The organism is Mesorhizobium sp. P2_E9, from assembly GCF_056403815.1.
Genome location: NZ_JBFUET010000016.1, coordinates 1 through 191,338, shown reverse-complemented (window position 1 = coordinate 191,338; position 191,338 = coordinate 1). Strand labels below are relative to the sequence as shown.

At 63.5% G+C, this 191,338-nt stretch carries 199 protein-coding genes, 1 other RNA gene, 2 pseudogenes and 1 riboswitch; of the genes and pseudogenes, 92 read left to right on the top strand and 110 right to left on the bottom strand.

Features of this window, described 5'->3' with window-relative positions; genetic code table 11:
* Nucleotides 1-141, top strand: a pseudogene (locus AC1D05_RS26855) (IS5/IS1182 family transposase); the annotation flags it as partial.
* A gap of 159 nt (nt 142-300) precedes the next feature.
* On the opposite strand, the gene rpmF reads toward AC1D05_RS26855, so the two are convergent.
* Nucleotides 301-483 (bottom strand): 50S ribosomal protein L32, encoded by a 183-nt coding sequence (rpmF, locus tag AC1D05_RS26850; protein ID WP_008834724.1) that lies wholly within the window; start codon nt 481-483, stop codon nt 301-303.
* Nucleotides 484-772: 289 nt separating this feature from the next.
* Complete coding sequence (locus AC1D05_RS26845) at nt 773-1,534, bottom strand: biosynthetic peptidoglycan transglycosylase (RefSeq protein WP_477444717.1); 762 nt, start codon at nt 1,532-1,534, stop codon at nt 773-775.
* Nucleotides 1,535-1,756: 222 nt separating this feature from the next.
* On the opposite strand from AC1D05_RS26845, the gene AC1D05_RS26840 reads away from it, so the two are divergent.
* Nucleotides 1,757-2,674 (top strand): polyprenyl synthetase family protein, encoded by a 918-nt coding sequence (locus tag AC1D05_RS26840; RefSeq protein ID WP_477444716.1) that lies wholly within the window; start codon nt 1,757-1,759, stop codon nt 2,672-2,674.
* A gap of 39 nt (nt 2,675-2,713) precedes the next feature.
* Here the strand turns inward: AC1D05_RS26840 and AC1D05_RS26835 are convergent, their stop codons facing one another.
* A complete protein-coding gene (locus AC1D05_RS26835) occupies nt 2,714-3,637 on the bottom strand; it encodes an SMP-30/gluconolactonase/LRE family protein (protein WP_477444715.1) in 924 nt (307 codons plus the stop codon).
* Between the two features lie 134 nt (nt 3,638-3,771).
* Between AC1D05_RS26835 and AC1D05_RS26830 the strand changes: the two genes are divergently transcribed.
* Genes AC1D05_RS26830 through AC1D05_RS26820 form a run of 3 tightly spaced genes read left to right on the top strand, consistent with a single transcriptional unit; the run spans nt 3,772 to nt 7,465 of the window.
* On the top strand, nt 3,772-5,265 hold the full coding sequence (locus tag AC1D05_RS26830; protein ID WP_477444714.1) for a sugar ABC transporter ATP-binding protein: 1,494 nt from the start codon (nt 3,772-3,774) through the stop codon (nt 5,263-5,265).
* A gap of 9 nt (nt 5,266-5,274) precedes the next feature.
* The gene (locus tag AC1D05_RS26825) at nt 5,275-6,354 is read left to right on the top strand and encodes an ABC transporter permease (RefSeq protein WP_477444713.1); all 1,080 of its coding nucleotides are present in this window, start codon (nt 5,275-5,277) and stop codon (nt 6,352-6,354) included.
* A gap of 13 nt (nt 6,355-6,367) precedes the next feature.
* The gene (locus AC1D05_RS26820) at nt 6,368-7,465 is read left to right on the top strand and encodes an ABC transporter substrate-binding protein (protein ID WP_172223034.1); all 1,098 of its coding nucleotides are present in this window, start codon (nt 6,368-6,370) and stop codon (nt 7,463-7,465) included.
* 81 nt (nt 7,466-7,546) lie between these two features.
* Here the strand turns inward: AC1D05_RS26820 and AC1D05_RS26815 are convergent, their stop codons facing one another.
* The 3 genes from AC1D05_RS26815 to AC1D05_RS26805 form a co-directional block, all read right to left on the bottom strand.
* On the bottom strand, nt 7,547-8,566 hold the full coding sequence (locus AC1D05_RS26815) for a LacI family DNA-binding transcriptional regulator (RefSeq protein WP_477444724.1): 1,020 nt from the start codon (nt 8,564-8,566) through the stop codon (nt 7,547-7,549).
* Nucleotides 8,567-8,614: 48 nt separating this feature from the next.
* Nucleotides 8,615-9,649: an L-idonate 5-dehydrogenase gene (locus AC1D05_RS26810; RefSeq protein ID WP_477444712.1), complete on the bottom strand. Its 1,035-nt coding sequence runs from the start codon at nt 9,647-9,649 to the stop codon at nt 8,615-8,617.
* 72 nt (nt 9,650-9,721) lie between these two features.
* Nucleotides 9,722-10,669 carry a 2-hydroxyacid dehydrogenase gene (locus tag AC1D05_RS26805; protein ID WP_477444711.1) on the bottom strand — a complete coding sequence of 316 codons (948 nt, stop codon included), beginning with the start codon at nt 10,667-10,669 and terminating at the stop codon, nt 9,722-9,724.
* Between the two features lie 78 nt (nt 10,670-10,747).
* On the opposite strand from AC1D05_RS26805, the gene AC1D05_RS26800 reads away from it, so the two are divergent.
* The 5 genes from AC1D05_RS26800 (at nt 10,748) to AC1D05_RS26780 (ending at nt 15,717) form a co-directional block, all read left to right on the top strand.
* A complete protein-coding gene (locus AC1D05_RS26800; RefSeq protein ID WP_477444710.1) occupies nt 10,748-11,503 on the top strand; it encodes an SDR family oxidoreductase in 756 nt (251 codons plus the stop codon).
* 13 nt (nt 11,504-11,516) lie between these two features.
* A complete protein-coding gene (locus AC1D05_RS26795) occupies nt 11,517-12,008 on the top strand; it encodes a gluconokinase (RefSeq protein ID WP_477444709.1) in 492 nt (163 codons plus the stop codon).
* A complete protein-coding gene (locus tag AC1D05_RS26790; protein WP_477444708.1) occupies nt 12,005-12,895 on the top strand; it encodes an NAD(P)-dependent oxidoreductase in 891 nt (296 codons plus the stop codon). The genes AC1D05_RS26795 and AC1D05_RS26790 overlap by 4 nt, the downstream gene beginning before the upstream one ends.
* A complete protein-coding gene (locus AC1D05_RS26785; RefSeq protein ID WP_027059143.1) occupies nt 12,892-13,233 on the top strand; it encodes a hypothetical protein in 342 nt (113 codons plus the stop codon). Before AC1D05_RS26790 ends, AC1D05_RS26785 begins: the two co-directional genes overlap by 4 nt.
* 144 nt (nt 13,234-13,377) lie before the next feature.
* Nucleotides 13,378-15,717: a response regulator gene (locus tag AC1D05_RS26780; protein WP_477444707.1), complete on the top strand. Its 2,340-nt coding sequence runs from the start codon at nt 13,378-13,380 to the stop codon at nt 15,715-15,717.
* 23 nt (nt 15,718-15,740) lie between these two features.
* Here AC1D05_RS26780 and AC1D05_RS26775 read toward each other — a convergent pair whose 3' ends face one another.
* From AC1D05_RS26775 to AC1D05_RS26765, 3 genes are all read right to left on the bottom strand, one after another.
* Nucleotides 15,741-16,478 carry a class I SAM-dependent methyltransferase gene (locus AC1D05_RS26775; protein ID WP_477444706.1) on the bottom strand — a complete coding sequence of 246 codons (738 nt, stop codon included), beginning with the start codon at nt 16,476-16,478 and terminating at the stop codon, nt 15,741-15,743.
* A 90-nt stretch (nt 16,479-16,568) separates the two neighbouring features.
* Nucleotides 16,569-17,699, bottom strand: coding sequence for a sterol desaturase family protein (locus tag AC1D05_RS26770; protein ID WP_477444705.1), 1,131 nt, complete (start codon nt 17,697-17,699; stop codon nt 16,569-16,571).
* Between the two features lie 189 nt (nt 17,700-17,888).
* Nucleotides 17,889-18,440, bottom strand: coding sequence for a phosphotransferase-like protein (locus AC1D05_RS26765; RefSeq protein WP_477444704.1), 552 nt, complete (start codon nt 18,438-18,440; stop codon nt 17,889-17,891).
* Between the two features lie 215 nt (nt 18,441-18,655).
* Here AC1D05_RS26765 and AC1D05_RS26760 point away from each other — a divergent pair, with 215 nt between their 5' ends.
* Nucleotides 18,656-19,657, top strand: coding sequence for a hypothetical protein (locus tag AC1D05_RS26760; protein ID WP_477444703.1), 1,002 nt, complete (start codon nt 18,656-18,658; stop codon nt 19,655-19,657).
* A 21-nt stretch (nt 19,658-19,678) separates the two neighbouring features.
* Here AC1D05_RS26760 and AC1D05_RS26755 read toward each other — a convergent pair whose 3' ends face one another.
* The 3 genes from AC1D05_RS26755 to AC1D05_RS26745 form a co-directional block, all read right to left on the bottom strand.
* Nucleotides 19,679-20,533 carry a lytic transglycosylase domain-containing protein gene (locus AC1D05_RS26755; RefSeq protein ID WP_477444702.1) on the bottom strand — a complete coding sequence of 285 codons (855 nt, stop codon included), beginning with the start codon at nt 20,531-20,533 and terminating at the stop codon, nt 19,679-19,681.
* 5 nt (nt 20,534-20,538) lie between these two features.
* Nucleotides 20,539-21,792: a flavodoxin-dependent (E)-4-hydroxy-3-methylbut-2-enyl-diphosphate synthase gene (gene ispG, locus AC1D05_RS26750; protein ID WP_477444701.1), complete on the bottom strand. Its 1,254-nt coding sequence runs from the start codon at nt 21,790-21,792 to the stop codon at nt 20,539-20,541.
* 319 nt (nt 21,793-22,111) lie between these two features.
* Entirely contained in the window at nt 22,112-22,291 is a 180-nt protein-coding gene (locus tag AC1D05_RS26745) for a YdcH family protein (RefSeq protein WP_010911953.1), read from the bottom strand.
* A gap of 239 nt (nt 22,292-22,530) precedes the next feature.
* Between AC1D05_RS26745 and AC1D05_RS26740 the strand changes: the two genes are divergently transcribed.
* Nucleotides 22,531-22,734, top strand: a complete 204-nt coding sequence (locus tag AC1D05_RS26740) for a YdcH family protein (RefSeq protein WP_477221778.1) — start codon at nt 22,531-22,533, stop codon at nt 22,732-22,734.
* 10 nt (nt 22,735-22,744) lie between these two features.
* On the opposite strand, the gene AC1D05_RS26735 is transcribed toward AC1D05_RS26740, so the two are convergent.
* On the bottom strand, nt 22,745-23,533 hold the full coding sequence (locus tag AC1D05_RS26735; RefSeq protein WP_477444700.1) for an IclR family transcriptional regulator: 789 nt from the start codon (nt 23,531-23,533) through the stop codon (nt 22,745-22,747).
* 170 nt (nt 23,534-23,703) lie between these two features.
* Here AC1D05_RS26735 and AC1D05_RS26730 point away from each other — a divergent pair, with 170 nt between their 5' ends.
* The 17 genes from AC1D05_RS26730 to AC1D05_RS26650 all read left to right on the top strand — a co-directional run bounded on the left by AC1D05_RS26730 (nt 23,704) and on the right by AC1D05_RS26650 (nt 38,632).
* Entirely contained in the window at nt 23,704-24,534 is an 831-nt protein-coding gene (locus tag AC1D05_RS26730; protein WP_258589308.1) for a transporter substrate-binding domain-containing protein, read from the top strand.
* A 73-nt stretch (nt 24,535-24,607) separates the two neighbouring features.
* Nucleotides 24,608-25,273: an amino acid ABC transporter permease gene (locus AC1D05_RS26725; protein ID WP_477444699.1), complete on the top strand. Its 666-nt coding sequence runs from the start codon at nt 24,608-24,610 to the stop codon at nt 25,271-25,273.
* Between the two features lies 1 nt (nt 25,274).
* On the top strand, nt 25,275-25,925 hold the full coding sequence (locus AC1D05_RS26720) for an amino acid ABC transporter permease (RefSeq protein WP_027041938.1): 651 nt from the start codon (nt 25,275-25,277) through the stop codon (nt 25,923-25,925).
* A 4-nt stretch (nt 25,926-25,929) separates the two neighbouring features.
* Entirely contained in the window at nt 25,930-26,724 is a 795-nt protein-coding gene (locus tag AC1D05_RS26715; RefSeq protein ID WP_477444698.1) for an amino acid ABC transporter ATP-binding protein, read from the top strand.
* Between the two features lie 68 nt (nt 26,725-26,792).
* The gene (locus AC1D05_RS26710) at nt 26,793-27,254 is read left to right on the top strand and encodes a RidA family protein (RefSeq protein ID WP_095201216.1); all 462 of its coding nucleotides are present in this window, start codon (nt 26,793-26,795) and stop codon (nt 27,252-27,254) included.
* A gap of 25 nt (nt 27,255-27,279) precedes the next feature.
* Nucleotides 27,280-28,485 (top strand): aminotransferase class V-fold PLP-dependent enzyme, encoded by a 1,206-nt coding sequence (locus AC1D05_RS26705; RefSeq protein ID WP_477444697.1) that lies wholly within the window; start codon nt 27,280-27,282, stop codon nt 28,483-28,485.
* A gap of 137 nt (nt 28,486-28,622) precedes the next feature.
* On the top strand, nt 28,623-28,823 hold the full coding sequence (locus AC1D05_RS26700) for a hypothetical protein (protein ID WP_477444696.1): 201 nt from the start codon (nt 28,623-28,625) through the stop codon (nt 28,821-28,823).
* A gap of 37 nt (nt 28,824-28,860) precedes the next feature.
* Entirely contained in the window at nt 28,861-29,400 is a 540-nt protein-coding gene (locus tag AC1D05_RS26695) for a sigma-70 family RNA polymerase sigma factor (protein WP_477444695.1), read from the top strand.
* Nucleotides 29,397-30,305, top strand: coding sequence for an anti-sigma factor family protein (locus AC1D05_RS26690; RefSeq protein ID WP_477444694.1), 909 nt, complete (start codon nt 29,397-29,399; stop codon nt 30,303-30,305). The genes AC1D05_RS26695 and AC1D05_RS26690 overlap by 4 nt, the downstream gene beginning before the upstream one ends.
* 185 nt (nt 30,306-30,490) lie before the next feature.
* Nucleotides 30,491-31,474: a sugar phosphate isomerase/epimerase family protein gene (locus AC1D05_RS26685; protein WP_477444693.1), complete on the top strand. Its 984-nt coding sequence runs from the start codon at nt 30,491-30,493 to the stop codon at nt 31,472-31,474.
* Nucleotides 31,475-31,524: 50 nt separating this feature from the next.
* Nucleotides 31,525-32,577, top strand: a complete 1,053-nt coding sequence (locus tag AC1D05_RS26680; protein WP_477444692.1) for a sugar ABC transporter substrate-binding protein — start codon at nt 31,525-31,527, stop codon at nt 32,575-32,577.
* 91 nt (nt 32,578-32,668) lie between these two features.
* On the top strand, nt 32,669-34,192 hold the full coding sequence (locus AC1D05_RS26675; RefSeq protein ID WP_477444691.1) for a sugar ABC transporter ATP-binding protein: 1,524 nt from the start codon (nt 32,669-32,671) through the stop codon (nt 34,190-34,192).
* A 21-nt stretch (nt 34,193-34,213) separates the two neighbouring features.
* Nucleotides 34,214-35,191 carry an ABC transporter permease gene (locus AC1D05_RS26670; RefSeq protein WP_477444690.1) on the top strand — a complete coding sequence of 326 codons (978 nt, stop codon included), beginning with the start codon at nt 34,214-34,216 and terminating at the stop codon, nt 35,189-35,191.
* Nucleotides 35,188-36,063, top strand: a complete 876-nt coding sequence (locus AC1D05_RS26665) for a MurR/RpiR family transcriptional regulator (protein ID WP_477444689.1) — start codon at nt 35,188-35,190, stop codon at nt 36,061-36,063. Before AC1D05_RS26670 ends, AC1D05_RS26665 begins: the two co-directional genes overlap by 4 nt.
* A complete protein-coding gene (locus tag AC1D05_RS26660) occupies nt 36,060-36,959 on the top strand; it encodes a PfkB family carbohydrate kinase (protein ID WP_477444688.1) in 900 nt (299 codons plus the stop codon). Before AC1D05_RS26665 ends, AC1D05_RS26660 begins: the two co-directional genes overlap by 4 nt.
* Nucleotides 36,960-37,061: 102 nt before the next feature.
* A complete protein-coding gene (gene purE / locus AC1D05_RS26655) occupies nt 37,062-37,559 on the top strand; it encodes a 5-(carboxyamino)imidazole ribonucleotide mutase (RefSeq protein WP_477444687.1) in 498 nt (165 codons plus the stop codon).
* On the top strand, nt 37,556-38,632 hold the full coding sequence (locus tag AC1D05_RS26650) for a 5-(carboxyamino)imidazole ribonucleotide synthase (RefSeq protein ID WP_477444686.1): 1,077 nt from the start codon (nt 37,556-37,558) through the stop codon (nt 38,630-38,632). The genes purE and AC1D05_RS26650 overlap by 4 nt, the downstream gene beginning before the upstream one ends.
* Nucleotides 38,633-38,646: 14 nt before the next feature.
* On the opposite strand, the gene AC1D05_RS26645 is transcribed toward AC1D05_RS26650, so the two are convergent.
* Nucleotides 38,647-39,063 carry a lysozyme inhibitor LprI family protein gene (locus AC1D05_RS26645; protein ID WP_477444685.1) on the bottom strand — a complete coding sequence of 139 codons (417 nt, stop codon included), beginning with the start codon at nt 39,061-39,063 and terminating at the stop codon, nt 38,647-38,649.
* Nucleotides 39,064-39,293: 230 nt separating this feature from the next.
* On the opposite strand from AC1D05_RS26645, the gene ykgO reads away from it, so the two are divergent.
* The 4 genes from ykgO to AC1D05_RS26625 all read left to right on the top strand — a co-directional run bounded on the left by ykgO (nt 39,294) and on the right by AC1D05_RS26625 (nt 41,873).
* Nucleotides 39,294-39,419: a type B 50S ribosomal protein L36 gene (gene ykgO / locus AC1D05_RS26640; RefSeq protein ID WP_006327841.1), complete on the top strand. Its 126-nt coding sequence runs from the start codon at nt 39,294-39,296 to the stop codon at nt 39,417-39,419.
* 112 nt (nt 39,420-39,531) lie between these two features.
* Nucleotides 39,532-40,131: a tetratricopeptide repeat protein gene (locus AC1D05_RS26635; RefSeq protein WP_477444684.1), complete on the top strand. Its 600-nt coding sequence runs from the start codon at nt 39,532-39,534 to the stop codon at nt 40,129-40,131.
* Between the two features lie 178 nt (nt 40,132-40,309).
* Complete coding sequence (locus AC1D05_RS26630; RefSeq protein WP_477444683.1) at nt 40,310-41,377, top strand: alpha/beta fold hydrolase; 1,068 nt, start codon at nt 40,310-40,312, stop codon at nt 41,375-41,377.
* 1 nt (nt 41,378) lies between these two features.
* Nucleotides 41,379-41,873 (top strand): hypothetical protein, encoded by a 495-nt coding sequence (locus AC1D05_RS26625; protein WP_477444682.1) that lies wholly within the window; start codon nt 41,379-41,381, stop codon nt 41,871-41,873.
* Nucleotides 41,874-41,914: 41 nt separating this feature from the next.
* Here AC1D05_RS26625 and pyk read toward each other — a convergent pair whose 3' ends face one another.
* Nucleotides 41,915-43,351: a pyruvate kinase gene (gene pyk / locus AC1D05_RS26620; protein ID WP_477444681.1), complete on the bottom strand. Its 1,437-nt coding sequence runs from the start codon at nt 43,349-43,351 to the stop codon at nt 41,915-41,917.
* Nucleotides 43,348-43,794, bottom strand: a complete 447-nt coding sequence (locus AC1D05_RS26615; protein ID WP_244277693.1) for a DUF1036 domain-containing protein — start codon at nt 43,792-43,794, stop codon at nt 43,348-43,350. Before AC1D05_RS26615 ends, pyk begins: the two co-directional genes overlap by 4 nt.
* Between AC1D05_RS26615 and AC1D05_RS26610 the strand changes: the two genes are divergently transcribed.
* The 4 genes from AC1D05_RS26610 to AC1D05_RS26595 all read left to right on the top strand — a co-directional run bounded on the left by AC1D05_RS26610 (nt 43,751) and on the right by AC1D05_RS26595 (nt 46,508).
* Entirely contained in the window at nt 43,751-43,939 is a 189-nt protein-coding gene (locus AC1D05_RS26610; RefSeq protein ID WP_477444725.1) for a hypothetical protein, read from the top strand. The two genes, AC1D05_RS26615 and AC1D05_RS26610, sit on opposite strands and share 44 nt — an antisense overlap.
* Before the next feature lie 143 nt (nt 43,940-44,082).
* Entirely contained in the window at nt 44,083-44,880 is a 798-nt protein-coding gene (locus AC1D05_RS26605) for an N-formylglutamate amidohydrolase (RefSeq protein WP_477444680.1), read from the top strand.
* A gap of 11 nt (nt 44,881-44,891) precedes the next feature.
* On the top strand, nt 44,892-45,200 hold the full coding sequence (locus tag AC1D05_RS26600) for a DUF1244 domain-containing protein (protein WP_477444679.1): 309 nt from the start codon (nt 44,892-44,894) through the stop codon (nt 45,198-45,200).
* Between the two features lie 132 nt (nt 45,201-45,332).
* A complete protein-coding gene (locus tag AC1D05_RS26595; RefSeq protein ID WP_477444678.1) occupies nt 45,333-46,508 on the top strand; it encodes an MFS transporter in 1,176 nt (391 codons plus the stop codon).
* Here the strand turns inward: AC1D05_RS26595 and AC1D05_RS26590 are convergent.
* On the bottom strand, nt 46,472-47,380 hold the full coding sequence (locus tag AC1D05_RS26590) for a LysR family transcriptional regulator (RefSeq protein WP_477444677.1): 909 nt from the start codon (nt 47,378-47,380) through the stop codon (nt 46,472-46,474). The two genes, AC1D05_RS26595 and AC1D05_RS26590, sit on opposite strands and share 37 nt — an antisense overlap.
* 115 nt (nt 47,381-47,495) lie before the next feature.
* On the opposite strand from AC1D05_RS26590, the gene AC1D05_RS26585 reads away from it, so the two are divergent.
* The gene (locus AC1D05_RS26585; RefSeq protein ID WP_477444676.1) at nt 47,496-48,455 is read left to right on the top strand and encodes an SDR family oxidoreductase; all 960 of its coding nucleotides are present in this window, start codon (nt 47,496-47,498) and stop codon (nt 48,453-48,455) included.
* Nucleotides 48,456-48,482: 27 nt separating this feature from the next.
* Here AC1D05_RS26585 and AC1D05_RS26580 read toward each other — a convergent pair whose 3' ends face one another.
* From AC1D05_RS26580 to AC1D05_RS26560, 5 genes are all read right to left on the bottom strand, one after another.
* Entirely contained in the window at nt 48,483-48,641 is a 159-nt protein-coding gene (locus AC1D05_RS26580) for a DUF3309 family protein (RefSeq protein ID WP_477444675.1), read from the bottom strand.
* 115 nt (nt 48,642-48,756) lie between these two features.
* Nucleotides 48,757-51,933 carry an efflux RND transporter permease subunit gene (locus AC1D05_RS26575; RefSeq protein ID WP_477444674.1) on the bottom strand — a complete coding sequence of 1,059 codons (3,177 nt, stop codon included), beginning with the start codon at nt 51,931-51,933 and terminating at the stop codon, nt 48,757-48,759.
* A gap of 73 nt (nt 51,934-52,006) precedes the next feature.
* Nucleotides 52,007-53,182, bottom strand: coding sequence for an efflux RND transporter periplasmic adaptor subunit (locus tag AC1D05_RS26570; RefSeq protein ID WP_477444673.1), 1,176 nt, complete (start codon nt 53,180-53,182; stop codon nt 52,007-52,009).
* 883 nt (nt 53,183-54,065) lie between these two features.
* On the bottom strand, nt 54,066-55,196 hold the full coding sequence (locus AC1D05_RS26565) for a patatin-like phospholipase family protein (protein ID WP_477444672.1): 1,131 nt from the start codon (nt 55,194-55,196) through the stop codon (nt 54,066-54,068).
* A gap of 208 nt (nt 55,197-55,404) precedes the next feature.
* Nucleotides 55,405-56,493, bottom strand: a complete 1,089-nt coding sequence (locus AC1D05_RS26560) for a citrate synthase/methylcitrate synthase (RefSeq protein WP_477444671.1) — start codon at nt 56,491-56,493, stop codon at nt 55,405-55,407.
* 93 nt (nt 56,494-56,586) lie between these two features.
* Between AC1D05_RS26560 and AC1D05_RS26555 the strand changes: the two genes are divergently transcribed.
* The gene (locus tag AC1D05_RS26555) at nt 56,587-57,729 is read left to right on the top strand and encodes a citrate/2-methylcitrate synthase (protein WP_477444670.1); all 1,143 of its coding nucleotides are present in this window, start codon (nt 56,587-56,589) and stop codon (nt 57,727-57,729) included.
* 15 nt (nt 57,730-57,744) lie between these two features.
* Here the strand turns inward: AC1D05_RS26555 and ftrA are convergent, their stop codons facing one another.
* A complete protein-coding gene (gene ftrA, locus AC1D05_RS26550) occupies nt 57,745-58,758 on the bottom strand; it encodes a transcriptional regulator FtrA (RefSeq protein WP_477444723.1) in 1,014 nt (337 codons plus the stop codon).
* A gap of 87 nt (nt 58,759-58,845) precedes the next feature.
* Here ftrA and AC1D05_RS26545 point away from each other — a divergent pair, with 87 nt between their 5' ends.
* The gene (locus tag AC1D05_RS26545; protein ID WP_477444669.1) at nt 58,846-59,265 is read left to right on the top strand and encodes a rhodanese-like domain-containing protein; all 420 of its coding nucleotides are present in this window, start codon (nt 58,846-58,848) and stop codon (nt 59,263-59,265) included.
* 65 nt (nt 59,266-59,330) lie between these two features.
* On the top strand, nt 59,331-59,762 hold the full coding sequence (locus tag AC1D05_RS26540; protein ID WP_477444668.1) for an N-acetyltransferase family protein: 432 nt from the start codon (nt 59,331-59,333) through the stop codon (nt 59,760-59,762).
* A 78-nt stretch (nt 59,763-59,840) separates the two neighbouring features.
* Here the strand turns inward: AC1D05_RS26540 and phaR are convergent, their stop codons facing one another.
* Together phaR and AC1D05_RS26530 are read right to left on the bottom strand one after the other, a co-directional pair.
* Nucleotides 59,841-60,449: a polyhydroxyalkanoate synthesis repressor PhaR gene (gene phaR / locus AC1D05_RS26535; protein ID WP_477444667.1), complete on the bottom strand. Its 609-nt coding sequence runs from the start codon at nt 60,447-60,449 to the stop codon at nt 59,841-59,843.
* Nucleotides 60,450-60,530: 81 nt separating this feature from the next.
* Nucleotides 60,531-60,770, bottom strand: a complete 240-nt coding sequence (locus tag AC1D05_RS26530) for a hypothetical protein (protein WP_477444666.1) — start codon at nt 60,768-60,770, stop codon at nt 60,531-60,533.
* On the opposite strand from AC1D05_RS26530, the gene AC1D05_RS26525 reads away from it, so the two are divergent.
* The 6 genes from AC1D05_RS26525 to AC1D05_RS26500 all read left to right on the top strand — a co-directional run bounded on the left by AC1D05_RS26525 (nt 60,751) and on the right by AC1D05_RS26500 (nt 68,880).
* Nucleotides 60,751-61,935, top strand: coding sequence for an acetyl-CoA C-acetyltransferase (locus AC1D05_RS26525; protein ID WP_477444665.1), 1,185 nt, complete (start codon nt 60,751-60,753; stop codon nt 61,933-61,935). The two genes, AC1D05_RS26530 and AC1D05_RS26525, sit on opposite strands and share 20 nt — an antisense overlap.
* Nucleotides 61,936-62,059: 124 nt before the next feature.
* Entirely contained in the window at nt 62,060-62,785 is a 726-nt protein-coding gene (phbB, locus tag AC1D05_RS26520) for an acetoacetyl-CoA reductase (protein WP_477444664.1), read from the top strand.
* Between the two features lie 708 nt (nt 62,786-63,493).
* Nucleotides 63,494-66,877, top strand: coding sequence for a helicase-related protein (locus tag AC1D05_RS26515; RefSeq protein WP_477444663.1), 3,384 nt, complete (start codon nt 63,494-63,496; stop codon nt 66,875-66,877).
* 75 nt (nt 66,878-66,952) lie between these two features.
* The gene (locus AC1D05_RS26510) at nt 66,953-67,339 is read left to right on the top strand and encodes an RNA-binding S4 domain-containing protein (RefSeq protein WP_477444662.1); all 387 of its coding nucleotides are present in this window, start codon (nt 66,953-66,955) and stop codon (nt 67,337-67,339) included.
* Nucleotides 67,340-67,589: 250 nt separating this feature from the next.
* The gene (gene fdxA / locus AC1D05_RS26505; protein WP_477444661.1) at nt 67,590-67,928 is read left to right on the top strand and encodes a ferredoxin FdxA; all 339 of its coding nucleotides are present in this window, start codon (nt 67,590-67,592) and stop codon (nt 67,926-67,928) included.
* A 370-nt stretch (nt 67,929-68,298) separates the two neighbouring features.
* Entirely contained in the window at nt 68,299-68,880 is a 582-nt protein-coding gene (locus tag AC1D05_RS26500) for a CarD family transcriptional regulator (RefSeq protein ID WP_010911999.1), read from the top strand.
* Nucleotides 68,881-68,961: 81 nt separating this feature from the next.
* On the opposite strand, the gene AC1D05_RS26495 is transcribed toward AC1D05_RS26500, so the two are convergent.
* From AC1D05_RS26495 to AC1D05_RS26485, 3 genes are all read right to left on the bottom strand, one after another.
* Entirely contained in the window at nt 68,962-69,732 is a 771-nt protein-coding gene (locus AC1D05_RS26495) for an amino acid ABC transporter ATP-binding protein (protein ID WP_477444660.1), read from the bottom strand.
* A complete protein-coding gene (locus AC1D05_RS26490) occupies nt 69,729-70,409 on the bottom strand; it encodes an amino acid ABC transporter permease (protein WP_477444659.1) in 681 nt (226 codons plus the stop codon). The genes AC1D05_RS26495 and AC1D05_RS26490 overlap by 4 nt, the downstream gene beginning before the upstream one ends.
* Before the next feature lie 129 nt (nt 70,410-70,538).
* Complete coding sequence (locus AC1D05_RS26485; protein ID WP_475456354.1) at nt 70,539-71,312, bottom strand: amino acid ABC transporter substrate-binding protein; 774 nt, start codon at nt 71,310-71,312, stop codon at nt 70,539-70,541.
* Between the two features lie 323 nt (nt 71,313-71,635).
* Here AC1D05_RS26485 and AC1D05_RS26480 point away from each other — a divergent pair, with 323 nt between their 5' ends.
* The gene (locus AC1D05_RS26480) at nt 71,636-72,499 is read left to right on the top strand and encodes an RNA polymerase factor sigma-32 (protein ID WP_477444658.1); all 864 of its coding nucleotides are present in this window, start codon (nt 71,636-71,638) and stop codon (nt 72,497-72,499) included.
* Nucleotides 72,500-72,516: 17 nt separating this feature from the next.
* On the opposite strand, the gene AC1D05_RS26475 is transcribed toward AC1D05_RS26480, so the two are convergent.
* From AC1D05_RS26475 to thiB, 4 genes are all read right to left on the bottom strand, one after another.
* Nucleotides 72,517-73,986 carry a M48 family metalloprotease gene (locus AC1D05_RS26475; RefSeq protein ID WP_477444657.1) on the bottom strand — a complete coding sequence of 490 codons (1,470 nt, stop codon included), beginning with the start codon at nt 73,984-73,986 and terminating at the stop codon, nt 72,517-72,519.
* Nucleotides 73,987-74,239: 253 nt separating this feature from the next.
* A complete protein-coding gene (gene thiQ, locus AC1D05_RS26470; RefSeq protein WP_477444656.1) occupies nt 74,240-75,016 on the bottom strand; it encodes a thiamine ABC transporter ATP-binding protein in 777 nt (258 codons plus the stop codon).
* Complete coding sequence (thiP, locus tag AC1D05_RS26465; protein WP_477444722.1) at nt 75,009-76,634, bottom strand: thiamine/thiamine pyrophosphate ABC transporter permease; 1,626 nt, start codon at nt 76,632-76,634, stop codon at nt 75,009-75,011. Before thiP ends, thiQ begins: the two co-directional genes overlap by 8 nt.
* A gap of 8 nt (nt 76,635-76,642) precedes the next feature.
* Nucleotides 76,643-77,650, bottom strand: coding sequence for a thiamine ABC transporter substrate binding subunit (thiB, locus tag AC1D05_RS26460; protein WP_477444655.1), 1,008 nt, complete (start codon nt 77,648-77,650; stop codon nt 76,643-76,645).
* Between the two features lie 43 nt (nt 77,651-77,693).
* Nucleotides 77,694-77,808: riboswitch (TPP riboswitch) on the bottom strand.
* A gap of 88 nt (nt 77,809-77,896) precedes the next feature.
* Between thiB and AC1D05_RS26455 the strand changes: the two genes are divergently transcribed.
* The 4 genes from AC1D05_RS26455 (at nt 77,897) to AC1D05_RS26440 (ending at nt 81,159) form a co-directional block, all read left to right on the top strand.
* The gene (locus tag AC1D05_RS26455) at nt 77,897-78,556 is read left to right on the top strand and encodes a thiamine diphosphokinase (protein ID WP_477444654.1); all 660 of its coding nucleotides are present in this window, start codon (nt 77,897-77,899) and stop codon (nt 78,554-78,556) included.
* A 1-nt stretch (nt 78,557) separates the two neighbouring features.
* On the top strand, nt 78,558-80,378 hold the full coding sequence (locus AC1D05_RS26450) for an ABC-F family ATP-binding cassette domain-containing protein (RefSeq protein ID WP_477444653.1): 1,821 nt from the start codon (nt 78,558-78,560) through the stop codon (nt 80,376-80,378).
* Between the two features lie 239 nt (nt 80,379-80,617).
* Complete coding sequence (locus AC1D05_RS26445; protein ID WP_027053876.1) at nt 80,618-80,860, top strand: type II toxin-antitoxin system CcdA family antitoxin; 243 nt, start codon at nt 80,618-80,620, stop codon at nt 80,858-80,860.
* Nucleotides 80,860-81,159: a CcdB family protein gene (locus AC1D05_RS26440; protein ID WP_477444652.1), complete on the top strand. Its 300-nt coding sequence runs from the start codon at nt 80,860-80,862 to the stop codon at nt 81,157-81,159. Before AC1D05_RS26445 ends, AC1D05_RS26440 begins: the two co-directional genes overlap by 1 nt.
* A gap of 23 nt (nt 81,160-81,182) precedes the next feature.
* Here the strand turns inward: AC1D05_RS26440 and AC1D05_RS26435 are convergent, their stop codons facing one another.
* Together AC1D05_RS26435 and AC1D05_RS26430 are read right to left on the bottom strand one after the other, a co-directional pair.
* On the bottom strand, nt 81,183-82,913 hold the full coding sequence (locus AC1D05_RS26435) for a hypothetical protein (protein ID WP_477444651.1): 1,731 nt from the start codon (nt 82,911-82,913) through the stop codon (nt 81,183-81,185).
* A 76-nt stretch (nt 82,914-82,989) separates the two neighbouring features.
* A complete protein-coding gene (locus AC1D05_RS26430) occupies nt 82,990-84,288 on the bottom strand; it encodes an adenylosuccinate synthase (RefSeq protein WP_475456335.1) in 1,299 nt (432 codons plus the stop codon).
* 212 nt (nt 84,289-84,500) lie between these two features.
* Between AC1D05_RS26430 and AC1D05_RS26425 the strand changes: the two genes are divergently transcribed.
* A complete protein-coding gene (locus AC1D05_RS26425) occupies nt 84,501-85,412 on the top strand; it encodes a DMT family transporter (protein ID WP_477444650.1) in 912 nt (303 codons plus the stop codon).
* Between the two features lie 155 nt (nt 85,413-85,567).
* Here the strand turns inward: AC1D05_RS26425 and serA are convergent, their stop codons facing one another.
* The 5 genes from serA to glmM all read right to left on the bottom strand — a co-directional run bounded on the left by serA (nt 85,568) and on the right by glmM (nt 92,080).
* Nucleotides 85,568-87,169 carry a phosphoglycerate dehydrogenase gene (gene serA / locus AC1D05_RS26420; RefSeq protein ID WP_477444649.1) on the bottom strand — a complete coding sequence of 534 codons (1,602 nt, stop codon included), beginning with the start codon at nt 87,167-87,169 and terminating at the stop codon, nt 85,568-85,570.
* A gap of 61 nt (nt 87,170-87,230) precedes the next feature.
* Nucleotides 87,231-88,406, bottom strand: coding sequence for a phosphoserine transaminase (locus tag AC1D05_RS26415; RefSeq protein ID WP_477444648.1), 1,176 nt, complete (start codon nt 88,404-88,406; stop codon nt 87,231-87,233).
* Nucleotides 88,407-88,607: 201 nt separating this feature from the next.
* The gene (locus tag AC1D05_RS26410; protein WP_477444647.1) at nt 88,608-89,390 is read right to left on the bottom strand and encodes an outer membrane protein; all 783 of its coding nucleotides are present in this window, start codon (nt 89,388-89,390) and stop codon (nt 88,608-88,610) included.
* Between the two features lie 241 nt (nt 89,391-89,631).
* Nucleotides 89,632-90,471, bottom strand: a complete 840-nt coding sequence (locus tag AC1D05_RS26405) for an outer membrane protein (RefSeq protein WP_477444646.1) — start codon at nt 90,469-90,471, stop codon at nt 89,632-89,634.
* A 256-nt stretch (nt 90,472-90,727) separates the two neighbouring features.
* Nucleotides 90,728-92,080 (bottom strand): phosphoglucosamine mutase, encoded by a 1,353-nt coding sequence (gene glmM / locus AC1D05_RS26400; protein WP_023777672.1) that lies wholly within the window; start codon nt 92,078-92,080, stop codon nt 90,728-90,730.
* A 367-nt stretch (nt 92,081-92,447) separates the two neighbouring features.
* Here glmM and AC1D05_RS26395 point away from each other — a divergent pair, with 367 nt between their 5' ends.
* Entirely contained in the window at nt 92,448-93,290 is an 843-nt protein-coding gene (locus AC1D05_RS26395) for a hypothetical protein (protein ID WP_477444645.1), read from the top strand.
* Nucleotides 93,291-93,541: 251 nt separating this feature from the next.
* Entirely contained in the window at nt 93,542-94,000 is a 459-nt protein-coding gene (locus AC1D05_RS26390; RefSeq protein WP_477444644.1) for a hypothetical protein, read from the top strand.
* A gap of 305 nt (nt 94,001-94,305) precedes the next feature.
* Here the strand turns inward: AC1D05_RS26390 and ftsH are convergent, their stop codons facing one another.
* The 11 genes from ftsH to ybgC form a co-directional block, all read right to left on the bottom strand.
* Nucleotides 94,306-96,234, bottom strand: coding sequence for an ATP-dependent zinc metalloprotease FtsH (ftsH, locus tag AC1D05_RS26385; RefSeq protein ID WP_477444643.1), 1,929 nt, complete (start codon nt 96,232-96,234; stop codon nt 94,306-94,308).
* Nucleotides 96,235-96,357: 123 nt separating this feature from the next.
* On the bottom strand, nt 96,358-97,752 hold the full coding sequence (tilS, locus tag AC1D05_RS26380; protein WP_477444642.1) for a tRNA lysidine(34) synthetase TilS: 1,395 nt from the start codon (nt 97,750-97,752) through the stop codon (nt 96,358-96,360).
* Entirely contained in the window at nt 97,752-98,870 is a 1,119-nt protein-coding gene (ybgF, locus tag AC1D05_RS26375; protein WP_477444641.1) for a tol-pal system protein YbgF, read from the bottom strand. The genes tilS and ybgF overlap by 1 nt, the downstream gene beginning before the upstream one ends.
* Before the next feature lie 223 nt (nt 98,871-99,093).
* Complete coding sequence (pal, locus tag AC1D05_RS26370; protein ID WP_477444640.1) at nt 99,094-99,600, bottom strand: peptidoglycan-associated lipoprotein Pal; 507 nt, start codon at nt 99,598-99,600, stop codon at nt 99,094-99,096.
* A 259-nt stretch (nt 99,601-99,859) separates the two neighbouring features.
* Nucleotides 99,860-101,170: a Tol-Pal system beta propeller repeat protein TolB gene (gene tolB, locus AC1D05_RS26365; protein WP_475456314.1), complete on the bottom strand. Its 1,311-nt coding sequence runs from the start codon at nt 101,168-101,170 to the stop codon at nt 99,860-99,862.
* A gap of 39 nt (nt 101,171-101,209) precedes the next feature.
* Nucleotides 101,210-102,367 (bottom strand): TonB family protein, encoded by a 1,158-nt coding sequence (locus AC1D05_RS26360; RefSeq protein ID WP_477444639.1) that lies wholly within the window; start codon nt 102,365-102,367, stop codon nt 101,210-101,212.
* Between the two features lie 7 nt (nt 102,368-102,374).
* Nucleotides 102,375-102,827, bottom strand: a complete 453-nt coding sequence (gene tolR / locus AC1D05_RS26355; protein WP_096451199.1) for a protein TolR — start codon at nt 102,825-102,827, stop codon at nt 102,375-102,377.
* An 11-nt stretch (nt 102,828-102,838) separates the two neighbouring features.
* A complete protein-coding gene (gene tolQ, locus AC1D05_RS26350) occupies nt 102,839-103,549 on the bottom strand; it encodes a protein TolQ (protein ID WP_475456308.1) in 711 nt (236 codons plus the stop codon).
* A gap of 256 nt (nt 103,550-103,805) precedes the next feature.
* Nucleotides 103,806-104,117 (bottom strand): type II toxin-antitoxin system RelE/ParE family toxin, encoded by a 312-nt coding sequence (locus AC1D05_RS26345; protein WP_477444638.1) that lies wholly within the window; start codon nt 104,115-104,117, stop codon nt 103,806-103,808.
* Nucleotides 104,107-104,382 carry a type II toxin-antitoxin system ParD family antitoxin gene (locus tag AC1D05_RS26340; RefSeq protein ID WP_477444637.1) on the bottom strand — a complete coding sequence of 92 codons (276 nt, stop codon included), beginning with the start codon at nt 104,380-104,382 and terminating at the stop codon, nt 104,107-104,109. The genes AC1D05_RS26345 and AC1D05_RS26340 overlap by 11 nt, the downstream gene beginning before the upstream one ends.
* 56 nt (nt 104,383-104,438) lie before the next feature.
* Nucleotides 104,439-104,921 carry a tol-pal system-associated acyl-CoA thioesterase gene (gene ybgC, locus AC1D05_RS26335; protein ID WP_477444636.1) on the bottom strand — a complete coding sequence of 161 codons (483 nt, stop codon included), beginning with the start codon at nt 104,919-104,921 and terminating at the stop codon, nt 104,439-104,441.
* A gap of 179 nt (nt 104,922-105,100) precedes the next feature.
* Here ybgC and AC1D05_RS26330 point away from each other — a divergent pair, with 179 nt between their 5' ends.
* Nucleotides 105,101-106,351 (top strand): glycoside hydrolase family 5 protein, encoded by a 1,251-nt coding sequence (locus AC1D05_RS26330; protein WP_477444635.1) that lies wholly within the window; start codon nt 105,101-105,103, stop codon nt 106,349-106,351.
* Between the two features lie 15 nt (nt 106,352-106,366).
* Here AC1D05_RS26330 and AC1D05_RS26325 read toward each other — a convergent pair whose 3' ends face one another.
* From AC1D05_RS26325 to AC1D05_RS26300, 6 genes are all read right to left on the bottom strand, one after another.
* Nucleotides 106,367-107,263: a metallophosphoesterase gene (locus AC1D05_RS26325; RefSeq protein ID WP_477444634.1), complete on the bottom strand. Its 897-nt coding sequence runs from the start codon at nt 107,261-107,263 to the stop codon at nt 106,367-106,369.
* A gap of 157 nt (nt 107,264-107,420) precedes the next feature.
* Complete coding sequence (gene ruvB, locus AC1D05_RS26320) at nt 107,421-108,458, bottom strand: Holliday junction branch migration DNA helicase RuvB (protein ID WP_023811851.1); 1,038 nt, start codon at nt 108,456-108,458, stop codon at nt 107,421-107,423.
* Between the two features lie 43 nt (nt 108,459-108,501).
* Nucleotides 108,502-109,122, bottom strand: a complete 621-nt coding sequence (gene ruvA, locus AC1D05_RS26315; protein ID WP_477444633.1) for a Holliday junction branch migration protein RuvA — start codon at nt 109,120-109,122, stop codon at nt 108,502-108,504.
* 13 nt (nt 109,123-109,135) lie between these two features.
* Nucleotides 109,136-109,648: a crossover junction endodeoxyribonuclease RuvC gene (ruvC, locus tag AC1D05_RS26310; protein ID WP_477444632.1), complete on the bottom strand. Its 513-nt coding sequence runs from the start codon at nt 109,646-109,648 to the stop codon at nt 109,136-109,138.
* A 96-nt stretch (nt 109,649-109,744) separates the two neighbouring features.
* Nucleotides 109,745-110,278, bottom strand: a complete 534-nt coding sequence (rcdA, locus tag AC1D05_RS26305; protein ID WP_477444631.1) for a protease adaptor protein RcdA — start codon at nt 110,276-110,278, stop codon at nt 109,745-109,747.
* Between the two features lie 377 nt (nt 110,279-110,655).
* Nucleotides 110,656-111,036, bottom strand: coding sequence for a hypothetical protein (locus AC1D05_RS26300; RefSeq protein WP_477444630.1), 381 nt, complete (start codon nt 111,034-111,036; stop codon nt 110,656-110,658).
* 331 nt (nt 111,037-111,367) lie between these two features.
* On the opposite strand from AC1D05_RS26300, the gene AC1D05_RS26295 reads away from it, so the two are divergent.
* Nucleotides 111,368-111,919, top strand: coding sequence for a DUF2269 family protein (locus AC1D05_RS26295; RefSeq protein WP_477444629.1), 552 nt, complete (start codon nt 111,368-111,370; stop codon nt 111,917-111,919).
* A gap of 41 nt (nt 111,920-111,960) precedes the next feature.
* Here AC1D05_RS26295 and AC1D05_RS26290 read toward each other — a convergent pair whose 3' ends face one another.
* The 3 genes from AC1D05_RS26290 to AC1D05_RS26280 form a co-directional block, all read right to left on the bottom strand.
* Nucleotides 111,961-112,731, bottom strand: coding sequence for a sulfite exporter TauE/SafE family protein (locus tag AC1D05_RS26290; RefSeq protein ID WP_477444628.1), 771 nt, complete (start codon nt 112,729-112,731; stop codon nt 111,961-111,963).
* A 118-nt stretch (nt 112,732-112,849) separates the two neighbouring features.
* A complete protein-coding gene (locus AC1D05_RS26285) occupies nt 112,850-113,578 on the bottom strand; it encodes a class I SAM-dependent methyltransferase (RefSeq protein ID WP_477444721.1) in 729 nt (242 codons plus the stop codon).
* Nucleotides 113,579-113,635: 57 nt separating this feature from the next.
* Nucleotides 113,636-114,088: an Lrp/AsnC family transcriptional regulator gene (locus AC1D05_RS26280; RefSeq protein WP_477444627.1), complete on the bottom strand. Its 453-nt coding sequence runs from the start codon at nt 114,086-114,088 to the stop codon at nt 113,636-113,638.
* Between the two features lie 132 nt (nt 114,089-114,220).
* On the opposite strand from AC1D05_RS26280, the gene AC1D05_RS26275 reads away from it, so the two are divergent.
* From AC1D05_RS26275 to AC1D05_RS26260, 4 genes are all read left to right on the top strand, one after another.
* Nucleotides 114,221-115,105, top strand: coding sequence for a DMT family transporter (locus tag AC1D05_RS26275; RefSeq protein WP_477444626.1), 885 nt, complete (start codon nt 114,221-114,223; stop codon nt 115,103-115,105).
* 135 nt (nt 115,106-115,240) lie between these two features.
* A complete protein-coding gene (locus tag AC1D05_RS26270) occupies nt 115,241-115,822 on the top strand; it encodes a PH domain-containing protein (RefSeq protein ID WP_477444625.1) in 582 nt (193 codons plus the stop codon).
* Between the two features lie 101 nt (nt 115,823-115,923).
* Nucleotides 115,924-116,571 (top strand): thiamine phosphate synthase, encoded by a 648-nt coding sequence (locus AC1D05_RS26265; protein ID WP_477444624.1) that lies wholly within the window; start codon nt 115,924-115,926, stop codon nt 116,569-116,571.
* Nucleotides 116,572-116,617: 46 nt separating this feature from the next.
* Entirely contained in the window at nt 116,618-117,613 is a 996-nt protein-coding gene (locus AC1D05_RS26260) for a tetratricopeptide repeat protein (protein WP_477444623.1), read from the top strand.
* A gap of 139 nt (nt 117,614-117,752) precedes the next feature.
* Here the strand turns inward: AC1D05_RS26260 and AC1D05_RS26255 are convergent, their stop codons facing one another.
* Nucleotides 117,753-118,769, bottom strand: coding sequence for a zinc-dependent alcohol dehydrogenase family protein (locus AC1D05_RS26255; RefSeq protein WP_477444622.1), 1,017 nt, complete (start codon nt 118,767-118,769; stop codon nt 117,753-117,755).
* 107 nt (nt 118,770-118,876) lie between these two features.
* Here AC1D05_RS26255 and AC1D05_RS26250 point away from each other — a divergent pair, with 107 nt between their 5' ends.
* From AC1D05_RS26250 to AC1D05_RS26220, 7 genes are all read left to right on the top strand, one after another.
* The gene (locus tag AC1D05_RS26250; RefSeq protein ID WP_477444621.1) at nt 118,877-119,743 is read left to right on the top strand and encodes a LysR family transcriptional regulator; all 867 of its coding nucleotides are present in this window, start codon (nt 118,877-118,879) and stop codon (nt 119,741-119,743) included.
* Nucleotides 119,744-119,859: 116 nt separating this feature from the next.
* Nucleotides 119,860-120,426 carry an elongation factor P gene (gene efp, locus AC1D05_RS26245; RefSeq protein ID WP_477444620.1) on the top strand — a complete coding sequence of 189 codons (567 nt, stop codon included), beginning with the start codon at nt 119,860-119,862 and terminating at the stop codon, nt 120,424-120,426.
* A gap of 122 nt (nt 120,427-120,548) precedes the next feature.
* Complete coding sequence (locus tag AC1D05_RS26240; protein WP_477444619.1) at nt 120,549-121,349, top strand: inositol monophosphatase family protein; 801 nt, start codon at nt 120,549-120,551, stop codon at nt 121,347-121,349.
* A 173-nt stretch (nt 121,350-121,522) separates the two neighbouring features.
* Nucleotides 121,523-122,209, top strand: coding sequence for a PAQR family membrane homeostasis protein TrhA (gene trhA, locus AC1D05_RS26235; RefSeq protein WP_477444618.1), 687 nt, complete (start codon nt 121,523-121,525; stop codon nt 122,207-122,209).
* Nucleotides 122,210-122,380: 171 nt separating this feature from the next.
* The gene (locus AC1D05_RS26230) at nt 122,381-123,406 is read left to right on the top strand and encodes a MotA/TolQ/ExbB proton channel family protein (RefSeq protein ID WP_477444617.1); all 1,026 of its coding nucleotides are present in this window, start codon (nt 122,381-122,383) and stop codon (nt 123,404-123,406) included.
* A 1-nt stretch (nt 123,407) separates the two neighbouring features.
* Entirely contained in the window at nt 123,408-124,439 is a 1,032-nt protein-coding gene (locus AC1D05_RS26225; protein WP_477444616.1) for a peptidoglycan -binding protein, read from the top strand.
* Nucleotides 124,440-124,685: 246 nt separating this feature from the next.
* Entirely contained in the window at nt 124,686-125,114 is a 429-nt protein-coding gene (locus AC1D05_RS26220; protein ID WP_477444615.1) for a hypothetical protein, read from the top strand.
* Between the two features lie 78 nt (nt 125,115-125,192).
* Here AC1D05_RS26220 and AC1D05_RS26215 read toward each other — a convergent pair whose 3' ends face one another.
* A complete protein-coding gene (locus AC1D05_RS26215; protein ID WP_477444614.1) occupies nt 125,193-125,546 on the bottom strand; it encodes a DUF1304 domain-containing protein in 354 nt (117 codons plus the stop codon).
* Between the two features lie 267 nt (nt 125,547-125,813).
* Between AC1D05_RS26215 and AC1D05_RS26210 the strand changes: the two genes are divergently transcribed.
* Nucleotides 125,814-127,298 carry a carboxypeptidase M32 gene (locus AC1D05_RS26210; protein WP_477444613.1) on the top strand — a complete coding sequence of 495 codons (1,485 nt, stop codon included), beginning with the start codon at nt 125,814-125,816 and terminating at the stop codon, nt 127,296-127,298.
* Between the two features lie 261 nt (nt 127,299-127,559).
* Here AC1D05_RS26210 and AC1D05_RS26205 read toward each other — a convergent pair whose 3' ends face one another.
* The gene (locus AC1D05_RS26205) at nt 127,560-129,359 is read right to left on the bottom strand and encodes an ABC transporter transmembrane domain-containing protein (protein WP_477444612.1); all 1,800 of its coding nucleotides are present in this window, start codon (nt 129,357-129,359) and stop codon (nt 127,560-127,562) included.
* Nucleotides 129,360-129,565: 206 nt separating this feature from the next.
* Here AC1D05_RS26205 and rpmE point away from each other — a divergent pair, with 206 nt between their 5' ends.
* Nucleotides 129,566-129,787, top strand: coding sequence for a 50S ribosomal protein L31 (gene rpmE / locus AC1D05_RS26200; RefSeq protein WP_096451251.1), 222 nt, complete (start codon nt 129,566-129,568; stop codon nt 129,785-129,787).
* Between the two features lie 54 nt (nt 129,788-129,841).
* On the opposite strand, the gene AC1D05_RS26195 is transcribed toward rpmE, so the two are convergent.
* A complete protein-coding gene (locus AC1D05_RS26195; RefSeq protein WP_477444611.1) occupies nt 129,842-130,549 on the bottom strand; it encodes a hypothetical protein in 708 nt (235 codons plus the stop codon).
* 160 nt (nt 130,550-130,709) lie between these two features.
* Here AC1D05_RS26195 and AC1D05_RS26190 point away from each other — a divergent pair, with 160 nt between their 5' ends.
* Nucleotides 130,710-131,813, top strand: a complete 1,104-nt coding sequence (locus tag AC1D05_RS26190) for a helix-turn-helix domain-containing protein (protein ID WP_477444610.1) — start codon at nt 130,710-130,712, stop codon at nt 131,811-131,813.
* Nucleotides 131,814-131,829: 16 nt separating this feature from the next.
* Here the strand turns inward: AC1D05_RS26190 and AC1D05_RS26185 are convergent, their stop codons facing one another.
* On the bottom strand, nt 131,830-132,459 hold the full coding sequence (locus AC1D05_RS26185) for a TetR/AcrR family transcriptional regulator (protein WP_477444609.1): 630 nt from the start codon (nt 132,457-132,459) through the stop codon (nt 131,830-131,832).
* Nucleotides 132,460-132,583: 124 nt separating this feature from the next.
* Here AC1D05_RS26185 and AC1D05_RS26180 point away from each other — a divergent pair, with 124 nt between their 5' ends.
* Nucleotides 132,584-133,411 (top strand): NAD(P)H-binding protein, encoded by an 828-nt coding sequence (locus AC1D05_RS26180; RefSeq protein ID WP_477444608.1) that lies wholly within the window; start codon nt 132,584-132,586, stop codon nt 133,409-133,411.
* Between the two features lies 1 nt (nt 133,412).
* Nucleotides 133,413-133,889: an anthrone oxygenase family protein gene (locus tag AC1D05_RS26175; protein ID WP_477444607.1), complete on the top strand. Its 477-nt coding sequence runs from the start codon at nt 133,413-133,415 to the stop codon at nt 133,887-133,889.
* Between the two features lie 30 nt (nt 133,890-133,919).
* Here AC1D05_RS26175 and AC1D05_RS26170 read toward each other — a convergent pair whose 3' ends face one another.
* The 4 genes from AC1D05_RS26170 to AC1D05_RS26155 form a co-directional block, all read right to left on the bottom strand.
* Nucleotides 133,920-134,231 (bottom strand): Rdx family protein, encoded by a 312-nt coding sequence (locus AC1D05_RS26170; protein ID WP_477444606.1) that lies wholly within the window; start codon nt 134,229-134,231, stop codon nt 133,920-133,922.
* Nucleotides 134,228-135,016, bottom strand: coding sequence for an RDD family protein (locus tag AC1D05_RS26165; protein WP_477444605.1), 789 nt, complete (start codon nt 135,014-135,016; stop codon nt 134,228-134,230). The genes AC1D05_RS26170 and AC1D05_RS26165 overlap by 4 nt, the downstream gene beginning before the upstream one ends.
* 90 nt (nt 135,017-135,106) lie before the next feature.
* The gene (locus tag AC1D05_RS26160) at nt 135,107-135,856 is read right to left on the bottom strand and encodes a YebC/PmpR family DNA-binding transcriptional regulator (RefSeq protein ID WP_477444604.1); all 750 of its coding nucleotides are present in this window, start codon (nt 135,854-135,856) and stop codon (nt 135,107-135,109) included.
* A 215-nt stretch (nt 135,857-136,071) separates the two neighbouring features.
* On the bottom strand, nt 136,072-136,395 hold the full coding sequence (locus AC1D05_RS26155) for an ArsR/SmtB family transcription factor (protein WP_477444603.1): 324 nt from the start codon (nt 136,393-136,395) through the stop codon (nt 136,072-136,074).
* A 51-nt stretch (nt 136,396-136,446) separates the two neighbouring features.
* Here AC1D05_RS26155 and AC1D05_RS26150 point away from each other — a divergent pair, with 51 nt between their 5' ends.
* The 4 genes and pseudogenes from AC1D05_RS26150 to AC1D05_RS26135 all read left to right on the top strand — a co-directional run bounded on the left by AC1D05_RS26150 (nt 136,447) and on the right by AC1D05_RS26135 (nt 138,259).
* On the top strand, nt 136,447-136,929 hold the full coding sequence (locus AC1D05_RS26150; protein ID WP_477444602.1) for an SRPBCC domain-containing protein: 483 nt from the start codon (nt 136,447-136,449) through the stop codon (nt 136,927-136,929).
* Between the two features lie 22 nt (nt 136,930-136,951).
* The gene (locus AC1D05_RS26145; protein ID WP_477444601.1) at nt 136,952-137,344 is read left to right on the top strand and encodes a VOC family protein; all 393 of its coding nucleotides are present in this window, start codon (nt 136,952-136,954) and stop codon (nt 137,342-137,344) included.
* A gap of 58 nt (nt 137,345-137,402) precedes the next feature.
* Nucleotides 137,403-137,765 carry a hypothetical protein gene (locus tag AC1D05_RS26140; RefSeq protein ID WP_477444600.1) on the top strand — a complete coding sequence of 121 codons (363 nt, stop codon included), beginning with the start codon at nt 137,403-137,405 and terminating at the stop codon, nt 137,763-137,765.
* A 26-nt stretch (nt 137,766-137,791) separates the two neighbouring features.
* Nucleotides 137,792-138,259 (top strand): annotated as a pseudogene (locus AC1D05_RS26135) (SRPBCC family protein).
* 19 nt (nt 138,260-138,278) lie between these two features.
* Here AC1D05_RS26135 and AC1D05_RS26130 read toward each other — a convergent pair.
* The 6 genes from AC1D05_RS26130 to AC1D05_RS26105 all read right to left on the bottom strand — a co-directional run bounded on the left by AC1D05_RS26130 (nt 138,279) and on the right by AC1D05_RS26105 (nt 142,016).
* A complete protein-coding gene (locus AC1D05_RS26130; protein WP_477444599.1) occupies nt 138,279-139,046 on the bottom strand; it encodes a TerC family protein in 768 nt (255 codons plus the stop codon).
* Between the two features lie 68 nt (nt 139,047-139,114).
* Nucleotides 139,115-139,939, bottom strand: coding sequence for a TIGR00282 family metallophosphoesterase (locus tag AC1D05_RS26125; RefSeq protein WP_027060352.1), 825 nt, complete (start codon nt 139,937-139,939; stop codon nt 139,115-139,117).
* A gap of 54 nt (nt 139,940-139,993) precedes the next feature.
* Entirely contained in the window at nt 139,994-140,524 is a 531-nt protein-coding gene (locus AC1D05_RS26120) for a DUF3592 domain-containing protein (RefSeq protein ID WP_477444598.1), read from the bottom strand.
* 78 nt (nt 140,525-140,602) lie between these two features.
* Complete coding sequence (locus tag AC1D05_RS26115; protein WP_477444597.1) at nt 140,603-141,187, bottom strand: 5-formyltetrahydrofolate cyclo-ligase; 585 nt, start codon at nt 141,185-141,187, stop codon at nt 140,603-140,605.
* Nucleotides 141,188-141,283: 96 nt separating this feature from the next.
* A non-coding RNA gene (ssrS, locus tag AC1D05_RS26110) (6S RNA) lies at nt 141,284-141,439 on the bottom strand.
* 25 nt (nt 141,440-141,464) lie between these two features.
* Nucleotides 141,465-142,016 (bottom strand): DUF4345 domain-containing protein, encoded by a 552-nt coding sequence (locus tag AC1D05_RS26105; RefSeq protein ID WP_477444596.1) that lies wholly within the window; start codon nt 142,014-142,016, stop codon nt 141,465-141,467.
* Between the two features lie 21 nt (nt 142,017-142,037).
* Here AC1D05_RS26105 and AC1D05_RS26100 point away from each other — a divergent pair, with 21 nt between their 5' ends.
* The 5 genes from AC1D05_RS26100 to msrB all read left to right on the top strand — a co-directional run bounded on the left by AC1D05_RS26100 (nt 142,038) and on the right by msrB (nt 145,936).
* Nucleotides 142,038-142,877, top strand: coding sequence for an AAA family ATPase (locus tag AC1D05_RS26100; protein ID WP_477444595.1), 840 nt, complete (start codon nt 142,038-142,040; stop codon nt 142,875-142,877).
* Nucleotides 142,878-142,968: 91 nt separating this feature from the next.
* Entirely contained in the window at nt 142,969-143,415 is a 447-nt protein-coding gene (locus AC1D05_RS26095; RefSeq protein ID WP_477444594.1) for an N-acetyltransferase family protein, read from the top strand.
* A gap of 8 nt (nt 143,416-143,423) precedes the next feature.
* On the top strand, nt 143,424-144,614 hold the full coding sequence (locus tag AC1D05_RS26090) for a vWA domain-containing protein (RefSeq protein ID WP_477444593.1): 1,191 nt from the start codon (nt 143,424-143,426) through the stop codon (nt 144,612-144,614).
* A 12-nt stretch (nt 144,615-144,626) separates the two neighbouring features.
* Complete coding sequence (locus AC1D05_RS26085; RefSeq protein ID WP_477444592.1) at nt 144,627-145,424, top strand: MBL fold metallo-hydrolase; 798 nt, start codon at nt 144,627-144,629, stop codon at nt 145,422-145,424.
* Nucleotides 145,425-145,531: 107 nt separating this feature from the next.
* On the top strand, nt 145,532-145,936 hold the full coding sequence (msrB, locus tag AC1D05_RS26080) for a peptide-methionine (R)-S-oxide reductase MsrB (protein ID WP_013892492.1): 405 nt from the start codon (nt 145,532-145,534) through the stop codon (nt 145,934-145,936).
* Nucleotides 145,937-146,006: 70 nt separating this feature from the next.
* Here msrB and AC1D05_RS26075 read toward each other — a convergent pair whose 3' ends face one another.
* The 11 genes from AC1D05_RS26075 to AC1D05_RS26025 all read right to left on the bottom strand — a co-directional run bounded on the left by AC1D05_RS26075 (nt 146,007) and on the right by AC1D05_RS26025 (nt 158,384).
* Nucleotides 146,007-146,303, bottom strand: a complete 297-nt coding sequence (locus AC1D05_RS26075; RefSeq protein ID WP_477444591.1) for a hypothetical protein — start codon at nt 146,301-146,303, stop codon at nt 146,007-146,009.
* Between the two features lie 6 nt (nt 146,304-146,309).
* Nucleotides 146,310-146,750: a hypothetical protein gene (locus tag AC1D05_RS26070; RefSeq protein WP_477444590.1), complete on the bottom strand. Its 441-nt coding sequence runs from the start codon at nt 146,748-146,750 to the stop codon at nt 146,310-146,312.
* Between the two features lie 148 nt (nt 146,751-146,898).
* On the bottom strand, nt 146,899-147,159 hold the full coding sequence (locus tag AC1D05_RS26065) for a DUF2312 domain-containing protein (RefSeq protein WP_010912082.1): 261 nt from the start codon (nt 147,157-147,159) through the stop codon (nt 146,899-146,901).
* 162 nt (nt 147,160-147,321) lie between these two features.
* The gene (pyc, locus tag AC1D05_RS26060; RefSeq protein ID WP_477444589.1) at nt 147,322-150,780 is read right to left on the bottom strand and encodes a pyruvate carboxylase; all 3,459 of its coding nucleotides are present in this window, start codon (nt 150,778-150,780) and stop codon (nt 147,322-147,324) included.
* 300 nt (nt 150,781-151,080) lie between these two features.
* Entirely contained in the window at nt 151,081-152,199 is a 1,119-nt protein-coding gene (locus AC1D05_RS26055) for a branched-chain amino acid ABC transporter substrate-binding protein (protein ID WP_477444588.1), read from the bottom strand.
* A gap of 138 nt (nt 152,200-152,337) precedes the next feature.
* On the bottom strand, nt 152,338-152,685 hold the full coding sequence (locus tag AC1D05_RS26050; RefSeq protein WP_477444587.1) for a DUF6867 family protein: 348 nt from the start codon (nt 152,683-152,685) through the stop codon (nt 152,338-152,340).
* A 112-nt stretch (nt 152,686-152,797) separates the two neighbouring features.
* Entirely contained in the window at nt 152,798-153,526 is a 729-nt protein-coding gene (locus tag AC1D05_RS26045) for an ABC transporter ATP-binding protein (RefSeq protein WP_477444586.1), read from the bottom strand.
* Nucleotides 153,526-155,049, bottom strand: a complete 1,524-nt coding sequence (locus AC1D05_RS26040) for an ATP-binding cassette domain-containing protein (RefSeq protein ID WP_477444585.1) — start codon at nt 155,047-155,049, stop codon at nt 153,526-153,528. The genes AC1D05_RS26045 and AC1D05_RS26040 overlap by 1 nt, the downstream gene beginning before the upstream one ends.
* On the bottom strand, nt 155,049-156,644 hold the full coding sequence (gene livM / locus AC1D05_RS26035) for a high-affinity branched-chain amino acid ABC transporter permease LivM (protein WP_477444584.1): 1,596 nt from the start codon (nt 156,642-156,644) through the stop codon (nt 155,049-155,051). The genes AC1D05_RS26040 and livM overlap by 1 nt, the downstream gene beginning before the upstream one ends.
* A gap of 4 nt (nt 156,645-156,648) precedes the next feature.
* Complete coding sequence (locus AC1D05_RS26030) at nt 156,649-157,551, bottom strand: branched-chain amino acid ABC transporter permease (RefSeq protein WP_477444583.1); 903 nt, start codon at nt 157,549-157,551, stop codon at nt 156,649-156,651.
* Nucleotides 157,552-157,997: 446 nt separating this feature from the next.
* On the bottom strand, nt 157,998-158,384 hold the full coding sequence (locus AC1D05_RS26025) for an ectoine synthase (RefSeq protein ID WP_477444582.1): 387 nt from the start codon (nt 158,382-158,384) through the stop codon (nt 157,998-158,000).
* Nucleotides 158,385-158,545: 161 nt separating this feature from the next.
* On the opposite strand from AC1D05_RS26025, the gene AC1D05_RS26020 reads away from it, so the two are divergent.
* Entirely contained in the window at nt 158,546-159,448 is a 903-nt protein-coding gene (locus AC1D05_RS26020; protein WP_477444581.1) for a LysR substrate-binding domain-containing protein, read from the top strand.
* Here AC1D05_RS26020 and AC1D05_RS26015 read toward each other — a convergent pair.
* The 3 genes from AC1D05_RS26015 to AC1D05_RS26005 are packed head-to-tail and all read right to left on the bottom strand — an operon-like array spanning nt 159,441 to nt 162,740.
* Nucleotides 159,441-160,442 (bottom strand): 4-hydroxyproline epimerase, encoded by a 1,002-nt coding sequence (locus AC1D05_RS26015; protein WP_477444580.1) that lies wholly within the window; start codon nt 160,440-160,442, stop codon nt 159,441-159,443. The genes AC1D05_RS26020 and AC1D05_RS26015 overlap by 8 nt on opposite strands.
* Before the next feature lie 34 nt (nt 160,443-160,476).
* Nucleotides 160,477-161,790, bottom strand: a complete 1,314-nt coding sequence (locus AC1D05_RS26010; RefSeq protein ID WP_477444579.1) for an NAD(P)/FAD-dependent oxidoreductase — start codon at nt 161,788-161,790, stop codon at nt 160,477-160,479.
* Between the two features lie 14 nt (nt 161,791-161,804).
* Nucleotides 161,805-162,740: a dihydrodipicolinate synthase family protein gene (locus AC1D05_RS26005; RefSeq protein ID WP_477444578.1), complete on the bottom strand. Its 936-nt coding sequence runs from the start codon at nt 162,738-162,740 to the stop codon at nt 161,805-161,807.
* A gap of 68 nt (nt 162,741-162,808) precedes the next feature.
* Here AC1D05_RS26005 and AC1D05_RS26000 point away from each other — a divergent pair, with 68 nt between their 5' ends.
* Nucleotides 162,809-163,501, top strand: coding sequence for a GntR family transcriptional regulator (locus tag AC1D05_RS26000; RefSeq protein WP_477444577.1), 693 nt, complete (start codon nt 162,809-162,811; stop codon nt 163,499-163,501).
* Nucleotides 163,502-163,509: 8 nt separating this feature from the next.
* On the opposite strand, the gene AC1D05_RS25995 is transcribed toward AC1D05_RS26000, so the two are convergent.
* Together AC1D05_RS25995 and AC1D05_RS25990 are read right to left on the bottom strand one after the other, a co-directional pair.
* A complete protein-coding gene (locus tag AC1D05_RS25995) occupies nt 163,510-163,821 on the bottom strand; it encodes a hypothetical protein (protein ID WP_477444576.1) in 312 nt (103 codons plus the stop codon).
* Nucleotides 163,822-164,049: 228 nt separating this feature from the next.
* A complete protein-coding gene (locus tag AC1D05_RS25990; RefSeq protein ID WP_475460241.1) occupies nt 164,050-164,373 on the bottom strand; it encodes a winged helix-turn-helix transcriptional regulator in 324 nt (107 codons plus the stop codon).
* A 127-nt stretch (nt 164,374-164,500) separates the two neighbouring features.
* Between AC1D05_RS25990 and AC1D05_RS25985 the strand changes: the two genes are divergently transcribed.
* Together AC1D05_RS25985 and AC1D05_RS25980 are read left to right on the top strand one after the other, a co-directional pair.
* Nucleotides 164,501-164,830: a nuclear transport factor 2 family protein gene (locus AC1D05_RS25985; RefSeq protein WP_477444575.1), complete on the top strand. Its 330-nt coding sequence runs from the start codon at nt 164,501-164,503 to the stop codon at nt 164,828-164,830.
* A complete protein-coding gene (locus AC1D05_RS25980) occupies nt 164,827-165,627 on the top strand; it encodes an SDR family oxidoreductase (RefSeq protein ID WP_477444574.1) in 801 nt (266 codons plus the stop codon). Before AC1D05_RS25985 ends, AC1D05_RS25980 begins: the two co-directional genes overlap by 4 nt.
* A 260-nt stretch (nt 165,628-165,887) precedes the next feature.
* Here the strand turns inward: AC1D05_RS25980 and AC1D05_RS25975 are convergent, their stop codons facing one another.
* Complete coding sequence (locus AC1D05_RS25975) at nt 165,888-167,384, bottom strand: CoA-acylating methylmalonate-semialdehyde dehydrogenase (RefSeq protein WP_477444573.1); 1,497 nt, start codon at nt 167,382-167,384, stop codon at nt 165,888-165,890.
* Between the two features lie 345 nt (nt 167,385-167,729).
* On the opposite strand from AC1D05_RS25975, the gene AC1D05_RS25970 reads away from it, so the two are divergent.
* The 3 genes from AC1D05_RS25970 (at nt 167,730) to AC1D05_RS25960 (ending at nt 171,336) form a co-directional block, all read left to right on the top strand.
* Entirely contained in the window at nt 167,730-168,611 is an 882-nt protein-coding gene (locus tag AC1D05_RS25970; RefSeq protein WP_477444572.1) for a LysR family transcriptional regulator, read from the top strand.
* Nucleotides 168,612-168,736: 125 nt separating this feature from the next.
* Nucleotides 168,737-169,180 (top strand): hypothetical protein, encoded by a 444-nt coding sequence (locus AC1D05_RS25965; RefSeq protein ID WP_477444571.1) that lies wholly within the window; start codon nt 168,737-168,739, stop codon nt 169,178-169,180.
* Nucleotides 169,177-171,336, top strand: coding sequence for a phospholipase D-like domain-containing protein (locus AC1D05_RS25960; protein ID WP_477444570.1), 2,160 nt, complete (start codon nt 169,177-169,179; stop codon nt 171,334-171,336). Before AC1D05_RS25965 ends, AC1D05_RS25960 begins: the two co-directional genes overlap by 4 nt.
* A 69-nt stretch (nt 171,337-171,405) precedes the next feature.
* On the opposite strand, the gene AC1D05_RS25955 is transcribed toward AC1D05_RS25960, so the two are convergent.
* The 10 genes from AC1D05_RS25955 to rsfS all read right to left on the bottom strand — a co-directional run bounded on the left by AC1D05_RS25955 (nt 171,406) and on the right by rsfS (nt 180,976).
* Nucleotides 171,406-172,662 (bottom strand): D-amino acid dehydrogenase, encoded by a 1,257-nt coding sequence (locus AC1D05_RS25955; RefSeq protein WP_477444569.1) that lies wholly within the window; start codon nt 172,660-172,662, stop codon nt 171,406-171,408.
* A gap of 112 nt (nt 172,663-172,774) precedes the next feature.
* Nucleotides 172,775-173,317, bottom strand: a complete 543-nt coding sequence (locus tag AC1D05_RS25950) for a GreA/GreB family elongation factor (RefSeq protein WP_477444568.1) — start codon at nt 173,315-173,317, stop codon at nt 172,775-172,777.
* Between the two features lie 14 nt (nt 173,318-173,331).
* The gene (gene rnk, locus AC1D05_RS25945; RefSeq protein ID WP_477444567.1) at nt 173,332-173,754 is read right to left on the bottom strand and encodes a nucleoside diphosphate kinase regulator; all 423 of its coding nucleotides are present in this window, start codon (nt 173,752-173,754) and stop codon (nt 173,332-173,334) included.
* A 271-nt stretch (nt 173,755-174,025) separates the two neighbouring features.
* Nucleotides 174,026-175,162: an alanine racemase gene (gene alr / locus AC1D05_RS25940; protein ID WP_477444566.1), complete on the bottom strand. Its 1,137-nt coding sequence runs from the start codon at nt 175,160-175,162 to the stop codon at nt 174,026-174,028.
* An 89-nt stretch (nt 175,163-175,251) separates the two neighbouring features.
* The gene (locus tag AC1D05_RS25935) at nt 175,252-175,767 is read right to left on the bottom strand and encodes an RNA pyrophosphohydrolase (protein ID WP_477444720.1); all 516 of its coding nucleotides are present in this window, start codon (nt 175,765-175,767) and stop codon (nt 175,252-175,254) included.
* A 35-nt stretch (nt 175,768-175,802) separates the two neighbouring features.
* Nucleotides 175,803-176,984, bottom strand: a complete 1,182-nt coding sequence (locus AC1D05_RS25930) for a divergent polysaccharide deacetylase family protein (RefSeq protein WP_477444565.1) — start codon at nt 176,982-176,984, stop codon at nt 175,803-175,805.
* Nucleotides 176,985-177,192: 208 nt separating this feature from the next.
* On the bottom strand, nt 177,193-178,524 hold the full coding sequence (locus tag AC1D05_RS25925) for a S41 family peptidase (RefSeq protein WP_179297996.1): 1,332 nt from the start codon (nt 178,522-178,524) through the stop codon (nt 177,193-177,195).
* A 1-nt stretch (nt 178,525) separates the two neighbouring features.
* Nucleotides 178,526-179,896: a murein hydrolase activator EnvC family protein gene (locus AC1D05_RS25920; protein ID WP_477444564.1), complete on the bottom strand. Its 1,371-nt coding sequence runs from the start codon at nt 179,894-179,896 to the stop codon at nt 178,526-178,528.
* Between the two features lie 147 nt (nt 179,897-180,043).
* A complete protein-coding gene (gene rlmH, locus AC1D05_RS25915) occupies nt 180,044-180,526 on the bottom strand; it encodes a 23S rRNA (pseudouridine(1915)-N(3))-methyltransferase RlmH (RefSeq protein WP_475456152.1) in 483 nt (160 codons plus the stop codon).
* Nucleotides 180,527-180,598: 72 nt separating this feature from the next.
* Entirely contained in the window at nt 180,599-180,976 is a 378-nt protein-coding gene (gene rsfS / locus AC1D05_RS25910; protein WP_023777607.1) for a ribosome silencing factor, read from the bottom strand.
* A 242-nt stretch (nt 180,977-181,218) separates the two neighbouring features.
* On the opposite strand from rsfS, the gene AC1D05_RS25905 reads away from it, so the two are divergent.
* The gene (locus AC1D05_RS25905; RefSeq protein ID WP_477444563.1) at nt 181,219-182,070 is read left to right on the top strand and encodes a mechanosensitive ion channel family protein; all 852 of its coding nucleotides are present in this window, start codon (nt 181,219-181,221) and stop codon (nt 182,068-182,070) included.
* On the opposite strand, the gene AC1D05_RS25900 is transcribed toward AC1D05_RS25905, so the two are convergent.
* The 5 genes from AC1D05_RS25900 to obgE all read right to left on the bottom strand — a co-directional run bounded on the left by AC1D05_RS25900 (nt 182,071) and on the right by obgE (nt 187,599).
* Nucleotides 182,071-183,363 (bottom strand): MFS transporter, encoded by a 1,293-nt coding sequence (locus AC1D05_RS25900; protein ID WP_477444562.1) that lies wholly within the window; start codon nt 183,361-183,363, stop codon nt 182,071-182,073.
* Nucleotides 183,364-183,459: 96 nt separating this feature from the next.
* Nucleotides 183,460-184,047, bottom strand: a complete 588-nt coding sequence (locus AC1D05_RS25895) for a nicotinate-nucleotide adenylyltransferase (protein WP_477444719.1) — start codon at nt 184,045-184,047, stop codon at nt 183,460-183,462.
* Nucleotides 184,048-184,119: 72 nt separating this feature from the next.
* Nucleotides 184,120-185,406: a glutamate-5-semialdehyde dehydrogenase gene (locus tag AC1D05_RS25890; protein ID WP_477444561.1), complete on the bottom strand. Its 1,287-nt coding sequence runs from the start codon at nt 185,404-185,406 to the stop codon at nt 184,120-184,122.
* Nucleotides 185,407-185,409: 3 nt separating this feature from the next.
* Nucleotides 185,410-186,564 (bottom strand): glutamate 5-kinase, encoded by a 1,155-nt coding sequence (proB, locus tag AC1D05_RS25885; protein ID WP_477444560.1) that lies wholly within the window; start codon nt 186,562-186,564, stop codon nt 185,410-185,412.
* Nucleotides 186,565-186,567: 3 nt separating this feature from the next.
* Complete coding sequence (obgE, locus tag AC1D05_RS25880) at nt 186,568-187,599, bottom strand: GTPase ObgE (protein WP_475456142.1); 1,032 nt, start codon at nt 187,597-187,599, stop codon at nt 186,568-186,570.
* A 132-nt stretch (nt 187,600-187,731) separates the two neighbouring features.
* Between obgE and AC1D05_RS25875 the strand changes: the two genes are divergently transcribed.
* The gene (locus AC1D05_RS25875; protein WP_477444559.1) at nt 187,732-188,601 is read left to right on the top strand and encodes an endonuclease/exonuclease/phosphatase family protein; all 870 of its coding nucleotides are present in this window, start codon (nt 187,732-187,734) and stop codon (nt 188,599-188,601) included.
* A gap of 7 nt (nt 188,602-188,608) precedes the next feature.
* Here the strand turns inward: AC1D05_RS25875 and AC1D05_RS25870 are convergent, their stop codons facing one another.
* From AC1D05_RS25870 to AC1D05_RS25855, 4 genes are all read right to left on the bottom strand, one after another.
* Complete coding sequence (locus AC1D05_RS25870; RefSeq protein WP_477444558.1) at nt 188,609-189,160, bottom strand: N-acetyltransferase family protein; 552 nt, start codon at nt 189,158-189,160, stop codon at nt 188,609-188,611.
* Between the two features lie 3 nt (nt 189,161-189,163).
* The gene (locus AC1D05_RS25865) at nt 189,164-189,751 is read right to left on the bottom strand and encodes a GNAT family N-acetyltransferase (protein ID WP_477444557.1); all 588 of its coding nucleotides are present in this window, start codon (nt 189,749-189,751) and stop codon (nt 189,164-189,166) included.
* A gap of 117 nt (nt 189,752-189,868) precedes the next feature.
* Nucleotides 189,869-190,138: a 50S ribosomal protein L27 gene (gene rpmA / locus AC1D05_RS25860; protein ID WP_010912120.1), complete on the bottom strand. Its 270-nt coding sequence runs from the start codon at nt 190,136-190,138 to the stop codon at nt 189,869-189,871.
* A 98-nt stretch (nt 190,139-190,236) separates the two neighbouring features.
* On the bottom strand, nt 190,237-190,920 hold the full coding sequence (locus AC1D05_RS25855; RefSeq protein ID WP_477444556.1) for a 50S ribosomal protein L21: 684 nt from the start codon (nt 190,918-190,920) through the stop codon (nt 190,237-190,239).
* Nucleotides 190,921-191,179: 259 nt separating this feature from the next.
* Here AC1D05_RS25855 and AC1D05_RS25850 point away from each other — a divergent pair.
* Nucleotides 191,180-191,338: transposase family protein (locus AC1D05_RS25850; protein ID WP_477444718.1), on the top strand; the 159-nt coding region annotated here is incomplete at its 3' end.

Genomic DNA, 191,338 nt, shown 5'->3' with positions numbered 1-191,338 from the left:
AAGCAACTGCATGGTCACCGCTATGCGCGGTTCCGAAGTCTCATCAGGGTCGCCTGCCAGTGCCTGATCGCCGCCGCCGCCCAGAACATCAAAAAGATCGCCCTTTGCCTATGGCCGAACCCCAAACCGGCCCTCGCATGAGGCCCTACGCCTCCTGTCAAAATCTCCTGACACAAACATTCCAAGACACTTCAATCACATAACAAAAAAACCCCGCCGAAAATCGACGGGGTTTGTCAGCAGTCTGAGACCGGCCAGAGGCCGGTCTTTTTGTAACTCAAACCCTGGGAAAAGCTGGTCTCAGCTTTCCTTGGGGGTCAGCACCTGGCGACCGCGATACATGCCGGTCTTCAGGTCGATGTGGTGCGGGCGGCGCATTTCGCCGGAATTCTTGTCCTCGACATAGGTCGGGGCCTTGAGGGCGTCGGCCGAGCGGCGCATGCCGCGCTTGGACGGAGAAGTTTTGCGTTTCGGAACGGCCATGGATATGCTCCACTACATGGTCAAAAGCCCCGCCCGCCCTCGTGAAAGGGCCATGTCGGGGCCTAAATCTGAGAAAGTCGGGTGCCTATACACGCCCTGTGCCGTTTTGGCCAGCGCTACCACGAACTTTTTTGAATTGGCTTGGTTAGGGTGTATCGAGGTTCAGGTCAGGCCGAGCCGAAAACGATGGATACCGAGAACCGGAGCGGAGCGTACTTTTCGTACGTGAGCACCGGAAGCGCAGGGATCCACCGTTTGCAGGCCGGCATCACCTGAACATCGATACACCCTACTCGAGGCAGCCGACATATGCACCGGAACGGCCGGCCCTGCGCTCGATCAGATTGGCGAGCCGTCTCAGCCCCGAGCCGGGTTTTGCCGGGTTGCGGGCGATCGGATTCGGCAAGGTGACGGCAAGAAGTGCCGCCTGCCGGCGCGACAGTTGTTTTGCCGGAATGCCGAAATGATGCTGTGCCGCGGCTTCGATGCCATAGATGCCCGGACCCCATTCGGCGATGTTGAGATAGATTTCCATGATGCGGCGTTTCGACATCACCGCGTCGAAATAGACCGCCAGCGGCAGTTCGACGACCTTGCGCACTGAGCCCAGCGGGCGTGACCAGAGAAAGAGGTTCTTCACCGTCTGCATGGTGATGGTCGAGGCACCGCGCGTCGCCTCGCCGGCCAGCGCATCGTCGACGACCCCCCTGAGTTCGCCGAGATCGACGCCGCGGTGGAAGCAAAACTGCCCGTCCTCCGACATGATGACGGAGTGGGCCAATACCGGCGCGACATCGTCGATCGACACCCAACGCCGGTCATAGCCGGAGAAGGTCGCCAGGTCTTTCAGCATTAGCGTCGACACCGGATGCACGAAGGACGGCAGGTAAAGAAAGGTCAGCACTGTCGGGATCAACGCCAGCACGGCGGCCACGACGATGCCGCGCCGGACCCAGCGTCTGAGACTGCGGCGGTTCAAGCCGCGCGATCTCGTCGCCATGTCCAGCTTTTCGGTTTCATGATCGACGATCGGTTCCGCCAAGCCGCCCAACCCGTGCCAGAGAGCTCGTTTTGAAACGCGCTCCTGTGAGTCATATGACGGTGTTTTCGAGAACCGGAGCGGAGCGTACATTTGAGTACGTGAGCACCGGAAGCATAGAAAACGCCTTCAGATGACCGCAGGAGTAGAGTTTCCAAACGGGCTCTTACTGCTCCGGCATAATGGCGCTTGCCTTCTTGCGCAACGTCTGAGTGTCGGCTACCGCTCCCGGCCATGACGAATGACGACGAAATGGCGTTCGAAATGGCGCTTATCCGGCGGGCGGCGGCCGTCGAGGTGCTGCTACGGCGGCTGCTCGACGACCGCCCGCTTTCCGGCGAGATCGCGCGGCCTGAGCGGCTGATGGCGGCGATGCGCCATGGCGTGCTGAACGGCGGCAAGCGCCTTCGTCCCTTCCTGGTCATGGAAAGTGCGGCCTTGTTTTCCGCCGATGGCGAGGCCGCGCAGCGCGTCGCCGCCGCACTCGAATGCGTGCATTGTTACTCGCTGATCCATGACGATTTGCCGGCCATGGACGACGATGACGTGCGCCGCGGCCAGCCGACCGTGCACAAGGCCTTCGACGAGGCAACCGCCATCCTGGCCGGCGACGCGTTGCTGACGCTGGCCTTCGACATCATCGCCGATGAGGCGACCGTGCTGCCGGCGGAGCGACGGGCTGCTCTGGTGCTGGCGCTTGCCCGGGCCGCCGGCGCCGGCGGCATGGTCGGCGGCCAGAAACTCGATCTCGAAGCCGAACAGACGCCGCCGGATGAGTCTGGCATCATAAGGCTGCAGGCGATGAAGACCGGCGCGTTGATCCGCTTCGCTTGCGAGGCCGGCGCCATCATTGCCGGCGCTCCGGCCGAGGACCGCGAAAGACTGGCGGAATTCGGCTCCGCGATCGGCCTTGCCTTCCAGCTTGCCGACGACCTGCTCGACCTGACGGCGGACGCCGGCCAGATGGGCAAGGCGACCGGCAAGGACGCCGCCGCCGGCAAGGGAACGCTGGTGGCGCTGCACGGCGCGAATTGGGCGCGCAGCCAGCTTCACGGCCTCGTTGACCAGGCGCACGTGCTGCTCGAACCCTATGGCGACAAGGCAGCGCTGCTGAAGGACGCCGCCACATTTGTCGCGACACGCAACAGCTGAGTTTTTGGTTCGAACAGCCGGCCTGGCAGGGCAGGCAGGTTACCCCCGCCCCGCGGCATTCGCCACGACGAAGACCGAATAGAGCGACTGCCGTGCCGTGATGAACAGGCGGTTGCGCTTCGGGCCGCCGAAGGTCAGGTTCGCCACCGTCTCCGGAATGCGGATCTTGCCGATCAGCGTGCCATCGGGGTCGAAGCAATGGACGCCGTCTCCGGCACCCGCCCATACGCGGCCTGACATATCCAGCCTGAACCCGTCGAACAGGCCGGCGGTGCAAGAGGCGAAGACGCCGAGTTCTTTCAGTGAGGCGCCCTCGACGGCGAACTTGCGGATGTGTCTCGGCCCGTCCTTCTGGTGTGTGACACCGGTGTCGCCGACATAGAGGATGGTCTCGTCCGGTGAAAAGGCGAGGCCGTTGGGCTTCGCCATCGTCGAGACGACGCGTGCCACCGCGCCCGTTGCAGGGTCGGCGCGGTAGACGTGGCAGCCCTCGATCTCCTGCTCGGCGCGGTCGCCCTCATAGTCGGTCGCGATGCCGTAGGGCGGATCGGAAAACCATACTGTGCCGTCCGAGCGCACCACCACGTCGTTTGGCGAATTCAGCCGCCTGCCCTCGAAACGGTCGGCGATCACCGTGAGCGACCCGTCATGCTCGGTGCGGGTGACGCGCCGCGCCCGGTGCTCGCAGGTGACCAGCCGCCCTTCAGTGTCGACTGTGTTGCCGTTGGCATTACTGGACGGCGCGCGGAAGACCGAGACCACGCCATTGGTGTCGTCGTAGCGCATGATACGGTCGTTCGGGATGTCCGAGAAAACCAGGTACCGCCCGGCCGCGAACCAAGCCGGTCCCTCCAGCCAACGCCCGCCCGTCCACAGCCGCTCGACCGCCACATGGCCGACGAAACAGCTCTCGAACCGCTCATCGAGAACCTCGAAGCCTGCGCCCTCTATGTCTCCGAACATGCCTTGTCCTCCATGAAACCGGCCTATCGTTAGCCTTCGCGGCTAGCCATTTTCAAGACTTGACCTGCAAAAATGTTAGCGATAACATTGGTCGCAGTTCAGTCCGGTTGTTTGGCTTGGAGGAGGCCAAGAAGATGCGGCCCAAGCTCATAGAATTCATCGACATCTCCAAGCGCTTCGGGGGCACCCTGGCGTTGAAGTCGGTCTCGCTCGACATCCACGAGGGCGAGATCGTGGCGCTGCTGGGCGAGAACGGCGCCGGCAAGTCGACGCTGATCAAAACGCTGGCCGGCATCTACAAGCGCGACCAGGGAACAATCCGGTTTCGCGGTGAGGACTACCACCACCGCCCGTCGCGCCCCAACCAGCCGCAGAAGGTCGCCTTCATCCATCAGGATCTCGGCCTCATCGAATGGATGACGGTGGCCGAGAATGTCGGTATGGCGCAAGGCTTCTCGCGCCGCTCGGGCCTCATCGACTGGCGCGACACCGCGCGTCGTGCCGAGAGCGCCCTGGCCCTGGTTGGCTGCGCCTTCGATCCGGCGACGCGCGTCCAGGATCTGTCCCGCACCGAGAAATCGCTGGTTGCCATCGCCCGCGCGCTCGCTACCGAAGCCGACGTGCTGGTGCTCGACGAGCCGACGGCAAGCTTGCCCGCCGATGAGGTCGAACGCCTGTTCCAGGCACTGCGGCCGTTGCGCGAGCGCGGCGTCGGCATGATCTATGTCTCGCACCGCCTGGATGAAGTGTTCCGCATCGCCGACCGGGTCGCCGTGATGCGGGACGGCCGCATGGTGGCGGTCAAGCCCGTCGCCGAGACGACGCCGCAGGAACTGGTCGATCTCATCGTCGGCCGCCCGGCGCACCAGATGTTCGCCAAGTCGCGCTGGCAGGACGGACCCGAGCGGCTGAAAGTCGAGAACCTGCGCTGCGGCAGTGTCGGACCGGTCCACTTCGAGGCGCGATCCGGCGAACTTCTCGGACTGGTTGGCCTGCGCGGCGCGGGACAGGAGGCCGTCGGCCGCGCGCTGTTCGGCGCCGAGCCCTTCGACGGCAAGGTCTCGCTCGACGGCAAACGCCTCGACCTGTCCTCGGTCGGTGCAGCCCTTGCCGCCGGCGTCGGCTTGATTGCGCGCGACCGCACCGAGGAGTCGGTGGCGCTGTCGCTGTCCGTGCGCGAAAACATGTATCTCAACCCGTCCGCTGTCGGCCGCGGGCTTTTCTCCTTTATGACGCCGGCGCGCGAAAGCGAACTGACACAGGAACTCGGCACCCGGCTCGGGCTGCGGCCCAACGATCCGCATCTGCCGATCGAGGCGCTTTCCGGCGGCAACCAGCAGAAGGTGGTCGTCGGCCGCTGGCTGGCGACGGGTCGCAAGCTCCTGATCGCCGAGGATCCGACGGCGGGTGTCGATGTCGGCGCCAAGGCCGAAATCTATCGGTTGATCGCGGCAGCTGTCGAAGCCGGACTGGCGGTCGTCGTCGTCTCCACGGATTTCGAGGAGGTCGCCCATATCTGCCATCGCGCCCTTGTCTTTTCGCACAACCGCATCGTGCTCGAACTGGCCGGCGATGCCTTGACGACGGCGGCGCTGATCCATGCCGCCTCCGTGTCCGAAGCCGCCTGAGGAGTATCCATGAACTCGATCAAATCGACGGCGCTGGAGCCGACCCGCTCGGAACTCTCCGGGCTCAGCTTTGGCCAGAAGGCGGCGCGCTACCTGCCGGTCTACGGCCTGCCGATCCTGACGCTGCTGCTCATCCTGCTGTTCTCGCTGCTCCTGCCGCGTACCTTCCCGACGCTGCTCAATTTGCGCTCGATCATATCCGACAAGGCGATCATTGCGCTCCTGTCGCTGGCGGCGATGATCCCCATGGCTTCGGGACGCATCGACCTGACGGTGGGCTACGGCATCGTGCTGTGGCATATCCTGGCCATCAGCCTGCAGACCGCGTTCGGCATCCCCTGGCCGATCGCAGTGCTGATCGTCCTGCTGCTTGGCGTCGTCACCGGCTTCATCAACGGCCTGCTGGTCGAGGTGGCGCGCATCGATTCCTTCATCGCCACGCTCGGCACCGGCACCGTGCTCTATGCGTTGGCCATGTGGTACACGGGCGGCCGGCAAGTCGTCGGCGTGCTTCCCGAAGGCTTCCTCGCCCTCAACGGGACGATGCTGTTCGGCCTGCCGATCACTGGCTACTACGTGATCGTCCTGGCGCTGGCGATGTGGCTTGTGCTCGAATACATGCCGATCGGCCGCTACCTCTATGCCATCGGCGCCAATCCCAAGGCCGCCGCGCTCAACGGCATACCGGTGCAGAAATTCGTCATGGGCGCCTTCGTCGCCTCGGGCGCGCTGACGGCGCTGGGCGGCGTACTGCTCGCCTCCAAGCTCCGCATCGGCCAGGCGAGCGTCGGCCTTGAATATCTGTTGCCGGCGCTGGTCGGCGCCTTTCTCGGGTCGACCACCATCAAGCCCGGCCGCGTCAATGTCTGGGGCACGATCATCGGCGTCGTCATCCTCGCCGCCGGCATTTCCGGCATCCAGCAATTCGGCGGCTCGTTCTGGGTCGAGCCGCTCTTCAACGGCGTCACCCTGCTCGTCGCCATCGGCATTGCCGGCTACGCGCAGCGGCGCCGCGGCGCTGTCGTGCCGCCCCAAGCATCCGCCACTCAACCAGTCGTCCAACCAACAAAGGCAAACGACAATGCTTAATGGGAGAAGAAACATGCATCGCAGAACAGTCCTTCAGCTCGGCGTCGCCTGCCTAGCGCTTGGCATTGCCTCGAACGCGCTGGCCGACCCGATGGCCGACGCCAAGGCGGTGGTCGACAAATATGCCAGCAAGGTCGACAAATGGGATGGCCCGACGACCGGACCGAAGGGCGCGGCCGGCAAGACCATCGTGGTGCTTGGCGCCGACATGAAGAACGGCGGCATCCTTGGCGTCACCAAGGGTGTCGAGGAAGCAGCGGCGGCCCTTGGCTGGACCGTCAAGACGCTTGATGGCGCAGGCTCCATCGGCGGCCGCACGGCGGCTTTCGGCCAGGCACTGGCGCTCAACCCCGACGGCATTATCATCAACGGCTTCGATGCCGTGGAGCAGAAGCCGGCGATGGAGCAGGCCAGGGCGGCCAAGATTCCGATGGCGGCATGGCATGCCGCACCGACTGTTGGCCCGATCGACGATCTCGGCATCATCGCCAACGTCTCGACCGATCCGATGGAAGTGTCGAAGGCGGCCGCCGACTGGGCTTTTGTCGACGCCAAGGGCAAGCCCGGCGTCATCATCTTCACAGATTCCACCTACCAGATCGCCATCGCCAAGGCCGACCGGATGAAGAAGGAAATCGAGGATCTCGGCGGCAAGGTGCTCGAATATGTCGACACGCCGATCGCCGAGACCTCGCAGCGCATGCCGCAGCTCACCACCTCGCTGCTGCAGAAATACGGTGACCAGTGGACGCATTCGCTGGCGATCAACGACCTCTATTTCGACTTCATGGGACCGTCGCTGGCGGCGGCCGGAAAATCGGGCACCGACGCGCCGATCAACGTGGCGGCGGGCGACGGTTCCGAATCGGCCTACCAGCGCATCCGCTCCGGCCAGTTCCAGAAGGTGACGGTTGCCGAACCGCTGAACCTGCAGGGCTGGCAACTCGTCGACGAGCTCAACCGAGCCATGGCCGGCGAGAAATGGTCCGGCTACATCTCGCCGCTGCATGTTGTGACGTCGGACAATGTCGAGTTTGACGGCGGCCCCGACAACCGCTTCGATCCGGGCAACGGCTACCGCGACCAGTACAAGAAGATCTGGGGCAAATAGGCGCCGACGAATACCTCTGCCAACGGGCAGGACAGTCAACGGCCGGCGGTCAACTCGCCGGCCGTTCTGTTTCGCCCAGGCTCAGGCCGTATGACGCGCGATCACCTTCGGCGTCATGCCGACGACCACCCGGTCGTCAGGCGCCCGGCGCCCGTTGAGCAGGTCGAGCACGAGTTCGGCGACACGGATGCCGATCTCATGCGCCTCGACATCGATCGTGGTGATCGACGGCACCGACTGCTCGGCGAGGTCATAGGCGCCGAAGCCGGCGATCGCGAGGTCCTCGGGGACTCGGATGCCGCGCCGTAGGCATTCCATGAGCGCACCGAAAGCGGAAAGATCCGAAACGCACATGACCGCTTGCGTGTCCGGCCAGCGCGAGATCATCTCGACCATGGCGGTGGCGCCCTCGCGCATCGATATTGGCGGCACGCCCGAAGCGATAATGCGCGAGGCGTCGAGGCCGCGGTCCTGCAGTGCCGCGACGAAACCGCGCCGGCGATCGAGGCCACGCGTGTCGCGCGATGTGTCGCCGCCGATGAAGCCGAGCCTCGAATAGCCGCGCGCGACGAAATGATCGACCATCAGCCGCCCGGCTTCGGCGTTGGAGAAGCCGACGACGTGACCGATCGGATCGGCCGGCAGGTCCCAGGTCTCCACCACCGGGACGCCGGCATTCTCCAGCATCTTGCGGCAACGTGGCGTGTGCCGTCCGCCGGTGACGATGATCGCCTCCGGCCGCCGCCGCAGCAACTGGCCGACCAGACGCTCTTCCTCCTCGACATTGTAGTCGGTGAAGCCGAGCAGGATCTCCAGCCCGCTGTCACGCAGACCCTCGGTCATGCCGCGCACCGTGTCGGCGAAATTGGCGTTGTTGATCGAGGGTATCGTCACCGCGACAAAACCGGACCGGCGCGACGACAGGTTGGCGGCGATGCTGTCGAAGACATAGCCGAGTTCGTCCGCGGCCCGTATGATACGGTCGCGCGTGTCTGCGCTGATGGAGGTATCGCGTTTGAAGGCGCGAGACACGGTCATCGTCGAGACGTTGGCGCGACGCGCGACATCGGCCATGGTCGGGCGTTTTGGCGAAGGCTGCATGGCCATACGTTATCGATATCACTGTGGAATGCAACGCACCGTCGCGGCTTACGAGAAGGCGATCTGAACCTTCATCGCCTGGCTGCGGTCGTTGGCGATTTCGAAGCCTGACAGCGCCTCGGCGAATGCCACGGTGTGGGTGATCAGAGGCTTTACGTCGATGAGCCCCTTGCGCATCAATTCGACGCCCACGGCAAATTCCGGATGGAAGCGGAACGACCCGTTGATGGACAGTTCCTTGGCGGTGACCACCGACATCGGAAGTGCCATCTCGGCACCACCAAGGCCGAGCTGGACGATCGTGCCGCGCGGCCGAAGCGCCGCGATGCCCAGCGCCAGTGCTGCGGCGGCTCCGGAACATTCGTAGAGGATGTCGAACGTCCCCTTGTCGGCGAAATAAGGCGCTAGCCCGTCCGGATCGGTTCGTGTGTTGATCGTCCTGTCGGCGCCGGCACGCATGGCCATGGACAGGGTAAAATCAGTGATGTCGACGGCAACGATCTCGGCGGCTCCGGCGCGCCGCGCGCAGAGGATAGACAACAGGCCGATCGGCCCGCAACCAGTCACCAGAACACGCTTGCCCAGCATCTCGCCGGCCCGGCGCGTCGCGTGGAGACATACCGCCAGCGGCTCGGCCATCGCCGCCTCGCCAGCGCTCAACCCGTCCGCTGGCACGCATTGCGGCGCGTCCGCCACCAGCATTTCGCGGAACGCGCCCTGGATATGCGGGAACGGCATGGCGCTACCGTAGAAGCGCATGTTGAGGCATTGGTTGTGCATCCCTTCCCGGCAGTACCGGCAGCTGTAACAGGGCCGCGACGGCGAGACCGCGACCAGCTGGCCCGGCTGCAGCCCGTCGACGCCGGGACCGACCTTCTCGATGCCGCCGGAGACCTCATGGCCGAGGATCATCGGCTCCTTAAGCCGCACCGTGCCGAAGCCACCGTGATTGTAGTAATGCAGGTCACTGCCGCAGATGCCGCCGGTGGCCAGACGCAGCAACACCTGACCCTGGCCCGGCGCCTCGACCGGCCGGTCCTCGATGCGAAGGTCCTTGGCGGCGTGGATGACAATCGACTTCATGGTGGCGAACTCCTCGAGCAATTCCAGGAAAAGTGTGTGACGGTTTTCTGTTCGGAATTGCGGCAAACAAATCTAGAGCACGGGCGTCAGCAGCGGCTGGCCGGCAAAATGGGCGGCAAGGTTGTCGCGCAAAAGCTTGCCCATGGCCTTGCGCGTTTCGAAGGTGCCGGACGCATGGTGCGGCTGCAGCAGCACATTGTCGAGCGCCAGGAAGCGCGGATTGAGCTTCGGTTCGCCTTCGAAGACGTCGAGTGCGGCGCAACCGAGTGTCTTCTTCTCGAGCGCGTCGAGCAGCGCATCCTCATCGATGTTGGAAGCGCGCGAAATGTTGATCAGCATGCCTTCCGGCCCGAGTGCCGCCACCACATCCTTGTTGACGATGTGGCGCGTCGCGGGCGACGCGGCAAGCGTCACGAACAGGAAATCCGAACGGCTGGCCAGCGCGACCGGATCGGCGACGAACTCCCAGTTCGACGCGAAACCCTTCGGCGTGGGGCTCGAATAGGCAATGTCGATGCCGAAGCCGGCGAGGCGTTTGGCCACCTCATGGCCAATGCGGCCGAGACCGAGCACGCCGGCCCGCCGGCCCCAGACGCGGCGCTGCAGCGGGTAGAGCCCCTTGGCCGCCCAGCTGCCGTCGCGCACCCAGCGCTCCGCCCCTATCATGCCGCGCGACAGGGTGAGCATCATGGCGATCCCGAGATCGGCGACATCGCCGGTCAGCACGTCGGGGGTGTTGGTCACGCGCACGCCGCGTTCCCGGCATGCCGCGAGATCGACCGCATCGTAACCGACGCCATATACGCTGACGACCTCGAGCGAAGGGCAGGCCGCAATCATGGCCCGGCTGGCGCCGAGTTCGCCGCGCGTGGCGATGGCGCGTATCCGCGGCCCGACCTCTGCGAGGAAGGACGCCTTGTCGCCCGCGTCGAAATAACGGTGGACAATGAAGGCCTGGTTGAGTGGCTCCTCGTCCCACGCTGGATAAGGTCCAACCTGAAGGATGTGAGGCCGCTGCATCGGTTTTCGCTCCAACTGACTTGACAACAATGTTATCGATAACATAACAACATTCAACGACGAGAGGCAATCGGGAAAATGTCGTCCACACTGTTCGATCTCACCGGGCGCACGGCGCTCGTTACCGGCTCCTCCCAGGGCATCGGCTTTGCGCTGGCCAAGGGCCTGGCCGAAGCCGGTGCCAAAGTAGTCCTCAACGGCCGGGACGAGGCAAAGCTCGCCGAGGCTGCTGCGCGGATACAAGGCGCGGAGACACTTGCCTTCGACGCCACCGACCATGATGCGGTTCGCTCCGCCATCGACGCTTTCGAGCTGTCCGGCGGGCCGATCGACATACTGGTGAACAATGCCGGCATGCAGTTTCGCACGCCGCTCGAGGACTTTCCCGCCGATGCGTTCGAGCGCCTGCTGCAGACCAATGTCGCCAGCGTCTTCCATGTCGGTCAGGCGGTCGGGCGCCACATGATCAGGCGCGGTCGCGGCAAGATCATCAACATCGCCAGCGTGCAGACGGCACTCGCCCGCCCGGGCATCGCGCCCTACACGGCGACGAAAGGCGCGGTCGGCAACCTGACCAAGGGCATGGCGACGGACTGGGCCAAACACGGACTGCAGTGCAACGCCATCGCACCCGGCTATTTCGACACGCCGCTCAATGCGGCATTGGTCGCCGACCCGGCATTCAGCGGATGGCTCGAAAAGCGCACACCGGCCGGCCGCTGGGGCAAGGTCGAAGAACTGGTCGGGGCCTGTGTCTTCCTCGCCTCCGACGCGTCGTCCTTTGTCAACGGGCACATCCTCTATGTCGATGGCGGCATCACAGCGTCGATCTGAACCGTCGCGCCACATGGTCATCATGGGCGTCGCCGGATCGGGCAAGACAACGATCGGCGAGGCGCTCGCCCGCTCGATCGGCGCGAAATACGTCGACGGCGACCTGCTGCATCCCGACGCCAACATCGCCAAGATGAGCGCCGGCATCCCGCTTGCCGACACTGACCGGTGGCCTTGGCTGGCCAGGGTCGGCGAAACCCTGAGGTCAGGCACAGGTCCCGTCATCGTCGGCTGCTCGGCGCTGAAGCGAGCCTATCGCGATTTCATCACCGAACGGGCCGGAGCACCGGTCTTGTTCATCTATCTCGACGGTTCGCGCGAACTGATTTCCCGGCGCATGCGCGAGCGCTCCGGCCACTTCATGCCGACAAGCCTGCTCGACAGCCAGTTCGCGACATTGGAGGTGCCGGGAAAGGACGAGAACGCGATCGCCATAGCGATTGACGCGCCGCTCGACCGGATTGTTGCCGACATAACAGCCAAGATCGGGGTTCCACCACCATGACCAACACCATCGCACTGATCGGCGCCGGCGCCATGGGCGGGGCGATCGGCGAGCGCCTGCTCGCCACCGGCAATCGCCTGTTGGTATTCGATCTCGACAAAGCCAAGGTCGAGGCGTTGCTCGCCAAGGGCGCCGCGGCCGCGGTAAGTGCGGCCGAGGCCGCCGGCGCCGCCGACTGCGTCATCCTCAGCCTCAATTCGGCGGCGATTGTGCGTCGCGCGGCGTTCGGCGAGGCTGGCGTGGCTGCCGGGGCGAAGCCCGGCACGCTGATCATAGACATGTCGTCCATCGACCCCGACGCGACACGCCAACTGGCGGCCGACGCAAGCGAGAAGGGGCTGCGCTGGGTCGACAGTCCGCTCTCCGGCGGCGCGCCGAAGGCGCTGACTGGCGAATTGACGCTGATGGCTGGCGGCGAGGCCGAGGACGTCGCGGACGCTCACAAGGTGCTGCGCCACGTCGCCGCCAACTACACCCATATGGGACCTGCGGGCGCCGGCCAGACGACCAAGCTGATCAACCAGGTCCTGTGCGCGCTGAATTTCATGGCTGTCGCGGAAGCGACGCGGCTGGCGATCGACGCCGGCGTCGACGTGCTGAAGATCCCTCAAGCACTGAAAGGCGGTCGCGCCGACAGTGCCATCCTGCAGGAGTATTTGCCCCGTTTCGCCACTCGCGACTACCGGCGCACGGGCCGCATCGACAACATGGTCAAGGATCTCAACGCCGCGCAGGATCTGGCGCGGCGCACGCACACGGCGATGCCGCTGACGGCCGTCTGCGCCGAAATACACCGGTTGCTGACGGCGGCCGGGCTGGGCGGCGAGGATCAGGCCGCATTGATGGAATTCTTCCAACGCAACAACGACCAGGAGTACCCGACATGATCACTCGCTATGCGCTGTTTGAAGGCAAGGTGAAAGACGGTGAGACCACGGCATTCCGTCAGGCCGTCCTCGATACCGTCCTGCCAAAGTGGAAGGCGTTTCCCGGCGCGCTCGACGTGCGCGTCTCCTTCGCCGAAAAGCGTGACGACGGCGCGCCGGAATTCCCGTTGATCCTGGCGATCAACTACCGCGACATGGCGGCCGTCGACGCGGCCCTTGCCAGCCCCGTCCGCGCTGAATCGCGCGCTGCGACCGAGGCGGTTCTGGCCAGATACTTCGAGGGCCGCATCCACCATCACGTCACGATCGCCAATGAGTTCCCCCTGGCCGGAGGGTAGTGGGGCATATCTATCAGGTGTTCCGGGCCCGGCTCGATTCCAGGCAGGCCATGTCAACAATCGGACATGCGCGCGAACGAAATCTTAATGTAAATGAAGCGTAATCCCGGTCGTTAAAATAATGCGTATGTGTTGGGGTTGCGCATGCCGGAATATTCTTCCTTCATCCGGTTTGTCCGGATTCGCTATCTTTCAGGATTGCTGATTTTCGCGCTGGCTTCCACGGCCGTCATGGTTGCGCTCAACCGTGTCAATTCCTTCCGTCATGAGATCGATGCGCTGAGCAGCAACCTCGTCGTCTTCACCCGCGACCTGCGCAACGCGACCAGCTTTGCCGAGACAACCGGATCCGCCTGGCGCAACGAAACGCGCGACGCGCTGACCGCTTCGGCGCGCGACCATTCCGAACGCCTGACCGGCGAGATCGACACGCTGACCGCCCAGTTCGCCGCGATACGCTCACGCCTGTCGGCCAAGACCATCAACGAACTCGAAACCGCCTCGGTCAACGGCGACCTGTTCTGGTCGGCGCATGACATGGTGCGCAATTTCAACCTGATGTCGGTGGCGCATAAGGCCGATGAATGGAGCTATCGGGAAATCCGCAACCAGAACGACCTGTTCGTCCAGCCGATGCTGGTCCGCTTCCGCACCGCCATGGACGACGAGCGCCATCTGGCTGACGCCTCCAGCGACCGGTTGCTGCTGTGGGCGAGCGGCCTGTTGTTCGCTGTCCTTGCCATCGTCGCCTTCTGGGTCTTCCGGCCGATGGAACAGGCGATCCGCCGCGCCTTTGCCCAATCGGCCGAATCCCTGTTCAAGGCCGAGGCCGCCGACCGCGCCAAGTCCGAATTCCTGGCCAATATGAGCCACGAGATCCGTACGCCGATGAACGGCGTGCTCGGCATGGCCGAACTCTTGGCCAAGACCGATTTGACCCCACGCCAGAAGACCTTCACCGACGTTATCGTCAAATCCGGCAATGCGCTGCTCACCATCATCAACGACATCCTCGATTTCTCCAAGATCAATGCCGGCCAACTCACCCTGGACCCCGCCCCTTTCCGTCTCACCGAAGCGGTCGAGGATGTGGCGACGCTGGTCTCGGCGCGTGTCGCGGAAAAGAACCTCGAACTGATCGTGCGCGTCGATCCGCGGCTGCCGGCCCATGTCGTCGGCGACGCCGGCCGCTTCCGGCAGATCGTCACCAATCTGGTCGGCAATGCGGTGAAGTTCACCGAGAAGGGCCATGTGTTGATCGATGTCGGCGGCGAAACCGTCAATGACGTCGTCCAGCTCAAGCTGCGGGTCGAGGATACCGGCATCGGCATCCCCGCCGAAAAATTGCAGAACGTGTTCGAGAAATTCGCGCAGGTCGATGGCTCCTCGACTCGCCGCCACGAAGGCACCGGCCTTGGGCTTGCCATCGCCGCCCGCCTCGTTGATTTGATGGCCGGCAAGATCGGTGTCGAGAGCGAGATCGGGCGCGGCTCCGTCTTCTGGTTCGGAGTGCCGCTGCCCGTGCACCATGCCGAGGCACGCGATGCGATCGTGCCGGTCGACGTCACCGGAGCGCGCGTGCTGGTCATCGACGACAATCCGGTCAACCGCGAGATCCTGCTCGAGCAGCTCAGGAGCTGGAGCTTCGACTGCGCTGCCGCCGAAAGCGGCGCCATGGGGCTGGCCTTCCTTGATCGCGCCTGCCAGTTGGGCGCCAGTGTCGACTGCATCATCCTCGACTACCAGATGCCTGGCATGAACGGCGCCGATGTCGCCCGGGCCATCGCCGCCGACAGCCGGCTGTCGGCCATCCCGATCGTTATCCTGACCTCGGTCGACCAGGTCGATTTCGGCAAGATGATCATCGACTTCGGCATATCAGCCCATCTGACCAAGCCGGCGCGCTCGGCGGTCCTGCTCGGCACGGTCATCTCGGTCATCCAGAAGGCCCGCTCACAAGTCGGCAAGGCGCATTTCGTTCGCGAGCCGGTCCAGCCGATGCCGCAGCCGGCTCCGCCTGCCTTCACCGTCATCCGTGGTCCCGCCATACCGGTCGCGACGGCGCCGGAATCGACCACCACGCCGAACGGCCCGATCGACATCCTCATCGCCGAGGACAATGATGTGAACCAGCTGGTGTTCGGCCAGATTCTCAACGGGCTGGGTCTCAGCTACCGCATCGCCGGCAATGGCCGCACGGCGGTCGAGATGTACCGGTCGCTGCATCCGAAACTGATCCTGATGGACGTCTCGATGCCGGAGATGAACGGCTACGAGGCGACCCGCGCCATCCGGGCGATCGAGGCCTCGTCGGGCGGCCACATCCCGATCATCGGCGTCACCGCGCATGCGCTGAAGGGCGATCGCGACAAGTGCATCGAGGCCGGCATGGACGACTATCTGCCGAAGCCCGTCTCGCCCGATCGCCTCGGCGCCAAGATCGGCACATGGCTTAGCGAAACGGTGATTGCCAAGACGGCGTGAGTGCGTCCGGTCTGGTTACCGGATCAGCGCAGCCGACCGATCGGAATGATTTCCGGCGCGCTATCGACGTAAGGTTCGCCGTGCCAATTGCCGAGCCATTGCTCGACCAGCAGACCGGCCTCGCCGAGCATCCCGGCAAGATCCTCCCTTGCCGGGAATGCGATCTTCGATTCGGCGCCCAGAACCGCGTTGCCACCTGGAATTTCATAGAACGTCGAATAGGTGACGATGCCGGTCTCGGCATCGCGCTCAACGTCGTTCCAGGATTTCACCGCGCCAAGGTTGGGATGCAACACGATCCTTTCGGATCGCTGAGGCGTCCATTCCAGCCATTCCTTCGCAACGGGATTTCGGCTGTCGAAAATGAAGCGGCCATCCGCTGCAAGATGTTCGACGATGGTGCGCAGCACAGCTGACTGATCCTCGGTCGTCAGAAACACCTGGAAGGCATGCCCGGTCAGCAACACCAGATCGAAGCGCCGCCCGAGCCGAACTGTTCGCGCGTCTCCCTCAACCCAGTCGACCTTGTCTCCATCAGGCCTGCCGCGCCCGACATCGAGCATCGGCGATGCCGGATCGACGCCGGTGACGCTGCGCCCCTGGCTGAGCGCTGCGGCCAGCTGCCCGGTGCCGCAGCCGAGATCAAGAACCGAGCGGGCATTGCCGGCGAAACCGACACAATAGTTGAAATCGTCGCCGCCTGTGTTCTCGATATCGTAGAACTGGACGAGGTCCGGGTCGCTGTAGAGTCTGTCGGTCATGGCACCGGCCTATAACCGAAATTTCTGCTGGATGCGACGGGCGTGCTGGAGATGGAGCGGCTCGCCGTTTCCGCGAAACCTGTGAACGCCTTAGCCGCGCTTGAATGGATAGAGAAATTGCCGCCAATATCCTTTCGGCACCGGATGGCCGTGAATGCCATAGCCCTTCGGCCACCGTCCCTCGGGCAGATGGTAGGTACCGAACAGCCGATCGAGCAGCGGGAAATGGATTGCGAAGTTGACGTCGATCGCCTCTTTCTCGAGGCCGTGATGCCAGTGATGATAGCGCGGCGACACCAACAATTTTTCGGCCGGGCCAAAACTCGTTCCGATGTTGGAATGGATGAACGACGAGTAGACATAGACGATCAGGATATAGGTCTGGATCGCCGATTCATCGAACCCCAGCACGAACATCGGTGTGGCGGTCAGGCTGCGCAGCACGATGATTTCCAGGAAATGCATCCGCGCGCCGGCAATCCAGTCCATCGACTTGGCGGAATGATGCACGGCATGAAAATTCCACAGAAACGGAATACGATGGAAGGCCCGGTGCACCCAATATTGGGCGAGGTCCGTCAGGAACATCACCGCCACCAACTGCACCAGCCAAGGCAGGTCGTGGACCCAGGCGCGCACCGAACCAAGACCGCCTTGCGCGTTGACCAGATTGGACGGCGCCAGGGTCAGGTAGGTCAATATCTGCACCAGCAGCGACGAGACCAGATAGTAAAACAGGTCTTCGCGCCATTCGTCGCGGAACACCGTCTGGTCCTTGTTGCGGGCGAGAATGCGTTCGAGCGGAACGAACAGCACGCCCATGAACAGGGCGTTCAGAATGAAGAAATCGAGGCCGAAGAAGACGCCGTCAATCTGCAGCTGATGACGAACCGGCAGCATGCCGATCAGTGACGCCAGGAGCACCGTGAACATCGCCGCCGCGCCGAGCGTCTTTTCCCTGCGCAGCATCATGCTCAGTATGGCCAGGATATAGCCGGAGATGAGCACGAAATAGAGGACCGGCTTGAAGAACAGCATCTGATGGATAGGCGCCAGATCCGGCATCGAGGTCAGCGACGGGTAGCGCAACACGATGACCATCAGCAGGCCGGTGACCCCGGCAAGCAAAGCGATCGAGCCGGACAGCCAGCCGGAACCGAATGGCCGCTTGGAGCGCGGCGTTTCGAGTTCGCCGACAATCTTTCTAAGGAAATTTGCCATCGGTATGATGCCCCCTGGTCAAAGGGCGCGAACATATCTGCGCCGGAAATACTGATCCTGCCTTTGCTATAGCACAACTTATTAAGATTTAATCGACGCCGCTCCGACCGACGCCGCTTGCTGCAACATCAGCTGCTGGCGTTGTTGTTGAGTGGCAAAAACTGTCGCCGCGATAAGAGATGCCGGCCGCTATAGATGGAACCTTTGCTGGATGCGCTGGGCGCATTCGAGCGGCGTAAGCCGACTGGTGTCGACTTCGAGATCGTAATTTATATCCTTGTGCACCCGGTCATATTGCCAACGCGCCAGCCCGGGCAGCCTGTCTGCCCGCTGGGCTTCGCGGGCCTCCAGGACCTCCAGCGGCGCCATGACGCCGACCAGATGGAGGTCGAAGGCAGACAAGAGTTCGACATAGTCCGATATCTCGCCATTGCACAGAACCTCGTCGACGATGAGGTTGTTGCCCTGCCCGGCCATGGCGGCGACGGCGTGGCGCATGCCGCGCAGGGTTCTTTCGCCCGCCGGTCCGACCCTGATCACGACCGCGGGCTTGCCGTCCTGTTGAACGGTTTCATAGGAGAAACCATCGGCATGGTCCTGCAAGGCATCGGGCAGCATGTCGAGAAAACTGTCCATCTGGACATGCAGGAACGGTGCGGCGGTTATTGTCTGCAACGCCCTGGCGATCGAGCTTTTGCCGGCACTGCCGACGCCATTGAGGACAATGATCCTGGTGGTCATGGTCAATCGAACTCCTGACTTCAACGGACGTATCTTGCCCGTATTCCTGCCACTGCCCACCAGCCCGAGGTCGTTCGAGATCGCTCATTGTCGATCCCACGACGCGACGGCAATCAACAACCCGTTTTCGTGCGACCTTTCAAAATTGGCACACCCGATTAACTCTAGCTTCAACCAAGACGTGTAAGCGTCGGCGGCGGACTTGGAGACTATCCATGCGAATTCTTCAATTGATTCTCATAGTACTGTCGCTCTTTTTTGTAACGAACAGCCGCGCGGACGAGATCGCGGATCGCGAAGGCATCACCGATACTGTCAAATCCGCTTTTCTCGATGGCAATTTCAAGAAACTCGACGCGCTTGCCGACGAATACCGCAACAGAAAGGCGCGGACAGGCAGCGGATTGTGGAAGCTTAGCCGCTTCTATTCTGCATTTGACACACTCGGAGACTCTCCGGCCTATGGCGAGCGATCTCTCGATCGCCTTGAACAACAGGCAAAAAAATGGATCGATGAGGCGCCGGAGTCGAAATCCGCATACATCGCCTATGCCACTTTGCTGTACCAGCACGCCTTCTTCGTTCGAGGCAGCGACTACGCCTCCGCCGTTGCGCCGGGAAAATGGCCGGTGTTCCTGAAGTATCTCGCGGAAGCGCGCAGGCAGCTTGAGGCCAGCAAGGCCTTCGCGTCATCGGATCCGCATTGGTATGCGATCATGCTAAACGTCGCGACGGGAGAAAATTGGCCGGAGCCGAAATTCGATGCGCTCCTGGACGAAGCAACCGCTCGAGAGGCCTATTACTACGAAGTGTATTTCGCCGCGATCACACGCAAGTCTCCGATGTGGGGCGGCAGCATCGAGGACGTCAACAAGCTGATAGAACACGCCGTGGCGCTAACCAAGCCTGAAGATGGCTCCGGCTTCTACGCGCGAGGTTATTGGTTCGCAATGGGTTGGACCCTGAGGCGCAAGATGTTCGAGAATTCGACCACCTATTGGCCGAGGATCAATGCCGGGTTCGAGAGCCTGGTCAAGCAGTACCCAGATGACTGGAACCTCAATTCCTTTGCGCGCTTCGCCTGTATCTCGCGTGACCCCAAAGTTGCCCATAGGGCTTTCCTTCAACTTGACGGGAGAATTATTCCGCAGATGTGGGAGAGCGATACAATGGCCCGCACTTGCGAGGAATGGGCGACCGAAGACGGCTCAAAATAGGTCGCCATTGGGTGACATGTCCTACCGGTTGCGCACCACCACGCAGGCCCCGCCAACGCTCTGCAATTTCTGGCAGATGACGTTGGCGGTGGCACGATCGTCGATGCCGATCCTGACGGCATAGATGCCGCGTCGGCCGATCGGCGTGCGCACCCGGCTCACCACCGGATCATGGCCGGCGAGCAGGGCCGGAAACCGGCTCCTCACCCGAAGCCACTGGTTGATCGCCGCCCCGCGCCTGAAATTGCCGGCGACCTGGACGCCCCACGGCTTTATGTTGATCGAGGCCATCGCCACGGTCTGCGACATGATCACCGGTAGCTTGCGGCAGGCATCCGCAAAGCTCGCCTTCTTGTCGAGCGGCTGGATGGTTCCGGCATAGCTGGTATCGGCGAACTTGTCCGCTGGTTCGCCCATGATGTCGAAGACGTAGCTCTCGGTCTCCATCGGCAGGAAGCCGCCCGAGCCCAGCCAGCGCGACACGCGGCTTTCGCCGGCATTGTAGGCGGCCGCCGCCAGGCCAAGATTGCCATAGCTGGTTTTCATTTCGGCGAGATACTTCGCCGAGGCCGGGATCGCCTGGTTGATGTCGAAGGAATTTTCGAGCCCGCGCATCTTGGCGGTGCCCGGCATGAACTGGGCAATGCCTTCGGCGCCGACGGGGCTGACGGCATTGGGGTCGAAACGGCTTTCCTTCCAAATCAGCCGAGCGAAGAAGTCCCTGGGCAGGCCATTCTGGTCGGCATGGGCCTGAATCAGGTTGCAGACCTTGTCGATCAGCCGCTGCTTGGCCGATTGCGGCGGATCGGCCTCGGCAAGAGTCGACCAGGCCATACCACACAGGACAATCAGCGCCACCCAGAGGAAACGCTGCATCTGGTCTACTCTGCCGCGGCCTTGCCGCCGCGACCGAACCTTTGATCGATATAGTCGGCGACCATTTTCTCGAAATCAGCAGCGATCGACGGTCCGCGCAGCGTCGCCGCCTTCTTGCCGTCGACGAAGACGGGCGCCGTCGGCGTCTCGCCGGTGCCGGGCAGAGAAATGCCGATATCGGCATGCTTGGACTCACCCGGCCCGTTGACGATGCAGCCCATCACCGCGACCTTGAGGTTCTCGACGCCTGGATATTTTTCGCGCCACACCGGCATGTTCTTGCGCAGGTCCGCCTGGATGTTCTGGGCGAGTTCCTGGAACACGGTCGAGGTGGTGCGGCCGCAGCCGGGGCAAGCGGCGACGATCGGCACGAACTGCCTGAAACCCATGGTCTGCAGCAATTCCTGCGACACCTGCACCTCGCGCGTGCGGTCGCCGTTCGGCTCCGGCGTCAGCGAGATACGGATGGTGTCGCCAATGCCTTGCTGCAACAGGATGCCCATGGCGGCGGACGAAGCGACGATGCCTTTCGAGCCCATGCCGGCCTCGGTGAGGCCGAGATGCAGGGCATGGTTGGAGCGGGTCGCGAGTTCGGTATAGACGGCGATCAGGTCCTGCACGCCGCTGACCTTGGCCGACAGGATGATCTTGTCGCGGCCGAGGCCGATCTCTTCGGCCATCTCGGCCGACAGGATCGCCGACTGCACGATCGCCTCGCGCGTCACTTCCTGCGCCGTCAGCGGAAAACCCTTGTCCTGGTTGTCGTCCATCAGCCGGGTCAAAAGCTCCTGGTCGAGCGAGCCCCAGTTGACGCCGATGCGCACCGGCTTGTCATGCTTGATCGCCATCTCGACGATATCGGTGAACTGCCGGTCCTTCTTGTCCTTGAACCCGACATTGCCCGGATTGATGCGGTATTTGGCCAGCGCCTCGGCGCAGGCCGGATGATCGGCAAGAAGCTTGTGGCCGATATAGTGGAAGTCCCCGACCAGCGGCACGTTGATGCCGAGGCGCAAAAGCCGCTCGTGGATACGCGGCACTGCGGCGGCACTCTCATCGCGGTCGACGGTGATGCGCACGATCTCCGAGCCGGCGCGGTGAAGCGCCGCGACCTGCGCAACGGTCTGGTCGATATCGGCGGTGTCGGTGTTGGTCATCGACTGCACGACAACCGGGGCGCCGCCGCCGACGACCACGCCGCCGACATCGACGCCGACCGAGGTGCGGCGGGGGAAGGGAAAGGAAAAATATCCGGTCATGCCGGCAGCCTTTTGTCTCTGGAGCGCCATACGTCCACCTGGACGCACAAAGGACGCCCCGGGCCGATGCGCTGAAAGTCCGGGCTTGAGGTGGAGGAGCAATAATGGCTTGTCAATGGCGACAGGTCGCCACTGGCAGCAATTGATCCCGGCGGGCGACCTAAACAGGGGATGGCCCGGCGATGGCCAAGGCACAAAATAGGATCTGAAAGGATATTAGCTGCGGCTTATGGCTCGGTGATGAAATCAAACAACCACACCGGCGGCGATCGCCGCCGGCAAGGAAGACCGCTATAGTGGCGGCTATGTCAGTCAGTCATCAATGCGTGGTCGGTTGCGCTTTCAATTTCTCAATCGCATCCTTGAGTGCCAGCTTGCGTCGCTTGAGATTCACGATTTCGAGGTCGTCCACCGACGGGTGGTTCATCGCGTCATCGATTTCGCGTTCGATGTCGCCGTGTTTCCGCTGCAACTCATCAAGATGGGATGCAAGAGACATGATTGGTTCTCCCTTTCATGGTTTCCTCGATTGCAGCCGTCAAGGCGCGTCCACCGCAGGTCGCTTCTGTGACGGCACAATGACACTTTGCCACCTTCCGACTGCGATGTCGAATGCTGCGTGGTAGCATTCCACGACAATGTGAAATGTGATATGGGCTGCGCGCCGGTGGCAGAAATTGCCGCCCCCGCCCAATCAGGCCCAGTTTTTGGGCGCCGCAGACGTGCAGACGGTAGAGAATGTCCGATCAGGAAAAGGCCGATATTCGCCTCGAATTTTCCCGGCTGAAGCAGGAACACGCCGATTTCGACGCCGCGATCAACGCGATGATCGCCACGAACTGCGACCCGCTGCAGATTCAGCGCATGAAAAAGAAGAAGCTGGCGCTCAAGGACCGGCTGATGACCCTGGAAGACAAGATCATTCCCGACATCATCGCCTGAACGCTTTCCCCTAGCCGCCGATCGACAGCCTGCCGGCGCGATCACGCAGCAGGCCGATGAGACTGCTGGTCCGCTCGTCGGACGTGTCGATGGGAACCACCAGGCACATCGTCGCCTCGACCTTGCCCGGCGCTGAGAAGACCGGCACGGCAAGGCATTTCGTATAGGCATCGACCAGGCCCGAGGTCACGCAATAGCCGGTAACCCGCGCCTTGGCGATGTCAGCGATGAAATCGTCGAGCCGCAGCTTGCGGCCATCGGGCAGCACGAGATCGTCTTGCGACACCATGGCTTCGATCCCGGCCCGCTCCAGTCCCGCCAGCAGCAGTCGGCCCGATGCGGTCCAGGGCAGCGGTATCTGCAGACCGGTGGCGGAGCTGATGCGGAACGGCCTGGTGCCCGGGCTTGCATGGACGATGGTGTAGCGGCCGTTCTGCAGCATGCACAATTCCGACGTCTCGCCAGTCTCGCGCGACAGATGGTCGACCTCCTGGCGCCCGCGCCGCAACAGGTCGTTGCCGCGCACATAATCCATTCCGTAGAGATAGAGCTTCTTGCCGAAATAGACGCGGTTGCCGTCGCCTTCCATCTCCAGCAGGCCGGCGTCCACCAGCGACCGCACCAGCGTGTAGGTCGTCGAACGCGGGGCGTTCACACCCTTGGCAAGGTCGCCGATGCCGATCGCCCGCTGCGTCGTGTGCAGGAAGTCCAGGATCTCGAGCACCCGGTTGAGCCCCTTCTCGCGGGAAGCCGTCGTCTTTTCGTCGGCTGAAACTGCCAAGGCATTGCCATCTTGCATTGTCGATTCCTGATGCTAGTATTGTCTTGTACAGGATACATGCGTCTCTTGTAAGAGACAATCTTCTCATGATCACCGTCGCGTGTATTGCCTGTGCATAGGGGAACACAACACGAAAGGAGGTCGCCGTGAACGACACATCCGGAAGACGTGATTTTCTGAAATTGGGAATGGCGGGACTGGCCACCGCCGGCGTGCTGGCAACCGTCGATGCCCAGAAGGCCGCTGCCCAGGCCGCATCCGACAGCCTGCTGCGCACCGTGCTCGACCGCGGCAAGCTGATCGTCGGCACCGGCAGCACCAACGCGCCCTGGCATTTCGAGAATGATGCCGGCGAGTTGGTCGGCATGGACATCACCATGGGGCGAATCCTGGCCAAGGGCCTGTTCGACGATCCGACCAAGGTCGAGTTCGTCATGCAGGATCCGGCGCAGCGCATTCCCAACGTCACCACCAACAAGGTCGACATCACCATCCAGTTCATGACGATGACGGCGCAGCGCTCGCAGCTGATCAACTTCACCCGGCCGTACTACGTCGAAGGCGTTGCGCTGCTGACGCTGCCCACCGCCGAGAACAAGACCTTCGACAAGCTGCTTGCCGGTGGCGCGGCGACGCGCATCTCCATCCTGCAGAATGTCGATGCCGAAAGCTCCGTCCACTACGCCTTGCCGCAGGCGCAGGTTCTACAGATCGACACCCAGGCCAACGTGCTGCAGGCGCTGGAATCCAAACGGGCCGACGCTGCCGCGGTCGATCTCTCCACCGTGCGCTGGCTCGCCTCGCGCAATCCGGACAAGTATTTCGATGCCGGCAAGAGCTGGTATTCGATGCTCTACGGCGCGGCCTTGCGGCAAGGTGATCTCGACTGGCTAACCTTCGTCAACCAGACCTTCACCATCGCCATGTTCGGCCATGAATCGGCGCTCTACGACGCTGCCTTCAAGGACTATTTCGGCCAGGAGCCGCCGGCGCGCCATCCCGGCTTCCCGGTCATCTGATCCCGGATTGCGGAGGGGCGGCATTCCCGCCCTTCCGTAGTCTATTCGACGCCCTTCACACCGAGGCGGACGTATGGGCTATGCCCTCAATTTCAACCTGATCTGGCGGCATTTCGACAAGCTTTGGGGCGGCCTGCTGCTCAGCCTCGAGCTTGCCGTCATCTCGATCGCCATCGGCGTTGTCATCGGCCTGGTGCTCGCGGTCTGGTACGTTTCCGCCGGGCGCACGGTGCGGGCGATCATCGCCGCCTACGTCGAATTTATCCGCAACGTGCCGCTGATCCTGCTGGTCTATCTTGTCTTCTACGGCCTGCCGACCGTAGTCGACCTAGCCTACAGCGCACCGACTTCGTTCGTGCTGACGCTGTCGGTCTATAGCGGCGCCTATCTGGTCGAGGTGTTTCGCTCGGGCCTCGAGGCCGTCCCGCGCGGCCAGCTCGATGCCGGCAAGGCGATCGGCCTGACGCCCTGGCAAAGGCTCATCCACGTGCGCCTGCCGACCATGCTTCGCATCACACTGCCGGCGCTGTCCAACACCTTCATCTCACTGTTCAAGGACACCTCCATCGCCTCGGTCATCTCGGTGCCGGAGCTGACCTTCGGCGCCCAATGGATCAACTTCAACACCTTCCGCATCGTCGAGGTCTATCTGGTAACGACGGCGATGTATCTGGTCACCGGCTACATCCTGCTTTTCGGCCTCAGGCTCGTCGAGCGCCGGTTCAGGGCGGCGCGCTGACATGCTGAGCCAAATCCTCTACGCCCTGCCCTTCCTCGCCAAAGGCTTCGCCCTGACCCTGTGGGTGTCGCTGCTGGTCGTCACACTGTCGCTCATCGCCGGTGTCGTGCTGGGGGTCGGTCTGGTCTATGGCCCTGCCCCGCTGCGCTGGGCGGTGCGCATCTTCTCCGACACCATTCGCGGCATTCCGATCCTGGTGTTGATGTTCTTCGTCTATTACGGCCTGCCAGCCATCGGCCTGCATCTGCCATCCTTCTGGGCCGCCGTGCTGGCGCTGACCCTGTTCAAGACGGCGCAGGTCATCGAATATCTCAGGGGTGCGGTCGGCTCGATCCCGAAAGGCCAGTCCGAGGCCGCAATGGCGATCGGGCTGACCTTCCGCCAGCGGTTGACTTACGTCATCTTTCCGCAGGCCTTCAGGCGCTTCCTGCCGCCCTGGATCAACGGCGTCACCGATGCGGTCAAGGGCAGCGCGCTGGTGTCGCTGCTCGGCATCACCGATTTGATGCAGGCCATCAACCAGGTCATCGGCCGCACCTATGAGGCAATGCCGCTCTATATCCTCGGCGCGCTCATCTATTTCGCGGTCAACTACGCGCTTTCGCTTGCCAGCCGGCGGCTCGAGCGGCGCTTTTCTTTCATTCGGGAATAGCACGATGTCCGACGCCTCAAACGCCAGTCCCGCGCTGCTCGACGTGCGCGATGTCTCCAAGGCCTTCGGCTCCGTCGAGGTGCTGCGCTCCGTCAGCCTTCAGGTGAACCGCGGCGAGGTGGTGACCGTCATCGGCCCCTCGGGCAGCGGCAAGACCACGCTGCTGCGCTGCGTCAACTTCCTCGAAAGCTACGACCGCGGCTCGATCCGTATCGACGGCAAGGAGGTCGGCTACCGCGAGGCTGGAGCGCGCCAGCGCCGCAGCGAGCGCGACTTGGCCAGCATGCGTGCCGAGACCGGCATGGTGTTCCAGAGCTTCAACCTGTTTCCGCATTTGACGGCGGCCGGCAACATCATGCTCGGCCTCACCAAGGTGCGCGGAAAGAGCGACGCCGAGGCGCGCCAGGCCGCCGAACACTGGCTCGGCCGCGTCGGCCTCGCCCACAAGGCCGACAGCCTGCCTGCCGAACTCTCCGGCGGCCAGCAGCAGCGCGTCGGCATCGCGCGGGCCGTGGCGATGGAACCGAAGATCCTTCTGCTCGACGAGATCACCTCGGCGCTCGACCCCGAACTGGTCGGCGAGGTGCTGGCCGTGGTGCGCAGCCTCGCCGAGGATGGCATGACCATGCTGATGGTGACGCATGAAATGGCCTTTGCCCGCGACGCGTCGAGCCGCATCGTCTTCATGGCCGATGGCGACGTCAGCGCCGTCGGCCCGCCCAAGGAGATCCTCGCGGCGGAGACCAGCAACGAGCGCCTCCGCACCTTCCTGGCGCGCTTCCGCGCCTCGCATTTTTGACGTTGGACGGCCGACGCCGCTCATTTTGAACATCGGATGGCTGAAGCCATCCAAGGGAGCCTGATTCCATGACGCCTTACATCCGGCTCGCCGAACTCGGCCTGACGCTGCCCGAGCCGCCGACGCCCATCGCCAACTTCGTCACCCATGCCGAGAGCGGGCGGTTGATTTTCCTGTCCGGCCAGGGGCCGTTGCGCGCCGATGGCACGCTCTGCACCGGCAAGGTCGGCGAGGATGTCACGGTCGAGCAGGCTTACGAGCATGCCCGCCTGACCGGGCTCAACCTGCTGGCCGTCATGCATGCCGCCGCCGGCGATCTCGGCCGCATCGTGCGCGTCGTCAAGCTGCTCGGCTTCGTCAACGCGACGCCGACCTTCAGCGACCACCCGAAAGTGGTGAACGGCTGTTCGGACCTGTTCGCCGATGTGTTCGCTGATATTGGCGGCCATGCCCGCTCGGCGATCGGCGTCGGCTCGCTGCCTGGAAACATCACTGTCGAAATCGAAGCGGTCGTCGAGATCGCCGCCTGACCTGCCACTCACGGGATCTGCTGACATGAAAACCACTTCCGCCGCCGGCTCCAACACCACCATCCGCGAACGGCTCGGCCTTCGCCCGATCATCAATGTCTCTGGCACCATGACCGCGCTCGGCGCGTCGATCATCGTCCCGGAAGCGATCAGCGCCATGGCGGAAATGGCCTCGCAATGGGTGGAGATGGACGATCTGCAGCGCGCCGCGAGCACCGTCGTCGCACGCCTCACCGGCGGCGAGGCCGGCTTCATCACCGCCTGCTGCGCCAGCGGCATCACCATGGCAATCGCCGGTGCGATGACGGGAACCAACCTGCTCGCCATCGAGCGTCTGCCTGATGACACCAGTGACCTCAAGTCGGAGGTCGTCATCCAGCTTGGCCACATCGTCAATTACGGTGCGCCGATCGACCAGTCGGTCCGCGTCGCCGGCGCCAAGGTGGTGCCTGCCGGCACGGTCAGCGTGACGCAGGACTATCATGTGCGCGAAGCGATCAACGACCGCACAGCGGCGGGCCTCTACGTCGTTGCCCACCACACCGTGCAGTACGGCATGCTGTCGCTGGAGGAATTCTGCGAGATCTGCCACGCCAAAGGCGTGCCGGTGATCGTCGATGCCGCGTCAGAATACGATCTGCGCGGGTTCCTGGCGCGCGGCGCCGACGTCGTCATCTACAGCGGCCACAAATTCCTGAGCGGACCGACCAGCGGCATCGTCACCGGCCGCAAGGACCTGGTGCGATCCGCCTATCTGCAAAACCGCGGCGTCGCCCGCGCCATGAAAGTCGGCAAGGAAAGCATAGCCGGCACCATGGCGGCACTGGAAGCCTGGGAGAAGCGCGACCATGCCGGTATCCGCCGGCGTGAGGAGGCGGCGCTCAATCTATGGAAAGACGCGTTGCAGGGACTGCCGGGCATCTTTGCGAAAATTATCCCGGACCCAACGGCCAACCCGCTCGACCGGCTGCAAATCTTCGTCTCGCCGGAGAGCCGTTTCAGCGCCGCCGGCCTCACCTCGGCGCTGGCCGCGGGCTCGCCGCCGATCATCGTGCGCAACCATGAGGTCGAGCGCGGCCATTTCTTCCTTGACCCTTGCAACCTTCACCCCGGCGAGGCGGAAATCGTCGCGGAACGCCTGCGCGCCATATTGACCGCGAAGGACCGTCCCGCCGATGCGATGAAGGTCGCCCGCAAGGATTCGTCCGGCGTCTTGCGTTGGCCAGATTGAGCGCCAAACCGACCAAAAATCCCACAATGCGGCCGATCACGCGACTGTGAACGGCCGGATTGGCACGCGGCGGGAATAAACCGGCGCCGCGGCAGGTCTTCTCGGCATACGCCACGGCTGGCGTTGAGGAGACTGGCATGCCCTGTCATTGCAAGGACGGCGAACACGGCTGCGACGTCGGCCGTGGCTACATGCTGGGCAGCATGATCGTCGTCAGGCTCTCCTTTGTGGCGCTTGACACCGGTGACGCAGATGAATTCAGTTTCAGCAAGGCAGGCGGCTCTGCCTGTTTCCGGGGGCTTTACCCCCAGCAGGGCAAGGTCGCCGTCGCATCTTGAGGCGGCACGGCCCGGAGTATCGGATCATGGTGCGGCTTTGAGCGAGAGGGCCCTGGCAGAACGCTTCAACCAGGTGGTGCTGCCGCATCTCGGCGATGCGCTGGCGCTTGCCCGTTGGCTGACCGGCAATGCCGCCGATGCAGAGGATGTCGTGCAGGACGCCTGCATCAAGGCGCATGCCGGCATAGCAGGCTATGCCGGCGGCAACGCCCGCGCCTGGCTGCTGACCATCGTGCGCAACACCTCCTACACCTGGATGGCGCGTAACCGGCCGCGTGGCATGCTGGCGGTCGGCGACCTCGGCGATCTCGACGACATGGCGGCGGCACACGGCACCAGCCTGCCCGACGAAGACGGCCCGGAGGCGAGCCTGATTGCCAAGGCCGATACGGCAGCACTGGAAGCCGCGATCGCTGCCCTGCCGCAGCCGTTTCGCGAAACGCTGGTGCTGCGCGATATCAATGGCCTCAGCTATCGCGAAATATCGACCATGCTTGGCGTGCCGATCGGCACGGTCATGTCGAGGCTGGCCCGCGCCCGTGGCCTGCTGGCGTCTGAACTGGGGAGAGCGTCATGACGCACGACGACGGACTGCCCAACGATCCCGAAGGTATTAGACTGATGATCCATGCCCTTGTTGATGGCGAGCTTGATGCGGCGGCCGCACTCGCGGTCGAGCGTCGCATCGCCGCCGACCCCAAGCTTGCCGCCGAACATGCCCGCATCGTTGCCTTGCAAGGCGCGGTCAGCCGCTTGCCGCGCCCCGATGTCAGCGATGCCTTTCGCGCCCGCATCGCGGCGATCGGCATGGCCGGCACCGAACAACAGGCGCCGGCCGACGCGATCGAGCCGCAGCGGGGCGCATCGTCGGCGCTGCCGGGATTGATTGCGGTCGCTGGTGGCGGCCAGAGGCGCGAAGCCGGAACGCGGCCGTCCCAGACACGGGTACTGCCCAGGGCGCGCCGCTTCGGCTCGTTCGACTGGCGCGCCATGGCGGCGTCGATCATGATCAGCGCGGTGCTGGCCAGCGGGGCGACGCAATGGGTGATGCAGAGCGGCGTCGATGACGGCTTTGCCGCCGCGGTCGCCAGCGGCCATCGCCGCAGCCTGCTTGCCGCAAGCCCGATCGACATCGTCTCGTCCGACCGCCATACGGTGAAGCCGTGGCTCGACGCCCGCATCGGCGTCTCCCCGCCGGCGCCGGACCTTGCCCAGGACGGTTTCGCGCTGATCGGCGGTCGGGTCGAGGTGATCTCTGGTCGGCCGGTGCCGGCCCTGGTCTACCGTCATCGCGAGCACTTGATCACGCTGGTCGCCGAGCCGCAGCAAGGCGGCAAGACCACCCAGCCGGACGACCTTTCATCCGGCGGCTTCTCGATGGTGCACTGGAGCGACGGCGCCTTCTCCTACTGGGCGATCTCCGACATGGAGCGGCCTGAGCTCGACGACTTCGTCACCCGCTTCCGCAAAGCGGCGGTGTGAGGGCAGTCCTGCCCCATTGTTGATCCTAACGCTCTGAGGCAGTCGCCCGACCGGGAGACTGCCGGCGCGCCCGTGCGCACTCGGCCTAGCTGCAAGCCAGATCGTCGGCCTCGTGGCTTCCTTCAAAACAATAACTTTACAAATATTCGTATTTATGTGAAGTCATGGCGATTGAAGGATCGACCATGACAGCCAACCGTTTCGCCACGCGCCTGAATTCCTTTGCCTCGCGACCGCAGGCCGAATGGCCTGATCTTACCGGCAAGCCGTCGCTGATGCAGATGGCGGCGCGCGCCGCCAAGGTCGATGGGCTTACCGATCTCGACCTCAACTTTCCTGACCATGTCACTGAAAGGCCCACGGAAATCGCTCGCAAATTGGGCGATCTCGGGCTTTCCATCAATGGCTTTGCCATGCGCTACTACTCCAACCCCGCCTTCAAGATCGGCGCCTTCACCAATCCCGATCCGGCGGTGCGCCGCGAGGCCATCGATCTGACCAAGGCCGGCATCGACGCCACGCGTGAAGCCGGCGCCAGCCTGATGACGCTGTGGCTGGGACAGGATGGCTTCGACTACGCCTTCCAGGCCGACTACGCGGCGCTCTGGCAACACGAGATCGATGGAATTCGTGAAGTAGCCGCGCATGATCCCGGCTGCCAGATCAGCCTGGAGTACAAGCCCAACGAGCCGCGTTCCTATTCGCTGATGCCGGATGCCGCGACCACCTTGCTGGCGATCCGCGAGGTCGGCCTGCCCAATCTCGGCGTCACCCTCGACTTCGCCCATGTGCTCTACGCAGACGAGCAGCCAGCCTTTGCCGCTGCCCTCGTCGCCCGGCACAGCAAGCTTCTGGGCGTGCATCTCAACGACGGCTACGCCAAGCGCGACGACGGTCTGATGGTCGGCGCCGTACACACGCTGCAGACGATCGAATTGCTGCGCCAGATCCACCGCGACGGCTATGCCGGCGCCATCTATTTCGACACCTTTCCCGACATGACCGGACTCGATCCGGTGCGCGAATGCGAAGTCAACATCGCCACCGTCAAGCGCATGCTCGGCGTCGTCGAGCGGCTCGACAAGGACAACCGCCTGTCATCCGCCATCGACCGCCAGGACGCGGTCGCCACGCAGGCCATCGTCCAGGAGATCATGCTCGGGAAATGACCACCGAAGCCGTCCAACCGCACCACCGTTTTCAACCAGGGAGGAAGACCATGAAGTTTCTGCTAGCCGCCGCCACCGCCACGCTGATGGCGCTCGCCATTGCACCGGCCTATAGCGCCGATCTTGCGCCGCTCAATTCCGACACCGAGAAGGACCGCATCGATTGGTCGCAAGTCGAGGCCAAGTTCGGCGCATTTCCGAAGCTGCCCGCCGGCACCAAGGCCGGTGCCGTCTCCAAGACGCTGACCAACGAATACTGGCGCTCGCTCGGCGAAGGCTATAAGGCGTTCGGCGAGAAGGTCGGCGTGCCCGTCGTCTATCAGGCGGCGCAGAGCGAGGGCGACCAGCTCGGCCAGCTCACCATCGCCGAAGGCCTGGTGACGCAGGGCTACAATGTGCTGCTGGTCTCGCCGCAGACGGACGCCAACCTGCAGCCGATCATGGAACAGGCCAAGACCGCCAACGTGCCGGTGGTCAACGTCAACGACGCGGTCATCCCGCAGGCCGAGCACTATGTCGGCAATGTCCAGCGCGACAATGGCGTGCGCGTCGCCAAATGGTTCATCAAGAACCGGCCGAATGGCGGCAAGGTCGCCATCGTCGAGGGCCAGGCTGGCGTCTATGCCGCCGTGCAACGCACCGACGGCTTCAAGTCCACCATCTCCGAGGGCGGCAAGTTCCAGGTCGTCGCCAGCGTGCCCGGCAATTGGGACCGCCAGACGTCCTATGACGCCGCCACCAACATCCTGCAGCAGCACCCCGACCTGATCGGCTTCTATGCCAACAATGACGGCATGGCGCTGGGCATCGTCGAGGCAGTCAAGGCAGCCGGCCTGCAGGACAAGGTCGCAGTCTTCGGCACCGACGGCATTTCCAACGCCTACGCCTCGATCCGCGCCGGCGAACTGACCGGCACAGTCGATAGCTTCCCGGTGCTGACCGGTGAAGTCGCGCTGGAAACGGCGTTGCGCCTTGTCGCCGGGCAGAAGCTGCCGCGTGTCGTCGCCACGCCGCAAGCGCTGATCACCAAGGACAATGCCGACCGCTATTCCGGCCCCGATGCACGCAAGGCGCTGCTCGAGGACGCGGCCGCCGGCCAGTAGGGCATCGGACCTCAAGACAGAGGCGGGGCGGCGGGTGCCGGCCAGGGCATTCCGCCCCCGGCTGGCACCCTTGCCCCCGGAACAGGACCCCATGTCACCCCGGCTGCAATTCGAGGGCATTTCAAAGGACTTTCCGGGCGTGCGGGCACTGAGCGACGTGTCCTTCTCTGTCGGTGCCGGCGAAATCCATGGCCTGCTCGGCGAGAACGGCGCCGGCAAGTCGACGCTGCTGCGCATCCTGTCGGGAGTCTACCGGCCGAGCGGCGGACGCGTGCTGATCGACGGCGTGCCGGTGACGCTCAACAGCCCGGTCGCCGCGCGTGCCGCCGGTGTCGCCATGATCCACCAGGAACTGCAGCAGGTGCCGCGCCTCAGCGTCGCCCAGAATATGTTCCTCGGCCATCCGCTGACACGCGGCGGCCTCTTCGTCGCCAGACGCGAGCAGGAGCGCCGCGCCGCATCGGCCCTTGCCGCGCTCGATGCCACGATCGATCCAGCGGCTCCGCTCGGCAGCCTGAAAGTGGCGCAGCGACAGATCGTCGAGATCGCGCGCGCGCTGCTCGACCGCGCCCGCATCGTTGCCATGGACGAACCGACATCGAGCCTGACCCCGAGCGAGTTCGAGCGGCTGGCCGAAGTCATCAAAGGCCTCGCCCACGACGGCGTTGCCGTCGTCTATGTCTCGCACAAGCTGGACGAGGTGTTCGGCATCTGCCGCCGCGCCACTATCATGCGCGATGGCGTGGTGGTCGAGTCCGTCGATCTGGCAGGCGCCTCGGAACAGGCCGTGGTTTCGATGATGGTCGGCCGCGAGCTTGCCCAGGAACAACATCACTCCCACGCCACCAGGGATGTCAGGCTAGGCGTGCGCGGGCTGTCGTCGCCGAAGGTCCGCGATGTCTCCTTCGATCTCCATCGCGGCGAGGTGCTGGGCATTGCCGGCCTGGTTGGGTCAGGCCGAACCGAGCTGCTGCGGCTGTTGGCCGGCGCCGACCGCGCCTCGTCGGGTACCATCGAGATCGACGGGAAGGCGGTGCGGCTGTCCAGCCCGCGCGATGCGATTGCCGCCGGCATCGGCCTGGTGCCGGAGGAACGCAAGCGCGAAGGCATCGTGCCGCTGCGTCCGATCACCTCCAACATGGCGCTCGCCTCGATGGGCGTCTTCGCCAGGCACGGCGTCATCGACCACGCCAGGCTGAGGCGCGTGGCGGCTGAGAAAATGAGGCGGGTCAATCTCAGGCCCTTCCTGCTCGACCGGCCCATCCGCCTGTTCAGCGGCGGCAACCAGCAGAAGGCGATCATCGGCCGCTGGCTGGCGGCGGGAACGCGGATCCTGCTGTTCGACGAGCCGACGCGCGGCATCGATGTCGGCGCCAAGGCTGAAATCTACCATCTGATCGAAGAACTCGCCGCCGAAGGCCATTGCGTCATCGTCGTCTCGTCCGAACTTCCCGAGGTGATCAGGCTGGCCGACCGCGTGCTGGTGATGCGCGAGGGGGCGGTTGCCGCCGAGCTCGACCGGGCAAGCCTCAGCGAGCAGGCGATTGCGGCGCACGCCATACCCCAGTCGCAAGGCGCGGCCGGCCGGACAGGCGCGCAAGGAACCGGCGCATGAAAAAGAAGAACAGGATTGCCCATGTCTGACCTATCGCAAGCCGCGCCGGCACGGCCCGGCGCCGCCATCCTGCAGCGTTTCTCCATGCGCGACGCCGGCACGTTGATCGGCCTCCTGGTGATCCTCGCCGTCTTCGGCGCGCTGGTGCCGGGCTTCTTCGCCGAGCGCAACCTGATCAACATTCTGCAGCAGTCGAGCATCAATGCCTGTCTGGCGCTGGGCATGACGCTCGTCATCATCTCCGGCGGCATCGATCTGTCGGTCGGGCCGACGGCGGCACTCTCGGCCGTCATCTCGGCCTCGATGCTGGTTGCCGGCGTCCCGTTTCCGCTGGCCATCGCCGCCGGCTTCGCCATCGGCCTTCTGTGTGGCCTGGTGAATGGCGTGCTGGTCGCCTATGTCGGGCTGCAGCCCTTCATCGTGACATTGGGAACGCTGAGCACCTACCGGGCACTGGCGCTGATCTACACTGGCGGCAATCCGGTGCTCGGCCTGCCCGCCAGCTTCCGCGCCATCTTCAACGGCTCGCTGTTCGGCCTGCCGTTGGCGGTCATCATCGTCGCCTGCGTGGCCGTTATCGCCTGGATCGTGCTGAAGAAGACGCCGTTCGGCGAATATCTGCTCGCCGTCGGCGGCAATGAGGAGGCGGCCTACATCGCCGGCGTACCGATCGGCCGCACCAAGATCGCCGCCTACATGATCTCCGGCCTGCTGGCCGCCCTTGCCGCGCAGATCCTGATCGGCCGGCTGGGCGCGGCCGAACCCATCCTCGGCAATCTCTGGGAGCTCGACGCCATCGCGGCTGCAGCCATCGGTGGCGCCTCGCTGATGGGCGGCAAGGGCAGCGTCGTCGGCACCATCCTTGGCGCCATCATCCTCGGCGCCATGCGCAACGGTTTGACGTTGATGAACGTCCAGTCCTTCTATCAGCTCTTGGCAACTGGTCTTATAATCCTCGCCGCGATGCTTATCGATCGCGTGACGAGGGGGCGTGGATGACCTTGAGCGGGCTGGACCTGAAAGCGGTGGGACCGCGCATCCGCATGATGATGCCGCACCTCACCCCACTGGAAGCCAAGGTGGTGGAAACCGTCTTCGGACGGCGCGGCTTCGACGAGACGATCCCGTTGAAGCAGATCGCCGAGGAGTCCGGCGTGTCCGAGGCGATGGTGGTCAAGATCGCCAAGAAGCTCGGCTTCTCCGGCTATCGTGATTTCCGCACCGCCGTCTATGAATACAGCCGCCTGCCAACCGCCGAGATGCATCAGGAGCTGTCTTCCGACGACAGTTCGGCCGAGATCGTGCAAAAAGTGTTCCGCACCTCGATCCAGGCCCTGGAGGAGACACTCGCTATCCTTGATATCGAGGATTTTGACCGCGCCGCCGAGCTGCTCTTCCGGGCGAAGAACCGTGATTTCTACGGCGTTGGTGGTTCGGCGCAGATCGCCCGCGACGTCTCGCACAAATTCCTGCGCATCGGTATCCGCGCAGCCGTCTACGACGATTCGCACATGATGCTGATGTCGGCTTCGCTGCTTGGCGCGGATGACATCGCCGTCGGCTTCTCGCATTCGGGCAATACGTCGGCCGTCATCGACGCCATCCAACTCGCCCGCAAGAATGGCGCGCGCACACTGGCCATCACCAATTACGACAACTCGCCGCTCGCCCAGGTCGCCGACATCGTGCTGTGCTCGACCGCGCAGGGCTCGCCGCTGATGGGCGAGAACGCGGCGGCGCGCATCGCCCAGCTCAACATACTCGACGCGCTGTTCGTGGCGGTGGCGCAACGCGACTACCAGGCGGCGGAGCGCAATCTCGGCCGCACCATGTCGGCGGTGGCATCGAAACGCAAAGACCGGGGCTCATGACGCCGTCGACAACCCCGCTCGTCGCTGTCTTCGGCAGCCTGCATTACGACATCATGGTCGACGCCCCCGACCGCCCGCGCAAGGGCGAGACGGTGACCGCCTATGCCTGGCACCCGAAATGCGGCGGCAAGGGCGGCAACCAGGCGGTTTCAGCGGCACGGGCCGGCGCCAGATCCGCGATGATCGGCGCCGTCGGCGACGACGATTTCGGCCGCGCGCTGCTGGCCAATCTCGATCGCGGCGGCGTCAACCGCCGCTTCGTGCGGGTGGCCATGGGCGCCGGCTCCGGCATGAGCGTGGCGATCTTCGACGCAGGCGGCGACTATGGGGCGGTGATCGTCTCGGGCAGCAATCTCACGCTCGGCGAAAAGGATGTCGCGGCCGCTTCCGAAATGATCGCCCAAACGGCGGTGCTCCTGTTGCAGAATGAGGTGCCGGAAGCCGCCAACATTGCCGCCGCTCGCGCGGTGAAGGCGCAAGGCGGCCGCGTCGTGCTCAACGCCGCCCCGGCGCGCAAACTCTCAGACGACTTGATCGCATTGGTCGATATCCTCGTGGTCAATGCCATCGAGGCGGAATTCCTGGCCGGCATGGCGGTGGTCGAAACGCTCGACGGCGCCGCGCAGGCGGCACGGCTTCTGGTCGATCTCTGCCCCGTGGCGATCGTTACGGCAGGCGGCGAGGGCGTCGCCTGTTGCGACCGGACCGGCGAGGCTTTCGCGCTGCCGGCCATCCCGGTCAAGCTCGTCAGCACGCATGGCGCGGGTGATGAATTCGTCGGCGCGCTGGCCGCTGCACTTGCCCGTGGCGAGGGCATGCGCGCCGCCGTCGCCGCCGCCAACGCCGCCTCGGCCCTTTTGGTCTCGACCCCCGAGGCCGATCGTCAAAGCATCTAGCGTGCCGGTTTCCGCCTTGCCAGAGGGCAAGCACGCCTGCCCATCCTTGCCGTCGCTGCCGAATTCCGCTAAGGCGCGCCTTTGTCGCCGGGGAGCATGAACTTGGACGATCAACGCGCCGACGTCGCCATCATCATGGGCAGCCAGTCCGACTGGGCAACGATGCGCCATGCCGCCGAAACGCTGGAGGCGCTGGGCGTCCCGCACAAGCGGCTGATTATCTCGGCGCACCGCACCCCCGACCGGCTCTATGATTTCGCCAAGGGCGCCAAGGCCGCCGGCTACAAGGTCATCATCGCCGGTGCCGGTGGTGCCGCGCATCTGCCCGGCATGACGGCGGCGATGACGCCGCTGCCGGTGTTCGGCGTGCCGGTGGAATCGAAGGCGCTGTCGGGACAGGATTCGCTGCTCTCGATCGTCCAGATGCCGGCCGGCATTCCGGTCGGGACACTGGCCATCGGCAAGGCCGGTGCGGCCAATGCCGCCTTGCTGGCTGCCGCCGTGCTGGCTCTCTATGACGACAAGCTTGCCCAGCGCCTCGATGCCTGGCGCGCCGCGCAGACCGCCAAGGTCGCCGCTGAACCGACGGATACGCCGTGAGCCTGCCCGCCGGATCGACCATCGGCATCATTGGCGGCGGCCAGCTCGGCCGCATGCTGGCGATGGCTGCCGCCCGCCTCGGCTACCGCACCATCGTGCTGGAGCCGCAGCCGGATTGCCCAGCCGCCCAGGTCGCCAACCGGCAGATAACAGCTGCCTATGACGAACCGGCTGCTCTTGCCGAACTGGCGGCGGCGAGTGCCGTCGTCACCTACGAGTTCGAGAATGTTCCGGTCGCGGCCGCCAGTTCGCTTGCCGCCAAGGTGCCGGTCTATCCGCCGGCGCGCGCGCTTGACGTGGCGCAGGACCGGGTGAGCGAAAAGACCTTCCTCAACGGCATCGGCATCGCCACCGCCGATTTCCGTCCGGTCGACACCGACGACGAGCTGACGGCGGCGCTGAAGATATTCGGCGGCAGCGGCATATTGAAGACAAGGCGTATGGGCTATGACGGCAAGGGCCAGCGCGTCTTCCGCAACATGGAAACGGGCGGTTTTGCCGGCACCTGCGAAGCAATGGGCAATGTGCCGCTGATCCTGGAAAGCTTCGTACCTTTCGAGCGCGAAATATCCGTGATCGCGGCGCGCGGGCTGGACGGCGCGGTCGCCGCCTACGATCCGGCCGAGAATGTCCACCGCAACGGCATTCTCCACACCTCGACCTTGCCGGCCGCCATCAAGTCTGAAACGGCGGACGCGGCGCGAGCAGCGGCGGCAAAAATCCTGTCGGCGCTCGACTATGTCGGCGTCATCGGTGTCGAGTTCTTCGTGCTGGCCGACGGTTCGCTGCTGGCCAACGAGATCGCGCCCCGCGTCCACAATTCCGGCCATTGGACCGAAGCCGCCTGCATCGTTTCGCAGTTCGAGCAGCACATCCGCGCCGTGGCCGGCCTACCGCTCGGCAGCCCGGACCGACATTCCGATTGCGTGATGGAAAATCTGATCGGCGACGACGTGTTGCGCGTGCCGGTCCTGCTCGCCGAGCCCGATCTGATGCTGCATCTCTACGGCAAGGCCGAGGCGCGGCCTGGCCGCAAGATGGGCCACTTCACCCGCATCAGCCCGCGTACTTAATCCCGAAAACGTGCCTATTGCACCTCGTCGTCCTCGTCGGGACTGGCGCATCTCGCATCGCCTTCCTCGCAATTGGCTGACGCGGCGAGCTGCTTGATGCGCTCATTGGTCAGCCTGGTCAGGCATTGCGAAACCTCCATCGCGTGGATGGAGCCGCCTGCGCTGGCCGCCGTGTTGTGCGCGCATTCGGCGTCACGGAAGGCGATCCAGGCACGCTGTGCCGCCTGCAGCAATCTCTTGGCATCGGCATCGTCGGAACTGATCAGGTTCTGATAGGCCGCATTGAGCTTGGCGTCGGCGGCTTGATAGTCCTCGCCGGCGCAGATGTTCATCATCTGCTGGCTGTCGTCGGAGCGGTCGCATTCCTGTGCGCGGGCAATCGACGCTCCCGCCAGCAGGACGAGGCAGACAGACAGGAGTATTCGGCGCATCGTCGTCCCCAAATCACTTGAAATACACGGCATCATCCCAGCCGACCCATGGCCGCGCAATGCCGCGCGGCCGACATGGCGGATATTTGATGATATGGGGGCGTAGAGCACGCTTGCGGTTGACAGGGACAAGGCTCCTCGTTTATGAGCCACCCCAGTTGAAAAGGCGCGTCTTCTGGCGCGCCTTAAAATTTCGACCCGGGACCGGGTCCACACCGACAGGCAAGACCATGAAGATCAAGAATTCGCTTAAGGCGCTGAAGGCGCGTCATCGCGACAACCAGCTGGTTCGCCGCAAGGGCCGCGTTTACATCATCAACAAGACCGCTCCGCGCTACAAGGCACGCCAGGGCTGAGCTTTCGGCCGGAGGCTTTTTGCCTCCGCCAATTGATGCTTGTTGTCGGCCTGCCGACCCTCTCACGCTAAAATCACTTTGCTGTTCCGCCGCCCGGGACTAGGATCGGGCGATGCGGATTCTTTTTGCATTTTTGACAGCTCTGCTTGTTTCCGGCGCCACAAGCTTGCCGGCCAGAGCCGCGGACGATCAGCCGGCCACCCCGGACGCTCCAGCCGCGCCGATGACGAAACAGGCCCGGCTCGACAAGCTGTTCTCCGACCTCAAGCGCGAACGCAACGAAAAGGCAGCCGAACGCATTGCCGGCAACATCTGGAGCGAATGGTTCCAGTCCGGCAGCGCCTCGATCGACCTGATGATGCTGTGGTCGCAAAAGGCGATGGACAACCAGAAATTCGACGTCGCGCTCGATTTCCTCGACCAGGTGGTGACGTTGCAGCCAGGCTACGCCGAGGGCTGGAACCGTCGCGCCACGGTGCATTTCATGATGAAGAACTACGGTAAGTCGATGTCCGACATCGACCGCACGCTGCAGCTCGAGCCGCGCCATTTCGGTGCGCTGTCGGGTCTGGCGCAGATCATGGCGCTCACCGGCCACAAGCAGTCGGCGCTCGAAGCCTGGCAGAAGGTGCTGGCCATCTATCCGATGATGCGCAGCGCCCAGGACCAGGTCGCCACGCTTTCGGAAGAGCTTGCCGGCGAAGGAATTTGATCCCTGAAGGGAGTAGGGCAGTAAGGCAGTAGGGGATAGATTCCACTGCGGAACACCCGACCCTACTGCCCTACTGCCCTACTGCCCTACTGCCCTACTGCCCTACTGCCCTACTGCCCTACTGCCCTACTGCCCTACTGCCTACAACTTATCCCGTCCCACCCCCGTATATCCCCGCATGAACCTGATCTACGCCGCCTTCGCCTTTCTCCTCGCACTCATCCTTGTTCTGGTCGGCGTCACCCGCGTCGGCTCGTGGCTAGTCGAGCGCCGCTATCAGCCGATCGGTGAATTCGCCGACGTCGGCGGCGCCCGCATCCACTATGTCCACATTCCTGGCCCGGCCAATGCCGATCTGCCACCGATCGTCTTCATCCATGGTGCCAGCGCCAACCTCCGGGATCAGATGCTGCCGATCGGGCCGCTGCTCGAAGGCCGCGCTGAAATGCTGTTCTTCGACCGGCCGGGTCATGGCTGGTCGGGGCGCGGGTCCGGCAACAATGAGGATCCGTCGGCACAGGCCAACACCCTCATCGCCCTGATGGACCGCCTCGGCATCAAGAAGGCAATCATCGTTGGTCATTCGTTGGGTGGCGTGGTGACGGCGGCTTTCGGCCGCGAGCATGCCGACAGGACGCTCGGTCTGGTCTTCCTGGCGCCGGCGACCCATCCCTGGCCGGGTGGCGCGACATCCTGGTACTACGATCTGACCACCGTCCCGGTGATCGGCCGGCTCTTCTCCGAAACGCTCGCCTATCCTGCCGGTACGTTTCAGATGGCTGATGCAACGACCTGCGTGTTCTCGCCCAACAAGGTGCCGGACAATTATCTCGGCACCGCCGCGATCCCGCTGGTGCTGCGGCCGTCGGCCTTTCGCGCCAACGCCACCGACGTCGCCGGGCTCTATCGCTATGCGTTTGGCGCTGCACCGCACTACAAAGAGATCACCGCGCCGATCGTGGTCATTTCGGGCGACCGCGACAAGGTCGTCTACGCGCATATCCATTCCGTTGGCCTGGTGCGCGATATCTCAGGCGCCGAACTCGTCTGGGTGCACAATCTCGGCCACAAGCCGGACTGGATCGCCCCCGACCTCGTCGTCGGTGCCATCGAGAAGGTCGCCGGCAAGGATATCGATCTGGAGGTGATGGCCAGGACAGTGGAAGCGCGGATCGCCGGCGACACCTATGGCGTGGGCAGATGCGCCGACATCAAAGAGCCACAGGCCGAACTCGCGCCGACCTGACATGTATGTCCTCAAGCACGGCATCAAGAAAAACCCTGAAAAATTCTGGGCGCTGCCGGACCGCATCTTCTTCGGTTACGGCGCCTGTCCCATCCTCGCGGGTACCTTCCTCAAATACCCTCCCATGGACGGATTTTACGGCGAGCGGATCATTCCGGGCGGGGATTTTTCCGGAAACCATATCTTTGTGACGAACGGCGTGATCGCCTTCGACTACCACGGCTATTCCATCCGTGAGCGGCTTCTGGAACACCATCGAAGAGGATGGGCTTCGCACAGCGCCGGTTGGCACTGCACGCTGGAAAGGGTCGATTTCGATCTGCTCGACACCGCCGAACTCAATCGGAGAAAGATGCGAGGTCCGGATCAGTATCTATGGGACCCCGTCCCGCGCGCTGTTCGGTTCCTTGGGCGCATAGAGCACGCGAAAACCGCGGCAAGAGTGCTTGCAATTGCAACGGGTCCGAGCAGTTCGGCCCCTGGCGTGCTGATTTGAAGCGCGACGCGCTTCAAGTCAGTGTTTGGAGCAGACCGGGCTTAGTGGCCGGCCTGCGCTTCCGAGCCGACATAGGCGATGCGCAGCATGTTGGTCGAGCCCGGCGTTCTCAGCGGCACGCCGGCCGTGATGATGACGCGGTCGCCCGGCTTGCCGAAGCCTTCTTCCAGCGCGATGCGGCAGGCGCGATTGACCATGTCGTCGAGGTCGATGGCATCGGGCGAGACGACGCAATGCGTGCCCCACAAAAGCGACAGCCGCCGCGCGGTGTTGAGGATCGGCGACAGCGCGATGATCGGCACCTGCGGCCGTTCGCGCGCAGCGCGCAGGCCGGTGGTGCCGGACGCCGTGTAGGTGATGATCGCCGCCAGCTTCAGCGTTTCGGCGATCTCGCGCGCAGCCAGTGAAATGGCGTCGGCGCCGGTCGCTTCCGGTTCCGAACGCTGCGCGTTGATGATGCCGGCATAGGTCGGATCGGTTTCGACCTTGGCGGCGATGCGGTTCATCATCGCCACGGCCTCGACCGGATAGGCGCCCGCAGCCGACTCGGCCGACAGCATGATGGCATCGGCGCCCTCGAAGACGGCGATCGAGACGTCGGAGACTTCGGCGCGGGTCGGCACCGGCGCGGTGATCATCGATTCCAGCATCTGCGTGGCGACCACCACCGGCTTGCCGGCGCGGCGCGCGGCGCGCGTGATCTGCTTCTGGATGCCGGGCACGGCTTCGAGCGGCATTTCGACACCGAGATCGCCGCGGGCGACCATCAGCGCGTCGGACAGTTCGATGATCTCGGCCAGCCGGGCAACGGCCTGCGGCTTTTCGATCTTGGCCATGATCAGCGCTCGGCCGCGCGCGATCTTGCGCGCCTCGGCCAGGTCTTCCGGCCGCTGCACGAAGGACAGCGCGACCCAGTCGACCCCCGTGGCGAGCACCGCGTCGAGATCCTTGCGGTCCTTCTCGGTCAGTGCGCCGACCGGCAGGTCGGTATCGGGCAGGCTGACGCCCTTCTTGTCGGAAATCGTCGTGCCGGCGACAACCGTGCAGACGATCGACTTGCCGTCGCTCTTGACCGCCTTCAGCTCTAGCTTGCCGTCATCGATCAAAAGACGGTGACCAGGCTCGACCGAGCTCAGGATCTCCGGATGCGGCAGGTAGACCCTGGTCGACGTGCCGGGTTCCGGATTGTCGTCGAGCGTGAAGGTCTGGCCCTGCGTCAGCACTTCCTTGCCATTGGCGAACTTGCCGACGCGCAGCTTGGGGCCCTGCAGGTCGGCGAGGATGCCGATCGGCCGGCCAACCTTCTCCTCGACGGCACGGATGCGGCCGACCAGCGTGCGCATCAGCTCGTGGTCGGTATGACTCATATTGATGCGGAATACATCGGCGCCCGCTTCGAACAATTTCTGCAGCATCTCCTCGGAGGAGGAGGCCGGACCGATTGTGGCTAGGATCTTGACCTTGCGGCTGCGTCTCATTGACTGTTGGTTCCCGGGGCGGCTGGAGCGCCTCCCGTTGCGGGCTCATCGGTCAGCTGGACCATCCAGCTTGCCTGTTCGCCCGTGTCATATTCCTGAAATCCGGCGCGCTGGAAGCCCCGGGCGACGCAGTCGTTTACGCCGGCGATCTTGAACTCTTTTTCAGCCACGCACATGTTGATCGGGCCGTCCCAGCGTCCACCGCGCTCAGCGTCTTCTGCATAAAGATAGTAAAACCTTGATGACAGCGGCCCTTCGATCAACGTCTTGCAGCTCGATCCTTCGATGTGCCACCAGCCTTCGGTGATCCAGCCGGCCTTGGCGCGATAGCCGATGCCGACGCCGACCAGGTTCTGCGTGGCGTTGCAGACGCGGAAATCGGCGCGCGCCGGCGAGGCCATGACCATCGCCGAAACGCCAACGGTCAGGATCAGGAACGGCATGGCAAAGGCAGAGCGCATGCGCTGCCTGCCGGCGGAACCCATCCCAAAACCCCTCAAGAACCACATCAGCATCTCTCTGCGCCCCTTTTCGGAAAAGTCCGGGCGCATGTCAACGCGCCGTTTTGATCAATTCCAATCGATTTAGGAAGGCTCCCGGCGCACTATCCGTCGCCCTGCGCCAGATTTCCCGGGAAACCTTGGCCAAACAACGGCATTGCACACGCGTCGTCTTCGTGGAATGACGATAGCACCCTCCCCGGAAGCCAGCGAACAGACCATTTCCCGCCAATGACCCGATCCACAGTTTTCGCGCCTTTCGACATTGTCGAGGGCGACCGCAAGCGGGGCGTCGTGCTTCTGGCCGATCATGCCCGCCGCGACCTGCCCGAGGAGTATGGCAGCCTCGGCCTGCCCGCGGCGGAGTTCGATCGCCACATCGCCTACGATATCGGCGTCGAGGCGGTGACGCGCGAACTCGCCGCCTCGCTCGGCGTGCCGGCGCTGATCGCCAATTTTTCGCGGCTGTTGATCGACCCCAATCGCGGCGAAGACGACCCGACGCTCATTCGCCAGCTCTATGACGGCACCGTCGTGCCGGGCAACTATCCCATGGCGCCGGAGGAACGCGAAAGGCGGCTCGACCGCTTCTACCGGCCCTATCACGACGCCGTCGGCGCCATGATCGCTTCGGTGGCGCAGGCTTCCGGCCAGGCGCCCTTCATCTTCTCGGTGCACTCCTTCACGCCGGTCATGCAGGGCAGGCAACGTCCCTGGCATGTCGGCATTCTCTGGGATCTGGACGACCGGGTGGCGCGGCCGCTGATCGATATGCTGGCCGAGGATAAAAAGCTCATCGTCGGCGACAATGAGCCTTATGACGGCGCACTGCGCGGCGACACCATGTTCAAGCATGCCATCGTCAACGGTTATGCCCACGCGCTGATCGAGATCCGCCAGGATCTGATATCCGACCAGAAGGGTGCCCTCGCCTGGGCCGAGCGTCTGGCGCCAATCGTTGACGCGATCGACCGCCGTCCCGATATACATGTCGTGAAGATGTTCGGCTCGCGCACCGGGCCGTTATGACGGAGGTTTCGATGACTGAACTCAGCGACGAGCAGAAGCGCGATTTCGAAGCCGCCGCCTTTCGCCGGCTGGTCGGGCATCTCAGGGAACGCAACGACGTTCAGAACATCGACCTGATGAACCTCGCCGGCTTCTGCCGCAACTGCCTGTCGAACTGGTATCGCGAAGCGGCCAATGCCGAGGGCGTCGATCTCTCCAAGGACCAGTCGCGTGAGATCGTCTACGGCATGCCCTATGCCGAGTGGCAGGCGCTCAACCAGACGGAAGCCTCCGATGCCAAGAAGGCCGAATTCGAGGCCAGGCGTCCCAAGGACCACTAGGTCCTCCATCGATACACCCTCGATCACTTCACGCCTGTGTTTGGTCCAAGCATTCGCTGCTACCGGTTCTTGACTACAAATTGAATCGATCTAATTTGCCGCGCAAAGCCATTTTCGGACCGGATTCGCCTCATGAATGCATCGAACGCCATGCAGACTGCCATTCGCGGGCGATGGGCCGTGGCGGCCATTTTCCTCGCCAATGGCTTCCTGACCGGCAGCTGGGCGCCGCAGATCCCGGTGTTCCTGACCCGGCTCGACATTTCGAAATTCACGCTTGGGCTGTTGATCCTTTTGTTCGGCGCCGGCGCGGTCACGGCCATGACCTGGTGTGGCCACCTGATCTCGAAGCATGGCTCGCGCACCGTGCTGCGCTGGTTCGGCCTTTGCGGCAGCCTCGGCCTGCTGGTCGTGGCACTGGCGCCCAACGTGCCGCTGGCGGCCATCGCCATGTTCATCTTCGGCGGCTCGATCGGCGGCATGGATGTCGCCATGAATGCCAATGCGGTGGTAGTCGAGCGAAAAATGTCGCGCGCCATCATGTCGTCCTCGCACGGCTTCTGGAGCCTCGGCGGTTTCGCCGGCGGCGCGCTCGGCGGCTTTGCCATCCAGCACTACGGCCACCTCGCCCATGCCGCGGTCGTGACGGTGCTTGCCTTCGCGGCGATCGCGATGGCGGTCGGGTATCTCGTCGCCGAGGACAAGCCGCAGGCGGCCGAGCATCATAAATTCACGCTGCCGGCAAACCCGCTGGTCTACCTGATCGGCCTGATGGCGCTGCTGACGATGGTCTCCGAAGGCGCGGTGCTCGACTGGGCGGCATTGTATCTCCGGCAGGAGCTTGGCGCCGACCTTGCCATCGCCGGTCTTGCCTACGCGGCCTTTTCCGGCGTCATGGCGATCATGCGTTTTTTCGGCGACGGCGTGCGCAACCGTTTTGGCGCGGTGACGACGCTACGCGGCTCGGCCATTGTCGCCGCCGCCGGCATGCTGGTCGCCGGCCTGTCGCCGTCACCCTGGCTCGCCATCGCCGCCTTTGCGCTTTGCGGGTTCGGCATCGCCAATATGGTGCCGATCCTCTTTTCGGCCGGCGGCAACCAGGAAGGCATGTCGTCGGGTACCGGCATGAGCGTCGTCACCACCATGGGCTATTCCGGCATTCTGGTGGCGCCGTCGGCGATTGGTTTCGTCGCCGAACATTCCAGCTTCGGGCCGATCTTCATCGCCATGTCGGTGCTGCTGATCGTCGTCTTGCTGATGGCGGGCCTCGCTCACCGCGCCGAATTCGCCGCCGCCCCCGCCGAATAGCGTTTCAGCTCCTCGTGGAGAAAATCCGCCACGCGGCGGATGCGCACGCTGCTGCGCACATCGCGATGCATGGCGAGCCACACCGGCAGGCTTGGCAGCGGCAGGCCAGGCAGAACCTTCTCCACCAGCGGATCGCGATCGGCCAGCGGCTCCTGGCCAAGGCCAATGCCGTTTCCCGCCCGCACCGCCTCCCACAGGACGATCTGGTTGTCGGCCCTGAAGCGGAAACTGCCGCGGGTGACAGGGATGCCATGCTGGACAAAGCCCCTGATCATCTCGTCGCTGCGATCGAAGCCGATCAGGGCGTGGTCGACGAGGTCGGCCGGCCCGAGCGGGCGGCCGCGCCTCTCGAGATAGGAAATGGCCGCACAGGCGCAGAGCGGGATATCGCAGACCTTGCGCGCCACCAGTTCGTTCTGCGCCGGCTTGACCATGCGGATGGCGATGTCGGCGTCCCGGCGCAGCAGGTTCTCGACCTGGTTGGAGGCGACGATCTCGACCTCGACGCCGGGTTCCTCGATGCCGAGCCGCGCCATCATGCCGGGCAAGACATAGGCCGCCACAACTTCGCTGGCGGCAATGCGCACCGTGCCTTCGATTGCCTCCACCGAACCCAGCGCCAGCCGTGAAAACGCACTCGCCTGTTCGCTGACCGCCTTGCCGCGCTCGAACAGCGTGGCGCCGGCTTCGGTCAGCGCATAGCCGCTCCGCCCACGCCGGAACAGCGTGACGCCGAGCGCCTGTTCCAGCTCGCCGATGTGACGGCCAAGCGTCGGCTGGCTGGCCGACAGCTTTCGCGCGGCGGCCGACAGGCTGCCGGTTTCCGCCACCGTGACGAAGCTCTTGATCAGGTTCCAGTCGATGTCTTCCATTCAATAATGAATATCAAACCTGCATCCATGGTCAATTTCAATTCATCGATGAGGCAATCATATTCACCCTGCAAACACCGATACGGACTGCAACCACCAACCAAGGAGAACTCAAATGACCAAGATCGCAATTCTCGGCGCCAATGGCCGGCTCGGCCGCGTGGTTGCCAAAGCCTTCATCGACGCCGGCTTCGACGTCCGCGCCGTCACCCGCAGCGGCAAGGTGCCGGCCGAACTCGAAGGCGCCACGGCGGTTGCCGGCGATGCGCTGGACCGTCAGTCGCTGATCCGTGCCACCGAAGGTGTCGATATCATTTTCAACGGCCTCAACCCGATCTACACCGACTGGGGCAAGTGCCTGCCGATGGCCGAAAACGTCATGGCCGCGTGCCATGCCAATGACTCGCTGCATCTGTTCCCCGGTACCGTCTACAATTACGGCTCGCCGATGCCATCCGTGATCACGGAGGACACACCATTCCATCCGACGACCGAGAAGGGCCGCATCCGCTGCGCCATGGAGGATTTGTTCCGCCGCGAAGCGGACGCTGGCCGGGTGCGCACCATTCTGCTACGCGCCGGCGATTTCTTCGGCGGCACCGGCAGCGGCTCATGGTTCGACCTGGTCGTCGCCGCCAAGATGAGCAAAGGCATCTACACCGCGCCCGGCCCCGCCGACCTCGTGCATGAATGGGCTTATTTGCCGGACTTCGCAGTGGGTTTCGTCGCATTAGCCAAGAACCTCGACAAGCTCGGCTCCTATGAGGCGCTGAATTTTCCCGGCCACGCGATCACCGATCTGCAGATCAAAGCCGCCGCAGAGAAGGCGCTCGGGCGGCCGCTCAAGATGGCCTCGATGCCCTGGTGGGTGCTGCGCGCCGGCAGCCCGTTCGTGGCGATGTGGCGCGAGATCGTCTCGATGTCCTATCTGCGCTTCGAACCGCACCAACTGGCCTCGACGCGGCTGGAAGGCATCATCGGCGAAATCCCGCACACGCCGCTGGATCAGGCGGTCGCCCAGGCCCTTGAGGACATCGGCATCGCCACTGTGAAGGTCACGTCGAAAGCTGCCTGAACGCAATGCTGGAGGCGGCGCGCCCGCTCAGAGCCGCCCCATCAGAAGCAACACCACGACCACCACCAGCACCACGCCAAGAATGCCCGACGGTCCATAACCCCAGGAGCGCGAATGCGGCCAGGCCGGCACCGCGCCGATGAGGATAAGGATCAGGACAATGATGACGATGGTGGTGATTGGCATGAGACTTCCCCGCGCATTGTTTCGGGGCAATGTCTTCTCATTGCCCCGGGGGGACAATGCAAAAGGCCGCCCGGTTGTTCCGGACGGCCTTTGCCAGTCAGATTGGCAAGCCGGCCTACTCGGCAGCTTTTGGAAAGACGATAGCGGGTTCCGCGCCGGCATCCACCGTCGACGCATCCGACGAGATCTCGCCCTTGCCGCGCCGGAACAGCCGGCTGAACAGACCGCGCCGTGCGCCAGGCTTGATCTTGGCGCGGGTGAACACCATCAGCATCGACGGCGTCACCACGAGCGTCAGCACGGTCGCGAAGGACAGGCCGAAGACGATCGCCGACGACAGCGAAATCCACCATTGCGTCGACGGCGCGTTGATCGTCGTTTCGTGATGGAAGATTTCCAACCCCAGGCCGAAGGCGATCGGCAGCACGCCGAGAATGGCCGACACCGCCGTCAGCACCACCGGTCGCGCACGCTCGCGGCAGGTCTGCAGCACGGCCTCCATCTTGTCCCAACCTTCTTCGCGCAACCGGTCATAGGTGTCGATCAGCACGATGTTGTTGTTCACCACCACGCCGGCCAACGCGATAACGCCAATGCCGGACATGACGATGCCGAACGTCTCGCCTGTTATCAGCAGCCCAAGGAACACGCCGATCGTCGCCATGACCACGCAGGACAACACCAGCCAGACGCTGGTGAACTTGTTGAACTGCGCCAACAGCACCAGGAAGATCAGGAAGATCGCCGCACCGAAGGCCTTGCTGAGGAAGGCGCTGGCCTCGGCGCTGTCCTCGTTCGAGCCGGCCAGCTTCCAGCGGATGCCGCTGCCGAGATTCATATCGGTGACAGCCTGGGTGACCTCCTGCTGAACGGCAGCGACCTGGGCGCCGGCGCTGACGTTGGCCTGCACCACCACGGTGCGGGCGCCGTCGATGCGGTTGAGGATGCCGACGCTCGGCTTCGCCTTGCGAACGACGAAGTTGGAGATCGGCACCGATCCTTGCGAGGTCTGCACCCTGAGCTCGTCGAGCGTCGACAGCGTGCGCCGGTCCTCCGGCAAACGCAGGCGGATGTCGACGGCCTTGTCGGCACCGGCGGGCCGGTATTCCGAGAGCTTCAGACCGTTGGTGACAAGCTGCACCACCGTTCCAACTGAAGTCGGGCTGATGCCATATTGCGCTGCCTTGGCGCGGTCGACCTCAAGCGCCCAGTCGACGCCGGGCGGCGGCAAGCCATCGGAAATGTCGATGACGCCGGGTACCTTGGCGATACGCGCCGCCACCGCACGCGCCTTCTCGTCCAATCCCTTGGGATCGATGGCCGAAAGCCTGATCTGGATCGGCTTGCCTGTCGGCGGGCCAGCCTCCGGCACCCGAACCTCGACGTCGACGCCGGGAATCCCGGCCATGACACCACGCAGATCGTTCAGGATATCGTTCGCCGATTTGCGCTCGCGCCAGTCGATGAACTCATACTGGATGACGCCGACGACGTCTTCGGGCACATCCTGGCCGCCGCCGTCGGATTTGCCGACGCGGGTATAGACCGACTTCACGCCTGGCCAGCCGAGCAGCCGGTTTTCGGCAATCTTGGTCGCCGTGTCCATTTCGGCCAGCGAAAGGTTGCCGCGGGCGTGCACATAGAGCAGGCCGTAGTCGGGCTCGACACTCGGGAAGAACTCGACGCCGGCGCCATACTTCGAATAGCCAACGAAGATGCCGGCCAGCAAGACGACGGTGAGCACCATCACGGTGATGGGGAAGCGCACCGCCTGCTTGACGACCGCCATGTACCAGCCGTCGCGATTGTCATCCTCATGATGCTGCGGCGCCTTGGCGAAGATCGCACCCAGCGTCGGCGCGAAGACCAGCGCGTAGAGCATCGAGGCCGACAGCGTGACGATCAGCGTGATCGGCATGTACTTCATGAAGTCGCCGATGATGCCGGGCCAGAACAGCAGCGGCGAGAAGGCGGCGATACGCGTCATCGTCGCCGCGATGACCGGACCGGCCATGCGCTTGGCGGCAAGCGCGAAGGCTTCCTGCTTGGGCATGCCCTCGCTCATCCGTCGTTCGGCGAATTCGGTGACGATGATGGCGTCATCGACCAGCATGCCGACGGCCAGGATAAGGCTGAACAGCACGATCATGTTGATCGTGTAGCCCATCATGGCGAGCAACAGGATGCCGATCAGGAAGGACGACGGGATGGCGAGGCCAATGAGCAGCGAGGCACGGCCGGACAGCGCGTAGAGGATGACGATGAACACCAGGATGACGGCGATCATCACGTGGTTCTGCAGGTCGCCGAGCAACTGGTTGACGAAGACCGACTTGTCCTGGGTGTAGGTGACGTGCATCCCCTCGGGCATCGTCTTGACGAAGGTATCGGACACCTCCCTGACCTTCGTCAGCGTGTCGATCAGATTGGCGCCGATGCGCTTCTTGACTTCGATGGCGATGGCCGGCTTGCCGTTCAAGCGCGTGATCGTCGTGGCGTCGGCAAAGGTCGAGCGGATCGTCGCGATGTCCTTGGCCTGCACCACGGCATTGGGGCCGGCGACCACGGGGAGTGCAGCCACATCTTCGGGCGTCTCGATCAGTGATGGCACCTTGACGGCATATTTGCCTTCCGAACCCTCGATGTTGCCGGCGGCGACAAGGCTGTTGGAAGCGCCTACGGCGCCGATCAGCTGGTCGAGCTGCAAACCGTAGGACGACAGCTTCATCGGATCGATGACGACTTCGACGAGATCGTCGCGCGAGCCCTGCAGCGAGCCTTCGAGAACGCCCGGCACCTCTTCGATGCGGTCACGCAGTTCGCGTGCGGCGGCGGCCAGCACGCGTTCGGGCAATTCGCCGGACAAGGTGACGACGAGCACCGGGAATTCGGAAATATTGACCTCGGTGACGACAGGCTCCTCGGCCGCCTGCGGCAGATCGGCCTTGCCGTCCTGCACCTTGGAGCGCGTATCCTGCAGCGCGGTCGCCAGGTTTGTCTGCGGCTGGAACTCGACGAGCACATAGCCGCCGCCCTGGAAGGCGGCAGAGCGCATCTCCTTGAGGCCCTTCAGGCTCTTCAGCTTGCTTTCCATCGGCCGCAGCAGAAGGCGCTCGGAATCCTCCGGCGAAATGCCTTGATAGATCAGGCTGACATACATCATCGGAATCGGAACGTCGGGTTCCGCTTCCTTCGGCGTCGACTGATAGGCGACCCAGCCTGCAATCAGCAGGAAGACCAGGACCGAGATGGTCAGGCGGGCATTGTTGATTGCGAGTCTGACGATATCCATGACTTGTGCCTGCTGTTGATTTCGGCGAACGGACGGACGTCGCCGGGCAAGGCCCGGCGCCGGCGCCCCTGCGCTACTGCGTGCCGGCGGTGGCTTCGCCGATCAGCTTGTTGATGGTCGCCTGGTCGGCCTCGACCGGCTTGACCTCATCGCCTTCCTTCACCAGTTCCTGGCCGGCGACGATGATGCGCGCATCGGCCGGGATGCCGCCGAGCACAAGGCCGGTCGGCGTGTCGTCGACCAAATCGATCGGGAAGAACGCCACCTTGTTGTCCTTGCCGACGGCGCGGATGCCGAGATCGCCCTTGTCGCCGAGCGTCACCACCGAGCGCGGCAGCAGGACCGCGTCGGTCGGCAGCGCGCTGAGCTGGATTTCCGCCGTCATGCCGGCCGGCACCGAGCCGTCGGCATTGGGGATGGCAACCTCGATACGGAAGGTGCGGGTCGCTGACGACGCATCGCGGCTGATATAGCGCACGGTGCCTTGGACGGTCTGGCCGCTGACCAGCCGAACGCTGGCCTTGTCACCGATCTTGAGATAGCCGAGGTCGCGCTCGCTGATCTCGCCCCGGGCGATCACCGGATCGAGCTTGAGGATGGTCGCCACCTCACCGCCCTGCATGACGGAGCTGCCGAGTTCCACCGGCACCCGGTCGATGACGCCGTCGAAAGGCGCCTTGACTTCGTTGCGGTCAAGCTCGGCCTGCGCGGTATCCAGCTGCGACTGCGCCAGGGTCAGATTGGAACGGGCGGTGTCGAGCTGCAACTTGGGCAAATTGCCGGTCTTCATCAGCCGCAGCGACGCGTCCAGTTCTGCCTGGCGCTGAGCCACGAGTTGCTTGGCGTTGTCGACCATCGAGATCTTTTCCTCGGCCGCCAGCATCAGCACCAGATCACCGGTCTTGACGTGATCGCCTTGCTTGACCGGCAGCTTGTCGATGACGCCGGCGACGCGGGTGGCAAGCACGGCGCGCTTGTCGGCCTCGGTCAGCCCGGAAATGCGGATGGCGCGCGCATAGGTCTTGCGCGGCGGCGTCACCACGGCAACCGTGCGCAGCGGCGCCTTCGGTTCGGCTTCCGCCGTCTTCGGCTTGCTCGCATCCGGCGCCTTGCCCTGCTCGACCTCGGCTGCCTTGGCCTTGTTGGCCGCTACGCTGCCGACCGACGAGAATTCGCCTGTCCCCATCCACGCCGCGAAACCAATGAGCACAACAATGGCTGCAAGCTTGTGAAACCTGATTTTAGGCATCGTCATTTTTCCACTGCGGGTTCGGCCAGCACCGCGCCTTCATGACGCGGGCGCGTCGCCGATATGGGTGCGCGCCTGACCGTGTTCAATTTGCCGTGATAGGCGAGCGTGCTTCTACATCAAAGTTGCACTGCAATATAGTCCGAAAGTTGCAGCTGCATTGCGTAGCCGGGCAAGGTGTGGCCGCCGCGAAACTCTTTTCGATCTGCTAAAATACCGGTTCAGCGGGCTTGCAGTCGGCTCACGATCTGCTCTCCCGAGACCAGTCCCGAACGACCGATCCGCCATTGCCGATAAGCAGCGCGATGCTCGTCGAAATACAGGCGTCATCACCCGCCGGATTGTTTACCCTGATGCGGATTTTGACTGACGGACCAGATCATTTTCGGTCACCGAACAATATCAAACCTGGCATCCGTGAGCTTGACCAATCCATTGGAATTGCTCGCGAACTTTTAAAGCGAACCAATCAGGACGGGACCGCCCGGAGGCCAGTTCGTTTACATGGAACCCAGCGTCGAGATCATCGGTACCCCGTGCACCGGAATGTCTGGGATCGGCGTGGCTCACAAGTTCATGACTTGCCACGCGCACGGTGCGGCTGCGGAAACCCGGACGATTTTCCGCACCATTTGCACGAGCGGTGTCTGTCGTTCCGCTATTCATCTACCAACAATACCGAGCGGCATCGTCGGCATGTCGGTGGCAGCAGGCGTCAGCATGATGAAGCGTTCCCCGCACGCAAAGGTTGCTGCCTTGCCGGATCGCCCTGGAAACCTACTCCGACTTCCAGAACACTTCGCTGATGGTCTTGATCGATTCCGAGGATAGCCGGGCAGCGCCAGACTTAGATCGGTTATCGCTCCTTCGGCACCCGGTGGGCTCAGGCCCGGCGGCGCTCCGCTTCCGGGTTCTTGCGCGCTGCAAGAAACTCCTTGACCCGGCGCCCAGGCGCCGGTCCTCGCACTGGCTTGAAGCCGTCATCGAGTTCACCGGAGAGATCGAGCGTCGGCCGCTTGCCGACGGCGTCGTAGTTCTCTTCCAGCCAGTCGCTGGCGGCGGTGCGCCCGAGATCTCTGAGATAGCTCAGGAAGGCCCATTCGGCATTGATCTTGGATGATGCCGACAGATCCTTGAACGCCTCGTCGGCATCGATGCGGTGCATGCGGATGTCGCGATACTCGCCATGCGGCAGACGGCCGGCGGCGATCAGTTCCTTGACGAAGGCGATCGAGCGGAATTCGCGCAGCAACCCGGCATTGAAGGTGATCTCGTCGATGCGGTTCTGGATCTCGTTGGCGCTCTTTGGTGTGCCTTCGCGCACCACCGGATTGATCTGCACCAAAAGCACATCCTCCGTCGCCGCGGTCTTGAAGAACGGAAACAGCGCCGGATTGCCGCCATAGCCGCCATCCCAATAGGGCACGCCCTTGATCTCGACGGCGCGGAACAGTTGCGGCAGGCAGGCCGAGGCCATCACCGTGTCGAGGTCGATCTCGCCATCGGAAAACACCCGCAACTGCCCTGTCTCGACATTGGTGGCAGAGATAAACAACTCCATCGACTTGCAGGCGCGGACATTCCTGAAGTCGATCTCCTGCGCAACGACGTCGCGCAGCGGATTGAGGCCGAGCGGATTGGCGACATAGGGCGAGAACACCCGCGACATGGTGTCGAAGAAGACATAGCCCGGCGAGTTCTCGATCGACCAGTTGCCCCAGGCGACATCCCACGGCATGCGTTGCACCGGGCTGAACCGGCCTTTCGCCGCCACAGCACGCCAAAAATCGTCCAGCTTCTTGCGCGCGCCATCGACACCGCCGCGCACATATCCGTCGGCCAGCGCCACGGCGTTCATGGCGCCGGCGCTCGTGCCGGAGACGGCCGAAATCTCCAGCCTGCCGTCCTCCAACAGCCGGTCGAGCACGCCCCAGGAAAAGGCGCCATGCGAGCCGCCGCCCTGAAGCGCGATGTTGATCTTCTTGTTTTCCTCCGCCTTGCCGTTCTTCGTCATGGCGTTCCTGTCATCTTGATGCGCCGGCCTGCCCCAACGTCATTGGAAGAAGCAGCTATCGCCGGCCTATGTTGCAGTGCAGCATATAAGGGCGGACCAAGGCAAGAACACGAACACGGTCGCGTGATCACATGAAATTTCGGTCATGCCGAAAAGCCCCTCCGGTTCAGCGGCGGGGCCCCTGAGTCTTTCGAAACAAGCAGGAAGCCTAGGCGACGAGATCCGGCACCGGGCCGACATAGCGCGACTGCGGCCGGATCAGCCGTCCAGTAGTCTGCTGTTCACGCGCATGCGCGATCCAGCCGGAAACGCGCCCGGCGGCGAAGACATTGCTGAAGGCTTGCGGCGGAAAACCCGCCGCTTCCAGCACCAGCGCGGTGTAGAACTCGACATTGGTCTGCAGCGCGCGCTGCGGCTTGGCGATCCGCAGCACCTCGAGCGCCGTCTGTTCGACCTTTTCGGCGAAGGCAAGCCGGCGGCCGGTTTCGCCTTCGCTGCCGAGCTGCCGCACCACCGCCTTCAGCACATCGGCACGCGGATCGCGCACGCGGTAGATGCGATGGCCGAAGCCCATGATGCGCCTGCCCTCAGCGATCTCGTCGCGCAGCCAGCGGGCCGCATCGCCATGCGCCCGGATGGCATCCAGCATCTCGATCACCGGGCCGGGCGCGCCGCCATGCAGCGGCCCCTTGAGCGCGCCGAGCCCGGCCAGCACCGACGATGTCAGCCCGGCCAGTGTCGAAGCAACGACACGGGTGGCGAAAGTCGAGGCGTTGAGGCCGTGATCGCAGACCGTCACCAGATAGGTGTCGAGTGCTTTTGCCAATGCCGGCGACGGGACGGATCCCCTCAGCATCCGCAACATGTCGGCGGCATGACCGGCCTTGCCGTCCGGCGCGATCGGCTGCTCGCCACGCTGCAGGCGCAACAGGGCCGGCGTCAGCACCGCTGGCGCCGCGATCAGCCGTAAGGCATCCGTCAGCGTCTCGCCGTCCGGCAACAAGGCCATGCCGGCGCGCATGGCGCTGTAGGTCTCGAGCGGCGCCAGTAAGGACAGCGAAGGCAGGAGGAGGCTGAACACCTCGACGCGTGCCTCGCCCAGTTTCACCGCCAATTCGGCGTCGCCAGGCAAATCCTCGAAGAAGCCATCCAGCAACAGGCGAACCACTTGCGGATAACTCCATCGTCCAGCCAGCTCCGGCAGTGAATGGCCGCGGATCGTCAGGCGGCCGCCCAGGCCATCCACATCGGACAGCACGGTTTCGGCCGCCACCACATCATCGAGCCCATTCGCCATAGCCTTGTCTCCTTGAAGCTTTTCCGGATCGGAGATAAGACTGGGCGACACAAGCATCAATCTTGATCAATAGAATCAATATCAGAGCCAAAAATGTCCGAATGGCTGTCACGGGAAGAGGCGCTGGAGAGGCTCAAGGTGAGGCCGCAGACGCTCTACGCCTATGTCAGCCGTGGGCGCATTGGCATGCGCCCGGACCGGGCCGATCCGCGCCGCAGCGAATACCGAGCCGACGATATCGCGGCGCTGGCAACGCGGAGGGCGCGCGGGCGCAGCCCCTCGGTCATCGCCGAAAGCGCCATTGCCTGGGGTGAGCCGTCGATCGTCACGGCGGTTTCAACCGTCTGGCACGGTCACCTCATCTATCGAGGCCGGGACGCCGCTGCGCTGTCCGACGATGCTACGCTGGAAGAAACCGCCGCTCTGCTTTGGGCCTTGTCTGAACCGATCCGCTTCGAAGCGTCGACGCCAGATGCGCCGCACCAGACCGGCCGTGCCCCGGCCTTTGCGCAGCTTGCTTTGCTGGCCGGCCAGGGCCGGCCTTCGCTTGGCCGCAACGCCGTCTCGCTGTGCGCCGACGCCGCACGCGCGATCGGTGTGGTGGCCAGTGCCCTTGGTGCCGAGGCGGGACCCGAGCCAGTGCATCGACGATTGGCGCGGGGCTGGTCGGTCGACGATGGCGGCGCGGACGCGATCCGACGTGCGCTTGTGCTGCTCGCCGATCACGAGCTCAACGCATCGACCTTCGCGGCCCGCGTCGCGGCCTCGACTGGAGCCTCACCCGCCGCTTGCCTGCTGGCGGGCCTGGCGACACTGTCCGGCCCACGCCACGGTGGCGCCGGCGAAGCCGTGATGCAGCTGGCCGAGGACGCGGCTCGGCATGGCGCCGATGCCGCGATCCGGCGCTGGCTCGGCCATGACCGGCCTTTGCCGGGCTTCGGCCACCAGCTCTATCCCGAGGGCGATCCCCGCGCCACGGCGCTTCTCGCAGCCATCGGCAACCCCGACGAGACCTTGCGGTCGCTGGAAGCCGCCGCCATTGCCGCGACCGGCGCCCAGCCGAACATCGATTTTGCCCTGGCGGTGCTGACGCGCAGCCTCGGTCTACCGCGCGATGCACCGTTCCATCTGTTCGCACTTGGGCGCAGCGTCGGCTGGGCCGCGCATATGGTCGAGCAGATCGTGAGCGGCAGCATCATCCGGCCGCGCGGCCGATATGAGGGATTGTTGCCCTGACAGCGTATGAAGTCGTCAGGCGGAGTTGGCATTGGTTCCGAACCGCGCCCGGTACGCGGCGGGCGTCGTGGCGAATTGCTGACGGAAGTGATGCCGCAGCGTGCCCGCCGCGCCAAATCCGGCGGTCTCGGCGATCCGCTCGATCGGCAGAGCAGTATCTTCCAACAGCGTGCGCGCCCGCGAAAGCCGCTCCGAGAGCAGCCACCGCGCCGGCGTAACGCCGGTTGCGGCCGCGAACCGGCGCAGAAATGTCCGCTCGCTCATCCCGGCCAGGCCTGCCAGGGCGGCAACGGGATAGTCGGCGGAAATATCGGCGCGCATTCGGTCGATCAAAGGTCCGAGCCGGCTGCGCTCATGCGGCTCGGGAACCGAACTCTCGACATACTGTGCCTGGCCGCCATCGCGATGCGGCGGCACGACCAGGCGGCGCGCCACCATGTTGGCGGCCTTGGTGCCGAAATCGCGCCGCACCAGGTGCAGGCACAGGTCGATGCCGGCCGCGCTGCCGGCCGATGTCAGGACATTCCCCTCATCGATGTACAAAACGTCAGGAACCACGGTGATATCGGGGTAGAGTTCCCTCAATCTCTCGCTGTAGCGCCAATGCGTGGTTGCTTTTTTGCCTGAGAGCAGGCCCGCCGCCGCAAGCACGAAGACGCCCGAGCAGATGGACAGAATGCGTGCGCCCCGCTCGTGTGCCTTCCGAAGCGCCTCGATCAGCAAGGGCGGCACCGGAGCCTCTGCCCCGCGCCATCCAGGCACGATCACCGTGTCGGCCTGGCCGATCAGATCCGTCCCGCCGTCGGCGACGATGCGAACACCTCCTAAGGCGCGCATTTCACCGGCATCGATCCCGGCAACGGCAAAACGGTACCAATCTTCGCCCATTTCCGGTCTGGGCAAGGCAAAGACTTCAACCACCACGCCAAACTCGAAGGTGCACAAGCCGTCATAGGCAATGGCAACGACAAGTGGATTGACAGAGGGCGGGTTGGCAGGGCGCGGATTGGCAGGCGGCACATTTGGCATGATCTTGACGATATATGGCAAAGCTGCCAGCTGCAATCGCCCTGCTTCGTGCTTTATGCCAGTCGCATCAGCAATGGAGATACGTGGATGAGCTACGTGACAGACATTCCGGTGGCATCGCCGGAAATCGCCCGGGACCACTTCTTGCGCCGGCTTTCCGTCGAGACCGACTGTTCCGACGTCGCCGCGACACTGCGTAGCGGAGAGCCGGATTTTGTTCTTCTGCATGTCGTCGGTTCGCCGGAAGCCTATGAACGCCGCCATGTGCCCGGCGCGCTGCATCTGCCGCATCGAGACATCTCAGCCGAGCGGATGGCGCAATGGCCGGCAGGCACGCTGTTCGTCGTCTATTGCGCCGGACCGCATTGCAACGGCGCGGATCGGGCGGCCTTCAAACTGGCGAGCCTCGGCCTGCCGGTGAAGATCATGATCGGCGGTATAACCGGTTGGCAGGATGAAGGCGCCCCCTTCGCGTCAGGCCAGGAGCCCGGTGTTTTGCACGCATGATCGTTGGCTGGCGCGGAAGCGTTTGCACGATATGGTCGACATTGAAGACACGGGAAAGCATGCGGATGGCGGCGATTACGGTTCGGCAGTTCGAGCAGAACGATGTCGCCGCAGTGCTCGCGCTTATGCGGGCGCTGGCCGTCTTCGAGGGCTATGATAACAAGTTCCACCTCACCGAGGCAGACCTCATCACACACGGGTTGGGGCCATCGCCCCGGTTCGGCGTGTTCGTTGCGGAGCTGGAGGGCGTGGTCGTCGGCATCGCCGTCCACTACCTCATCCCGTGGACTTACGACCTGAAGCCGGTTGTGTGGCTGAAGGAACTCTACGTGGCCGAGACGGCGCGCGGCATGTCGGTCGGCCATGCCCTTATGGAAGGGCTGCGCGACCATGCCCTCGGCATTGGCGCATCCGCCATCAAGTGGACGGTGCTGCACTCCAACATGCCGGCCAAGGCTTTCTATCGCTCGCTTGGCGGGCAGGCTGACGAAATCTAGGAATTGTGGCAAATGCCGATCGACCCATGAAGGCAAGCATCAATAAGTCGAGGTAGTCCGTATGCGCTCTGGCCGCCTCTACGACATCGTGTCGAGCTTGCGCTGCATGGCCGCGATCTGGCTCTTCAACTCCTGGAGGTCGTCGGATTTTTCCGGCGCTTCCTTCTTGGCCGGCTCGGCCGGAGCCGCGGCCGGCGCGGAGCCAGCCGGTGGGAACGGCGTGAATAGTCGCATGGCGTTCTGGAACATTTCCATGTTGCGCCGCGTCTGTTCTTCCAGCGCCTTGATCGGCGTCGCGATCTTCATCACGTCCAGCGGCGACTTGCCGATCGCGCCCTTCATCTGCTCGCGAAAGCGCTCCTGCTCCTTGGAGAAGGCCAGCATCGACTGTTCGAGGAAGCTCGGCACGATCATTTGCATCTGGTCGCCATAGTAGGCGATCAGCTGGCGCAGGAACGGGATCGGCAGCATGTTCTGCCCATCCTTGTTTTCCAGCTCGAAAATGATCTGGGTCAGCACCGGATGCGTGATGTCGTCGCCGGTCTTGGCGTCCTGGACGGTGAACTCCTCGCCCTTCTTGACCATGTCGGCCAGATCCTCGAGCGTCACATACGTACTCGTCCCCGTATTATAGAGGCGGCGATTGGCGTATTTCTTGATGATGATCGGATCGTCTTTTGCGGCCATCTGCATCCTCCCCGGACACCGGCACGCCTGAGTAAGCAGCCGGTAACGATTGCGCCCTTTTCGAGGATATGCGCAAAAGCCTCATAATTCCAAGCAGTTTGTGCAGTGCGGGATCACATAATGCTGCATAGCAGGCAAAATATGCTGCGCAGCAGCGGCTTGCCCGCGGGCGCAGCAATGCGCGCCCTGCTTGCGGCGCATGGGCGCCATGCCGATTTCCGGTTTGACTTGGATCATGGAAAGGGCAAGAAAAGTCCCAACAATGCCCAAAAATACGACAGCTCGAAGTCTGGAGAAGAAAATGTCCTCTGCCAATTCCATCGTTGTCGCCAGTGCCGCACGCACGGCCGTCGGCTCCTTCAACGGTGCTTTCGCGGCCACCCCGGCGCATGAACTCGGCGCCGTCGTCATCAGGGAACTTTTGTCGCGCGCCGGTGTCGATGCCGCCGAGGTCGACGAGGTCATACTCGGTCAGGTGCTGACCGCCGCCCAGGGGCAGAACCCGGCCCGCCAGGCCTCGATCATTGCCGGCCTGCCCAAGGAAACCACCGCCTGGGGCCTCAACCAGGTTTGCGGCTCGGGCCTGCGCGCCATCGCGCTCGGCATGCAGCAGATCGCCACCGGTGACGCCAAGGTGATCATCGCCGGCGGCCAGGAATCGATGTCGCTGTCGCCGCACGCCGAGCATCTGCGCGCCGGCGTCAAGATGGGCGACTACAAGATGATCGACACCATGATCAAGGACGGCCTGTGGGATGCCTTCAACGGCTATCACATGGGCAACACCGCTGAAAATGTCGCCCGCCAGTTCCAGATCACCCGCGACGATCAGGACCAGTTCGCGCTGGCCTCGCAGAACAAGGCCGAGGCGGCGCAGAAGGCCGGCAAGTTCAAGGACGAGATCGTCGCCTTCACCATCAAGGGCAAGAAGGGCGACACCATTGTCGACCAGGACGAGTACATCCGCCACGGCGCCACGATCGATGCCATGACCAAGCTGAAGCCGGCCTTCGACAAGGACGGCACCGTGACCGCCGCCAACGCCTCCGGCATCAATGACGGCGCCGCCGGTGCGCTGCTGATGAGCGAAGCGGAAGCCGTAAAGCGCGGCATCACCCCGCTGGCGCGCATCGCGTCCTGGGCAACCGCCGGCGTCGATCCGGCGATCATGGGCACCGGGCCTATTCCCGCCTCGCGCAAGGCTTTGGAAAAGGCCGGCTGGTCGGTCAGCGATCTCGACCTGGTCGAAGCCAACGAGGCCTTTGCCGCGCAGGCCTGCGCCGTCAACAAGGACATGGGCTGGGATCCGTCGATCGTCAACGTCAATGGCGGCGCCATCGCCATCGGCCATCCGATCGGCGCCTCGGGTGCCCGCATCTTCAACACGCTGGTCTTCGAGATGCGCCGCCGCGGCGCCAAGAAGGGCCTCGCCACCTTGTGCATCGGCGGCGGCATGGGCGTCGCCCTGTGTATTGAAGCACTCTGAAAAAAGAAGTGAATAGCCAATAGGGAGTAGCGAATAGGGAAGAATGGCTTCGGCGTGGCGGACAGCAAATCCCTACTCGCTATTGGCTACTCCCTATTCGCTCTTCCGACCAAAGGGAGGACATATGACCAAGGTTGCAATCGTCACGGGCGGATCGCGCGGCATCGGTGCGGCGATCTCGATCGCTTTGAAAGCCGCCGGCTATTCGGTTGCCGCGAACTATGCCGGCAACGACGAGGCGGCGGCGAAGTTTAAGGCCGAAACCGGCATTCCGGTCTACAAATGGTCGGTCGCCGACTATGACGCTTGCGCCGCCGGCATCAAACAGGTCGAGGCCGACCTCGGCCCGGTCTCGGTGCTGGTCAACAATGCCGGCATCACCCGCGACGCCATGTTCCACAAGATCACGCGCGACCAGTGGAAAGAGGTCATCGACACCAATCTGTCCGGTGTTTTCAACATGACGCATCCGCTGTGGAACGGCATGCGCGAGCGCAAGTTCGGCCGCGTCATCACCATCTCCTCGATCAACGGCCAGAAGGGCCAAGCCGGCCAGGTCAATTACTCCGCCGCCAAGGCCGGGGACATCGGCTTCTCGAAGGCGCTGGCTCAAGAGGGTGCTCGCGCGGGCATCACCGTCAACGTCATCTGCCCCGGCTACATCGCCACCGAGATGGTCAAGGCGATCGACGAGAAGGTGCTCAACGAGCGCATCATCCCGCAGATCCCGGTCGGCCGCCTCGGCGAGCCGGAAGAGATCGCGCGCTGCGTTGTCTTCCTCGCTTCGGAGGATGCGGGCTTCATCACCGGCTCGACCATCACGGCCAATGGTGGCCAGTACTTCGTCTGAGACATCCAACGGCCTCAGCCTGTGACAAACGGACCGGTTTACCGGTCCGTTTTAATTGATGCCCTGGAGCCAAAACGCCGCCGCTGCGGCGCAATGCCCCAATCCGGCACGCAAAGGTTAATGGCGGCAGCGCCGCCTGTGCGAAGCCTGTGGGCAAGCCTGTGAATTCTCGGTGGATAAGCTGTTCACAACACAAGATATTGCCGGAACAAAACGGGAAAATAGCTCCGGCGCCGTTTTGTCTCCGATTCGTTCCGGCTTTGAGCAGAACTTAACGTTAATGGCCCGGAATCGCCTGTAGCTCCTTAACATCCGGTTCAGAAAGATTAACAATTTCATAATGTTGACCGGTCAGCCCCGAGCCGCCTCTGTGGTTTCCCGGCAAAGATTAATGGCAAAGCTCGCCCTGCATAAAACGGGCCAGTTCGGCGATTCAGCATGTGGTGAGACTCATGGTCACGAAATCCACATGTAGCCGTGAACAAAAGCTGAATCTGTCGGAGTCACTGATTCGTCGCCGATTCGTTCCAGACTCGTTCCAACTCTGAATCAGCAACCACTTGAGGGCTTGACAGAGAGGCCTTCGAGCCGCTGGCGGAACATTCCGCTTTCGCTTCGCGCCCGAAATCCCTATGTGTCGGCTGTCATACGCGCCAGTTGAGGCACGCTCCCGACAACCAGAGGCCAGAAAGCCTTATTTCCGAGCCGATGAACATCCAGCCGAAACACACTGAGCCGCTGATCCTGTCGGGCCGCGACGTCACCGCCGTGCTTGGCCCGACCAACACCGGCAAGACCCATCTCGCCATCGAGCGCATGGTGGCGCACGAAACCGGAATCATCGGCCTGCCGCTCAGGCTGCTGGCCAGGGAGGTCTACAGCCGCGTCTGCGAAAAGGTCGGCGCCCACAAGGTCGCGCTGATCACCGGCGAGGAGAAGATCCAGCCGCCGGGCGCCAAATATTCGGTCTGCACCGTCGAGGCCATGCCGCGCGAAACCGACGCCGCCTTCGTCGCCATCGACGAGGTGCAGCTCGCCGGCGACCTCGAGCGCGGCCACATCTTCACCGACCGCATCCTGCATCTGCGCGGCCGCCAGGAAACGCTGCTGCTCGGCGCGGCCACCATGCATGGCATTCTCCAGCGCCTGCTGAAGGGCGTCTCGGTGGTGACGCGGCCGCGGCTGTCGCATCTGGCCTATGCCGGCTCGAAGAAACTGACCCGCCTGCCTCGCCGCACGGCGATCGTCGCCTTCTCCGCCGACGAGGTCTATGCCATCGCCGAATTGATCCGCCGCCAGCAGGGCGGTGCGGCGGTCGTGCTTGGGGCGCTCTCGCCGCGCACCCGCAACGCCCAGGTGGCTTTGTTCCAGTCGGGCGATGTCGACTATCTCATCGCCACCGATGCCATCGGCATGGGCCTCAACCTCGATCTCGACCATGTCGCCTTCGCCCAGAACCGCAAGTTCGACGGCTACCAGTATCGCAATTTGACGGCGGCCGAGCTTGGCCAGATCGCCGGCCGTGCCGGCCGGCATCTGCGCGACGGCACTTTTGGCGTCACCGGCCAGGTCGACCCGCTCGACGAAGACCTGGTCAAGAAGATCGAAGGCCATGATTTCGAGCCAGTGAAGGTGCTGCAGTGGCGCACCGCCCATTTCGATTTCGCCAGTCTGGATGCATTGAAACGCTCGATCGAGACCAACGCGCCGGTCGAAGGCCTGACGCGGGCGCTGCCGGCGGTCGACGCGCAGGCGCTCGAATATCTCTCCCGCGACGAGGACATCCGCGCTCTCGCCACCGATGCCAAGCGTGTCGCGCTGCTGTGGGAAGCCTGCGCCCTGCCCGACTACAGGAAGATCGCGCCCGCCCAGCATGCCGACCTCATCGCCTCGATCTATATGGACCTTGCCCGCCATGGCCATGTCGACGAAAACTACATGGCCGAACAGGTGCGCCGCGCCGACACCACCGAGGGCGACATCGACACGCTGTCGCACCGCATTGCCCAGATCCGCACCTGGACATTCGTGTCGAACCGGCCCGGCTGGCTGGCCGATCAGGCACACTGGCAGGAAAAGACGCGCGAAATCGAAGACAGATTGTCGGATGCGCTGCATGAGCGGTTGACGAAACGCTTCGTAGACCGCAGGACTTCCGTCCTCATGCGGCGCCTTAGAGAAAATACCATGCCTGAAGCCGAAATTAGTCCTACCGGAACCGTCCTTGTCGAAGGCCACCATGTCGGCGAGTTGCAAGGGTTCCGCTTCACCGCCGACCAGACCGCCGGCGGCGAAGACGCCAAGGCCGTGCGCACGGCCGCGCAAAAAGCGCTGGCCGCCGAATTCGAGGCACGCGCCGAACGTTTCGGCGCCTGCGCCAATGGCGACCTGGCACTTGGCTCGGACGGCACGCTACGCTGGATCGGCGCACCGATCGGCACGCTGGTCTCCGGCGAAGACGCGCTGAAGCCGCGTCTGGTTCTGCTGGCCGACGAACAGCTGACCGGCCCGGCGCGCGACAAGGTCGCCGCGCGCGCCGAACGTTTCGTCAATTTCCAGATCGAAAGTCTGCTGAAGCCGCTGGTCGACCTGAAGAACGCCGAGCAGATTTCCGGCATCGGCCGTGGCATCGCCTTCCAGCTGGTCGAAAATTTCGGCCTCCTCAATCGGCGAGACATCGCCGAGGAGATGAAGTCGCTCGACCAGGAGGGTCGTGCAGCGCTGCGCCGGCTCGGCGTGCGCTTTGGCGCCTATCATGTCTTCGTGCCGGCGCTGATCAAGCCGGCGCCCGCCGGACTGGTGACCTTGCTGTGGGCGCTGACGAACGACGGCAAGGACAAGCCTGGTTTCGGCGACGTGGTCCACGCGTTGGCGTCGGGCCGCACGTCCGTGGTCATCGATCCGACCTTCGACAAGGCCTTCTACAAGCTTGCCGGCTACCGCAACCTCGGTCGCCGCGCCGTGCGCATCGACATATTGGAACGGCTGGCGGATCTCATCCGTCCGGCGACCAACTGGAAGCCCGGTCTTGGCCAGCGTCCGGACGGCGCCTATGACGGCCAGTCCTTCATGGTGACGCCGCCGATGATGTCGATCCTCGGCGCCACCGCCGACGACATGGAAGAGATCCTGAAAGGCCTGGGCTATCGCGCCGAGCCGAAGCCGCCGGCCGAAGTCAAGGCGCGGCTCGAGGCGCAGGACACTGCCGCACGGGAAGCCGCGGCTGCGAAACTCGCGGCGGAAGAGGCGGCGCGCGCCGAGCAGGCCAGGGCTGCGGAGGCTGCCGCAACAGATGCGGCGGCGGAGGCAGCAGTCGAGGGTTCGGAACCGGCTGCGGTCGAGGCCGCCGTCGAAGCACCGGCCGAGGTCATCCCTGAAACGGCGGCAGAGCCCGTCGCTGAAGAGCCGACCGAAGCTCCGGCCGAAGTCACGGAAGAGCCTGCAACAGAGGCTGCCGCCGAAGCGGCTGCTGAACCTGCTGCCGAGCCAAAAGCGGAAGCCGAAACTGTCGAGGCCGCGCCAGCGGAGCCAGTTTTCGAAGCCGCGCCAGCGACGGAAGCGGTTTCGGGCGAACCCGCCGTGGTCGCCGAGGTGGCCGTCGGCGAGCCCGCCGCCGAAGCCGAAGCACCCAAGCCGATCCTGTTGTGGCGTCAGGGCCGTTTCGAACAGCGCCCCCGCCATCACGAAGGCCGCAACAACCGCCAGCGCAATGGACAGGCACGTGGACGCAGCAATGCGCCGGCCGATGCCGCCGGCGCACCGGCAGCGGCCACGCCGGGTGAACGCCCGGCCCATGAAGGGCGGCGCGACGGCGCCGGCAAGCCGCGCTTCGACCGCTCGAAGTTCAAGCCCAAGCCGCAGGCCGAAGGCGAACAGCGCCGCGACGGTCGTCCCCAAGGCGAGCGTCCCGAGCGTCGTGACGGCCGGCCCGACTGGAAGGGCGGCAGGCCCGAAGGCAAGGGCGGTCGCCCCGATCAGGGGGGCGCAAAGCCCGCCTTCCAGCCAAAGCCGCGCGAGGAACGCCCGGTGCGCTTCGATCCGGATTCGCCCTTCGCCAAGCTCGCCGCCCTGCGCGACCAGCTGAAGAAGTAGGCTCGGAGCATGATCCCGAAAAGTGGGAACCGGTTTTCGGACAAGATCATGCTCCACAGGAGATAGCACGCTTCGATGGTTGCTGAAGGCCGCCAGCGTATCGATAAATGGCTGTTCTTCTCGCGCGCGGTGAAATCGCGCTCGCTGGCGGCGAAGCTGGTTGTCGCCGGGCGGGTGCGCATCAATCGCGACAAAGCAGCGCAGGCCTCCGATCTGGTCAAGCCGGGCGACGTCCTGACCATCACGCTCGACCGCCGCATCTTCGTCTGGAAGGTGCTCGCCGCCGGTGTCCGGCGCGGCCCCGCCGAAGAAGCGCGCACCCTCTATGAGGATATGTCGCCGCCGCCCGCACCCAAGGGCCAGGCGCTTCCCGATGCTATCCCGGCGCTGCGCGAGGCCGGCAGCGGCCGCCCGACCAAGAGAGAGCGCCGCCAGACCGACCGCTTGCTCGGCGAAGATTGAGGCTTGTCGCCCGGAACGCGGGACCGCGATTTCAGGCCAACGGCCGATACGGGACGAAACCGAACCCGGCAAACAAGACGCTCGACGCGACATCGCACGCCCCTGGCGCGCTTGCTGCCTGGAATTCCATTCCGGAAACGCCGAAGCCGTCGGGCATGGCAACCCTTGCAAGCGACGGACAAAGGCGTTACCTCACGGAAAAAGCCCAAGAAAACTGGCCCATTAAGCTGGGACGTCCCGGAGCCGATCGATGACCTATGTCGTGACCGACAATTGCATCAAATGCAAATATATGGACTGCATCGAGGTCTGTCCGGTCGACTGTTTCTATGAAGGCGAGAACATGCTGGTCATCCATCCCGACGAGTGCATCGACTGCGGCGTCTGCGAGCCCGAATGCCCCGCCGACGCGATCAAGCCCGACACCGAGCCAGGCCTCGACAAATGGCTGCAGATCAACACCGAATATGCCGACAAATGGCCCAACATCACCGCCAAGAAGGAGCCGCCGGCAGACGCCAAGACCTTCGACGGTGAGGCCGGCAAGTTCGAGAAATACTTCTCTGCCGATCCCGGCGAAGGCGATTGACAAGTCGGCCGTAAAGGCTTGTATGACGCTGCGTAACAGGCAGGCTGGATTAACCGCCTTGACAGGCGGCGATTGGTTGTGGCCTTCGCGAATGCAGCAAAACCTTGATTCTTCCGACTTTTTGTGTTACATCAGCGAAACATGCCGGTGACACAACGTCGATTTATGGCGCAGACGCCCCAAATCACTGAAAGGTGAAAATCCCATTCCGGACCAGAGCGATCTGGGCCAGGCGGTCGCAGTTCGTGCGGTTTGCCGGTCCCGGCCTTTCCGGTGGGTTCATCTGTTGTGCGGCTAACGATCGGTTTCCCCGGTCGCACGAGTTCGGGCCGGCAGGACGCCGGTACCACAACAAGGAGTTCAGGGCGTAATGGCAACGATCACCCCCCAGAAGAAGTCCACTGGTGCGCGTCATGGTTTCAAGACCGGCGAGTACATCGTCTACCCGGCGCACGGCGTTGGCCAGATCGTGTCGATCGACGAGCAGGAAGTGGCTGGCCACAAGCTTGAACTGTTCGTCATCGACTTCCAGAAGGACAAGATGCGCCTGAAGGTGCCGGTCGCCAAGGCGACCTCCATCGGCATGCGCAAGCTGTCGGAAGAGGATTATGTCGAGCGCGCGCTGAAGGTCGTACAGGGCCGCGCCCGCGTCAAGCGCACCATGTGGTCGCGCCGCGCCCAGGAATATGATGCAAAGATCAATTCGGGCGATCTGATCTCGATCTCGGAAGTCGTGCGCGACCTCTACCGTGCCGACAACCAGCCGGAGCAGTCTTATTCCGAGCGTCAGCTCTATGAGGCGGCACTCGACCGCATGGCGCGCGAGATCGCGGCCGTCAACCGCATGTCGGAAACCGAGGCCGTGCGCCTGATCGAGGTCAACCTCAACAAGGGCCCTAAGCGCGGCGCCAAGGCCGACAATGAGGAAGCCGAGCAGGAAGAAGCTGCCTGATCTTTTCGCCTGTGAGTTCATGAAAAACCCGGCCTCGAGCCGGGTTTTTTGTTTTTTGGACAGGCGAAACAAGGGCCGCACCTACGCCTGGCCGCCTTCCTTCTCCGCCTCCTGCTTCAGCGTCGCGATGAAGCGCTTCGTCCGTTGTTGCTCCGGATTGCCGAACAGCACGGCGGACGGCCCTTTCTCGACGATGACCCCGGCATCGAGGAACACCGCTTCCTGCGCGATCTTGGAAGCGAGGCGCAGGTCATGCGTCGCCATCACCATAGTCGTGCCTTCACTGGCAAGCTTGCCAAGCACGTCGACCACCTCTTGCGCCAGTTCCGGATCGAGCGCCGAGGTTGGCTCGTCGCAGAGCAGCACTTTTGGCGACGGCGCGAGCGCCCGGGCGATTGCCACGCGCTGCTGCTGGCCGCCTGACAGCGTCGCCGGCCAGGCATCAGCCTTGTGCGCCATGCCGACCTTTTCCAGCAGAGCGAGCGCCCGCTCGCGCGCCTTCTCCGTCGGCCATTTCAGCACCGTCACCAGCCCTTCCATGACATTCTCGATCGCCGTGCGATGCGGGAAAAGCTGGAAGTTCTGGAACACCATGCCGGTCTGCAAGCGCAGGCGCTGGATGTCGCGGGCCGAGACCTTGCCACCGGGACGGAATTCGAGCGTCTCGTCACCGATTCGCACCGTGCCCGAGGTCGGAATCTCGAGCAGGTTGATGCAGCGCAACAGCGTGCTCTTGCCGCCGCCCGAAGGGCCGACGAGGGCAGTGACACTGCCTTCGGCGATGGTGACCGTCACGCCCTTCAGCACGAGGTTGTCACCGAAGCGCTTTTCGATATTGCTGAGGCCGATCATGAGCGTGCCTCCAGGAAGCCGCCATAGCGGTTGAGCCGGGTTTCCAGCCGCGTCTGCAGGGCCGACAGCACCGAGCTCAGGGCCAGATAGAGGATCGCCGCCTCGACATAGAGGATCAGCGGCTCATAGGTGGTGGCGACGATGCGCTGCGCCGCCTGGAACATCTCAGGCACGGTGATCGCCGCGGCCAGCGAGGTGTCCTTGACCAGCGAGATGAAGGTGTTGGAGAGCGGCGGCACCGCGACCCGGCCGGCCTGCGGCAGGATGGTGCGTCGCATCGCCTGGCTCCAGGTCATGCCGATCGAATAGGCGGCTTCCCACTGGCCTTTCGGCACCGAGCCGATGGCCGCGCGGATGATCTCCGACGTGTAGGCGCCGATGTTCAGCGTGAAGCCGATCAGTGCCGCCGTAAAAGCGTCGAGCAGGATGCCGACCGATGGCAGGCCATAGAAGATCAGGAACAGCTGCACCAGAAGCGGCGTGCCGCGGAAAATCCAGACATAGAAGCGCACCAGCGCGACCAGCGGCTTCGGCCCGAACAGCCGGCCGAGTGCTGCCCCCAGGCCAACCGTCAAGCCGAGGACAAAGGATAACAGCGTCAACGGTACGGTGAAGGTCAGAGCGGCCCAGAGCAGCGAAGGCAGCGACTCCAGCATCAGTTGCAGCCAGTGCGGCACGAAAGGCCCTCCAGAATGAACGGTCGAAATGCGAATGCAGGCGCCATATCACGACAAAAGCGGCGAGCCGTCAAAGACGGCTCGCCGCTGGATGCCTTGCAGGGCGACGATCGGCCCCGCCTCGAAAAACTACTTCGAAACGTCCTGGCCGAAATAGGTGTCGGCGATCTTCTTGTAGGTGCCGTCAGCCTTGATGTCGGCCAGCGCCTTGTTGATGGCGGCAACCAGTTCCGGATCGCCCTTGCGCACGATGACGCCGGAATAGTCGGCATTTTCCTCTTGCGCGGCGATCTTCACATTGGCGTCGGGCTTGTGCTTCTTGAAGTCGAGGAAGGACAGGCTGTCGTTGATCGTAGCGTCGGCGCGGCCGGTCAAAAGCAGCTGGATCGACTGGTCGAAGCCGTCGGTGCCGACGAGTTCGGCGCCGTTTGTCTCAGCCAGCTTACCAAAGTTCGAAGTCAGCGACTGCGCCGACTTCTTGCCCTTGAGATCGGCGAAAGTCTTGATGTCGGTGTTGTCGCCGCGCACGATCAGCACCGCCTTGGAGGCGATGTAGGGATCGGAAAAGTCGTACTTGGCCTTGCGGGCATCGGTGATGCCGACTTCGTTGATGACGGCGTCGTAGCGGCTGACGTCGAGACCAGCGATCAACCCGTCCCATTTGCCTTCAAGGAACTCGACCTTGACGCCAAGCTTGTCGCCGATCGCCTTGGCGATCTCGACATCGAAGCCGACCAGCGCGCCGGAAGCGTCATGATAGGTGAAGGGGGCGTAAGTGCCTTCCGTGCCGACCTTGAGGGTGCCGGCCTGCTTGATCTGATCGAGATTGGCGCCGGCATGGCCTGATGTGACCGCCAGGGCCTGCAACGTTCCGGCGACGATAAGCGATTTGAGCCATTTCATTTTTTTGTGATCCCGTCCTTGGCCTATGTCAGGCCTGTTGTGAGGGCTGGAAAATGACAGATGCGGGCCGGAAGAATAAGGAACCAGATTTCAAAAACTTGGAATTTCTGAAACCAAATTCTCTAAAAGGGTTTCCTTGCAACGTCTGAGCCCCGGGGAACGATTTCAAAATCGCCCGGCCAGCACCGCTCGCCGCCGCGCGCCAGCGGAACCTTTCTCGCGCATGGCAGTTTCGGCTGTTCTAGGGCGCGACGCCGCGATTTCAACCGGTGCCCTGCCAAGTTCGTAACGTCAGTCATATCGCCTGAGCCAGGGAGCGCCTCATGATGGAAGACACGGCAGGACGGATCATGGTCCGCGCGGCGATGAAGGCGCCCTACCTCGAACGCGACGAGGAACATCGGCTTGCCCTACTCTGGAAGGAAGACAACGACCAGAACGCGCTGCACTGCATCACCGTCGCCCATATGCGGCTGGTCATTTCCATGGCCTCCAAATTCCGTCACTACGGCCTGCCGCTCGGCGACCTGATCCAGGAAGGCCACGTCGGTCTGCTCGAGGCCGCCGCCCGCTTCGAGCCCGAGCGCGAAGTGCGGTTTTCGACCTATGCGACGTGGTGGATCCGCGCCTCGATGCAGGATTACATCCTGCGCAACTGGTCGATCGTGCGCGGCGGCACCAGCTCGGCGCAGAAAGCCCTGTTCTTCAATCTGCGACGGTTGCGTGCCCGGCTGGCGAACGGCGCGGAGCCGCTTTCCAACACAACCCTCTACCGCGAGGTGTCGGTTGCGCTTGGCGTCTCCGAGGCTGACGTGGCGATGATGGATTCACGGCTGTCGGCGCCCGACTCCTCCCTGAACGCGCCGCTTGCCGATGATGCAGGCGCCACCGAGCGGATGGACTTCCTGGTCTCCGACGACCCCCTGCCTGACGAGATTGTCGGCGACAAGATCGATGTCGCACGTCGCTCGCTGTGGCTGAAAGAGGCCCTTCACGCGCTCAACGCGCGGGAACTCAGGATCATCGAGGAACGCCGGCTGAACGATGAGGGCGCAACGCTGGAAGCGCTCGGCGAGACGCTCGGCATTTCCAAGGAACGCGTCCGCCAGATCGAGGCCCGCGCCATGGAAAAACTCAAGGTCGCGCTGGTGAAACAGAATCCGGAATTCCTGGCGACAGCCGCCTGATTCCGCCGCGACGGACGCTATTTATCCGTAACGATCTTGACCTTGTCGCCGGCCGAAACCGCGGCACCCGGTGACAGCGCATTGAGCACCCGGAACAGGTCGAGCTTGCGGTCGACGCCGACCATCTGCGCGGCGAGTGTGCCCATGGTCTGGCCCGGCTGCACGGTAAGCACGCGGATATGCAGCGGCTTCAAGGCCGCTTTTTCGGCGGGACTGAGGATACGGAATGAGCCGCTGACCGAGCGCGCCACCGTCTCCAGCGAGGTGCTGGCCGAGGGCGCCGCGGTCAGCAGCCGGTAGACCTGGCCGCCGGCACGGATCACCGCGATGTCGAACTGCCAGCCTTCCGCACCGGCATGCGCGGTCGCGGCCTCATTGCCGTTGATGGTTTCCTGCTTGACCGTGCTGTCGTCGAGACCAGCCACCCAGCCGCTTCTGATGTAGTCGGTCAAGGCGCGGTTCTTGTCGATCGAAACGCCGTCGAAGCGGATCGCTATGTCGCCCGGCCCGGTCGCCGTCACCGCCGCCGCCGAATTGTCGATGATGAAACCGTCCGGCACCGTGAACGACACGCCGAGGCCCGGATGCAGGAAGGTCTCGCCGCGCACATAGCCTTCTTCCGGCGTATCGCCGTAGAGCAGGCCGTCAATGCCGGCGAGGAAGGAATCGCGGTCGCGCGTGCCGACGCCGGGCGCGCCGAACTGGCGGGCATGGCGCTGCGCCAGATCAATGCGCTGCGGCGTGTTGGGGTGCGTCGCCAGGAAGTCGAGGCTGGCGTCGGTGGCGCCGCTGATCGAGCGGAAATCGGTGTAGGCCGACATCGACTGCAGGAAGCGGCCGGCGGCGTAAGGGTCGTAGCCGGCTTCGCCGATCGACTTGATGCCGATGGCGTCGGCCTCCAGTTCCTGGTTACGCGAGAACTGCGCCAGCCGGAGCTTGCCGCGGATCAGCGCCGCCTTGGCGGTCGGGCTGTCGCCCAACACGTCGGAGACCACCTTGGTCGCCAGGCCTTCCTCGGCCTCCAGCTGCTGGCGCTGCAAACCATGGTTGGCGGTGACGTGGCCCATCTCATGCGCGATGACGGCGGCGAGCTCGGACGAATCATTGGCCAGCGCCAGCAGGCCGCGCGTGATGTAGAGATAGCCGCCCGGCAACGCGAAGGCGTTGACGTTGGGCGAATTGAGAATGGTGATGCGATAGGTCTGGGTCGGGTTGGCCGACACCACGGTCAGGTTGCCGACGACCTTGGCGACCATGCGCTCGAGCTTGGGATCGGAATACTCCCCGCCATAGGTAGCCAGGATGCGCGGATGCTGCGCCTTGGCCAACTCCGCGAGCTTGTTGTTGGCGCCGACATTGTCGACCGTGATCGGCTTGTCGGACGGCTGGAAGCCGGATTCCTGGACCGCCGGAGGCGTGAACATCTGGCAGCTTGCCAGGGCCACGGTAAAGCCGGCCAGCGCCAGAAAGCGCGCCAGCGGATTCATTCTTAGCCTGTCAACGCCGATCGCCAGAACGGCTTCCTTTCGGGTCCCGGCGCATGACGACGACGATCGGGGGCGATCTTCGAAGAGTGTCACGCGCTACTTCAAACTGCTACAGCATCCGTCGCACGTCCCTCAGGGCGGATGCTGTAGGCAAATCACGGCGTGTGCCGGACCGGTATTGAGCGGACCTAGCCACACTACTCCAGTCATGGCAAGCAAGCGCCATATCGCCTCGAACCGGTTTGGGCGTAAATTATGTCCGCTTCCGGGCAATATCTCGTGATCCAGCCGCCTGGATGCTTGTGCCAACATAGCGCCGGAACGCCTCCGGACCAGCCCCGGCAAAAAAATCGTCCGCCGTGCCGGTGGCAGCGACCGCGCCATTGTCCAGGAACACCACATTCTGGCCGATACGGCGGGCATCCTCCGGCTGATGCGTGACGAAAAGCACGGTCATGCCACGTTCGGCATGGAGGCCGGCAACCAGATCGAGCATGTCGTCGCGCAAAGCTGGCCCGAGCGAAGCGAAGGGCTCGTCGAGCAACAGCACCGGGCGATCGCGCACCAGCACGCGCGCCAGGGCAACGCGCTGGCGTTCGCCACCGGAAAGTTCGCGCGGCAGGCGTTTTTCCTTGCCTGAAAGACCTGTGCGCGCAAGCGCCTCGGCAACCGCCGCGCGGTCGGCTTCGGTCAGCCGCAGCGATGGCAAGCGGCCGAGCCCGACATTCTGCTCGACGGAAAGATGGGCGAAAAGGTTGTTTTCCTGGAACACCATCGACACCGGCCGCGTGGCCGGCGGCGCAGTGCCGACATCGGCCCCGCCGATTAGCACGCGGCCGGACACCGGTGTCTCGAAGCCGGCGACCAGATTGAGCAGCGTCGACTTCCCCGACCCGCTCGGCCCCATGATGGCGGTGATTTCCGCCGCGGCAAACGCGACATCGAAGGTGAGCGATGCCTCGCCATAGCTGAACGAGACCTTGTCCAGCCGCACCGGAACGCCCTTCCTGCCCGTCGCCCTGTCAGACATTGCGGGCCATTCCTCTTCCAAGCCGATCCGCTGCCAGCACCAAGGCGAGGCAGACCAGGCCAAGCAACAGCGCCAGGCCAGCGGCGTCCTCGGTGCGATAGCTGCCCATGCGCGCCAAGAGAAGGTAGGGCAAGGTCTGGACGGAATCACTGCCGAACAGCGCGATGACGCCGAGATCGCCAAGCGACAGCGCCATGGCGAAGGCGAAAGCGGTGGCGAGCGGGCGTCGCAGCGACGGCCAGTCGACCAGAAGCAGCCTCGCCCATCCGGAAATCCCGAGCTGCGCGCAGAGCCGTTCGTGGCGTTCGCTCGCCGCATCATAGGCGGGGCGGACGGCGCGCAGCGCGAACGGCATCGCCATGACCGCATTGACGGTGACGACCATGACCGGGGCGACGGCGAAGACGTCGACGCCATGGCGCAACAGGAGGAACCAGCCGGCGCCGATGACGATCGGCGGCACGACCAGGACAAAGCCGGCGCCGGTATCGGTGACATGTTCAAGCAGTGTCCTCGGGCCGGCGCGGCGGCCCAGCGCCAACGCCCGGCGGGCCATGGTCAGCGCCAGTGACAGCATCACCGAAAGCAACGCAGACAGGAAGGCCAGCACGACGCTGGTCAGCGTCGCCTGCCGGACAGTCGCTTCGCCGGCGAGCCGGCCGAGATCGGCACCCAACCCGGCGATCACGGTCGCTGCCATCGGTCCGACAACGAACAGCAACGCCAGCACGATGAGCGCGGCGTTCAGCGACGCTTCGGTCCCGTTGACGGAGAGATAGCGGCGCGGCGCCACCGGCAGGTTGGTATCGCCGACTGCATTGGCGCCGAGCCGCGTCAGCGCCAGCACCACGATGAAGGTCAAGGCGATCTGCAGCAATGTCAGCGTCACCGCCCGCGCCGGATCGAAATCGAAGCGCAGCGCCTGATAGATGCCGACCTCCAACGTCGTCGCGGCCGGTCCGCCGCCAAGCGTCAAGACGATGGTGAAGGAGGTGATGCAGAGCATGAAGACCAGCCCGGCGACCCCGGGCAAGGCGGCACGCAGCGTCGGCCATTCGATCAGCCGGAACGCCGGCCGCGCGCCCATGCCGAGCTGGCTCGCCAGCCGCCATTGGTCGGCGGGAATGGTCTGCAGTGCCTCGAGGAACAGCCGCGTGGCGAGCGGCAGGTTGAAGAAGATGTGGGCGACGAGAATGCCGGACAGGCCGTAAATGCCTGGCCAGCCCTGGCCGCCAACGGCACTGAACAGGCCGGCGAAATAGCCGGCGCGGCCGTAAAGCGCCAGGATGCCGAGCGCCGCGACGATCGCCGGCAGCGCCAGCGGCACAGCGAAGAGCTGCAGGATGAAGGCGCGGCCAAAGAAGCGCGGATGCCGCGACAGGGCACGCGCCACGAACAGGGCCGGGCCGACCGAAAGCAGCGTCGAAAGGATTGCCTGCCAGAGCGTAAAGCGCACGACGCGCAGCAGATAGGGGTCGAAGGCCGCCCAGGCGCCCGAGAGGTCATGAGCGCCTTCGACAAGCAGTCCGGCAAACGCGCCGCCGATCAGCAATGTGATCGCGGCGAGCGCGATGATGCCGGCGCCGACACGATGATCCGTGGGATGCGCCGGCGCCATCGCGTTGCCTATTTGCTCATCACCGCCAGCCATTCGTCGACCCAGGTCTTGCGATTGGCGGCGACCTCCTCGGGGCTGAACAGCAGCGTCTTGGTCGGCTTGACCAGTTTGTCGAAGGCCGGGTTGAGCGGCTTGTCGGTCTTGCCCGCCGGGAACATCCAGTTGGTCTCGGGGATGGCGTCCTGGAATTTCGGTCCCGTCATGAAGGCGATGAATTTTTCCGCCAGCGGGTTCTTGGCCCCCATGGTGGTGATGCCAGCGACCTCGATCTGCAGGTACTCACCTTCTTCGAGGGACGCCGCCTGGTAGCGCTCGGTATTCTCCGCGACCATGTGATAGGCCGGCGACGTGGTGTAGGACAGCACCATCGGCGCCTCGCCCTTGGTGAACAGGCCATAGGCCTCGCTCCAGCCCGGCGTCACGGTGAGCACCTTTGTCTTGAGCTTGGCCCAGGCTTCCGGCGCCTTGTCGCCATAGACCGACTTCACCCACAACAGCAGGCCGAGGCCGGGCGTCGAGGTGCGCGGATCCTGGATGACGATCTTGTCGTCGGCACTGCCTTCGACCAGATCCTTCAGGCTCTTGGGCGGCGTCTTCAGCTTCTGCGTATCATAGACGACGGCGAAATAGCCGTAGTCGAAGGGAACAAAAGTGTCGTCGCTCCAGCCGCCCGGTACGTTGATATCGCTTACCGCGCCATGCGGGGCAAACAACCCGCTAGCCTTGGCATCGGCGGTAAGATTGGTGTCGAGGCCGAGCACGATATCGGCTTTGGTCGACGCGCCTTCGAGCTTGACGCGGTTGAGCAGGGCGACACCGTCGGCGACCGAGACGAACTCGACATCGCAGCCGCATTCGGCCTCGAATTCCTTCTTCACCACCGGGCCTGGACCCCAGTCGGCGGTGAAGCTCTCATAGGTGTAGACGGTGAGCTTGTCCTTGGCCAAGGCCGGCCCGGACAGCGCCACAACCATGGCTGAGACAGCTGAGACAAGAGAGTATAAAAGCGTGCGCATCGGCGCCTCCTTCGTTCGAATTGAAAGGAATTGAGGCGTCGGACTGTCCGAAACGTCTAATCCCTCCGCCGGTACAAACCGGATCAGGTTCAGCGGGTTGGCGAGATTGCCTCTCAGCCGGTCCGCGAAGATCGCAGCCGGCACCCCGTTAGAGCGTCTCGACACATAGGCCCGGCCGAGGAACCGCGCAAGTGGCAGTTTGCCGGCCTTCCGTTTCCGCTGCCGGGCTGGTACAGGCCACCAGATATGAGCACATTCACCATCCTGCTTGGCGGCGATCTCATCCGCACGCCCCGGCTCGACCACCAGGTCGAAGGCTCGCGCGTCATCGCCGCCGACGCCGGCATCGGCCATGCGCGGCTGCTCGGCCTTGTGCCTGAGCTGTGGGTGGGCGATTTCGATTCCGTGCCGGCCAATCTGCCTGCCGACCTGGCCGCGGTGCCCCGCCAGACCTTTCCGGCGGGAAAAGACAAGACCGACGGCGAATTGGCGATCGCGGCGGCACTGGAGCGCGGCGCGACCAGCCTGGTGCTGGCAGGCGCTTTTGGCGGCAAGCGCGCCGACCACGCCTTCCTGCATCTGGCGCTCGCCCTGCGGCTGGCCGAGGCCGGGACTAAGGTGCTGCTGACCAGCGGCGCCCAGGAAGGTGTGCCCTTGCTGTTGGGAAAGGCCGGCTTCGACTATGCCGACGGCACGCTGTTTTCGATCCTCGGCTTTTCCGAGCTCGCCGGCCTGACCGTCACCGGCGCGAAATGGCCGCTGAACCAGGTCGATGTCGCCTTCGGCTCGTCGCTGACCATCTCCAACGAGGTCAAGTTCGACAAGACCGGGGGCCGCCTCGACATCGTGCTCGGCCACGGCCGCGCGCTGCTGCTCGCGCATCCGTATCCACTACCTGAAAGCTGACATGGCCCCGCCCCTTCTCAATCTCGACGGGATAAAACTGACCTTCGGCGGCACACCGCTGCTTGACGGCGCCGCCTTGACGGCTTCGGCCGGCGACAAGATCGCGCTGGTCGGCCGCAACGGCTCCGGCAAGTCGACGCTGCTCAAGATCGCCGCCGGCCTGATCGAGCCGCAGGACGGCGAGGTGTTCCGCCAGCCTTCGGCGACTATCCGCTATCTGCCGCAGATGCCCGACATGGAGGGTTTTGCCACCGTGCGCGCCTATGTCGAGGCGGGGCTGGGACCCGCCGACGATCCCTACCGCGCCAGCTATCTGATGGAGCATCTCGGCTTGTCGGGCGAGGAGCGGCCGGGCGATCTATCGGGCGGTGAGGCCAGGCGTGCCGCGCTGGCCCGTGTCATGGCACCGGAGCCGGACATTCTGCTGCTTGATGAGCCGACTAATCATCTCGATCTGTCGGTTATCGAATGGCTGGAAGAGGAACTCATCCGCACCTCCTCGGCGCTCATCGTCATCTCGCACGACCGCCGCTTTCTCGAGCGCGTATCGCGTGCCACCGTCTGGCTCGACCGCGGCCAGACCCGCAGGCTGGACAAGGGTTTTGGCCATTTCGAGGAATGGCGCGATCTGGTGCTGGAAGAAGAAGAGCGCGAGCAACACAAGCTCGGCCGCCAGATCGTGCGCGAGGAGCACTGGCTGCGCTACGGCGTGACCGCGCGACGCAAGCGCAATATGCGCCGCCTCGGCGAGTTGCAGACCATGCGCCAGCGCTTTCGCGGCCATCGCGGCGCCGAAGGCAACGCGACCATGGTGGCGAGCGACGCCGCCGAATCCGGCAAGCTGGTGATCGAGGCGAAGAATATCGAAAAGAGCTTCGGCGATCTCACCGTGGTCAAGGGCTTCTCGACCCGCATCCAGCGCGGCGACCGCGTCGGTCTCGTCGGACCGAACGGCGCCGGCAAGACCACGCTGTTGAAGATGCTGACCGGCGAGATGAAGCCGGACGCCGGCTCGGTGCGGCTCGGCACCAATCTGGAGATCGCCACGCTCGATCAGAAGCGCGAGGCGGTCGACCCGCAGGAGACCCTGGCGCAGTATCTGACCGACGGGCGTGGCGAGAACCTCGTCATCAATGGCGAGCAGCGCCATGTCGTCTCCTACATGAAGGACTTTCTGTTCAAGGCGGAGCAGGCGCGCACGCCGGTGCGCGAGCTGTCCGGCGGCGAGCGGGCGCGACTGATCCTGGCGCGGGTGCTGGCGCGGCCGGCGAACCTTCTGGTGCTCGATGAGCCGACCAACGATCTCGATATGGAGACGCTGGAACTGCTGCAGGAACTGGTCGCCGGTTTTGCCGGCACCGTGATCCTCGTCAGCCACGATCGCGACTTTCTCGACCGCACGGTGACCAGCCTGATCGCGCCGGACGGCGACGGGCGCTGGATCGAATATGCCGGCGGCTACTCCGACATGCTGGCGCAGCGCGGCGGCACCCGGCTCGACGACCGCAAGGCGCGCGCCAAGACTGAGGCCGGCGACGGGCCGGCGCCGGGCAAGAGCGAACCGGCGGCGCCAAAAGGGCCGGCGAAGAAACTGTCGTTCAAGCAGAAGTTTGCGCTGGAGTCGCTGCCGAAGAAGATCGAGGCGGTGATGGCGTCGATTTCGCGGCTGGAGAACAACATCGCAGACCCGGCCTATTACGAGCGCGATCCGGCCTCCTTCCAGAAGACCATCGCCGCCCTCGACAAGGAACGCGCGACGCTGGCCGCGCTCGAGGAGGAGTGGCTGGAATTGGAGATGCTGCGCGAGGAGATGGAGGGGTGAGGAGCATTCGGCCGTAGGCCGATCAATCGACAACGGTTTGTCGATTGAAGCGACGAACGGTGAAAGCCTGGTTCGCCTTCGGGCGAATCGAAAGGTCCGGTGGACCTTTCGAAGGGATTGAACGCCCGAAGGGCTGGGAGCCATAGCGGAGGGCCGGGCGCCTCACCCATAACCATTCGCTCGATTATTGCTCCCGTACGAGAATGCGCATACATTATGCGCATGTTGCGGAGGCTATTATGCGTAAGATTGCCTTGAATGCGATCCGTCAGCCAGCCAATCTGTCGATCGATTCCAACCTCATGAGGGAAGCCAAGGGGCTAGACGTCAATGTCTCGCGCGCCGCGGAAGCTGGCATCGCGGAGGCTGTGGCGGCTGAAAAAACCCGGCTGTGGAAACTCGAGAACCGGGCCACGATGGATGCGTGGAACGACTATGTCGAGAAAAACGGCATTCCACTGGACGAGTACCGGCAGTTCTGATGGCCCGCTACGATGTCTTCGCTGGTCGCATCGAAGGCAACTATCTGCTCGACGTCCAATCCGGCCTGCTCGACAATTTCAAGACACGGGTAGTCGTCCCGCTTCTTCCGATTGCAGCGGTGCCGCCGCCGATGCGAAAGCTTCATCCGATCTTCGAGATCAACGGCCGGAAGCTGGTCATGGCGACACACCTGATTGCCACCGTCCCAGTGAGTGAATTGGTTGAGAGTCGGCTGAACCTGACGAAGCACCACGACGACATCGTCGCCGCGCTCGACATGCTGTTTCAAGGCTTCTAACTCGACGGAATCGGCGGCCTTCCTCAGCCCGCCGTCTTCGCCTGCCAGGCCTTGATCGCCTCGTCGAACACCTTCTCGCCGGGAATGCCCTTTTCCATGGTCAGCAGCGCCCGCCGTCCGGTCTTGTAGACGACCGGCACATCGATCCAGTCCTGGCCGCGCAGCAAGGTCATGTTGGCGTCCTCGTCGGCCTTGGTGTCGTTGAGCGCGACGAGGAAGAAGCCGTCGGCGATCTTGGCCGGAATGCCGATCAGCGGGCTGCCGGCGTCCTGCTCCGAGCTCTTCATGGCGACGCGCAAGATGTTGTCGACACCGCCGCCCTCAAACCCGTCGGGCGTCAGGAAGATCATCTCGATGATGTGGCTGGCCGGCAGCGTCTGGTCGGTGTTGCGGCGGATGGTCATGCGCAACTGGATGTCCTTGCCGGGGATGGTTGCCTCGGCGCGGATCGCCGGCTCGGGCGGCAGGTCGCCGCCGGGCGATTCCTGCACCAGCGACCAGACGATGCTGCCGGGCTCGGCCGAACCCTGCGCGGTGCTGGTGCGCTCCTCATAGAAGATCGCCTTCTGGCCGACCGGCACCGAGGTCGCAGTCGCTGGAGCGGCCGCCGGTGCCGCGGGCGTGGCGGCTGCCGGCGGTGTAACGGTTGCCGGACCGGGCGGCGGCGTGGCGGCGGCATCGGCCGGCGCCGCTGGTGCGGTTCCGTTGGCAGGCGGGGTTGCGGCGGGCGCGGTGCCCGCCGCGGGTGCGGTCGCAGCAGGTGCCGCAGCAGCAGGTGTCGCCGCGGCGGGCGCGGCTGCAGCCGGTGGCGCCGCGACCGGCGCATTCGTAGCGGTAGGCGGCGTCGTCAGCGCGGCGACGGATTCACCCTCGCCTATGCCGGTTTGTCCACCGGCGGAGCCAGGGTCGGTTTCGCCACCTTCAGGCGTCAGCCGCTGCGTGAATTTCGTCCCTTCGGCACCTGCCGCGGGCGCCGGCGGCGTCGCCGCAGCGTCGGTCGCCGGCTTGGCTGGCGTCGGTTTCACCGGTTCGGTCTTGGCAACAACCTTGCTGCCGTCCAGGCCCAGCATCTTGCTGAAGGCGTCCTTGTTCAGCCAGATGCCATAGCCGCCGCCGGCAACGACCAGCAAGGCAACGACGGCGGCAATTAGCCCGCCATAGCTGCGCTTGCGCTCGGCCGGACGCAGGCGTGGGAAAGCGTCAGCTTCCGCGACCGGCTCGTCGTCGTTCGGGAAGACGTCATCCTGGCCATCGTCGTGATCCGCAAGCATGCCCGGCAGCGGCTGGTCCGCCGGCTTCGGGGCAGGCTGCGCCGCTGCGGGCTGCCAGCTTGGCTCGACTTTCGCGGCGGGCGGCGGCGCAGGCCGATAGGGTTCCGGCTTGTTGGGTTCCGGCTTGTAGGGTTCTGGCTTGGCGGCCGGCGGCGCCGGCCACGCCGGCTCCGCTTTCACCGGCTGGCGCGTGTGGCTTGGCTGGTTCTTGTTGCGGTCGATCGAGGAAAAGATGTGTTCCAGCTCGGCGAGCGGATCGGTTTCCGGCACGCTCTTAGCATAGTCGCGCTCGACGCTTGCAATGGCGTCTTCCAGGGAACGCTTCTGCTTGGCCACGACGTCGGCCGACAGCGGCGGCGAAAATTCCGCAAGCTTCTTGACCAGCGCGGAACGCGCGCCGTCATAGGTCCGCGTGCGCGTCTCGGGCGTCGGCTCGCCATACTTGTCGAGCGCCTTTTTCAGTACAGCAACAAAATCTGCCATGCTTCAGTCGACCTGTATTTTTGCTTCCGCGCCGGCCCCCGCAAATCAGCCGCGATGCCCGGAAAGGCTTCAGAAACTAGTCTTGAAACGGATCGGTCACAAGTATCGTGTCGTCCCGTTCCGGGCTGGTGGAGAGCAGCGCGACCGGCGCGCCGATCAACTCCTCTATGTATCGGACATATTTGACCGCCTGGGCCGGAAGATCGTTCCAGCTGCGCGCGCCGGCAGTGGTGCCTTTCCACCCCTCCAGCGTCTCGTAGACCGGTTCGACACGGGCCTGCGCGCCCTGGCTTGCCGGCAGATAGTCGATCATCTCGCCGTCGAGGCGATAGCCGGTGCAGACCTTGATCTCGTCCAGCCCGTCGAGCACGTCGAGCTTGGTCAGCGCAATGCCCTTGATGCCGTTGACGGCGACAGCCTGGCGCACCAGCACCGCGTCGAACCAGCCGCAGCGACGCTTGCGCCCGGTGACGACGCCGAATTCGTGGCCACGCGTGCCGAGGAATTCGCCGATCTCGTTCTTCTGTTCGGTCGGGAACGGACCTTCGCCGACGCGCGTCGTATAGGCCTTGGTGATACCCAGGACATAGCCGATGGCACCCGGACCGACGCCGGAGCCGGCGGCCGCCTGCCCGGCCACGGTGTTCGACGAGGTGACGAACGGATAAGTGCCGTGGTCGATGTCGAGCAACGTGCCTTGCGCGCCCTCGAACAGGATGCGCTCGCCGGCACGGCGCTTGTCGTCGAGGATCTTCCAGACCCGGTCCATATAGGGCAGGATTTCGTCGGCGACCGAGGTCAGCTCACTCATGATCGCGTCATGCGTGACTTCGGCATGGCCGAGCCCACGGCGCAGCGCATTGTGGTGCGTCAGCAGCCTGTCGATCTTCAAGGGCAGTGTTTCCAAATCCGCCAGATCCATCACCCGCACCGCGCGCCGACCCACCTTGTCCTCATAGGCCGGACCGATGCCCCGGCGGGTCGTGCCAATCTTCGTCCCGGAATTTGAAGCGGCGTCCTCGCGGAATCCGTCCAGCTCCCGGTGCAGCGACAGGATAAGCGCTGTGTTTTCGGCTATTTTCAGGCGATCCGGCGTTACTTCGACGCCCTGCGCCTTGAGCTTCGCCACTTCCGCCACGAAAGCATGCGGGTCGAAGACCACGCCATTGCCGATGATGGACAGCTTGCCCTGCCGCACGACACCGGACGGCAACAGCGACAGCTTGTAGACCTTGCCGTCGACGACCAGCGTGTGGCCGGCATTGTGGCCGCCCTGGAAACGCACCACGACATCGGCACGCTCCGACAGCCAGTCGACGATCTTGCCCTTGCCTTCGTCGCCCCATTGCGAGCCGACGACCACCACATTGGCCATGTTTCTTTTCCCTTGAGACGCCGCCAAGCGGCTTGGATATGGTTCGAAACGACAGGCCTCTATAGCGTCAAGACCTCGCGAGTGCGACCTTTCTTTGCCGCCGAAAATGCCCTGAGGCACAACAATTTTCGGCTTTGACATCATTTACTTGGGCTGACGGAGGCAATAGGCCGGCAAACACCGCAACGCGTCCGTCGCGGCCGGAACCCGCGATGCACCGAAGCGCCTACATATTCCTGCTGCTCACCACCTTGTTGTGGGGCGGCAATTCGGTGGCCGGCAAGCTTGCGGTCGATCACGTCTCGCCGATGACACTGGTCTTCCTGCGCTGGGTGCTGGCGGTGGCGATCCTGCTGCCGATCGGCTGGCGCACGATCCAGGAGGACTGGGCCGTGGTGCGCCGGCACTGGTTCGTCCTGGCTGCACTCGGCGCCAGCGGCTTCACCCTGTTCAACACCATCTTCTACACCGCGCTTAACTACACGACCGCGATCAACGTCTCGATCGAACAGGCGGCGATGCCGATCCTGATCATGACAGCCAATTTCATCTTCTTCCGCCTGCGCGTGAACTGGGCGCAGATCGCAGGCGTCGTGCTGACCATTGCCGGTGTCATCTTGACCGCTTGCCACGGCGACCCACGCCGGCTGTTGACGCTGGAGCTCAATTTCGGCGACGCCATCATGCTGGTGGCGGTCATCCTTTACAGTGGCTATTCGGTCGGCTTGCGGCTGAAGCCGGCGATGCATTGGCAGAGCCTGATGCTGGCCATGTCGATCGCGGCGCTCATCACCTCGCTGCCTTTCTTGCTGTGGGAGGTCGCCGCCGGCAAGGTGATCGTGCCCGATGCGCGTGGCTGGACGGTCATCGTCTACACCGCGATCGGCGCCTCGGTCATTTCGCAGATAACCTACATCAGGGGCAACGAGTTGATCGGCGCCAACCGCGCCGGCCTGTTCATCAATCTGGTGCCGATCTTCGGCACGCTGCTTTCGGTGCTGATCGTCGGCGAGACGTTCCAGCTCTATCAGGCGCTGGCCCTGGTCCTCGTGCTGGGCGGCATCGCGCTCGCCGAATATAGCGGGCGCAAGAAGGCGATGCTGGACCGCTCCAGGAAGCGCTGAGCAGCAGAAGGCGCGACCCAGGCCGCGCCTTCTGATCTCTAGAGCAGTTCACCGTTTCACGGAATCGGCGAACTGCTCTAACCCTTGTTTTGACGCAATTCCGGACGGAAAACCGTTTCACACTTTTCCTGGAATTGCTCTAGGAAAGGCCGGTATCAGATCCCGCCCACGTCGAACTGCAGCCGCTTGGCCGAGTCGATCGACTTGTGCGCCCGCACCTGCTCCAGCACTTTTTCCGGGAACGGTGCATCGAGATAGAGCAGCGCGATGGCGTCGCCGCCCGGCCGGTTGCGGCCAAGCTGGAAGTTGGCGATGTTGACGCCGTTCTCGCCGCACACCGTGCCGAGCAGGCCGATGATGCCGGGCGCATCGGCATTGGTGGTGTAGAGCATGTGCTGACCGACCTCGGCGTCGAGATTGATGCCCTTGATCTGGATGAAACGCGGCTTGCCGTCCGAGAAGCAGGTGCCGGCGATCGAACGCGTCCTGTGCTCGGTCTTGACGGTCAGCTTGATGTAACCGTCGAACACGCCAGACTTGTCGCGCTTGACCTCGGCGACGATGATGCCGCGCTCCTTCACCATGATCGGCGCCGACACCATGTTGACGTCGGAGACCTGCGGCCGGATCAGCCCGGCAAGTGCCGCACTGATCAGCGCGCGGGTGTTCATCGTCGCGGTCGAGCCATCGAACAGGATCTCGACCTCCTTGATCGGATCCTCGGTGACCTGGCCGACAAAGGCGCCGAGCACTTCGGCGAGCTTGACGAACGGCTTCAGCCGCGGCGCTTCCTCCGCCGTGATCGACGGCATGTTGATGGCGTTGGAGACCGCGCCCTTGATCAGATAGTCCGACATCTGCTCGGCGACCTGCAGCGCGACATTCTCCTGCGCTTCCGCCGTCGAGGCGCCGAGATGCGGTGTCGCCACCACGTTCTCCATGCCGAACAGTTCGTTCTGTTCGGCCGGCTCGACCTCGAACACGTCGACGCCGGCGCCCGCCACCTTGCCGCTCTTCAGCGCCGCGATCAGATCGGCCTCGACGACCAGCCCGCCGCGCGCGCAATTGATGATGCGAACGCCCTTCTTCATCTTGGCGATTGCCGCGGCATCGATGATGTTGCGCGTCTTGTCGGTCAGCGGCGTGTGCAGCGTGATGAAGTCCGCGCGCGCGAACAGCTCGTCGAGTTCGACCTTGTCGACGCCGAGCTCCTCGGCGCGCTTGTCCGACAGGAACGGATCGAAGGCGATGACATGCATCTTCAGGCCGACGCCGCGTGTGGCGACGATCGAACCGATATTGCCGCAGCCGATGACGCCCAGCGTCTTGCCGGTGATCTCGACGCCCATGAAGCGGTTCTTTTCCCACTTGCCGGCATGGGTCGAGGCGTTGGCTTCCGGGATCTGGCGCGCCAGCGCGAAGATCATCGCTACGGCATGTTCGGCCGTCGTGATCGAATTGCCGAAGGGCGTATTCATCACGATGATACCCTTGCGGCTCGCCGCCGGGATGTCGACATTGTCGACGCCGATGCCGGCGCGGCCGATGACCTTGAGCCTGGTGGCGGCATTGATCAGCTTTTCGGTGACCTTGGTCGCCGAGCGGATGGCGAGGCCATCATACTGGTCGATCACTTCGAGCAGCTTTTCCTTGTCCTTGCCGAGGTCGGGCAGATAGTCGACCTCGACGCCACGATCCTTGAAGATCTGCACGGCGGTGGGAGAGAGTTTGTCAGAAACGAGAACGCGGGGCGCCATGGCGGCCTCCTTGAAAAGGGATTGATCCGGGAATGGGCGGCCCGCAGGCCGCCATGAAATCTCAGGCCGCCGCTTTCAGCGACGCCTTCTGCGCGGCGAAGGCCCAGTCGAGCCAGGGCAGCAGCGCTTCGAGATCTGACGTCTCGACCGTCGCACCACACCAGATACGCAGGCCGGGAGGCGCGTCGCGATAAGAGCCGATGTCATAGGCGACGCCTTCCTTGTCAAGCGCCGAAACCAGCCCCTTGGCGAAAGCCGCCTGCCCGTCAGCGTCGAGCGCCGCAATATCAGGATCGGTGAAGGCCAGGCATACGGACGTGTTCGACCGCGTCGCAGGCTCGACGGCGAGATGGCCGAGCCAGGATGATTTACCGACAAAGCCATCGAGGACGGCCGCATTGGCATCCGCCCTGGCGACCAGCGCATCGAGCCCGCCGATCGACTTCGCCCAGTGGAGCGCGTCGAGATAGTCCTCGACGCACAGCATCGACGGCGTGTTGATGGTCTCGCCCTTGAAGATGCCCTCGATCAGCTTGCCGCCCGAGGTCAGGCGGAAGATCTTCGGCAGCGGCCATGAAGGCTTGTAGCTCGCCAGCCGCGCGACGGCGCGGGGCGACAGGATCAGCATGCCATGCGCGCCCTCGCCGCCCAGCACTTTCTGCCAGGAGAAGGTGACGACATCGAGCTTTTCGAAATCAAGCTTTTGCGCGAAGGCGGCCGAAGTCGCGTCGCAAATGGTCAGCCCCTTGCGATCGGCAGGGATGAAATCGCCGTTCGGCACGCGCACGCCAGACGTCGTGCCGTTCCAGGTGAAGACCACGTCGCGGTCGAAATCGATCTTGGCCAGGTCCGGCAACGCGCCATAACCGGCCTCGAGCTTGCGCACATCGGCGAGCTTCAACTGCTTGACCACATCGGTGACCCAGCCGGAGCCGAAGCTTTCCCAGGCGACCATGTCGACGCCGCGCTCGCCGAGCAGCGACCACAGCGCCATCTCGACAGCACCGGTGTCCGACGCCGGCACGATGCCGATGCGGTAGTCTGCCGGGACCTGAAGGATTTCGCGCGTCAGCTCGATCGCCTGTTCGAGCTTGGTCTTGCCGATCTTGGCGCGATGGGAACGGCCAAGCGCGGCATTTTTCAGCGCCTCGACTGACCAGCCGGGACGTTTTGCGCAGGGACCTGAGGAGAAATTGGGATTTGCCGGACGGAGTCCGGGCTTCGTATGCGTCGTCATCGTGGTCTATCCTTCCAGATAGTGGCCCCTCGTTGGGGAGGGGTGGCCCACGGACGGCGATATGCGTTCAGGCTTCGGGCGTCAAGAGGAAAGTTTATGTCGCTGCCGGGATACCAGCGATCCGTGATCAGGATCGCGTGATTTCAAACGCAAACGGCGGACCGCAGGGATCCGCCGTCAAGATGCTGATCTATCCCGGGCCTACCAGAGATCGTAACGCAGCCCGACCTTGACCTGGTGATTGCTGATTCCCTTCTTGACCGGAAAGGAGGTCAGGCTCTCGGCCGTCACATACTCCGCGCTCGGGGCGGAAAAATACTGATAGCCCAGGTCGACGGAAACATTCTTCGTCACCTGGTAGGCAAGGCCCGCATTCAGCGTATAGGCGAGGGAGTATTGTGTCGCATTGTCCTCCAGCTTGAAACTGTTGGCCGGGACATTGTTGTCCGTGTAAGTCGCCGAAAGCCTCCGCGAACTGCGGACAAAACCGATGCCGGCGCCAACATAAGGCGTGATTCCGACATATGTGCCGAGATCGACATAGCCATTGAGTATCCCCGAGAACGCATAGTTCTTCAGCGATCCCGATCCCTGGGTCGACAATGTCGGCAGTGCGACGACCGCTGAATCGTCATAGCCGAAGCTGGCCTTGTTACCCGGCAGGTAGCCGAAGTTGAGATCGGCGCGGAGGTAATCGTTGAAATGATATCCGAAGCCGACGCTCGCAAAAAATGCGTCTTCGCTCTCACCAAAGCTTTCGTTGTTGATCGTCGACGGGAAGGTGAAATCCCCATTTTCGAAGGTCTTCTGCACCAGATAGGAGACGTCGCCGCGCAGATACCAGCCCGAGCCGACCTCGACCGGCACATAGTCGGGCGCCTGGTCGGCATAGACCGGCGGGTCATAGTCGGCGGCGAATGCGGATGTCAGCGGCAAAAGGCCAAGTCCGGCAAGCGCCAGCACAATACGCGATGTGAGTGTCATGGTCCCGACTCCCGGATTTGGCGACACCTGCAATGAACGCGGCAGCCATCGTTTCAGGAAGCATTGTTAACCATAGTGGTTAAGTCGCAGTTAAGGCTAACAGAGCGTTAGCGAATTCATTTTGGCTAATGCATGGCCCCCTGAATTGACCTGCCGTTCCACGCACTTCACTGGCGACAGCACAAACGAAAACCGCCCGGTCAAGCCGGGCGGTTCGCGCTTATTCGAGGCAGTAAGTTCCTTACTTGGTGTAAACCGGCTCAGGCTCGGGCTGGTAGGCCACTACCGGCGCCGCGCACCCATTGTTGCCGCCGAACTGATAGCGCAGGCCGCCGCGTACCTCATGCGTGTTGATGCCACGATCGAAGCCGGGGCCAGTGCTGGTCACATCCCATTCGAACATGCGACCGCCCTGGATATGGGAGAAGCGATAGCCCGCATCGAGGATGATCTTGTCGGTGAGGCAATAGGAAGCGCCGGCCATCAGGGCGTAGGCGAAGCGCCAGTTGGATGCACCGGGATTGCGCTCGGTCGCGCCCGGGGTCGGGTCATAGACAGTATCCCACTTGACATGCGCGCCGCCGATGCCGGCACCGACATAGGGCGTGATGCCGTGCCAGGTGCCGATATCGACATAGGCATTGGCGAGCAGCAACAGGGCGCTCATCTTCGACGCTTCGACCGAAGTCGAAACGAGGTCCGAGGTGCCGCCGTTGAAGTTCGACTTGAACCAGTAGTCGGCGGTCACGTCAGCACGCAGATGATCGCTGATCTTGTAGCCGACGCCGCCGCCGAGCGAGAAGCCGCCCTTGAGCTTGCCGTAGTCGAAGCTCTTGCCGCCCGGTGTCACCGTACAGTTACAGGGATCGACGGAATAGGTCATGTAGTCGATACCGCGTATGCTCGACTTGTGGTAATCGAGGTCACCACGGATATACCAGCCGCCGACATCCACCGGTTGCTCATAGACCGGCGGCGGTGCCTCTTCGACCTGCGGCTCGGGCAGGTCGGCTGCGAAAACTGGCCAGGCCAAGCCCGCGAACAGCAACGCGAACAGGGCCTTTCTTGCTGTGTTGAACATGCTTGTCACCCCTAGGAACCCTCGGAACGGCGATCGTGTCCGAATGAGATTGGCTTTCAAGCGTGGATAATGAATTGGAAAAGTTAAAAGGCGTTTAACCCTGTCGATTAACCACGAATCTCTAAAATTCGAAGGATTCGCCGATGATTTCGACAGCCAGGGGGCCGGTTCCCGGTCAACAAAAAACCCGCCGGAAGGGCGGGCTTGGATGCAACCGGAAGAGCGGCGGCGTGACGCCTTTTGGGCGCGCCGGAGATTAGGCGGCGCTGCGGGTCTCCGAGATGACCTCGACGATGTCGTTGACGACGGCCTCGACCAGCTGCGGATCGTCACCCTCGGCCATGACACGGATCAGCGGCTCGGTACCCGAAGGACGGATGACCAGCCGCCCGGCCTTGCCCAGACGGTGGCGTGCATCCTCGATGGCGGCCTTGACCGGCGCTTCCTCGAGCGGCTTGCCGCCGGCGATACGGACGTTCTTCAGGAGCTGCGGCACCGGCTCGAACTTCTTCGACAGTTCGCTGACGGGTCGGCCCTGCCGTTTGATGCAGGCCAGCACCTGCAGCGCCGACACCAGACCATCGCCGGTGGTCGAGAAATCCGATAGCACGATGTGGCCCGACTGCTCGCCGCCGACATTGAGCCCATGCGCGCGCATATGCTCCACGACATAGCGGTCGCCGACCTTGGTGCGGTGCAGCTGCAGCTTCATGTCGCCGAGGAAGCGTTCGAGGCCGAGATTGGACATGACCGTCGAAACCACGCCGCCGCCGGCAAGCCGTCCGCTCTGATGCCAGGACTCGGCGATCAGCGCCATGATCTGGTCGCCATCGACGATCGCGCCATTCTCGTCGACGATCACGACACGGTCGGCATCGCCATCGAGCGCGATGCCGATGTCGGCGCGCACTTCGTGCACTTTCTTCTGCAGGCCCGCCGGATGGGTCGAGCCGCATTCCTTGTTGATGTTGAAGCCGTTGGGCTCGACATTGATGGCCACGACTTCGGCGCCGAGCTCCCACAGCGCCTCGGGCGCCACCTTGTAGGCGGCGCCATTGGCGCAATCGACGACGATCCTGAGGCCCGAGAGCGACATCGAACGCGGCAAGGTGCGCTTGGCAAATTCGATGTAGCGGTCATGCACGCCGTCGACGCGCTTGGCACGGCCAAGCCCGTCGGAATCGGCGAGTGCCAGTTCGATATCCTTGTCGAGCATGCTTTCAATGCGCTCTTCGATCTCGTCGGAGAGCTTGTAGCCATCCGGACCGAACAGCTTGATGCCATTGTCGTAATAGGGGTTGTGCGAAGCCGAGATCATGACGCCGATATCGGCGCGCAATGAACGCACCAGCATGGCAACGGCCGGCGTCGGGATCGGCCCGAGCAGGAACACATCCATGCCGGCGGCGCAAAGGCCGGCCACCATTGCATTCTCGATCATGTAGCCGGAAAGCCTGGTGTCCTTGCCGAGAACGACACGATGGCGGTGGCTGCCACGCTGGAACGAAAGCCCTGCGGCCATACCGACCCGCATAGCGATTTCAGCGGTCATCGGAAACTTGTTGGCGCGCCCGCGGATGCCGTCGGTGCCGAAGTAATTTCCTGCCATGCTAGTTAGGGTCCCTGACGGTTCTTTGCCGGCATCTCATGCCACAATTGGCCGGTGCGCCATGATCACATTGTGTGATTATATGTTACCAATCCTTAGAAAATCATTGTCGTGCACTGCACACGACAAAGCCGCACTCCAACAGGACGGTATGTGGCACTGCAATATACCGGTTCTGCGAGCTATTCGGCGCAGGTGCACGCGGAAAATCTTGTTTTTAACCCGGTAAGCGACAACAATTTCATCACCTTATCGGGAGGAGCAAGCTTTGGGCGATATATACGCCACTTAGCATCTGGCGCAACCGACCGTTGAGCGTTATTGATTCGCAGGGACGTATAATGGGCTGCTGCAACGGAGAAACGCTATGCTCATCCATCGACTTGCCACTTTGACCGGCCTTGCCGTAGCGACGTTGTTCCTGGCCGCGCCAGCCAACGCGTTGACGATGGCCGAGTGCAGCACGAAGTATAACGCCGCCAAGGACGCGGGGACACTTGCCGGCGCGACCTGGAACCAGTTCCGCAAGGCACAGTGCGGCACCGATGCCGCTGCCACCACGGACACCAAGCCGGCCGACACGAAGAAGGCAGCCGAAGCCAAGCCGGCCAAGACCACCAAGGCTGCGGCCGCGGCGGCCGACAGCACGGCCAAGGGCCTGACTGCCAAGGAATGCAGTGCCAAGTACCAGGCGGCGAAGGCTGCCGGCACGCTGAACGGCCAGAAGTGGAACGACTTCCGCAAGGCCGAATGCGCCGCCGGCGCGTCCGCCGCTGCCGACACCACCAAGCCGGCAACCACCAAGGCTGCTGCTGCTGCCGCCGATGGCGGCAAGGGTCTGACCATGGCCGAGTGCAGCGCCAAGTACCAGGCGGCCAAGACGGCCAACACGCTGAAGGGCCAGAAGTGGAACGACTTCCGCAAGGCCGAATGCGGCGCTGCCGCCTCGGATGACGACAGCGTACCTGCTCCGAGCGAAGCAAAATACACCAAGGAGCCGGCAAAGCCGACGACGGTTGCGCCCAAGGGCGTCACCTTCCCGTCCGCGATCTCGCCGAAATATGCCAGCGAGACCCCCGGAAAGGGCCGCATGCACACCTGCCTCGACCAGTACTATGCCCTCAAGGACGCCAACGCGCTTGGAGGTCTGAAGTGGATCCAGAAGGGCGGTGGCTTCTACAGCCTGTGCAACGCCAAGCTGAAGGGCTGATCGCCGAGTTATTCGAAGGAGGAAGGCCCGCGCATCGTCAGATGCGCGGGCCTTTTTTGTTGCGCGTTTGTTGCGCGCGAAGACGCTTGCGGCTCCGCTCGCATCCGCAAGTGCCGGGAGCGACCGGCATCACCCGCTCACACTTCCCGCCGTCAGGCTTTTTTAAGTAGCTCGAAAGATTCCGATTGAACATACACGGAACAAACAGTATACAAAAGGGCATCGAACTCGTTCTCAATCAGGAGGGTCTTATGTCCGGTTTGAAATTGGCGGTATTGGCTGCGACGGCATTGGTTGCGTGGGGCGTCGCCCCTGCAAGCGCACTGACAATGAAGGAATGCGGCGAGACCTATCGGGCAGCCAAGGAAGGCGGCACTCTGAACGGCATGGACTGGGCCGCTTTCCGCAAGGAGAAATGTGCGACGTCCGCTGCGGAGAGTGTCAGCGCGGATGCCGTCAAAACCGCGCCGCAGCCGGAAAAGGAAGCCGACGCGACGGTCGCCCCCACTCCAGCGCCGGCGGGCGTGACGTTCCCAACCACACTCGCTGCCGAGTTCAAGACCGAAAAGCCCGCGAAGGCACGGATGAAGACCTGCCTCCAGGGTTACCACGGCAACAAGGAGGCGGGTACGTTGAACGGCCTTCGTTGGATCCAGAAGGGCGGCGGTTATTACAGCCTGTGCAATGCGCGGCTGAAAGCTGAATCATAAAAATCGAATACAGCGGATAAGCAATTCACCGTTTTTCCTGCAGACGTTTAGCCGTACATCCTCGGGCCTGTCCCCGAGGATCTACTGTAGGGCGGCTTCTGGGCGCCGGTATGAGTTGGCAACCGCCAACTCGGTTGCGTTAGCAGGTCCTCGGGACAAGCTCGAGGATGACGCGCCAACGTACGTCTGGCGCGTCTCCCGAGGCAATGTCGCCCAAAAGTGGCTCGGTTTGGGGACAATGACATGCAAAAACAAAGACTTGATGCGCGTCGCGTCGGGAATAGCGATGGGTGAACCGCCCTGGTCTAGCTCGACGGCTGAGGCTCCATGCCGCCTTCGGGCTCGGGGCCTTTCTTGCGGCGGCCACCAGACTTCGGCACGGCCGAGCCACGGCTCGGCGGCGTATCGTCGCCGAGGTCGCGCGACGGCTTGTTGCCCGCGATCAGCTGCTTGATCTCTTCGCCAGACAGCGTCTCGTATTCGAGCAGGCCCTGCGCCAGCGTGATCCATTCCTTCTTCTTCTTGGTCAGGATGGATTTGGCCGAGACATAGGCCTCGTCGATCAGGCGGCGCACTTCGGCGTCGATGATCTGCGCGGTCTCTTCTGAGATGTTCTGCGTGCGCGCCACCGAATGGCCGAGGAACACCTCTTCCTGGTTGTCGCCATAGGCGACATGGCCGAGCTTGTCGGAGAAGCCCCAGCGCGTGACCATGGCGCGCGCCAGCTTGGTCGCCTGCTCGATGTCAGAGGAAGCGCCCGAAGTGATGTTCTCCTTGCCGAACTTGAACTCCTCGGCGACGCGGCCGCCCATCATGATGGCGAGGCGCGAGATCATGTATTTGTAGCTCATCGAATAGCGGTCGCCTTCCGGCAACTGCATAACCATGCCGAGCGCGCGGCCACGCGGGATGATGGTGGCCTTGTGCAGCGGATCCGCCGACGGCACGTTGAGCGCCAGGATGGCGTGACCGGCCTCGTGATAGGCGGTCAGTTCCTTCTCGGCCTGGGTCATGGCCGACGAGCGGCGCTCGGCGCCCATCATGATCTTGTCCTTGGCGTCCTCGAACTCGGCCATGGTGACGAGGCGCTTGTTGCGCCGCGCCGCCATCAGCGCCGATTCGTTGACCAGGTTCATCAGGTCGGCGCCGGAGAAGCCCGGCGTGCCGCGTGCAACAACCTTGAGATCAACGTTAGGCGCCAGCGGCACGTTGCGCACATGCACCTTGAGGATCTTCTCGCGGCCGACGATGTCGGGGTTCGGCACCACCACCTGGCGGTCGAAACGGCCCGGACGCAACAGCGCCGGATCGAGCACATCGGGACGGTTGGTGGCGGCGATCAGGATGATGCTCTCGTTGGATTCGAAGCCGTCCATCTCGACCAGCAACTGGTTCAGCGTCTGCTCGCGCTCGTCATTGCCGCCGCCGAGGCCGGCGCCGCGATGGCGGCCGACGGCGTCGATTTCGTCGATGAAGATGATGCAGGGCGCATTCTTCTTGGCCTGGTCGAACATGTCACGCACACGCGATGCGCCGACGCCGACGAACATCTCGACGAAGTCCGAACCAGAAATGGTGAAGAACGGCACGTTGGCTTCGCCGGCGACCGAGCGGGCGAGCAGCGTCTTGCCGGTACCGGGAGGGCCGACCAGCAGCACGCCGCGCGGAATCTTGCCGCCGAGGCGCTGGAACTTCTGCGGGTCGCGCAAGAACTCGACGATCTCTTCCAAATCTTCCTTGGCCTCGTCGACGCCGGCGACGTCCTGGAAGGTGACGCGGCCATGCGCCTCCGTCAGAAGCTTGGCCTTCGACTTGCCAAAACCCATGGCGCGCCCGGATCCGGATTGCATCTGGCGCATGAAGAATATCCAGACGCCGAGGATGAGGATCATCGGCAGCCACGAGACCAAATAGCCGAACAGAGAGTTGGAACCGTCGGTCTCAGGCCGCGCATTGATGGTGACGTTCTTGTCCTGCAGCCGCGAGACCAGCTGAGGATCGCCGGGCGAATAGGTCTGGAAGCCGGTGGAATTGTCGGTGTAGGTGCCAGTGATGCGGGCGCCCGCAATGGTCACCGTCTTGACGCGGCCGGCCGCGACATCCTGCAGGAACTGCGAATAAGGCACATCGCTCGAAGCCCCACGCGTCTGCGGCGTCTGGAACAGATTGAAAAGAGCGATGAGCAGGACCGCTATGATCGCCCAGAGCGCGAGGTTGCGATAGTTCGGATTCATCAATTGTCCCGTTGGCGTCCGCGGACGGACAGCATCATGAGAGGAAACTTGGGCCTAACATAGGGAGAGCGCCTCCCCTTGCCAAGCAGAACAGCACGTCTGGGTTAAGCTTTCGACCAACCATCAATCGGCACTGTGGCCGCGCAATGGCGAAGGGGGAAGCGGCGACGCGCCGATCAACCCCGCGACGGCACGCGCCGGCGCCAGATCGAAAGACGGCAGGAAGCGGGCAAAAGGCGACACGACCGGCCGCACCACGAACCCTGGCAACCCTGGCTCGCCCTGCGGCGAACCCGGGTTTTCAAAGGCTTGCCGGGATGTCGGTTCCGCAGCCAATGCGGCACGCATCAGGCTTGCCGGGGTTTCTCCGTCATCGATCGCCAGACGCTTCGCTGCGGTCGCACCCAGCGGAGCGATCAACAATGCGTCTGAGCTGTCGTTCAATGTGATGTGGCGACGGCCATCCCAGTTGGTGTTGTCGACAGCGGCAGTGGCGAGCGGCAAACCCCGCGCCTCACGGCGCAGGAAGATGCCGGCGCGCCGGAAATCGACCACGGTCCGCGACAATGTGGCGCAAAGAAATCCGCCCTTCAGCCGATCGAACAACGCCTCGCTGCGCGCCTGGTCCGGAAGAAACGCAGCGCCTCCGGCGGTGGCCAGCAAAATACGCAATGCGTAGATGGCCGCCTGATCGTCGCCGGCCGAAAGCAGGCGCGGGTCGAGGCGGATGAGACCCGTGGCCGGCTGGCTGGCGAGGCGATGGATCAGAGCGGCGGCGCCGGAGCCAAGCTGACTGCGCTCCACGGCGGCCTGGCCGGCGAGCAGCAGCGTGCCCTCCATGGACCCGACGCTCTCGCCGGCAAGCGCGGCGCGCACGCGCGGCCGCTCGAAGGCCTCGTCGATATTGGTCGGATCATCAGCCCAGCCGACATGTTCACCCCGCAGGAAGTCGCGAAGTGCTGAGCGCCGCGTGCCCAGAAGCGGGCGAGCGATCCACTCGCGCCAGTCATAGAGGGTGGCCGGTGCCATGCCGGCAAGCCCGCGGCTTGCCATCTCGGCAAACGCTCGGCCATCATTCCGCGCGTGCCGCATCAGCACCGTCTCGACCTGGTCGTCGGCGGTATGGCCGGTGACGATCAGGCCGATGCCTTCCGCGCGCGCCGCTTCAGCCAGCAGCCGGTAGCGCGCTTCCCGCGCCGCCGCCGGCAGTCCGGTCGATGGCTTGCTTCCGGCCCAGACCAGGGTGCAGTGGGCAATGCCGCGCTCAGCGCAAAGCTTCGCCACGGCCTGCGCTTCGGCTGCTGAACCTTGCCGCAGGCCATGGTCAACCGTCACGGCCAGCAACTTCGCGGACGGCGCGGTTCGGTCGAGATGCAGTTTGAGAAGGAGAAGCAGGGCGGTCGAGTCGCTGCCGCCGGACACGGCCGCAACGGCGCCGTGGGTAAAATCGATATGCGAAAAAAGACTCTTCGTACCGGAAAGAAGGTTGGTCGAAAGATCAGCCTCAGTCGCAAGCATTAGCAGGCGGCCAGGGCCTTCTCCTGCTTGACGCGTTCCTTGAGTGCATTGGAGATATCGGGGTAGCGCTTGCCGACCTCGCTGAAGGTGGCGCAGGCGACATCGTGTTGCTTGAGGCCGACCAGCGACACGCCGAGCTTCAAGAGCATGTCAGGTGCCTTCTTGGCCTTCGGGTAGTCCTTGCTGGCGGCGAGGAAGACTTCGGCCGCGTCGCGGTATTTCTGCTGGCCAAGCAGCGATTCACCCAGCCAGTAATGCGCATCCGCCGTCTTGGCATCTTTGGGGAAGCGCGAGATATGATCGCGAAAACCCTGTTCGGCGGTGCTGTAATCGCCCGACAGGATGAACTGATAGGAATTGCGGTAAAGCTCTTCCGGGTCCTTGGTGGAAGGCAGCGCCGCGACGATCGTGCCATTGGACTTGCCGGCCTTGGCCGGAGCGCCGGTGGCCGGGGCGGTGTCTTGCGCCGGTGCGGTTGCCTGGGTGTTGCCACTGGCGTCGATCACATTGCCGTTCTTGTCGACCGTGATCGAACCAAAGGTCTTTTCCGGCGCTCCCGTGCCGGGGATCACCTTGCCGGGATCGCCATCGGGTGATTCGACGATGACATCCTGAACCGTCTTGCCGCCGGTCGACTGATTGCTGCCGGTAGCGGCGCCGGCATCAGCCGGCGCCTGGGTTGCCGGGGCCGCAGCCACGTCGGTGTTGGTGTCGGTGGTGGTGGCGTCGGACTTCTTCTTCGGTGCCGCCGGTGCCTGTCCGCCCTGCGAGCCGCCTTCCAGCTGTTGGAAGCGGAACTCGTTGTCTTCCTGCTGCTTGCGGATCTGCTCCTGCATCTGCAGGACCTGGAAATTGAGTTCCTCGATCTTGCCGTTCATCTGCCGCAGCTGGTCTTCCAGGCTGGTGACGGCAGTCGGATCGGACTGCACCATCTGGACCTGATCCGGCTTCTTCTTTTCACCGAAAAGGCTGGGCAACTCGATGCTGGGCAGATGGAAGGAAAAGCCGCTGTCGGTTGATTGCCCTGTGCCGCTGGCCCCCAGGCCGCTAGCCGGGGCGGTGACGCCTGATAGGAGCAGCAGCGCAAGCGTGCCGCTCAGAACCGATCTCAAATGCATGTGCCTCTCGCCGTGTGTCGTTAGTCTGTTTCGCGCCTTCCAACCAAAGTGGGACCAGCCAAGCGCCCTCGGCTCATAGCAGGGCGCGAGACTTCGGCCAAATTTTGTTTCGGGCGTCCGGATATGAAAAAGGCGGCCCGAGGGCCGCCTTTCGCAAAGCTGTGTTGCATTTCTGCCGCTACACCGCCACGCCTTTTCCAACGCGTCGGGCAGCCTGAGGTGCTCAGGAACCGGCGCCGCTGAGCGTGGTGACCGCACGGCGATTCTGCGACCAGCAGGAGATGTCGTCGCACACAGCGACCGGACGCTCCTTGCCGTAGGAAATGGTCTTCAGGCGGCTGGAAGCGACGCCCTTGGAGACCAGGAAGTCGCGTGTGGCGGCGGCGCGGCGGGCACCGAGCGCCAGATTGTATTCGCGCGTGCCGCGCTCGTCGGCATGACCTTCGACGACGATGGCATACTGCTTGTACTGGTTCAGCCACTGCGCCTGGCGCGCAAGCGTCTGCTGTGCATCAGCCCGGATCGAGGTCGAGTCCGTATCGAAGAAGATGCGGTCGCCGATATTGACGGTGAAGTCCTGCGCCGAACCGGGCGTTGCAGCACCGGCGCCGTTGAGGCCAAGGTCAGCGGCGTTGTTTGGCGTCTTCTTCGAGGCGCAACCGGTGATGGCGAGCAACGCCACCAGCGCGATCATGGCCGGGTTTCTGGTAAGTGCTGCGATACGGCCCATGCCGCCTCTCCTTCGTATTTCGAGTGATCGTATTCGAGTGACTTCGTTGATCACCCAGTAACCACGTTTGGGTTAACCGGCATTCAAGAAACACGGTTAAAATTTGGTTTAGGCTGGTTTAGGCTGCCCGTCCGCAACCTCTTGATCCGAGGCCACAGTTGGCGCGGACCCTAGGCGGAAATACGGCCAAAACGCGACCAATGCATGGAAAAGGGGCCGAAACGGCCCCTTTTCAGCATGTGTGGCAATTCGGCCGAACCTATTCCAACAACGGCGACCAAGCCGGGTCGGATGCGAAGTTCGCGGTCGGGATGGGCTGCTCGTTGCGGCCGGTGAGGTCGACGGAAACCAGTTTCGGGCCGCCGGCGGAGTCGCGGAAGAACATCAGCACGCGGCCGTTCGGCGCCCAGGTCGGACCCTCCTGCTGGAAGCCGGACGACAGGATGCGCTCGCCCGAGCCGTCGGTCTTCATGACGCCTATCTGGAATTCGCCGCCGGTCTGCTTGGTGAAAGCGATGAGATCGCCGCGCGGCGACCATACCGGCGTCGAATAGACGCCGTCGCCGAAGGAGATGCGGGTCTGGCCCGAGCCGTCGGCGCCCATGACATAGATCTGCGCGCGACCGCCGCGGTCGGAAGTGAACACCACCTTGCTGCCGTCGGGCGAATAGGACGGCGAGGTGTCGATGGCGGTCGAGTTGGTCAGCCGCGTCGTCGAGCGGCTGCGCAGATCCATGGCGAAGATGTTGGAATTACCGTCGTCGCGCAGCAGGCTCATGATGACCTTCTGGCCGTCAGGCGAGAAGCGCGGCGCAAACGTCATGCCGGGGAAGTTGCCGACCAGTTCGCGCTGCCCGGTCTCGATCTGCAGGAGATAGACCCGCGGCTGGCCGCTTTCGTAGGACATGTAAGTGATTTCCTGCCGGTTCGGCGAGAAACGAGGCGTCAGCACGATCGACTTGCCGTCCGAGAGATAGCGGACGTTGGCGCCGTCCTGGTCCATGATGGCCAGGCGCTTCTTGCGAGCGTTCTTGGCGCCGGATTCGTCGATGAACACCACGCGCGTGTCGAAATAGCCTTTCTCGCCGGTCAGCCGCTCATAGATGGCGTCGGCGATGATGTGGGCGACGCGGCGCTGATTGGCGTCATTGGCGAAGAACTGCTCGCCGGCCATCTGCTGTCCGGCGAAAGTGTCCCAAAGCCGGTACTGCGCACGGATGCGCCCGTCTGCTTCCTTGCTGACGCTGCCGGTGACCAGCGCCTGGGCGTTGATCACCTTCCAGTCGTCGAAGCGAGGGGCGGCGTCCGGGTTCGTTATCTTCTCGATGAAGGCGCTCTTGTCGATTGGCGCGAACAGGCCGGAGCGCTTCAGATCAGCGGTGACGATCTGGGAAATCTGGGCGCCAAGCGCATCGCCGCCCTGGAAATCGGTGATGGCGATCGGCAGCGGCTCGACATTGCCCTTGTTGACATTGAGCTCGACGAGCGCCAGCGCCGGCAGCGTGCCGGCAGCGGTCATGCCCATCGCCATTGCTGCGATCATCAGGAGCGGCTTGAGGATTGATTTCATGTCTTCTCGCTTCTCATACTGATTTTCGGATGTCAGGGCCTAGAGGCCCAACATCTCCCTTGGATCGAAGGTGACCCGGATGTCGTTCCAGATGTCCTGCTTGCCGGCAGGAACCTGCAGGCCGGCCACGTCGCATTTCTGAACCGCGCGCACCGCGCTTTCATCGAACTGCCGGTTGCCGCTCGACTTTTCGACGGACGGGCGACCATCCAGCTTGCCGGAGTTGTCCAGGTTGAAGCGCACGACGACGACGAAATTCTCTGAACCTTCCAGCCCGACCGGCAAGGTCCAGCAACCGCCCAACTGGCTCTCCAGCGCGCCCTGCTCCGACTTCGAAAGCTTCTGGCCCTGATCCTTGTCGCCACCGAGCGACGCCTGCTGCGTCGAGCGCTTGGCGCCGCCGCCGGAGGGCTTCTGCTTGTCGAGGAGAGCGGAAATCTCGGCGGCGTTGAACTGCTTGTCGTCGGACTTCGGTTTCGACGACGCCTCCTTGACCGGCTTGTCGGCATCCTTGCGTTCCGGCGCCTTGGCGCTTTCGGCCGGTGCCGGCTGCGGCTTCGGCCGCGCTTCAGGTGCTGGCGCCGAGCTCGGCAATTGCGTCTCTTCGGTCGGCGGGTCCTTGGCTATGGCCTCGGCGACGGCATCCGGTTTGACCTCCGGCGTCGGATCGATAGCGGCGGTCTTGTCCTGCGGCGGTGGGGTCGGCGCCGGCTTGGCCGGCGTCGGCTTGGGCTCGGTCTGCTTGACCGGCTCAGGCTTGACCTCTTCCTTGGGCGTCGGTGCCGGCGCCACTTCCGTCGCCGGAATGGGCTTCGGCTTTTCCTGCGGCTTCGGCACGTCCTCGGGCTTCGGCTTTTCAGTCGGGGTCGGCGCCGGCGGCGGAGCCGATGTGGTGTCGACCGGCTTCGGCTTGGCTTCAGGCGTTATCGGCTTGTCGGTGTCGACGCTGTTTTCGCCGACCTTCTGCGCAACCGGCACGATATCGGGACGCTGCGTCGGCAGCGGCGCCGGCTTCTCATGCATCACCGCCTTCTTGTCGCCCTGCAGCGTCTGCGCAATGGCTTCCATCGGTACGATATCGACCGCGACCGACTCGACATCGGCGGACGGCAGCGCGGCCGGCGCCGACAGGGTGAACAGGCCGAAGGCCAGCACCGCCGTATGCAAGATCACCGATGTGGTGAGGCCGGTCTTCATCGTGCGTCTACTGATCCTGTTCCTGTAGTGAAACCAGACCGATATTCTTGTAACCAGCGGCCGAAATGCGGGCCATCACCTTCATCGCCGTGCCGTAGTCGGTGGACTTGTCACCGCGAATGAAGATGCGCTCTTCATAACCGGTCTTCGAAATCGCCTGCAGCTTGGCGACCAGCTCCTCGATCGGGATCTCGGTTTCCTGCAGAAAGATCTTGCCCGTGGCATCGATCGAGACGGTGATCGGCTGGGTGTCGGCATTCATCGCCTTGGCCTGCGTATCCGGCAGGTCGATCGGCACGCCGACCGTCAGCATAGGCGCGGCGACCATGAAGATGATCAGCAGCACCAGCATGACGTCGACCATCGGCGTGACGTTGATCTCCGACATCAATGCATGGTGACGGCCTCGCCGCCGGTGGCCGCGCCCGCCGCGTCCTGCCATGCCTACGGACATACCCATCTCGTTACTCCTCAGGCCTTGGGCGCGACTTTTTCATCGATTTGGCGCGAGAGTATGGCGGAGAACTCGTCGGAGAACCCTTCCATGCGCACTGCGATCTTGCTCGCATCCGATGACAGCTTGTTATAGGCGATGACCGCCGGGATGGCGGCGAGCAGGCCGATGGCCGTTGCCAGCAGCGCTTCGGCGATGCCGGGCGCAACCACCGCAAGGCTGGTGTTCTTGGAGCCGGCAATGGCCTGGAACGAGGTCATGATGCCGATGACGGTGCCGAACAGGCCGATGAAAGGGGCTGCCGAGCCGGTGGTGGCGAGGAAGCCGAGACGCCCCTCCAGCTTCTCCATCTCGCGGGTCAGCGCCAGGTCCATGGCCTTGTCGATGCGGGTCTGCAGCCCGAGCGGCGTCTTGGCGCCCTTCTCGAAGCTCTTCTTCCACTCACGCATGGCAGCGACGAAAATGGCGCCCATGCCTGACGTCTTGCGGTCGGCGAGCGTGCGGTAGAGCTCTTCCAGCGACTGCCCGGACCAGAAGACCTGCTCGAAGCGGTTCAGCGCCAGCCGCATGCGGCCATAGGCGACCAGCTTGTCGATGATGATCGCCCAGGTCCAGACCGAGGCGCAGAGCAGGCCGATCATGACCAGCTTGACCACCCAGCTGGCCTGCATGAACAGCGCCCAAATCGACAATTGCGCGCCCGGGTCGGCGAGTGCGATATTTTCCATCGTTACGTCCTTAAGATTTCCGGGCGAAGCTGGCGGCTGGCCCCTGGCATCCCTTGTGGTCGGTTCGCACGAAGCTACCGGACACCCCAAACCGTGCCGTTAGCGGCCTTTTCAGGGCAAATATTGGTGAAAGGAAGGCGTTGGATCGCGCCAATCTTCACCAACCTCTTCATGAACCGTTATGGTTAAGGATGGGTTAGTGAATAAGGCGCGGCGCATTGCCGCGCCAGTGGCGGGACTGACGCACTTCCACAGGCTAGGAGTCCGTCTCGTCCACGTCTTGGGGGTAGTCCTGCCCGCCGTAGAGGACGCGCAGGATGAGTACCTGCTCTGCGTCGACCCGAAACAGGATCGACGCGCGCCGTTCAAAGCCGACGACCCTTATACCGGACCCGATGGCGTCGCGAACGATGCCACGTTCCGGGAACGTCGATAGCGCCATGCACGCCGCCTCAACGCGGTCGATATAGCCACCGGCACGCGCGGCGCTGCTTTCTTTTTCGATGTAGTTGTAAATAACAAAGAGGTCGGACCGCGCCGAGGGTCTGAAGACGACCTTATGCGTCACGCTTGGCGGCCTTCATGCGGTCTGCATGATGCTCGCGCAATGCCTTGAACACGTCCTCGGCCGGGATGTCCGGGCGCGGATCGTCGAGAGCTTCCTGCACCTTGGCTCGCATGACGGCGGTGATGACGTGCTCCTCGCGGTCAAGGGCGCGAAGCGCGGCACGCATGACTTCGCTCGCGGATTCGTACGCTCCCGACGCCAGGCGGGCGTCGACGCTGCTCTGCTGGCGTCCGAGCGTTACGCTTATGGGCTTGCTGGTTCTCATGGCGATTGTTTCCTCGTCCGCCCTTGTAGCGCAATGTATGACACTGTCATACTATTTCAATCAGTCGAAGCACGAGACTTGGGCATGAAGGCTGCCACCCATTCCTTGGGAAAGCGTCTCGGCCGGCCATTCTCGCCGATGATCGCCGCCTCGACCCTGGCCTCGACCAGCACCTCGTCGCCGCGCTTGAGCTGCTGCGCCATGAAGATGCGCGCGCCGGAAATGGTGTCGGTGCGGGTGTCTACGGTCAGGATGTCGTCGATGCGGGCGGGGCTGCGGAAGTCGATCTCCATGCGGCGCACCACCCACACGATCTTCTCGCCATGCTTGCCGTCGGCAAGTTCCGTGTGATGCACGCCGGTGAGCCTGAGATAGTCGGAGCGGCCGCGCTCGAGGAATTCGAGATAGCGCGCGTGATAGACGACGCCCGAGAAATCGGTGTCGGCATAATAGACCCGCGCCATCAGCCGGTGGCCGAACGCCGTCAGCGCGCCGGAAAGCCCGGCGAGCAGCGTCGCCGATTCACCATGATCGTCCATTGCGCTTCCTTTTTCGGTCTCGACGAGGCACCTGTCCTTACGTGACCTAGAGCATGATCCCGAAAAGTGGGAACCGGTTTTCACGGACAAACGGTTTCCGTTTGTCCAGAGATCATGCTCCAGCAAAGAAATAGATCAGGATGACGGTTCAACCAAACGTCGTCCTGATCTAACATCGGATGGCACTGTTGACGGCGATGATCAAGAGTTTGATGGCGGCGCTGCTTGTGCTGGTGGCCTGCACGCTAGCCTGCCAGGCGGCGACCTTCTCGATGAAGCGCGGCCTCAATCTCGACCAGTGGGTCACCTGGCCTGGTGAGGATCAGTGGAGCAACGCCAAGGCAATCTTGCCCTATCCGGAATGGCGAAAGTTCCTCAAGGAGGACGATCTCAAGGCACTCAAGGAAGCGGGTTTCGATTTCCTGCGCATGCCTGTCGATCCTTCGCCCTTCCTGTCCGATCAAACCGAGGCCTTGCGTGACGACCTCTATGCCAGCGTGCTGGACTCGGTGCGCATGATCAACCGCACCGGGCTGAAGGTCATCGTCGACATGCATCTGATCCCGGCCGGCGGCAGCCGCAAGATCGGCATGGCGGAGGTCATGGACGACCCGCGGACCTTCGACCGCTACGTCGACATGGTGCGCAAGATGGGTCGCACGTTGGCCGGCGAGGACCCCAAACAGGTCGCTTTCGAACTGATGAACGAACCGATCGTCGATTGCGACAGCGACGGCACCAGCCTGTGGCCGGACCACCAGCAGAAATTGTTCGCCGCGGCGCGTTCCTCGGCGACAAAACTGACGCTGGTGCTGACCGGCGCCTGCTATTCCGCCGCCTCGTCGCTGCAAAAGATCGATCCCAAGGCGATCCCCGACGACAATGTCATCTGGACCTTTCACTCCTACGATCCGTTCCTGCTCACCCATCAGGGCGCGACCTGGGCCGGCGACTTCATCCCCTATGTGACCGGCCTGCCCTATCCGCTGACCGCAGTGCCGAAGGTGCAGCTCGACGTGACGCTCGACACGATCCGCGCCCGGATCAAGGCCGAGGCGCCATGGACACGGCAGAGCGGCCTGCTTGCCTATCTCGACGAGCAGGTCGCCAGCATGGACAGCCCCGACAAACTGCTTGGCCTGTTGGATGCGCCGTTCACGAAAGTTGATGCATGGGCGAAGGCCAACGGCATCAAGCCGGAAAACATCACGCTGGGCGAGTTCGGCATGATCCGCCAGGAATACGGCAATGCCTATGTGATGCCGGCCGAATACCGCGCCGCCTATGTCAAGGATATGGCCGCCCGCGCCGAGGCACACGGCTTCTCATGGTCGGTGTGGAGCTATGGCGGCGCCTTCGGCATTGTTGATGCCTTCAATGGTGACAAGGCCGAGCCTGACGTGATGGACGTGATCCGCTCACTTCACTGAGAGCTATTCTTCAGATCAGCCGAGGTCGATCTGCAGGATTTCGGGCCGCATCCCAAAACGAACCGGCATGATACTGAAGCCAAGGCCGCCCGAGACGATCAGATTGCGATCGTTCTCGACGACATGGCCATAGGCGTAGCGATTGCCGAAGCGCGACGGCACGACCGGCGAATAGCCGAACAGCCGCACCTGCCCGCCATGGGTGTGGCCCGACAGGGTCAGCGAAACCCGCCACGGCACGGTGGCAAAAATGTCAGGCTCATGGGCGAGCAGTATGACAGGCGCGGTGTCGCTGACCTTGGCCAGTGTGCCGTCGAGATCGTCCAGCCCCGTCAATCCGGGGCGTTCCTCGGTCGGCAACAGGGCCTGCTGGTCGGCCAGCCCGGCGATCCACACGCCGTGCCCATCCTTTTCCAGGCGCACGACATCGTTCTCCAGCACCGGGATGCCGACCTTCTCCAAGGCCTTGCGCGCTATGGTCGGGCCGGCTCCGGCCCGCTGCGCGAAGCCGTCGTGCCACCAATCATGATTGCCAAGGATCGACAGCACGCCGAGCGGCGCCTTGAGGCCCGACAGAGCGGACGCCCATTGCGATGGCGTCACCCCGCCTGTCACCAGGCGCATGCCGGCAATATAGTCGCCAAGCAGAACGATCACATCCGGCTGCAGGGCATTGGCATCCTGGACAAGCGAGGCGATCCGTTCCGGTGTCATCCACGGCCGGCAGGCATGGATATCCGCAAGGGCCACAACGCGCAGCTTCAAGCCATCAGGCCAATGCGGCGGCGTCAGTGCATAGCGCTTCACATGCGTCAGCAGCATCGGCTCGATGCCGACCGCATAGGCGCCGAGCGCGACGGCTGTCACGAACGACCCGCCGATGAAGCGCAGAAACCCGCGTCTGGTTATCATGGATTGGCTCCCGGCCCTTCGATCGCAGCGGTTCCCGCACGCGCCCGATAAAATCCACGATTACGCCGGCAAATCGGCGAAGACGCGTAGATTTTGCGCAGGACGGGTCAAATATCCTTGATCACCGGCCTGGGGCCGCCCGCCTGATCTCTGGCCGCTATTCTTCCTGGAACAGGTTGATCTGCTGCTGCGCCAGATCCTTCGGCGCGTCGAGGCCGAGATGGCGCCAGGCGTTGGCCGTCAGCATGCGGCCGCGCGGCGTGCGCTGGATGAAACCCTGCTGGATCAGATAGGGCTCGATGATGTCCTCGATGGCGTCGCGCGGCTCGGACAGGCCGGCGGCGATCGTCTCGATGCCGACCGGACCACCGCCGAAATTGCGCGCGATCATCGAGAGATAGCGGCGGTCGAGCGCGTCGAGGCCGAGCGCGTCGACCTCGAGCCGGGTCAACGCCTCATCGGCAATCTTACGGTCGACATGACCGTCGCCGGCGACCGAGGCGAAATCGCGCACGCGGCGCAACAGCCGTCCGGCGATGCGCGGCGTGCCGCGCGCGCGCCGCGCGATCTCCAGCGCGCCGTCGTCGCCGAGCGGCATTTGCAGGATGCGCGCGCCGCGCCGCACGATCTGTTCCAGTTCCTCGACCGTGTAGAAATTGAGCCGCACCGGAATGCCAAACCGGTCGCGCAGCGGGTTGGTGAGCAGGCCAAGCCGCGTGGTCGCGGCGACAAGCGTGAAACGAGCAAGGTCGATCTTGACCGAGCGCGCCGCCGGTCCCTCGCCGATGATCAGGTCGAGCTGGAAATCCTCCATCGCCGGATAGAGGATTTCCTCCACCGCCGGGCTCAGCCGGTGGATCTCGTCGATGAACAGCACGTCGCCTTCTTCGAGATTGGTGAGGAGGGCCGCGAGATCGCCGGCCTTGGCGATGACCGGACCTGAGGTCGAACGGAAATTGACGCCGAGTTCGCGCGCCATGATTTGCGCCAGCGTCGTCTTGCCAAGCCCCGGCGGCCCGACGAAGAGCACATGGTCGAGCGCCTCGTTGCGGCCTTTGGCGGCCTCGATGAACACTTTGAGATTGGCCCGCACCGCGGCCTGGCCGACGAAATCGTCAAGCGTCTGCGGCCGCAAGGTCTGCTCGGCATCCTCTCCGCGTTTTTCCGGAGCAATGAGACGGGGCGACAGGCTCATGCTGCCTTCCTCGCATAAGGCAGAGGACCGGACAAGCGATCGCTCACCGCGCCAGTTCCTTCAGCCCGAAGCGGATCAGCTTCGGGGCATCGGCACCTTCGCCTGCGGTCTTCAGCGCCGCCGCCACCGCATTGGCGGCGGTGTCGCGCGAGTAGCCGAGGTTGACCAAAGCCGAGACGGCGTCGGTGATTGGCGCCGGCGCCACGCCTTCGCCGAGTTCCTGCTTGAGCCCGATGGTGCCGGAGGCAGTGCCCGCATAGGCCGGCGCCTTGTTCTTCAACTCGGTGACGATGCGCTCGGCCACCTTCTTGCCGACGCCCGGCGCGCGGGAAACCATGGCGATGTCGCGCAAAGCAATCGCATTGGCGAGATCGGCCGGCGCCAGCGTCGACAGGATGGCGAGCGCGACCTTGGCGCCGACACCGGGCACATTGTTCATCAGCAACCGGAACCACTCGCGCTCGAGCTGCGACTGGAAGCCGTAGAGGCGCAGCATGTCCTCGCGCACATAGGTCTCGATGAACAGCACCACCGCCTCGCCAGGCGAAGGCAGCGCGGCCAGCGTGCGCGCCGAGCAATAGGCGACGTAACCGACGCCGTGGATATCGATCAGGCAATGGTCTTCATCGATCTCGTCGAGCGTGCCCTTGAGCTTGCCGATCATTCCCAACAGCCTCTCATGATGCCAATGCCGCCATCCGATAGGCTACGCTCTGCCGGTGATGCGCGTGGCAAATCGCAATGGCCAGCGCGTCGGCGGCATGTTCGGTGTCGAACGTCGCCTTCGGCAGCAGCACCTTCACCATCATGTGGATCTGCTTCTTGTCGCCATGGCCGACGCCGATGACAGCTTTCTTCACCGCGTTGGGCGCGTATTCGGCAACGACCAGGCCAGCGCGTGCCGGCACCAACATGGCGATGCCGCGCGCCTGGCCGAGCTTCAGCGTCGCCACCGCATCCTTGTTGACGAAGGTCTGTTCGACGGCTGCCTCGTGCGGCATGGCTTGATGCAGGACTTCGGCGAGCCCGTCATGCAATTGGCAGAGCCGCGTCGCCAGCGCCGCCTTGTCATCGGAGCGCACCGTGCCGGACGCGACGAAGCGCAAGGAATTGCCGAGGCTCTCGACGATGCCCCAGCCGGTGCGCCTGAGCCCCGGATCGATGCCGATGATGCGAATCGCGTCCCCCATCCGGGTACTCTACCTCCGGCGGACAGCGATGCCAGCGAAATGTGAACAAACCGGAAACGACAGCCCCGGCGGACGAGCAGAATCTGTTGAGATTGGCTAGTTGCGGGCGAAAGCGGTGTTGAGCAGGCTGATCTGGTCGGAAACCGGATTGGGCCGGCGGCCCATCGGCTGCATATCGACCACAGCGCCGGCGCCGTAGATCTCGTCGTCCATGCGACGCACCAGCGCCTGCAGGCGCAGCGAGCGGTTGACGAGATCGAGGAAATCCTCGGGCAGTTCGGCCCAACCGGCGGCTTCGTCATGGGCGGAAGCGGTATCGAGGCGCACCTTGGACTTTTCCGACGCCACCTGGTCGCGGGTCATTTCGCCGGAATTGGCCGCGCGCTGCAAAAGCAGCCAGGAGGCAACCTGCATCAGCCTGGTCGTCAGCCGCATCGATTCGGCCGCATAGAGCGTGGCAGCCAGCCGCGACAGTTTCTTGGCCTCGGCTCGGCCCTTGCCGTCGAGATACTCAGCCGCCTGTTCGACCAGCCCCATGCCTTCCTGGTAAAGCGGTTTGAAGGAGTGCGAAAAAACCCGACGCTCCGCCAGCTTCACGGTCTTCGCATTGCCCTTCGAAGGCTCGTTCATTGCTACGCCCCTGCACTTGCAACCGGCCGATTCGACTCACTGCCGATACACCCGGAAGCCTATAAGACTGAAGCTTGAAAATGCGCTTCGCCGGGGGTGAAGGCAAGCACATGTTTAACAGAAGGTTAACAGCCATCCGTCGCACAGGTTGCCGCCGGAATGCAGACAAAAAAAGAGCCGCGGATAAGGCGGCTCTCAGGAGTTTAACAGGGAGGCGTCAAACAAAGTGGCTCCAACCACTCGGTAAGAATCCAGATCACTGGATGGACATAGTAAACACCTGTAAAGCTTAATGAAGCCTTAACGGTGCGGATGTTTTTTGACCGAACACCGCCATTCTGTGCCGTAACAGCACAGACCCAAAGCTCGCTTCAGGCTCAAGCCTTCTTCCAGACCACCGGCAGCGCGATGAAGGCAAACAGCAGCATGCCTGCATAGAAGCCGATCGAGGCGATTCCCAACAGCGGTTCGATTGCCGGGTTGCCGGCAAGCAAGATGTAGAGGCCGATCATGAGCCCGATACCGCTGATGGCAGTCAGCCAGAAATGAACCTTAGCGAGCACCTTTTGCCCGACCGCCGGAAACAGATGGTAGAAGAAGGCGAAAACCGCCGACATCAGCCATCCGGCCACCATCGTGTGGGCGTGGGTTGGCATCTGGCCATGGTCTTCGCTGATCGCCATATGGATGCCGAGCGCCATGCCGCACAAAGCATAGATGATCGCCAGCGTGAAGAAATTCCGTGCTACCCCTTGCATGTCTGTCCCCTCGAATTGCCTTTTCCCGTTTTCGGGAATGGGTTGATCGTCAGGCGATTATAGTCGCCGCCGGGCTCCCGGCGTCGGCGCACTAGCATCGGCAGTGTTTCTAGACGATGTCGCGCTCCCCTGACGCATCCGACAATAGCAGAAAATGAAACCGCGCATCGGCTTGTTGTCGAGAACCGCGCCGGTCGAAAACTGCCGAAACAGAGCCGGTTTTTTCGCGACATCGTTCCGAAACACGCGCCACGCTAAACGCCCACTCCTCCGACGGCCGGCGCAAATCCGCGCCACCGCAAACCCAACAGAAACATCCCGGGAGCAACCTATGGACTGGTATTCGATCGTCAAATTTCTCCACATCGTCTCAGCCACTTTGTGGGTCGGCGGCGGCTTCGTGCTGTTCCTGCTCGGCGTGCTTGCCGAGCGCGCCGGCAACATCGAGGACAAGCTTCAGGCGATGCGTGCCAGTGGACAACTGGGCGGCCGTTTCTTCGCACCGATGTCGATGCTCACCTTGCTCTTCGGCCTTATCATGTGCGCCTTCTGGGTCGGCTTCTCCGACCTGTGGATCATGATCGGCCTGGTCGGCTACGCCACGACCTTCTCGATCGGCATGTTCATCTTCAAGCCGACCGGCGAGCGCATGGGCGCGATGATCGCCAAGGAGGGCGTCACGCCTTCCGTGCTTGCCATTGGCCAGCGCATGATGAGCGCGGCGCGCTTCGACTACGCGGTGATGCTGGTGATCATTGCCGACATGGTGCTCAAGCCGACCACGCATGACATCGGCATCCTCGCCGGCATGATGCTGGTCCTGGTGGCGGGCGTCACGCTGGCCTTCGGCGGAAGCCGCCGGCTGGTGGAAAGCGCCGCCTGACGCTGGCGTTAGGCAAGTGCTGAGCTAAGTCGCCGCGCCTGTCACAGCAGGCCGGCGATGCCATCCCACAAGAGCTTCAGCGCCACGACCGCCACGGTCGCGTAGGTGAAGGGATAGAAGATCTCGGGCCGCATGCGCCGCACCAGCCAGGCGCCGGCGATGGTCGACAGCGGCGCCAGCGGCATCAGCACCGCGGACGCCGTCAGGTTGGCCGTGTCGAACTGGCCGAGCGCGAAATAGGGGATGAGTTTCAGCGCATTGGTCGCGGCAAAGAAGATCGCCGCGGTGCCCGACAGGACTTTGGGGTCGAGCCGGATCGGCAAGGCATAGACCTGGAAGGGCGGGCCGCCGACATGGGCGACGAAGCTGGTGAAGCCGGCGACCGTGCCCCAGATCGCGGCAGCCACGCGGTTGGGTTCGGCTGCATGGTCGGAGCCATGACGAAACTGCAGATAGAGCCAGCGCAGCACGAAGATGATGGCGACGGCGCCGACGATCAGCCGCACCGCCTCCTCCGTGACCAGGGCGGCCGTCAGCCAGCCGAGGCCGATGCCGATGACGGCGCCCGGCATCATGTCGACCAGCATCTTGCGGTCGTACACGCCCCACCATGTCCACACCGAGACGATGTCCATCAGGCACAGGATCGGCAGCAGGATGGCGGCGGCCTGCACCGGCGGTATGGTCAGCGCCATCAGCGGCACGCCGACGAAACCGACAGCGCCGCCGAACCCGCCCTTCGACAGGCCGACCAGGATGACCGCCGGGATGGCGGCCGCGTAGAACCACGGATCGATAAGCAGGCCTGACATGGGGAGGGACTGGTCTGGAGGGAAAAGCGCGTCAGCGCCTGAATAACCCAGAATTGTGCGTCCGGCGACTGTAAATCCAGGCTGGTTGCCGAACACTCGCCAATGTCCGGCTCGTTCCCTAGCGGCGCGCCGACACCAGCAGGAACATCGGCCGCTCGAGTTCTTCCGCCAGTTCCGGCTTGGCCGCGATCTGTGCGGCTGTCGGACAGAATTCCTCGACATGTTCGATCGCGAAACCTGATCGGATCAGCGCGTTGATCGTGGTGCCGATGGTGCGGTGGTGTTTCACCACGCCCTTGGCCAGCCAGTCGGTCTTGCGCGGACCTTCCACCAGATAGCGGTCGACAGGCCACGTCTTGCGGCCTTCGGCATCCACCGCCCAACCGGGCCTGGTCGGGGCCATGTAGATCGGATGTTCCGTCGAGAAGACGAAATGGCCGCCGGGCGACAGGGCTTGATGCACGGTCCCGAACAGGCGCGCGACGTCCTCGACATAGTGCAGGGCAAGCGAGCTATAGGCGAGATCGAAGCCGCCTTGCGGCAGGCTGAGCTGGTCGAGATCGGCCCTCTCATAGACAATACCGGTGTCCGGGCCGGCGGCCCTCGCGCGGGCCAGCATCTTCTCCGACAGATCCAAGCCAAGGACCTGGCTCGCCCCGTGTTCATGTGCCCAACGGCAGAACCAGCCGAAGCCGCAGCCGAGATCAACGACCCGAAGACCGTCGACATCAGGCAGCATAGCGCGCAGCGCCGGCCATTCGGCAGCACCCTCCAGGCCTTCGACCGACCGGCCGAGTTGGCTGTAGCCGGCGAAGAACTCCGGCTGGTCGTAGACATTCTGCGCCATGTCTTCCTCGTCGCTCAGGCCATCATCTCTGCGCATTTCCACCACAGCCATACGGAGTCAAGACAATGATGAAACCCCAAGCGGTGGCGGCCGCCGCCGGATCGGCTGCGCCTTGATGATGGCGGTGCTGGTCTCGGCCTTGTCGGCGATGCGGTCGAGAATGCCGTCGAGGTCGCCGATCGAGCGCACGAACAGCCGCGCGACAAAACAGTCATCACCCGTCACCTTGTCGCATTCGCCGAATTCGGCAATCTCCTCGATCAGCTTCTGGACGATGTGCAGCTTGCCCGGCAAAGGCTTGATGCGCACGATCGCCTGCAGCGTATAGCCGAGTGCCAGCGGATCGATCTCGACCGTGAACGCCCGGATGACGCCGCGCTCCTCGAGCCGCCGCAGCCGCTCTGAAACGCTTGGCGACGACAGCCCGACCTGGGCGGCCAGGTCCTTCAGCGAGGTCCGTGCATCCTTCACCAGGATTTCGAGAAGACTTCGGTCGAGATCATCCAGCATTTTCCATTTCCCACAGATTCGGAGAGATTGCCTAATTTAATTAGGCCATCCATCCATATCGCCTTCTCCAATGGATGGAAAGCTCCGCTGCCGCATGAGATTATGCCGCCTCAACTGACTCAGAGGTCTATCATGAACGATACGGTACGCGGCACGGTCGAAATGTCGGCTGCAATGGCGATCCTGGGAACGATCGGATGGTTCGTCGTCATGTCCGGGCAACCGATCATGGACGTGGTGTTCTGGCGCTGCGCATTCGGCGCGGTGACGCTGCTCGTCATCTGCGCCTCGCTCGGATTGTTGCGCAACAGGCTGTCTTTGCGCATCATCGGCCTCGCCGCGCTTGGCGGTGCCGCCATCGTCATCAACTGGCTGCTCCTGTTCAGCGCTTTCTCGCGCGCCTCGATCTCGATTGCCACCGCCGTCTACAACACACAGCCCTTCATGCTGGTCGGCTTCGGCGCACTCTTCTTCGCTGAGCGGCTGACGTTGACCAAGCTGACATGGCTGGCAATAGCCTTCGCCGGCATGGTGCTGATCGTCGAGGCCGCCCCTGACGCCGGCGATGTCGGCACCAACTATTTTGCCGGCATCCTCATGGCGCTGGCGGCAGCCTTCTTCTGGGCCGTCGCGGCCATCGTCACCAAGAAGCTCAAGGGCACGCCGCCGCATCTGATCGCGCTCATCCAGGTCTGCGTCGGCGTCGTCATGCTGGCGCCCTTCGCCAGTCTCTCGCATCTTCCCACCGACCCATGGAGCTGGGCCATGCTGGCGACGCTCGGCATCGTCCACACCGGCCTGATGTACATATTGATGTACGGCGCGATCCAGAAGCTGCCGACGCATCTGCAGGGATCGCTGTCCTTCATCTATCCGGTCGTTGCCATCCTGGTCGACGTCACCGCCTTCGGCCATCGGCTGCATCTCAGCCAGATCGTCGGCGCCGCCTTGATCCTGACGGCGGCGGCCGGCATGAATCTCGGCTGGTCGCTGTGGAGGTCGAAAGTGCCGGCATAGAACTCGCGAATGTTGGATAGCGGCTACGATACTTTCGAAAACGCATGATCTCGCGGCGGATAACGCGTTGCTGATTTGCGCGGCGATCGTCGTCCGTGCGATGTGGATGCGGGCACAAAGCAACGGGGCAAAGGCGTGGCGATCGGACCTTTTCAGGGGCGGCTATTGCCCCGCGAACACATCCTGTGGAGCGGTCTTCCCACGCAAGGCCTATTCTTCACCAGCCGGGATATGTTTCTTATTCCGTTCAGCCTTGTCTGGTGCGGTTTTGCAATCTTCTGGACCTATACCGCGACCAAGCAAGGCGCGCCGCTTTTCTTCGACGCATGGGGAGCAATGTTCATCTGCATTGGTCTCTTCTTCGTCTTCGGCCGGTTTGCAGTCGACGCGTGGCTGAGACGGCGGATCTCCTATGCGGTGACGGACAAACGCATTCTCATCATGCGCACCGCTCCTTTCGCCAACTTCACATCAATCGATCTGGAACGTCTTCCCGACATCCAGCTAACCGGCGAGGGCGAAAAGCGTGGCAGTTTGCGCTTCGGCGCAGCGACATCGTTCTTCGGAAATCCGGGCGGCTGGCCTCAGTCGCGCTATCAAAATTTTGCCAGCTGGTCGCCGGCTCTCGACCCGGTGCCGCAATTCATTGGCATCGAGGATCCGTCGAAAGTGTTCGACATCGTCACGAAAGCCCGTAATGGTCTTCGTCCCGCCTGATGCCGCCTGACAGCTGACGCCTGTTCAATCCCGGCAGTTTGCTCTATGCCGCAATCCAACCATCTTCGCCCGGCATAGGCGAAATCCGGGATCGAAGAACCATGAACGACGCCACACCTCCAAATCGCTGCCGCATCGTGCTGATCGCGCCGTCCGGCGTGCCGGCCGCCCGCATCGCCACCGCATTCGACGGCGGTGACGTCGCCTCGCTGATCCTGCCCGAGAACGGCATGGACGAGGCCTCCTTCCAGGCCTTCGCCGAACAGATCGTGCCGGCGGCGCAGGCCGCGGGCGTTGCCGTCATCATCGCCGGCGACACCCGCATAGCGGGCCGCGTCCAGGCCGACGGCATTCATGTCGAGGTTTCCAAGGCCGAACTTGCCGAGACGATCGGACATTTTCAGGCGAAAATGATGGTCGGCGCCGGCGGCGCCAAGACGCGTGACGATGCGCTTGAGCTTGGCGAGACGCGGCCCGACTACATCTTCTTCGGCCGCTTCGGCTACGACAACAAGCCCGAGCCGCACCCGCGCAACCTGTCGCTGGGGCGATGGTGGGCCGACATGATCCAGATCCCTTGCATCGTCATGGCTGGATCCGATCTGGCTTCCATCGAAGAAGTGGCCGCCACCGGCGCCGAATTCGTCGCGCTGTCGAGCGCGGTGTTTGCCGATGGCGTCGATCCGCAAGCGGCGATTGCCAAGGCCAACGCGCTGCTCGACGAAACCGCGCCGCGCTTCGAGGACTGATGTGGCTCCGGTAAGGCTTCCCCTTCAGGCCTTGCTTGCAGCGGTCATGATCCAGGCCGCCGCCGCCGAAACCATACCCTTGCCGCAGCCCAAGCCTGAAACCGGCGCGCACACCGACAAGCCGATCGAAAAGCAGCTGCCGCAACCCGCCACCACGGCGGAGCCCGCACCGCTGCCCTCGGTCGACAGCATCAATCCCGACCGCTTCGGGGCCAAGCCGGCGGACGCGGCCTATGGCGCCTTCCAGCGCGGGCTCTACAAGACGGCCTACAACCTCGCGCTGGTGCGTGCCCAGAACGGCGACCCGGCGGCGCAGACATTGGTGGCCGAGATCCTGTCGCGCGGGCTCGGCGTGCCGTTGAACGCGGCGGAAGCCTCCAAATGGTATGCGCTTGCCGCCGAGCAAGGCGTGCCGGAGGCGCAGTTCCAGTACGCGCTGATGCTGCTCGACGGCCGCTACGTCAAGAAAGACACGAAAGAGGCCTACGCGCTGATGCAGGCCGCCGCCGAAGCCGGCAACCAGCTGGCGCAGTTCAATTTCGCGCAGATGCTGGTCCAGCAGGATCCCGGCGACGCGAGTCTGACCAAGGCTGCCACCTACTATGAGCGCGCCGCCGCGACCGGCCTCGCCGACGCGCAATACGCCATGTCCCAGATCTACGCCAACGGCGTCGGCGGCAAGCCGCGCGACGACGCGCAGGCAAGGCGCCTGCTGGCGCAGGCCGCACGACAGAACTACGACACCGCGCAGATCGATCTCGCTGCCTGGATGATCGAGGGCCGTGGTGGCGCCCGCGACCTGAAATCGGCTTTCGGCTGGACGAAGCAAGCCGCCGAGGGCGGCAATGTCGCCGCCGAGAACCGCCTCGCAAAACTCTATATGCAAGGCATCGGCACCGACCCCGACCTGGTGCTTGCCGGCGCCTGGTACATCGTTGCCCGCCGCGCCGGTCTCATCGACCCCGATATGGACGATTTCCTGCAGGGGTTGAGCGACGACCAGACCAAGCAGGCCCTGCAGAAGGCGAACCGCCTGCCGTAGAGCAATCCAGGAAAAGTGTGGGCGGTTTTCCCGGGAAAAGCGCATAGCGCTTTCCCTTGGGAATTGCGTCAAAACAAAGAGTTAGAGCGGTTCGCCGTTTCCATGAAACGGTTAAGCGCTCTAACGGCGGCTCGCCAAATCATTGCATGTGATCGAGGACAACCTTGCCGAAGGGTGAGCCATGCTCAAGGTGGTGAAAGGCCGCCGCTGCTTCTGTCCAGGGGAAGACGCGATCGATCATCGGCCGCAGCCGGTTAACGGTGAGCGCCCGGTTCATCGCCTCGAAGGATTCGCGTGAGCCGACCGGTATGCCGCGCGCCCGGACCTGGCGGCGGAAGATATCGAGCGGATTGATCCCCCCGTCGCTGCCGCCGAGATAGCCGATGACATTGATCTGGGCGCCACGCGCTGACGCCTTCAGCGACTGGGCGAAGCTTTGCGGCCCGCCGACTTCAATGATGTGGTCGGCACCTCCTCCACCGGTCAGCGCCAGCACGACTGACGACCAATCGGGATTGTCGCGATAGTTGATGCCGTCATGCGCGCCAAGCGCCTTTGCCCGCGTGAGCTTGTCGTCGCTGCTCGACGTGACGATGACACGCGCGCCGGCTGCCGCGGCCAACTGCACCGCAAACAGCGAGACGCCGCCAGTGCCCAGACTGAGCACCGTCTCGCCCGGCTTCAACTGGCCTTCGGTGAACAGCGCGTGCCAGGCCGTGACCGCGGCGCAAGGCAATGTCGCCGCTTCGACATCGCTCAGATGGGGCGGCGCAAGCACGGCTGCCTGTTCGTCCAGCCGCGCGAACTCGCTGAGCAACCCATCGATGGGACCGCCGCGCTGATAGGACGGTTCGGCCATGGCGAAGCTGCCGCCGACCCAGCGCTGCCAGAACGTGCCGCAGACGCGGTCGCCAACCTTGAAGCGGGTCACCTCGGCGCCAACCGCAACCACTTCGCCGACCCCGTCCGAGAGCGGCACCAGCGGCAGCGCAAAGGCGGTGTGGTAGCTGCCGCGGGCGATCTCGACGTCGCGGTAGTTGAGTGCGGTTGCCTTGACTTTGATGATCATCTCCTGGCGGCCCGGTTCCGGCATCGGCCGCTCGACCAGTCTGAGATTGTCGATGCCGCCAGGGGCCTGCAATTCGATCGCTTGCATTGTCTTCCCTTCCTTTTGGAAATCCGTTGAAAGGAAAATCGCTTGCCGGCATCCTGATTTCAAATTCATAATAATCAGAATGATTATGCCTACGGAGTATTTGGGGGATGCTGGAGGAACTGCGCACGCTCGTTCTCTTCGCCGAGGAAGGTTCGATCCAGAATGTCGCCCGCCGCCTGCCTTTGACACAGCCTGCCGTCACCCGGCAGATGCAGCGACTGGAGGAGATGCTCGGAACGACGCTTCTCGATCGCCGGCAGAAGCCGCCGCGCCTGACTGCGGCAGGATTGGAGGTGCTGGTGCGTGCAAAGGACATACTGGCTTCGGTCGAGGCTCTGAACGCGTTCACCGCTGACGCCGAGCCGCAGGGCGTGCTGCGTGTCGGCCTGGCGCATGGCTTGTCCGACGCAAGCGTTGCGGGCGCCATCGCCGGCGCGTCCGCCGCGTTTCCAAAAGTATCGTTGCGGCTCAAGACCGGCTGGAGCGCGGAGCTCATCGAGCAGTTCGAACGCGGTCAACTCGATATGGCGATTGTTCTGCGACCTGCCGATCATCAAGGGTCAGACGCGCTCGGCACCGAACGTCTCTGTATCATAGGGCAGGCCGGCGGCACCGACCCCCATCCCACGGACGCTCGGACTGCCATGCCTTGGGTTCTCAGCCCAGAGCCCTGCGATGCGCGTCAGACGCTCCTCTCCAGTTTGGGCGGCGAGCGGCATCGGCTCGTTGTGGCGGCGGAAATTCAGGACCCGGCCATGCAGATGGAATGGGTACGTCGGGGACACGGCCTCGGCCTCATGCCGTTGCGGCTCGCGGCGCGAGGACTTCCCCACGGCCTCGCACTCGTCGATGTCGAAGATGTCGACCTTTCGTTGCAGGTCGTGGCACTGCGCTCTCCGCACCTCAACCGGCTGGCGAAGGCTGTGGAGGCCATTGCAAAGGCTGTCGGCGAAGCCATCATGATCGAGGCCTGATGCCGGGCAGCCAGTTGGAGCCGATCCGGCCTCCCTTGCCTCTCCGGGCGATTTGTGGTCTTGGGAGCCCCTAAATCGCTTGTCCCGGCGAAAATCTCATTCCGGATCCCATCATCATGGCCAAGATCAATGGCAACGAAATCCGTCCCGGCTACGTCATCGAGCACGATGGTGGTCTCTGGGTGGCGGTCAGGACCAACACCGTCAAGCCCGGCAAGGGCGGCGCCTACAACCAGGTCGAACTGAAGAACCTCATCAACGGCACCAAGCTCAACGAGCGCTTCCGCTCGGCCGAGACGGTCGAGCAGATCCGCCTCGACCTGAAAGATTTTTCCTTCCTCTACGCGCAGGAGGACGCGCTGGTGTTCATGGACACCCAAAGCTACGAACAGCTAGAGCTGAACAAGGAATTCGTCGGCGACCGTGCCGCCTTCCTGCAGGACGGCATGATGGTGACGGTTCAGCTCTATGAGGAAAGGCCGATCGGCATCTCGCTGCCCGATTATGTGACCCTGACCATCACCGAGGCCGATCCGGTGGTGAAGGGCCAGACGGCGGCATCCTCCTACAAGCCGGCGGTGCTGGAGAACGGCATTCGCGTGCTGGTGCCGCCCTTCATCGGCGCCGGCGAACGCATCATCGTCGACACCAACGAAATCACTTACGTGCGCCGCGCCGACTAGAGCATGATCCCGAAAAGTTGCAGACTTTTCGGACAAGATCATGCGCGCAAAGACAAGCAGATGAAGCGGGGCCGCGATCCAATTTGAGTTGATCCGCCCCAGGCTTTTGGAGTTTCAACGATATGGCACGCTCAGCCCTTCTCAACGTCATGGTTCAGGCCGCAATGAAGGCCGGCCGCTCGCTGTCGCGCGACTTCGGCGAGGTCCAGAACCTGCAGGTCTCATTGAAGGGCCCGGGCGACTATGTCAGCCAGGCCGACCGCAAGGCCGAGGACATTCTGTTTGCCGAGCTGTCGAAGGCGCGCCCGGGCTACGGTTTCCTGATGGAGGAGCGCGGCGTGGTGGAAGGCGACGACAACCAGCACCGCTGGATTGTCGATCCGCTCGACGGCACCACCAATTTCCTGCACGGCATCCCGCTGTTTGCCGTTTCGATCGCGTTGGAACGCCAGGGCCAGATCGTTGCCGGGGTCATCTACAATCCGGCCATGGATGAGCTCTACACCACCGAGCGCGGCGGCGGTGCCTTCATGAACGACCGTCGGCTGCGCGTCGCCGGCCGCATCAAGCTGGTCGACACGGTGATCGGCTGCGGCATGCCGCATCTGGGACGCGGCCACCACGGCAATTTCCTCGTCGAGCTGCGCAACGTCATGGCCGAGGTCTCGGGCGTGCGCCGTCTCGGCTCCGCCGCGCTCGATCTTGCCTATGTCGCCGCCGGCCGCATGGACGGCTTCTGGGAAACCGGCCTGTCGGCCTGGGACATCGCCGCCGGCCTGCTCCTGATCCGCGAAGCCGGCGGTTTCGTCTCGGACATGGATGGCGGACAGGACATGCTGGACAACGGCTCGGTGGTCGCGGGCAATGAAATCATCCAGCGCGCGCTGCTGAAGACGGTGAAAACACCCTTCGCACCCCGCTGAAGCGATTCCAGGAAAGTGCGGAGCGTTTTTCCAGGAGAAGCGCCTAGCGCTTCCCTGGGAATTGTAGGGAAGCAAAGGCCCGCCGTGCTGAACCGCCGCAGTCGCAAAACCGCCACCAAAGCTTGAAATACTGTCCGGTGGTTGCCCAGATTAGGGGTGACACAGGACGATCGATGACCAAGACACCGTCGCAACTCGAAATCCCGTTTATCGGGCGCTGGCACTACTCCCGCGCGGAGATGATCGCCGACGGCATCGTTCATGCTGTCGGCATTGTCCTGGCGATCGCGGCCGGCTCGACGCTGCTGGCGCTGGCGGCGTTTCGGGTCGGACCGGGCGAATACATCGCCGCCGCCTTCTACGTCGTTTCACTGCTGACCGTGCTGTCGGTATCGATGACCTACAATCTCTGGCCGGTGACGTCGCCGGCGAAATGGGTCTTGCGGCGCTTCGACCACGCCGCGATCTATCTCTTGATCGCCGCCACCTACACGCCCTTTCTTGCCCAACTCGATGGCTCGCCATTGGCCAGCGGGATGATCGTCCTGGTGTGGGCAGCGGCCGCCACGGGCATTGCCATAAAAGTGTTTTTCCCCGGCCGCTTCGACCGGCTGGCTGTTGTCTTCTACCTCGCCATCGGCTGGAGTGGCATCCTTCTGGCAAAGCCGCTTGTCCAGACCCTGCCGACAACATCGCTTGCGCTCATCGTTGCAGGTGGCGTGGTCTATTCCTGCGGCGTCATTTTCTTCGCCTGGAAGGGGCTGCGCTTCCACAATGCGCTGTGGCATGGCTTCGTCGTCACCGGCGCCGGCCTGCATCTGGCGGCCATGGTCGACTGTCTGGTCATCAATCGTCTCTGACAACGACTATCGGTGTGGCAATATTGCCAAGCGCCATTCAATTTGGTCACAATTCCGTTTAGAGTCGCCATCTACGTGATCGGCGGCGCTGGAGCAATTCCAGGGAAAGTGTGAGCGGTTTCCCGTTCGGAATTGCGTAAAGGCAAATAGAGCATCGGAAACGGGGCACGGATGGCTTTTCTCAGATCCTTCGGCATGGGCAGACGCTCCGACGTTCTGATCTACGATCCGCATAAACTGTCGAGTCCGCAGGTCTTCCTGCTGACCATGGTCATCTTCCTGGCCATCGTCGCCTTCATTGCCGCCATCCTGACCCGCCAGATCTCGACCGCCTTTGGCAGCAATCCCGGGCTCAACGGCCTGATCGTCGGCGTGCTCGCGGTCGGCATCCTGCTCGCCTTTGCCCAGGTCGGGCGGCTGTTTCGCGAGGTGCGCTGGGTCAACTCCTTCCGTGCCGGTTCGGAGACAACAGAGCCGGTTCTGCTGGCGCCGATGAAGGCGATGATCGGCCGCTCCTCGGCGACAGCCTTTTCGACCTCCTCGATGCGCACCATGCTCGATTCCATCGCCACGCGCCTCGACGAGAGCCGCGACACCTCGCGCTATCTCGTCGGCCTGCTGGTGTTCCTCGGCCTGCTCGGCACCTTCTGGGGCCTGTTGAACACGATCGGCTCGATCCGCGAGACCATTGAATCGCTCGATCCCGGCACGGGTGACGCTGCGGCGGTGCTCGATTCGCTGAAGCAGGGCCTGTCGGCGCCGCTGGCCGGCATGGGCACGGCCTTCTCGTCCTCGCTGTTCGGCCTGTCGGGCTCGCTCGTGCTCGGCTTCCTCGACCTGCAGGCGGGCCGCGCCCAGACCCGCTTCTACACCGAGCTTGAGAACTGGCTGTCCTCGGTCACCGATCTGTCGTCCGACATCGTCGTCTCCGACCCGGCCAAGACCGAGTCCTCCGACGAGATCCGGGTGCTGTCGGAACGGCTGCGCAGCATGCAGGAGAATGGCGGCGGCTCCAATCCGCGTGTCGCCACCGCCATGGCCAACCTCGCCGACGGCATTTCCGGCCTGGTCAAGAACATGCGCTCCGAGCAGCAGATCATGCGCGACTGGGTCGAGGCCCAGTCCGATGAACAGAAGGCGATGCGCAACACGCTGGAAAAGATCGCCGAAGCCCTGAAGAAGCCCGGGGTGCACTGACATGGCGCTTGCCAGGGGCCGGCGTACCGACCGCCGCATCGACTATTGGCCGGGCTTTGTCGACGCGCTGTCGACGCTGCTTCTGGCCATCATGTTCCTGCTCACCGTCTTCGTGCTGGCGCAGTTCCTGCTCGGCCGCGAACTCTCCGGCAAGGATACGGTGCTCACACGCCTCAACTCGCAGATCAATGAACTGACGCAGCTTCTGGCGCTGGAGCGCTCGACGGCGCAGGACAAGGACGATTCGCTCGCCAATTTGCAGGCGTCGCTATCGGCGGCGGAGGCGGAGAAGAGCCGGCTCGAACAGTTGCTGGCGCAAGGCGCCGGCGCCGGCGATGCCGCTAACCAGCGGGCCGCGGAACTGGGCGGCGAACTCGACAACCAGCGCCAGATCAGCCAGCAGGCGCTGAGCCAGGTCGAGATTCTCAACCAGCAGATCGCGGCCCTGCGCAAGCAGATCGGCGCGCTCGAGGATGCGCTCAACGTATCCGAAACCCGCGACCGCGATTCCAACACCAAGATCGCCGATCTCGGCCGACGCCTGAACGTGGCGCTTGCCCAGCGCGTGCAGGAATTGAACCGCTACCGGTCCGACTTCTTCGGGCGTCTGCGCGAGATTCTCGCCGACCGCGAAAACATCCGCATCGTCGGCGACCGCTTCGTCTTCCAGTCGGAAGTGCTGTTCCCGACCGGGTCCGAAGTGATCAACGATGCCGGCAAGGTCGAGATGAAGAAGCTCGCCGACGCCATCATCGAACTGCAGAAGGAAATCCCGCCCGAGATCAACTGGGTGCTGCGCGTCGACGGCCACACCGATAACAAGCCGTTGTCCGGCAATGGCCGTTACCGCGACAATTGGGAACTGTCGACGGCGCGTTCGACCTCGGTGGTCAAGTTCCTGATCGAGAACGGCGTGCCAGCCAACCGGCTGGTCGCCGCCGGCTTCGGCGAGTTCCAGCCGCTCGATCCCGCCGACACCGACGAGGCGCGCAACAAGAACCGCCGCATTGAACTGAAGCTCACCGAACGGTGATTCTTCATCACGGAAAAGTCACGCGAACTTGTTCGCCGGCTCAACTCTAGGGCGCAGGCCGAAGCCGGCAAGGCCTGAAAAGATTATCTTTTTTTAATTACACTTCACGCCGGAGCGCTCCTAGCTTGCTGCGCAGGGCCGAGAACCGCCGGCGATACCTCCCATCGCGACACGACGGAACCGGACGGCCCGCGGCTGGAAGGCAGGCGAAGAACAGCCGCCTTCCTTTTCAGAGGAGACGCGACGATGCGCTCTTTTTCACCCTTGCTCAGAACTGCAACACTGACCGCATTCTTGATCGCCATTCCGCTCACCGGCGCCTATGCCGCGAGTCATAACAGAGGCGTTCTCGACCCGACCACCCCGAGCGACTTGACGGGTCAGCGTGTCGAGGCTCTCATTGAACAGGCTCAAGGCGTCCGCCAGGGCATCGTCGACGCCAGGCAGGCCAACAGCATCACCCCGGCCGTGGCGGAACACCTGGAAATGCGCACCAACCAGATCAGCCGGACCGCCGAGAAGATTGCCGCGTCCGATCACGGCAGGATCCCGGCCGCGCAATACCATGACCTGCTGCGTCATCTCGACAATGTCGACCAGCGGTTGCGGGTCGACACCGGCAACGATTTCCTGATGGGTGGCGGCTCAGACAGCGGAAGCTATCCGAACGGCTGAGGCAGCCCATCTGGAAAGGTCCGACAGGAAGGGAACCACCTGGCGCCTTCGGGACCCCAATCCCGCGGGCGTCCTTTTTCACCAACCGAACCAGACGGCGATCAGGGCGACCACCGCCGGCACGGTCTGGATGAACAGGATCTTGCGGCCGACCGTTGCCGCGCCGTAGAGGCCGGCAATCGCTACGCACAACAGGAAGAAAACCTTGACCTGAAAACCGGCGGCACCGAGATAAAGCCCCCAGATCAGGCCGGCGGCGAGAAATCCGTTGTAGAGGCCCTGATTGGCGGCCAGCACCTTCGAGGCGTTGGCGAATTCCGGCGTCAGGCGGAATGTCTTGTGCCCGCGCGGCGTGTCCCAGAGCACCATCTCGAGATAGACGATGTAGACATGGATCAAGGCCACCAGCCCGACCAGAATGTTGCCGATCATTTGCTCCCCCTTGATGCGTTGCCGGCAGCATTTCATGTGTGACATCGCCTGCGCAAGGTGCATCTGCGGGACGGTATCTGGAGCAACTCCAGGAAAAGTGTGGAGCGGTTTTCCCGGGAAAAGCGCGTAGCGCTTTCCCTTGGGAATTGCGTCAAAATGAAGGGTCGGAGCGGTTTGCCGTTTCCGTGAAACGGTGAACTGCTCTGAGGGTTGCCAACGCTTTTGCGTTGGTGTCTTTTCGCGCCGTCCTCAATCACGGAAGCCGCCATGTCCTTTCAGAAACTCGACGACCTCGGCCACAAGCTCGAAGCGCTTGAGCATGCTCTGGCCATCCTCGGCGCCGATGAGGCGACGCATATGGCCGTCGGCGGCGGCGAGAAGCGTGCGGAGGCGATGGCAGCACTGGCCGGCATGTACCACACCAGGGCAACCGCACCGGAAATCGCCGACTGGATCGCCGCCGCAGAAGGCGAGGCGCTCGACGACGAGCAGCGCGCGGCTCTCTCCGAACTGCGGCGGCAATACACCAACCTGACCTGCCTGCCGGTCGAATTCGTCGAACGCCAGACGACGGCGCGCATGCGTTGCGAGCAGCTGTGGCGCGACCTGCGCGCCAAGAACGATTGGGCGGGCTTCCAGCCGGCGCTCGAGGGCGTGGTGGCGCTGGTGCGCGAAGAGGCGGCTCTGCGCTCCGACGTGCTCGGCCTCGCCCCATACGACGCGCTGATGGAGCAATTCGACCCCGGCAACCGCACCGCCGACATCACCCCCGTCTTCGCCGACCTGAAAGCCTTCCTCAAAGGCTTCGTGCCGGAGGCGCTGGCGATCCAGGAAGCGCGGCTGCGCAAGCATCCGCTGAAGCCGCTTTCGGGCACATATGCGATCGACAAGCAGCGCGAGCTTGGCCTTGCCATGATGGCGGCGGTCGGTTTCGACCTGACGCACGGCTCGCTGTCGGTGTCGCATCATCCCTTCTGCGGCGGCGTGCCCAGCGACGTGCGCATCACCACCCGCTACAAGACATCGGATTTCCTGTCGGCACTGATGGGCGTGCTGCACGAGACCGGCCATGCGCTCTACGAGCAGAACCTGCCGAAAGCATGGTCGCACTGGCCGCTCGGCAAGGCGCGCGGCATGGCCGTGCATGAAAGCCAGAGCCTGTTCGTCGAAAAGCAGATCGGCCGCAATCCAGCCTTCTGGCGCTGGGCGCTGCCAGTGGTGGAAAAGCATCTCGGCGAGGCCTGGTCGCTCGACGATCTCCTGCCGCATGTGCATCGCGTCGAGCGCGGCCTGATCCGCGTCGACGCCGACGAGGTGACCTATCCGCTGCATGTCATCCTGCGCTATGAGCTGGAGCAGGAACTGGTCTCGGGCAGGCTGGAGGTGGCTGATCTCCCCGAAGCCTGGGACGCCAAGATGCGCGACTATCTCGGCCTGTCCACCATCGACAATCCGGCCGACGGGCCGATGCAGGACGTGCATTGGCCGGGCGCCGCCTTCGGCTACTTCCCGTCCTATACGCTGGGCGCGATGATGGCTGCGCAGCAATGGGCCGCGCTGACGCGCGACCATCCCGCCGCCGACGACGAACTGGCGAAAGGGAACTTCACTGCAATCAACGACTGGCGCCGCAAGAAGATATGGTCGCAGGGGTCGCGCTGGTCGACGCCGGACCTGCTCGAACGCGCCACCGGCGAAAAACTCAACGCCGTGTATTTCGTCAATCACCTGAAGCAACGCTACGGCGCATGAGATCGGCCGTCATGCCATCCCGATTTCGCTGACCGTCGAGGCGCAAACAAGGCGATGACGCGGCTTTATCGGACGACGACCGAATCCCAATGCCTTGCGGGATCGCCTCTACTTTTCTATCACTGGTGGTATCCGGCGATCGAAGCGTGCGGATCATAAGGGCGGGTGCTTTCCGGTGACATCTTCTCCGACAACGCCTCCTGGAGCTACAATTTCGGCTATGCCGAAACCGAGGCGAATTGACCGGTATATCGGAAACGCTTATTCCGCCGCGCCCCTGAAGGCGCTGGCGCCGGTCTCGAACTGCAGCTTGGCCAGCCTGGCATAGATGCCGCCCTTGGCGACCAGGCTCTGATGCGTGCCTTCCTCGACGATGCGGCCGCCATCCATGACCAGGATCCTGTCGGCCTTCAGCACCGTCGCCAGCCGGTGGGCGATGACGATGGTGGTACGGCCCTGCATCAGCCGTTCCAGCGCCATCTGCACCAGCGTCTCGCTTTCGGCGTCGAGTGCCGAGGTGGCTTCGTCGAGCAGCAGGATCGGCGCGTCGCGCAGGATGGCGCGGGCGATCGCCACACGCTGGCGCTGGCCGCCGGACAGCGTCACGCCGCGCTCGCCGACCTGGCTATCATAGCCATTCTCAAGCTTGAGGATGAACTCGTCGGCCAGCGCATCCTTCGCCGCCGTCTCGATCTCGGTATTGCCGGCACCCGGGCGGCCGAAGCCGATATTGTCGCGTGCGCTCGCCGCGAAGATGGTGACGTCCTGCGGCACGATGGCGATGCGCTCGCGCACCGAGACGGGATCGGCCTCGCGCACGTCGACGCCATCGATCAGGATCTTGCCGGTCTCTGGATCGTAGAAGCGCAGGATCAGTGAAAAGACCGTGCTCTTGCCGGCCCCCGAGGGGCCGACGATGGCCACCGTCTCGCCGGGCATGACCTGAAAACTCAAGCCGTGGACGGCGGCGCGGTCGGGCCTGGCCGGATAGGAGAAGGAGACATCGTCGAAGGTGATCGCGCCCTTGGCGACCGCCGGCAGCGGCTTCGGGTCGGCCGGCGCCTGGATCGCCGGCTTCTCGGCCAGGATCTCGGTCAGCCGTTCGGCAGCACCCGCCGCCTGGGCCAGTTCACCCCAGACTTCCGACAGCGCGCCGAGCGCGCCGGCGGCGAACACCGAATAGAGCAGGAACTGGCCGAGCGTGCCCGGCGATATCGTGCCTTCCAGCACGTCGCGCGAGCCGAACCAGAGCACCGCGACAACCGACGAGAAGATGGTGAAAATGGCAAAGAAGGTGAGGAAGGAGCGCGCGAAGATCGAGGCCCGCGCCGCCTCGAAGGCAGCCTCCACCGCGCCCGAAAAATGACTGGTGACCAGCTTCTCGTTGGTGAAGGCCTGCAGCGTGCGCACCGCGCCGATCTGCTCGCTGGCATAGGCTGTGGCCTCGGCAAGCGTGTCTTGCGCCTGCCTTGACTTGCGCCGCACCGAACGGCCAAAGGCGACCAGCGGCAGCACGATGATCGGAATGGCCGCGATGACCAGGCTGGACAGTTTGGGGCTGGTGACGACCATCATCGCCAGCGCGCCGAGGCCGAGGATGACATTGCGCAGTGCGACCGAGGCCGTGGCGCCGACCGCCGACTTGACCTGCGTGGTGTCGGCGGCGAGCCGCGACACGATCTCGCCCGACTGGGCGGTATCGAAAAACGCAGGCGACAGCGTCGTCACATGGGCAAAGACGTCGCGCCTGATATCGGCAACGACGCGCTCGCCGAGCGTAATGACGAAATAGTAGCGGCAGGCCGATGCCGCCGCCAGCATGGCGGCCATCGCCACCAGGGCGGCAAAGTATTCGGCTATAAAGGTGGTGCTGGACGACGAGAAGCCATGGTCGATCATGCGCCGAACCGCCAGCGGCAGCGCCAGTGTCGTTGCCGCCGCGATGGCCAGCGAGATAAGCGCGCCGACGACCAGCGTGCGATATCCAGTGATATAAGGGAACAGGCGTCTGAGCGGCTTGAGCGAGCGTCGGCGCTCGTCTGCGCTGCTTGATTGCGCCATCTCGGTGTTTCCTCTAGCCGCTTCAGCTTCATGCGCTTCAATATGCGCTTGCCGCGGCCTTGTGATTCAATTCCGCCTGATGTATAGGCTCGCCGACCGTTTTAGAAGCCGTGGCTCCTCAATAGCTGCGGCTTCGAGTTTTAAAAAGAGGCGCATCGACGCAGGCTTCCGCCCGTCAGCCGCGCCGGCAAGCCAGGAACCGAGCCATGAAGAGCGCTATTCATCCCGACTACCACACCATCAAGGTCGTCATGACCGACGGCACCGAATACATGACCCGTTCGACCTGGGGCAAGGAAGGCGATACGATGAACCTCGATATCGACCCGACCACGCACCCGGCCTGGACCGGCGGCCAGCAGACCCTGCTCGACCGCGGCGGCCGTCTGTCGAAGTTCAAGAAGCGTTTCGAAGGTTTCGGCCTCTAAGCCATTTCGGCATTGCCGCAGATCAAAAACCCGCCTTCGAGGCGGGTTTTTTGTTCAACGAATGGTGGCACGAACAAAGTCACCCTTGATCACTACCGAGGGCTTGGCACCGGCGGTGTTGGCAAGCGCGCTGTCGACCAAGGACGCCGTCGCGGTGACCGAATAGCTGATGGCAACACTCGGGCCGAAGGACAGCGTGGCATCCAGCGCCTTGCCGGTGATGGCGATGTTTTCGTCCTGCCTGACGCTGCCAAAGGCGAGATTGGCTTTCAGCGCGTCGCCTCTGAGGTCGACGGTCGAGGCATGCCCGTCCAGCGAAACATCGGCCGCCTTGCTGGTTATGGCGATGGTGGAGAAATTCCCCGCCATGTTGGCCTGCAGCGCCGCCTGGTCGATCGACACCGAACTTTCGGGCTGAATGTTGGCGTTGATCTCGACCGTGCAGTCGGAGGGATCCAGCCACGAGGAGGGGGCAACGTCGATACGCAATGTCGAGGCCTCCAGCTTCATGTCGCTGGCAAGACTGCAGTCATTGGCGAACCAGCTCGAATACCAGCGTGCGAACCAGCCTTCGCGGCGGCTGCCGATCGTCGCCTGGTAAGGCGCCGAGGCCGAAGTGGTGAGCCTGACGGAACTGGCTTCGCCCGATATGACGACGGCGCTCACGCCGGCGAGATCGAGTGTCTTGCCGGCATCCCCGCTCGCCGGTGACGCAAGCACGACGCTGCCGAAGGACAGCAGGCCAAGAATTGCGGATTTCATTGATATCTCCGATCATGTGTGGCGGTCCCGGCTGGACCGTGGCGCTGTCGGAATGACCCGGGACGTCGATTTCCGCGACCTCGATCGCGATCCGGGACGACCGTGAACGCAATCCAGGTCATTGTCGGTCGCTGCCAGCCTTGGAACCACGCTTGCGATCATGATCTTCATTCCCCTGCCGTTCGTCGTCGCCCTGCTGCTCGTCATCCTGCTTGTGCAGATGATCCGCGCAAACGAGGCCGATTTGCGCGAGCACATCGCCTTCATGCTGCTGGTGGCCGCCTATGCCTTGCAGTCGGTGCTGATCGGCATCCGCTGGGGTTATGATGTCAGGGCCATGATGCCGGTCCAGTCGGTGCTGGCGACGCTGATCGCACCGCTCGCCTGGATCGCCTTCAGCGGCTTGACGAAAGAACGGTCGGAGCATCGCCTGGCACGGCTGTGGCCGCATCTGCTGCCGGCCTGCCTGGTTGCCTTGCTGCTGGTCTTCTGGCGCGAGCCGGTCGGCCCGGTGATCATCCTGGTGTTCCTGTCATATGGGCTCGCGCTTCTTTGGCTTGCACTGGCCGGCCCGGATGTTCTTGTCGAATCGCGCCTCGATGGGGTCTTGCGGTCCTACCGGTCGCTATGGGTCACGGCGCTGGCGATCCTCGCGTCACCGATCACCGACATCATCATCAGTTTCGACATGCAATGGACCGACGGTGCTCATTCCGGCGCGGTGATTGCCGGCGGCAACGTGCTGGCGCTGTTGCTTCTCGGCGGTGCTGCCGCGGTCGCCAGCGAAGCCACCGCTCCGGACGAAGAAGAGGAAGAAGAGGAAGAAGAGGATGAGCCTCGGGTGCAAACCGCATCACGGGCAACCAACGAAGACTCCGCGATCGCGGCGGCGGTCGACGCGCTGATGCAGTCGAAGCAACTCTACAAGGATGTCGATCTCAACCTTGGGCGCATCGCCAGGCGGCTCGGCCTGCCGGCACGGCAAGTGTCGTCGGCGATCAATCGCATCCACGGATCGAGCGTGTCGCAATATGTCAACAACCAGCGGATCGACGAGGCGCGCCGCCTGCTGGCGACGACGGACGAACCGATCACCCGCATCATGTTCGACGCCGGTTTCCTCAGCAAATCGAACTTCAACCGCGAGTTCCTGCGCATCACCGGCCTGAGCCCGAAGGCCTGGCGGCTTGAGCACCAGCCGCCAGGCGGTGCGATGTCGGCCACATCCTTGCCGGCCAGATCCTTGCTGGAGGGAGGAAAATGAACGCGCGCAGTGCCACTCAGTCTCCGGTCAGTTCCCGCAGCGCCATGCGCTTGTAGGCGGCGACCAGCCTGTCGCCTTCCTGGCGGTCGACCGAGATGGCCAGCCGCATCGCGGCCTCGCCCATCTGCCAGACGAGAAATGCGGTCGTCTCCAGGGAGACCGGCTCGGCATCGGGACGCAATCGCTTCAGCACCGCCACAAGGAATTCTGCGTTGGCACGGCTGTCGGCGAGTTCGAGCTGGCGTAGCGCCTTGTCGGCCTGCGTGCCCGACCAGATGTCGCGCATCACCGGCTCTGCCAGGAACAGCCGATAATAGATATCGACCAGTTCCGAGAAAGCCCGCCGCAGGCCTTCGGCATCGCGGACATCCTTGAGCTCGGCCGAAATGCAGGCTTGGCTCTCGGCGGTATAGCGCTCGGCCAGCGCCCAGATGATCGCCCGCTTGTCGGGAAAGAACTGGTAGAGCGAGCCGATCGACACTCCTGCCCGTTCGGCGACTTCGCCCATGCGCATGGCATCGCTGCCTTGCTCGGTGATCAGCGCCGAGGCGGCCGCCAGCATGCGCTCCACCCGCTCGCGGCTTCGTTGCTGGCTTGGCGCCCGCCGTGGCGAAGCCATCTGCTCATTGGCCGGCGTGCCTTCCATGACTGTCTCCAACAAACGCATTCGGCAAATCGCCGAGCAAATGGCTTGACTCGCAAAATACGAGGGTTTATCACGTTTTGCAAATATGAGGATTACTCATGTTTTGTAACGGAGGAAAACCACCATGACCGACACCAAACCAATCTTGATCCTCGGCGGCACCGGCAAGACCGGCCGCCGTCTCGCCGAGCGGCTGACGGCGCGCGGCATTCCGGTGCGCATCGGTTCCCGTTCCGCCGCGCTGCGTTTCGACTGGGAAGCTCCCGCAAGCTGGGCTCCTGCACTCGAGGGCGTCAGCGCGGTCTACATCAGCTACTATCCCGACATCGCCGTGCCGGGCGCCGCCGAAGTGATCGCTGCCTTCGCCCGTCTTGCCGTGCGGCATGGCGTTCGCCGGCTGGTGCTTTTGTCGGGCCGCGGCGAGCACGAGGCGCAGCGCGCCGAAGAGATGCTGAAGGCTTCCGGGGCCGACTGGACGATCCTGCGCTGCGCCTGGTTCTCGCAGAATTTCAGCGAAGGCTTTCTCATCGAGCCGCTGCTGGCGGGCGAGGTCGCACTGCCGGTCGGACCTGTCGGCGAACCCTTTGTCGATGTCGACGACATCGCTGACGCCGCCGAAGCGGTGCTGACCCGGCCCGGTCATGTCGGCCAGCTCTATGAGCTCACGGGGCCGCGGCTGTTGAGCTTCGCCGATGCGGTCGCCGAGATTGCCAAGGCGGCAGGACGCGACATCCGCTTTGTCAGAATTTCGCATGACGAGTTCACGGCCTCTGTCACGTCGCACGAATTGCCACCCGAAATCGCCTGGCTGCTCAACGAACTGTTCACGCAAGTGCTCGACGGCCGCAACGAGTCGCTCACCGACGGCGTCCAGCGCGTGCTTGGCCGTGCGCCGAAAGACTTCTCCGCTTACGCAACCGAAACCGCCGCAACCGGCATCTGGAGCAACTGAGATGACCAAGCTTGTTCCCGCCCTCACCATCATCGCCGCAATCGGCTCGGGCGTCGTCGGCGGCGTGTTCTTCGCCTTTTCCAACTTCGTCATGGCGGCACTTGCCCGGCTGCCCGTGCCGAGCGGCATCGCCGCGATGAATTCGATCAACATCACGGTGATCACGCCGACCTTCATGACGGCGCTCTTCGGCACCGGACTGCTCTGTCTGGTGCTTATCGCCGCCGCCATCATGGGCTGGAGCCAGTCCGGCTCGTACTGGCTGCTTGCCGGCGCGGTGGTCTACGTGATCGGCAACCCGATCGTGACCATGGTCTTCAACGTGCCGCTCAACGATGCGCTTGCCGCCGTCGACCCGGCCAGCAGCAACGGCGCCGCCGTGTGGGCGAACCATCTGAGCCAATGGGTGATGTGGAACCACGTCCGCACCGTCACCGCCATCATGGCGATGGCCTGCTTTATCTTCGCATTGCTCTAGAAACAGCCGACGAAACGCAAAGGACTCCGCTCAGGCAGGGTCTTTTTGCGTGTGGCCCTTGCGGTCGGAATGGCCGAGATCGCGATCCGGATCGATCACATCGCGCACCAGCTGCTTGAGTTTTGCCGCGTCCGGAAAGCCGCCGTCGCGCTTGCGGTCCCAGATAAGAACGTCGTTACAGGAGATGGTGAAGATGCCGCCGGTGCCGGGCACCAGCGTCACTTCGCCGAGATCGGTGCCGAAGGTCGAGAGCAGCTCCTGCGCCATCCAGCCGGCACGCAGCAGCCACTGGCACTGCGTGCAATAGGTGACAATTACCTGAGGTTTATGCGGCAAGCTCATGCCATGATCTCATCTACGCGAACCGTGGTCCCAGCAAAGCGATCATGTATGGGTTCATTGCCAAGAGCTATAGATATTGCGATCCACGTCGGCCAGATCAAGGCCAAAGCGAATGCGGCGTAAGCACCCGCAATTTCTAGCCAAGAGAAGTCTTGTGCGACTCCCGGAGCATTGCCCCATGCCTGAAAAGCAAACCAGCCTCCAGTTAGCGTCATAGACAAAGGACCAAGAAGCTTCACAGCTTGTCGCCGTCCAGCCTTTTGAACTGATAGGCCGATCCTGCTTTTGTCATCTTGGTCATGCACCTGGATGGCCATGACCCGCTTGCCTACCGATTGGCCGGACTTCAATTCCATGTAGAATAGATACGTCGCGAGAATGAGCATTTCGAGGAAGCCCACATCCAGCGCGGTGGATCGGAAGTTTCCCTGAGGATCCAGATCAATCGAAACCGCGGAGCTTTTTCCCGCCTGCGTCTCCGATGTCGTCCCCACGGCCCATTGGGCGACCGGCAAACCGAACACTGATGTTCTGCAAACCTGCCAATTGTAGCGGGCAAGCGAAGGATCGCCGTGCACCGTACCCGACTGACATATCTTCCAGTTGAGCCAGAAGCTACCCTTCGCACCCCCGTCAGTCAGCAGGAACAATGCCGCCACCAACGCATAAACAGGTATCAGGACGATAAGATAATCGATGAACGATGCGATAAGCCGGCGCCAAAAGCCACCCGGGCGAGGCCATAACATCGCGTTGGCGAACCGAGCTTCGTCAAGGCTAGTCATCTACCCCCCATTGATAGCTGACAGCTTCGTATCGCCGACTGGTCGTCGCCGGACAGCGGTATCGCATGCCCTGCACCGGCGATCCACTGTCTACGCCGCGCTGAGCTTGGCCAAGGTCTCGTCGTCGACCTCGAAGTTGGCGTAGACGCTTTGCACGTCATCGTCGTCCTCGAGCGTGGCGACCAGCTTCATCAGCGACTGTGCCCGCTCCTCGTCGACCGGAACATTGTTCTGCGGCCGCCAGATCAGCTTCACCGATTCCGCCTCGCCGAGCGCGCTTTCGAGCGCCTTAGACACCTCTCCGAGATTCTCGAATGCACAATAGATCGTGTGGCCTTCCTCGTCGGTTTCTACGTCGTCGGCGCCGGCTTCGATCGCCGCGTCCATGACCTTGTCGGCGCTGCCGGCCGATGCCGGATAATAGATTTCGCCAACACGGTCCCACATGAAGGACACCGAGCCGGTTTCGCCCATCGCGCCGCCGGCCTTGGTGAAGGCCGCGCGGACATTAGACGCCGAGCGGTTGCGGTTGTCGGTCAGCGCCTCGACGATGACGGCGACGCCGCCTGGACCATAGCCTTCATAGCGCACGGCCTCGTAGTTTTCGGCATCGCCCATCGACGCCTTGTTGACGGCGCGCTGGATGTTGTCCTTCGGCATCGACACCGCCTTGGCGTTCTGGATCGCCAGCCGCAGGCGTGGGTTCATCGATGGGTCGGGCGTGCCGCTCTTGGCGGCGACGGTGATTTCACGCGCCAGCTTGGAAAACATTTTCGACCGCACCGCGTCCTGACGGCCCTTGCGGTGCATGATGTTCTTGAACTGTGAATGGCCAGCCATGGCACCCCTGTCGTCTTCTCGGCTAGAGCATCGTGCAGCCAGGTGGATCACCTCGCCCTTGCAAAAATGCTCGAATTCAAAATCTCAGAGCGTCCGAGCTGCAACACGCGGAAGCACGGCGTTCTCTGTCGGAATGGCCGGCTTATAGATAAATCGGCTCAATTCGTCCAGCCGCGCCGTGCTGCTGGACGACCAACAAGGACTGGCGCGATCGCCTACGCCTCCTGGTCCGATTTCAGCCGGTCGATGATGCTGAGCGCATGGCCGGCATACTGGCTGATCCAGCGGTCGTGGATCTGCTTGATCGGCAGCGAATTGAGATGGTTCCAGCGCTCGCGTCCGTCGCGGCGCGCCACAATCAGCTCCGCCTCCTCCAGCACCTTAAGATGCAGCATGACGGTGCAGCGATCGATGTCGGGAAAGGCATCGCACAGCATGCCGGTGGTCTTCGGCTCGTCCTTCAGCTGATCGAGCATTTCGCGCCGGCGCGGATGTGCCAGCGCCTTGAAAACATTGTCGTCTTGGGATCGGCTTGACATGTTATATTTCTATAACATATCGTTGAGCCAATCAAGCAAGGAGCTGTGGATATGTCTCTTGGATTCAGGGTTTCCGGCCGCATCGGCAAACCGGTCGCCGAAGTCTTCGACGCCGTCGTCAATCCGAAGAAGCTGAGCGGCTATTTCACCACCATCGGCGGCGCCAGCGCGCCGCTCGCAACCGGCGTCGGCGTCGTCTGGTGGGGCAAGGTGCCGGTCGAGGTCGATGAAGTGGTCAAGGACAGCCGCATCGTGCTGCGCTGGGACGCCACCGACGCCGACGGCAAGCCGGCCTACAAGACCCGCATCGAGATGAATTTCGAGCCGCTCGACGATGGCGGCACTTTCGTCACCATCGCCGAAAGCGGCTGGCAGGAAGGCGCGGTCGGCTTGAAGAAATCCTACCTCAACTGCGAGGGCTGGTCGCAGATGCTGACCTGCATGAAGGCCTATGTCGAATACGGCATCAATTTGCGCGACGGCTATTACCGCAGCGAGATGAAGGGCGAGCCCGCCAACGAGACCAATGTTTGAGCAGGCAAAACGGAGGTCCGCGATGACGAAAGTAACGCCGTTCCTGATGTTCGAGGGCAAGGCCGAAGAGGCGATGGCCCTATATTGCGAGACCATTCCCGGCAGCAGCATCCTCGATATCACCCGCTATGGCGTCGGCGAGGATGGCCCGGAAGGGACACTGAAGCTGGCACGCGCGTCCATCGCCGGCCTCGACGTCATGGTCTTCAACAGCCCGGTACGCCACGCCTTCACCTTCACGCCGTCGGTCTCGCTCTACGTCGATTGTTCCTCCGAGGAAGAACTGAACGGTATCGTCGCGACGCTGGCGAAGGATGGCGGGTTTCTGATGCCGCCCGACAATTACGGCTTCAGCCGCCGTTTCGCCTGGCTTAACGACAGGTTTGGCGTCTCCTGGCAGGTCAACCTGGCCTGACCAGGCCCAGCCGAAACGGCCGCGAAGACGGCCCAACCGCAGCGCAGCGGAGACAACAATGACCGCGAACATCACCGGCGGCATCAACATCGCCATGAAGGTGCCGCCGCATCAGTATGAGGCGACGATCGCCTTCTACCGCGACGTTGTCGGGCTGAAGCCGTTCACCGCCAAGGCGCCGGCCATCGGCTTCGAACTCGGCCCGAACCGCCTGTGGATCGATGAAGCGCCGATGTTGAGCCAGGCCGAGGTCTGGCTGGAACTGTTCACCGACGATTTCTCCAAAACCGCCGCCCACTTCGCCGAGACCGGCGTGGTGCGGTGCGATGCCATCGAACCTTTGGGCGAAGGCTTTCGCGGCGGCTGGATCAGCAACCCGGCCAGCATCATTCACATGGTGCGCGAGCCCGGCGCCTGGTGAGCGCCGAAAACTGAAGGGAGCATCCCATGGAAATCCGCGAAACGCCCACAGCCGAAGCCGGCATGCTGATCCGTCGGCCCGTCGCCGAGGTGTTTGAGGCAATCGTCGATCCGGCCATCACCACCAAATTCTGGTTCACCCACGGCAGCGACCGGCTGGACAGCGGCAAGGCGGTCCACTGGGAGTGGCGCATGTATGGCGTCTCGACGACTGCCACGGTCAGCGAGATCGTCCGGAATGAAAAGATCGTCATGCAATAGGGCGATCCGCCGACCACGGTGGTCTGGACCTTCTCCGAAATGCCTGATGAGGCGACTTTTCTCGAGATCCACAATTTCGGCTTTGCCGGCAATGGCGATGAGCAGGTGAAAGATGCCGTCGGCTCAACCGGCGGCTTCACGCTCGTGCTGGCCGGCGCCAAGGCCTGGCTGGAACAGGGCCTGACGCTGGGACTGATCGGCGACCGCCACCCCAAGGGCGCGCCAGGGCACTAGATGCCCCGGCATGCCGGTCTCAATGCCCGTCGCTGGACTTCGCCTTCTTGCGCTGCCGCGCCAGCATGTTGAGCCCCTCGACCAGCGCCGAGAAACCCATGGCCGCGTAGATGTAGCCTTTGGGCACGTGGTAGCCCATACCGTCGGCGATCAGCGTCATGCCGATCATCAGCAGGAAGCCCAGCGCCAGCATGACGATGCTGGGGTTCTTGGCGATGAAGTTGGCCAGCGGCCCGGCCGCCAGCATCATCACGGTGACGGCCACGATCACGGCGATGTACATGATGGCGATCTCGTCGGTCATGCCGACGGCGGTGATGATGGAATCGATCGAGAAGACGAGGTCGAGCAGCAGGATCTGGAAGATCGCGCCAGCGAGGCTGATCTGCAGCGTCCCGCCCAGCATCGTGTCCTGGTGGTCGTCGGGATCGACGGTGTGATGGATCTCCTTGGTCGCCTTCCAGACCAGGAACAGGCCGCCGGCGATCAGGATCAGATCCCGCCAGGAGAAGCCGTGACCGAAGGCGGTGAAGACCGGCGTCGTCAGCTGGACGATGATCGAGATGGTGGCGAGCAACACCAGCCGCATGACCAGCGCCGCCGAGATGCCGAGCCGGCGGGCGCGGGCCCGCTGCGCTTCCGGCAGCTTGTTGGTCAGGATCGAGATGAAGATCAGATTGTCGATGCCGAGCACAATCTCGAGCACTATCAGCGTCAACAACGCGACCCAGGCTGTCGGGTCGGATACAAAATGAAAATGCGGCGCCAGGAACTCAATGAGCTGCATGGAGGTCGTCCCCTACGATCTAGAGCAGTGTCGCCGGCAGTTAGGTACTAAAAACTTCTATATCAATGTCACGACCAGAAAGATGGAGCCGTTTCTTCCAATCGCGGCCCGCGACGAAACGGCGCGATCTTCTCGGTCAGTCCGGTACGATCGGAAATAGTGACACCGACCCCACACAATGTCGCCGGTCCGGTCGCAGCCTCGAAACGCCCCTTGGGCACTTTCGACAGGAACCGGTTGAGCGGCTCCTCCTTGTCCATGCCGAGCGAGGAATCGTAGTCGCCGCACATGCCGGCATCGGACAGATAGCCGGTGCCGCCATTGAGGATCTGGTGGTCGGCGGTCGGCTGGTGGGTGTGGGTGCCGACGACCAGGCTGGCGCGGCCATCGACGAAATGCGCGAAGCACATCTTTTCCGACGTCGCTTCGGCGTGGAAGTCGATCACCACCGCATCCGCCTGTTCGCCCAGCGGACAGGCGGCAAGCTCGCGCTCGCCGGCCTGGAACGGATCGTCGAGTTCGGGATGCATGAACACCCGGCCCATGATGTTGGCGACCAGCACGCGCGCGCCGCCCCTGGAGATGTAGACGCCGGAGCCGCGCCCGGGCGTGCCCTTGGGAAAATTCGACGGGCGCAGAAAACGCTCTTCGCGCGGCGCGAAGGCCAGCGCATCGCGCTGGTCCCAGACATGGTTGCCGGTGGTGACAACATCGGCGCCGGCCGCGATGGTCTCGCGGAAGATCTCTTCGGTGATGCCGAAGCCGCCGGCCGCATTCTCGCCGTTGACGATGACGAAATCGAGTTTGAAATCCGAGATCAGCCCAGGCAGTTGTTCCCAAACCGCCGTGCGTCCCGTCTTGCCAACCATGTCGCCGAGGAAAAGAAGTCTCATATCCACTTCTATTCCAGAGCCATGGACGCTAGGCAAGCGCTACCGCGACTGGCCCTAACGCCGGCCGAAAGTGGCGCGCGGCGGCTGGGACGGTTTTGCGCCCGCGCCCACTACGCCAACGGACGACGATATCAGGGGCGATGTCGGTGGCGACTTCCGCCCGCGCAGCCAGAAGAACCAGACATAAAAGACGATGAAACCGCCGGTAGCGGCAAGGAGCAGCAATCCGCCGCGCCAGCCTTTCATCGCGGCGGTATCGAGCTTCGATGGATCGGCAGGGTTGTAATACATCTCTACCTTGTCACCCACGGATGCCTTGTAAAGACCGATGATCTTTCCCTTGCCGGACCAACTCATCGGCGCGTCGTTGGCGACATAGGTGACGGCGACATCGATGCCGTCCGTGGTGAGGCCGCTTTCCTGCTTTTCACTGTAGGGACTGACGGAAATTACGGTTGCAACGGTCTGATTCCAGGCGGCCTGGTGATGCAGGGAGGTTCCGATGACGTGCAATGCCATCGCCAACAGCACTACCGCGATCAGCACGAACGGTATCAGCAGGAAGCGTGCAAAGACAAAAGCCATGGTTGCCATCGGCCCGGACTGTATTAAGGGAATACTAGCCGATATGTCTTGGAAACGCGTTAAGCAGATCGCGACGTTCTAAGCGATGGCGAAGCGGCGCAACCCGCTCTCGGTGAGTATTTCCGGAATGACGACGTCATGGTTCTCGTCCGGGACCTGCGGAACTTCCTGGCAGTCGAAGGCGATGCCGATCAGCCGGGGCGCATGCCCCTTGTCGACGAGCTTCGCGATCGCGCGGTCGTAATAGCCGGCGCCATAGCCGATGCGGTGGCCGCGCGCGTCGAAGGCGGCGAGCGGCACCAGCATCACCTCTGGATCAAGCTCCTCCGCCTCTTCATGCGGCCCGACCGTGCCAAAACCCATCTCCACCATCGGCGCGCCGCGCACCAGCTCGCGAAAGACGATCGTGGTCTTGTCGAGAATGGCAGGCAGGCAAAGCCTTGCGCCCTTTTCACGCAGGGCGAACATCAGCGGCCTGACGTCAACCTCCGAACGCATCGGCCAGAAGCCGGATACAATTTGGCCGGGCTCGATGGCGAGATGATCGCGCGCCGTCTCGGCCATTTCGAGCGCCACTTCGACCCGCCAGAATTCATCGAGCGCATCGCGGCGCCCAAGCGCCTCGAGCCGCAGATGCTTTTTCAGGTCTTTGAGAGATGTCATGCGGCCAGGATAGAAAAGGTCAGGTCTGGATGGCGTTTTGGGAGCGACGTTTTCTACCGTATCATCCACCGAAATGCATGGATGCGCTGCGATAAGTGACGATCCACACAACCGGTGGAGAGAGCGATCCCGGGAACCTACAAAGTAGGTGGGCGCCGTGTGAGAAAACCCACGGGTCTTCCCAGGGACAGCTCCCTAAGGATCGTTAAGGCCCCGGGGAAAATGTTCTCCTGCCGGGAAGCACAGACCGTCCTCCCCAATATAGGCCCCTGGTTGCCTAAGCGCCAGTGAGACGGGCACTCTCGCTGGCTTTATTCGCGACATACCCCTGCCACCAGACCAGCGCCGGCACCGCGAGCAGCTCGATGCAGAGCCCAGCTATGTGCCCCAGCGACGGCGCGCCGACCAGAATCAGGGAAACAAGCCGCGCCAATCCGCCGGTGAACGTGCACGCGGCGAGCACCCGGAACCGCTCGGTCTTCGTCTCGATGCGGTGAATGCAGCTGTACCAGGCAATGCCGATGGCCAGGAGAAACCCGGATAGGAAGCGGAAATGGCTGTCGAGATCGACCGGCCATGGACGGATGACGTGCAGGAATTTCGGCCCGGACACGAAGCCCTCGATGCCGACCATGACGGGCGTTGCCGCCAAGACCGCGACAACGATCTGCAATGCTCTCTTGCCTGATACCTTTTTATCCACGTTGCCGCCCTTTCGGCCTGCCCAGCGGCCTTGCTTCATCAACGGATAATTCTGACCCCGGGTTTCAAGCCCATTCGTCGCAGCCGGCTCACCCTTGCACAGGCTGACCGGCGTCCTTACGCTCATGGCGTGAACCAAGGAGCAAAAATGCGTTTCGAAGGCACGGCGGCCTATGTCGCCGACAAGGATCTGATGGTGGCCGTCAACGCGGCGATCGCGCTGGAGCGGCCCTTGCTGGTCAAGGGCGAGCCCGGCACCGGCAAGACCGAACTTGCCCGCCAGGTGGCATCGGCACTCGGCCTCGACCTCATCGAATGGCACGTCAAATCGACGACGCGGGCGCAGCAGGGTCTTTACGAGTACGACGCCGTCTCGCGGCTGCGCGACAGCCAGCTTGGCGATAGCAGGTTCAACGACATCAAGAACTACATCAAGCGCGGCAAGCTGTGGGAAGCGTTCGCGGCGGGCAGGAAAGTCGTGCTTTTGATCGACGAGATCGACAAGGCCGACATCGAGTTCCCCAACGACCTGCTGCAGGAACTCGATCGGATGGAGTTCTTCGTCTACGAGACCGGCGAGACCATCCGCGCGGCCGTCCGCCCCATCGTCATCATCACCTCCAACAACGAGAAGGAACTGCCGGACGCCTTCCTGCGCCGCTGCTTCTTCCACTACATCCGCTTTCCCGATGTCGACACGCTGCACAGGATTGTCGACGTCCACTATCCCGGCATCAAACAGAATTTGGTACGGGCGGCCCTGACCCAGTTCTACGAGATCCGCGAGGTGCCGGGGCTGAAGAAGAAGCCGTCGACCTCCGAAGCGCTCGACTGGATCCGCCTGCTGGCCGCCGACGACATCGCGCCCGAGGATTTGCGTGCCGACCCGAAGAACGCGCTGCCCAAGCTGCATGGCGCCCTGCTGAAGAACGAACAGGACGTGCACCTGTTCGAGCGGCTGGCCTTCATGGCCAGAAGGCAGCAATAGGGCAGCAGCAGTAGCGCTTTTCCTGCTGTGGACCGTTGCTGCCGACCGGCCAGGAAGGCAGCTTCGGCCGCAACCTTTCGGAGGAGATGAAATGTCTGAGATTATTGTCCGCCCGCTCGCGCAATCCGACCATGCCGACTGGAAGCGCCTGTGGACCGACTACCTCACCTTCTACGAGACCAAGCTGCCGGAAGAGGTCTATGCCGTGACCTGGAAGCGGCTGTTTACGGCGGGGGAGTTCGAGCCGAAGGGTTTTATCGCCACCCTCGACGGCAAGGCCGTCGGCCTCACCCACTATCTCTACCATCGCTCAGGCTGGTCCGAGAAAAACAACTGCTACCTGCAGGACCTGTTCGCCGACCCGGATGTGCGTGGCAAGGGCATCGGCGCCGCATTGATCAAGGCGGTGAAGGACGCGGCGGAAAAACTCGGCGTCAAGAACGTCTACTGGATGACGCATGAGACCAACGCCACGGCACGCAAGCTCTACGACCATGTCGCGCGCCGCACCGGCTTCATCGAGTATGATCTGCTGTAGATAGAAAGATGTTCATCCCCTTCTTCCTCGAACTGAAGGCGGCGCGTGTTCCCGTTTCGCTCCGGGAATATCTGTCGCTGCTGGAGGGTCTGGAGGCCGGGCTCGTCGACTACGACGTCGAGGGTTTTTATTACCTTGCCCGCGCCGCTCTGGTGAAGGACGAACGCCATATCGACCGCTTCGACCAGGTGTTCGCGCATGTCTTCAAGGGCGTCGAAGCGCTTGGCGGACCGGATGCGGTCGATGTCGCCAATGTTCCCGAGGAATGGCTGCGCCGGCTCGCCGAAAAGCACCTGACCGAGGAAGAGAAAAAGCTGGTCGAGGCGCTCGGCGGTTTCGAGAAGCTGATGCAGACCTTGAAGCAGCGGCTCGAGGAGCAGAAAGGCCGCCACCAGGGCGGCTCGAAGTGGATCGGCACCGGCGGCACCTCGCCCTTCGGTGCCTATGGCTACAATCCCGAGGGCGTGCGCATCGGCCAGCACGAAAGCCGCAATCGCCGTGCAGTCAAAGTCTGGGACAAGCGCGAGTTCCGCAATTTCGACGATGCTATCGAGCTTGGCACCCGCAACATCAAGATCGCGCTGAAGCGGCTGCGCCGCTGGGTACGCGAGGGCGCCGAGGAAGAATTCGACTTGCCCGGCACCATCCACGCCACCGCCGAGCATGGCTATCTCGACGTGCAGACGCGGCCCGAACGGCGCAACGCCGTGAAGCTGCTGATGTTCTTCGATGTCGGCGGCTCGATGGACGATCACATCAAGAGTGTCGAGGAGCTGTTTTCGGCGGCGCGTGCCGAATTCCGCCAGCTCGAATATTTTTACTTCCACAACTGCCTCTACGAGGGCGTGTGGAAGGACAACCGGCGCCGCCATGCCGAGGTGATTCCGACTTTCGACCTCCTCCACAAATACGGCCCGGACTACAAGGTGATCGTCGTCGGTGACGCCTCGATGAGCCCCTACGAGATTGCGCACCCTGGCGGGTCGGTCGAACACTGGAATCCGGAGGCCGGCGCCGTCTGGCTCGCCCGCCTGCTGCAGCAATGGCCGAATGCGGTGTGGCTGAATCCCGAGAGCGAAAAGAACTGGGGTTACACCCATTCCATCGCCATGATCCGTGACATCTTCGGCGGCCGTATGTTTCCGCTGACGCTGGCTGGCCTCGAAGCCGCAACGAAGCAGCTTTCCAGAAAGCATTGAAAGACTGATCCGATGACCTGCTTCCTCTGCCTGCAGTGCGGCGTCCAGTTCGCGGCGACGGAGACACCGCCTGAGCACTGCCCGATCTGCGAGGACGAACGGCAGTTTGTGCGCTGGGAGGGCCAGGCCTGGATCATGCCGCAGGAGCTTGCCGCCGGGCACAGACTTGTGATGCGGGACGATGCCGGCGTACTCGCCTTCGGCATCGAGCCGCGCTTCGCCATCGGCCAGCGGGCGCAATTGGTGCAGACGCCGCACGGCAACGTGCTGTGGGACTGCGTCTCGATGGTGAGCGACGAGGCGGTGGTCGAGATCAACCGTCGCGGTGGCCTGGCGGCCATCGCCATCTCGCACTGCCATTTCTATTCGGCGATGGCCGAATGGAGCGAGGCCTTCGGCGGCGTGCCGATCTATCTCCATGCCGACGACCGGCAGTGGATCATGCGGCCGCATCCCTCGATCGTCAGCTGGGAGGGCGAAACTCTTGTCATCAACCCGTCTCTGACACTCATCCGTTGCGGCGGCCATTTTGCCGGCAGCCAGGTGCTGCACTGGCAGCGCGATGGCGGCAACGCCCTGCTGACCGGCGACACCGTTCAGGTGACGCCGACGCGCCGCCATGTCAGCTTCATGTACAGCTATCCCAACCAGATACCGCTCAACGCGGCGGCCGTGCGCCGCATCGCGGCAGCACTGGAACCATTCGACTTCGACGACATTCGTGGCGCGTGGTGGGACCTGAACATCATCGGCGGTGGAAAAGTGGCGTTCAACGCATCGGTCGCTCGTTATCTCGCGGCTATCGCATGAGGAAGACGGCGCGATTGAAAATGTGGGCAAATCCCGTAACAAATGCCTATGTTGGAGCGAATATCCGGTTGCAATCAACAACGAGCCGCCAAGGCTGAGGAGATCAAATGGACACCCACACCTACCCTGTCACCCGCACCGACGCCGAATGGCGCGCCCGGCTGACGCCGGAGCAATATGCGGTCATGCGCGGTCACGGCACCGAGCGGCCGGGAAGCTGCGCCTTGCTCTACGAGAAGCGCGCCGGCACATTTTCCTGCGTCGGCTGCGACCAGCCGTTGTTCGAATCCAAGCTGAAGTTCGAGAGCGGCACCGGCTGGCCGAGCTTCAACGACCCGGTGCCCGGCTCGGTCGAGAACACCATCGACCGCAGCTACGGCATGGTCCGCACCGAATGCCACTGCGCCCGCTGCGGCAGCCATCTCGGCCATGTCTTCGAGGACGGCCCGCCGCCGACCGGCCTGCGTTACTGCATCAACGGCGTGGCGCTGAAATTCGAGCCGGCGGCCTGAACGGGCCGCGATAATCGGATCATGCAAAGGGCGGCTTCGGCCGCCCTTTTTCGTGGCGCGTGTAATGCCTTCAGACCGCCACCGTGGCGACGAGCCAGAGCGCCGAGCCCAGCAGCATCAGCGAGGCCTTGGCGCCCGATTGCTCTGCCGTCCGCCAGACTGCGATAGTGAGAAAGATGTTGTAGGGCACCGGTGCGAAATGCACCGCCAGCACGAAGCCGAGCGGCGTCTTCAGTCCAAGCAGGACGAGTGCTGCGGCGGACGAAGCAACGTTGATCCCCGTCCCGACCAGCATCATGTCGCGCCAGAACAGCCGGTCGATCGGCACCTGGCCAAGCCAACGCAAGCGGAAGAAATCCGCGAACACCGACGCCTACCCCTGTCCAAGCACTTCGGTGACGGCGTGCTCGACACGCGAGCATTCCGTCACCAGCCAGTCGGTCATCGCAGGCCAATTGTCCTCGGCATAGCAGTTGACCCGCCACATCGAATTGATGCCGAGGCCCTCGCAGCTTTGTTCCGGCCTGAGTTTCAACCTGTCTTCGATCGCCGGCTGGAACGGCTTCAACCGCGACCAGCTTTCCGTGGCGCCAAACTTCTCGTTGCGGCCGAAGAAGACGCCGACATGGTTCTGCGCCGGCGCGACATACATGGAAAGAACCAGGGCGAAGTCGGGCAGCCCGCGCTGCCAGAACCAGGGTCCGCGCCGCGTCAGCCGGGCTCTTTCTTCCGGGTGCCGTTCAGCGAACAGCGTCCAGAAACCGCGATGGCGGAATTCCGATGCGCGGCGGCCGCCGAAGTCGAATTCGCTCATGGTTCAAACCGTATCCCTGGCCACTGCATCGGGCGCCGGGCGGCCAAAGCAATTCCAGGAAAAGTGTGAAACGGTTTTCCGTCCGGAATTGCGTCAACAAGAGATAGAGCAGTTCGCCGTTTCTGTGAAACGGAGAACTGCTCTGGTCTTAGACCATTCCGAGCGCGGCCATATACAGATCGAGGATGGCATCCTCTTCCTGGCGCTCGGCTTGGTCCTTCTTGCGCAGGCGGATGATGGTGCGGATCGCCTTGGTGTCGAAGCCGGTGCCCTTGGCCTCGGCGAAGACTTCCTTGATGTCGTCGGCGATCGTCTTCTTTTCTTCCTCGAGCCGCTCGATGCGCTCGATGAGGGCACGCAGCTGGCCGGCGGCAACAGTCTGGCTGGTCTCGGTGATATCGTCGGCCATGTTTTTCTCCAAAAATTGGTTCTATGCCGCGACTCGCGGAAAGACGGCGGCGAATTTGAGCCGGTTCGATGCCCGACCGGCGGCGGCGGGTCAAGCTGTTATCGACGGTCGCACCAATGCTGCCGCCATGATGCGGACAGCCACCCTGTGGAAAGGTGCCGACTAACTGAAGGCGATCAGCAGGTCCTTGGCATCGATCTGGTCGCCGGCCTTGACCAGCACCTCGGCGACCGTGCCGTCGCGCTCGGCATGCAGCGCCGTCTCCATCTTCATCGCTTCGATGGAGAGCAGCACGTCACCGGCCTTCACCGCCTGGCCGGCGGCGACCGACAGCGCCGATACCACGCCCGGCATCGGTGCGCCGACATGCGCCTCGTTGCCAGGCTCGGCCTTGCGGCGCGCCTTGGCGGCGGAGGCGCCATGCGCCCGGTCGGGCACCTTCACGCGCCGCGGCTGGCCGTTGAGTTCGAAGAACACGGTGACCATGCCCTTGTCATCGACATCACCGATCGCCAGGCACCGCACCACCAGCGTCTTGCCCTTCTCGATATCGACGAAGATCTCGTCTTCGGACTTCATGCCATAGAAATAGGTCGGGGTCGGCAGGACGCTGACCGGGCCGTAAGTCTCTTGCGCGCCGGCGAAGTCGGTGAACACCTTTGGATACATCAGCCACGAGGCGAATTCGTATTCCGAGAGCTTGCGTTCGAGCTTCTCCTCGATCTCCTTGCGGCTGGCCTTGAGATCGGCGGGCTTCAAAAGCGAGCCAGGCCGCGCCGTGATCGGCTTGTCGCCCTTCAGCGCCTTCTTCTGCAGCGCCTCTGGCCACCCTCCCGGCGACTGGCCGAGATCGCCGCGCAGCATCGAGACGACCGAGTCCGGGAAGGCGATGTCCCTGGCCGGGTTCTCGACATCGGCGACGGTCAGGTCCTGGCTCACCATCATCAGCGCCATGTCGCCGACGACCTTGGACGACGGCGTCACCTTGACGATGTCGCCGAACATCAGATTGACGTCGTGATAGGTCTGCGCGACCTCGTGCCAGCGTGTCTCCAGCCCGAGCGAGCGCGCCTGTTCCTTGAGGTTGGTGAACTGTCCGCCCGGCATTTCGTGCAGGTAGACTTCCGAGGCCGGCCCCTTGAGATCGCTTTCGAAGGCGGCGTACTGGTTGCGCACCGCTTCCCAGTAGAACGAGATTTTCCGGATCCATTGCGGGTCGAGGCCGGGGTCGCGCTCGGTGCCCTTCAGCGCCTCGACGATCGAGCCCAGGCAAGGCTGCGAGGTGTTGCCGGAGAACGCATCCATCGCCGCGTCGATGGCGTCGACACCGCTCTCCACCGCCGCCAGCACGGTCGCCGCCGACAGGCCCGACGTGTCGTGGGTGTGGAAATGGATCGGCAGGTCGGTCGCCTCGCGCAGCGCCTTGAACAGCACGCGCGCCGCCGCAGGCTTCAAAAGGCCGGCCATGTCCTTGACGGCGATGATGTGGGCGCCGGCGGCCTGCAGTTCGCCGGCCAGGCCAACATAGTATTTCAAATCGTACTTGGCCCGCGCCGGATCGAGAATGTCGCCGGTGTAGCACATCGCCGCCTCGATCAGCTTGCCCTCGGCGCCGACCGCATCCATGGCGACGCGCATGTTCTCGACCCAGTTCAGGCAGTCGAAGACGCGGAACAGATCGATGCCGCCGCTCGCCGCCTGCTTGACGAAATGCTGTACGACATTGTCGGGATAGTTGGTGTAGCCGACGCCGTTGGCGCCGCGCAGCAGCATCTGCAGCAAAAGATTGGGAGCCGCCTCGCGCACCAGTGACAGCCGCTCCCACGGGTCCTCGGTGAGGAAGCGCATGGCGACGTCGAAGGTCGCGCCGCCCCAGCATTCCAGCGACAGAAGCTGCGGCAGGGCGCGCGCGTAGGTGCCGGCAATATTGGCAATGTCGTGCGTGCGCATGCGTGTCGCCAGCAGCGACTGGTGGCCGTCGCGCATCGTCGTGTCGGTGACCAACACTTGCTTTTGCTCACGCATCCAGCCGGCGAATTTTTCCGGGCCGAGCACGTCCAGCTTCTGCTTGCTGCCGCCGGGCACGTTGCCGTTGAGATACGGCACGACGGGTGCGGCCGCATCGGCCTTCGGCGTCGGCCGGCCGCGCGTCTCGGGGTGGCCGTTGACGCTGACGTCGGCCAGATAGTTGATGAGCTTGGTCGCGCGATCCTGCCGCTTGACCTGCTGGAACAGCTCCGGCGTCGTGTCGATGAACTTGGTCGTGTAGGAATTGTCGGCGAAGCTCGGGTGGTTGATGATCGCTTCGAGGAAGGTGAGGTTGGTGGCAACGCCGCGGATGCGGAATTCGCGCAGCGCGCGGTTCATGCGGGCGATGGTCTCGGCCGGTGTCGGCGCCCACGCCGTCACCTTCTCCAGCAGCGGATCGTAGAAGCGGGTTATAACCGCGCCGGAATAGGCCGTACCGCCATCCAGGCGGATGCCGAAGCCGGTGGCGCCACGATAGGCGGTGATGCGGCCGTAATCCGGGATGAAATTGTGCTCGGGATCCTCGGTGGTGATGCGGCACTGCAAGGCATGGCCGTTCAGCCTGATGTCCCGCTGCGCCGGTACGCCCGACTCAGGCGTGCCGATGGCGAAGCCGTCGAGGATATGGATCTGCGCCTTGACGATGTCGATCCCCGTCACCTGCTCGGTGACCGTATGCTCGACCTGGATGCGCGGATTGACCTCGATGAAATAGAATTTTCCGCTGTCGGCATCCTGCAGGAATTCAACGGTGCCGGCGCCGATATAATTGGTTTCACGGGCAAGCTTCAGCGCATGGCCGCAAAGCTCCTCGCGCTGCGCCATTTCGAGATAGGGTGCGGGCGCCCGCTCGACTACCTTCTGGTTGCGGCGCTGGATCGAGCAGTCGCGCTCGAACAGGTGCACGACATTGCCATGCGTGTCGCCAAGCACCTGCACCTCGACGTGGCGGGCGCGCTCGATCAGCTTTTCGAGATAGACCTCGTCCTTGCCGAAGGCGGCTTTCGCCTCGCGCTTGCCTTCCGTGACTTCGCGGGCGAGATCGGCCTCGGCACGGATGGCGCGCATGCCGCGCCCACCACCGCCCCACGAGGCCTTCAGCATCACCGGATAGCCGACCTCCTTAGCCAGTTTCTTCACCGCCTCCATGTCGTCCGGCAACGGGTCTGTGGCGGGAATGACAGGCACGCCGACCTCGATGGCGAGGTTGCGCGCGGCAACCTTGTTGCCGAGGCGGCGCATCGTGTCCGGCTTCGGGCCGATGAAGGTGATGCCGGCTTGCGCGCAGGCCTCGGCGAATTCGGGGCTTTCCGACAGCAGCCCGTAGCCCGGGTGGATGGCATCGGCGCCCGAAAGCCTGGCGACGCGGATCACTTCCTCGATCGACAGATAACTCTCGATCGGCCCCATGTCCTTGCTGAGATGCGGACCGCGCCCGACCTGGTAGCTTTCGTCGGCCTTGAAGCGGTGCAACGAATATTTGTCTTCCTCGGCCCAGATCGCCACGGTTTTGAGGCCCAGTTCGTTTGCCGCGCGAAAGACGCGGATGGCGATTTCTGACCGGTTGGCGACGAGGATCTTCGTGATGGCCAAGGACTGGGCTCCAGCAGCGGAAGGAACGGGAAATCGGTGCAATGATTAGCGTGAAAATGCTGCAGTGCAAACAAAATTGAAAGATGATTCAATCGATTTAAATCGAATCTTTGCGACAAAGCCGGTCGCATTCATTCGAATGAGCAAAAAACCGCCGGTGCTGCCGTTCCAGGCGTGATCATTTTCCGGCTAAGCGCATGTCGTTCCGCCAAGCAGGCGCGCTTTAGGCGACATGCAGTGAAACGAAAAAATGCCCGGCGCGAGGCGCCGGGCATTTCATATTGATCGAAGTCGACAGGCTTACATCTTCTGGATGTAGGTGTACTTGCCGTCGGCGCCCTTCTTCCATTCGTAGATGACGTAGCCGGGCAGCGTCGGGTCGCCCTTGGCGTCATAGGACAGGTCGCCGAGCACGGTAGCGAACGGGCCGTTCGCATGCAGCGCCTTGGCAACTTCCTGCGGATCGTTCGACTTGGCAGCAGTTGCTGCTTCCGCGAGCGCCTGCACGGCAGTGTAGGCGTAGAGCGTATAGGCTTCCGGCTCGAAGCCCTGCGCACGGAACTTCTCGACGAGTTCCTTGTTGGCGGGGATCAGGCGCGGATCCGGGCCGAACGTGTTGAGCGTGCCCGCAACCGCGTCGCCCGCGATCGAAGCCAGCTCGTTCGACACGATGCCGTCGCCGGAAACCAGCGTCGCCTTGAGGCCCTGGTCAGCCGCCTGGCGGATGATCAGGCCGGCTTCGGTGTGCAGACCACCCCAATAGATGATGGTAACGCCGGCTTCCTTCATCTTGGCGATCAGCGCCGAGAAGTCCTTGTCGCCGACATTGATGCCTTCATACATGACTTCCGTCAGGCCCTTGGCATTCATCGCCTTCTTGGTTTCGTCGGCAAGGCCCTGACCGTAGGTGGTCTTGTCGTGCACGACCGCGATCTTGGCATCCTTGAAGTTCGCGGCGAGATAAGCGCCGGCAATGCTACCCTGCTGGTCATCGCGCCCGCAGGTGCGGAACACGTTCCACAGGCCGCGCTCGGTGAACTTCGGGTTGGTCGCGGCCGGCGTGATCTCGACGATGTTGTTTTCGGCGTAGACTTCCGATGCCGGGATCGAGACGCCCGAGTTGAAGTGACCGACCACGAACTTGACGCCATCGCCGACGAACTTGTTGGCGACCGAGATGCCCTGCTTCGGATCGGAGACATCGTCACCAACCTCGAGCTTGATCTGCTCGCCGTTGATGCCGCCCTTCGCATTGATATCGGCGACAGCCGCTTCCGCACCCTTCTGAAGCTGTGCGCCGAAAGCTGCGTTCGGACCGGTGATCGGGCCGGCAACGCCGAACAGAACGTCAGCCCACGCGGCGCCGCCGAACGCGACGAGCGCGCCCACGGCGACAGCGGACAACAGTAATTTTCTCATGTAAAACGCTCCCATTAACGGAGTGGGCGTGGATGAAGCTTTCATGCGATGCCCACCCTTATCGCAGAAGGCATAGTTTGCCGATTTTCAGGCACTTGTCACGCCGATTCATCCCTGAAGCGGCGTTAATGATGAACCTCAACCTTTCGGTTTCCAGCTCAAAATTGAAGCTCTTTCGTAGAGCCAATTATACTGTGTGACCATCTGGTTTGTTCGTGTGTATTGATAGCCGACGAAGCCCAGTATCATCAGCACGATGGTGTCGATGACGTAGTAGTGCAGCGAGAACATCGTGCCGGCGAACAGCGCGTGATGAATGAACCGGATGCCGATGCCGAGGGCCAGCATATAGACGAACAGCTGCGGAAAGCTGCGCCATGTCTGGGCGCTAGCCTTGCCGGTCATCCAGGCCGCCCAGCCGCCAAGCAGGCAGGTGACGAAGAAGAACTGCCAGATCGAGGGTTCCTCATAGAGAATGCCCTGCATGATGAAGTCTCCTTAGCATGATCCCGAAAAGTTGCGGACTTTTCGGACAAAGGTCATGCGACAAACAAACAATTTGGAGTGGAATACCCGAGGCACACATTCCGCTCCAAACTCAGTGGTGTCCGCCTTCGAGATAGGCGGCGCGCACTTCGGGATTGGCGAGCAGTTCCTTGCCGGTGCCGCTCATCGTCACATTGCCGTTGACCATGACATAGCCGCGCGTGGCGAGTTTCAACGCACCAAAGGCGTTCTGCTCGACCAGGAACACGGTCAGCCCCTGCGTGCGGTTCAACTCGCGGATGGCATCGAAGATCTGCTTGACGATCAGCGGCGCCAGACCCAGAGACGGCTCGTCGAGCAAAAGCAGCTTTGGCCGCGCCATCAGCGCGCGTCCGATCGACAGCATCTGCTGCTCGCCGCCCGACAGTGTGCCACCACGCTGGGCGATGCGCTCCTTGAGCCGCGGGAATAGTGTGAACACCTTCTCGACATCCTCGTCATAGTGCTTGAGGTTGTCGAGGCTGGCGCCCATCTGCAGGTTTTCCATCACCGTCATGCGCGGGAAGATGCGGCGACCTTCCGGCGACTGGGCAATGCGCATGCGGGCGATCTCGTGCGTCGGCATCTGGGTGATGTCGGTGCCGGCGAAGGTGATGCTTCCCGCACGGGCGCGCGGTGCCCCGAAAATGGTCATCATCAGCGTCGACTTGCCGGCGCCGTTGGCGCCGATCAGCGCCACGATCTCACCCTCCTTGACGGTGACATCGACGCCGTTCAGCGCCCGGATGTTGCCGTAGTAGGTCTGTACACCCTTGATATCGAGCAGCGTTGTCCCGGCCATCACTTGCCCCCTCCACGCTTGCCCGGCACAGGCTTGCCCGACACAGGTTTGGCCGTGCTGGCGGTCTTTGCGGAAACGTGGCTGGTCGCCACCTTGCCGGCATCGACACGGCGCGCGAATTCCGTGTCCTTGCCCTGGCCGAGCAGCTTGGCCTGCTTGACCCACTCTTCACGCGCGATGCGTCCATCAAAGGCCAAGTAAGCTTCAGCAGCCTCGACATCGGCCTTTTTCCAGGCGCCGATCTGGTCGAAGTGGAAGATGCCGTGATCGTTGAGCTTCTTCTCGTTGACCGTACCGATGCCCTTGATGCGGGTCAGATTGTCGGCCTTGCCACCGCGGGGGGCGGCGAGGCGGTTCGAAATGCCTTCAGCCTTTGCCGCGGGCGCCTTGGCGGCGGTTTTCTTCGGTGCCGCCTTCGCCGTGCCCGCCTTCGCGGCCGGCTTGGATGGGGCCGGTGTCGCCACGACAGGTTTGCTGGCCACGCTGGCCGCGCGGGCGTCGACCTGCGCCGCCTTCGAGGCGCCTTTCGACACGGTGACGCGCTCGCCCTCGCTGTGACCGACCGTGTCGCTCACCGGTCCGGCCAGGTATGACGACGATGTCCCCGGGCCATGCGCGGCATCCGGCGCTATGTCGAGCTGCTCGATAACGTCTTCGTCACCCACTTCGGTCAGCACGGTCTCGACCTCCTCGTCGTCGACGCCGAGATAGGCGGCGATGACGCGCGGATCGGTGCGCACCGACTGCGGACTGCCGTCGGAGATCTTGCGGCCATATTCCAACACCACGACATGGTCGGAAATCTGCATGACCACAGACATGTCGTGCTCGATCAGCAGGATCGAGGTGCCTGATGTGTTCTTGATGTCGATCAGCAGTTCGTTGAGCGCCGCTGATTCCTTCGGATTGAGGCCGGCTGCCGGCTCGTCGAGGCACAGAAGCTCTGGCCCGGTGCACATTGCGCGTGCGATCTCGAGACGCCGCTGTGCGCCATAGGGCAGGTCGCCGGCCGGATCGTCGGCGCGGTCGACGAGATCGGCCTTCTCCAGCCAGTGCTTGGCGAGCTCCACCGATTCTGCCGAGGCCTTGCGGTAGCCGCTGAAGCCGAACAGGCCCAGGATCGTATAGCCCGATGCCTTCATCAGCTTGTTGTGCTGGGCGACCAGCAGGTTCTCCAGCAGCGTCATGCCGGAGAACAGACGGATGTTCTGGAAGGTGCGCGCCACCTTGGCACGCGCCGGGATCTCATGGTTGGGCAACCGCTCGAGCAGGAAGCTCGAGCCGTCGGCCCGATTGAGCGTGATCATGCCTTCCGACGGCTTGTAGAAGCCGGTGATGCAATTGAACACGGTGGTCTTGCCGGCGCCATTGGGGCCGATCAGCGCCGTGATCTCGCCGCGCTTGGCAGCGAAGGACAGGTCGCCGATGGCGACCAAGCCGCCGAACTTCATCGATAGGTGCTCGACCTGCAGGATGGCGTCGTTCATGCCTGGATTGGTCTTCTGAATCGAGTTCGCGTTCATCAGCCGTGGCCCTCCTTGGTGAAGGAACCGGAGACAGCCCTTCGCTCTTTCAGGAAAGCTGTCGGTTCGCGACTGCCGACGAAGCCGCGCGGCTTCCACAGCATGACGATAACCATGGCCATGCCGAACAGAAGCATGCGGTAGAGTTCCGGGGTGAAATCATCCCCGAAGATTTGTTTGAGGAAGTCGAGCTCGCGCAACGCCTCGGTGCCGCCGATCATCACCAGCGCCGCCACAGCGATACCGACCAGCGAGCCCATGCCGCCGAGAACGACGATCGCCAGGATGATGGCCGATTCCAGGAAGACGAAGGATTCCGGGCTGACGAAGCCTTGCCGTGCCGCAAAGAACGACCCGGCAAAGCCGCCGAACATGGCGCCGGTGGCAAAGGCGGTCAGCTTGGTTGTCGTCGTGTTGATGCCGAGCGAGCGGCACGCGATCTCGTCCTCACGCAAGGCTTCCCATGCGCGGCCGACCGGCAGACGGCGCAGCCTGATGGTGACGAAAGCGGTGAGCAGGCACAGGCCCAGGATCAGATAGTAGAGGAAGATCTTGTAGTAGGCGCCTGACTGGGCGATGTGCAGAACCTTGGCGATGTAGTTGGGGTCCGACACGTTGAACGACATCAGGCCGAAGAAGCTGACCTTGGGAATGCCGGAAATGCCGGCGGATCCGTTGGTGACCTCGCGCCAGTTGATCAGCACCAGGCGGATGATCTCGCCGAAAGCCAGCGTCACGATCGCCAGATAATCGCCCCGCAGGCGCAGTACGGGGAAGCCGAGCAGCACGCCCCACAGCGCCGCCATGGCGCCGGCGGCCGGCAACAGGATCCAGAACGACAGGCCGAATTGCGTGGCGAGAAGCGCATAGGCATAAGCGCCAAGTGCATAGAAGGCGACGTAGCCGAGGTCGAGCAGGCCGGCGAGGCCGACGACGATGTTCAGGCCCCAGGCCAGCATCACATAGATCAGGATCTGGATGCCGAAATTGTCGACCCATTTCAGCGAACCCTGCAGCCCCCCGGTGATCGACCAGGCGTTCAGCGACAGCACCGCGACCACGAGGATGGGATACAACACCAGCGCCGTGATGCCCAATTTGGTGAAGTTGGCATGGATGAAGGCGCGGAAGTAGTAGATCACGCAAGCCAGCACATAGATGACCGCCAGAGCGCGCAGGAATTGCAGATAGCCGGCCGGTTCTGCTCCCACCCATCCGGCGAGAGAGCTGTTCAATACAAACAGCAGCACCGCCGCGACAAGGGCCGCGATGAACCACGGCAACTGGAAGAATCGTGTCGCCACGCTGGTCGGCAACAGGCCGGTGGCAACATTGGTTATCTTCTGGCTGGCCATGAAGGGCTGGCCATAGGCGACATAGAGGAAGCGCCCGACGGCCGTGGCGACCACCACGGCGGCGAGCAGGCCCCAGCGTGTCGTCACGACCAGTTCATTGGACATGTTCTGACCGGTCTTCAGGCCGATGAACAGCACGAACAAGCCAAGCGAGATGGCGCCGGCATAGAACGCTTCCTTGAGGGCCCGTTGGACAGGGGTGGCGACGGTGTCGCGCTCGGGAGATACGGTGACGGCCATGATCTCAGACCTTTTCAACTTCTGGCCGGCCCAGAATGCCGGAAGGCAGGAAGATCAGCACGATGGCCAGGATGGAGAACGCCGCGACGTCCTTGTAGTCGATCGAGAAATACGCCGACCACATGCTCTCGATGAAGCCGATCATCAGCCCGCCGAGCACTGCACCCGGCAGTGAGCCGATGCCGCCGAGCACCGCCGCCGTGAAGGCTTTCACACCAGGTGTGAAGCCGTCGGAGAAGGCAACGACGCCGTAGTACATCAGGAACAGCGTGCCGGCGACGGCCGCAAGGGCAGCGCCCATGATGAAGGTGATCGAGATGGTGCGGTCGACATCGATGCCGAGCAGCGCCGCCATCTTGCGGTCCTGTTCGCAGGCGCGCTGGGCGCGGCCAAGCGAGGTCTTGTTGACCAGGTACCAGAACAGCGCCAGCAGCAGCGCGGTGACGATGACGATGATGATCTGCTTCAGCGACACGCTGACACCGTCGATGTCGTAGACCTTCGACACCATTGGCGGGATCGGCTTGTTGCGCGGCCCTTGCGTCACCTGAACGAAGTTCGACAGCGCGATCGACATGCCGATGGCGGTGATCAGCGGCGCCAGCCGGAACGAGCCGCGCAGCGGCCGGTAGGCCACCTTCTCGATCGTCCAGTTGTAGAGGCTGGTCAGCAGCATCGCCACGATCATCATGACCAGGAGTGCTACGACCACGGGCACCGAATAAAACAGCGACGTAAGGATCAGGAAAACGATCAGCGCCGCGAAGGCGCCTACCATGAAGATATCGCCATGGGCGAAATTGATCATGCCGATGATGCCGTAGACCATCGTGTAGCCGATTGCGATCAGCCCATAGATCGATCCCAGCGTCAGCCCATTGATAAGCTGCTGGACAAAATACTGCATGTGTACATGGCTCCCCTGGAATGTCGCCCATGCAGACGCATTCCTTTTCGTATTTCCCCTAGTCGTAAAGTTTCGAGCCCGGATTGCAACGTCATTTTTCAATCGTCATGCGTGTTTTGTCGGCACGCCGTCCGATTGCCCGTTTTCTCCCATCCGACCCCTGGACTATCGCGGACCCTACCATTGGCATAACGCAATGTCTTTGACGATTCGGCCGCATCATGCGCCCCGTTTCGAAGAAACCGCCGTCAAAATTAGGTGATAAGAGGAATCGTTGCGTTCCTGACACGGTTCGTTTTTTCGCCACACTCCTTTCCGCAGGGTCAGGATTCTTCCTGCTTGACCACAAGCCGTGCGTGAACGGGTCGCGGTCGTCGTCGACGATGCCACTCAATGCGCTTGTACTTGTCCGGCTACCGATCGAGGAACGATTGCCTTGCTCCGGATCAGTACGCTGAGCCGCCGTCCCCGCTCAGCGCATGCCGCTCGGTGCCCTGAAGGGGAGGGTTGAAGACACTGACCAGGATCATGTCGCTTGCAGCGTCGGCACGCAGATAATGCTCGTCATGTTCGTCGAGCACATAGATCGTGCCGGGCTCAATACGATGCACCGCACCGGACATGTCTTCGACCTCACCAGCGCCGGCGATGCAGTAGCAGGCTTCGAAATGCCTGCGGTAATGCAGGCGCGATTCGCTGCCGGCGCGCACAACGGTGTGGCAGACGGTGAACCCCATGCCGTCCTGCTGTGTCAGCAGGCGGTGACTGGTGCCATTGCCCCAATCCACGAAGAAGTCAGATTTTTCTACATCAGCCAATTGTCTGGTGAACATACTTTCTTTCCCTGCCAATACCGTAACCGTAGGAGATTTCAGATAAAAGCCGAATTTGGCGGCATTTCCGCTAAAAACTCCCAACCGGCCACAGCAATGCCGCAGGATCTCCAGGCGTTCAAATGATTGCTTCTCATCTCATATGTTAGTAAATTTGACAGATGGACTATATCCCGCTGAACGCGATACGCGCCTTCGAGGCCGCTGCACGCCATTTGAGTTTTTCGGCTGCCGGCGAAGAACTGCATGTCACGCATCCAGCCATAAGCCACCAGATCAGACGGTTGGAAGAGTGGTTGGGCGTGCCTCTGTTCCACCGGGACGCACGCAAGGTGCGGCTGACGGATGCCGGCGTGATCCTGCAGGCGTCGGCGAGCGGCGCCCTTGCGGAGCTTGGCGCCACATGCCGGCGCATCCGCCGCAATGCGGCATCCGTGACACTGTCCGTAGGCTGTATACCGTCCATCGCCAGCCGCTGGCTGGTTCCTCGCCTGCCGGACTTTACATCAAGCCATCCCGGTATCGGCATGCGGGTCGCTTATGCCAAGGCCGAGGACAGGCTCGGAGATGATGAGAACGATGTGCTGATCACGCTCGGAGCCGATCCGACACCTGGCGTCACCAGCCTCAAACTGTTTTCACGCCTCAACCGACCGGTGTGCAGCCCGCATTATCTGGCCGGAAGGGAGCTGCGTACCCCTTCGGGGATCGCCGGCGCGGACCTGTTGCACGACGAGAACCGGCAGGGCTGGAGTGAGTGGTTCTCCGCGGCCGGACTGGCCAATGTCGATGTCGGCAACGGCCCCGTCTTCGCCGATTTCAATATCCTCGCAACCGCGGTCATCGCCGGTCACGGCGTGGCGCTTTGTCCCGTCGACGTTTTTCGTGACGAACTGAAACGCGGCGACCTGGTGGTGCTGTCCGATGTCTCGACCAACCGCGACAAGAGCTATTTTCTGACGATGTCGGAGGATGCCTCATCAGCCGCGCTCACCTTCACCGACTGGTTTCGCCGTGCGGTATCGGTCGATGCTGATGATCAGCGATCCGCCGATATCACTTGACGACGAAACCATGCGCGAACGGATCGCGGTCGTCGATGAAGATCGTGTTCAGTCCGGTCATGCGCGCCCAGCCGCCGATCGAGGGAATGATTGCCGGCTTGCCCGCGACGGTGACCTCCTTTTCGACCTTGCCCTTGAACAACGAGCCGATGATCGATTCATGCACGAAGGCGTCGCCGGCCTTGAGCTTGCCCTTGGCATGAAGCTGCGCCATGCGCGCCGAGGTTCCGGTGCCGCACGGGGAGCGGTCGATCGCCTTGTCGCCGTAGAAGACGGCGTTGCGGGCGTCGGCCCCGTCCACCGTCGCCTTGCCGGTCCACAACATATGCGACAGCCGGTTGATGCCCGGGTTCTCCGGATGCACGAAAGTGTATTTCTCGTTCAGCCGCTGGCGCACCACCGGGCTCCAGGCGATGAGGTCGCCGGCAGAATAATCCGCCATGTCGCGATAATTCGCCTGCGGCTCGACAATGGCGTAGAAGTTGCCGCCATAGGCGACATCGACTGTGATCTCGCCGAGCCCGGGACATTCGACCGTCAGGCCTTCGGCATAGAGGAAGGACGGCACGTTGGTGATGCGCACCTCCTCGACATAGTCGCCCACCTGTTTGTACTCGGCGATGACCAGACCGGCCGGCGTGTCGAGCCTCAGCACACCCGGCGTCTTCGGCTTGATCAGCCCGTGTTCGATGGCCATCGTTACCGTGCCGATGGTGCCGTGGCCGCACATCGGCAGGCAGCCGGAGGTTTCGATGAACAGGATGGCGATGTCGCAGTCCTCGCGCGTCGGCGGATAGAGGATCGAACCCGACATCACGTCATGGCCGCGCGGCTCGAACATTAGCCCGGTGCGGATCCAGTCATACTCGGCGAGGAAATGCGCGCGCCGTTCCATCATCGTCGAGCCCTCGAGCAGCGGGCCGCCGCCGGCGACCAGACGCACCGGATTGCCGCAAGTGTGGCCGTCGATGCAGAAGAAGGATTTCTTGGCCATGTCGTTCCTCGAAAAATTCAAAACCGCGATGAACTCAAAAACGTTGTGGACTGAAAGGGGCCAGATCAACAGGCGCAACCTGCCCCAGGACTATTTCCCGGATCAACCGTCCGGTTGCCGCCGCCTGGGTCAGGCCGAGATGGCCATGGCCGAAAGCATAGACCACCGGCCGGCTTCCCGACGCCTTGCCGATGACAGGCACCGAATCCGGCAGCGAGGGCCGGAACCCCATCCATTCGCGCCCGCCCGAGGGATTGAGCCCCGGCAGGAATTTCTGTGCCTTCTGCAAGAGCGCCTTCGACCTGGCATAATTGGGTGGCCGCTCGATGCCGCCGAGTTCGACGGCACCGCCGACGCGCAGGCCCGTCTCGAGCGGCGTGATGACGAAGCCATGCCCGGAAAAGATCAGCTGCCGCTTCACGTCGAAGGCGCTCTTGGGCAAGGTCGTGTTGTAGCCGCGCTCGGTTTCCAGCGGAATGCGGTCGCCAAGCTGCCGCGCCAAAAGGTGCGACCAGGCGCCGGCAGCGATGACGAGCTGCCTCGCCTGCCTGGTCGTGCCATCGGCCAGCGTCAGTGTCGCGCCATCCTGGTCTGCAGCGACCCGGTCGATGCGGGCCATTTCAAAGCGGGCGCCCTTGGCTACGGCGTAAGCCCACACCGCCTTGCCGAGTAGTTTTGGGTCGGCGACCGTCTTCCAGCCCGGCACGAAGGTGCCCTTGACGAAACGCGGTGACAGGCCTGGCTGTAGGGTTGCAAGCTCATTGCTCTCGACATGACGAAAGCCGATGCCAAAGCGTTCTCGCGCGGCCCAGCCGGACAGCCCAGCCTGAAACTCGGCCTCGCTCTCGTAGAGTTCGAGCGAGCCGTCCTCGCGCAGCATCGGCCGCGTGCCCGAGCGATCGAGTAGGCCCATCCATTCCGCTTCGGCAAGCTTCATCATTCCGGCCTGGGCGGCGAGGCTGGTCTCGTATTTTTCCGGCGCGCCGGCGCGCCAGAAGCGGATCAGCCAGGGCAGCAGCTTCGGCAGGTAGGCGGGTGGAATGCTGAGCGGGCCGAGCGGATCGGCCAGCCATTTCGGCAGATTCTTGATCATGCCCTTGTGCGCCAGCGGCAGCACGTCGGAGAAGGCGAAGGCGGCGGCATTGCCGGAACTCGTCTCCTCGCAGAGGCCGGTGCGGTCGAAGACCGTGACATCCAGCCCTGCCTCGGCCAGGAAGGCCGCCGCGCAGATGCCGATGATGCCACCGCCGACGATGGCGATGTCCTCGCCTTCCCCCCGCGAACGGGGAGAAGGTGCCCCAGTGGCGGAGCGTTGCTCCTGTTCCGGGGATTTGGAATTTCCTGGCACGTCGGTGCTGTCCCTTATTCGGCTGCCACCAGTCTGTCCGCCGATAGAGGAGACGTCTGGAGCGACGGCAGCTTTGGCCGCACCGCCAGCGCATCCCTTATGATCTTCTCCACCGCCTTGCGGCGCTCGCCCGACAGCGGCTGGCGCGGCATGCGCACGCGGTCATTGGTACCAATCGCCATCACTTCGGCAAGCTTGATGTTTTGGACCAGATAGGTCGAGACATCGAGGTCGAGCAAGGGCCGGAACCAGCGGTAGATGGCGAGCGCCTCTTCGCGGCGACCCTGCTTCATCAGCTGGTAGATGGCGACGGTCTCGCGCGGGAAGGCGGTGACCAGACCGGCCACCCAGCCGATTGCGCCGACCGACAGCGCCTCGAAGGCGAGATTATCGACGCCGGTGAAGAGATCGTAGCGGTCGCCAAACCGGTTGATGATCTCGGTTGAGCGCCTGATATCGTCGGAGGATTCCTTGATGGCGACGAAGCGCTTGTCCGATGCCAGCTCCTCCATCTGGTCGACGGTGACGTCGACGCGGTAGGCGAGCCGGTTGGAGTAGATCATGACCGGCAGGTCGCCGGCCTCGGCGACCGCGCGAAGTGCGGCGACCGTCTCCTCCGCGTTGGTGTGGTAGATCGGGCTCGGCACCACCATCAGGCCATTGGCGCCTTCTTTGGCGGCGCGCTTGGCGATGCTGGCGGCCTCGCGGGTGCCCGCCTCGTTGACCGTCAGCAGCACCGGCTTCTTGCCGGCAACTTTCTGCGCGGTCCTCAGCACTTCGATCTTCTCGTCGGGCGACAGCATCGGCCCTTCGCCGAGCGAGCCGCAGACGATGATGCCGTCGCAGCCGGCCTCCATCTGCAGGTTGAAACAGCGCTCCATCTCGGCATGGTCGAGCCGATCGTCGGCGGTGAATTTGGTCGTGACGGCGGGGAAAACTCCGGTCCACATGGTCATTGCTCCTCTGATATATCAGTCATATATCTGTCAAGAAACGTGCTGTCAATGCGGAATCTGTTATGATATATTCAGGATATATCAGGAGATCGCCTTTGATATCCATGGAAGCAACCATGACGTCCGAACCGGCAGCGGCCAGGGCTTACCGCGTGCTCGAGCATATGATCGTCACGCTGGAGCTGGCGCCGGCGAGCTTTGTCACCGAAGGGGCGCTCATTGAAAAGCTGGCGCTCGGCCGCACGCCGGTGCGCGAGGCGATCCAGCGGCTGGCCTGGGAAGGGCTGCTCGACGTCAGGCCACGCGCCGGCATCGCGATCGCGCCGCTGCATCCCGGCGACTGGCTGCGCGTGCTCGACGCCCGGCGCGGCGTCGAGGTGGTGCTGGCCCGTTCGGCCGCCCGCTTCGTCACCCGCGAGGCCGCCGACCTGTTTCACGAAGCGGCCCTTGCCATGCAGAAGGCGGTCATCTCGGGCAATGTGCTTGCCTTCATCCAGGCCGACAAGGCGCTCGACGAGGCCCTGGCGATGGCCGCAGACAACCCCTTCGCGGCGCGGCTGGCCGCCCCGTTGCAGACCCACAGCCGCCGCTTCTGGTTTCGCTATAAGGCCGACACCGGCCTGGCCGAATCAGCCGAGCATCACGTCGCTCTGATCCGCTCGATCCTCGACGGCGACGAGGAGGCAGCCGCCAAGGACGCCAAGCGGCTGATGGCACTGCTGCGCGGCCACGCCGAGGTCGCCGCGACGCGTTGAACCGGCGATCAGATCCCTTGCGCCGCGGTGATGGCGGTATTCTCCCACCCGTCACCGGTCGCGAAAATGCAGCTTCGGCCCTGCACATCGGTCACCAGCATGGACCAAGTCCCACTTGCAGAAACATAGACCTCGACAATGGCGGCCTGACCAACCACACCGTAGCCGATCTGCTTTTGTTGCAGGGCCTTTGCCAATGCCGCAACAAGGTCGCTGTGGCCGCCGCAGATAAACTGCGCCTGTGCCGATAGCGTCGACAGCGCCAGCGCAGTGCCGATCGCGGCTATCGTGATCCATCGAAACGAAAATTTGTGTGCCATTTGGCACCTCCTTCGCCTTCGCGTTCCGGCAAAGGGAGGCACATGGGCAGCCTCAATATACCGAAACGCTCCAGGCCGGGTTCGACGTCGTCATCACGTCACTCCTTCTGGTTTCCGGTCTGTCGTCAGGGAATCTATCCATTCCCTGGAATCGATTTGGTGAGGCCCCGATCTGAAAACAAGCGCCATTTAGGCCCTTGCGGCGCGTTGCTGGAACGACGATCGGCGTCAGGTTTTCGAGGGTTCACGAAGGGCCGCCCATTTCAGCAGAGCGTCGAGAGCCGGACATAGCGCCTGCCCCCAATCGGTCAGGCAGTACTCGACCTTGGGCGGCACCTGATGATGCACGATACGGCGCACGATGCCGTCGGCCTCCATCTGCCTGAGCTGCTGGATCAACATCTTCTGCGAGATCGCCGGGATCGCCCGTTCGAGATCGGAAAAGCGCAGCACCTTGCCGCCGAACAGGTGAAACAGGATCACCAGTTTCCAGCGCCCTTCGAGGATGCGCAGCACATTCTCGACGCCGCTTGCTGCGGACAATGGCGTCAGCATCTCGGGCTTACTTTCGGGTAAGTACCTTACTTTTTCGTCGGTTCTTGTCATTTCACCAGCATATCGCATTTTAGAAGCCGGACAAGCGCCGCCCGCCGGCGGCAACCCGCACCGGAGACAGGCCATGACAACTGAACTACCTCAGCCGCTGGCGGACTATTTTGCCGCCAAGAACCGCCACGACATCGACTGTATGCTCGTCGCCTTCGCTTCGGACGCCAAGGTCCGGGACGAAGGCGAGACGCATCAGGGATCAGCCGCCATCCGCGACTGGATGGAGGCAACGACACGCCAATACCGGGTGACGGTCGAGGTCACCGACGCGACCGCCAATGGCGATGCATGGCGGATCGCCGGCATCGTGTCGGGGAATTTCCCGGGCAGCCCTGCGACGCTCCACTACGTCTTCACCCTGGCCGAGGACCGGATCACGCGACTGGAGATCGGCGCGTGACCATCGTTCAGAAATTTGCGATCGACGTCCGGGAATTTGCCGGCAAGCGCGTTCTGGTCACCGGCGGCACCAGGGGTGCCGGCGAAGCCATCGTTGCCAGGCTTTCGGCGGCCGGGGCGGTCGTTCTCACAACCGCCCGCTCGGCGACCGAAGCATGCCAGCCGAAGCTGTTCGTGCAGGCCGATGTGAGTACTTTGGCGGGCACCGAGACAGTGGCCGCGGCCATCATGGAACAGCTTGGTGGTATCGACATCATCGTGCACAGCGTCGGCGGGTCGAAAAGCCCGGGTGGGGGGTTTGCCGGACTGACCGATCAGCTCTGGCAGGACGAGCTCAGCCTCAATCTGCTGGCGGCGGTGCGGCTCGATCGCCTGCTTGTCCCGCATATGATCGAGCAAGGCTCAGGTACGATCATCCATATATCGTCGATCCAGCGCCGCCTGCCGCTGCACGAATCCACCATCGCCTATGCGGCGGCCAAGGCGGCCCTATCGACATACAGCAAGGCACTGTCCAAGGAGCTCGGCCCGAAAGGCATCCGTGTCAACTCAGTCGCACCGGGCTGGATCCACACCACCGCTTCGGAAGCCATGGTGCAGCGGCTGGCCACCCACTCGGGTACGGACGAGGAAACCGCCCGCCAGGGCATCATGACTGCGCTGGGCGGCATTCCCATCGGCCGGCCGGCATGGCCGCACGAGATCGCCGAACTGGTGGCTTTCCTTGTCTCGGACCGCGCCTCGGCGATCCACGGCGCCGAGTACGTCATCGATGGCGGCACGATTCCGACTGTGTGATGTCGCTTAAAAAACAAGGGCGCGACAAAAGCCGCGCCCTTAACTCGGTGAAACAAATGTCGGACCTCAGTTCATCGTCGGGATGACGAATTCCGCACCGTCCTTGATGCCCGCCGCGCGCCCGCAGCCGAAAGCGAGGACGCGCAAACGAAGAACAGTCCGGCTAGTTCATCGTCGGGATGACGAATTCCGCACCGTCCTTGATGCTCGCCGCGCGCCCGCAGCCGAAGGCGAGGACGCGCAAACGAAGAACAGTCCGGCTAGTTCATCGTCGGGATGACGAATTCCGCACCGTCCTTGATGCCGGACGGCCAGCGAGAGGTGACCGTCTTGGTCTTGGTGTAGAAGCGGAAGGCGTCCGGGCCATGCTGGTTGAGGTCGCCGAAGGACGACGCTTTCCAGCCGCCGAACGTGTAATAGGCGATCGGCACCGGGATCGGCACGTTGATGCCAACCATGCCGACCTGGACACGGCTCGCGAAGTCGCGGGCGGCATCGCCGTCGCGGGTGAAAATGGCGACGCCATTGCCCATTTCGTGGTCGTTGGCGAGCTTGATGGCGCTCTCATAGGTCGGTGCGCGCACCACCGAGAGCACCGGCCCAAAGATCTCTTCCTTGTAGATGCGCATGTCCGCCGTCACATTGTCGAACAGGCAACCGCCCATGTAGTAGCCGTCCTCATAGCCCTGCATGGAGAAGCCGCGGCCGTCGACAACCAGCTTGGCGCCTTCCTTGACGCCGGTATCGACATAACCCTTGACGCGCTCCAGAGCCTGCGCCGTCACCAGCGGACCGAAATCGGCCGAGGAATCCGTAGACGGGCCTACCTTGAGGCTCTCGACGCGCGGGATCAGCTTTTCCATCAGCCGGTTGGCGGTGTCGTTGCCGACCGGGACAGCCACCGAGATCGCCATGCAGCGTTCACCGGCCGAGCCGTAGCCGGCGCCGATCAGCGCGTCGACGGTCTGGTCCATGTCGGCATCGGGCATGATGATCATGTGGTTCTTGGCGCCGCCGAAGCATTGCACGCGCTTGCCCGCCGCGGTGCCGCGCGAATAGATGTAATGGGCGATCGGCGTCGAGCCGACGAAGCCAATGGCCCTGATGTCGGGATCGTCGAGGATGGCGTCGACGACATCCTTGTCGCCATTGACGACGTTGAGGATGCCGGCCGGCAGGCCAGCCTCGAGGAACAGTTCGGCGATGCGCATCGGCACGCCCGGGTCACGCTCCGACGGCTTCAGGATGAAGGCATTGCCGCAGGCGATCGCCGGCGCGATCTTCCACAGCGGGATCATCGCCGGGAAATTGAACGGCGTGATGCCGGCGACGACGCCGAGCGGCTGGCGCATCGAATAGACGTCGATGCCAGGGCCGGCGCCATCGGTGAACTCGCCCTTCATCATATGCGGCGCGCCGATGCAGACTTCGACCACTTCGAGGCCGCGCTGGATGTCGCCCTTGGCATCGGCGATGGTCTTGCCGTGCTCGCGCGCCAGGATGTCGGCCAGTTCGTCATAGTCGCGGGCGACCAGTTCGAGGAATTTCATCAGCACGCGCACGCGGCGCTGCGGGTTGGTGGCAGCCCATTTCGGCTGCGCCGCCTTGGCGTTCTCGACGGCTGCGCGCAGTTCCGCCTGCGAAGCCAGCGCCACCGTGCCGCGCACCGAGCCGTCCATCGGCTGCATGACGTCCTGCTTGCGGCCGCTGGTGCCGGCGACATGCTTGCCGCCGATGAAATGACCGTATTCGATCATGATGTCTCTCCCTTTGTTTGTGATGCTGCATTGTCCGCCTTTGCAGGCGCGATGGCAACGCGAGGGAGAACGCAACCGTTGTGCGTAAATTAGATATCGATTGACGAGCGAGCATCAATTCTCGCAAATGGCGGGTTACGCGACAACGCCCGAGGATTTACAGGTTGAGTCCCTTAGCGCCCCTTTCTCTTGGCGGACCCGGCCCTCACCCTCCCCCTTGTGGGGAGGGTCGGCGAGCGGTCGGAGCGAAGCGGAGATCGTTCGACGGGGTGGGGGTCTGGCGCCGGCGTCCCCCCACCCCGCTCCGCTACGCGGATCGACCCTCCCCACAAGGGGGAGGGTAAAGTGAACTGGGATGACGTCCGCATCTTCCTCGCCGTGGCCCGTGCCGGGCAGATCCTCGGCGCCGCCAGACGGCTGGAGCTCAACCACGCCACTGTCTCGCGCCGCATCGCCGCACTCGAGGACGCGCTGCGCACGAAACTCTTTCGCCGGCTGACCACCGGAAGCGAATTGACGCCCGCCGGCGAGCGCTTCCTCGATATTGCCGAGCGGATGGAAGGCGACATGATCGCCGCGCGCTCGACCATATCGGGCGAAGGCGACGATATCTCCGGCACCGTGCGCATCGGCGCGCCGGACGGTTTTGGCGTCGCCTTCCTGGCCAGGCGTCTGGGCGAACTGACCGCGCTGCACCGCGAACTGACGATCCAGCTCGTGCCGGTGCCACGCTCCTTCTCGCTGTCTCGGCGCGAGGCGGACATCGCCATCACCGTCGAGCGGCCGACGGAAGGCCGGCTGGTGGCGGGAAAGCTGGTCGACTATTCGCTCGGCCTGTTCGCCTCACGCGCCTATGCCGAGGCGCATGGCTTGCCCAAAACGGCGGCCGAACTCGGCCAGCACACCCTCATCGGCTATGTGCCTGATCTGATCGTCAGCCCTTCGCTCGACTATGCCTCTGAGTTCAGCGCGGACTGGCGCACCAGCTTCGCCATCTCCTCGGCGCTTGGCCAGGCCGAAGCGGTGCGATCGGGCGCCGGCATCGGCATCCTGCACACCTTCGTCGCCCATTCGATGCCGGAACTGGTGCCCGTCGATGTGGTGGCGCCCATTCGCCGCGCGTACTGGCTGGTCTATCACGAATCGGTCAGGCCGCTGCGCCGGGTCCAGATCGTCGCCAGCTTCATCACCAAGGCGGTGGAACGGGAGCGAAACCTGTTCGTCTAGGCATGCCGCCATTTCCTCGCCACAAAACCGATGACTGTGACGTCGGGCGCGTAACTCTGCCGGGCGCACGGCGGAATTCTCGCTCGCCGGGTGGGGAAATCTTTCAGAAAGCTGGCGCGGAAAAAATGCGAGCCGTTCTTGCCATCCTGCCGCTGCTTTTCGTCTCGGCCTGTGCCAACCCGTGGACAAAAGTGCCGGAAGCCGAATTGCCCAAGCCGATCCGCTACGCCATGGCGCGCCCCTCGCCTTTCGTCATCGGCAATTATTGCGGTCCCGGCACCCGGACCGGCGATCTGTCGGCCCGCCCGGTCGACCGGCTCGACGCGGTGTGCCAGGTCCATGACGCCTGCTACATCGCCCGCCGCAATCATTGCGACTGCGACGGCGCGCTTGTCGCCTCAGCCAGGGCCATCCGCGATGACAAGACAGCACCCCGCAAGATGCGCGACGAGGCGGAACTGCTGATCGCCACTTTCGCCATCCCCATCTGCAAGGTTTTTCCGCAGGGCTTCATGCCACCGCGCGACCCGGCGCAGTTGAGCGCCATGAAGGCCGGAGCCGCCGGTTGACCGGCCGCGCATCCATCATCCTCGCTTTGTTCGGGCTGGTGCTCCCCGCGCTTGCCGGCTGCGCCGGCGCAGGCGGCAATGCCTGCGATCTCCTGCCGGGACAGGAAGCCTGCACGCGGCCCTCTCTGTCGGCCAGCACATCCGGGCCGCAGGTCGCGGCGTCGCAGTTTTTTGGCGATGCCGGCACCAGTGACTATGAAAGACGCTTCCTGGCGCTGCTTGCCCACAACCAGCTCGGCGCCATGGATCGCGCCAACGGCACCGGGCCGTTCGGGCGCAACCGCCGCGACGTCCGGAACAGCGACTTCCAGGCGACCTATTCGACGCTGCAGCAACTGGCCGGACCGGTCGCCAATACTCATCTGCCGCCGGCCAATGGCGGCAGCGGCGAGGGCCATTTCGACGGTCGCTGGCGGGTGTCGCGGCAGACGCTCTACATCGATGCGGCGGCGCGGCCCTTGGCTCCCAAAACTTTCGATTTCTCCGGCCTGCAGGCACGCAGCACCGAGATCGTTGTGCGCCAGGCGGGCCAGCAGCCTGCCGACATCGAAGGCAGCTGCGACGGCGCACTGGCGATCCGCACCGGCGGAGCGTCACGCACCATTGCAGCCGGCGCGGCATTTCGCTTTCGTCTGTCGAGCGAGCACGATACGGTCAGCCTGTTTCCAAGCGACGGCCTGAACCGCTGTACGGCGAGAATCCGTTCCAGCCTTGCCCCGGCCGGCGCGCCGCTCACCATCCGGCGCGAGGAGACAGCCGATCCGGCACTCGCCAGCTTCGACAGCCGATACCAGCGCTGCCCCGTTCCCAGCGGCGCCGACCTCGACGCGCTTCAACGCGCCTTCTATGCCAGCCGCTGGCTGTCGCAGACCTGCGCCCTGCCGATCGGCGAGCCCAGGCTGCTGCGCAAGTCGCGCGACGGCTTCAACGCCAAGGTCGAGGCTCTGATGGGCGCGCGCCTGTCCGATGCGGCAATAGACAACGGCGACCCGGAACTGCCGCTCGATTTCTCCAGGGCGCCAAGGCTGAAGCTGATCTATCTGTCCTCGCTCGAATTCAAGGCCGACTTTTCCGGCTGCATCATGGAGCGGCTGATCCGCCATCATGCCGCCCTTGGCACCAAGGTGCGCATCATGGTCACCGACGTGCTGGAGCGCGAAAAGGACGACGCCATGCTGCACCGGCTGGCGGCCGAATTCCCCAATGTCGAGCTGCAAGAATACCGCTGGCGCGCCGATCATGGCGCGCCGATCGACGAGCAGATTTCACAACTGCACAAGACCCATCATATCAAGATGCTGGCGACGCTGGCTGAGGACCCTGCGCGCTCGCGCGTCATCATCGGCGGACGTAACATCCATGATGGCTTCCTGTTCCATCAGCCGATCGACCTGTCGCGCTATCCGGACCTGCAGCAATACGGCAAGACCGACGGGCTTTCGCTGAACTACTATTCGAACTGGAGCGACTTCGACATCGAGTTCGCCGACAAGGCGACGGTCGAGACGCTCGCCGCGCATCTGTCGACGATATGGTTGCGCGACGCCGACACCAATCTGGCGCGCCCCTTCTCCATCCCGGTCCGCGCAGATGGCCGCCCCCGAGGCAATACCCGGCATTTCATTTCGGTGCCCTATGAGGACGACCATGCGCTGGAAGACTATTTCGTCGAGCTGGTCGACGCCGCCCAACACCATATCCAGATCGTCAACCCCTACCTCAATCTGACGCCGAGCCTCGCCCAGGCCTTTGACCGGGCGCTCGCCCGCGGCGTCAAGATCGACATTGTCGGCCGCATCGATCTCAAGGGCGATATTGGCGGCAAGTTCCTCACCGCGCTCAACAAGCTGTTCGTCGAGAAATATGGCGACCGCATCAACATCCGCGAGTTCAAGGCGCCTGATGTGGTGCTGCATTCCAAGATCGTGATGATCGACGAAAGGCTGGTCGCCATCTCCTCGGTCAACCTCAACAACCGCAGCTTCTTCCACGATTCAGAGAACGGCATGATGGTGCTCGATCCCGCCTTCTACGTCAGGATGAAGCCGGTCTATGACGACTATCTCGCCCACTCGAACCCGGTTTCCACCAACGTGACGATCCCTTGGGCCTACCGGCTGCTGTTCGACGAGGCCTGGGTCAGGCAGGCGTTCTGATGCAATTCCAGGAAAAGTGTGAAGCGGTTTTCCGTCCGGAATTGCATCCACCCAAGAGGACGCGCCGCGCTATTTCAGATAGCGTTCCTGCGCCAGGGCACGGGCATCGATGTCGGGCACCTTGTTCGACATGATGTCGGCCAGCACTTTGGCCGAGCCGCAGGCCATGGTCCAGCCAAGCGTGCCATGGCCGGTGTTGAGGAAGAGATTGGAAAGTTCGGTGCGGCCTATTAGCGGCGGCCCATCCGGCGTCATCGGCCGCAGCCCGCACCAGAAGGTCGCCTCGCGCATGGCGCCGGCGCCCGGAAAGAGATCGCCGACCGAATGTTCGAGCGTGCGGCGCCGCGATTCATGCAGCCTGAGGTCGAAGCCGGAAATCTCGGCCGTGCCGCCGACGCGGATGCGGTCGCCCAGCCGGGTGATCGCCACCTTGTAGGTTTCGTCCATCACGGTCGACACCGGCGCCAGGCCAGCATCCTTGATCGGCACGGTGATCGAATAGCCCTTGACCGGATAGACCGGGATCGACCGTTTCATCCGGCGCATGAAGCCGGCCGAGTAGCTGCCCAGCGCCATCACATAGGCTTCTGAGGACTTGAAACCCTTGCTGGTGCTGAGGTTGGAAATGCGGTTGCGGCTGCGGATGACGCGCCAGATCGTCGTGTCGTATTCGAACGTCACGCCACGCGCCACGCAAAGCTCGGCCAATTTCTCGGTGAAGATCTTGCAGTCGCCGGTCTCATCATGCGGCAGCCTGAGGCCGCCGACGAATTTCTCGCGCACGCCGGCCAGCGCCGGTTCCGCCGCGATGCAGCCATCCTGGTCGAGGATCTCGTAGGGCACGCCATATTTCTTCAGCACCTCGACGTCGCCGCCGGTGCCGTCGAGCTGCTTTTGCGTGCGAAACAGCTGCAGCGTGCCTTGGGTCCGCTCGTCATAGGTGATGCCGGTCGCTTCGCGCAGTGCCTTCAGCGTGTCGCGGCTGTATTCGGCCAGCGGCACCATGCGCGACTTGTTGATGGCATAGCGCTCGGCCGTGCAGTTGCGCAGCATCTTGACCAGCCACGTCCACATATGCGGGTCGAAGACCGGCCGCACCACCAGCGGGCCGTGCTTCATCAACAGCCATTTGATCGCCTTGAGCGGAATGCCGGGCCCGGCCCAGGGCGAGGCATAGCCGGGCGAAATCTCGCCGGCATTGGCGAAACTGGTTTCCAGCGCCGGGCCTTTCTGCCGGTCGAGCACCGTCACCTCGTGGCCGGCCTCGGCGAGATAATAGGCCGTGGTCACCCCGATGACGCCACCACCCAGCACCATGATCTTCATCGTTCACTCCTTGCCGCGCCGCGTCTCAGGACGCTCGTGGACGCGACCCAATTTCTGAATTTGCGCATGATCCCAAATGAAAATCGATGCCGATTTTCGAGCGCCGTGCCGTTCACGCCGCCGAGGGGCCGGGGTCGTCTTCCTCTGTCTGCCGCATTCCGGCCGTCTCGCCAAGAGGTCGCCAATCGGCTGCGGCGCTGTAGACGAGAGTGAGCCCGTGCGGGCGCCGCCCGCCGGCCCGGTCTTTCTGCCTGACCGCGCGCCGGGCGGCCTCCGGCTGGTAAGGCACGGCCTTGATCAGGATCGACTCCCGCCGGCCATCAGCGTGCTCGATCGATGCCGTTTGGCCCTGCGCCATGCCGAGCATGCAGAGCCCACGCCTCGTCGCCACCGACAGGCTGGAGCCGACTGGTCCGCGCACCTCGTTCTGCACCAGGGTGCGCGTCTCGGCGTGGCCGGCATCGATGCTGAACACCACCCTGCTGTTCAGCGTAACGATATCGGGACCAACTGAACCGTTAGGGACGACATCGGCGCTGGAAAGCTTTTGTTCCAGGATGTGCGCGATCGGATCCGCGAATGCCCGCCGGCGCTCCAGCATGACTTCGAGAACTGCGAAGTCCTTCGTCGTCAGGCAGCAATTCGTGCTCGTCATCATCGCCTCCACGATCAAAGTCGTTGCGGGCCGGGGGCCGGCGTATCGACGGCTTCAACGGTCACCGAAAGTTCCCGCCCGCCACGGCTGCTCCAGTACACTGCCTGCCCGGTCGCCGCTCCGATGAGCGCCGTTCCCATCGGGGTCAGCACCGAAATCCTGTTTTCGGCAATGTCAGCTTCGCCGGGATAGACCAGCATGATGCGTTGGGTCTCCCCGCCTTCGGCGCGGACCGTGACGATCGAACCCATACGCACCACGTCGGCCGGCATCGCCGCCGCGTCCGTGATGACAGCCCGGTCCATTTCCGAAAGCAGTTCATCGGCCGTCTCGGGAGCGCGGTCGAGCAAGGCCCTCGCCAAGCTGGTCAACCTGCCGTGGTCGATATCGCTGATCAAAATCTGGCTGCTTGGACGCAGTTCCATTGCATGTTGCATGGCAAACCTCATGGATCGGCGCATCGAACGGATGCGCGCTTGCCGCCCTGACAGCGGCGTGATGAAAAGCCAACAGCCGCGAAAAGCTGCACGACGTGATGGCGACGGTGGATGTATGGATGCCCCGGTACGGACGGACGCCGGAAGGCGGCCGCGCCGGGGCTACGATCCCGCGATCGGGCAGACCCTGAACAAGGTTCTGGTGTAAGCGAGGTTGCTCATGCCCGAACCTTGCCGACAGGCGCCCGCTTGTCAAGCGCGGCCAAACCGCTCAACCCCCGACGTAGTGCCGGTGAAAGCGCGGGCCGAGACTGGCCAGGATTTCATAGCCGATGGTGCCGGCATGGCCCGCGGCATCGTCGACGCTCTGCGAGGGACCGAGCAGCTCGACCAGATCGCCCTCGCGCAGCCTGCCGGGCAGCAGGGCGGAAATGTCGAGAATGATCGAATCCATCGACACACGGCCGAGGAAAGGCAGGCGCACCCCCTCGAACCACGCCGCCGAAGCGGAGCGGCGCAGCCAGCCATCCGCATAACCGAACGAAATCGTCGCCAGGCTCAACGGACCGTCTGCGTGGTAGGTGTGGCCATAGCCGACGCCGGCGCCCTTTTCGACGCGGCGCGTCTGCGCCACCTTGGCCTGCAGCGACACCACAGGAAGCACCGGATTGTGTTCGCCAGGCGTCGGGTTGATGCCGTAGAGTGCCGCCCCTGGCCTGGCGAGGTCGTAATGGTAAGACGGCCCGAGAAAAATGCCGGAAGAGTTGGCAAGCGAGGCAGGCGCCTCGGGAAGCATGGCGCGCAGCCGCTCGAAGGCCTGCCGCTGCTGTTCATTGGCCGGATGGCGTGGCTCGTCCGCGCAGGCCAGATGGCTCATGACATATCTGACGTCGATGCCGTCGAAAGCACCGGCATCGCCGGCCAGCGCCTCGACTTCGGCCGGCGCCATGCCGAGCCGCGACATACCGCTGTCGACCTGAACCGCCGCCGGCAGCTTTCGGCCGGCAGCGCGTGCCGCAGCACTCCAGGCTTTCAACTGCACGCCGCTGTTGATGACCGCGCAGAGGCCGGCCGCCACCGCTTCCGGCTCGGAGCCCGGCGGCAGCCCGTTCAGCACGTAAATGTCGGGGCCAGCCCCGATCGCCTTGCGCAGCTTGACGCCTTCGGCCAGCAGCGCGACGAAGAAGGTGTCGCAGCCTTCCCGGGTCAGCGCCGACGCCACTTGGGCGGCGCCTAGGCCGTAGCCATTGGCCTTGACCACGCCGGCGCATCGCATGCCGCCCAGCCGCGCCTGCAGCCGCCTGTAGTTTTCACGGACCGCGCTGAGATCGATGGTGAGGATGGCCCCAGCCGCCGCCTCGCTTATGGCAGCATCCTCGGGCGATGACCTCTTGGGGGCGTCGTGCATGGCGACCCTTATTGTGGCGGATAGACATCAATAGGACCGTCGGGCCGGCGCGGCAACCGCGATCGTTTCAGAGCCAGCCGCTCGCCCTGCTAGCGCGCCAGGTGCTGGAACGCCGCCACCACCTCTTCATAGACCTTGCGCTTGAACGGCACGATCAGGTCGGGCAGGTCCCGCATCGGCCGCCACGACCATTCGTCGAATTCGGCGGTGTGGCCGCCCGGCGGCGGATTGATCTGGATTTCGCTGCTGTCGCCGTGGAAGCGGAAGGCGAACCATTTCTGCGTCTGGCCGCGATACCGGCCCTTGAAGGCAATGCCGACGAGGTGGTCCGGCAGATCATAGTTGATCCAGTCCGGCGCCTCGGCGAGCAGCGAGACGCTGCGCATGCCGGTCTCCTCATAGAGCTCCCGCTCCGCCGCCTGCAGTGGCCCCTCGCCCTTGTCGATGCCGCCTTGCGGCATCTGCCAGAGTTGCGTCGTGCCGGCGAATTCGCTGTCGGGTTCGGCAATGCGATGCCCGACCCAGACCAGGCCCTCGCCATTGAGGATCATCAACCCGACACAGGGACGGTAAGGCAGCGTTTCGCGATCGACCTTTTTTGCCATCATCTGTCCTTCGAGAGATTTGCGATCAGGCGTGGCTAGCCTTTTTGCGGATCTATGGCCACTGCTGAAATCGGCACGATCTCGATGCCGCGTTTCTTGGCCTCGGCAATCCAGGACGAGACGGTGTCGACCGTCAGGTCGAAGGCGGAGCCGATGCCGACGGCAGAGCCCTTTGCCCGCGCGGTGGCTTCGAGACTGTCGAGTTTCTTCAGGATGGCGCCGCGATCCTGCACCGCGTCGATCGCCATGTCGCCGGCGACAAAGGGCACGCCGTCCTTCAGCGCCAAATCGGGCGCCAGGCTGCGCGCCGACGAGCCGTCGTCGATATAGGCGAGACCCCGTTTGCCAAGCTCGGCCATGAACGGCTCCATCGCCGCCGTGTCGGCGGAAAAGCGCGCGCCCATATAGTTCATGACACCGGTATAGTTCGTCGTCCGCGACAGCGCCCAGTGCAGGTTCTTCAGGTTCTCTTCGGCGCTCGCCGCCACCGTCAGCGTGTTGCGGCCGGGGTTGACGTTGGGATAGTCGAAAGGTTCGAGCGGCACCTGCATGACGATCTCGTGGCCGCTCTGCCTGGCGGCCTGCATCCAGCGGCCGATGCTGTTGCCTTGCGGCGCGAAGCCCAGCGTCACTTCCGGCGGCAGCTTCGCAATGGCCGCCTGGGTACCGGTCTGCGACACGGCAAATCCACCGATGACGATCGCCACGCGAGCACCGCGCGCGCCGGACCACGGCCGCGCATAGACGTCGAACGGCCGCCGCCCATCGGCGGAGCGCATCGGCAAGGGTCCGGTGTCGCTGGTCTCGATCAGCGCCTTGTCGGGGATGTGCGCGATCTTCAGGTTCTGGCCGATACCAGACGGATCACGGATGACGATGGCTGCCTGCGGAGGACCATCGCCCTCCTCCTTCTGCACATGGATGATCTGCGGACCACCGGTCTTGGTCGGTGTTTCAACCTTCGGCGCTGCTGCCGGAGCCAGCGCGGGAGGTGACACAGCAGGTTCGGCGGCCGCCGTCACTTTCGGCGTCGAAACGGCGACCTCTTGCGGCTTTCGAAACGGCTTTTGCCTGAGCGCGATCGCGGCCGAGACGCCAACCACCGCCAGCACGACAACGGTCGACACGATCACGCCCGCGCTGACCTTGCCGGCAGCGCGCGGCGCCCGGACGGTCTGTCCAAGCGGGCGTTCGATGTCCTTGCCGATATCAGCCAAGCCCTGTCCCCGGGGCGCATGGTTCCGAAGGTGATCCCGTCGGGAGGACATGCGCGAATTCATCAACCTGGCGCACCCCTGGCGCCATATCTGGAGGCCTCGCCTTGCCTCCCCGAATCAAACTGCCGGAACCTTTCGGTCCCGGCAGCATCGCATTGCTTCGTTCAGGCGGCCAGACCTGGCCGACCAGGCCGTTACTGCCGAACCATCACTGGTTGAGCACGGCCTTTTCCGGATTGGGCGGGAAGGCCGGATCGGTTTTCTGGCCGCGCAGCAGCTGCTCGGCGTAGATGAGCTGCAGATCGTCCTTCGGATCCGGCGGCACATAGGCTGCCGAGCCCGAGCCGGTCGAGCTCTCGTCGGCACCCTTGATGTGGCCCTTGAGGTCAGACTCGCCGCGGGTCAAATCCCTGCCCTGCAGTTCGGGAGGCAGCGGCTGGTCGACCTTGATGTCGGGCGTGATGCCCTTGCCCTGGATCGACTTGCCCGACGGCGTGTAATAGAGCGCCGTCGTCAGCCGCAGCGCACCATTCTCGCCGAGCGGAATGATGGTCTGCACCGAACCCTTGCCGAAGGACTGCGTGCCGACCACCGTGACGCGGCGCAGATCCTGCAGCGCGCCGGCGACGATTTCGGAAGCACTGGCCGAGCCGCCATTGACGAGCACGATGATCGGCTTGCCATTGACGTCGTCGACCTGCTTCGGCTTGGCGTCGAAGCGGGTGACGTCCTTCGGATCACGGCCGCGCGTCGAGACGATCTCGCCGCGCTTCAGGAAGGCGTCGGACACGCTCACCGCCTGGTCGAGCAGACCGCCCGGATTGAGGCGCAGGTCGAGCACATAGCCCTTCAGCTTGTCGTCCGGCACCTGCTTCTTGATGGTGTCGATGGCGTTCTCGAGGTCGTCATAGGTCTTTTCGGTGAAGGAGGTGATCTTCATGTAGCCGATGTCGTTCTCGACCCGGAACTTGACCGCCTTGACCTTGATGATGTCGCGCACCACCGTCAGCTCGATCGGCTTGTCGGCGCCCTGGCGCAGGATGGTGAGCTTGATCGGAGTGTTGACCAGGCCGCGCATCTTCTCGACCGCGTCGTTGAGCGTCAGGCCGCGAACCTCTTCACCGTCGATCTTGGCGATATAGTCGCCGGCCAGAACGCCTGCTTTGGCAGCCGGTGTGTCGTCGATCGGCGTGATCACCTTGACCAGGTCGTTCTCCATGGTGACCTCGATGCCGAGGCCGCCGAACTCACCCTTGGTCTGCACGCGCATGTCCTGCGCCTGTTCGGCATTCATGTAGGAGGAGTGCGGGTCGAGAGAGGAAAGCATGCCGTTGATGGCGTTCTCGACCAGCGACTTGTCGTCGGGCGGCGTGACATATTGTGCCCGCACCCGCTCGAAGATGTCGCCGAAGATCGCCAGCTGCTTGTAGGTCTCCGATCCCGCAGCGTTCGCCGACGAGCCAGGAGCGCCATAGACAAGGCTCATGGCGGATGCGCCCATCAGCGCACCGGCAAACAGAAGCGACAGTTTCCGCATCATTTCACGTCCTTCCAGAAAAACGGTCCGCCCACCATGGGGCCGGATCGACGGGTTTTCCATCCTTGCGGAACTCGACATAGAGTTCCGGCGTGGCATTTCCATTCTTCGAAACCGAGGTGCTTGCCACCCGGGCCTCTCCCATCGCGCCGACCGGCTCTCCTGCGAGCACCGACTGGCCGGTCACGACGCTGATTCTGCTCATCCCCGCCAGAACGACATGATAGCCGTCCCCGGCATTGAGGATCAAGAGTTGACCATAGGAGCGAAACGGCCCCGCATAAAGCACATTCCCATCCGCCGGCGCGGTGACGATGGCTCCCGATTGTGTCGCAAGCATGTCTCCAAGCATCACCGCGCCGTTACCGTCATCGGCGCCAAACCGGCGTTTGATGCGGCCGGTGACCGGCAGCGCGATCTGCCCTTGCAGCGCCGAAAAGGGCGCCGTCGCCGTGAGCCTGTTGCCTTCGGGAACCGGCAGTGACGCCAGCGACGCCGTTGTGTCGCCGCCAGTCTGATCGTCACCCGTCTTGTCATCCCCCGCCTGGCCCGCGGCGGCCGCCTTTGCGGCATCCGCGGCCTTGCGGGTCTTGTCGGCCTGCGCTTCGAGCGACGCGATCAGATCCTTCAGGCTAGAGGCCTTGGCCGCCAGCTGCTCGGAACGCTGCTGTTCGGCCGCCATCTGCGCCTGCGTATCGGTTTCAAGCTTCTGCTTGGCTTCCAGCAGCATGCCGAGCCGCTTCTTTTCCGCCACCTGCTCGCCGACCGCTTCCGTCAGCCGCGCCCGTTCGGCCTCGATCGAGGCGGTCACCCGGGTCTGCTCCTTGAGGTCGGCCAGCAGGCTATCGGTCTGCTGGCGCAATTCCGGCACCACGGCGCCGAGCAGGATGGCGCTGCGCACCGAAGACAGCGCATCCTCCGGCTTGACCAGGATCGCCGGCGGCGGGTTGAGCCCCATGCGCTGCAGCGCGCCCAGCACTTCGGCCAGCACGTCGCGGCGCGCCATAAGCGAGGCGCGGATCTTCTGTTGCTGGCCTTTCAGCCCTTCCAGCTTGGCGCCGATGTCCTCGATGTCCTGGCCGAGCTTCTGCTCGGTCATCGCCGACTGGATCAGCGCCGCGGTGATCGAGGCATGGTCCTTCTTGACCGCGGCGATATCGGCGGCGAGCTTGGCCAGCCGTTCCGACGACAGCGTGATTTCCTTGGAAACCTGTTCGTATTCGGCGCGGCTCTGGTCGGGATCGGGCGCCATGTCGAGCGTGTTCTCGGCCCGCGCCGCATGGAACGACAAGAGGACCGCCGCCGCTATGCCGCAGCGCGCGCGCCAGGAGCCTGCTGTTGACAGACTCAGTGTCGATTTCCAGCCTTCAGACATTCGCCATCGACTCTATCCGCGGCTTCGTTAACGAACCATCAACCATGTTTGAACGGCCCGTTCCAGATGCATGTCTTGCGCGGCATTGGGGCGGAAATCCGGGTAACGGGCGACGAATCACAGCTGCCGGCAACTGTAGCGGCAGGCTCACGCGCGATGATAGGGGTGGCCGGAGAGGATCGTCGAGACCCTGTAGAGCTGCTCCCCCAGCATCACCCGCACCAGTTGGTGCGGCCAGGTGAGCGCGCCGAACGACAGCACCAGATCAGCCTGGTCGCGCAGTGACGGATCGTGACCGTCGGCACCGCCTATGGCGAGCACCAGCGCCTTGCGGCCGCCGTCGCGCAACTGTCCGATGCGATTGGCCAAATCCTGCGAGGAAAGGCTCTTGCCTCGCTCATCGAGCAGGATCAGCGCCGTGCCCGGCTGCAACTGCGCCTGCAGCCTGGAGCCTTCGTCACGCTGGCGCTCGGCAGCGCTCTGCGCGCGCCCCTCGGCGATCTCGGTTATCCCGGCGAATTCAAGCCCGACCGCAGGCCCGCTCTTGGCGAAGCGCTCGAAATAGCGGTCGGCCAACTCCCGCTCGGGGCCGGTTTTCATTCGGCCCACGGCATGAACTGAAATCTTCATCCCGCCTCTATAAGCCGCTAATGCCTGTCACCCAACGGAGAAATCCGATTCTGGGTAACGACACGAAGCAGCTTAATGAAGGGTCTCTTCCTCGAGATCCGGCGCCTGCCACATCTTTTCGAGATTGTAGAATTCGCGGACTTCGGGGCGGAAGACATGGACGATGATATCACCCGAATCGATCAGGACCCAGTCGGCGCCTGACAGCCCCTCGACGCGCGCCGTGCCGAGGCCGGCATCCTTGAGCGCCTTGAGGAGATGGTCGGCGACAGCCGAGACATGACGGTGCGATCGGCCCGACGCAACGACCATGTAGTCGCCGAGGCTCGATTTCCCCTGAATGTCGATTGAGACAATATTTTCGGCCTTGGAGTCTTCCAGACTGGCAAGGACTGTCTTGATGGCACGGGACACGGCGTCGTCTACGCTGATCCTGGCCGGCGAAGGCATGATATCGGCCTTCTTCCGCAGTGCTGTTCTCAGTGTATTTCCTTTCGCAGCAAGAACAACCAAATCACCCCCAAAAGCAGGTGACACCGCTTAGATAGGCAGAGTTCCCTGACAGTTTCAAGACGCAGCCCCGCCACGCACGAACGTCTTGCTGGTCCTGTGGCTCCGCCGCATCCCCGAAAAGATCGGAACTCGGGCCGCCCACATGGGTTATCGGCTCAGCGACCAACCGGGATTCCACTATGCCGATCGACCCGCAAAATGCTCTTCTTACCGTCCAGGCCAGCCTAGCCCAGCTCAGCACGCTGATCGTTTCGTACTCCTTTTCGGCCATTGGTGCCGTCATCCTGCTTGTCGTCGGCTACATCGTCGCCGGGCTTGCCGAACGCTCCATTTTCGCTGGCCTCGGCCACATCCATGGTTTCGACCAGACGCTGCGGCATTTCTTCTCCAAGATCGTCCGCTACGCCATTTTGGTGCTCGTCGTGATCATGGTGCTCGGCCAGTTCGGCGTACAGACCGCCTCGATCATTGCGGCGATCGGCGCCATCGGTCTTGCCATCGGCCTGGCGCTGCAAGGCACGCTGCAGAACATCGCCGCCGGCATCATGCTTCTGGCGCTGCGGCCGTTTCGCATCGGCGAGTCCGTCGAGGTCGGATCCATATCAGGTTCGATCGAGGAAATCGGCCTGTTCGCCACCAAGCTCAGGACCGCCGACGGCGTCTATATCCTGGCGCCCAATTCGACGCTGTGGAACCAGCCGGTGCGCAATTTCTCGCGCAATGGCGTGCGCCGCGCCGACATCACGCTCTCGATCGGCTCGTGGAACGACATCGACCGCGCCCAGAAGACATTGCTTGCCATTGCCGGCGCCGAGAAACGCACCCGTCGCGAACCGGCACCGATCGCCTTCGTCGCGACCTTGGGCGACAGCACCGTCTCGATCACCTTGCGCTACTGGACATCATCAGCGGATTTCTTCGCCACCCAGACCGATCTGACGAAGCGCGCCAAGCAGGAGTTCGATAGCGAAGGCATATCGATCCCGCTGCCGCCGCCGGAAGCACCGGCGCCCGAAGCGCGCCGGCAATAATCAATCGTCCGCGCGCCGAGGCTCGTCCGGCGCATAAGCAAGCTCGACCGGCAGCGGCGCCTGCGCCGTCATCGGCGCGAAACTGCCGGTCTCGGTGGCCGGCACAGCCTGTGTGGTGAAGACGCGCAACAGCACGAACAGGCAGAAGGCGCAGGCGATGACGATTGCCACATAGATGAAGGCCTGCGTCCCGAAGACCGCAGACAGTGCGGTGACGATGCCCGGCACGATGAAGCCGGACAGCGACCAGGCAAACAGCAGCGAGCTGGACAGCGCCACCATATCGTCCTTGCCGGCACGGTCGGCGGCGTGCGCGCTGGACAGCGAATAGATCGATTCCGAGGCACCGTCCCACAAGACATAGATCACCAGCAGTGCCGGCAGCGCACCGCCATCGAAACCGAGCGCGAACATGCCGGCCAACGCGGCAATCGCGGATGCCCCGATCAGCACGTAGCGGCGATCGGTGCGGTCGGAAATCCAGCCGAACGGAAGCTGCAGGATCAGCGTGCCGAGCGGCATCACCGACAGCAACAGCGCCACATCGGCCTGGCTGTAGCCCTTGGCGGTGGCATGGATCGGCGCAAAGCCGGCAATCGACATCGACAGGCCGCCGACCGCCAGCATGCCGGCAACGCCGACCGGCGAAATCCGCCAGGCCCGGCGCAGCGCCACCGAGGCCGCCTGCGGCGCCGGCGGCTGCGCCAGCCGTGTCATGCCGACAGGCAAGATCGACAGGGCAGTAAAGACGATGCCGATCAACGGCGCGTCCGCGGTCCTGATGTCGACCAGCGCCAGCGCCGCATAGCCGACACCGAGCCCGGCGACATAGGCGACGTAGAAAAAGGCCATTACCCGTCCGCGTATGGCGTTGGCCACGGCATCGTTCAGCCAGCTCTGCGCGACGATGAACAGGCCGCATATGGCAAAGCCGTACAGAGCGCGGGCGGCAATCCACAGGATTGGATGCGGTCCAGCGCCGACGGCGGCATTGGCAAGCGCAATCAGCGCCGACAGCACCATGAAGGCGCGGGCGTGGCCGACCCTGCGCACCAGTGGTCCGGTGAGGATACAGCCGGCGAGGCCGCCGGCCGACAGTCCGGTAATGATCAACCCGGCCCAGGTCGGATCGAACCCTTCTGCACCGAGCCGGACCGGGATATAGGCAAACATCAGCCCATTGCCGATGGCGATCAGCGCCATCGACACGATGACGCTGGCAATCGCAATCAGCGGCGTGGGCGCGCTGCCATGCTCAGGCTCGACTGCGAGGGTTTTGGTTTGAGTTGCCATATCTGGTCAGCATCGCCGATCGGCTGGACAAGCGCCGCTGTAAAAACGACATGGCCGGGCGGCCGAAACCCAGCCACTTCCCTTGGCGGAGAGGCCCTACCCCTTGGCCATTTTCCGAATCGCGCTCGACGACAGCGACGAGCGCGGGCCGTGGATGAAGGTCCAGGCCGGCGCCTGCATGCGGGCAAGCAGCGGCGCGTCGCCTTCATCGATGCGGGCATAGTCGAAGGTCTTGGCGACCACCGACGACAGGAACGACAGCGTCGCGCCGGGCCGATCGATGACCGCGATCGGGAAGGTCAGCACGATCTCGCGCCAGCGCTGCCAGCGGTGGAAATCGCGCAAACTGTCCGCCCCCATGATCCAGACGAAGTCGACGCCCGGATTGCGCGCCTTGACCAGCGCCAGTGTGTCGGCGGTGTAGCGCACATGATGCGCCGCCTCGAAGGCGGTGACCTTGATCTTCGGGTTCCTGGCGATCTTCTCCGACAGAAGCAGCCGCTCGGCCAACGGCGCCAACTCGCGCGTGCTCTTCAGCGGATTGCCCGGCGTGACCATCCACCACAACTGGTCGAGCGCCAGGCGTCGTAGCGCAATCTCGGCAACCAGCGCATGGCCGGCATGCGGCGGGTTGAACGAGCCGCCGAACAGGCCGACGGTGAGGCCCTTTTCGGCATGCGGCATCTTCAGGTAACGGGAGGGGACCGCCGGTTCGGAAGATGCCAGCATCGCCTCAGGCTCTAGCGACGAAAAGCTTCAAGGCCTCACCTGTCCCGACCCGCGCACGCGGTATTTGAACGAGGTCAGTTGTTCGACGCCAACCGGCCCGCGCGCATGCATCTTGCCGGTGGCGATACCGATCTCGGCGCCCATGCCGAACTCGCCGCCATCGGCGAACTGCGTCGAGGCATTGTGCAGCAGGATCGCCGAATCGATCTCGTTGAAGAACCGCTCCACGGCCTTCGCATCCTCGGCGATGATCGCCTCGGTGTGATGCGAGGAGAAGGTTTCGATGTGCTCGATCGCACCACCGATGCCGTCGACCAGCTTCACCGCGATGATGGCGTCGAGATATTCCGTCACCCAGTCGGCGTCGGTCGCCGGCTTGGCGTCGAAAAACACCTTCAGCACCTCGGCATCGGCATGGATCTCGCAGCCGGCTGCGCGCAGTGCGTCGAGGATCGGCACCAGATGGGTGGATGCAACCGCACGGTCGACCAGCAGCGTCTCGGCGGCGCCGCAGACGCCGGTGCGCCGCATCTTGGCGTTGACGGCGATCCTCACCGCCATGTCGAGATTGGCCGACCGGTCGATATAGAGATGGCAGATGCCTTCGAGATGGGCAAAGACCGGCACGCGCGCCTCGCTCTGCACCCGCCCGACCAGGCTTTTGCCGCCGCGCGGGATGATGACGTCGAGCGTACCGCCAAGCCCCTTGAGCATCTCGCCGACAGCGGCGCGGTCGGTGGTCGGCACCAGCTGGATGGCGTCTTCCGGCAGGCCGACGGCCTTCAGGCCTTCGACCAGGCAGGCATGGATGGCAGACGACGAATTCAGCGAATCCGAGCCGCCGCGCAGGATCACCGGATTGCCGGCCTTCAGGCAGAGCGCGCCGGCATCCGCCGTCACATTGGGGCGGCTCTCATAGATGACGCCGACGACGCCGAGCGGCGTGCGCACGCGCTCGATCTGCAGGCCGTTCGGCCGCTCCCAGGCGGCAATCACGTCGCCGACCGGGTCCTTGAGCTCGGCGATCTCGCGGATGCCATCAGCCATGGCGCGGATGCGCGCCGGATTGAGCTTCAACCGGTCCATAAAGGATGCGGAAAGCCCGGACTCGTGGCCATTCGAGATATCGATGGCATTGGCGTCGAGAATGTCCTGCTCACGAGAAATGATCGCGTCAGCCATGGCGACAAGCGCGCCATTCTTGGCGGCGGTGGTGGCGATGGCCAGCGGTCGGGCGGCGGCGCGGGCGCGGCGGCCGATATCGGCCATCAGCGCCACGGTGTCGTCTCCGGATTTTTCATGCAGCTTCAGCATGGCTCATCCTCCGCGTATGTCGCTTCCAGCCCGTACTTGTTCATCAGAATGACTCACCACGAGATCATCGCGGTGGATCATCGCCGAACGCGCTTCGTAACCGAGCACGGTTTCGATCTCGGCTGTCTTCAGGCCTGCGATCCTTACGGCATCGGCGGCATCATAGGCAACCAGCCCGCGCGCGATCTCGCGGCCTTCGGGCGACAGGATCGCCACCGTGTCACCGCGCGAAAAATTACCGCTGACCAGCTTGACGCCGGCCGGCAGCAGCGATTTGCCCGATGTGAGCGCGCCGACGGCGCCGGCATCGACGGTCAGCCGGCCGGCCGGTTCGAGTTGGCCTGCGATCCAGGTCTTGTAGCCCTTGACCGGATTGCTGCTCGGCCGGAAGAAGGTGGCGCGCTCGCCGCGCTCGATCGCCATCAGCGGCGACAGCCTTGTGCCCGATGTGATGATCATGGCGGTGCCAGCGGCGGTGGCGATCTTGCCGGCGTCGAGTTTTGTCCGCATGCCGCCACGCGACAATTCGGACGCGGCGGCTCCGGCCATCGCCTCGATGTCAGGCGTGATGCGATCGACAACCGGAATGAATTTGGCTTGCGGGTCACGCGCCGGCGGCGCGGTGTAGAGCCCATCGATGTCGGAGAGCAGGACCAAAAGGTCCGCACCCATCATCGTCGCCACCCGCGCGGCCAGCCGGTCATTGTCGCCATAGCGGATTTCTGAGGTCGCCACCGTGTCGTTCTCGTTGATGACCGGCACCGCCTTCATCTTCAAAAGCGTCGAGATCGTCGCCCGGGCGTTGAGGTAGCGGCGGCGCTCCTCGGTGTCGCCAAGGGTCAAAAGAATCTGGCCCGATTTCAGCGCGCCCTTGCCCAGCGCATCAGACCAGGCGCCGGCGAGCGCGATCTGGCCGACGGCGGCGGCGGCCTGGCTCTCCTCGAGCTTCAGCGCGCGCTTGCCCAAACCCAGAATCGTGCGGCCAAGCGCAATGGCGCCGGAGGACACGACGAGGATCTCGGCGCCGCCCTGGGCGAGAACGGCGATGTCGTCGGCCAGCGAAGCCAGCCAGTCGCGCTTCAGCCCGCTCGCGCGGTCGACGAGCAACGCCGAGCCGATCTTGACGGTGATGCGCCGGTATTTTTTCAGCGACTGCATGCCTTACTTTTCCCAGCGCGTCTCGACCACGGGCGCAGCCTCCGCGCGCGCCTCGGCAATCACCCTCATCAGCGCCCGCAGCACCGCTTCGACACCCTCGCCGGTGACGGCGGACAGAAGCATCGGCGCACGGCCAGCGGCGCGCTTCAGCGAAGCGACCTTCTTCTTGCGCGCATCGGCGTCGAGGGTGTCGACCTGGGAAAGCGCCACAATCTCGACCTTGTCGGTCAGGCCATTGCCATAGGCATCGAGTTCGGCGCGGACGGTCTTGTAGGCCTTGCCCGGATTTTCCTCCTGCGCCGAAACCAGGTGCAACAGCACGCGCGTGCGCTCGACATGGCCGAGGAAGCGGTCGCCAATGCCGACGCCCTCATGCGCGCCTTCGATAAGGCCGGGAATATCGGCAATGACGAATTCGCGCGCATCGATGCGGGCGACGCCGAGGCCGGGATGCAGCGTCGTGAACGGATAGTCGGCGATCTTCGGCTTGGCCGCGGTGACGGCGGCGAGAAAAGTCGACTTGCCGGCATTGGGCAGCCCGACCAGCCCGGCATCGGCGATCAGCTTCAGCCGCAGCCAGATGTTGAGCTCTTCGCCGGGAAGCCCGGGATTGGCGCGGCGCGGCGCCTGGTTGGTCGAGGTCTTGAAATGCTGGTTGCCGAAGCCGCCATTGCCGCCCTTGGCAAGCAGGAAGCGTTGGCCGACCACGGTGAGGTCGCAGATCAGCGTCTCATTGTCTTCCTCGAACACTTGCGTTCCGGCCGGCACTTTCAGCGTGACATCGGCGCCCTTGGCGCCGGTCATGTTGCGGCCCATGCCGTGGACGCCGGTCTTGGCCTTGAAATGCTGCTGGTAGCGATAGTCGATCAGCGTGTTCAGGCCGTTCACCGCTTCCAGCCAGACATCGCCGCCACGGCCGCCATCGCCGCCATCCGGCCCGCCGAACTCGATGAATTTCTCGCGCCGGAACGACACCGAACCGGCGCCTCCGTCACCGGAGCGAACATAGACCTTGGCTTGATCGAGAAATTTCATGGGATTGCAGTTTCTTTTATTGGCCTGGCGGCATTGCTCTAAACCTTGGGCCTTGCTCTAAACCAAGGCGCGGTCAAGGGCGAGGCCGTTTTGTGACAAAGGCCGCTTGGGGTCGGCCGGAGAAATGTTGGTATGAAGCTTGTAACCTACAACATCCAGTACGGCATCGGCCTTGATGGGCAGTACGATGTCGCGCGCATCGCTGATGCGGTGCGCGGCGCCGACGTGATCGCGCTGCAGGAGGTCACCCGCAACAATCCGAGGAACGGCGGGCGCGACATGGTCGCTGAGATCGGCGAGGCACTGCCCGACTATTTCGCCGTCTATGGCAGCAATTTCGAGGCCAATATCGGCTCGCGCATCGAGAACGGCCGCGCCATCACCACGACCTTCCAGCTCGGCAACATGATGCTGTCGAAAACACCAATTCATCTGTCGCGCAACCTGCTTTTGCCGCGCAGCCGCAGCTTCGAGATGATGAACTTCCAGCGCGGCGCGCTGGAAGCACTGATCGAGACGCCGCTTGGTTTCATCCGCTTCTATTCCATCCATCTCGATCACCGCAGCCCGGTCGAGCGCACCAGCCAGATCCAGTTCCTGCGCCGGCGCCTGTTGAACTACGCGCTCGAGGGCGGCGCGCTGTCCGGCGTCGCCGAGATCGGCCTGCCGGAATTGCCGCACCCCGAGGCGTTTGTCGCCATGGGCGATTTCAACATGCTGGCCGGCTCACCCGAATATGTCGAACTCGCTGGCCGGCCGGACCATGAATTCGGCATGCCGCTGACCGCCGACTTCGCCGTCGATGCCGCCGTGCGCCTCAACGTCACCGGCGACGATCTCGTCAGCTGGGTCGACCCCAAGGACCCCGCCAACGCCGGCCGCCACAAGCGCATCGACTACGTCTTCACCAGCGCCTCGCTTGCCCGATCGCTGCAGCGCCTGTGGGTCGACGACAAGGCAACCGGTTCGGACCATCTGCCGGTGTGGGCCGAACTGGGCTGATGGCTCTTCATCCGGCTGCGTTTTCGCGTTCGACGATCGCCATCATGATCGTATCGCCGTATTGTCCGTCGATACAGATAGCGTCGCTCTGCACACCTTCCCTGACAAACCCGACCTTGTCGTAGAGCGCGATGGCGCGGGCATTGTCGGCATGTACGAAAAGCTCGATACGGACAAAGCCGTCTTTGCGCGCTTGCGCCACGGTTGCATTGATGAGCTTCCGTCCAAGGCCACGCCCCCGATAAGACGGGACAATGCCCATCCCAAGCGCGCCGCGATGAGCGTGTATGGGCCGATCATGGCGAGTGATGTCGCACCAGCCGACAACCTCGCCACGAACAGCTGCTACATAGCCTGGATCGCCTCTTGCGATGCGGTCCATCACAAATCTTCTGGCTTGATCCAGCGGCGGCGCCTCAAGAAAGGACAAGTACTTTCGCTCACGCGAAACGACATCGAGCGCGTGATGAAAGCTTTCGATATGCTCCGGTGCGAACGGCACGATCGCGACCGTTTCAATACCGCTGCGGCCATCAACCATTGGCTTCACCGGCGCCATCCATCAAAAATGCACCCAGTTGCGCAGGCTGATCCACGTCTTCCTGTCGAGCCTGTAGCGCTCGACCGGCACCTGGCCGGCGACGATCGAGTTCAGCATGCCCTGGCCGGCATACTGGAAGCCGCACTTGTGGATCACGCGCCGCGAGGCCGGATTGATGACCCGCGTCGAGGCATGCAGCACCTGGATCGTCGTCTTCTGGAAGGCGAGGTCGACCAGCGCGTGGGCAGCTTCGGTCGCATAGCCGCGCTTCCAGTAGGGTTCGCCGATCCAGTAGCCGAGTTCCAACCCGCGATCGGTGGTGTTCAAGCCCGCGCAGCCGACGAAGGTGTCGGTGCCGGCCAGTGTCAAGGCGTAGGCGATGCCGGCACGGCGCGACCTTGTCATGGCCAGGAAGGCCCGCGCCTCGGCCTCGCCATAGGGGTGCGGCATGCGCGCCAGCATTTCGGCGACATGGCGGTTGTCGGCAAGCTCGACGAGTTGCGCGATGTCGCTCTCGCGCGGCGCCCGCATCACCAGCCGCTCGGTGACCAGCACCGGGCAGTCTATCGCGTAACTTTCGTCTTCTGAGTCTTCCGCTTCGGCAACCATTTGAAGTCCTCCAGGCAAAGAAAAAGGGAGATGGAAACCCATCTCCCCTGATCCTTTTCCTGGCTTTGCCAGACACCGGTCCCCGAGATGGGCGCCGGTGTTCTAGTGCGGAACCGGCTACTCCGCGGCTTTGGTAATCGGGTTGACCGATACGTAGGTTCGGCCGTTGGCTTTTTTGTTGAACGTCACGGCGCCGGATTCGAGCGCGAAAAGGGTATGGTCCGTGCCCATGCCGACATTGACGCCGGGATGCCAGGTCGTGCCGCGTTGACGAATGATGATGTTGCCCGGGATGACGGCTTCGCCGCCGAACTTCTTCACGCCCAGACGCTTGGAATGCGAGTCGCGACCGTTGCGCGACGAGCCGCCAGCTTTCTTGTGTGCCATCTAACTAACTCCGTTGCGCCGCAAGGCGCCTAAAAGGCCTTATGAACGCGTTCGCGTTCCGTTTCAAGTCCGATCCGGCGACCTGATCGCCGGAAAAATTACTTCTTCGCCAGTTCCTTGGCCTGTTCGCGCCAGTCCTTGATCTGGTCGGCGCTGAACGGCATGTGCTCGTCGATCTTGGCGACATCCTTGTCGGTCAGCTTGGCCAGCTGCGCGAAGGTGATGATGCCCTGCTCGGCGAGATCCTTGGCGGCGACCGGGCCGATGCCCTTGATCACGGTCAGATCGTCAGGTTCGCCCTTCGGCGCCTTGAACAGCGGTGCGGCGGCCGTCTCGGCCGTCACTTCTGCCTTGGGGGCAGCTTCCTTCTTGGCCTTGGCCTCCTTCGGTGCAGCCTCGGCCTTCGCCTCAGGAGCAACCTCAGCCTTGGCTTCCGCCTTCACGGCGGCCTTCTTGGCCGGCTTGGCGCCACCCAGCAGGATCTCGGCGATCCGCACGGTGGTCAAAAGCTGGCGATGGCCGATCTTGCGGCGCGAATTCTGGCGGCGGCGCTTCTTGAAAGCGATGACCGTGCGGTTCTTGCCCTGCTCGACGACTTCGGCGGTGACCAGAGCACCATCGACAAACGGCGCACCGAACGTGACATTCTCGCCCTCGCCATGCGCGAGCACGTGGCCGATCTCGACGATATCGCCGACATTGGCTTCGACTTTTTCGATCTTCAGGAGATCGTTGGCGGCAACGCGATACTGCTTACCGCCCGTTTTAATGACTGCGAACATTTTTTGCCTTTCGCTGTTCGGTCGGCCTTGATGAACCGCCTGAGGCGGTTCGGCCGTCTTTTTGTCAGTCTGCGGGTTCAAAAAACAAGCGGCGTGGAAGAACCCTCCACGCCGATTGCGCGCTGTCCCTAACCGAAGGTTGAGTGGGAGTCAAGGCAAACAGCCGTTGCCGACAGGGCAATCGGGTGAGTTAACGCGTGACAAGGAGGTTGAGAGCTGAATCTGTCGAGATCATTTGATTCTGAGGGGGAATATCTGGATGGACGATGTGGCTTGCAACGCCGGTGCGTTCGCGGAAACGGTTGTTTTTCTGGGTCATTTCAAGGATCTGCCTGATGGTCGGCAGAGTGCGAAGGTAAGGTATCCGCTGGATGAGGTGCTGCTGCTGTGTCTTATGGCGGTGATCGCCGGGGCGGAA

Excerpts from the sequence above, each read along its gene's own strand:
- rpmF (WP_008834724.1), bottom strand. The coding sequence starts at position 483 with ATGGCCGTTCCGAAACGCAAAACTTCTCCGTCCAAGCGCGGCATGCGC.
- AC1D05_RS26840 (WP_477444716.1), top strand. The coding sequence starts at position 1,757 with ATGACGAATGACGACGAAATGGCGTTCGAAATGGCGCTTATCCGGCGG.
- AC1D05_RS26835 (WP_477444715.1), bottom strand. The coding sequence starts at position 3,637 with ATGTTCGGAGACATAGAGGGCGCAGGCTTCGAGGTTCTCGATGAGCGG.
- AC1D05_RS26830 (WP_477444714.1), top strand. The coding sequence starts at position 3,772 with ATGCGGCCCAAGCTCATAGAATTCATCGACATCTCCAAGCGCTTCGGG.
- AC1D05_RS26825 (WP_477444713.1), top strand. The coding sequence starts at position 5,275 with ATGAACTCGATCAAATCGACGGCGCTGGAGCCGACCCGCTCGGAACTC.
- AC1D05_RS26820 (WP_172223034.1), top strand. The coding sequence starts at position 6,368 with ATGCATCGCAGAACAGTCCTTCAGCTCGGCGTCGCCTGCCTAGCGCTT.
- AC1D05_RS26815 (WP_477444724.1), bottom strand. The coding sequence starts at position 8,566 with ATGCAGCCTTCGCCAAAACGCCCGACCATGGCCGATGTCGCGCGTCGC.
- AC1D05_RS26810 (WP_477444712.1), bottom strand. The coding sequence starts at position 9,649 with ATGAAGTCGATTGTCATCCACGCCGCCAAGGACCTTCGCATCGAGGAC.
- AC1D05_RS26805 (WP_477444711.1), bottom strand. The coding sequence starts at position 10,669 with ATGCAGCGGCCTCACATCCTTCAGGTTGGACCTTATCCAGCGTGGGAC.
- AC1D05_RS26800 (WP_477444710.1), top strand. The coding sequence starts at position 10,748 with ATGTCGTCCACACTGTTCGATCTCACCGGGCGCACGGCGCTCGTTACC.
- AC1D05_RS26795 (WP_477444709.1), top strand. The coding sequence starts at position 11,517 with ATGGTCATCATGGGCGTCGCCGGATCGGGCAAGACAACGATCGGCGAG.
- AC1D05_RS26790 (WP_477444708.1), top strand. The coding sequence starts at position 12,005 with ATGACCAACACCATCGCACTGATCGGCGCCGGCGCCATGGGCGGGGCG.
- AC1D05_RS26785 (WP_027059143.1), top strand. The coding sequence starts at position 12,892 with ATGATCACTCGCTATGCGCTGTTTGAAGGCAAGGTGAAAGACGGTGAG.
- AC1D05_RS26780 (WP_477444707.1), top strand. The coding sequence starts at position 13,378 with ATGCCGGAATATTCTTCCTTCATCCGGTTTGTCCGGATTCGCTATCTT.
- AC1D05_RS26775 (WP_477444706.1), bottom strand. The coding sequence starts at position 16,478 with ATGACCGACAGACTCTACAGCGACCCGGACCTCGTCCAGTTCTACGAT.
- AC1D05_RS26770 (WP_477444705.1), bottom strand. The coding sequence starts at position 17,699 with ATGGCAAATTTCCTTAGAAAGATTGTCGGCGAACTCGAAACGCCGCGC.
- AC1D05_RS26765 (WP_477444704.1), bottom strand. The coding sequence starts at position 18,440 with ATGACCACCAGGATCATTGTCCTCAATGGCGTCGGCAGTGCCGGCAAA.
- AC1D05_RS26760 (WP_477444703.1), top strand. The coding sequence starts at position 18,656 with ATGCGAATTCTTCAATTGATTCTCATAGTACTGTCGCTCTTTTTTGTA.
- AC1D05_RS26755 (WP_477444702.1), bottom strand. The coding sequence starts at position 20,533 with ATGCAGCGTTTCCTCTGGGTGGCGCTGATTGTCCTGTGTGGTATGGCC.
- ispG (WP_477444701.1), bottom strand. The coding sequence starts at position 21,792 with ATGACCGGATATTTTTCCTTTCCCTTCCCCCGCCGCACCTCGGTCGGC.
- AC1D05_RS26745 (WP_010911953.1), bottom strand. The coding sequence starts at position 22,291 with ATGTCTCTTGCATCCCATCTTGATGAGTTGCAGCGGAAACACGGCGAC.
- AC1D05_RS26740 (WP_477221778.1), top strand. The coding sequence starts at position 22,531 with ATGTCCGATCAGGAAAAGGCCGATATTCGCCTCGAATTTTCCCGGCTG.
- AC1D05_RS26735 (WP_477444700.1), bottom strand. The coding sequence starts at position 23,533 with ATGCAAGATGGCAATGCCTTGGCAGTTTCAGCCGACGAAAAGACGACG.
- AC1D05_RS26730 (WP_258589308.1), top strand. The coding sequence starts at position 23,704 with ATGGCGGGACTGGCCACCGCCGGCGTGCTGGCAACCGTCGATGCCCAG.
- AC1D05_RS26725 (WP_477444699.1), top strand. The coding sequence starts at position 24,608 with ATGGGCTATGCCCTCAATTTCAACCTGATCTGGCGGCATTTCGACAAG.
- AC1D05_RS26720 (WP_027041938.1), top strand. The coding sequence starts at position 25,275 with ATGCTGAGCCAAATCCTCTACGCCCTGCCCTTCCTCGCCAAAGGCTTC.
- AC1D05_RS26715 (WP_477444698.1), top strand. The coding sequence starts at position 25,930 with ATGTCCGACGCCTCAAACGCCAGTCCCGCGCTGCTCGACGTGCGCGAT.
- AC1D05_RS26710 (WP_095201216.1), top strand. The coding sequence starts at position 26,793 with ATGACGCCTTACATCCGGCTCGCCGAACTCGGCCTGACGCTGCCCGAG.
- AC1D05_RS26705 (WP_477444697.1), top strand. The coding sequence starts at position 27,280 with ATGAAAACCACTTCCGCCGCCGGCTCCAACACCACCATCCGCGAACGG.
- AC1D05_RS26700 (WP_477444696.1), top strand. The coding sequence starts at position 28,623 with ATGCCCTGTCATTGCAAGGACGGCGAACACGGCTGCGACGTCGGCCGT.
- AC1D05_RS26690 (WP_477444694.1), top strand. The coding sequence starts at position 29,397 with ATGACGCACGACGACGGACTGCCCAACGATCCCGAAGGTATTAGACTG.
- AC1D05_RS26685 (WP_477444693.1), top strand. The coding sequence starts at position 30,491 with ATGACAGCCAACCGTTTCGCCACGCGCCTGAATTCCTTTGCCTCGCGA.
- AC1D05_RS26680 (WP_477444692.1), top strand. The coding sequence starts at position 31,525 with ATGAAGTTTCTGCTAGCCGCCGCCACCGCCACGCTGATGGCGCTCGCC.
- AC1D05_RS26675 (WP_477444691.1), top strand. The coding sequence starts at position 32,669 with ATGTCACCCCGGCTGCAATTCGAGGGCATTTCAAAGGACTTTCCGGGC.
- AC1D05_RS26670 (WP_477444690.1), top strand. The coding sequence starts at position 34,214 with ATGTCTGACCTATCGCAAGCCGCGCCGGCACGGCCCGGCGCCGCCATC.
- AC1D05_RS26665 (WP_477444689.1), top strand. The coding sequence starts at position 35,188 with ATGACCTTGAGCGGGCTGGACCTGAAAGCGGTGGGACCGCGCATCCGC.
- AC1D05_RS26660 (WP_477444688.1), top strand. The coding sequence starts at position 36,060 with ATGACGCCGTCGACAACCCCGCTCGTCGCTGTCTTCGGCAGCCTGCAT.
- AC1D05_RS26645 (WP_477444685.1), bottom strand. The coding sequence starts at position 39,063 with ATGCGCCGAATACTCCTGTCTGTCTGCCTCGTCCTGCTGGCGGGAGCG.
- ykgO (WP_006327841.1), top strand. The coding sequence starts at position 39,294 with ATGAAGATCAAGAATTCGCTTAAGGCGCTGAAGGCGCGTCATCGCGAC.
- AC1D05_RS26635 (WP_477444684.1), top strand. The coding sequence starts at position 39,532 with ATGCGGATTCTTTTTGCATTTTTGACAGCTCTGCTTGTTTCCGGCGCC.
- AC1D05_RS26630 (WP_477444683.1), top strand. The coding sequence starts at position 40,310 with ATGAACCTGATCTACGCCGCCTTCGCCTTTCTCCTCGCACTCATCCTT.
- AC1D05_RS26625 (WP_477444682.1), top strand. The coding sequence starts at position 41,379 with ATGTATGTCCTCAAGCACGGCATCAAGAAAAACCCTGAAAAATTCTGG.
- pyk (WP_477444681.1), bottom strand. The coding sequence starts at position 43,351 with ATGAGACGCAGCCGCAAGGTCAAGATCCTAGCCACAATCGGTCCGGCC.
- AC1D05_RS26610 (WP_477444725.1), top strand. The coding sequence starts at position 43,751 with ATGACCATCGCCGAAACGCCAACGGTCAGGATCAGGAACGGCATGGCA.
- AC1D05_RS26615 (WP_244277693.1), bottom strand. The coding sequence starts at position 43,794 with ATGCCGTTCCTGATCCTGACCGTTGGCGTTTCGGCGATGGTCATGGCC.
- AC1D05_RS26605 (WP_477444680.1), top strand. The coding sequence starts at position 44,083 with ATGACCCGATCCACAGTTTTCGCGCCTTTCGACATTGTCGAGGGCGAC.
- AC1D05_RS26600 (WP_477444679.1), top strand. The coding sequence starts at position 44,892 with ATGACTGAACTCAGCGACGAGCAGAAGCGCGATTTCGAAGCCGCCGCC.
- AC1D05_RS26595 (WP_477444678.1), top strand. The coding sequence starts at position 45,333 with ATGAATGCATCGAACGCCATGCAGACTGCCATTCGCGGGCGATGGGCC.
- AC1D05_RS26590 (WP_477444677.1), bottom strand. The coding sequence starts at position 47,380 with ATGGAAGACATCGACTGGAACCTGATCAAGAGCTTCGTCACGGTGGCG.
- AC1D05_RS26585 (WP_477444676.1), top strand. The coding sequence starts at position 47,496 with ATGACCAAGATCGCAATTCTCGGCGCCAATGGCCGGCTCGGCCGCGTG.
- AC1D05_RS26580 (WP_477444675.1), bottom strand. The coding sequence starts at position 48,641 with ATGCCAATCACCACCATCGTCATCATTGTCCTGATCCTTATCCTCATC.
- AC1D05_RS26575 (WP_477444674.1), bottom strand. The coding sequence starts at position 51,933 with ATGGATATCGTCAGACTCGCAATCAACAATGCCCGCCTGACCATCTCG.
- AC1D05_RS26570 (WP_477444673.1), bottom strand. The coding sequence starts at position 53,182 with ATGCCTAAAATCAGGTTTCACAAGCTTGCAGCCATTGTTGTGCTCATT.
- AC1D05_RS26565 (WP_477444672.1), bottom strand. The coding sequence starts at position 55,196 with ATGACGAAGAACGGCAAGGCGGAGGAAAACAAGAAGATCAACATCGCG.
- AC1D05_RS26560 (WP_477444671.1), bottom strand. The coding sequence starts at position 56,493 with ATGGCGAATGGGCTCGATGATGTGGTGGCGGCCGAAACCGTGCTGTCC.
- AC1D05_RS26555 (WP_477444670.1), top strand. The coding sequence starts at position 56,587 with ATGTCCGAATGGCTGTCACGGGAAGAGGCGCTGGAGAGGCTCAAGGTG.
- ftrA (WP_477444723.1), bottom strand. The coding sequence starts at position 58,758 with ATGCCAAATGTGCCGCCTGCCAATCCGCGCCCTGCCAACCCGCCCTCT.
- AC1D05_RS26545 (WP_477444669.1), top strand. The coding sequence starts at position 58,846 with ATGAGCTACGTGACAGACATTCCGGTGGCATCGCCGGAAATCGCCCGG.
- AC1D05_RS26540 (WP_477444668.1), top strand. The coding sequence starts at position 59,331 with ATGGCGGCGATTACGGTTCGGCAGTTCGAGCAGAACGATGTCGCCGCA.
- phaR (WP_477444667.1), bottom strand. The coding sequence starts at position 60,449 with ATGGCCGCAAAAGACGATCCGATCATCATCAAGAAATACGCCAATCGC.
- AC1D05_RS26525 (WP_477444665.1), top strand. The coding sequence starts at position 60,751 with ATGTCCTCTGCCAATTCCATCGTTGTCGCCAGTGCCGCACGCACGGCC.
- AC1D05_RS26530 (WP_477444666.1), bottom strand. The coding sequence starts at position 60,770 with ATGGAATTGGCAGAGGACATTTTCTTCTCCAGACTTCGAGCTGTCGTA.
- phbB (WP_477444664.1), top strand. The coding sequence starts at position 62,060 with ATGACCAAGGTTGCAATCGTCACGGGCGGATCGCGCGGCATCGGTGCG.
- AC1D05_RS26515 (WP_477444663.1), top strand. The coding sequence starts at position 63,494 with ATGAACATCCAGCCGAAACACACTGAGCCGCTGATCCTGTCGGGCCGC.
- AC1D05_RS26510 (WP_477444662.1), top strand. The coding sequence starts at position 66,953 with ATGGTTGCTGAAGGCCGCCAGCGTATCGATAAATGGCTGTTCTTCTCG.
- fdxA (WP_477444661.1), top strand. The coding sequence starts at position 67,590 with ATGACCTATGTCGTGACCGACAATTGCATCAAATGCAAATATATGGAC.
- AC1D05_RS26500 (WP_010911999.1), top strand. The coding sequence starts at position 68,299 with ATGGCAACGATCACCCCCCAGAAGAAGTCCACTGGTGCGCGTCATGGT.
- AC1D05_RS26495 (WP_477444660.1), bottom strand. The coding sequence starts at position 69,732 with ATGATCGGCCTCAGCAATATCGAAAAGCGCTTCGGTGACAACCTCGTG.
- AC1D05_RS26485 (WP_475456354.1), bottom strand. The coding sequence starts at position 71,312 with ATGAAATGGCTCAAATCGCTTATCGTCGCCGGAACGTTGCAGGCCCTG.
- AC1D05_RS26480 (WP_477444658.1), top strand. The coding sequence starts at position 71,636 with ATGATGGAAGACACGGCAGGACGGATCATGGTCCGCGCGGCGATGAAG.
- AC1D05_RS26475 (WP_477444657.1), bottom strand. The coding sequence starts at position 73,986 with ATGAATCCGCTGGCGCGCTTTCTGGCGCTGGCCGGCTTTACCGTGGCC.
- thiQ (WP_477444656.1), bottom strand. The coding sequence starts at position 75,016 with ATGTCTGACAGGGCGACGGGCAGGAAGGGCGTTCCGGTGCGGCTGGAC.
- thiP (WP_477444722.1), bottom strand. The coding sequence starts at position 76,634 with ATGGCGCCGGCGCATCCCACGGATCATCGTGTCGGCGCCGGCATCATC.
- thiB (WP_477444655.1), bottom strand. The coding sequence starts at position 77,650 with ATGCGCACGCTTTTATACTCTCTTGTCTCAGCTGTCTCAGCCATGGTT.
- AC1D05_RS26455 (WP_477444654.1), top strand. The coding sequence starts at position 77,897 with ATGAGCACATTCACCATCCTGCTTGGCGGCGATCTCATCCGCACGCCC.
- AC1D05_RS26450 (WP_477444653.1), top strand. The coding sequence starts at position 78,558 with ATGGCCCCGCCCCTTCTCAATCTCGACGGGATAAAACTGACCTTCGGC.
- AC1D05_RS26445 (WP_027053876.1), top strand. The coding sequence starts at position 80,618 with ATGCGTAAGATTGCCTTGAATGCGATCCGTCAGCCAGCCAATCTGTCG.
- AC1D05_RS26440 (WP_477444652.1), top strand. The coding sequence starts at position 80,860 with ATGGCCCGCTACGATGTCTTCGCTGGTCGCATCGAAGGCAACTATCTG.
- AC1D05_RS26435 (WP_477444651.1), bottom strand. The coding sequence starts at position 82,913 with ATGGCAGATTTTGTTGCTGTACTGAAAAAGGCGCTCGACAAGTATGGC.
- AC1D05_RS26430 (WP_475456335.1), bottom strand. The coding sequence starts at position 84,288 with ATGGCCAATGTGGTGGTCGTCGGCTCGCAATGGGGCGACGAAGGCAAG.
- AC1D05_RS26425 (WP_477444650.1), top strand. The coding sequence starts at position 84,501 with ATGCACCGAAGCGCCTACATATTCCTGCTGCTCACCACCTTGTTGTGG.
- serA (WP_477444649.1), bottom strand. The coding sequence starts at position 87,169 with ATGGCGCCCCGCGTTCTCGTTTCTGACAAACTCTCTCCCACCGCCGTG.
- AC1D05_RS26415 (WP_477444648.1), bottom strand. The coding sequence starts at position 88,406 with ATGACGACGCATACGAAGCCCGGACTCCGTCCGGCAAATCCCAATTTC.
- AC1D05_RS26410 (WP_477444647.1), bottom strand. The coding sequence starts at position 89,390 with ATGACACTCACATCGCGTATTGTGCTGGCGCTTGCCGGACTTGGCCTT.
- AC1D05_RS26405 (WP_477444646.1), bottom strand. The coding sequence starts at position 90,471 with ATGTTCAACACAGCAAGAAAGGCCCTGTTCGCGTTGCTGTTCGCGGGC.
- glmM (WP_023777672.1), bottom strand. The coding sequence starts at position 92,080 with ATGGCAGGAAATTACTTCGGCACCGACGGCATCCGCGGGCGCGCCAAC.
- AC1D05_RS26395 (WP_477444645.1), top strand. The coding sequence starts at position 92,448 with ATGCTCATCCATCGACTTGCCACTTTGACCGGCCTTGCCGTAGCGACG.
- AC1D05_RS26390 (WP_477444644.1), top strand. The coding sequence starts at position 93,542 with ATGTCCGGTTTGAAATTGGCGGTATTGGCTGCGACGGCATTGGTTGCG.
- ftsH (WP_477444643.1), bottom strand. The coding sequence starts at position 96,234 with ATGAATCCGAACTATCGCAACCTCGCGCTCTGGGCGATCATAGCGGTC.
- tilS (WP_477444642.1), bottom strand. The coding sequence starts at position 97,752 with ATGCTTGCGACTGAGGCTGATCTTTCGACCAACCTTCTTTCCGGTACG.
- ybgF (WP_477444641.1), bottom strand. The coding sequence starts at position 98,870 with ATGCATTTGAGATCGGTTCTGAGCGGCACGCTTGCGCTGCTGCTCCTA.
- pal (WP_477444640.1), bottom strand. The coding sequence starts at position 99,600 with ATGGGCCGTATCGCAGCACTTACCAGAAACCCGGCCATGATCGCGCTG.
- tolB (WP_475456314.1), bottom strand. The coding sequence starts at position 101,170 with ATGAAATCAATCCTCAAGCCGCTCCTGATGATCGCAGCAATGGCGATG.
- AC1D05_RS26360 (WP_477444639.1), bottom strand. The coding sequence starts at position 102,367 with ATGAAGACCGGCCTCACCACATCGGTGATCTTGCATACGGCGGTGCTG.
- tolR (WP_096451199.1), bottom strand. The coding sequence starts at position 102,827 with ATGGGTATGTCCGTAGGCATGGCAGGACGCGGCGGGCGCGGCCACCGG.
- tolQ (WP_475456308.1), bottom strand. The coding sequence starts at position 103,549 with ATGGAAAATATCGCACTCGCCGACCCGGGCGCGCAATTGTCGATTTGG.
- AC1D05_RS26340 (WP_477444637.1), bottom strand. The coding sequence starts at position 104,382 with ATGAGAACCAGCAAGCCCATAAGCGTAACGCTCGGACGCCAGCAGAGC.
- ybgC (WP_477444636.1), bottom strand. The coding sequence starts at position 104,921 with ATGGACGATCATGGTGAATCGGCGACGCTGCTCGCCGGGCTTTCCGGC.
- AC1D05_RS26330 (WP_477444635.1), top strand. The coding sequence starts at position 105,101 with ATGGCACTGTTGACGGCGATGATCAAGAGTTTGATGGCGGCGCTGCTT.
- AC1D05_RS26325 (WP_477444634.1), bottom strand. The coding sequence starts at position 107,263 with ATGATAACCAGACGCGGGTTTCTGCGCTTCATCGGCGGGTCGTTCGTG.
- ruvB (WP_023811851.1), bottom strand. The coding sequence starts at position 108,458 with ATGAGCCTGTCGCCCCGTCTCATTGCTCCGGAAAAACGCGGAGAGGAT.
- ruvA (WP_477444633.1), bottom strand. The coding sequence starts at position 109,122 with ATGATCGGCAAGCTCAAGGGCACGCTCGACGAGATCGATGAAGACCAT.
- ruvC (WP_477444632.1), bottom strand. The coding sequence starts at position 109,648 with ATGGGGGACGCGATTCGCATCATCGGCATCGATCCGGGGCTCAGGCGC.
- rcdA (WP_477444631.1), bottom strand. The coding sequence starts at position 110,278 with ATGAACGAGCCTTCGAAGGGCAATGCGAAGACCGTGAAGCTGGCGGAG.
- AC1D05_RS26300 (WP_477444630.1), bottom strand. The coding sequence starts at position 111,036 with ATGCAAGGGGTAGCACGGAATTTCTTCACGCTGGCGATCATCTATGCT.
- AC1D05_RS26295 (WP_477444629.1), top strand. The coding sequence starts at position 111,368 with ATGGACTGGTATTCGATCGTCAAATTTCTCCACATCGTCTCAGCCACT.
- AC1D05_RS26290 (WP_477444628.1), bottom strand. The coding sequence starts at position 112,731 with ATGTCAGGCCTGCTTATCGATCCGTGGTTCTACGCGGCCGCCATCCCG.
- AC1D05_RS26285 (WP_477444721.1), bottom strand. The coding sequence starts at position 113,578 with ATGGCGCAGAATGTCTACGACCAGCCGGAGTTCTTCGCCGGCTACAGC.
- AC1D05_RS26280 (WP_477444627.1), bottom strand. The coding sequence starts at position 114,088 with ATGCTGGATGATCTCGACCGAAGTCTTCTCGAAATCCTGGTGAAGGAT.
- AC1D05_RS26275 (WP_477444626.1), top strand. The coding sequence starts at position 114,221 with ATGAACGATACGGTACGCGGCACGGTCGAAATGTCGGCTGCAATGGCG.
- AC1D05_RS26265 (WP_477444624.1), top strand. The coding sequence starts at position 115,924 with ATGAACGACGCCACACCTCCAAATCGCTGCCGCATCGTGCTGATCGCG.
- AC1D05_RS26260 (WP_477444623.1), top strand. The coding sequence starts at position 116,618 with ATGATCCAGGCCGCCGCCGCCGAAACCATACCCTTGCCGCAGCCCAAG.
- AC1D05_RS26255 (WP_477444622.1), bottom strand. The coding sequence starts at position 118,769 with ATGCAAGCGATCGAATTGCAGGCCCCTGGCGGCATCGACAATCTCAGA.
- AC1D05_RS26250 (WP_477444621.1), top strand. The coding sequence starts at position 118,877 with ATGCTGGAGGAACTGCGCACGCTCGTTCTCTTCGCCGAGGAAGGTTCG.
- efp (WP_477444620.1), top strand. The coding sequence starts at position 119,860 with ATGGCCAAGATCAATGGCAACGAAATCCGTCCCGGCTACGTCATCGAG.
- AC1D05_RS26240 (WP_477444619.1), top strand. The coding sequence starts at position 120,549 with ATGGCACGCTCAGCCCTTCTCAACGTCATGGTTCAGGCCGCAATGAAG.
- trhA (WP_477444618.1), top strand. The coding sequence starts at position 121,523 with ATGACCAAGACACCGTCGCAACTCGAAATCCCGTTTATCGGGCGCTGG.
- AC1D05_RS26230 (WP_477444617.1), top strand. The coding sequence starts at position 122,381 with ATGGCTTTTCTCAGATCCTTCGGCATGGGCAGACGCTCCGACGTTCTG.
- AC1D05_RS26225 (WP_477444616.1), top strand. The coding sequence starts at position 123,408 with ATGGCGCTTGCCAGGGGCCGGCGTACCGACCGCCGCATCGACTATTGG.
- AC1D05_RS26220 (WP_477444615.1), top strand. The coding sequence starts at position 124,686 with ATGCGCTCTTTTTCACCCTTGCTCAGAACTGCAACACTGACCGCATTC.
- AC1D05_RS26215 (WP_477444614.1), bottom strand. The coding sequence starts at position 125,546 with ATGATCGGCAACATTCTGGTCGGGCTGGTGGCCTTGATCCATGTCTAC.
- AC1D05_RS26210 (WP_477444613.1), top strand. The coding sequence starts at position 125,814 with ATGTCCTTTCAGAAACTCGACGACCTCGGCCACAAGCTCGAAGCGCTT.
- AC1D05_RS26205 (WP_477444612.1), bottom strand. The coding sequence starts at position 129,359 with ATGGCGCAATCAAGCAGCGCAGACGAGCGCCGACGCTCGCTCAAGCCG.
- rpmE (WP_096451251.1), top strand. The coding sequence starts at position 129,566 with ATGAAGAGCGCTATTCATCCCGACTACCACACCATCAAGGTCGTCATG.
- AC1D05_RS26195 (WP_477444611.1), bottom strand. The coding sequence starts at position 130,549 with ATGAAATCCGCAATTCTTGGCCTGCTGTCCTTCGGCAGCGTCGTGCTT.
- AC1D05_RS26190 (WP_477444610.1), top strand. The coding sequence starts at position 130,710 with ATGATCTTCATTCCCCTGCCGTTCGTCGTCGCCCTGCTGCTCGTCATC.
- AC1D05_RS26185 (WP_477444609.1), bottom strand. The coding sequence starts at position 132,459 with ATGGAAGGCACGCCGGCCAATGAGCAGATGGCTTCGCCACGGCGGGCG.
- AC1D05_RS26180 (WP_477444608.1), top strand. The coding sequence starts at position 132,584 with ATGACCGACACCAAACCAATCTTGATCCTCGGCGGCACCGGCAAGACC.
- AC1D05_RS26175 (WP_477444607.1), top strand. The coding sequence starts at position 133,413 with ATGACCAAGCTTGTTCCCGCCCTCACCATCATCGCCGCAATCGGCTCG.
- AC1D05_RS26170 (WP_477444606.1), bottom strand. The coding sequence starts at position 134,231 with ATGAGCTTGCCGCATAAACCTCAGGTAATTGTCACCTATTGCACGCAG.
- AC1D05_RS26165 (WP_477444605.1), bottom strand. The coding sequence starts at position 135,016 with ATGACTAGCCTTGACGAAGCTCGGTTCGCCAACGCGATGTTATGGCCT.
- AC1D05_RS26160 (WP_477444604.1), bottom strand. The coding sequence starts at position 135,856 with ATGGCTGGCCATTCACAGTTCAAGAACATCATGCACCGCAAGGGCCGT.
- AC1D05_RS26155 (WP_477444603.1), bottom strand. The coding sequence starts at position 136,395 with ATGTCAAGCCGATCCCAAGACGACAATGTTTTCAAGGCGCTGGCACAT.
- AC1D05_RS26150 (WP_477444602.1), top strand. The coding sequence starts at position 136,447 with ATGTCTCTTGGATTCAGGGTTTCCGGCCGCATCGGCAAACCGGTCGCC.
- AC1D05_RS26145 (WP_477444601.1), top strand. The coding sequence starts at position 136,952 with ATGACGAAAGTAACGCCGTTCCTGATGTTCGAGGGCAAGGCCGAAGAG.
- AC1D05_RS26140 (WP_477444600.1), top strand. The coding sequence starts at position 137,403 with ATGACCGCGAACATCACCGGCGGCATCAACATCGCCATGAAGGTGCCG.
- AC1D05_RS26130 (WP_477444599.1), bottom strand. The coding sequence starts at position 139,046 with ATGCAGCTCATTGAGTTCCTGGCGCCGCATTTTCATTTTGTATCCGAC.
- AC1D05_RS26125 (WP_027060352.1), bottom strand. The coding sequence starts at position 139,939 with ATGAGACTTCTTTTCCTCGGCGACATGGTTGGCAAGACGGGACGCACG.
- AC1D05_RS26120 (WP_477444598.1), bottom strand. The coding sequence starts at position 140,524 with ATGGCTTTTGTCTTTGCACGCTTCCTGCTGATACCGTTCGTGCTGATC.
- AC1D05_RS26115 (WP_477444597.1), bottom strand. The coding sequence starts at position 141,187 with ATGACATCTCTCAAAGACCTGAAAAAGCATCTGCGGCTCGAGGCGCTT.
- AC1D05_RS26105 (WP_477444596.1), bottom strand. The coding sequence starts at position 142,016 with ATGAGCGTAAGGACGCCGGTCAGCCTGTGCAAGGGTGAGCCGGCTGCG.
- AC1D05_RS26100 (WP_477444595.1), top strand. The coding sequence starts at position 142,038 with ATGCGTTTCGAAGGCACGGCGGCCTATGTCGCCGACAAGGATCTGATG.
- AC1D05_RS26095 (WP_477444594.1), top strand. The coding sequence starts at position 142,969 with ATGTCTGAGATTATTGTCCGCCCGCTCGCGCAATCCGACCATGCCGAC.
- AC1D05_RS26090 (WP_477444593.1), top strand. The coding sequence starts at position 143,424 with ATGTTCATCCCCTTCTTCCTCGAACTGAAGGCGGCGCGTGTTCCCGTT.
- AC1D05_RS26085 (WP_477444592.1), top strand. The coding sequence starts at position 144,627 with ATGACCTGCTTCCTCTGCCTGCAGTGCGGCGTCCAGTTCGCGGCGACG.
- msrB (WP_013892492.1), top strand. The coding sequence starts at position 145,532 with ATGGACACCCACACCTACCCTGTCACCCGCACCGACGCCGAATGGCGC.
- AC1D05_RS26070 (WP_477444590.1), bottom strand. The coding sequence starts at position 146,750 with ATGAGCGAATTCGACTTCGGCGGCCGCCGCGCATCGGAATTCCGCCAT.
- AC1D05_RS26065 (WP_010912082.1), bottom strand. The coding sequence starts at position 147,159 with ATGGCCGACGATATCACCGAGACCAGCCAGACTGTTGCCGCCGGCCAG.
- AC1D05_RS26055 (WP_477444588.1), bottom strand. The coding sequence starts at position 152,199 with ATGAGAAAATTACTGTTGTCCGCTGTCGCCGTGGGCGCGCTCGTCGCG.
- AC1D05_RS26050 (WP_477444587.1), bottom strand. The coding sequence starts at position 152,685 with ATGCAGGGCATTCTCTATGAGGAACCCTCGATCTGGCAGTTCTTCTTC.
- AC1D05_RS26045 (WP_477444586.1), bottom strand. The coding sequence starts at position 153,526 with ATGGCCGGGACAACGCTGCTCGATATCAAGGGTGTACAGACCTACTAC.
- AC1D05_RS26040 (WP_477444585.1), bottom strand. The coding sequence starts at position 155,049 with ATGAACGCGAACTCGATTCAGAAGACCAATCCAGGCATGAACGACGCC.
- livM (WP_477444584.1), bottom strand. The coding sequence starts at position 156,644 with ATGGCCGTCACCGTATCTCCCGAGCGCGACACCGTCGCCACCCCTGTC.
- AC1D05_RS26030 (WP_477444583.1), bottom strand. The coding sequence starts at position 157,551 with ATGCAGTATTTTGTCCAGCAGCTTATCAATGGGCTGACGCTGGGATCG.
- AC1D05_RS26025 (WP_477444582.1), bottom strand. The coding sequence starts at position 158,384 with ATGTTCACCAGACAATTGGCTGATGTAGAAAAATCTGACTTCTTCGTG.
- AC1D05_RS26020 (WP_477444581.1), top strand. The coding sequence starts at position 158,546 with ATGGACTATATCCCGCTGAACGCGATACGCGCCTTCGAGGCCGCTGCA.
- AC1D05_RS26015 (WP_477444580.1), bottom strand. The coding sequence starts at position 160,442 with ATGGCCAAGAAATCCTTCTTCTGCATCGACGGCCACACTTGCGGCAAT.
- AC1D05_RS26005 (WP_477444578.1), bottom strand. The coding sequence starts at position 162,740 with ATGTGGACCGGAGTTTTCCCCGCCGTCACGACCAAATTCACCGCCGAC.
- AC1D05_RS26000 (WP_477444577.1), top strand. The coding sequence starts at position 162,809 with ATGATATATTCAGGATATATCAGGAGATCGCCTTTGATATCCATGGAA.
- AC1D05_RS25995 (WP_477444576.1), bottom strand. The coding sequence starts at position 163,821 with ATGGCACACAAATTTTCGTTTCGATGGATCACGATAGCCGCGATCGGC.
- AC1D05_RS25985 (WP_477444575.1), top strand. The coding sequence starts at position 164,501 with ATGACAACTGAACTACCTCAGCCGCTGGCGGACTATTTTGCCGCCAAG.
- AC1D05_RS25975 (WP_477444573.1), bottom strand. The coding sequence starts at position 167,384 with ATGATCGAATACGGTCATTTCATCGGCGGCAAGCATGTCGCCGGCACC.
- AC1D05_RS25965 (WP_477444571.1), top strand. The coding sequence starts at position 168,737 with ATGCGAGCCGTTCTTGCCATCCTGCCGCTGCTTTTCGTCTCGGCCTGT.
- AC1D05_RS25955 (WP_477444569.1), bottom strand. The coding sequence starts at position 172,662 with ATGAAGATCATGGTGCTGGGTGGTGGCGTCATCGGGGTGACCACGGCC.
- AC1D05_RS25950 (WP_477444568.1), bottom strand. The coding sequence starts at position 173,317 with ATGACGAGCACGAATTGCTGCCTGACGACGAAGGACTTCGCAGTTCTC.
- rnk (WP_477444567.1), bottom strand. The coding sequence starts at position 173,754 with ATGCAACATGCAATGGAACTGCGTCCAAGCAGCCAGATTTTGATCAGC.
- alr (WP_477444566.1), bottom strand. The coding sequence starts at position 175,162 with ATGCACGACGCCCCCAAGAGGTCATCGCCCGAGGATGCTGCCATAAGC.
- AC1D05_RS25935 (WP_477444720.1), bottom strand. The coding sequence starts at position 175,767 with ATGGCAAAAAAGGTCGATCGCGAAACGCTGCCTTACCGTCCCTGTGTC.
- AC1D05_RS25925 (WP_179297996.1), bottom strand. The coding sequence starts at position 178,524 with ATGATGCGGAAACTGTCGCTTCTGTTTGCCGGTGCGCTGATGGGCGCA.
- AC1D05_RS25920 (WP_477444564.1), bottom strand. The coding sequence starts at position 179,896 with ATGTCTGAAGGCTGGAAATCGACACTGAGTCTGTCAACAGCAGGCTCC.
- rlmH (WP_475456152.1), bottom strand. The coding sequence starts at position 180,526 with ATGAAGATTTCAGTTCATGCCGTGGGCCGAATGAAAACCGGCCCCGAG.
- rsfS (WP_023777607.1), bottom strand. The coding sequence starts at position 180,976 with ATGCCTTCGCCGGCCAGGATCAGCGTAGACGACGCCGTGTCCCGTGCC.
- AC1D05_RS25905 (WP_477444563.1), top strand. The coding sequence starts at position 181,219 with ATGCCGATCGACCCGCAAAATGCTCTTCTTACCGTCCAGGCCAGCCTA.
- AC1D05_RS25900 (WP_477444562.1), bottom strand. The coding sequence starts at position 183,363 with ATGGCAACTCAAACCAAAACCCTCGCAGTCGAGCCTGAGCATGGCAGC.
- AC1D05_RS25895 (WP_477444719.1), bottom strand. The coding sequence starts at position 184,047 with ATGCCGCATGCCGAAAAGGGCCTCACCGTCGGCCTGTTCGGCGGCTCG.
- AC1D05_RS25890 (WP_477444561.1), bottom strand. The coding sequence starts at position 185,406 with ATGCTGAAGCTGCATGAAAAATCCGGAGACGACACCGTGGCGCTGATG.
- proB (WP_477444560.1), bottom strand. The coding sequence starts at position 186,564 with ATGCAGTCGCTGAAAAAATACCGGCGCATCACCGTCAAGATCGGCTCG.
- obgE (WP_475456142.1), bottom strand. The coding sequence starts at position 187,599 with ATGAAATTTCTCGATCAAGCCAAGGTCTATGTTCGCTCCGGTGACGGA.
- AC1D05_RS25875 (WP_477444559.1), top strand. The coding sequence starts at position 187,732 with ATGAAGCTTGTAACCTACAACATCCAGTACGGCATCGGCCTTGATGGG.
- AC1D05_RS25870 (WP_477444558.1), bottom strand. The coding sequence starts at position 189,160 with ATGGCGCCGGTGAAGCCAATGGTTGATGGCCGCAGCGGTATTGAAACG.
- AC1D05_RS25865 (WP_477444557.1), bottom strand. The coding sequence starts at position 189,751 with ATGGTTGCCGAAGCGGAAGACTCAGAAGACGAAAGTTACGCGATAGAC.
- rpmA (WP_010912120.1), bottom strand. The coding sequence starts at position 190,138 with ATGGCACACAAGAAAGCTGGCGGCTCGTCGCGCAACGGTCGCGACTCG.
- AC1D05_RS25855 (WP_477444556.1), bottom strand. The coding sequence starts at position 190,920 with ATGTTCGCAGTCATTAAAACGGGCGGTAAGCAGTATCGCGTTGCCGCC.